Origin of the sequence: Stenotrophomonas africana (genome assembly GCF_013004645.1) — a bacterium.
GTDB lineage: Bacteria > Pseudomonadota > Gammaproteobacteria > Xanthomonadales > Xanthomonadaceae > Stenotrophomonas > Stenotrophomonas africana.
Map to the genome: position 1 here is coordinate 1 of NZ_JABEME010000003.1, position 224,174 is coordinate 224,174.

Genomic DNA, 224,174 nt, shown 5'->3' on the forward strand with positions numbered 1-224,174 from the left:
GCCTGGAACGACGGTGAACGCCCGGGCCGTCCGGCCGGTGGCGAAGCGCTGGCGCTGCGTTCGGCGTGGGCAATGCTGAAGCAGCGCTACAGCTGATCGGGTGGGTGCCGACCGTTGGTCGGCACGCTTTGGTCGGCACGGGATCTGACCCCATTGGAGGCGCCATTTAACCGGCGTCGGTTTTCTGGCCTACGGCTGCAGGGTCCAGCGGCCGGAATTCTGGCGCTGGAGCGGGACAATGGGTCCGTCGTGCTGGGTGTAGATGAAGCGGCCCTGGTGGTCGCTCTGGCAGGTCAGCAGCAGGGTGTAGTGGGCGGGACCGGCCGGGTAGGCCTCGGTCATCTGGATTTCCGCGATATGCGGGGCCAGGCGTTGATAGCGGTAGCTGCCGCCGATGCGGAGGTCGGTGCCGAGGATGTCCAACACGTACTGGTTGTTGTCAAAGCTGAGCTGCACCATGCGTCCGGCGTTGGGGGTGTCCGGTGCGTACAACGGGTCGCTGAGGTTGGTGAACTGGCGTTGGTCGAGCGTGGCGGGCAGGGTGCAGCTGGCCGCGGTGGCCAGGGCCGGGCAGAGCAGAACGGCGAGCAGTATCAGGTGATGCATGGTGGGAGCTCCTTGGGGTGTCCCTCCAATGCACCGCAGTTCGGCTCCGCTGTCTTTAGGAAAACGTGTAAAGGAGGGCAGAAACACCAACGCCCGGGCAAGCCCAGGCGTTCGTGCCCCCTTCATGCTGGTAGCGCGCTTCAGCCGGCCAGTTCGGCCTGCTCGCGCTCGATGCCGTACTTGCGCAGCTTTTCCACCAGCGTGGTACGGCGCAGGCCGAGCAGCTGCGCGGCGTGGGCGACAACGCCCTGGGTGCGTTCCAGTGCTTCGTTGATCAGGCCCAGTTCGATGTTGGCCATGTGGTTGCGCAGGTCCAGACCGTCGTCGGGCAGTGCCGCCGGGGCGGCGGCGCGATTGACGGCAATGCCGTGCTCCAGTGCCGGTTGGCTGCCGCTGCCCGGGGTATGGAACGAGAAACTGCGCAGGTCCAGGCGTTCTTCGCTGGCAACCGGAACCTCAGGTGCCGGCGCGGGGGCGGCCAGCGCGGCATCGCCACGATAGCGGGCCGGCAGGTCCTGCACGCGCACCGAACCGCCCGGATGCAGCACCGCCAGGCGTTCGACCAGGTTGGTCAGCTCGCGCACGTTGCCCGGCCAGTCATAGCCGGCCAGGGCCTGCAGGGCTTCCGGGGTGAAGCGCACTTCGCCACGGCCGGTGCGCGCCAGCTGTGCGGCGATGGTTTCCACCAGCGCCGGCAGGTCTTCGCGACGCTCGCGCAGGGCGGGCACGTCGATCGGGAACACGTTGAGGCGGTAGAACAGATCCTCGCGGAACTTGCCTTCGGCGATGCGCGTTTCCAGATCGCGGTGGGTCGCGGCCACGACGCGCACGTTGCAGCGGATGGTCTGGTTGCCACCGACGCGCTCAAAGCTGCGTTCCTGCAGCACGCGCAGCAGCTTCACCTGCATGGGCAGGCTCATGTCGCCGATTTCGTCGAGCAGCAGAGTGCCGCCCTCGGCCATTTCGAAACGGCCCTTGCGCGCGGTCAGTGCGCCAGTAAAGGCACCCTTTTCGTGGCCGAACAGTTCGCTTTCCAGCAGGTCGGCCGGAATGGCGCCGCAGTTGATCGCCACGAACGGACCATCACGGCGCGGCGAGCGCTGGTGGATCGCACGCGACACGACTTCCTTGCCGGTACCGGATTCGCCCAGCACCAGTACAGTGGTATCGAATGCGGCAACCTGCTCGATCATGGTACGCAGTGCAGTCACCGCCGGGCCGTTGCCGGTCGGGCCTTGATCCTGCGCGGCGCCGGCCTGGTGCTCGGCGTCCAGGCGCTTGAGGCTGGCACGGCGCAGCAGGGCTTCCATCTGCGCATGGCGCAGCGGCGTTTCCAGCGGCCAGATGTTGGCTTCGTGCAGACCGTGCTGCTGGGCAAACGCTGCAGCATCACCATCGGCCAGCAGCACCGGCGGCGGCAGGCTGCTGCCGCCCAGCCAGTGGTACAGCGCAGTGCTGGCGGCGGTGTCGCCCAGGCTGCCGACGATCACGGCCATCCAGTCGTTCTGGCGCTGGCGGCCCAGGTCGAAGTCGGCCGCGTCGGCAACCCAGCGCGGGTTGAAATCCATGAACTCCAGCAGGGCAACGGTGCGCTCTGCGCGCACGGCGTCGTTGTCCAGCACCAGGATGCGCGATTCGCTCACGATCGATCCTCCCTGAGGCCTTCCAGGATCGGCATGACTTCCTGGATGTAGGACAGCTTGCTGACAAAATTGTCGGCGCCGGCGCGCAGCGCGTGTTCGCGGTGCTCGGCGTCGTCGAAGTGGCTGGCGATCACGATGTACGGTGCATCGTCCTGCGACTTGATCAGGCGGGTGGCCTGCAGGCCACCCATTTCCGGCATGGCCAGGTCCATCAGCACCACCTGCGGGCGCAGCGTCTCCGAGCGTTCGATCGCTTCCAGGCCGTTGCCGGCGCTGCCGACGATCTGCAGCCAGTCGATCTTGCGGAAATGGCGCATCGCCGCATTGATGAAGCCCTCGTGGTCATCGACCAACAGGACCGTGAGCTTGTTCATGTCCAACATCCTTTTCAGCCCACCCGGGCCAGCTGCGGTTGCCTGGCGCCAAGCCGGCGCCGTTCACGGGCCGGGGCGATGTCCAGTTGTTCTCGGTATTTTGCGACGGTTCGGCGGGCAATGTTCACCCCCTGACGCGACAGCAGGCCGGCGATGGCCTCGTCGGCCAACGGGCGGCCGGCCGGTTCGGCGTCGATCAGGCGGCGGACCATGGCCTTCACGGCCTGGCCGGAGACGCTGGCACCTTCCAGGCGAACGGCGAAGAAGTGCTTCAGCTCGAAGGTGCCACGGGGGGTCTGCAGGAACTTGCCGGTGGTGATGCGCGAGACGGTGGACTCGTGCATGCCGATTTCCTCGGCTACTTCCTTCAGGGTCAGCGGCGCCATGGCCTCCTCGCCTCGCACCAGGAACGCGGCCTGGCGCTCGACGATCACCCGCGCGGTGCGCAGAAGGGTGTCGTAGCGCATCGACAGGCCGCGGCTGAACCAGCGCGCTTCCTGCAGCATTTCGCGCAGTGCCGGTGCGGCCTCGCTGGTCTCGGCCAGGGCCTGTTCGTACTGGCTGTTGATCGAGACGCGGCGGCTGGTGGCCGGGTTCAGCGCGACCTTCCACTGGTCGTCGGCGTGCCAGGCGACCACGTCCGGCACCACCACGGCATTGCGTTCGGGCAGCAGGCTGTCACCCGGGCGCGGCTGCAGCGAGAGGATCAGGCGCACGGCTTCGCGCACGTCGTCGATCTCGGCGTCGTGCAGGCGGGCGAGGGCGGGGTAGTCATGCGCGGCCAGCGCGTCGAGTGCGCCATCGAGAATGCGGGTGGCCAGGTGGCGGGCGGGGACTACGCCGTGGAGGCTGCGCAGCTGCGCCTGCAGGCCTTCGCGCAGGTCCTGCGCGGCCATGCCGGCGGGCTCGCCGTGCAGCAGTTGCTGGCGGATGGCTTCGACGCCGTCGGCGGCGATATCGAACTGGGCGCTGGCCAGCAGCTGCAGCTGGTCCAGCGGTGCCTGCAGGTAGCCGGCCTCGTCGCAGTGATCGAGCCAGAATGCTGCGACGGCCAGCTGGCGGTCGTCCATGTCCAGCGACAGGCGCTGCAGCACCCGCAGCTGCGGGTCGGTCGATTCGCCGGCGGCGATGCGCGCCATGCGGTCGTCGTCGCCGTCCTGCCAGCTGGCGCCGGCCACGTCCCACATCGACGACTCGGGCAGTTCGTCGAAGGCGGCGGTGTCCATCGTGGTGGCACTGGCCTGGGTGGCATCGGCGGCGGGCGCTTCGGCCTCTTCGATCTCCAGCAGCGGGTTGGAGTCCAGCAGGCGCTGGATTTCCTGCTCCAGGTGCAGGCCATCGAGCTGCAGCAGCCGGATCGACTGCAGCAACTGCGGGGTGAGGTGAAGTTGTTGGCCCAGCTGGGTCGAGAGTGCAGCCTTCATCGTGGTTCCCCGGCACCGCTCCCCGGCGCCTTGTGGAACACATCTTGCTTTTGATCCGGCGGGGGCGGAATCAGGGGGTTCCTGAGGGGCTTGGTGAATGTCCCGACAGGGTGTAGGGGTATTCCCTACATCGACGCGGATTGTTGACGATGATCGCTGCTAAGTTGCTGATTTCCGGTGCAGGGCCCGGATTGATCGGGCTGCGCCGTGTACGGATTCCTGTCGGGGAGTGTTGGGATGACGGGAATTCGACGCTGGGTGCGGGTTGGCTGCGTCGGCTGTCGATAGAGACGATCACCGGTAGAGTCGACTGTCAGTCGACTGCTCTCCGATCAGACCAAGGAAAAGTCCCGCGCTCCGCGCGCAAGTCGCCTGACAGTCGACTCTACCAACAGCCCACTCTACCCAGCCATCGCTTCGTCCCGCTGAGGCTGGCGCTTATTCCAGCTCGTGCTGGTGGCGCGCGGCCAGCAGCAGCAGATCGTTGGCGCGGCGGCAGCCGAGCGATTCCATCATGCGTGCGCGGTGGGTCTCCACCGTCTTGACGCTGATGCCGAGGTCGGCGGCGATTTCCTTGTTGCTCTCACCCTTGCCGATGCGGCGCAGGATCTCGCGCTGACGCGGCGACAGCGCGGCGATGCCGGTGGGCTTCTCGCGGCCGAGCATCGGTGCCAGCATCTTGGCGGAGATCTGCGGGCTCAGGAACACCTGGCCGGCGTGCGCGGCGCGCAGCGCCAGTTCCAGCTCCTGCGGTGCTGCATCCTTGACCACGAACCCGACCGCGCCGCGGTCCAGCGCATCGCGCACGTGAGCGGCATCGTCGTGCATGGTCATCATCACCACCCGGGTACCGGGCGCGCGCAGGCGGATGTCGCTGAGTGCTTCCAGGCCGGTGCGGCCCGGCAGCGAGAGGTCCATCAGCACCACATCCGGTGCGTGCTGCAGGGCCAGCTGCAGTGCCTGTTCGGCGTTGCTGGCCTCGGCAACAAGCTGCACGTCGGCAAACCCCTGCAGCAGCCGCGCCAGGCCGGCGCGGACGAGGGTGTGATCGTCGACGATGAGAACTCGCACAGGCACGCAACAGATCCGTGTAGGGGAGTCCACCTTAACTTAGCTGAACGGGCGCGCCAAGGCTTGCCCGCAAAGCGTGATGGTGGCAGGTTTCAGCGGGCGCGGCGCGCCTCGGCCACCTGGCGGCGGTGCAGGCGGAACAAGTGCCGCTCCATTGCCATCTCAAGGCCATCGCCAAGACGCTGGAAACGCAGCCACAGGTAGTGACCGCCGCCACCGTCCGCCGCTTCGGCGATCACTTCCACCGGCAGGTCGATGTGGTCGGGCAGCCAATCGCTGGGCTGCAGGCGCACCACGCCGGCCTGGCCAGGGCTGGCGCCACTGCGTGGGCCCAGCTGCAGGCGGATGCCGCGGCGCGACCAGCGCACGGGGCGCAGGGTCAGTTCCTGGCCCTGCTGGCGTACCAGACGGCCGAGCAGCACCATCGCCAGATCCAGCTTGGCCTCCAGCCGCTGCAACTGCAGGCTGGCTTCATTGCGGTCGTCATGTTCGTCAACGCGGCTGTCTTCAACCAGCGCCAGGCTGCGCAGCAGGCCTTCGGCGCTGCTGGTGCGACCGGCCGCGCTGCCTGCCTGGAACTCGGCCGGCAGGGCCAGCTCGCAGCTGAGCGTCTCGTCGAACAGCTCGCTTTCGGCCGGATGATGCAGCGACGTGGTCGGCAGTTGGGTCATGCCAGCGATTCTGCCTGCAGGTAGGCATGTGCCGCGCGAAGGGAGCGCTGACCGTCGTTCATCAGTGCGGCTGCTGCATCACGGCGCTGGCGCAGCAGGCCGAGCAGATTCTGCTGGCGTTCGAACAGCGCGGTCAGCGGTGCGTGGTCGTCGGCGGTCAGCGGCTGGCTGAGCAGTGCATGCAGGGTGCTGTCGTGACCGTCGAGCAGGCTGTCGGCCTGCTCGAGGGACTCGTCGCCCAGGGCCTTCTCGAAGGCGTCCAGCTGGGCGTGCAGTTCGTGCAGGCTCATGGCGCCACCGCGGCCGGGCGGCGCTGTTCCTGCGGGATCGCATTCCAGGCGCTGTCGATCTCGCCCAGCAGCTGAAGCGATTCATCCAGCGCGGCACGATCGTTGTGCAGGTTGGCCTCGGTCAGGCGCTGCAGCACGTAGTCGTACAGCGCCGACAGATTCCCGGCGATCTCGCCGCCGGCTTCATGATCCAGCGAGCCGTTGAGGTGGCCGACAATCGCACAGACCTCGCCGATCGCCTTGCCCTTGCCGGCCTGGTCGCCGCGCTCAAGGCTGGCCAGCGCGCGCCGTACGCGCTCCAGCGCGCCGGCCAGCAGCATCGCCACCAGCTTGTGCGGATCGGCATCGGCGACCGCACTGGTCACTCCCACCTGGCGGTACTGCTCGGCATATTGACGGCTGGAACCGTACATTCGTGATTCTCCTTGCGCGGGGTGCCGCCGGCTGATCGTGGGATCGGTACCGACGGCGCGGCGATGATTGCTGTTGCGTCCGTTATCGGTGCGTTGCGCGCCAAACTTGAGCGTTGCACGCAGTCCTTTAGCGGTTCAGCTGTGCCAGCTGCTGCTGCAGTGCGGAGTTGCTCTGCTGCAGTTTGCCCATCAGGCTGTCGAGCGCCAGGAACTGCTTCTTGTAGCGTTCCTCGACGTTCTTCATGCGCGTGTCGAGGTCCTTGCGGCGCTTGTCGATGTTGTCCAGCGTGGTGTTCAGGCCCTTGGTGCGGGCGACGAAGGCGCCTTCCTTGCCGACGGTGGTGCTGACGTAGCCGTCAACCATGGTGTACAGCGTGCCAGCACCGCCGGTGTCACCAGTGATGGCCGAGCGGATCTTTTCAGGCTGGCTGGCCAGTGCTGCGGCAAACTTGGTGGTGTCGAGCACCAGGCTGCCGTCGGCGTTGGGATAGCCACGGGTCTGCAGGCCCAGCACCTTCGGGTCCAGGCCGTCGGCGGAGAGCTCCTTCAGTACGCTCGACATCATCGAACGCAACTGGCTGGAGGCGCCGCGCATCTGCGCGTCGCCGGTCAGGGTGGCGGCTTCCTTGGTCTTGGCGTCGTACTTGGTTTCAGTGTTGATCGCCGCGATCGCCGCGTTATAGGCGGTCACGAACTCCTGCATGACCTTGGTCGCGGCGGCAGTGTCGGTGCTGATCACCACGGTGCTCCTGCCGGGAACTTTCAGGTTCAGGGTCAGGCCCGGTACCGCATCGGTCACCGTGTTGCTGGCACTGACCACGTTCACGCCATCGATGGTCAGTTCGGCATCCGCTGCAGCGGTGTTCTGTTTCAGACTGCCGACCAGTGCACCCAGCTTCGGGTCGCTGCCGGCATACTCCAGCTTGATCGCATTGGCGGCACCGGTCTTTTCCTGGGCGATCGACAGATACTGGTTGTCGCCCGAGCTGATCAGCGTGGCCTGCACGCCTTCCTTGCGCCCGGCGGCATCGATCTTGTTGCGGATCGTGGTCAGGGTGTCGCCGTCCTCCACCGCCACGTTCATGGTCTTCGCCTTGTCGCCCACGCCAACGGTCAGCGTCAAGGTTCCGGCGCCGAAGGTGTCGGTCTTCGGTACCGAGGTGTCGGCAATCAGCTTGTGTGCCGTGGCGAGGGATTTCACCTCCACTTGATGCGTACCGTTGGAGGCCGCTGCCTTGGTCGTGCCCACGTCGTACAGCGCCACCGATGCCGTCAGCACATCATCTGCATTGTTCGGACCGGCCTTGCCCGTGGCGGTGACGGTACGGGTGTCGAAGGCCGTCGTGGCCTTGAGCGCAGTCAGAGCGGTCTTCAGCTTATCGAAGGCCGCCGTGACGGTGCCGATCGACGACAGCTGCATCTTGGCCTTGGACTGCTGCAGGTTCAGCGCATTGTCGGCGGGCTTGCGGTCGGCTGCGACCAGCTGGTTGACGATGTCCGAGATATTGAGTCCCGAGCCAATGCCACCGTATCCAAAGTCTGCCACGTCGTTTCTCCTGGTATCCGGGCCTGGCCGCCGTGCGGTGGCCCGTCGTCAACGAAAATAGCGGCCTGCGCCGCTGGGTCTTGAGGACTTCGTTGATGCATGTGCCGTGCCAATGCTCCGGCGCGGGTTCTGGCACGCGGGTTGCAGGAGGGTTGGGGCAGGGTGCGGGTAGGTTCACCGCGGGCTGCCGGGAGTCTGCAAAAAGCCCTCCCCCAATGCAGGGGAGGGATCAGGCTACTGACAATCGGGGGGAGACGAAGCCGCCCGGTACGTACAGTCAAAGGTACAGCGCTGAAAGAGAGGTCCGCAGGAGCGGGCGATGCCAAGCCGGTTCGGGAGTGATCCCGGGCCGGGCATGGCCCGCGCCTTCGTGCATCGTGGCTTCCCGGTTGCCGCTGCCGTCGGTTCGACCCGACGGCAGCGGCGCCTTCTTGCTGTGTATCAGCGCAGCAGGCTGAGCACGCCCTGCGGCACCTGGTTGGCCTGGGCCAGCATGGCCGTACCGGCCTGCTGCAGGATCTGGGTGCGGGTCAGTTCGGCGGTTTCCTTGGCGAAGTCGGTGTCCTTGATGCGGCTGCGCGACGAGGACAGGTTTTCCGACGAGGTCTGCAGGTTGGCCACGACCGAGGTGAAGCGGTTCTGGATCGCACCGAGGTCGGCGCGGGTGCTGTTGATCGCACCCAGGGCCTTGTCGACCACTTCCAGGGCCTGCTGCGCGCCGAGCACGGTGCTCACGTCCAGCTTCTGCACGTTGGCCGAAGTGTCAGCACCGGCGGTGTAGGCACCGGCGGCGGCCGCAGTGCCCCAGGTCTTGGCAGTGGCGTCGTAGTCGCTGCGCATCAGGGCGATGTCGGCAGTGGCAACGGCCTTGCCTTCCTTCACCGAGCTCAGCTTCAGGGTGCCGTCGGCGTTGGCTTCGGCGTAGATGCCGGCCTCGCCGATCTTGGCGTTGATGGCGGTTGCAACGGCCTTGGATGCGTCAGCCGTGGTGGCGCCGGCCTTCACTTCGACGGTGCCGATATCCACGCCCATCACCGTGCCCGAGAAGCGCGCACCGTCGGTGCTGGCAGTCAGGGCCGCGGTTGCACCGGTCGCGAAGGTCGAGGTGCCCAGCGAGCCCGCCTTGGCGTCGATGGTCTTGTCGATGGCGATCGACTGGCCGGCGTTGGCGCCGACCTGGAACAGCTGGCTGGAGAACGAGCCGTCCAGCAGCTTGGTGCCGTTGAAGTCCGACTGCTTGGCGACGCGGTCGATTTCCGAGACCAGCTGGGTCACTTCGGCCTGCAGCGCCTTGCGGTCACTGGCCGAGTTGGTGGCGTTGGAGGCCTGCACCGACAGCTCGCGGACGCGCTGCAGGTTGTTGCCGATTTCGGTCAGCGAACCTTCGGCGACCTGGGCCAGCGAGATGCCGTCGTTGGCGTTGCGGATGGCGACGTCGGTACCGCGGATCTGCGTGCCGAAGCGCTCGGAGATCGCCAGGCCGGCGGCGTCGTCCTTGGCGCTGTTGATGCGCGAACCGGAGGACAGGCGCTGGATGGTGGTGGCCAGCGAGCTGCCGCTGGTGCTCAGGTTACGCTGAGCATTCAGCGACATCGTGTTGGTGTTGATGACTTGTGCCATGGTGCTTTTCCTTTGGCGAAGGTGGGACGTGTTTCAGGAGCCGGGCGCCGCTTCATGCGGCGCCCGGAGGTCGAGCAGAGAGCGGATCAGCGCAGCAGGCTGAGCACGCCCTGCGGCACCTGGTTGGCCTGGGCCAGCATGGCCGTACCGGCCTGCTGCAGGATCTGGGTGCGGGTCAGCTCGGCGGTTTCCTTGGCGAAGTCGGTGTCCTTGATGCGGCTGCGCGACGAGGACAGGTTTTCCGACGAGGTCTGCAGGTTGGCCACCACCGAGGTGAAGCGGTTCTGGATCGCGCCGAGGTCGGCGCGGGTGCTGTTGATCGCACCCAGGGCCTTGTCGACGATTTCCATTGCCTGCTGGGCGCCCTTCACGGTGCTCACGTCCAGGTTGCTGGCGTACTTGGCGGCCGGCGCCGCAGCATCGGCAGTGGCCGTGAAGGTCGCCTGCGTGTTGCCTGCCCAGGTGCCGGGGGTCGCGGTGATCGCCTTGAACGAGCCATCAGCGTTGGCGCTGTCCTTGACCGAGGTCAGGGTGACGCCGGCGGTGCCGTTCACTTCGGCGTAGACGCCGGTCTCGCCGATCTTGGCGTTGATCGCGGTCACCAGCGCTTCACGCGAGGCCTTGCCGGTGGCAGCGGCGTCGGCGCCCTGCTTGACCGAGACGTCAGCGATGGCCACGCCATTGATGGACAGGCCGGTGGTGCTGAAGTCAGCGTTGGTGCCCGGATCGGCCAGGGCCAGCGCGTTGGTATCGAAGCGGGCACCACCCAGGGCGTTGGCCTTGGCGTCGATGGTCTTGTCGATGGCGATGGCCTGGCCGGCGTTGGCGCCCACCTGGAACAGCTGGCTGGAGAACGAACCGTCCAGCAGCTTGGTGCCGTTGAAGTCCGACTGCTTGGCCACGCGGTCGATTTCCGAGACCAGCTGGGTCACTTCGGCCTGCAGGGCCTTGCGGTCGCTGGCCGAGTTGGTGGCGTTGGAGGCCTGCACCGACAGCTCGCGGACGCGCTGCAGGTTGTTGCCGATTTCGGTCAGCGAACCTTCGGCGACCTGGGCCAGCGAGATACCGTCGTTGGCGTTGCGGATGGCGACGTCGGTACCGCGGATCTGCGTGCCGAAGCGCTCGGAGATCGCCAGGCCGGCGGCGTCGTCCTTGGCGCTGTTGATGCGCGAACCGGAGGACAGGCGCTGGATGGTGGTGGCCAGCGAGCTGCCGCTGGTGCTCAGGTTACGCTGAGCATTCAACGACATCGTATTGGTGTTGATGACTTGTGCCATGAGGAGAGGTCCTTGAGCGGTTGCACGTGAGTTGGGTTAGACGCCCCCGACGTGCCCCGGGGGCGGCTCATGTCAGCGCTGCAACAGGCTGAGCACGTTCTGCGGTACCTGGTTGGCCTGGGCCAGCATGGCCGTACCGGCCTGCTGCAGGATCTGGGTGCGGGTCAGCTCGGCGGTTTCCTTGGCGAAGTCGGTATCGCGGATGCGGCTGCGCGATGCCGACAGGTTCTCCGAGGAGGTCTGCAGGTTGGCCACCACCGAGGTGAAGCGGTTCTGGATGGCGCCGAGGTCGGCGCGGACGCTGTTGACCGACTCCAGGGCCTTGTCGACGATCGACATCGCCTTCTGCGCGCCCTCGGCGGTGGTGACGTTCAGGTCCTTGACGAAGCTGACCGCTGCACCGGTCAGGGTGCCGCCGTTGGTGCTGGTCTCGGTCAGGCCCAGGCCGGCGAGGGTGGCGGCGGTGACGCCGGTCGGCGGCGTTGCGGCGCTGACGCCCAGGGCGAAGGTCTGGCCATCCTTGACCGACGCCAGGCTGATGACACCGGCATTGACCGAAGCAACCACGCCGGTTTCGCCCAGCTTGTTGTTGATCGCCGCAGCGGTGGCCGAGGTGATCGATTCGCCGGCCTTCACGGTGAAGTCACTGATGGTGACCGTAGTGGCGGTGCCACCCGGCGGAGTGACCGAGACCTGCAGGCCCGAGTAGGTGGTGTCGGCGGTGGCCTTGTCGGCGGCGGCCAGGCTGGTGCCGGTGTAGCCGTTGGCAAAGGTGGCCGCGCCCAGTGAATCGGCCTTGGCGTTGACCACGCTGTTGATGGCGATGGCCTGGCCGGCGTTGGCGCCGACCTGGAACAGCTGGCTGGTGAAGCTGCCATCCAGCAGCTTGGTGCCGTTGAAGTCGGCCTGCTTGGCCACGCGGTCGATTTCGGAGACCAGCTGGGTCACTTCGGCCTGCAGCGCCTTGCGGTCGCTGGCCGAGTTGGTGGCGTTGGAGGCCTGCACGCCCAGTTCGCGGATGCGCTGCAGGTTGTTGCCGACTTCGTTCAGCGAACCCTCGGCGACCTGGGCCAGCGAGATGCCGTCGTTGGCGTTGCGGATGGCCACGTCCAGACCACGGATCTGGGTGGTGAAGCGCTCGCTGATGGCCAGGCCGGCCGCGTCGTCCTTCGCGCTGTTGATGCGCAGGCCAGACGAGAGGCGCTGGATGGTCGTAGCGAGCGAGCTGCCGCTGGTGCTCAGGTTGCGCTGAGCGTTGAGCGACATCGTATTGGTGTTGATTACCTGTGCCATGGGGTCGTCTCCTCTTATATGGAACCCGTTGGTGAATGAAACGAAGCGCCGCCTGTTTTTTTGTGTGGCTGTGTGCTTCGCTGTTGCCAAATGAATAACGGCGCTTTGTCAACAACCTTTAGCCGTGAATTCCGTTGAAGCCGCAATTCGTTGCCGGAGGCTGTTTTTCCGGGGTTTTCCAACCCTGGAAGGGCGTGGAAGTGCCCCCGGAAGGGGCGGCTGGGCAAGCCCAGCCAGCGCTGATGAAGGTATCGGCGGGGGCCAGCCTGGCTTGATGGGCAATCACGGAAAATGCGCGCAGGGCGGGCTGGTGCGCCGGCGTGTTCCGCGGCAACGGACCGCAGAAACGAAAAAGGCCGCGATGCAGGGCATCGCGGCCTTTCAGGGGTGACGCTGGGGAAGCGTCAGCGGATCTTGTTGAACAACGACATCGACTGCATCTGCGAGAAGATCGTCTGTGCCGCCTGCAGCGCGGTGCTCTGCAGCTGGTACTGGCTCAGTGCATCGGCGTAGTCCAGGTCGCGCATCTGCGACAGCGTGGTCTTCAGGGTCACGCTGTTCGCTTCACGCATGTCGGCGGCATTGTCCAGTGCCTTCAGCTGCGCACCGCCGGCCGCACGCGAATCGATCATCCGCTCCGACGCACGGGCCACATCGCGCAGGGCGCTCTGCAGTTCGTTCTGCTGCGCGCTCATCTTGGCGGTGGTGCCGGTGTCGGCATCAAGCGCGGCAATCAACTTGTCCATGGTGTCGAAGATGTCGCGGCTGGTTGCCGGCTTCACACTGAAGCTGTCACCGGCAGCGGGTGCGCCGGTGATCTGCAGGCGTACACCGTTGACTTCGACGTTGTCACCGGCCTTGAACGTGCCGGTGCCGGTCACGTTGCCAGCACCGTCCAGTACCTGGTACTGGTCGGCGGCGGTGAAGCGGATGCTGAAGGACTGGCCGTTCCAGCTGTCGCTGCCATCGCGGGTGATGTTGGTCAGCACGCCGTTGCCGGTATTGCCGGCCGCGGCAACACCATCGACGAAGCCGTCGCCGGTAGGAATGCGCATGAAGATTTCGCTGCCGGGCAGGGCATCCCGTACATAGGTATCGGGGCCGACTTCAATCTGGCGCTGGGTCTGGTCGCCACGGTAGACCACCTTGCCATTGATCTTGGCGAACGGCGGATCACCATCGTTGGTGCCGCCGAACACGTAGCGGCCGGTGCCGTCCTCGGCGTTGGCCAGCGACAGCAGGCCCTCGCGGATCTGGTTCAGTTCGGTGATCAGCGTTTTCTTGTCGGTGGCGCCCAGTGCCGGATTGCTGGCCTGGATGGTCAGGTCGTTGACGCGCGCCATCAGATCGTTGACCTGGGCCAGGGTGTTTTCCTGTACGCCCAGTCGGTTCTGCACGTTGCCGGCATTGAGCTTCATCCGGTCCAGGGCTGCCAGGCTGCGATCAAGGCCCACGGCAGCACCGGCGCCGACCGGATCGTCCTTCGCGCTGACGATCTTGCTGCCGGTGGCGATCTGCTGCTCCAGGTGGCTGAGCTTGGCCTGCTTGGCCATCATCAGCGACACCGACTGGTTGTACATCATGCTGGTGGAGATGCGGCTGCTCATCGGCGGACGGCTCCCAGGATGGTCTGGAACATGCTGTCGGCGGTGGAGATCAGCTGCGAGGCCGCCTGGTAGGCCTGCTGCAGGCGCAGCATGTCGGCGGCTTCCTCGTCCAGGTTGACGCCGGACACTTCATCGCGCGCTTCCTGCGCCTTGTCATTGATCACCAGCTGGGCGTCCAGCGAGTACTCGGCCGAACGTGCTGCGGCGCCGACCTGGGTGGTGAGGCCGCCCAGCGCGCCGTTCAGCGTCACGGTGCCAGCGTTGAACGCCTTGGCGCTCTCGACCTTGGCCAGCTTGGCGGCATTGCTGTTGTCCGAGGAGCCGGCCGGGGTCGGGGTGATGTTGAAGGTGTCGCCGACCTTCGGAGCGCCGTCCAGCACGAAGCTCCAACCGTTGGCACTGATGGTCTGGCCGGGGGTGTAGGTCTGCGGCGGGCCGCCATCGATGGTGTAGGTGGTGGCCGAGGTGAACACGATCGCGGCCGGATTGCGCAGGTTGGCGTTGGTCGAATCGCTGACGGTGACCCCGCTGAGCTTGCCGGTGCCGGTGTTGGAGGTCGCGGCCGCGCCCTTCACCGCAGCAGCAGCGGCGATGCGCGAGGGATCGGTGATCGCCACTTCCATGCTGCCGGCCACACCTGCGGTGGGCTGGAGCAGGAACCGATCGTTGGCGGCCGGAGTGCCGCCGACCACCATTTTGACGCCGTTGATCACCAGCGGGTCGGCAGCGGTGCCAGTGCCGGTCAGTGGAACACTGGCGCCGGTGTCGGCGCGGCTGGCCTTCCAGTTGGTGCCGTCGAACTGCAGCACCACGTTCTGTGCATCCAGCTTGCCGAGGTCGCCATAGGTGGCGCTCAGGCTCGCGGTGCCGGCGTTGGCGTTGTTGGCGGTGACGCGCGGGTTGCCGATGTTGAAGAAGTCGCCACCCAGCTGGCCATACATGTCCACGCCCTGGTGATGGGCCTGGTTGAACGTTTCGGCCAGGCCCACGGCGAGCTTGCCCAGTTCCGCCTGGGCCGGGGTCAGCACGGTGTCGCGGAACTCCAGCAGGCCACCGATCTGGCCACCGACCGCCTTCGCATCAAGCCGGATCGTGTTGCCCTGGGTCTCCAGCGCCAGCTGCAGGCGCTCGGGCTGGTATGGGTCGGCCACGGTGGTGACCTTGGTCGCCGTGGTACCCACCACCAGCGCGTTGCCGCCGGCGGTGTAGACATTCATGATGCCGCCGTCCTGGATCACCGCCGTGCCGCCGGTGTAGCCGATCAGCTGGGTGATCAGCTGGTCGCGACGATCAAGCAGGTCAGGCGCTGCCGTGGCGAGGTTGGTGCCGATCGCGCCGTTGATCTGCGCGATCTCCTGCGCCAGGCGGTTGACCTCGGTGGCACCGGCCATCAGGCCGTTGTTGACCTCGCTGTTGAGGTTGTTCAGGTGCGTGTTGAGCTGCACGAAGCGATTGGCCAGCGCCTTGCCGCCGTCGAGCATGTTCTGGCGGTCGGCGGTGCCGGACGCATTGGAGGACAGGCCACTGACCGAGTCGAAGAAGTTCGACCACACACCGGCCACGTTGGTGGCGGCGTCGGAGAACAGCGCGTTGACCCGGTCGGCCATGCCGGAGAGCTGCTTCAGGCGCGCCAGCTCACCGCTGCTGTCGAGCAGGCGCGAGATGGCCAGCTGATCGGCGGTGCGGCGGATGTCGGTGATGCGGGTACCGTTGCCGACCGTGCCGTAGCCGTAGTTCTGCGGATCAGCGGTGGCGAAGTTGACCTTCTGCCGGCTGTAGCCCGGGGTATTGAGGTTGGCCACGTTGTGGCTGGTGGTCGCCAACGCACGCTGGAAGGCGAGCAGGGCACCGGTACCGGTGGAAAGTACGCTGGACATGGGGTTCCTCAACGACGAGTGATACCCAGCGCCGCGGTTGCGGTGCTGGCGAAGGTCTGGCCAAGGCGCGTGCCGGCCTCGGCGACGGCGCTGACCGCGCGCTCGATGGTCGGTCCACCGGCGATCGCGGCGATCTTGGCCGCGTAGCGCGGATCGGTGGCATAGCCGGCGCGCTGCAGGCCGCGGGCAAAGCCCTGCACGTCGGTGCCGGCCTGCAGGGCCTGCTGGTAACGCGGGCTGGTCTTCAGCAGGCGCACGTAGTCGGCGAAGCTCTCGGCCGGCGAACTGTAGGCGCGGAAGCTGGCAGTCTCGTTGCGGCGTACGCCGTCGACATATTCATGGGTGCCGGCCACGGCGCGCTGGCCGTTCCAGCCGTTGGCCTTGATGCCGAACAGGTTGTGCGAAGTGCTGCCATCGGCGTGCTTGATGTGGCGCTTGCCCCAGCCGGTTTCCAGCGCCGCCTGTGCCACCAGGGCGCGGGCATCCACGCCCAGCTCCTTGGCTGCACTCTGCGCGTGCTGCCAGATACTGGCGACGAAGCCTTCCGGGGTGTGCTCGCCCAGTTGGGCGACGGCGGTGCGGGTGGCCATCGCATCGGTTGGGTTGATCGCGGTGCCGCGATTGCTGGCGGTGGCCGACCACTGGTCGCTGCGGGCGGCCCAGTCTTCACCCTGCAGGCTGCCGATGTACGGATCTTCGGTGCCCAGCGAGCGGTGCATGCTGCTGCTCTCACGGCCGGCGATCAGGTCCAGGGCCTGCTCCATCGGCGCGACTGCCGCCTGTGCCCCCTGCTGCGCACCGGCGGCCATCTGCTGCAGCAAACGAACGGCCTGGCTGCCATCTTCCAGTGGCAGCGACGGTGCCGGCCTGGCCGGCGCATTGAGCTGGTAGGCACGGCTGGCCTTGGCCGGGTCCACGCGGGTATCCAGCGCCGGACCCTCGGCGGCCTGGCCGGACAGCTGCCGGCTGATCATGCCCGACAGGCCCAGCCCCTTGCCGCGGGTCATCGCCTCGGCAATCTTCTGGTCGTACATCTCGCGGAACATCTTGTTTTCGCCGGGGAACAGCGAGTCGCCGAAGCTGGCGTCACGCATGCTCTTGACCAGCATCTGCGCGAACTGGCCTTCCAGCTGGCGCGCGACCTTGTCGATCCTGGCCGGATCGTTCTGTTGCGCCGGGTGCAGATCGAATGCGGGATTGATACGCATATCAGATCACCTCGAGCTCGGCACTCAATGCGCCGGCCTGCTTCAGGGCTTCCAGGATCGCGATGAGATCGCCCGGTGCCGCGCCTACCGCGTTCACCGCGTGCACGATCTCGTCCAGGGTGGTGCCGCCGCTGAACTTGAACATGCGGCTGCCGTCGTTGGTGGCGGTGATGGTCGACTGCGGGCTGGCCACGGTACGCCCGCCGGACAGCGCGTTGGGCTGGCTGACGTTGGTGTTTTCCTGGATGGTCACGGTCAGCGAGCCATGCGAGATCGCGGCCGGTCCCACGCGTACCTGCTGGCCGATGACCACGGTGCCGGTGCGCGAATTGACCACTACCTTGGCCGGGGCGCTGCCCGGGGTCAGTTCCAGGTTTTCGATGCGCGCCAGCAGGCCGATGCGTGCACCCGGGTCGGTCGGCGCGGTCACGGCCACAGTCACGCCGTCGACCGCACGCGCTGCACCTTCGCCGAATGCGTTGTTGAGCGCAGCGACCATGCGCGAGACCGTGGTGAAGTCGTTGTTGTGCAGGTTCAGGGTGATGTCGCCGCCGTTGGCCAGCGGGTCGGGCAGGGCACGTTCAACGGTGGCACCGTTGGGAATACGGCCGACGCTGGGCACGTTCACCGAGACGCGGGAACCATCCTTGCCCTGCGCACCGAAGCCACCGACGATCAGGTTGCCCTGGGCGATGGCGTAGATCTGGCCGTCGGCACCGCGCAGCGGTGCCATCAGCAACGAACCGCCACGCAGCGAGACCGCGTTGCCGATCGAGGACACGGTGATGTCGATCGGCTGGCCCGGCTTGGCGAACGGCGGCAGCTCGGCGTGGATCGCTACGGCCGCTACGTTCTTCAGCTGCGGGTTGACGTTCGGCGGCACGTTGACGCCCAGCTCGCCGAGCAGGTTTTTCAGGCTCTGCACAGTGAAGGGTGCCTGGCTGGTGCGGTCGCCGCTGCCATCCAGGCCGACCACCAGGCCATAACCCACCAGCGCATTGCCGCGCACGCCGCCGACCTGGGCCAGGTCCTTGATGCGCTCGGCGCTGGCCGGGGCTGCCACGACCAGCAGCATCAGCGCCACGAACGACGCCACGCGGCGCTGCCAGGAAGAAGAGAGGAAGCGTTTCATGGCCATACTCAGAACGGCGTCAGGCCGGAGTTGAAGAAGCGGCTCAGCCAGCCCATCGCGTTGGATTGCGCGACCGGGCCGCGACCGCCGTAGACGATGCGGGCCTCGGCCACGCGGCTGGATGGAATGGTGTTGTCCTGGCTGATGTCGCCGGGGCGGACGATGCCCTGCACCTGCACCAGTTCATCGCCCTGGTTCAGCCGCAGGTTCTTCTGCCCCTGCACCACCAGGTTGCCGTTGGGCAGGCGCTGCACCACGGTGACCGTGACGCTGCCCTGCAGGCGGTTGCTCTGCGCGCTGTTGCCCTTGCCGGTGAAGTCACGCTTGCCTGCTGCCGATGCGCTGAGAATGTCCTTGCCGCCAAGGGTGACCGGCGCGCCGAGAATGGACGGTGTGCCCAGGCTCAGGTTCGATTCCTTGTTCGTGGCGGTATTCGCACTGGTCTGCGCGGTGGTGTTTTCCAGCAGGGTGATGGTCAGCAGGTCGCCAACATCGCGTGCGCGGCGGTCCGAATACAGCTGCAGGGTCGGGCCGGCGGCGTAGATGGCACCGGCGGTCGGCTGGGCCTGCGGCGGCATGATCGGCTGGATCGGCGCCATCGTCGGGTAGGGACGCACGTCGCCCGCGATCACGCAGCCACCGAGCAGGGCGGCCACGGCGCAGGCGAGGGCAGTGCGGGTGAAGTTGGAAATGGGCGACATGGCGGTTTCCCGGTTTGGCCGGTCAGAGCTTGTTGTTGAGGTAGCCGAGCATCGAATCGGTGGTGGAGATCGCCTTGGCGTTCATCTCGTAGGCGCGCTGGGTTTCGATCATCGACACCAGCTCTTCCACCACGTTGACGTTGCTGCCTTCGAGCGCGCCCTGCACCACGGTGCCGAGGCCGTTGAGCCCGGGGTTGCCGTTCTGTGCCGGACCAGAAGCGGTGGTCTCCAGGAACAGGTTCTCGCCGCGGGCCTGCAGGCCGGCCGGATTGACGAAGTCGGTCAGGGTCAGCGCACCCACTTCCACAGACGCCGCACCGTCGGCCATCTTCACGCTGATGGTGCCGTCGGTACCGATGGTCACCGACTGCGCGCCTTCGGGAATCTGGATGCCCGGCTGCACCGGGTAGCCGCTGTTGGTGACCAGCTCGCTGTCCTGGTTGATCTTGAACGAGCCGTCACGGGTGTAGGCCGAGCTGCCATCAGGCATCTGAACCTCGAAGAAGCCGCGACCGTTGACCATCACGTCCAGGGCGCGGCCGGTCTGCTGCTGGCCGCCCTGTTCGAAATTCTTGGCGGTGGCAACCACACGCACACCGGTACCCAGCTGCAGGCCGGTGGGCAGCTGCGTCTGCGCCGAGGAGGAGCCGCCGGGCTGGCGCACCTGCTGGTACAGCAGGTCTTCAAAACTGGCACGGTCCTGCTTGAAGCCGGTGGTGTTGGTGTTGGCGAGGTTGTTGGAAACCACCGACATGCGCATCTGCTGCGCATCCAGTCCGGTTTTCGCGATCCACAATGCCTGGTTCATCTTCGGTGTCCTGTCTGGTGAAGCCGGCCGCGTGGTGCGGCCCTTGAATGCGGGTGTGCAAGCGGTGTGCCAGCGCAGGCATCAGCCGGCGCCGGAATTCCGTCAGCTGCCCAGGCGCAGCATGCTGTTGGCGCTGCGCGCGTTTTCGTCGCCGTGCTTGATCACCTGCACCTGCATTTCGTACTGGCGCTGCAGCTGGATCATCTGCACCAGCGCGCCAGCGGCGTCCACGTTGCTGCCTTCCAGCTGGCCGCTGTGCACGGCCGTGCCCTGCGCAGGTGCGAACGGCTGGCGTGGGTCGGTGTTGCGGAACAGACCATCCAGGCCACGCTCCAGGCGCTCATCTGGGGCCTGCACCACTTTGATGCGACCGATCTGCGCCATGGTCTGCGGGCCTTCACCCTGCGGGATGATCGAGATAGTGCCGTCGGCACCGATCTCCATGGCCTGGTAGGGCGGAATGGCGATCGGGTTGTTGTTGTCATCCAGCACCGTGCGGCCGCTGGAGGTCACCAGCTGGCCGTTCGGCGTGACCGACAGCGCCGCGCCGCGCGTGTACGCCTCGCTGCCGTCACTGGACTGCACGGCCAGCCAGGTGCCGGTCTGCAGGGACAGATCCAGCGGCTTGCCGGTGATGTGCTGCGAGCCGGGCGTGCGGTTGAACCCGGCATCGACATGCAGCGCATCCACCCGCGAGGCAAAGCCCGGGCCACGGATCGGGAAGGCTTCGGTGTTGGCCAGCGCTTCCTTGAAGCCGGGAGTATCGGAGTTGGCGAGGTTGTGGCTGAGCGTACCCTGCGCCTGCAGGGAGGCGCGGGCACCGGTCATGGCCACGTAAAGGGCTTTATCCATGCGGGGAGTTCCGTGACAGGGTCAGCGCGTCATCAACGGATGTTGATGACGGTCTGGGTAATCTGGTCCTGGGTGGTGATCATCTGCGCGTTGGCCTGGAAGTTGCGCTGCGCGGTAATCATGTTGACCAGCTGCTCGGTGAGGTCGACGGTGGACGCTTCCAGCGAGCCGGCCTGGATCTTGCCGAGGTTGGAGGTGTCCGGCATGCCGGTGCGCGGCGTGCCCGAGCTGAAGGTGTCCACCCACAGATTGTTGCCCTTCGACTCCAGTCCCTGCGGATTGTTGAAGGTGGTCAGCGCGACCTGGCCCAGCGGCTTGTCGGCCCCGTTGGAGTAACGGGCGTAGACCACGCCGGTTTCCGACACGGTGATTTCGTTGAGCTTGCCGGCGGCGTAGCCGTCCTGCTGGGTGTTGCGCAGCGCGAACTTCTCGCCGTACTGGGTCGAGCCGTTGATGTCCAGCGTCATGTTCAGCACGCCAGCACCGGTGGTCGGGGTGAAGGTGCCGAGGCTGACCTTGCCGTCCGCGGGTGCAGTCAGCTTGCCGCTGTTATCGAAGGTGACCGGGGTCGGGTTGCCCGCCGGCTGGCCATCCACGTAGTTGCGCACGGTCCACTCGTTCGGGTTGGCACCCTTCACGAAGTACGAGACCTGGATGTGGCTGACGCCCAGCGAGTCGTACACGGTGATGCCGCCGCTGGAGTGGTTGTAGCTGTTCGAATCGGTCGGATCGAAGGTGGTGACCGTCGGCTGCTTGGCGTTGGCCGGCAGGGTGAAGCCGACCTTCACTTCGCTGGTCTGCTTTGGCGGGCTGTCGGTGGTCAGCAGCTGCAGGTCGACCATGCGCCCGGCATCGAAGTTGGTGCCATCGGCATTCGGCGCGAACACCTGCAGGCGCGCGCCCTGTGGGTTGACCACATAGCCGGATGCATCGGTCTGGAAGTTGCCGGCACGCGAGTACACGCGGCTGCCGTTCATGTTCATGGTGAAGAAGCCTTCTCCGGAAATGGCCATATCCAGGCTGCGGCCGGTCTGTTCGTTGTGGCCCTGCTTGAACTGCTGGGCGACATTGGAGACGCGCACACCGGAACCCACCGCATTCTTCGACAGGCCGTAGCCGGTGGCCGAGAACAGATCGGCGAACTCGGCGCGCGATTCCTTGAAGCCGGTGGTATTGACGTTGGCGACGTTGTTGGCAGTGACGCTCAGGTCGGAGTTGGCGGCATTGATGCCGGACAGCGAGACATTGAAGCCCATGGGATGCTCCTGGTAAGTGCGGGGTGTGCGGCTCAGCTGACGCGGAGCACGTAGTCGATCGGGGCCGTGCCCAGGCCCTTGAGGTTCAGGTACAGGCCGTCGGAACCGACGGTCACGCTTTCCACCGGTGCCTGCACGTAGGTGGAAAGCTTGGTGCTCTTGCCGGCGGTGTCGACATGGTTGGCGACGATGGAATACTTGCCGGGCTCCATGCGCTTGCCGTTCGCATCCTTGCCGTCCCACTGGAAGGCGGTTTCGCCGGCCGCCTTGGCTTCAACGCTGAGGGAGGTGACCTTGGCGCCGTTGGCATCGGTGATGTCGACAGTGATGATGCCGGCCGACGGTGCGGCCACCGTGCCTTCGACGCTGCCTTCCTTTTCCAGTACCAGCTTTTCCGATGGCACCAGCACCTGGTGGCCGACCAGCGCAGCACCACGCAGCACCTGGTCGCTGGCCATCGACTCCTGGAAGCCCTTCACCGTCTTGTTCAGATCGGTGATGCCCTGCACGGTGGACATCTGCGCCATCTGCGCGACCATCTGCGTGTTGTCCATCGGCTTCAGCGGATCCTGGTGCTGCAGCTGTTCGGTCATCAGGCGCAGGAAATCGGCCTGGTCCAGCGTGTTCTTCTTCTTGGTGGCGTTGCTGTTCGGAGCGTTCAGGCCCAGCGCGGAATAGACGTCCTGGCTGGTCTGGTTGTTGACGGAAGTGGTCATGGCGGTATCCGGTGCGGCGGGGCTCAGCGGCCCATGGTCAGGGTGGCCAGGGCCAGTTCCTTGGCGGTGGTCAGCATTTCCACGCCGGCCTGGTAATTGCGCGAGGTCGAGATCAGGTTGACCATCTGCGCCACCGGATCGACGTCGGGCTGGTAGATGTAGCCATCGCCGTCGGCCAGCGGATGGCCCGGCTCGTAGCGCTTGATCGGTGCCGCATCGCTCTGGGTGATTTCCTTGACCTTCACCGAGGTGATGTTCGGATCGTTCTTGCTGGTTACAGCCTGGAAGATCGGCTCCAGCGGCTTGTACACGGCGTCGGCGGAACCAGCGACGGTGTCGGCGTTGGAAAGGTTGGAGGCGATGGTGCTCATGCGCACCGACTGCGCCTGCAGTGCGGAGCCGGCGATATCGAAGATCGGCAGGTTGCTCATGGCTTATTGCCCCGTGATCGCGGTCAGCATGGAACGCACCTTGCTCTCGACGAAGCTGAGCGACGCGCGGTATTCGAGTGCGGCGCGGCCATAGGCGGCACGCTCGGCATCGGGATCGACGGTGTTGCCGTCCAGGCTGGGCTGCACGCCTTCGCGCGCGATCTGGAACGGGTTCAGGCCACTACTGATTTCGTAGTGCTGCTCATTGGTAGTGGTCATCAGGCCGTTGGCATCCTGCCCCTGGGCGTGGCGCAGGGCGGCATCGAAGTCCAGGTCCTGGGCCTTGTAGCCGGGAGTGTCGGCATTGCCGAGGTTGCTGGCGATCAGCTTCATCCGCTGTTCGCGCAACGGCATGGCCTGGGCGTGGACGCCCAAGTAGTCGGTAATCAGGTTGCGCACGGTGCACTCCCACGGGAACGTTGCCCGGGAAGCTGCAAGGGGTGTGCCAAAGTGCGCGCGATCCTGTAGAGCCGAGCCATGCTCGGCTGCCTTTCGTTCAGGCGCCGCACAGGCCGAGCATGGGCTCGGCTCTACAGGAGAGGGCCGTCAGGCCGCCATCGCGACCTTGCGCAGGCGGTCCAGCACGAAGTCGGCCAGCTCGTGCGGCGAGTACTTGGCTACGAAAGCGTTGGCGCCGACGCGCTCGACCATCGCATTGTTGAATACGCCCGACAGCGAGGTGTGCAGCAGTACGTACAGGCCGGCCAGGCCCGGGTGGCGCCGGATTTCCGTCGTCAGCGTGTAGCCGTCCATGGCCGGCATTTCGATGTCCGAGATGACCATGGCGTAGCGCTCGGCCGGGTTCTCGCCCGAGGCGTGGATCTGCAGCAGGTGGTCCAACGCCTGCTTGCCATCGGAAAGCAGGGTGGCGCCCACTCCCAGCTGGTCCAGCACGCTGCGGATCTGCTGGCGGGCGACGCGTGAATCGTCCACCACCAGCACCTGCAGCTGCGGGCCGTCGGCCGGCATTGCCATGGTCGGGTCCAGCACCGCCTCGCCGCGCACCTGGGCGATATCGGCCAGCACGCTTTCAACGTCGATCACCTGGATCAGCTCGCCCTGGAAGCGGGTGACTGCGGTCAGATAGCTCGATTCGGCGCCCAGTTCCGGCGGCGGGTGGATGTCTTCCACCGCGATGTTGACGATGCGCTCGACGCCGCTGACCAGGAAGCCCTGGATCGAACGGTTGAATTCGGTGACGACCAGATAGCCGGGCGAGGTGTCCGCATCGGGCTCACGCTCGGGGTGGCCGATGGCCAGACCCAGGTCCAGCACCGGCACCGAGCGGCCACGCACGTCGGCCACGCCGGAGAACTGGCTGGGCAGCCCGGGCACCTGGAACAGCTCCGGGCGCCGCAGGACTTCCTGCACCTTGAAGACATTGACGCCAAAAAGCTGACGTCCGCCGAGACGGAACAGCAGCAGCGCCAGGCGATTGTGGCCGGCCAGACGGGTCCGCTGGTCGATCCGGTTGAGCAGGTCATGGGACATGGCTGCTGTATCGGCGGGGTAGGCGCCGAACTTGAGGGCGCTCAGCCGCCCGCGCGCTCCACACCGCCTTTATGGCGTCACGCCATGCGGACCCTGCCTCTGTAGAGTCGAGCTGCTCGACTGGCCATGAAAGCAGTCGAGCAAGCTCGACTCTACACAAGCCCCTCTGGCACACCCCTTGCACGCACCTGGGCCAGATCCCTTCGACAGGAGGCGCCATGCGCCGGGTCACATCCATATTCGCCATCGCGTTGGCGCTGGCCTCGCCATGGGCGACCGCCTCCGACTGGCAGCCGGTGGCCAGCATTCGTACCGCAGCGCTGTCGACGCTGCCGGCCGGCAGCGAGGGCGAGGCCCAGGTGGCCGATGCGCTGCGCCTGCCGAAGTGTGAGGGCGCACTGCAGGTGCAGCCCACTGCCAACACCACGGTTGAGGTCAGCTGCCCCGATGCCGGTGGTTGGCGCCTGTTCGTGCCCGTAAAGGTGCGGCGCAACCAGACCGTGCTGGTGCTCAACCGTGGAATCGGCACTGGAGAAACCCTCACCGCCGCCGATATCACCACTGCCCAACGTGATGCCGCCCGGATTGCCGGTGCGGTGCTGGCCGACCCCAATGCAGCGATCGGCCGCATCGCCCGCCGTCCGTTGCAGGCCGGAGCCCTGCTGTCGAACAACGATCTGGTGGTGCAGCGTCTCATCAAGCGAGGAGACAATGTGGCCCTGGTCTCGCGTCGCGGCTCGGTCGAGGTCCGTATTGCCGGCCGCGCGATGGGTGATGCCGGTGAGAACGAGCGGGTCTCGGTGGAGAATCTGTCCTCGCGGCGGATCGTGCAGGGCACGGTCGATGCCGCAGGTGACGTAATCGTGGCGCGTTGAATTACCGCAAAATATCCCTAAAGATCACGGCCCTGCGGCCGTTATCCCTTGTGAACGGCAACTCCAGGACACCCCATGAGCCAGAAAATCGACGGCAACCTGCAGGTCCCCCAGGCACTGCGCAGCGTGACGACCCCGGCCAACAAGCCCGGCGTCAGCACCGATGCGCCGACCCGCCCGGTCGAGGCGGCTGACAGCCTGCGCCTGACCGGCGAGGCCACCAATCTGCAGGCCATCGAGCGTGAGCTGACCACCGCCCCGGCGATCGACGCCCAGCGCGTGGCCGCCGTGCGCGAATCGCTGCAGAACGGCACCTACAAGATCAATCCGGACGCGATCGCATCGCGCATGCTCGAGCTGGACCAGCAGCTGCACGGATGACCGTGGCGATGAGCGAGCCGCTGCAGCGTCTTGCCCAGGCCCTGGACGTTGAACGCCAGGCCCTGGTCGAGCACGACGTGCACGCCCTGATCCGGGCCACCGGGGCCAAGCTGGAAGCGCTGCGTGCGCTGGAAGGCGCGCCGCCGGTGGGCGAGGGCGAACAGCTGCAGGAACTGGCCGAGCGCAACCGCGCCAACGGCGTGCTGCTGTCGCGCCGCCGCCGCGAGGTCAACTGGGCGCTGCGCCAGCTCGGCCGCACTGAAGATGCATCGGCCTACGATGCCAAGGGCCAGGCGCACACTGTCACTGCGCGCCGTCCACTCGCCGTCGCCTGACGCGACGGCGGTCGCACAACCCCATCACACGGGCTGAAGCCCGCTGCGTGACCGCGTATATTGGGCGCCTGTTCGAATGCCCCGAGTCGCCGTGTCCGCTGCCAACGCCCTGGTTACCGCCCCCCTTCCGCCGCAGCCGGTGCTGCAGGCGTTGCTTGAGCGCCTGCGCGAAGGCCTGCTGCTGTTCACCGAAGACGGGCAGGTGGCCCTGGCCAATCCGGCCGCGCAGAACCTGCTGGCCAGTGGTGAGGGCGGCGGTCTGCCACCGCCGCAGCGTCTGCGCGAGCTGTTGCCGCCCGATGCGTTGGAACAGGCGCGCCAGCACGGCCACTGGAATGGCAGCCTGCCGCTGGGCGAGGGCGTGGTCATCGCCCACCTCTACCACCACGGCCCGGTCGGCCAGGGGCACTTCCTGGCCCTGTTCCGACATATCGAAGGGCAGGAAGACTACGAACGCGAACTGCAGCAGCGCCATGCCGAGCTGCGCCAGGCCTACCTGCGCCTGAACGGTACCCAGGAAAAGCTGCTGCAGTCGGAGAAGATGGCCTCGATCGGACAGCTTGCTGCCGGCGTCGCGCACGAGATCAACAATCCGATCGGCTACGTGCACTCCAACCTGGGCAGCCTGCAGGAGTACCTGCGCAGCCTGTTCACCGTCATCGAGGCTTACGAACGTGCGCTGCGGGCGCCGGATCCGAAGGCGCTGATCCCGGAAATCGACGACATTCGTGATCGCCTGGACATCGATTTCATCAGCCGCGACCTGCCGCAGCTGATGGCCGAGTCGCGAGAAGGCATCGAGCGTGTCACCCGCATCGTGCGCGACCTGAAGGACTTCTCGTATTCCGGCCGCGACGAGTCATGGAAGCTGGTGGACCTGCATTCCGGCCTGGAATCGACCATCAACATCATCTGGAATGAACTCAAGTACAAAGTGCACTTGGTGCGCGAGTTCGGCCAGTTGCCGTTGGTGGAATGCCTGCCGTCGGAGTTGAACCAGGTCTACATGAACCTGCTGCTCAACGCGGGTCATGCCATTGCCGAGCGCGGCACCATCACGGTGCGTACCGGCGTTGATGGCGATCACGTGTGGGTCGAGTTCGAAGACACCGGCGGCGGCATCTCGCCGGAACTGCGCCAGCGCATCTTCGATCCGTTCTTCACCACCAAGCCGGTGGGTAGTGGCACCGGCCTGGGCCTGTCGATCTCCTACAGCATCATCAACAAGCACCATGGCCGCATCGACCTGGACAGCACCCCGGGCGTAGGCTCGCGCTTCCGCGTGGTGCTGCCGGTGAAGCAGCCGCGCTAAGGCGATTCTGTAGAGTCGAGCCATGCTCGACTGCTCTTCGTCGAGTCCCAGGTGGAGTCGAGCATGGCTCGACTCTACATGGCCGGTTACCGCAACGGGCGATCCTCACCGCCGTCTCCGCTCTCCACCGGTGCGGGACCGGCGTTGCTGCGGCGCTGTTCCTCGTAGGTGCGGAACGCCTGGTGGATGTGCTTGCGCAGTTCGTCATCGTTCCACGGCTTGGTCAGGAAGCGGTAGATCGCGCCGCGGTTGATCGCATCGGTCACCGTGTTCAGATCGGTGTAGCCGGACAGCACCAGGCGGATCGTATCCGGGTACAGCATCTTCACCCGGCCCAGGAACTCGGTGCCGCTCATGTCGCTCATGCGCTGGTCGGACAGGATCACCTGCACGTCGTTGATGGCCAGCAGGTCGAACGCATCGCGCACGTTGCCGGCCGCCAGGATGCGGTAGCCGTCACGGCGGAACAGGCGCACCAGCGAACGCAGCACGTTCTCTTCGTCGTCCAGCAACAGCAGCGTGCGATCCGGGCGGGTCTCGGCGAAGGCCTCCGGGCGCAGGTAGCGGCGGCGCAGGGTCATGCCGGCGGCATCGGCCGACATCGGTTCGCCGAACAGGTAGCCTTGGAATACATCACAATCGTTGCGACGCAGGAAGCCCAACTGCGCCTGCGACTCCACGCCGTTGGCGATCACCGTCATGCCCAGCTGGTGGCCCATGGCGATGATCGCGCGGGCGATGGCCGCCTCACGGTTGCCGGCCGGTGCGCTCTTGATGAAGCTGCGATCGATCTTCAGCTTGTCCACCGGATAGCGCACCAGCGCACTCAGGCTTGAGTCGCCGGTGCCGAAATTGTCCAGGCTCAGGCTGATGCCTTCGTTGCGCAGGTTGGCCAGCGTCTCGTGCACGAAGTTGACGTTGTTGGTCAGCGCGCTTTCGTTGATCTCCAGCGTCAGCATCTGCGCCGGCACGCCGGCGGCCTGGATCAGGCCCATGACCTCGGCGAAGAAGTTGGGCCGCAGCAGCTGCAGGGTGGAGACATTCACGGCGATGGTGAAGTCGTCGAAGCCTTGGTCGCGCCAAAGGCGGGCCTGCTTCAGTGCGCCTTCCAGCACCCAGGTGCCGATCTGCACGATGATGCCCAGCCGCTCGGCGGTGCGCATGAAGCGCTCCGGTACCAGCATGCCCAGCGTCGGCGACTGCCAGCGCAACAGCGCTTCCATGCCGACCACGTGGCCATCACGAGCGCTGACCAGCGGCTGGTAGCGCAGTTTCAATTCGCCATTGGGAATGGCGTCGACGATCTGCCGCGCGATGATGCTCTCGCTGTGCGCGCTTGGCGGAGTATCCACCGCGTGGATGCGCACCGCGTTGCCGCCTTCGCGCGCGGCCTGGTACAGCGCGTCTTCGGCGTGGTCGAGCAGGCGTGACGTGCCGCTGGCATGCTCCGGGCACAGGCTCACGCCCAGTTTGCCGGTCATGAACAACGTGTACGGCAGCACCGACAGCGGCAGTTCCATCTGCTGGCGGATCTCTTCGGCGAAGTCTTCCGGCAGCGGCACGTCGGCAGTGCGGGGCACCGCGATCAGGAATTCGTCACTACCATGGCGCCACAGCTTGCCGCGCCCGCGCAGATAGGACTGCAGCCGCTGCGCCACCAGGACCAGCGCCTGGTCTCCCACCTCGGCACTCATGTTCTCGTTGACCGAGGCGAAGTGGTCGATGTCCACATGCATCAGCATCAGTGCGGTGCCGCCCGAGGCCGCTTCGGCGACCATCGCCTGCAGCTCGGGGTTGCCGGCGCCGAGGCGGTCGGGCGCATCATCGATGCTGACCGGGGGCAGGTTGGGATTCCACATAGGCTCAGTATTCCGGTGACTCGACGGCAGCCATGCTGGCCGCCTGGTAAGGGAGATGAACGTCGATCAGGGTGCCTTCGCCGTGCGCGGATTCGATCCGCACGTGGCCGCCGACGCTCTGCGCACGTTCGCGCATCACGATCAGGCCCAGGCCTCGTGGACCGTCCGGGTCGAAGCCCTCGCCATCATCACGGATCTGCAGGTGCAGTCCGCGCTGGCCGACATCGCGCAGCTGCAGCAGGACCTGGCTGGCGCGGGCGTGGCGCAGGGCATTGGTCAGGCTCTCCTGCGCGATACGGAAGCAGGCCTGCTCGATGCTGTTGTCAGGACGGTGCGGCAGGGGCTCGATCTCGGCCAGCAGTTCCACCGGCGAGGAACGGAACAGCACCCGTGCCTGCCAGCTCAGGGCTGCTTCCAGGCCCAGCGCGTCCAGCTGCGGCGGGCGCAGCAGGGTGGAGATGTCGCGCAGTTTGGCCACGGTGGTGTCGGCCAGGCTGACGATCTGTGCCAGATCCTCGGCGCGCCGCTGCGGATCATGCTCGTCCTGCGCAGCATGGGCGGACAGCTTGATCGCCGTGATGGCCTGGCCGATGTCGTCGTGCAGGTCGCGCGATATCGCGCGGCGTTCGTCCTCCTGCAGCGAGAACAGGCGGCCGGCCATCGCCTGCAGTTCACGGTTGCTGGTTTCCAGTGCGCTGCGGGTGCGCTCGGCATCGCTCAGGTCGCGCACGATCAGCAGCTTGCAGTCGCGTCCGCCATAACGCACTTCACCCACTGCCAGGCCGGCATGGAAGCTGCGGCCGTCAGCGCGCTGCATTGCCACCACGCTGCTGTGACCGGGCCCCAGGTGGGGCTGGCCTGCCCGCAGCTGGCTGCGCACGCGGGCCAGATCGGCGCTGTCCACCAGTGCCGACAGGGGCTCGCCGAGCAGGGTGTGGCTGCCATAGCCGAACAGGCTGGCGGCCCAGGCGTTGGCGTACAGCACGTGTTCGTCGGAGAGGATCACCACGCCGTCGGGCAGTACCCGAACCAGTTCGCGGAACTGTTCCTCGCGTTCGCGCAGCAGGCGCCGCGACTGCTCGCGCTCTGTCACGTCCTGCAGCGTGCCCAGCACGCGCTTGCGGCCGGCCTCGTCGATGCCGCTGGCAGCACGCAGATGCACCATCAATGCGCGGCCATCCATCGACAGCAGTGGCAGCAGCACGTCCACCTGGACCGGCTCGCCGGAGCAGAGCTCGGCCAACAGCTGTTCGGTCTGGGTCGCGGTGGCAGGGTCGGCCGGCACCAGCAGTTCGTCGAAGCGATGCCAGCGCCGGGCCTCGGGCGGGCGGCGGCCGAGCAGGCGGTAGACCTGGTTCGAGTAGCGGCCGAGCCCGGTGGAGGGGTCCAGCTCCCAGGCGCCGATGCGGGCCAGCTCGTGGGCTTCCTCCACCCGGGCCAGCGCCTGGTCGCGGCGCAGCTGGGCCAGATCCTCGGCGGTGCGGTCGATGGCAATCAACAAGCGGGCGTTGTGGCCGTCATAGCTGATGGCATTGGAGCGCAGTTCCATCTGCCGCAGCGAGCCATCACGCAGCTGCAGCGGAGTACGCAGGATGCACAGTTCTTCCGGTGCCTCGCGGATCGCCTCCAGCTTGGTCTGCAGCGCATGGTCCTGGCCTGGCGGCCACAGCGCGTCGATGGTCTGTTCCAGCAGTTCGTCACGGTCCCAGCCGAAGGCGGTACAGGCCGCCGGGTTCGCGTCGAGGATCGCGAGCGTGTCCAGGTCGTAGACCAGGATCGGGCCAGGATTGCCCTCGAACATCTGCCGCAGGCGCAGTTCTGAGGTTTGCTGACGCGCATGGGTATGCAGCACATGCTCGGCCAGTGGACGCAGCAGCAGGTACAGCAGGCCGGCGCTGGCCACAGCGAAGAACGAACCCTTCAGGCTCTGCCACAACGCGGCCTGCTGCGGGTCGGGCACCAGCGCCCGTATGGCGCCGTCGGTTGCGATCATCCAGGCCAGTGCCATCGCCAGGTAGCTCAGCACCACCCGGCGCCGGTCGCGGCTCAGCGCCTGCGCCATCCGCGGGTCGGGAACTGGGGCGTTGCCGGTCGGTTCTGCGGGCATGGACAGGGCGGAAGAAAGGGGCGCCGGCCATCTTACCGCGCGGGTGTGCCCTGACCACTCAATTATCCGCCGCAGGCGCCGTTAACCACTGCGTGCCCCGCTGACGGGCGTGTCATCCGGAGCAAGATCGCGTGGACCAAGGGATCATCGCCAGCCTGCTGCAGCACCCGCTTGCGTCTGCGCTGGTCATCGTCGACCGCACGGGCCGCCCGCTGGCGGCCAATCCGGCTGCGCGCGAGCATGGCCTGCCGGCTACCGTGGCCGCGTACGCGCCGATGCTGGAAGATCTACGTCTGATGGCCGCCGACGGCGGCATCGTGGCCTGCACGCTGCCGGGCGGCCCGCACGGGCACTACGATGGTCACCTGCGTGCCGTGCACGATGGCGCGGGCAATCTGCTGGCCTTTACGCTGAGCATTCCCGAACCGGTGCCGCTCGGCGGCGGCGGGCGCTGGGAGCTGGCGCTGGACAGTGCCGGCCACAGCCTCTGGGACTGGGACATTCCCAGCGACCGTGTGCTGCGTACCCCGGCACTGGGTGATGAAACCGCCCCCGGGATTCTGGCCCGCGTGCACAGCGAGGACATCGCCCAGGCGCGGCTTGCACTGGACGAGCATCTGCGTGGCCTGAGCGAGCAGTACAGCGCACAGTTCCGTTTCCGCCAGGCCGATGGCCAATGGCGTTGGGTACTGGACCGCGGTCGCGTCGTCGCCCGCACCGCCGATGGCCAGCCGCTGCGTATGGTCGGCACGCATACCGATATCGAACAGCAGAAGCAGCTGGAAGGGCTGCTTCAGGAACAGCAGCTGCACCTGAGCGAGGCCCAGCGCATCGCCAGCATGGGCAGCTGGTCGTTCGACCCCAACAGCGGTCAATTCTGGTGGTCGCCGGAGCTGCGCTCGATGCTGGCGCTGGAGCAGGGCAGTGCACCCGGCCAGCGACGCTGGTTGAAGCAGCTGCACCCGCGATCGCGGGGAGCGTTGCGCGCAGCATGGCGGCGCCTGTGGCGCGATGGCCGGGCCGCCAACATCGAACTGGAACTGACCCGGGGCAATGAACCGTCGCAGCATCTGCGCCTGTGGATGCAACCGCTGCTGGACATGGATGGCCAGCCCAAGCGCCTGCTCGGCCAGGTGCAGAACATCACCGAGCAGCACCAGACCGATGCACTGATCCGCTGGCGCACCGAACTGCTGAACCGGGTTTCCGCGCTGGGCCGCATCGGCGGCTGCGAAATCGAAGTGCTGACCCGCAGCATGCAGTGGACCGAGGAGTGCTACCGCATCCACGGCCTGCGCAAGGAACCGATCACCCTCGACCAGGCGCTGGCGTTGTACACCGAGGACTCACGCAACGCCTTCGAAGCGGCGCTCGCCCGTATCGCCAACGGCGGCCTGCCGGAGCAGCTGGACCTGTGCTTCTACCGCCAGTCCGGCCTGCGCGTCTGGGTGCAGGTGCTGATCGAGCTGGACCGCCGCGACGGCCTGCCACCGCGCTTCGTGGTGCTGTTCCGTGACATCACCCGCGAGCGCGAGGCCAATGAGCGCATCGAGCTGCTGGCGCACTACGATCTGCTCACCGGCCTGCCCAATCGCGTGCTGCTCGGCGAGCAGACCGCCGAGGCCATCGAGGAAGCGCGCGACCGTGGCACCTCGCTGGCGATGCTGTTCATCGACCTGGATGGCTTCAAGACCATCAACGACAGCTTCGGTCATGCCACCGGTGATGCGCTGCTGAAGGCTGCGGCCACGCGCCTGCACCAGAACCTGCGCAACAACGACCTGTTTGGTCGCTTCAGTGGCGACGAATTCATCGTGGTGTTGCGCGACCTGGCCGAGCCGGAAGACGCCGGCCACGTCGCGCGCAAGTTGATTGCTTCGCTGGCTGAGCCGCTGCGCCGGGGTGAGACCACGCTGAAGGTCGGTGCCAGCGTCGGCATCGCCATGCTCGGTGAGGCTCAGACCGATTTTGATTCGCTGCTGCGCGCGGCCGATGCCGCGATGTATGCGGCCAAGGAAGCGGGGCGCAACACCTACCAGTACTACAGCCAGGACGCGTTGGCCCGCATCCAGCGCCGGCTCGAGCTCGAACATGCGCTGCACGGCGCCATCGAGCGCGACGAGTTCAGTCTGGCCTACCAGCCGCTGCTGGACGCCCATCACGGCGAGCCGCCGGCGATCGAGGCACTGCTGCGCTGGCACCGCCCCGGCATTGGCTACTGCAGCCCGGCCGAGTTCATTCCGATTGCCGAAAAGTGCGGTGAGATCGTTCGGATCGGTGACTGGGTGTTGAACGAAGCCTGCCGTCAGGCGATGGCCTGGGACCGGGCTGGGCTGCGTTTCGACCGCATCGCGGTCAATGTATCCGCGGTGCAGTTGCGTGACCGCGGCTTTGCCGAACGTGTGATCGAGATCTGCCATGCCCACGGCTGGCCGCCGCAACGGCTGGAGTTGGAGCTGACTGAGTCCGCGCTGATCCGTGACACCGACATCCTGCGCCATTGCTTCGATGTGCTGGAACGGCACGGCGTACCGCTGGCGGTGGATGACTTCGGTACCGGCTTCTCCAACCTCAATTATCTCAACCGCTTCCCGGTCGGTCGCCTGAAGATCGACCGCAGTTTCGTGCAGGGCATGCTGCATGATTCGGGTACGGCAGAAGTAACCCAGGCCATCGTGCACCTGGGCCACGCGCTGGGCATGAAGGTGGTGGCCGAGGGCGTGGAAACCCACCAGGAAGAAGACATGCTGCGCCGCCAGGGCTGCGACGAGATCCAGGGCTACCTGTACTCGCGCCCGCTCAGCCCGCGTGACCTGGCGCAGTGGCTGCGCCAGCAGCACCCGGCGCCGATGCGCACCGACGCCAGCGGCGAAGCAGTGCTGGCGCGCTGATCAGCTGCACTGGTTGGAACTGACCCTGGCTGCTGTGTCTATCCACGCATGGCGTGGGTCTACCGCAATCCGCTTTGGTGGGTGCCGACCATTGGTCGGCACTGATGCCTGGACGCGCGATCATCCACGAACGGCGTGGATCTACCTTGGAAACTCCGACTTCAACTGCATGCGCAAGGCCTCGACAATGGCCGCATAGCGCCGCCTCTGCACCAGATAGCTGGCCAGGAACAGCGGCAGTACCAGCAGCATCGGCGCCACCATCGGGCGCATCGCCACCAGCGGCAAGAGCACCAGCGACAGGATTGCCACGAACCAGCTGCACAGGCCGATCACCCGCACCTCGTGCCGTCGCGCGTTGAGCACGACGCGTCCTCGCATTACCGGGAAGTAGCGCAGGCCGAAGCTCGGCGCGAAGCTCTCGCGGAACGCCATGCTGCCGTCGGGTAGCGCATGGAAGGCCAGGTGCAGCCATTTGTCCTGCGGCAGGTCACGTTCCAGGCTGCCCAGCGAGAGCCGGGCCTGCATGGCGGGCGACGCTGCGATGCGTTCGTTGAACAGGGTGATGCCCCAGCTGAAATAGCCGGCCACCCAGGCCATCAGAAGGACGGTCTCAATCAGCAGAAGTGCGATCAGGGCGATGGCCATCGGTCTTCCATGAAGGGGACCGGCGGATCATGCCATGCGCGACGGCCCATCCACGCATGGCGTGGATCTACTTCAGCGCTTCCCCGTCCAACCCCAGGTCCCACGCCAGTCCCAGCAGCTCCTCGTCCGCGCGAGACGGGCCAGGCCGCGCATCGGCCAGCTGCTGCAGTTCGCGGATCTCCTCACGCGCCACCTCTTCCAGCTGCTGCAGCTGCTCGCGCACGCTCGCGTTGCGCGGGCGCTCGGTGTCGGTGAGGGAGGGCAGGGCGCGGATCAGGGTCATGGTGCGTGTACAGGATGCATCCAATGTCGGGTTACAGGCAAAGGCCCCGGACGAACCGGGGCCTTGCGGGCTGCCGGCGACGGCAGCGGACATCAGGGTCAGAACAGCTCGACGGTGCCGGCGCCCATGCTCTGCTGGGCAACAGGCTTGTGCGGCGGGCGTTCCCATTCGCTGCGCAGCTCGCGCAGTCGGTTGCCGGTGCGCTGCAGGGCGGTGGCGATCTCTTCGTCGAACACGCCGCCGTTGCGATGCAGCAGTTCCTGCAGGGCCACCGCTTCGCGGTTGATCGCGGTCAGGCGGTCCAGGTGGGTGTGCACGCCGCCCAGCGCCTGGGTGGCAATGTCCTCGAACTGCAGGGCGCGCACCGCTTCGGCCACGCTGCCATCGATCGAACGGGCGCACTCGGACACTTCGCGCATGCCGTCGCCCAGCGAGGCGTTGATCTGCGCGACGTTGTCGAGCATCGCCGCCGCTTCCTGGCGGGCTTCGCGGGAGCGGTCCATGTCGCGCGAGGCCATGTGCGAAACTGTCTCGCGCACCTTGGCGATGGCGTCCTTGGAGCTGTGCGCCAGCTTGCGGATCTGCTCGTTGAAGGTGGTCGAGCGCTCGGACAGGTTGCGCACTTCGTCGGCGACCACCGCGAAGCCACGACCGGCTTCACCGGCACGCGCCGCTTCGATTGCAGCGTTCAGGGCCAGCAGGTTGGTCTGGTCGGCGATCGACTTGACGTCTTCCAGCAGCGCGAAGATGCCATCCAGGTGCTGCGCCATCTGGTCGATGTGCTGCACGGTGGTGCTGCTCTGGCCGCTCACCTGTTCCAGTGCTTCCACCAGCTGTTCCATGCGGTGGCTCGCATGCTGGGCAAAGCGGGCAACGTCGAGGCCGGCGCTGCCTTCATCGCCGGCGCGGTCGACGATGCGCGACAAGGCCTGGCTCTGCTGGCGCGACTTGCGGTTCATTGCATCGAAGCTGCCGCCGAGGCTGGAGACGGCCTGGCGGATCAGGTCACGGGCGCGTTCCACTTCGCCACGCGAACCGTCGATTTCGTTGCCGACGAAGTTGCGCAGTTCGGTCAGCAGCTGATCCTGCTCACGCAGGACACGGGCGTGTTCGGGGGAGCGGTGCGCCTGGGCGCGGGTGGTCCACCACGCAAAGCCAAGCCAGCTCAGCGTCATCGTGGTCAGGATCGCCCAGCGCAGGGCGGCCGGCCATTCGAAACCGATGGCGAAGGGGAGCAGCAGAGTCAGAGCCAGGGGGGCGGCCAGACGGATGAAAATGCGTGAGTACATGGACGTTCTCGGGAGGTGCACGGAGGATGTATCGGCCGTACCCCCTTTCTCTTTAACGTCGAAATGCCTCGAAGTGCATTCTGAATGCGCCGGTTTTCCGACGCCTTGGCGGCTTCGGGGGCCGAGCCCTTTCCGTGCCGGAAAGGGATCCGACCCCTGGGGCAGACAGCAACGGGGTCGGATCCCTTTTCCATGGAAAAGGGCTCTGACCCCACACCCTCAGGCCAGCTGCCGGTCCACGGCTTCGATCATCGCCTTGCGGCTGAACAGGAAGTCCCAGTAGCTGCCGCCCAGCTGGCGCCACAGCACCGCCGAGCGCACCGCCGCCAGCAGCAGGGCGCGGATCTCGGCCACCACGCCGGCCTGGCCCAGGTAGTGCGGGTTGCCCTGCACCATGACCCGCGGTTTCAGGTGGCTGATGGTGTCGGCGTACAGGCCGCCCAGATTGGCCAGCACGTCCGGGTGGCCGCTGTCGCCCAGTTCGGTGGCCTGGCGCTGGGCGCGCTCGATGCCCGAGGCGACCTTGTTCACGGTGGCGCCATCCTGAACGAAGCGGCGCTCCAGCTGCAGCACCGACAGGGCCAGCTTGGGCAGGATCGGGTCCTGGCCCTGGCTGCGGAAGTAGTTGTGCAGCAGGCGCAGGCCGGACTTCAGTGCATGGCGATCACCGAACACCTCCTGCGGCGAGGACGCATCGACGCGGAACACGCTGTCCACGGCGGTGCGCACGGCGGCGGCGTCGGAATGGCCGGTATCGGCGATACGGCGTACCTGCTGCAGGGCCTGGGCAATGCCGGCCAAAGCCAGGACGCGGTCGTCGACAGTGAAACTCATGCAGCGATTACCTCAAAAGGGGAAGGGGTGGTGCGCAGGCGCTGTTCCAGCGGCGCATCGGTGGCGGCGATCACCGCGCCACCCAGGCACACATCACCGTCATACAGCACCAGCGATTGACCAGGGGTAACGGCGCGCTGCGGGCGCGCGAAGGTGACCAGCACGCTGCCATCGTCCAGCACATCGACCGTACACGGCTCGTCGGGTTGGCGGTAGCGGGTCTGGGCGGTGCATTCGAAGCGCCGTGCCGGCGGCGAACCGGCGATCCAGTGCGCGGTTTCCGAGCGCAGGCGCTCGGACAGCATCCACTTGCTGTCACGGTCCTGGTCCACGTACAGCACGTTGCTGGCCACGTCCTTGCCAACCACGTACCACGGCGCGGCCGGGCGGCCACGCACGCCGCCGATGTTCAGGCCCTCGCGCTGGCCCAGGGTGAAATAGAACACACCCGGATGCTCGGCGATCACGCTGCCGTCGGCCGGGTCGAGGATCTGGCCGGGCTTGGCCGGCAGGTAGCGGCCGAGGAATTCACGGAAGTCGCGCTCACCAATGAAGCAGATCCCGGTGGAGTCCTTCTTGGCGTGGGTCGGCAGGCTGACGTCACGCGCGATCCGGCGCAGGTCGGTCTTTTCCAGGTCGCCGATCGGGAACAGGGTCGCCGACAGCTGTTCCTGGCCCAGCTGGTGCAGGAAGTAGCTCTGGTCCTTGGAGCGGTCGGCGCCACGCAGCAGCAGCCACTGGTGGCCGCGCTGGGTCACCCGCGCGTAGTGGCCGGTGGCGATGCGCTCGGCGCCCAGCTCGCGGGCGGCGTCCAGGAAGTGCTTGAACTTGACTTCGCGGTTGCACAGCACGTCCGGGTTCGGCGTGCGCCCGGCCGCGTACTCGGCCAGGAAGTGCTCGAACACGCCCTGCCAGTATTCGCTGGAGAAATCGCGGAAGTGGAAGGGGATGCCGAGCAGGCCGCAGACGGCCACCGCGTCGCGGCGGTCGTCCTCGGCGCGGCAATCGCCACTGCCGTCGTCGGCCCAGTTCTGCATGAACAGGCCGGCCACGGCTTCGCCCTGCTGTACCAGGCGCCAGGCGGCGACCGAGGAGTCGACGCCACCGGAAACGCCCACCATCACGCGCGGAGTGCTCATGCGACCTCCCGGACCAGGGAAAGTGGGTGGCGCTGGCCACCCAGGTAATAGGCCACCACCTGCCAGACGAGCGGGCTGCGCAGGCGTTCACCGGCGGCCTGCAGTTCGGCCGGGGTCAGCCACAGCGCGCGGTCGATGCCGGTGTCCAGCGGCTGCGCCGGGTCGTGCGAGACCGGGCGGGCTGCGTAGCAGAAGCGCAGAAAGGCGGTGCCGTCGCCGGCAGTCCACTGGTAGCAGCCGATGAAGTGGGTCAGCTGCACGGTCCAGCCGGTTTCCTCGCGGGTCTCGCGCAGGGCTGCCTCGGCCAGGCTTTCGCCCGGCTCGAGGTGGCCGGCCGGCTGGTTCAGCACCTGCCGGCCATCGATGGTCTCTTCAACCAGCAGCACGCGGCCGCCGTCGACCACCACCGTAGCAACGGTGGCGTGCGGTGCCCAGCGCGGGTCCGGCGTGGCGTTCAACTCAGAACTCGTCCTTCTTGGTCAGTTCCAGCTCCATGGCGTCGGCGGTGCGGATGGCCGCATCGATGGCGTCGCTGAGCTGGTCGGCAGTGGCATCGGCGTCGATCTTGACCACGAACATGGCGGTGGTGTCCTGCTTTACCCAGCCGCCCATCTTGGCATCCTGCGAGTCTTCCAGCAGGCGGTTGGCCACGGCCACCGGGAACTGCTTGGTCTTGGCGTTGTAGGCCGGCGACCAGATCTCGCGGATGTTGTGGCTGCCGAAATCTTCCACCGACGAGCGTACATAGACCATCTGGGTGCGGTCACCCTCGACGTCGAACACCATGCGGTAGTCGCCATCCTCGTCGACTTCGTAGGTGTAGCCCAGCTTGTCCAGGTGGCGGGCCACGGCCTTGTCAGCGTCTGCGGCGGCAGCGGAGCCGGCGGCAGCCAGGGTGATCAGCAGGGCGGGGAGAAGGGTCCTTTTCATGAAGATCCTGTGAAACAGTGTTGAGAGAAGGTGCAATTGTGACGGTGGGCGTGCGTGCCGTCCAATCTGCGGCAGGCCGACGCAGGCTTGCCCGTGCCTCTATAATGGGCAGATGCCCCATGAGTCTTCCCCCGATTCCCATCACGAGCACGGCGTTGCCGTGGAGCCCGCGCGCCCGGAAGTGGCGCCGCCGCCGTTCTACCAGGTGATGCTGCTCAACGACGACTACACCCCGATGGATTTCGTGGTGGACGTGCTCCAGCAGTTCTTCAGCATGGACCTGGACAAGGCCACGCAGGTGATGCTGCACGTCCATACCCGTGGCCGTGGCGTGTGCGGGGTGTTCACCCGCGAAGTGGCCGAGACCAAGGTTGCCCAGGTCAACGAGTATTCGCGGATGAACCAGCACCCGCTGCTGTGCACGATGGAAAAGGCCTGACCGGCAGCCGATCCTCGTCCGGGTACATCGACTCCGGACACGGCGTGCCCACCAAGGTGGGCACCTACCAAGGCAGAAACCTGCAGAGCCGAGCTCATGCTCGGCTGCTTTTCGTCCCGGCGCAATGATCCCGGATGGAGTGCGCCCACCAGGCGCGGAGGTCACGCCTCCGCCAACGCCTCCAGCGCCATGCGTGCCACTGCCTCGTGGACCTCGGCGGGGTCGCCGTCGTCCCGGAACCACACCGCTGACAGCCCCGCGCTGGCTGCGATCCAGCGCAGCAGGCGCGTGCGCTCCACGCCTGCCAGCACACTGACCTGTTCCAGCCGGGCGGCAAACCGTTCGGGCCGCGTGGCAACGTGGATGCCGGGACCGCAGAGATCCGGGTTGCTGAACATCGTCGTGTAATCAAAGGCACGATCACCCAGCAGCCGCTTCGGGTCGATCGCCAGCCAGCCGCGCGCGCCGAAATCGAGCACGTTGTCGTGGTGCAGGTCGCCATGCAGCGGCCGGATCTCGCGCTCTTCCTGCAGCAACGCCTCCGCGAGTGATCTGCACTGTTCCAGCAGTGGCGGCAGCGCGGCCCTTGGCCGCAGCAGGTCGGCGAACCATCTACGGAGGCAGACCAGTTCCGCTGGCGGCGCGCTCCGTGGCCGGTGCAGCCGCTGCAGGACCTGGCACAGGATCGTGGTGCAGGCGTCATCGTCGCCCCCTATCGAACGTTGCCGCAGCGAGTCGCCACCGGCACGTTCGATCAGGATCGCCGGCCCCTCGTGGGCCAGCAGGCGGGCGGCGCCATCGCCTTCCCACCAGCGCAGCAGGCGATGGCTGTTCTGCTCTTCGGTTTCGCTGCTGATCTTCAGCATGGCCGGCTCTCCGGCGGCGGTCAGCACCGGCCAGAGCTGGGCATGGGGCGTTTCGATGGCCGCGCCATCACGCCGCAATCGCCAGCGGCTCAGGTAGGGTTCGCTCATGCTGGGTGGGCTGTCCTGAGGTGAATGAAGATCAAGCGATTCGCACTGCTAACGCCATCTGAACGCAGCAATCCGCTAGGGTGATGGAAATCGCGTAGTCAGGCCGCATATTGTCCCTATCTGCCGCCGGAGTAATCCATGTTCAGCAAAGACCTCGAACACACCATCGGCCAGTGCTACAAGCGCGCCCGTGAGGCCCGGCATGAGTTCATGACGGTCGAACACCTGCTGTTGGCACTGCTCGACAACCCGTCCGCCCAGGCCGTACTGAAAGCCTGTGGTGCAGACGCCGAACGCCTGCGCCAGGAGCTTGAGCAGGCCATCGAGGCCTCCGTGTCCCGCCTGGCCGAAGATGACGGCCGCGATACCCAGCCGACCCTGGGCTTCCAGCGCGTGCTGCAGCGGGCCGTGTACCACGTGCAGTCCTCGGGCAAGAAGGAAGTCACCGGCGCCAATGTGCTGGTCGCCATCTTCGGCGAAAAGGACTCCCATGCCGTCTATTACCTCAACCAGCAGGACGTCACCCGGCTGGACGTGGTCAATTACCTGTCCCATGGCATCGCCAAGCTGGGCGAGGAAGGCGAGCAGCCGTCCTCGTCCTCCGAGGGCGAAGGCCGCATCGAAGGCGGGGAGGGCGAGCCGAAGGGAGATGCCCTGACCGAGTTCGCCAGCAACCTCAATGAACAGGCCCGGGCCGGTCGCATCGACCCGCTGGTCGGTCGTGCCGACGAGATCGAGCGCACCATCCAGGTCCTGTGCCGCCGCCGCAAGAACAATCCGCTTTACGTGGGCGAGGCCGGCGTGGGCAAGACCGCCATCGCCGAGGGCCTGGCCCGCCGCATCGTCGAGGGCTCGGTGCCTGAGGTACTGGCCGACGCGGTGATCTACTCGCTCGACCTGGGCGCGCTGGTGGCCGGCACCAAGTACCGCGGCGACTTTGAGAAGCGCCTGAAGAGCGTGCTGACCGCGTTGAAGAAGGTACCCAACGCGGTGCTGTTCATCGACGAGATCCACACCATCATCGGTGCCGGCTCGGCGTCGGGCGGCACCATGGATGCGTCCAACCTGATCAAGCCGGCGCTGGCGTCCGGCGAGCTGCGCTGCATCGGCTCGACCACCTTCCAGGAATACCGCGGCATCTTCGAGAAAGACCGGGCGCTGGCCCGTCGCTTCCAGAAGATCGACATCGTTGAGCCGACCGTCGGCGAGACCTACGAGATCCTGCAGGGCCTGAAGTCCAAGTACGAGCTGCACCACGGCGTGACCTATTCGGACGAGGCGCTGCAGGCTGCGGTGGACCTGTCGGTCAAGCACATCGGCGACCGTCTGCTGCCGGACAAGGCCATCGACGTGATCGATGAGGCCGGCGCCCGCCAGCGCCTGCTGCCGGAAGGCCAGCGCAAGGAGCTGATCGACGTCGAGGAAGTGGAGGCGATCGTCGCCAAGATGGCGCGCATTCCGACCAAGCAGGTCAGCGCCACCGACAAGGATGTGCTGCAGCACCTGGAGCGCAACCTGAAGATGGTGATCTTTGGCCAGGACCCGGCCATCGAGACGCTGTCCTCGGCGATCAAGCTGGCCCGTTCGGGCCTGGGCAATCCGGAAAAGCCGATCGGTAACTTCCTGTTCGCCGGTCCGACCGGTGTCGGCAAGACCGAGGTGACCAAGCAGCTGGCACTACAGCTGGGCATCGAGCTGGTCCGCTTCGACATGTCCGAGTACATGGAGCCGCATTCGATCAGTCGCCTGATCGGTGCCCCTCCGGGTTACGTCGGCTTCGACCAGGGCGGCCTGCTGACCGAGAAGATCGTCAAGACGCCGCATTGCGTGCTGCTGCTGGACGAGATCGAGAAGGCGCACCCGGACATCTTCAACATCCTGTTGCAGGTGATGGACCGCGGCGTGCTGACCGATACCAACGGTCGTGAAGCCAACTTCAAGAACGTGGTGCTGGTGATGACCACCAATGCCGGCGCGGCGCAGGCCTCGCGGCGTTCGATCGGTTTCACCAAGCAGGACCATGCCACCGACGCAATGGAGACCATCCGTCGCAGCTTCACCCCGGAATTCCGCAACCGCCTCGACGCGGTCGTGCAGTTCCAGGCGCTGGGCTTCGAGCACATCCTGCGCGTGGTCGACAAGTTCCTGATCGAGCTGGAGATGCTGCTGCAGGACAAGCACGTCAGCCTGTCGGCCACGCCGACCGCGCGCGACTGGCTGGCCCACCATGGTTTCGACCCGCTGATGGGTGCCCGCCCGATGGCCCGCGTGATCCAGGACAAGATCAAGCGTCCGCTGGCCGACGAGCTGCTGTTCGGCAAGCTGGTCAACGGTGGCAAGGTCAGCATCGACGTCCGCGACGACGAGCTGGTGGTCGAGACCCAGGCCGAACCAGAGCGCCTGCTGCCGGTGACGGTGGAGTAAGGCGGCGCCGGATCGATTCCGGGTGCGGTTGGAAAACAAGGGCGGCTCCGGCCGCCCTTGTTGTGTATCCGCCCTTCAACGTCCCTGCTGGGCCAGGCGCTTGAAGGTTGCCGCATCGACCGGCTCGATCCAGGTCACGGTGCAGTGGTTGCTGTCGGTCTGCAGGGTGCTGCGAGCATCGCCACAGATCTGCTCGGTCGTGTTGGGTGTGAAGAAGACGTAGCTGGCCGATGCCGCGGCGCCCAGGCAGCGCTTCTGCAGGTGGACCCGATAGTAGTTGTTGCCGTCGCGCAGCAGCACTTCGCGTTCCGTACTGGAGGGGCGGATGTCGCGGCTGGTGCCGAGGGCGATGCACTCGGCCGGGGTGGAGGGTTTGGCGGGTTTGGCGGGTTCGCCGGCGCGCGCCGACAGGGGGAGGCTGGCCAGCAGAACTGCCGGCAGCAGGACGTGCGGGAGCAGGGCGTTCATGATCGGGCGGGGGTGGCGATCCGGACTGGATCGGATCCCACGATGCCGCTGTCGCTGCAAATGCGAATCTGCCGCAAGCAGGGCTGACCGACGCCATGGTGAGATCGGTCACGATGACCTTTGGCGCATCAGGCCGCGATTGAACGGAATCCCTGCTGGCGGCCCTGGTCGCCGCCATCCTCGATGACGAATGCGACCGCTTCGTGCGGAATGTGCAATCGCGATGCTGGATGTTGGACAGGCACGAAAATGCGCTGCGGGCGAAGTCTGGAACTTTCTTCCGTGCACGACAAAAGGCCAGCAGCGAGGCCGGCCCTGTCGGAGTGGCGCAGTGCGCCGACCGCTTACTTCATGCGGTAGGTGATACGACCCTTGGTCAGATCGTACGGGGTCATTTCAACCTTGACCCGGTCACCGGTGAGGATGCGGATGTAGTTCTTGCGCATGCGGCCGGAGATGTGGGCGATGATTTCGTGCCCATTTTCCAGACGAACGCGGAAAGTGGTGTTCGGCAGCGTCTCGCTGACGGTGCCCTCGAACTCGATGGAATCGTCTTTCGACATGTAGTCCTGTGCGGTTCAGAAAACGGCCACGCTGGGCCTAAGGCGCGGTATTTTACGCGTGATGGGCCCGGCTTGCAAAGTTTGTGTTAACCCCCGGCCAAACACCGTGCTGGCAAGCGTCCTACCGCTTGTGTCCAGGGGCCTTCACGGCCGTCACGGTGCACGGCCTCGCGGACGTGCTCCAGAAAGTCCGCGCGCGGCAGGTGATCGGCGCCCATCCGCAGCAGGTGCGGATTCTCCACCTGGGCATCGATCAGTTCCCAGCCCCAACCACGCAGCGTGGATGCCAGGGCGGCCAGGGCGATCTTGGAGCCGCCGCTGGCGCCACTGAACATGCTCTCGCCGAAGAACATGGCGCCGATCGCGACGCCGTAGATGCCGCCGACCAGCGTCTGCCGATCCCAGACTTCGAAGGAATGGGCGAAGCCGAGATCGTGCAGCTGGCTGTAAGCCTCGACCATCGCCGGGCTGATCCACGTGCCGTCCTGGCCCGGCCGCGGCGCTGCAGCGCAGGCACGCATCACACGGCTGAAGGCGGTGTCGGCGGTGATCTCCCACGTGCTGCTGCGCAACTGGCGGCGGAAGCGGCTGGACAGATGCACGCCCTCGGTGCGGAACACCATGCGCGGGTCCGGCGACCACCACAGGATTGGCTCGCCCTCGCTGAACCACGGAAAGATGCCGCCGGCATAGGCATTGAGCAGTCGCACCGGATGCAGGTCGCCGCCCACCGCAAGCAGGCCGTCGGGCTGCCGCAGGGCGGTCTCGGCCGGAGGGAAGGGGGCGTCCGGCGCATCGGCCAGGCGCCAGGGCAGCTGGCGGGTCATGCCGCCATTGTATTCGTCGTGGTGATCGCTGATGTCTGGCACCATCAGCGTCCAATGGCAAGGAGCCCTACGCTTGAGTGACACGATCACCGCCATCCTCGATGTGCACGACACCCCGCGCACGCGCAACGACAGTCAGAGCATGCTGCTGGCGCTGGCGACTGAGCAGCCGGGCCAGCTCGGTGCGCTGATGCTGCTGGCCCTGGCCCGGCGCTCACCCGGCTCGGCCTTTCTCGACATGGTGCTGGATCTGCTGCCCGACGAAGCGGTTGCGCCGGTCTGTGCCGAGGCCTGGCGTCGCTATCGTGATGGCGAGCGCGGTGAGCTGCTGGCCAGCGTGATCGAATTCACCAGCTACCAGGCGCCGCAGGTGCTGCAGGACGACTGGGAGGCCTTGCTGGCGCTGGCCACCCAAGACGAGCTGCAGCTGGCTTCGCAGGTATGGCGGAGCCTGCCCTCTGCCATCGCCGCACAGTGGGCACAGATTCTGACTGAGGCCGATGACGATCGCGAAATGGCGCGGGCCAGGGTGCTGCTGCTCGCGGCGCGGCCCGAGAGCTACGCCGTTGCTCGCGGCTACCTCGCTGACTGGGGCGCGCTGGATGCTGAGGTCTGGGCGCACTGGGCCGGCGTCGCCGACGGACCGCAGCCGCGGCGCCTGCATGGGGAGCGGCCGCTGCACATCCGCTTCGGCCGCGAGCAGCATCGCGCGCAGGTGGCCGAAGAGCCGAGCTGGCGCAAGCGCATCTGGCGCCTGCACCCAACCTGGAATGGTGGGCAGGTGCACCACGCCGGGCAGATGGGAGGGCCGCTGGAAGCGCTGTGTGGCAGCTGCCATGCGCCGCTGCAGCGCCTGCTGCGAATCGATGCTGCCGCGCTGCAGCCGGGCGCGGCGGGCGAGATCACGCTGGGCCTGTGCCTGGACTGCTGCGGTTGGGAAGATCCGCCCGTGCGATTCTATCGCCACGATGCCGCCGGCCTGCCCAGCTGCCATCCCAGCCAGCGCCTGGAGGTGCCGGCCACGCCGACCGACAGCGGTGACCTGATGCAGGCCGAGGTGGATCTGGCCGCCATGGACAGTGCGCGCTGGCAGCAGCAGGACTGGGGGCAGTCCAATCATCGGCAGAACCTGTCGCGCGTGGGCGGTGCACCGAGCTGGGTGCAGAGTGCCTGGTATCCGGCGTGCATCGATTGCGGCGAGGAGATGCCCTTCGTGATGCAGCTGGATTCGACGCTGCCGACCACCGGTGGAGGCGCACTGCTCTGGGGCAGTGGCGGCATGCTCTACACGTTCTGGTGTGCGACGTGCCGGGTGAGTGGGCACTTCTGGCAGTGCACCTGAGCACAGCGTCCTCGCCAGCGCTCTGGTAGATGCCAACCTTGATTGGCAGGCCTCATTGCTCTGGTAGGTGCCAACCTTGGTTGGCACGCTTCTCGGTACCGCGCCAGTCGAGCAAGCTCGACTCTACGACTCTACGCGGAACGGCCCATGCCCCTGCAGCTCCTGCAGGTACCGCCGCACATCGCGCCGCTCCTGCCGGCACCAGTCCTGCAGTGCTTCTGCGAACTCCACATCAGCCACCCAGTGCCGGCTGCGCACCCGCGTCGGCAGGAACCCGCGCGCCAGCTTGTGCTCGCCCTGTGCACCCGGCTCGAAACGGGTCAGCCCTTCGCGCAGGCAGTATTCGATGCCCTGGTAGTAGCAGGCCTCGAAGTGCAGGCCGGGCAGGGTGGCGCCGCCCCAGTAGCGGCCGTACAGGGTGTCGCCACCGCGCAGGCACAGCGCGCCGGCAATCGGCTCGCCGTCCTGTTCGGCCAGGAACAGCACCAGCCCGCGGCCCAATGAAATGGCCAGATGGCGCAGGAACGCCTCGGTCAGCGCCGGAGCGTTGCCGTACTCGAGGAAGGTCTGCAGGTAGAAGCGATACATCGCCTGCAGGTCCGCGCGGCTGGCTTCATCGCCGTGTACCACGCGGAAGCTGATGCCCTGGCGGGTGACCTTGGCCCGTTCCTGGCGGATGTTCTTGCGGTGCTTGTGGTTCATCGCACCGAGGAACTGGTCGAATGTCGCCCAGTCACCGGGGTTATGCCACTGGAACTGCACATCCTCGCGCAGCAGCCAGTCATCGCCGAACAGCGCCTCGTCCACTGCGGTGTGAAAGTTGATATGGGCCGAGGACACGTCCAGCGCCGGCAGCGCCTCGCGCAATGCCGACAGCAAGGTGGCGCGCTCTGAATCGTGACGGGCCAGCAGCCGCGGGCCGGTGACCGGCGAGTACGGCACCGCGCCCAGCCACTTCGGATAGTAGTCGCGGCCATGACGGGCATACGCGTTGGCCCAGGCATGGTCGAACACGAACTCGCCGTGCGAATTGGTCTTCAGGTAGCCCGGAATGGCGCCGACCAGCGTGTCGCCCTCCCATAGCGTGAAATGCCGGGGCTGCCAGCCCCAGTCCTCGCGCAGGCAACCGTGCTGTTCCAGGCCCGAGAGGAAGGCATGGCTGACGAAGGGATTGCAGCCGTCGTGCAAGGCGTCCCAGTCGGTTGCGGCAATGGACTGCAGGGAGTCGAGGAAGCGGGGGGAGGGCATGAGGGAAGGATAGGGCAGATGAAACAGAAAGGCCGACGCACTGGCGTCGGCCTTCTATCCGGAGTCGAGCGTGGCTCGACCCTACAGAAGCGGGTCAGCCTCTCAGCTGGCCTTGCCCTGCGCGTCCAGGTAGCGCTCGGCATCCAGCGCGGCCATGCAGCCGAAGCCGGCCGAAGTGATCGCCTGGCGGTAGTGCTGGTCGGCCACGTCGCCGGCGGCGAACACGCCTTCCACCGAGGTCTGGGTGGCATTGCCGCCCAGGCCCGAGCGGATTTCCAGGTAGCCGTTGTTCATTGCCAGCTGGCCGTCGAACAGGGTGGTGTTCGGGTGGTGGCCGATGGCCACGAAGAAGCCGTGGGCGTCGATGTCGCGGGTACTGCCGTCCAGCGTGGACTTCACGCGCACGCCGGTCACGCCGGCGTCGTTGCCCAGCACTTCCTCCACCTGGTGGTGCCAGACGGTCTCGATCTTGCCTTCGGCCACCTTCTTGAACAGCTTGTCCTGCATGATCTTCTCCGCCTTCAGGGTGTCGCGGCGGTGGACCAGGTAGACCTTGCGGGCGATGTTGGACAGGTACAGGGCTTCTTCCACGGCGGTGTTGCCGCCACCCACCACAACCACGTCCTGGTCGCGGTAGAAGAAGCCGTCACAGGTGGCGCAGGCGGACACGCCGCGGCCCTTGAACTCGTCCTCGGTCGGGATGCCCAGGTACTTGGCGGTCGCGCCGGTGGAGATGATCAGCGCGTCACAGGTGTACTCGTGGCTGTCGCCGATCAGCTTGAACGGGCGCTGCGACAGGTCGGCGGTGTGGATGTGGTCGAAGATGACCTCGGTCTCGAAGCGCTCGGCATGAGCCTGCATGCGCGCCATCAGGTCCGGGCCCATCAGGCCGTGGGCGTCACCCGGCCAGTTGTCCACCTCGGTGGTGGTCATCAGCTGGCCGCCCTGCTGCAGGCCGGTGATGACGACCGGCTTCAGGTTGGCGCGGGCGGCGTAGACGGCGGCGGTCCAGCCGGCCGGGCCGGAACCGAGGATGACGAGGCGCTGGTGGCGGGAGGGCAGGCTGGTGCTCATGTAAACTCGCGAAAAGGTAGATGGGACAAGGCGCTGGCGATATTTGCGCAGCATCCGTGGCAGGTCATAGAGTGGCGGCTGGGGCAGGGCGATTCAAGCCGATGAACAGAACGCCGTCATCCGGCGATGGTTCCGGCGCTCTGAACGCCCTGTCGGATGTCGCATAACTGAAAACTGACGCCGTCTCATTTATTATCAATCACTAACAGCGCATTCCAAAGGTATGGTCTAAGGTGGCGAAGCAGGTCCCCGAACGCTCCAAGTCCGACGACAGCAAGGCGTCACGTCGCACGGCCGCGGCGGCGACGACCGACAATCCACGCCGCCAACGCCTCTGGCGCGATCTTGGCCTGATCGCCATCGCGCCGGCCCTGCTGTACCTGGCGGCCAGTCTTTTCACCTATTCAGCGACGGACCCGGGCTGGTCGCATACCGGCAGCGTGGTCGCGCCGGTGCACAACCTCGGCGGCCGCGCCGGGGCCTGGATCGCCGATGTGCTGCTACAGCTGTTCGGCTACATCGCCTTCCTGCTGCCCGTGGTGCTGGGCGCGCTGGCGTGGATCGCCATGTTCGGGCTCAAGCGCGAAAGCAAGGGCGAGAACGACCTGGACCCGGCGCTGCGCCTGGTCGGTCTGGTCGGCTTCCTCATCGCCGGTACCGGCTTCCTGCACGTGCGCCTGTTCAGTGGTGATGTTTCCAGTGCCGGCGGCATCCTCGGCAAGCTGGTCGGCAATTCGCTCACGGTGGGCTTCGGCGCGCTGGGCGCGAACCTGTTCGTGCTGGTGCTGCTGCTGGCCTCGATCACCCTGGCCACCGGGCTGTCGTGGTTCACGGTGATGGAAAAGATCGGCCGCGGCGTGATGTCGCTGGCGCCGTTGCTGGCGCGCAAGAAGGAAGAAGTCACCGAGTGGAAGCAGACCCGGGTGATGCGCGAGGAGCGCCAGGAAGTGCGCAAGGCCGACGCCGAGGTGCGCGCCAAGCGCGAGCCGGTGAAGATCGAGCCGCGTCCGGAGCCGGTGATCGAGAAGAGTGACCGGGCCAAGCGCGACACGCAGATCCCGATGTTCCGGGGCGTCAACGGCGACGGATCGGACCTGCCGCCGCTGGCGCTGCTGGACGATCCCAAGCCGCAGCCGGTGGGCTACGACAAGGAAACCCTGGACGCGCTGTCGCGGCAGATCGAGTTCAAGCTGAAGGACTTCCGCATCGACGCCCAGGTGGTCGGCGCCAACCCCGGCCCGGTCATCACCCGCTTCGAGATCGAGCCCGCGCCGGGCATCAAGGTCAGCCAAATCAGTTCGCTGGACAAGGACATCGCGCGCGGCCTGTCGGTGAAGTCGGTGCGCGTGGTCGATGTGATTCCGGGCAAGTCGGTGATCGGCCTGGAAATCCCCAACGTCACCCGCGAGATGATCTACCTCTCCGAGCTGCTGCGTTCGAAGGAGTACGACAAGTCGGCCAGCGTGCTGACCCTGGCGCTGGGCAAGGACATCGCTGGCCGCTCGACCGTGGCCGACCTGGCGCGCATGCCGCACCTGCTGGTGGCCGGTACCACCGGTTCGGGCAAGTCGGTGGCGGTCAACGCGATGGTGCTGAGCCTGCTGTTCAAGGCCTCGCCGAAAGATCTGCGGATGCTGATGATCGACCCGAAGATGCTCGAACTGAGCGTCTACCAGGGCATTCCGCACCTGCTGGCGCCGGTGGTCACCGACATGAAGGAGGCCGCCAACGGCCTGCGCTGGTGCGTGGCCGAGATGGAGCGCCGCTACAAGCTGATGAGCGCGGTGGGCGTGCGCAACCTGGCCGGCTTCAACAAGAAGGTGAAGGAAGCCCAGGATGCCGGGCAGCCACTGATGGACCCGCTGTTCAAGCCGAACCCGGAACTGGGCGAGGCGCCGCGTCCGCTGGAGACGCTGCCGTTCATCGTCATCTTCATCGACGAATTCGCCGACATGATGATGATCGTCGGCAAGAAGGTGGAAGAGCTGATCGCGCGCCTGGCACAGAAGGCACGTGCGGCCGGCATCCACCTGATCCTGGCCACGCAGCGCCCGTCGGTGGACGTGATCACCGGCCTGATCAAGGCCAACATCCCGACCCGTATCGCCTTCCAGGTCAGCTCCAAGATCGACTCGCGCACCATCCTCGACCAGTCCGGCGCGGAAACCCTGCTGGGTCACGGCGACATGCTCTACCTGCCGCCGGGCACCGCCATGCCCGAGCGCGTGCACGGCGCCTTCGTCTCCGACGAGGAAGTACATCGCGTGGTCGAACATCTCAAGGCGATGGGCCCGGCCGACTATGTCGACGGCGTGCTGGACGAAGTGCAGACCATGGGCGACGGCGTGGTCGTCGGTGCCACCGGCCTGCCGGAGAACAGCTCTGCCGGCGACGAGTCCGACCCGTTGTACGACGAAGCGCTGCGGGTGGTCACCGAGACCCGCCGCGCCTCGATTTCCGGCGTGCAGCGCCGGCTGAAGATCGGCTACAACCGTGCAGCGCGACTGATCGAGGCCATGGAAGCGGCCGGCGTGGTCAGCTCGCCCGAGCACAACGGCGACCGCACGGTGCTGGCACCGCCGCCGCCGAAGTAAGACCCGACGTATCCCCCACGACGTCCAAGGAACCGACGCATGCTTCACCCCGTACCAAGCGCGCTGGCACTGGCGCTGGCAGCCTTCCTGGCTGCCGGCCCGGCACTGGCAGAAACCGCCACCTCCGCGCCCGCCACGGCGCCGCCTTCCACCAGCGGCGATACCGAAGCCAGCAATAATTTCAGCATTGTCCGTTACCGCGCCGACTACCAGGTGCGGCCCGATGCGGGCAATGTGCAGACCGAAACCTACGAAGTCCTGCTCAAGACCAAGGCCTCGGTCGAGCAGTTCAGCCAGGTGCGGCTGAGCTACAGCGAGAAGATGGAGACGCTGGAGGTGCTTGGCGCCTACACCATCACCGCCGATGGCCAGCGCCGCGATGTGCCCGCCGACCGCATCTACACCCAGGAGAGCTACTCCAGCGCCTCGGCGGCAATGTATGCCGACCGCAAGGTGCGGGTGATCGTGTTCCCGAACCTGGCCCCGGGCACGCGCCTGTACTACCAGGTGCGCCGCACCCAGGCCACGCCGTACTTCCCGGGTTATTTCGGCCTGTGGGAGACCTTCAATGTGTTCACCGAGTACGAGGACGCCGAGGTCACCCTGAGTGCGCCGGCCAACCTGCCGATGTTCGTCGACAGCCGCGGTGTGCAGGGCAGCGATCGCCCCACGGTGAAGAACGGCCAAGCGCAGTGGCGCTGGCGCTACCAGCGGCGCGAGGCCATGCCGGCACAGAACTGGTCGGCGGCGGGCTGGGAGTTCGGCCCGAACATCATGGCCAGCACCTATCGTGACTGGTCGCAGATGGGGCGCGCCTACCAGCTCAAGGCCGGCCCGGCCGCGCAGGTCACGCCGGAACTGCAGGCGTTGGCAGACGAAATCACGACTGGCATCAGCGACCGTCGCGAGCAGGCTGACGCGCTGTACCGCTGGGTGGCGCAGAACATCCGCTATGTGGCGGTGTACCTGGGCAATGGCGGCCTGGAGCCGAACAGCGCGCAGAGCATCCTCGACAACCACTACGGCGACTGCAAGGACCATGTGACGATCCTCGAGGCGCTGCTGGCGGCCAAGGGCATCGCCAGCTCGCCGGTGCTGATCGGTGCCGGCGGTGGCCCCACGCTGCCGAAGATTCCGGTGCTGGGCCGCTTTAACCACGCCATCACCTACATCCCCGAGTTCGATCTGTACCTGGATTCGACCACTGCGTGGGCGCGCTTCGGGCAGTTGCCGGAAGGTGACCTGGGCGCCCCGGTGATGCGTACCCGCGATGCCACGCTGGCGCGTACCCCGGCCAACACGCCGGAGCGCAATGCCACCTCGATGGAAGTACGTTTCACCTTCGACGCCAACGGCAACCTGCGCGGCGAGACGATCCCGAAGCTGGGCGAGAACGCCGAGATCGGCATGCGCGCCCAGTTCTCCCAGCTCAATGCGCAGAACCGTGCGCGCGCTGAAGAGCAGATCATGGCCGCGTCCGGTTTCGACGGGCGAGGGCAGCTGCAGATCCAGGGCGTGCCGGTCGACCTGACCCGGCCGTTCGGCTACCGCATGGCGTTCCAGGCCGAGGACTACGCCGACTTCAGCGTGGCCGGCGGCATGGCCGTGCCGGACCCGCCCGGCGGCGAGTCGGTGCGTGGGCTGTACGCCACGGCCTCGGCGCCGGCCAACGAGACGCCGTTCTACTGCAATGCCAGCCTGCGCGAGGAAACCTATCGCCTGCAGTTCCCCGCCAATGCACCGATCATCGCTATCCCGGCCAGCCAGCGTTTCGCCAATGCCGCCGGCGAGTACCGGGTGGACTGGAGCCGCGAGGGCCAGGACGTGATCGTGCATCACCGGTTGCAGCAGAACGCGGTACGTGGCCCAGAGGCGCTGTGCCAGCCGCAGGATTATCCGGCGTTCCGCGCGCTGTATCGCGAAGTGCGGCGTGGTTTCCGCGGCCAGGTGCTGTACGGCAAGCTGCCGGGCTCCGGCGGCTGAATCGCCGATGGACGTTCAGGGCGGCATAATGTCGCCCTGATCGCCCATTCATCTTTCCCCGGGCACACTGGCAACCACCTTTCCTGGCGCCCGCGCCCACAGGATTCCCGCATGAACTTCCGCTTCCGCCGTTTCCTTGCCACCACCACCCTGGCCGTGGCCTGCGCCGCCGCTGGCAGCGCCTGGGCTGGCGCCCGCGATGACCTGAAGACCTTCACCAGTGGCTTGAAGGGCCTGGATGGCCAGTTCAGCCAGCAGGTGTTCGACAGCCGTGGCAAGGTGAAGGAATCGACCAGTGGCCGTGTGGCGCTGTCGGCGCCGCGCCTGTTCCGCTGGGAGTACGTGCGCCCGCACGAACAGCTGATCGTGGCTGATGGCAAGAAGGTCTGGATGTACGAGCCGGACCTTGAACAGGCCACCGTGCGCGAGCAGGGCAAGGAAGAGCAGAACAGCCCGCTGACCGCACTGATCAACCCGGCGCTGCTGGAGCAGCAGTACGACGTCAGTGAAGAGGCCGCACAGCGCGACGGCCTGCAGTGGCTGTCGCTTTCGCCGAAGCGCGAGACCGAAGCCAGCTTCCAGTACGCCGCGTTGGGCTTCAACGCCCAGGGCCTGGCCAAGATGGAAATCACCGACGCCGTCGGCCAGCGCACCGTGATCAGCTTCAGTGGCTGGAAGCGCAACCCGGGCTTCGCTGCCGGCACTTTCAGCTTTACGCCGCCGAAGGGTACCGACGTTATCGGTAATTGATGGCGGTCGCCGGGCATGGCCCGGCGTCAACTGCTCTGGCGGGTGTCAACCGGCACCGCCCTGGTGGGTGTCAACCTTCTGCTCCGGTGGGTGTCAATCTTGGTTGACACGCTTTTGATCTGCCGGCCAGCGGCCGGCACTACCCGATCATGGCCCGGCGCTGGTGGGTGCCAACCTTGGTTGGCACGCGCTCGCGGTACAATGAGCGGGTGGCAAGACATCGTTCAACTTCCTTCCCCGGCCCCGATCTGCTGAGCGTCGATCGGGAACATCTGCGCCCGCTGGCCGAGCGCATGCGCCCGCGAACCCTCGACGAAATGGTCGGGCAGAAGCGCCTGCTGGCGCCCGACAGCGCGCTACGCCGCGCGGTCGAATCCGGTCGCGTGCATTCGATGATCCTGTGGGGGCCGCCGGGCTGCGGCAAGACCACGCTGGCGCTGCTGCTGGCCGAATATTCCGACGCCGAATTCCGTGCCATCTCGGCCGTGCTGTCCGGTCTGCCGGAGGTGCGCCAGGTGCTGGCCGAAGCCGCGCAGCGCTTCGCCGAAGGCCGGCGCACCGTGCTGTTCGTGGACGAGGTGCACCGCTTCAACAAGGCGCAGCAGGATGCGTTCCTGCCGCACATTGAACGCGGCACGATCCTGTTCGTCGGTGCCACCACCGAAAACCCGTCCTTCGAGCTGAACTCGGCGCTGCTGTCACGTTGCCGCGTGCATGTGCTGGAAGGCGTTTCGCCGACCGACATCGTCGAGGCGCTGGAGCGTGCGCTGGGTGATCGCGAGCGCGGCCTGGGCGAAGAGGGCATCGAGGTCGCTCCCGAACTGCTGCTGGAAATCGCCACCGCCGCCGATGGTGACGTGCGTCGTGCGCTGACCCTGTTGGAAATCGCCGCCGAGCTGGCGGGCGGGGAGGGCGGTCGCATCACCCCGCAGACCCTGACCCAGGTGCTGGCCGACCGTACCCGTCGCTTCGACAAGGGCGGCGAGCAGTTCTACGACCAGATCTCGGCGCTGCACAAGTCGGTACGCAGTTCCAACCCGGATGCCGCGCTGTACTGGCTGACCCGCATGCTCGATGGTGGCTGCGATCCGTCTTACTTGGCACGGCGACTGACCCGCATGGCGATTGAGGATATCGGCCTGGCCGATCCGCGCGCGCAGAGCATGGCGCTGGAAGCCTGGGACATCTACGAGCGGCTGGGCAGCCCGGAGGGCGAACTCGCGTTCGCCCAGCTGGTGCTCTACCTGGCCAGCACCGCCAAGTCGAACGCCGGCTATGCGGCCTTCAACCAGGCCAAGGCCGACGTGCGCGGGAGCGGTACCGAAGAAGTGCCGCTGCACCTGCGCAATGCGCCGACCAAGCTGATGAAAGAGCTGGGCTATGGCGCCGAGTACCAGTACGACCATGATGCTGAAGGCGGTATCGCACTGGACCAGACCGGTTTCCCCGATGCGATGGGTGAGCGGGTGTATTACAACCCGGTGCCGCGCGGGCTGGAGATCAAATTGAAGGAAAAACTGGATCGGCTGCGTGCGGAGCGTGAGGCTGCAAGGGCCGCGAAGGGCCGCTGACCCGGCTTCTGTAGAGTCGAGCCATGCTCGACTGCTTTTCGCAGCACCTCACGGCTCCCGACAGCCGAGCATGGCTCGGCTCTACATTGTCCCCGGCGCCGGTCTTTGGCACACTGCGCGGCTACTTTTTCAAGGATCGATGCCGTGCAGGAAATGATTCTGCCGTTGAAGCGCTACGCCCAGTTCGAGGGTCGCGCCAACCGCCGCGAGTACTGGATGTACCAGCTGTTCCTGTTCCTGGTCGCAACGGCAGTGATGCTGCTGGCCGGTGTGCTGGCGATCCTGCTGCGCAACAGTGCCGATGCGCTGGCCGGCATCCTGATCGGCATGGTGGTACTGCTGTGTGTGATGTGGCTGGTCACGATCGTGCCGCTGATCGCGGTGACCGTACGCCGCCTGCATGACTGCAACCAGTCGGGCTGGCTGTTCCTGTTGGCGCTGGTGCCAGGCGGCGGGATCGTGATCATGATCTTCTCGCTGCTGCCGGGCACGCCGCAGGAGAACGTTTATGGTCCGGTGCCTTCGGGGCCGTGACGATGCGTGAGTCGAGCATGGCTCGACGCTACAGAGGCAAAGAAAAGAAGCCGGCATCTTGCCGGCTTCATCTTCACTTGATGGTGCAATCGCCGAAGGACAGGTAATCGGTGCCCGAGCTGAACTGCAGCGTGCAGCTGGCGGTGAAGGTTGCGCCTTCTTCCAGTGCGCCCAGCTTGGCCGCCTGCTGTTCATCGTCCGTGGTCAGTCGGGCCATGACATTGCCTTGGTCATCGCCGGCCTCGATCAGCGGTTCGCCCGCCAGGTTGCTGGAAACGCTAAGTGCCACGGCGGTGAACGTCACCGTCTGGTTGAGTTGGTCCATGCTCAACGTCGAATTGCCGGCCTCTTCAAAGGCCTGGTAGAGCGACGGCAGATCCTGCGCGGCGTGGGCGGCCAGCGGGGCGAGCAGGCCGAGGGACAGGGCGATCAGTGCGGTGTGCTTCAAGGGTTCTCACAATCATGGGATCCGATCCCATGGCGGTTGTGTGCAGATGAACGCGACCCGGATGGCGGCAAGTGCCCGCCCTCCATGGCTGCGCTGGAAGCGGGGCGGTCCAATGCCCCGATGGGCGGCAAAATAGGGGAATTGCTGCCCCTTGCGCAACCCGGGCATGCGCGCGCGTGATACACAGCGTGACGTTCGATCGATGTGATAATCATTCGCGTTTAAGGTAGACTGCGGTCCCTTGTGAACCGGCGGCCCTGGGCCGCTTCTGCCGCCGCTGATGAAGCATTTCGTCCCGCCTTCGCGCCGTGGTCCGCTGGCCCGCGGCCTGGCCGCCTTGATGATGGGTCTGCTCCTGGCCACCCCGTATGCCCATGCACAGCAGCGCAATCCGCTGCAGAAGATCGGCCATACCGTGCTCGACGAGCCGGCGGCCAGCTATCGTTTCGAGCATTTCGTGGTGGACAGTCCGGACCGGCAGCGCCGTTGGCGGGTGAACCTGGCGATCCCGGCCAAGGCCGGCAAGACGCCCTCTCCGGTGCTGTACGCGCTGGACGGCAACGCCGTCGCCATGGCCCTGGATCAGCCGTTGCTGACCGAGCTGGCCGCGCGCAAGGCGGCGCCGGTGCTGGTGCTGATCGGCTACGACAACGACCTGCGCATCGATTCCAAGGCGCGCACCCGCGACTACACCGCGTGGATCGACCGTGCCGACGATGAGAGCGGCACAACCCAGGCAGTCGGCGGTGGCGCCGCAGCCTTCCTGGATGTGATCGAACGCCGCATCAAGCCGGAAGTCGAGCGTCGCGCACGCATCGATACGCAGCAGCAAGCGCTGTGGGGGCACTCGCTGGGCGGGTTGTTCGTGCTCAATGCGCTGTACACCCGTCCCGCCGCCTTCCAGTCCTATCTGGCCGCCAGCCCGTCGCTGTGGTGGAGCCAGGGTGCGGCACTGGGTGATCCGGAACAGCAGTTCGTGCAGAACGTGCACGGCCAGCCGGCAAGGCTCTGGCTGATGCTGGGCGGTGCCGAGCGTGTCGGTGATCGCGGCAAGCGTGACATGAACAACCCGCGCGTGGTCGCGCACCTGCGCCGCATCGGCGGCGCCACTCCGGATGCGGCGATGCAATTGTCCGAGCGGCTGGGCAAGGTGCCGGGCCTGAGCGTGCAGTACCGCGAGTTCGACGGCCTCGGCCACGGCCCGATGCTGCCGGCGTCGTTCCACGCTGCGCTGCATGAGTTGTACGGCGTGACCGACCGCAGCGGCGGCGATGGCGCGCCCAATGGCGGTGACAACGCCGCCGAGTGAATCCCTTCGCACGCGATGCCGTGCGACCCCACTACCCAGGCGAGGCTGTCGACGTGCAGCGGCCCAGGCAACCGATGAATCCCGCGCCACGTGGCGCGGCCTACGTGTGCAAGGAGCCTGCCATGTCGTTCCGTCCGTCTTTCCGTCTTACCTCTCTCGCCGCCGGCCTGCTGCTGGCGGTGACCGCCACCGCGCAGCCGGTGTTCGATCAGCCGGCCAACGCCACCTTCAAGGGTGAGGTTGTCTCACGCGGTGAGAACGTGGTTCCCGGCAGCACCGCCGACGTGGTCGGCCGTGGCTTCGTGCCGGGCCAGAAGGTCAGCCTGCTGCGTGGCGACAGCGTGCTCAACGCCCAGCCGGTGGTGGTCGATGCCGATGGCAACTTCAAGACCCAGCTGAGCATTCCGACCGACGCGGTGCCGGGCACCCACCCGGTGGTGGTGCGCGCCAGCCAGCCGGCTGCAGCCACCGTGCTGAAGCTGCGCGTGTCGCCGCAGCTTCCGCTGTCCGGCCAGGCGCAGTTCGCCACCCAGTCCAACAAGCTGGTGCCCGGCCTGTACCAGTCGGCCTACAGCGCCGCCAGCAATGCGGTGTTCGTGACCTCGGCGGTGGGCCGCCCGCCGGTGACCCAGTCGCAGCTGCTGAAGCTGGACCCGAAGTCGCTGAAGATGACCAAGGCGATCACCCCGGCGCAGGTGCCGGGCAGCACCAATGGTGCGGTCTATGCGGTCTACGGCGTGGGCGTGGATGACACCAACGGCAATGTCTGGGTCACCAACACCCGCCAGAACTCGATCGCGGTCTACCGCCAGAAGGACCTGTCGCTGGTCCACCAGTTCCCGGTTGACACCGTGCCGCACGCGCGCGACGTGGTGGTCGATGGCACCCACGGCAAGGTGTTCGCCTCGGCCACGGGTGAAGACCACCTGTCGGTGTTCGATGCCAGGACCCTCAAGGAACTGCCCGCAGTGACGCTGGAATCCGGCGTGGATGACGGCAAGTTCACCCCGATGAGCCTGGTGCTGGACGAGAAGGCCGGCAAGCTGTTCACCGTCAGCATCGGCACGCCGGAAGCGGCGGTGATCGATGTGGCCAGCGGCGAGGTCGAGAAGGTCATCGGCCTGGGCAATTCGATCAGTGCCTCGGGCGTGGCCTTCGACGCGGCACGCAACCGTCTGTACGTGGCCTCGCAGGGCACCGACAACCTGCTGATCGTCGACGTGGCTGCCGGCAAGGTGCTGCATGACGTGCCGGTCGGCGCCGGTGCGCTGAACGTTGCCTTCGATGATGCCTCCGGCCTGGCCTATGTCAGCAACCGTGGCGCTGGCACGGTCACCGTGGTGAATGGTGACGGCAAGGTGGTCGCCAATCTTGATGGCGGCACGCTGCCGAACCATGTCCGCGCCGATGGCAAGGGCAACGTGTTCGCGGTGAACAAGTCGCGCGGCGCCGAAGACCCGAAGGGTGACCGCATCACCCGCATCACCCCGAAGCAGTAAGTCACACGGTGGGGCGGCGTGTGCGCTGCCCCGCCAGCAAGGAGAACGAGCATGAACATCGCGTCCCGTCTGCGCCTGTGTGCGCTTCCGTTGGCCGTTTCGCTGGCACTGGCCGCCTGTGGCGGTTCGTCGACGCCGCCTGATGGCCAGAAGGCCGCCGAGCCGCCCGCCGCAACGGCAGTTGCGGAAACCGCATTGCCGGCAGGCTGGCAGCGCGTGGCCGGTGCCGAGATGCCGGCGGTGCATGACCAGAAGGCGGTGCTGCCGGCCAAGGTGCATTCCGACGACGGCGCCGATATCGAAGTGGCCGATACCAGCCGGATCATCGCCGGGGGCGACGACGTCATTGCGGTGATCGAGGCGCTGGGCCTGGGCAAGCAGGTGTTCGCGGCGCCGACCAATACCACCACCCAGGCCGGCCTGGCTGCGCCGCACCAGTTCCTGTTCAACCGAACCACTGGCGTGGAGGGCGTGCTGAGCCTGCAGGGCTCGCTGTTCCTCGGCAACAGCCTGCGCCGCCACACCGAGCTGGCCAAGAAGCTGCGCGAAGTGGGCGAGCCGGCCGTGGTCATCGATGACCTGCAGCCGGCGCCGGACAAGGTGCGCAAGGTCGCCGCCGCACTAGGGCTGGCCGAGGCAGGGCAGGCACTTGCCACGCAGGTGCAGCGCCAGCTCGACGAGGCTGCAGCGATTGGCAAGGGGCTGGGCCATGCGCCACGACTGATCCACGTGTCGGCTACCGGTGCGGGTGGCTCACCGACCGTGGCGGGTGCCGACAGTGCGTCGGCGCAGCTGATCGCATTGGCTGGCGGCATCAACATCGGCACCGAAGCGGGGGTGAAGAACTACTCGCAGCTGAGCAATGAAGGCGTGGTTGCTGCGGCGCCGGAGGTGATCCTGGTGACCGAGCATGACCTGAAGCTGTTCGGCGGTGCCGAGGGTCTGTGGAAGGCGTACCCGACGCTGAAGCAGACCCCGGCCGGGCAAGCCAACCGGGTCTGGGTGATGCCGGATGTGCAGCTGAAGTACACCAGTGTCGGTTCCGGTGCTGGCGCGCTGGCGCTGGCCAAGGCCCTGGCGGGGTTGCCGAAGGCATGAGTCCGGCGGATCGGCGCCGCCGTCGCGGGCGGACCATGTTGCTGGTGGCGTTGCTGGCACTGCTCGGTGCGGTGCTGGCCTCGTTCGCCGTGGGCCCGCTGCGGCTGCCGCCGCTGGAGGTGATGCAGGCGTTGGCGGTGAAGCTGGGCCTGCTCGATCCGCAGGCGGTCAGCAGCCGTGATCTGGCGGTGGTCTGGCAGCTGCGTATTCCGCGTGCCCTGCTGGGTGCGATGGTCGGCGCGTCATTGGCGATGGCCGGCGCCAGCCTGCAGGGCCTGTTCGGTAACCCGCTGGCCGATCCCGGTATCGTCGGTGTCAGCCAGGGTGCTGCGCTGGGTGCGGTGGCTGCCATTGTTCTCGGCGCTGCGGGCGCAGCCGGTTGGCTGGTGCCGGTGGCCGCCTTCGCCGGCGGCGCGCTGGCGATCGGCCTGACCTACGCGCTGGCGCGGCCCGGCAAAGGCAGTGGCAACGCCACGCTGCTGCTGGTCGGCATCGCGATGGCGGCGTTCTGCTCGGCGCTGATTGGTTTCCTCACCTACATTGCCAGCGAAAGCGAGCTGCAGTCGCTGGTGTTCTGGCAGATGGGCTCGCTGGCGCGCGCCAACTGGGCCGATGTGGCCGCGGTGGTGCCGCTGTTTGCGATTGGCGTGTTCGCGTTGCAGCGGTTGGCCACGCCGCTGGACATGCTGGCGCTGGGCGAACGCCAGGCACAGCACCTCGGGCTGGATGTCACCCGCACGCGTCGCCGTCTGGTGGCGTTCAGTGCGCTGCTGGTGGGCGCGGCGGTGGCCTTTGCCGGCTCGATCAGCTTCGTTGGCTTGGTGGTGCCGCACGTGGCGCGCCTGCTGGTCGGTCCGGGTCATCGCTGGTTGCTGCCGTTGTCCGGCCTGCTGGGCGCGCTGCTGATCGTGGTGGCCGACACCGCAGCGCGCACGCTGGATCCGCCGGCGGAGATTCCGCTGGGCCTGTTCTCCGCTGCGCTCGGCGCGCCGTTCTTCCTCTGGCTGGTGCTGCAGCAGCGCCGCAAGGCGGCGCCATGAGCGCGCTGTTGAAGCTGCACGAGGTAGTGGTGCGCCGCCAGCAGCGCGAGATCCTGCATGGCATCTCGCTGGCGTTCGAGCCCGGCACGGTGACGGCGCTGGTTGGCCCGAATGGCGCGGGAAAATCCACGCTGCTGGCGGTGGCCGCCGGTGACCTGCGTGCCGACGTGGGTGAGGTGAGCCTGCTGGGCAAGCCGTTGGCCAGTTACAAGGCGGGGCCGCTGGCACGCGAGCGCGCGGTGATGCCGCAGGAGCACGGCGTGCGTTTTGCCTTCAGCGTTGAAGAAGTGGTGGCGATGGGTCGACTGCCGCATCCGCCCGATCCAGCCGTGGACGACGCCCAGGTGGAAGCGGCAATCGATGCCGCCGAGCTGCAGGCGCTGCGCCTGCGCGAGGTGCAGCAGCTGTCCGGTGGCGAGTCCGCCCGCACCACGTTCGCCCGTGTGCTGGCACAGGACACGCCGTTGCTGCTGCTGGATGAGCCGACCGCCGCGCTGGATCTGCGCCATCAGGAGCGCACGCTGCGCAGTGTGCGCGCCTGTGCCGAAGCCGGTGCGTGCGTGATCGTGGTGCTGCACGACCTCAATCTGGCCGCCGGCTATGCCGACCGCATCGTGTTGCTGGAACAGGGCAGGGTGGCGGCCGATGGCACGCCGCTGCAGGTGCTGACCGAAGACAACCTGCGGCGGGTCTACCAGCAGGATGTGGTGGTGCTGGAGCACCCGCGTCGTGGGGTGCCGTTGGTGGTGGTGACCTGAGGGCACAGTCGTTCTGCGCGGCGACGTATCATGTGCAGTTCGTTTTCTTCAATGGACTGACACAATGATCCGTACCCTCACACGCTGCGCGCTTCTGTCTGCATTGGTCGCCTCCGTGTGCGCCGCCAACACGGCGTCGGCCGCCTCGGTCTCCCTGATCAAGGCCGCCGACCGGGCTTCGCTGATCGAGAGCCGGCATTCGGCCGGCGAGGGTGCGCCGGCGGTTCCGGTAACGACCCGCTATTTCGCCAATGACGAAGTGCTCATCAGCTGGGATGACCAGCAGGTATTGATGCTGTGCAAAGAGGCGGTGTACCTGGAGATTCCTGCGGGCAAGGCCGGTGCCGGGGCGTTGGCGCCCGAGACGCGGCAGATGATTGCCTATCAGGCACTGATGTCCGGAATGGGGTCGCTGGCAGCCGTGGCCGAAGCGGCGGGCGATTCCGTGGAGGTAGCCGACGACGGCAGTGAAACCCGTCGCGTGGGTGAGAGCAACTGGGCCTACGGTGTGGAGCGCTATGACGTCACCACCCAGCGCATGGCCGATGGCGCGCTGCGGGTTCGGACGGCCAAGACCGCGACCGTGAACAATGCCGAGCCTGCGTCGCCGGATGACATGTTCAGTACCGAAGATGATCAGGCGGCCCGTCTGTCCGAGTTGGCGCCGGTCGGCAGCTGGACCGAGGTGGTGATCCACGGTGGCCCGCGTCAGGCGCAGGTGGATCCGGCGATGTCGTTGAAGGGATGGATCCCGATGGAGGACGACCAGGCGACGACAGTGGCCGAGGCTCGCAGGTTGCATGAGTGCAGGTGAGGCCTTGCAGCTGTCAGATCCCTTTGCCCGTGGCAAAGGAATCTGACCTGACGCAGGCTGGCCTCATCGTTCCATTTTTGTGTGCAATATTCACTTGCGCGCCAGATTGACAGGTCTAGAATGCGCCCCATGAACCGGATGCCGCTCCTGAAGTTTTTCACCCTGACCCGCGCGAGCGCGGAACGGGCGTGTCTGCCTGGAGCCCCACGAGGCCGTTGAAGCGGCCATCGCTGGACCTTCGACAGAGCGCCCTCCGGGGCGCTCTTTTCGTTTTTGTTTCTTGTGAGTCGACTAACAGTCGACTCTACCCAGTCGACTCCACCTACTCGACGCTACCCAGCACTGCAAAGGAGAACGTGCCATGCACCAGATCGCCGAGACCGAACGCTAGCCGCGCACCCTGTCGCCAACCGGGGTGTGCGGCCCCGGAAGTTGGCTTTGCAGGAACCTTTCTCATGAACACCCAAGTCCTTTCCCGCCGTCGCAACCTTGGCATCATTGCCCACATCGACGCCGGCAAAACCACGCTGACCGAACGCCTGCTGTGGAAAAGCGGCGAAATCCACCGCGTCGGCGAAGTGCACGACGGCAATGCGACCACCGATTTCTCGGCGATCGAACGCGAGCGCGGCATCACCATCGGCGCGGCCGCGGTTCAGGCGCAGTGGGCGCCGCGTGACCTGCCGCCGCATCGGCTGACCCTGATCGACACCCCCGGCCACATCGACTTCGCGATCGAAGTCGAGCGTTCACTACGCGTGCTCGACGGCGCGGTGGCCGTGTTCTCGGCCGTGGACGGCGTGCAGCCGCAGTCCGAGACGGTGTGGCGCCAGGCGCGTCGCCATCGCGTGCCGCTGATCGCCTTCGTCAACAAGATGGACCGCGTCGGCGCGTCGTTCGCGCGCGTGCTGGAGCAGCTGCAGGACAAACTGCAGGCGCGGCCGTGGGCGCTGGGCGTGCCGCTGGGCAGCGAAAGCGGCTTCAACGGCTGGGTCGATCTGGTCGATGAGCGCGTGCTGCAGTGGCAGGACGGCGCCGCAGCGACGGTTACCCCGTGGGACGACGCGGCGCGGGCCCAGTGGCAAGCCCAACGCGATGCGCTGGTCGAGGCCGTGGCCGATCACGACGAACAACTGGCCGATGCCTGGCTGGAAGGTCGCGTGATCGATGCCGGGATGCTGCGTGCGGCGATCCGCCGGGTGACGCTGGCGGGTGCGGGCGTGCCCGTGCTGGCCGGTGCTGCGTTCAAGGACAAGGGTATCGAGACGCTGCTGGACGCCGTGGTCGATTACCTGCCGTCGCCGCTGGATCGTCCTGCCGTCAGTGCCGAAAGCGATGAGGGCGAGGTGGTGCTGCCGCCGGATCCGGACGGTCCGCTGGCCGGCCTGCTGTTCAAGATCACCCACCAGCAGCACGGCGCACTGAGCTTCGTGCGGCTGTACTCGGGCACCTTGAAGGTGGGCGACGCGGTGGCGAGTTCGCAGCATCCGCAGGGTCGGCGCGTCAGCCGACTGGTGCGGGTACAGGCCGACCAGACCCACGACATCGAGCAGGCCGTGGCCGGTGACATCGTCGCGGTACTGGGCTGGAAAGATGCGGTCAGTGGCGAAACGCTGAGCGGCCGTGCGCAGCCGCTGCGCCTGGAGAACATCCAGGCCCAGGCGCCGGTGCTGGCCTGGCGATTGGAGCCAGCGCGTGCGGCCGACCTGATCCGGATGGCCCAGGGCCTGGCCAGCCTGGCCCAGGAAGATCCCTCGTTCCGCGTCGAAACCGATCGCGACACGGCGGAGACCCTGGTCTGGGGCATGGGCGAGCTGCACCTGGAGGTGATGGTCGAACGCCTGCGCAGTGAATGGAAGGTGGACGTGGGCGTGGGTGCGCCGCGCGTGGCCTACCAGGAGACGCCGATGCGTGCGATGACCGGTGTGGTCGGGCGGCTGGTCAAGCAGACCGGCGGCCAGGGTCAGTTCGCGCACGTGGTGCTGGATGTATCGCCGCGCGAGGACGACCAGGTGGTGTTCAACGACCGCATCGTGGGTGGCGTGGTGCCGCGCAGCTTCATCGCCGCGGTGGAGAAGGGCGTACGTGCTGCGCTGTCGGAAGGGCCGCAGGGTCATCCGGTAGTCGGTATCGAGGTCAGTCTTGTCGATGGCCAGACCCACGCCAAGGATTCGTCGGAGATGGCGTTCCACCGTGCGGGTGCCGAGGCGATCAAGGCGGCGCTGGCCGAAGGTGGCACGCAGTTGCTGGAGCCGGTGATGGCGGTGACGGTGCACTCGCCGTCGGCGTCGGTGGGTGATGTGGTCGGCGACCTCAACCGTCGCCATGGTCGCATTGCCCGCATCGACGACCAGGAGGGTCGCGCCGAGGTCAGTGGCTTTGCGCCGCTGGCGCAGCTGGTGGGTTACACCACGTCGTTGCGTTCGCTCAGCCAGGGGCGGGCGAGCAGCGAGGCGCACCTGCACGGCTACGAGCCGGTACGTGCTGCATGAGGGAAGGAGAGGGGAGCCCGTTCGCGGGCTCCTTTTTCTGTGGCCGGAGCCGTACATCCACACATGGCGTGGATGCGGCCCTCGGGATGCGATTTTTTGCACTGCATCGCAACAAAAAAGCAGAAAAAGCTGGATTAAAGTGATGCCTCACGATAAATTGCGCACCCCCCGTTGCTCGCCGCCGCCCGCACCCCTCTCATGCGTGATGACAAAGACCCCGGAACCCTGGAGCTGACCCTGCCGCGAAAGCGCGGGCGTCCGCCCAAGTTCGGGTACGCCATGAGTGACGCGCAGCGGGCCGCGCGGTACCGCGCACGCCGGGCAGGGCAGGCCAACCATGCCGATGTGCGTTCCTGTTCGGACATGGTGCTGCTGGACAAGATCCGCGCTGCGGTCAGCGCGCGCGACACCGAACTGGCCGGATTCCTGGTTCATGTCCTCTGGCAGCGCTACCCCCTGCAGCTGAAATAGGCCGTCGGTGGGGTGGCCGTTGTCATCGAGCTTGTTGATAATGCGGGATTCAGGTTGTTCCCGCTGGCGCGCCCGGGATGGCAGGCGCGCATGATCGAATGGTTCCCAAGATGACCACCACCAGCGACACCACCACCGAAGCGGCGCCGAGCGGCGCCCCCCTGTTCTACACCCGTCCGGTGCCGCTGCAGGCCGATGTGCACGCCGATCTGCGCATCCTGCCGGGCAGGCTCGAGTTTGCTGCTGGCAACAACGCCATTCCGCTGGTGCTCGGTGAGTTCTCGCTGGCGCTGCACCACTTCCCGATCCTGTTCGCTGGCCCGACCGCCGTGCCGATGGCCGCCGTCGGTGTTTCCGACCAGAACCTGTTCATCAAGGACGGCCTGTGGGAAGACGAGGCCTACATCCCGGCCTACCTGCGTCGCCATCCCTTCATCTTCATCGACACCGGTGCGGACAACGACTTCCTGCTGGGCATCGACGCAGAGAGCTCGCGCGTGGTCAAGGGCGGTGACGAAGGCCAGCCGCTGTTCGTGGACGGCAAGGCCACCGAGATGGTGCAGCAGGCGCTGGAGTTCTGCGGCCAGTACACCCGCGAGCACGAACAGACCCAGGCCTTCTCCAAGGCCCTGATCGACAACGGCCTGCTGGTCGAGCGCAATGCCACCGTGCGCACCCCGGATGGCCGCGAGTTCAACCTCAACGGCTTCCTGGTCGTGGACGTCGAGAAGTTCGTGGCACTGCCGGAAGCGACTGTGATCGAGTGGCACCGCAGCGGCTGGCTGGCCCTGATCCACCAGCACCTGATGTCGCTGGGCCGTTTCAACGATCTGACCCGTCGCCAGGTCGAGCGTCTGGCGGCCTGATCAGTCAGACGGCATGGCTTCCGTACTGCGGGAGCCATGCCAGCACTGCAGTACCTGCAGCAGACGCCGCACCTCGGCCCAGTCGGGTGCGGCGTCGTTCCCGAGCTCCCATAGATCGGCCGCGATTCCGACCTGACCGGTTGCACCGCAGAACTGCAGCGTGCCCTGCAGGCGGTGCGCATGATGGCGCAATGCCGTCGCATCGCATTCTTCGGTGGCCCGCGCGATGCTCAGCAGCTCGCCGTTGATGTCGTCCAGATACGCCTGATCCAGTGGCGCCACGGTGTCCAGAGTCGTTCCCCCGGCCGCTGGCGGCAGCTCGAGTGCCTGCAGCAGCTGCCCGATCTGCAAGGGCTTGGCCAGGACCGCATGGAAACCTGCATTGCGGCAGCGGGCCCGATGCCTGCGGCCTGTCCGGGCAGACAGCGCAATCAGTCGCGGCGACGCGCCGGGCTGTCTGCGCAGCTGCCGGGCCAGCGTATAGCCATCCATACCCTGCAGGCCGATGTCCACCAGCACGATCCGTCGTGGGTACCGGGCCTGCTCGGCCAGCGCATCGGCAGCGTCGGCCAAGGCATGCACGCCGGCCCCGAGGCGACGCAGTTGCTCGGCGATGATCTGGCGGTTCATTGCGTGATCTTCGACCAGCAACAATTCCAGGCCGGAAAGTGGCAGACCGAAGGGGGTCCGCTCCGCTGGAGGCACGCCGGTCTTCGCGATCCGTGCCGGCAATCGCAGGGTAAACCGGCTGCCGCGACCGGGCACGCTGTGCAGGGCCAGTGTGCCGCGCATGGCGTGCGCCAGCTCCCGGGCGATAGCGAGGCCCAAGCCGCTGCCGCCGCGCACCTGCCCATCCTTGCCCTGCTGGAACGGCTGGAACAAGCGTGCAGCCTGCCTGGCATCGATGCCGATGCCGCTGTCGATCACATCAATCAGCAGTTCCTGCGGATCGATAGCGAGCCGCAGCTGTACGCGCAGATCAATCCCGCCGATATCGGTGAACTTCACCGCGTTGGCCAGCAGGTTGTCGACAATCTGCCGCAGGCCTTCGGGATCGAGGGTGACTGCGGGCGCCCGCTCTGGGATGGCCTCGAAGCGCAGCTCCAGCCCCTTCAGCAGCGCCTGTGGGCGGATGGCGTCCAGCGACTGCCGGCAGAGCAGAAGCACATCGCAGGGCTGTGCGAGCGGTATGAATCCGCCCTCGGCCAGACGCGCGAATTCCAGCGAGCGATTCAACATGCCGCGCAACGCATGGCCAGCCGCCTTGGCGGCGGCAAGTAGTTCGCGCTGGTGCGTGGGCGCGGGCGATTGACCGAGTAGATCGATCGAGGCGAGCACGACCTGGGCCGAATTGCGTATCTCGTGGCTGATCACACCCGCTGCGCGCACCTGCTTGCGCGGGTCACGGTCCCGCTGCGGGTGCCGCGAAAGCCAGAGCACGGGAAGTCCGGCCAGCAGGGTAAGCGCGGCCAACAGCCAGGCCTGGGGCGGCATGCGCATCCAGCCGATCACCTCATCGGCCTGGGCCGGAAGCATCTGCAAGGCCCAGAGCTGCAGCAGGCCCGCATGCTCTTCCAGTGTGATGTCGTGCAGGGCCTGGTCGATGCGCGCCAGCAATTGCTGGTCCTCCCGGCGGACCAGCAGGCGCATGTCAGTGGAGAATCCCATCTGGAACGGCTGCACCTGCAACGTGCTGGCGAAGTGTTGCCGGATCATCGGTTGCAGTGTGGTTTCCACTCCGATCGCAACATCGGCCATGCCGGCCTCCACGGCGGACAGGGTGGCATGGCGGTCAGGCAGGTGCAGCAGCGGGACCCGCGGGTGATGGGCGGCCAGCCATTCGGCATACGGCCCGCCGTTGACCACCGCCAGTGTGCGGCCGTGCAGTTGCGTGATGTCGTGTGGCAATCGGTCATCCGTGCGCCCGGCCAGCAGGGTCCGGCCGCCGCGGAAGGGTGCAGAGGACGCCAGGTGGTTGCAGGGCGGACGCGGATGCCCGGTCGCCCCGACCACCAGCACGAGGTCGGCGTCGCCACGGCATACGGCGTGCAGTGATGCGTCGGTACTGGGGTAGGGGTGCTCCTTGAACTGCAATCCGGAGTGTCGTGCCACGAGATCGGCGTAGCCGTGCGCGAGGGTGGGCAACGATGCCGTATCCGCCAGGCCTGCTGGCAATGGACGCAGCGAGGGAGTGGTGGCGACGCGGACTTCGCGACCGGGCGGCCATCGATGCGACTGCGCGTCCTCGGCCGAAGCAGCCGGCAGCAGAAGCAGTGCCAGCAGCAGGAGGAAGCGGGCATGCCGGCGGGGAGGGTCGCGCCGCTTCACGGGGCGTCCTGCGAGCGCCGCATGGCGTAGATTTCGGCATCGTTGCGCAGCCCGAGCTTGCGCAGGACGGCGACCTTCTGCGTGCTGACGGTCTTGACGCTGCGGTGACGGTGCCGCGCGATCTCGGAGACGGTCAGGCCCGTCAGCAGCAGGTCCAGTACCTCACGCTCGTTGCGGCTGAGCTCAGCGTAGTCTGCCGGAACGGAGTAGTCGGGTGGCAGCCGCTCCAGCCCCTGTGAAACACGAATGATTGCTTCGGACAGCATGGGAAGGGGCTCGGTTTTGCTGACGACGCCACTGATGCCTGCCATGAGCAGGTGGTGGAGACGAGTGCAGGGGGAGAGGGTGGCGAAGGCGAGCAGCGGCGTCTCCGGGAATGCCGCGCGCAGCAGGGGGATCAGTTCTGCGCTGCTGCGGTCGCCACGCGCCAGCGTCAGATCGATGACGGCGACATCCACCCGCGTCTCTTGCAGCGTCTGGATGAAGGCATCGCTGTGCCCATGGCTGGCGATGATCCTGAAGCGGGCGTCCTGTGACAGGTGCAGGGCAGTGCCACGACGGACGATTTCATGGTCGTCCAGGAGCGCCAGGCGCAGTCGGCGCGGTGCGGGATGTCCTTTCATGCGCAGGGAGGTGATCGGCGCCCGGGGGCGTGGCGATCATTCTGGCGCTGGCGCCCTGCTGATCATCGAATCTGCAGGTTTTTTGCGATTATTCCTAAGAATCGATGGATTGTGACCATCGATTCGCACCGATTGATTGAACTGATGGATCGCCAGGCCGGCATCAAGCGATTCGCGGACAGCAGGTAGGTGCCCTGCTTCTGGATGAGCAGGCAAACAAGGGTGCGTTGTCTCACAACGAAATGTACTTGCGTGGTGAGGCGCATGTTCCATGCGAGCCGATGGCTTCCGCATGGAAGTCAGGCGTATCAGCGTGACGCGTCATGTCGGGCGGCGCACCTCATGGACAGTTGCCATTTCCGTGCAGTGCACGCGCCATCTCGCTTCCGAAATAGTCGCCCGAGGCCAAGCGCGGCTCGAGCCAGGCGCGGAAAGGGCCGGCCATCTGCTCCAGTACGTCCGCTGGGCGGCCACTCTCGCGGAACATCGCCTCGCGATGGGCACAGATCAGATCCAGGTCAGCGGGGTGCAAGGGGCGAATCGCAAGGCCGTCCCATGCCTGCGCGTCTGTCTTTCCGGGGTGTTCGCTCATCGTCCGCCTCATCCGTTTAAACCTTTCTGACAACTCCCTGCATCGTATCTGCATGGAGCATGGCGAACGCAGGGGGATGCACCTTCCATGATGGGCTATTACCTGAAGCTGGCGCTGCACAACGCCAGGCGCAATACAATCATGACCGCATTGATGGTGCTGGCGGTTGCCGTGGGAATCGGCGCCAGCATGACCACGCTGACCGTCACCCACCTGCTTTCTGGAGATCCGCTGCCCGGCCGCAGCGATCGGATCTTCTATCCGCAGGTGGATGTCGATCCCGGATCGAAAGGGCGCGAGCCGCACGACGTGCTCGACTACCGGACCGCGCATGATCTCTGGTCATCCGGCCAGGCGGACCGGCAGACCATGGTGGTGGTCAATCCGCTGAAGCTCCGTTCGGATCTGGCCGGGATGGCGCCGCTGATGGGATCTTCGATCTCGACCACGGCGGACTTCTTCCCCATGTTCGAGGTGCCCTTTCAGTATGGCCGTGCCTGGACGGCCGAGGATGACCAGCGTCGCGGCCGCGTCGCGGTCATCTCGGCCCGGTTGAACCAGCGCCTGTTCGGGGGCCGCGACAGTGTCGGACAGACCCTTCGGGTCAAGGACACCCATGTGCAGGTCATCGGCGTGCTGGATCATTGGCGGCCCTCTCCCTTGTTCTACAAGATCAGGGGCGGGCGGTTCTCGGGGGGAGAGACCTCAAGCTTCTACGCCGCGGCCGATGACATCTATCTGCCGATGTCGACCAGCCTGGATATCAACGAGGGCGACTTCCAGCCTTTTACCTGCTGGGCGACGCCCGAGACCCCGGGCGTGCTGCAGAACTCGCCCTGCGTGGCGGTCGCGGTCTGGGTGGAGCTCGGCAGCCCGGAGAAGGTGGCCAGCTATCGTCACTATCTGTCCAACTACGCGGGCGAACAACAGCGTCTGGGGCGCATCCGGCACGCGGACAACACCCGGCTCCGTTCGTTGATGGAGTGGCTGGACTTCAACCAGGTGGTGCCAAGTGACGTGAAGATGCAGACGGTGCTGTCCTTTGCGTTCCTGGTGGTCTGCCTGGCCAATGTCGTCGGGCTGCTGCTGGCGCGCTTCCTGCGCCACGGTGGAGAAATCGGCCTGCGACGCGCGCTGGGTGCCAGCCGGCGTGCGGTGTTCACACAATGCATGCTGGAAGCGGGGCTGATCGGTGTTGCCGGAGGGGTGGGCGGGCTGCTGCTGACCCTGCTGGGCCTGTGGGTGATCCGTGTCCAGCCGGTTGCCTACGCGGACCTGATGCATCTGGACCTGGCCATGTTCATGACCCTCTTTGGCCTTTCCCTGTTGGCCAGCCTGGTGGCTGGCGCGATTCCCGCCTATCGCGCCAGTTCGATCCAGCCTGTGGCGCAGCTCAAGCTGCTGTAAAGGAAACGATCATGCAAACCGGACTGATCATCGCAGCGCTGCGCAAGCACCGGCTGGCCACCCTGTTGATCGCAGTGGAGATCGCGCTGGCATGCGCCGTGCTGTGCAATGCCATCTTCATGCTCACGCAGAAGGGGCGTGCACTGAACCTGGACAGTGGCATCGCCGAGTCGTCACTGGGCATCGTGCAGCTCTCCGGATTCGACGCCGCGCAGGCCGCCGATCTGAATGCCCGTGTGACCGGCGCGCTGCACGCGATTCCGGGTGTAACGTCGGTCGGCATCATCAGCGCCGTTCCGTTCGGTGAACCGGGCGTCCGCGCAGGCGTTCATACCGATGAGAGTGGCAAGGTCTTCGGTGGGGTCCTCGACTTCTACCTGGGTGACGCGGCGGCGATCCAGGCGCTGGATCTGAAGCTGTTGGCCGGGCGCTTGCCGGATGCCGCCGAGTACGCGCCGATCGGGCAGTACGTGCCCGCCAATGCGCCGATCCTGGTAACCCGGCAGCTTGCGGAGCGCTACTGGCCCGGTGAGCCGGCGGTCGGGCACAGCCTGTGGTCGATGGACAGCCGTTTCACCGTCATCGGCGTGGTCGAGCACCTGGCCGTATCACAACCCGGCGGAGGGGAGGCGCTGGGTAACGACTGGTCCGTGCTGATGCCGGCCAAGCCGGGCCCGCAGTTGGCGGGGCGCTACCTGGTGCGGGCCGCGCCCGGAGCGCTGCCCCGGGTGATGGCCGACGCACAGCGGGCGGTGGCGGCAGTGGCCCCCGACGTGGTGTTCGACCAGGCCGCCAGCCGCACCGTCGCCGAGCTGCGCGCGGACTATTTTCACGGAGGACGGTTGATGATGGCCCTGCTGGCGGGCGTGATCGTCGCGCTGCTGGGGGCCACCGCGCTGGGCATTGTCGGCCTTGCCAGCTACTGGGTAGAGCAGCGGCGCAGGCAGATCGGGATCCGCCGTGCGCTGGGTGCAACCCGCCGCGACATCCTGCGTTACTTCCAGCTGGAGAACTTCCTGGTCGTGAGCCTGGGTGTCGTCGCTGGTGCGCTGCTCGCCTATGCATTCAACCTTGGTCTGATGCGGTTCTACGAACTGCCACGGCTCCCCTTGGCGTACCTGCCGATCAGTGCGCTGGCGTTGTGGCTGCTGGGGCAGGTGGCGGTGCTTGCACCTGCATTGAGGGCATCGTCGATCATGCCCGTGCAGGCCATCCGGTCTGCCTGATTTCCGTTGCTCAGGACGCTCTGCGGACGCACCCGGCATCGTGGGTGCGCGGCGTCGGGCCGGCGCGCAGTGTCCCTGCATTCGCGGGCTTCTGGCGAGTGCATCATCGCACCGACTGCGGCACGCGTCGCAGCTTGCGGGTGTCATAGCCCATCGCGGCAATGCGCTGCACCGCCTGCTGGTAGTCACTGTCCGACACCTGCGGGGTGCGGGCCATGTACCAGACGTAATCGCGCTTGCTTCGCGCCACGATGGTCTGGCGGTAGCTTTCGTCGAGCCAGGCGATCACGTACTCAGCCTGGATCGGCCAGATGAACTGCATGCCCCAGATCGCACCATTGCCTTCCTTCTCGACACGGCCGATGGGATGCATCGACTTCTGTGGTGCATCGAAGCTGCCTTTGCGGTAGGTGAAGGTGGTCTGGATGCGTCCATCGGGGCGCAGTGCATAGCTCTCCACGGCGTCGAAGGCCTCGCGTTCAGGGCGCGATGGGATATGCGCGATCACGTACCAGTCGCCCATGAAACGCGGCACATCCACCGACGGCGGACGCGGCAGCGGGCGGGTATCGCTGGAACTGCAGCCGGAACCGAACAGGCCGACCGCGATCAGGGGAAGCAGCGAAAACATGCGCATGGGGGACCTCAGCGGGGGCGGAACAGATAGTGGGCCACCAGCCACTGCTGGCCGTCGTCGTAGCCGAACAGCTCGGCGCATGCCATCCAGAACATCCGCCAGCGCTGCCACCAGATCTTCGCTGCAGCCTGGCCGTAGGTGGCGATCAATACCGGCATCACCTGCTCGCGGGCTGCATCCTGGTTGGCCAGCCAGTGGTCGGCCGTGCGCTGGTAGTGGGTACCGTCCAGTAGCCAGCGCTGGTCCAGGCGCAGGTCGCGCTGGAAATGCAGCAGCGTGTCGGCCGCAGGCATCAATCCGCCGGTGAAAAAGTAGCGGCCCATCCAATTGTCACCACCGTCGGTCTCGAACGGATACATCAACGTGCGATGGGCGAAGATGTGCACGAACAGCGCACCATCCGGTTTCAGCCACCGTGCGATGCCGGCCAGCAGGCGCTCGTAGTTGCGCACGTGCTCGAACATCTCCACTGAAACGCAGCGGTCGAACCGCGCTGTCGGCAGGTCGAGTTGGTTGACGTCACACGTCAGCACCTCGACGTTGCCCAGGCCGCGCGCCTGGCACTGCGCCATGATGTGCTGGCGTTGGCTGTGCGAGTTGGACACAGCGGTGATACGCGCCTGCGGATAGCGCTCGGCCATCCACAGGGTCAGTGAGCCCCAGCCGCAGCCCAGCTCAAGAATCTGCTGGCCATCGGCCAGTCCGGCGCGCTGGCCGTACAGTTCCAGCATGGCGTCCTCCGCCTGGTCCAGCGTTTCGCGCCCGGTGGGGTAGTAGCAGCTGCTGTACTTCAGTCGCTTGCCCAGGCAGGCCTGGAAGAATGCCGCAGGAACTTCATAGTGCTGGCGATTGGCCGCGTCGGTATGCAGCGCGAGTGGACTGTCGGCCAGCTCGGCGATGCGCTGGCTGAAGCGTGCGGATTGGCCTTCGATGCCACCTTCGCTTTCCTCATGCAGGCGTCGCGCGCACAAGCGGCGGATACCCGCGCGCAGCGCCGCATCGGGGACCAGCCCGCGTTCGGCCCAGGCGATCAGCCCGGTTTCCGCATCTTCGGCTGGATTCAGTGACGGGATCGCGCTCATGCGGAATGCTCCTTGGAAGAACGGGGAAACCAGGGAAAGAACATCGGCGTGCTGCGCTGGTAGTCGCGGTAGTCATCGCCACGGCTGCGCAGCGCCTGCTTCTCGGTGAATGGAATGCCGCTGAGGTAGCGCAGGAACACGTACATCAGCAGCGGGCCGGCCCAGGCCAGCCACCACAGTGGTGAGCCGACCGCGAGCAGGACGTAGCTGAACCAGTGCAGCCACTCGAAGAAGTAGTTGGGATGGCGGGAATAACGCCACAGCCCCTCGCGGCAGGTGTGGCCCTTGTTCGCCGGATCGGCGCGGAAGCGGGCCAGCTGATGGTCGGCCAGGCTTTCGCCGCCGACGCTCAGCAGCCAGACCAGCGCTGCGGCGACCACCCACAGGGTCAGGTCGCCCCGGGGATTGGCGGCCACCGCGACGAAGGGCAGGGCGAACAGGGCGATCAGCAGCGCCTGCGCCATGAAGAAGCCGAAGATCTTGCCCTGATGGCCCTGCCAGTATTCGCGCAGATAGCGATAGCGCCCGTCTTCCGGTTCGCTGCGAACCCGGTGCCACAGGTGCAGGGCCAGTCGGCTGCCCCACAGGCCGCCGAGTACGCCCAACGCAACCCGCGGCACCATCGCGCCATCGCCGAGCAGCGCCAGCAGCAGGGCGGAGGCGGCCACGCCCTTGGCCCAGAGCACATCGACCACGCCGATGTTGTGGCGGCGGCGCTGCCAGGCCCAGCCCCAGCTCATCACCAGTACGGCATACAGCAGGACCCACAACAGATTGATCATGATGGTGCTCCGGCCAAAGGCGTAGGGGTGATGCGGGAGCCGCGACGGGCGACCTGGCACAGCAGCGAAAGCGCGATGCTCCAGCCCACACCCAGCACCAGCGGCCCCTGCCACAGCGGCGCATGGAACCGGACCGCATCGAATCCCCGCGCTGCGGAGAGATAGGCCAGCGGTGCCAGCAGCAGGCCGAACAGGGCCGGCAGGGCGAGGTGCCGCTGCAGGAAACGCATCGACCTGGTCAGCGTCATCGCGAACGCCGCCCACAACGCCATGATCCAGGGCGGCGGCACCCAACCCAACGGGGCTGCCGCGTAGCGCACCGTACCGCTGGCGGCGGCACTGGCGTCGACCAGCCATGCGCAGGCCAGCGCCAGCATCATCAGCCGGACGTCCAGCCGCACCTGCGGCGAGGTCAGCAGCTGGCTGCCGATGTAAAGCAACGCTGCCAGCAGCGCCGGCCATTGCAGGCCGTGCCCGGCACCGGCTACGGCACAGAGCCAGACCAGCTGGTTGCCAAGCAGATTGCCCCATGGCCGGCGCATCTCAGGTGGCCTGGCCGGGCGGGACGGCGGGCCGATGGCCGGGACGTGCGAGAACCAGATGCGATACGCCGATCGAACGCTCGAGGAACCCACCCTCGCAGTAGGCCAGGTAGAACTCCCACATCCGGCAGAAGCCGGCGTCGAAACCCTGCGCCTGTACCGTAGGCAGCTGCGCCAGGAAGCGCTGGCGCCAGGCACGCAGCGTCAGTGCATAGGAATGCCCGAAGTCCTGCTGCGCGATCAGCTGCAGGTCGCTGGATCGGGTCTTGGCGGCCATGATCGCGTTGATCGACGGAATGAAGCTGCCCGGGAATACATAGCGTTTGATGTAGTCGACGCTGCGCCGGGCCTGCTCGTAGCGATGGTCCTCGATGGTGATGGCCTGCAGCAGGGCAACGCCATCCGGTTTCAGCAGCCGCTGCAACGTGGCCATGTAGGTGTCCAGGTACTCTGCGCCGATGGCTTCGATCATCTCGATCGACACCAGTTTGTCGTACTGGCCCTGCAGGTCGCGGTAGTCCTGCATCAGCAGCGTGACCCGGTCCTGCAGGCCGGCGGCGCGGACACGCTCGGCCGCCAGTGCGTGCTGTTCTGCGGAGATGGTGGTGGTGGTGACATGGCAGCCATAGTGCTGCGCTGCATGCACGGCAAACCCGCCCCAGCCGGTGCCGATCTCGACCACGCGGTCGCCGGGCTTCAGCGCCAGCTGTTGGCAGATCCGATCCAGCTTGCGCCGCGACGCTGCCTCCAGTGGCTCGCTTTCGGTGTCGAACAGGGCCGAGGAATACATCAGGTCCGGCGACAGGAACAGCGCGAAGAAATCGTTGCCGAGGTCGTAGTGCGCGGCGATGTTGCGGCGGCTGCCTTCACGGCTGTTGCGGCGCAGGCGGTTCCAGCCGCGCAGCAGCCAGCCCCCCACGCGGGCCGGGCCACGTTCCATGCCGTCGAGCAGATCGCGATTGCGCACCAGCAGGCGTATCAGTGCGACCAGGTCGTCACAGTGCCACTCGCCGTGGATGTAGCTTTCTCCTGCGCCGACGCTGCCCTGTGCCGCGACCTTTCTATAGAACGCGGGGTCATCGATGGTGACGGTGACATGCAGTTCGCCGCGGGCATCACCCAGCCAGACTTCGCCGAGCGCGTCGCGCACGCACAGGCGGCCGTCACGCAGCGGCGCAAGCTGGGCCAGCAGGCGGCGGCGCAGGAAGGCATCCAGTGTGCCGGGGCGCGGCAGCGCGACCGAAGGAGTGATCGAATTCATCGCGGTTTCTCGGCAAGGGTAGGGTGGTCATGCACGGGGTTGCGCTTCAGCCACAGCCGCAGTGCGTGCCAGTGGATGGCGGCCACCACCTGGGTGGTCATCAGTGGGTAGCAGGCCAGGACCCGGGCCAGCCCGCGACCGTCCAGGGCATGCCGCTGCATGGCCTGGGTGGCATCGAACTGGCGCACGCCGTCGCGCCAGACCTGCATGTGCACGCGCAGGTCCTGACCCGGGCGGTTGAACCGCCAGTCGTAGTGGCAGTCCATCGGCATGAACGGCGATACATGGAAGCGCTTGTCGAACTGCCAACGCAGTGAACTGCCTTGGTGCGTGGCGGTAGCGACCGGCAGCACATAGGCGTGCCGTTCCTTCCAGGGCGTGTTGGTGATCTCGGCGACGATGCAGTCCAGCGTGCTGCCATCGGCCTGGTAGCAATAGTAGAAACTGACCGGATTGAACACATGCCCGGCGAAGCGAAGATGGGTGAGCAGTCGTACCGGGCCGGTAGGCCTGTAACCGAGCGTGGCTGCAGCATGGTCGCGCACCGCATCGGCCAGCGGCTGCGCCCGGTCACCGAAGTAGTCGCTGCGGCGGAACTCGGCGAGATTGCGCCGATTGACCGACCACAACCAACGCCCGGCGAACACCGTATCGAGTTCATCCAGATCGAGCAGCAGCTGCGCGATCGGGTAACGGAATGCATGCGGATGCGGATGATGCCGGCGATGCATCACCTGCCCGAAATAGAGCGCACTGGCGCTCATGCCGCCACCTCGCCCGGAGCCTGTGCCCGCTGGTGTGGCGCGCAGGCCTGCAGGGCGTCGACCACGCGTCGGGCACTGCGGATACCATCCTCGTGGAAGCCCCAACCCCAATAGGCGCCTGCAAACCAGGTGTGGCGACGACCCTGCAGTTCCGCCCAGCGCTGCTGCGCCCGCACTGCGGCGTGGTCGTGTACGGGGTGCGCGTAATGCAGGGTTCGCAGCACCTTGGTGGGGTCGATTGCCTCGCTGCGGTTAAGCGTCACTACCAGGGGGGTGTCGCCGGGCAGGCCCTGAAGCAGATTCATGCAGTAGCTGACGGTGCAGGGCGCGGCGCGATCCTGCGGCACGTGCGCGTTCCACGCTGCCCAGGCCTTGCGGTTGCGCGGCAGCAACGAGGCATCGGTATGCAGCACCGCCTCATTGGATTGATAGCGGATGGCGCCCAGCACCTCACGCTCGCCGGCGTCCGCATCGGCCAGCAGGGCCAGCGCCTGGTCGCTGTGGCAGGCCAGGATCACTTCGTCGAAGGCCTCCACGCCAGCAGCGCTGTGCACGCGTGCGCCCCAGGGCATGCGTTCGACGGTGCTGACGGGGCATTGCAGCCGCTCATGCACGCGCCAGCGGCGGCGCAGCGCATCCACGTAGCGCGCCGATCCGCCGCTGACTACCCGCCAGCTCGGGCGGCCGGTCATCTGTAGCATCTGGTGATTGGCCATGAACTGGGCCAGGTAGCGCGCCGGGAAGTCCTGCACGGTGACCGCCGGTGACGACCACAGTGCCGAGGCCATCGGCAGCAGGTGCTCGTCGATGAACGCCTCGCCATAGCGCTGGCTGCGCAGGTACTCGCCCAGCGTGGGGCCGTCTTCTTCGGCCAGCAGCAACGGCGCGTCACGATAGAACCGGCGAAGGTCGGCCAGCATGCCCCAGAAACGTGGCGATACCAGGTTGCGGCGCTGGCAGAACAGCCCATCGAGCGAGGTGGCGTTGTACTCCACGCCGCTGCGCTCACTGTGCATGGAGAAGCTCATCGTGGTCGGTTGCGAGGCTACACCCAGCTCGTCGAACAGCGCCGTCAGCAGCGGATAGTGCTGGGGGTTGAACACAATGAAACCGGTATCCACCGCCAGGCGTGCGCCATCGACCTGCACGTCGTGGGTGTGGGTGTGGCCGCCGAGGTAGTCGTTGGCCTCGAACAGCGTGACGTCGTGCTGGCCATCCAGCCACCAGGCACTGGCCAGCCCCGCGATACCCGAGCCGATGATCGCAATACGCACGTCAGTACCTCGCCTTGGCCAGAACCCACCCGGGGATGGGCTTGAGCCCTTTGACCAGGCCCAACATCGACATCGCGCGCAGTCCGTACCAGGTCAGGTCCACCTCCCACCAGCGGAATCCCTGGCGCACGGTGCCGGGGAAGAAATGATGGTTGTTGTGCCAGCCTTCGCCGAAGGTGAGCAGCGCCAGCCACAGATTGTTGCGGCTGTCGTCGCGGGTCTCGAAGCGGCGGCGACCGAAACGATGCGCCAGCGAGTTGATGGTGACGGTGGCATGGAACAGCACGATGGTGGAAATGAAGAAGCCCCAGACCAGCAACTGCGGTCCCGAGGTGTGCAGGCCAGGCGCCCAGCGCTCCAGGGCGGCGCCCAGTGCGTACAGCGCTGCGGCCAGCACGACCGGCACCGCGGTATCGAAGCGGTCGAGCCAGCGCAGCTCGGGGAAGCGCGCCAGGTCGGGTACCCGCGACAGATCCGTGGCGAAGGCTTCTCGGGTCAGGAACCAGCCCATATGGCTGCGCCAGAAGCCGCCTTCGCGCGGCGAGTGCGGATCCAATGGCTGGTCGGCGTGACGATGGTGGTGGCGATGATGGGCAGCCCACCACAGCGGACCGCGCTGCACGCTGGAAGCGCCGATGACAGCGAACACGAACTGCACCGTTCGTGACGCCTGGAAGGTGCGGTGCGAGAAGTAGCGGTGATAGAACGCGGTGATGGCGAACATGCGCACCGCATAAAGCGCCATGGCCACGGCGACCGCCGTCCACGACACACCTACCCAGATCACCGCGATGCACGCCAGGTGCATCAATGCGAAGGGTACCGCGCGCAACCAGTCGATGCGGCCGGGCCGTTCACCGGTGGCCACTACGCCATTGCCGGTATCGAACCAGCTCTGGAGCGTACGCAGCAGGCGCCAGCGTCGACGGGGGAGGGGCGCTACAGAGGCCATGGCGGATCTCGGCGGGTGTCTTGGCTATCTGTACGCAGCAGAGCGTGCAGTGGATGCGACGCGACACGGAAAATTTAGCCTTCACCCGGGCGTCACGGTGCAGCGGTCAACCAAGGGCTGCGTCCATACCCGCTGCCAGTCGCTTGCCGGTCGCTCGGCAGCTGGCGAGCTGAAGCGCACCGTCACCGGCGGGTAGCTGCCGCGGGCATCACGCAGGTTGCTGGTGCCTCGGAACTCCAGCAATCGACGGTCGGCGTTGGCATAGACCAGTGACAGGCGGGGCGCGACGCCGCCGTACCAGGTGTCCAGACTGACGTCGATCGATTGGCCATCGATACCCTGCCAACGTACCGGACCGATGCGCCGCACCTGCACCGGGAAATAGCGCTGCCGTCCCGGCACCAGGAAGGGCAGGCTGATGCGTTCGCCGCGCAGCAGCGCCGGCCAGTGCGCGCGCACCGCGGCGTCGAACCCTGCATCGATCACCGCGTCCGGCGGCAGTTCAAGCTGGCGACGCCGCAGCTCGCTGGCGGCATCCTCCTTCCAGGCAATCGATACCGAGTCGCCAGTGGCATCGACTACAGCGGTCTGGCCGCTGCGGCGGTCTTCCAGCGAGTAACCCCGTGCCTGCGGGCGGGCACTGGCGGGCAGATGCTTGCGGGCGAAGGGCTGGCCATCCGGGCACTGGTACAGCACCCAGCGCTCGGCACCCTCCGTTGCCTCTCGCCGCCAGTGCACTTCACGGTAGAGGATGTCGCCCTGCGCGGAGGTAGCCACGCCCTCACTACGCAGCCAGGGGGCCGCCAGCGCGGCATGGGGCAGGCACAGCAGCAGCCAGGCAGTGCGCATGGTCTTCATCCGGAGGTGGAGGGCTCAGTTGATACGGCGGGGGCGGCTGGTTGGATGCGCAGTTCCGGCTGCATCCAATTGCTGCCCCCGCGCGTACAGAGGACAGACCTTCACCCGCCCGCCGCGAACGCCGATGTACCCTGACGCCGCCAGCACTCTCCTCAACTTCGATACCGCACGCACCGTGTCCAGTTCCCAGCAGCCGAGCAGCGAGCCGACGAACTGGGCCGGAGACATGGACGGCGTAGCGCGCCTGCGCGACCGCGACTGTTTCATGCGGATCTACGACTACTTCATGCCGCGGTTGTGCGTGTACCTGCGCGGCCTGGGTGCGCCGGATGCGGTTGCCGAGGAACTGGCGCAGGAATGTCTGCTGCGCCTGTGGCTGCGAGCGGCCGACTACGATGCGGCCCAGGGCGCGCTGAGTACGTGGCTGTACCGGATTGCGCGGAACCTGCATATCGATCGCATCCGTCGCGAGCGAAGCTGGATGCAGGTGCAGTCAGCGGTGGAGGACGCCGCCACACTGGACGTGATCGAGCGCAGCAGCGCAGAGCAGTTCGCAGACCAGGCACGGCTGCGCCAGCGCATCAACGAGCTGCCCGCAGTGCAGGCGCGGCTGGTGCGGATGTCCTATTTCGAAGCCAAGAGCCACAGCGAGATTGCCGAGGCGCTCGGCATGCCGTTGGGGACGGTGAAGTCACACCTGCGGCGTGCGTTCCTGCAGCTGCAGGCCAAAGTGGGAGGTGCGCTGTGAGCCCGCACCACCACCTGCACGAATCCACCCTCATGAGCTATGCCGCAGGCGCGCTGCCGGCGCCGTTGAGCATCGTGGCCGGTGCCCACCTGGAGCAGTGCCCGCATTGCCGTCAGCGACTGCGCGAGGCAGAGGCTATCGGCTCGGTGCTGCTGGAGCAGACACAGCCGCCTGCCGCCGACGCGCGGCGCGAAAAGTTGCGCGAGGCGATGCTGATGCAACTGGCCACGGAAGCGCCGATGACCATGGCTGGGGTCGTACGCCCCGTGTCGAAGGAGCGGCCTGAGGCCGATCCGGATCATCTGCCGGCCTCGCTGCATCCCTACTTCGGTGCGTCGCTCAGCGGACTGCATTGGCGCTGGATGGCGCCGGGTGTGCATTGCATCCGTGCCGAGCAGATGCCCTCGCTGATCATGTTGAAGATCGCGCCGGGCAAGTGCCTTCCCATGCACAGCCATGGCCGCAGCGAACTGACCCAGATTCTGCGGGGTTCATACAACGATGCGCTGGGGCTGTTCGCGCCGGGCGATGTTGCGGACCTGGATGAAGATGTGGAGCATCAACCGGTGACCGCGCCAGGGGTGCCGTGCATCTGCGTGTCGGCGCTGGATGCGCCGCTGGTGTTCAGTGGTTGGCTGGCACGGAAGGTGCAACGGTTTGTGAAGCTCTAGGGCGGGTGTGACGATGGCCGGGACGGGTGCACTACGGATTCTGTTGACCGGCGCCGCCGGCCTGGTGGGGCAGGGCGTGGCGCTGGCCTGCCAGCGCTCGCCGGAGGTCGCCGGACTGACCGCGCTGGTGCGGCGCCCGGGCAGTCTGAGCGGGCCCGGCAGCGAACTGATCGTCCCGGACTTCCTGCGTATCGACGCACGGCCTTATGAACTGGCCGGGTTCGATGCCTGCTTCTACTGTGCTGGAGCACCGCCGGTCGGCACGGCCGAGGGCGAGTATCGGCGCGTGACCCTGGACACCACGCTGGCCGTGGCCCGCGCGTGGGCTGCCGTGAACCCGCAAGGCTGCTTCCTGTATGTATCAGGTGCCGGTGCGGATCCCACGAGTCGATTGATGCCGCTGAGGGTGAAGGGCGAGACCGAGGTGGCATTGCAGGCCCTGCCGGTGCGTACCGTGATGCTGCGCCCGGGGGGCGTCAGGCCGGTCCCGGGCACTGGCACCCGTCATGCCCTGCTGAAGCCCCTGTACTGGGGCGGCGCGCCGTTGATGAAGCTGGCCGGCGCGATTTCGCCATCGTTGATGACCAGCAATCTGGCTCTCGGTCAGGCGATGATTGCGCTGGCCGGTAGAGAGCATCCGCCGGCAACGGTGGAGTGCGCGGACATCAACCGGATCGCGGCTGGCGTACCCGATCCGGGGGCCTGACCTCAGTGTGGCGCCGCCTCCAGCGCGGTGCGCACCGCGGTCGCCAGGTCACTGCGGGTAAACGGCTTCGGCAGCAGCGCAACCGCGCGTCCCTGGCTGCCCGCCTGGTCATGGTCACGTGGATAGCCCGAGGTGAACAGCACGGCAACTTCCGGCCAGCGTTCACGGACTTCACGCACCAGCTCCCAGCCCGACATGCCGGGCATCACCACGTCCGAGAACAACAGGTTCACCCTGGTATCGGGGCGTTCCAGCAGCCGCAGCGCGGAGGGGCCGTCGTGGGCTTCCAGCACGCGATAGCCGAGCAGCCGCAGCGAATCCACCGTGTGGGCGCGGACATCGTCGTTGTCCTCGGCCACCAGAATGGTTTCCTCTCGCGGTGAGTAACCCGCCAGACCGGTCTGCGGGGTGCGTGCTTCGCAAGGCAGGGCCAGCGGTGAGCGCGGAAACATCATGGTGATGCTGGTGCCACCGCCTTCCACCGAATCGATCAGCACGTGGCCGCCGGACTGCTTGACGAACCCATGCACCATCGACAGACCCAGCCCGGTGCCGCGGCCGACCTGCTTGGTCGTGAAGAACGGTTCGAACACGCGGGCCAGGGTCGCCGCATCCATGCCGTGGCCGTTGTCCCGCACCCGCAACATCACGTACTCGCCCGGTGTTGCATCCGGGAACAGGGCGGCGTAGTCGTGATCGAGGTGGCTGTTGTCGACCTCGATCACCAGCCGGCCGCCATGCGGCATCGCATCGCGGGCATTGACCGCCAGGTTCAGCACGGAGGCCTCCAGCTGGCTGACGTCGATTTCCACGCACCAGATGTCCTCGGCGCTGCGGATCTCCAGCTGCACCAGCTCACCCAGTGCACGCTGCAGCATGTCGTGCATGTCCAGCAGGCGCTCGTGGAGGTTGGCGGCCTGGCTGTGCAGCGGCTGGCGACGGGCAAACGCCAGCAGGCGCTGGGTCAGGCTGGCGGCACGGCCGACACCCTTCAGTGCGTTGCCCAGCGCCCGGCTGACCATTGCTCCGGCTTCGCCTGCGCGCTCGTTGAGCAGCATGGCGTGCTCGACGTTGCCGGAGATGACCGTCAGGATGTTGTTGAAATCATGCGCGATGCCGCCGGTGAGCTGGCCGACCGCTTCGATCTTCTGTGACTGGCGCAGCGCGTGTTCGGCCTGCAGCCGCGCGGTGGTTTCCACCGCCTCGGAGACCAGGGCGGTGACCACGCCTTCGGTATCCAGCAGCGGGCGGAACGAGAAGTCGAAACTGCGCCGCCCGGTCGGAAGCTCCAGCTCCAGTGAATGCAGGGAACTCCGGCCCTGTACGGCTGCGGCGACGGCCTGATCGATCAGCGCGCTGATGCCATCGGTTGTGGCGAACCAGAGCGATTCGCCGAAGCGCATGCCAACAATGTCCTTCTTGTCTGCAAGCACCGCGGCCAGTGACGCGTCATTGGCATCAACCACGCGCCCGGACAGATCCAGCAGAACCTGATGCTGGAAGCTGGATTCGAAGATCGCCTGCAGGCGTCGCTTGCTGGAGCGCAACTCGGCAGTGCGCGCCTGCACCTGCTGCTCGAGCAGTTGGTTGTCTTCGCGCAGGGCCAGCTCGGCCTGCTTCAGCTGCGAGATGTCGCTGCCCAGGCAGATGTAGCCGACCACGCTGCCATCGGCCGCATGCTCAGGAACACAGTCCATCTGCACGAACCGTGACTCGCCGCTGCGATGGACCAGCTCGACCTGGAAGCTGGTGCGTTCTCCCTGCAGTACCCGTTCCAGGCTGGGCAGGGCGTGTTCGAAGGCCGAAATACCGCTGACATCCCGTGCCGCCCGACCCAGCAGTTCGGCCAGGCTGACGCCGTGCCAGTCCAGGAATGCCTTGTTGGCGAAGCGGTAGCGATGTGCCTTGTCGAGCTGGGCAATCAGCGCCGGAACCGCATCGGTCACCTGCTGCAGCTGTGCCTGGCTGTCGTTCAGCGCAACCTGGGCCCGCACAAGCTGGGTGCGTTCATGGGCCTCCTGCCGTGCACGACGGATCGCGTCGGGCAGCCGCTGCAGGCGCTGCTTGACAACGTAGTCGCGCGCGCCGCGGGTCAACGCCTGCACGGCCAGCTCTTCGGTCAGCGTGCCGGAGACGAAGATGAAGGGGGTCTCCGGAACCCGCTCGCGTGCCAGCGCGAGGGCGGCATCGCCGTCGAATCCCGGCAGCACATGATCGGCCAGGATCACGTCGAACGGCCGGCTGTCGATGGCCTCGATGAAGGCGTTGCGGGTCCACAGGCGCTCAGCCTCGAAATCGAGGCCGGCACGCTGCAGCTGGGCGCTGATCAGCTCCGCATCAAGCGCGCTGTCCTCCAGCATGAGGATGCGCAGGCGCTCGCTGCGGCGCGATCCATCACGCATTGTGCTGCCCCGAGCCGTTGGGCCGATGCGGCGGTGGCTGGTTGGTGATGCCCCAGAACATGCCCAGCCCCTGGATGGCGTCGAAAAACTCCTTGAAGTCGACCGGCTTGACCACGAAGGCATTCACGCCCAGCTCGTAGCTGCGAACCAGGTCCTGCTCCTCGCGCGAGGAGGTCAGCATCACCACCGGGGTGCTGCTCAGCTGCCGGTCGCCACGCACCTGCTCCAGTACTTCAAGGCCATTGACCTTGGGCAGCTTCAGGTCCAGCAGCACCACCACCGGGCCGCCGTGCATGGCGCCGGCGAACTTGCCTTCGCAGCGCAGGTAATCCAGCGCCTCGGCGCCGTCGCGTACATGGATGACGTCGTTCAGCAACTGGCAGCGTGACAACGCGGCCAGCGTCAGCTCGGCATCCTTGGGGCTGTCCTCCACCAGGAGGATCGGCCGCAGGTCCCTCATGGGTGATCTCCTGTGGAACGGGGTAGGGTGAAATGAATCGTGGCGCCCTTGCCGGGCTCGCCCTCGGCCCAGGTACGGCCGCCATGGCGGCCGATGATACGGCGGACATTGGCCAGGCCGATGCCGGTGCCTTCGAACTCTTCGACGTGGTGCAGGCGCTGGAACACGCCGAACAGCTTGTCCACGTAGCGCATATCGAAGCCGCAGCCGTTGTCGCGCACGAAGAAGTGGTCTTCGTCGTCGTTGCGCTCGTGGCCAACCTCGATCATCGCGTGTTCGCGCTCGCGGGTGAACTTGATTGCGTTGGCCAGCAGGTTCTGCCAGACCAGGCGCAGCATCGTTGGGTCGGCTTCGACCTCCGGCAGCGGTGCGAGCGTCCACTGCACGTCGCGGCCGGTGTAGTCCAGGGCCAGGCTGCGGCGCACATCCTCGGCCAGCGCGGTCATGTCCAGCCGCACACGCCCCAGCGTGGAGCGCCCCATCTGCGAGAAGCTGAGCAGGTCATCCACCAGAGTCCCCGCGGACTTGGCCGATTCAACGATCGTATCGAGGAAGCGGCGCTCGGTATCGTTCAGGCGTTCGCCCGCCGAGCTGCCCAGCAGTTCCGAATAGCCGACGATGTGGCGGAACGGTGCGCGCAGATCATGGCTGACCGAGTAGGAGAAGGCTTCCAGTTCCTTGTTGCTGCGGAGCAGCTGCTCGTTCAGCTCGGCCATTTCCTCGGCCTTGCGCAGCACGATATCGACGATGGCCGTGCGCATTTCGTGTGCCGCGTCGCAGTCAGCGTCGCTCCACGGCAGGCTGCGCTGCTGCACGGTCTCCTTCCAGGCCTCGAACGAGTTGCGCGGGGACAGCGCCACGCCGGGCGCCGCGGCCTTGCGTGGGTCGCCGCCCCAGCGCACGGTGCGGACCACTTCCGGGCGGAACCACATCAGGTAACTGTCATGCAGCTGCGAAATGGACACCGCCAGCAGGCCGCTGGCTACGTCGGCCAAGTGCGCGGCAGGCGGCCAGTCGGCTGCCAGGTGGTCGGTGCAGTAGGTTTCCTGGCCGGCCTGCTGCGTGGCCAGCCAATTCGCCAGGGCCAGCACGTCGCTGGCGGAAGGGCACTCGCCGACACGCAGGCACTCGCCCTTGTGCACGATCGCTGCGCCGGCCGCGCCAGTCAGCGACAGCAGGCTGGCTTCGTCCTGGCGCAGGGCCGCCATGAATTCTTCGTCGCCGGCCATGCGACCCAGTAGTTTGACCAGTATCGAGCGACGGGCAACGCGCTCTTCGATCGCACGCGCACGCTCCTTCAACGCAATCTGCAGCGACAGGATCTGGCCCATGAACTCGCAGGCAGTGCGCACGTGGTAGGGCAGGCGGCGCGGCTGCACGGTGTGGCAGGACACCAGGCCCCACAAGCGACCTTCATGCACCAGCGACACCGACATCGACGCGCCGGTACCCATGTTGCGCATGTAGTGCAGGTGCACCGGCGAGACGCTGCGCAGCACCGCCAGGCTCAGGTCGGTGGGCGGCGCGTCGCGATGGTCCTCGGCCCGCATCAGCGGGGCAGGGGTGTAGTTGTTGTCCGCGATCAGGCGGACCCTGTTGCGGCGGTAGAGTTCGCGGGCCTGCGCGGGAATGTCCGACTCGGGGAAGCGCAGGTCCAGGTAGGACGGCAACAGGCCGTTGCCATCCTCCGCCACCACCATACCGTTCCAGCCAGCATCGAACTGATAGACCAGGGTGCGGTCGAAGCCGGTGAGCCGGCGCATGTGCGCGGCCGCCAGCGTGCACAGGTCTTCCACCGTCGCCGCCGATTCAATGCCGGTCATCAGTTCGCGGATGGCCGGATACAACTCTTCCAGTGAGCCCGGCTGGCCCGGGACCGGTGCTTCCAGCTCGACCAGCAGATCGGTGACCGAACGGTGCACCAGCAACTGATGCCGGCCGTGGCCGTCCAGATGCACTGCACCGACGTGGGCACTGCTGCCGACCATGGCCTGCTGGAACAACCCCTGGAACGGGGCCAGCACCCCGCCCAGCACCTCGCTGACAGGCTGCATCAATGGCTCGCCAAACTGCTGCAGCAGCCCCGGGTGGCTGATGGCGCGCTCGCGCACCAGCAGGGAGTGCGGCTCAACGACAAGAAGCACGCCGTACGGCTGGATCGCGCCGGGGGTGTGGATCGGTTCGCGCGCGCAGCCGGACAGGGCAGTGTCGTGCGCGGACTCAGCAGAAGGCATCAAGGGCGAGACTCACGATTCGTGGATGGCTGGAAAGCCCAGTGATACATCCGGTATCCATGGATGGTGAAGCAAAAGTGTGCATCCGCATACCACCACGTGTACGTGAAAGGCATTTCATTCAAACCTGAATTCTTCATCTACGCACCGGCGGACGAACTGGAAGGCGTCTGTCGCGGCTACGCAGGCCTGCGCGCGCTCGTCGGCACTTAAAACGAGCGCATCCAATCCGTCGCGCTCGCGTCTCCAGCACTCCGCCACGCCCAGTTCGGACGGGCGCAGGTGACGCGCTCCGTAGCCGGCATGAAGCTGCAACGCCGCGGCCATCTTCAACAGCACGGCGGCACCGAGCGTTGAGCCCTCCGCCACATAGCGCCAGCCCACCGCGGCCGCCTTCGAGAACGCGTGCGGCTGCGGTCGCCACGCGTGGGGTACCGGCACGATCGCGCCCAGATCACGAAGGTCCTCTTCGATCAGCGCCAAGCGGGCCGTGCCCGGATCCCACATCCGGTACAGCGGCGCAATGGTGTGGTGGAAGTGCCACTGCACGCGCAGGAAGCCGAGGTAGCGCTGGCGCGACGCGAAGATGTGCTGGTGCAACAGATGCTGGTCGAGGCGAGCATGGACCGTTCGCGTGTGTTCCTTCAGCGCGACGCTGAGCGCAACGTGATCAGGCTGTGCTGGCAAGATGGGAGTAGGCATCGGCGCGCAGCCTAGCAGACTCGGGCGTAAAGGCTGGCAGGGGTTTCGCAGTCGGTACATCTGAACTGCACGCCGGCTCGACAACGATTGCCCTACGGTGACTCCACTCTCCCTGGATGCCATGCCCGTGAACCTGCAGACCGTGCCCGCGACCCCGTACCGCATGCTCCCTGACAGCTGCCAGTTTGAACTGCTGGATGTGGATGCACTGCAGGATCCTGCCAGTGGCCGCCTGTTGCATCTGTACTCGCTGGTCGCCCGCTGCCTGTCCTGCGAGACGGTCTTCAAGGCAGAAGAAGGGCAGGGCCTGGTCAGCCATACCGCGGCGCGGGTGGTGCGATGCCCCACCGGCTGCGGCCAGCAGGCATTCAAGCCGGCGCTGCTGCGGTCATGGCGCCCGCAGGCCATTGCCCAGGCCTGAGCGGAAGACAGTCCTGTCACGTTGTTACAGCAGCCCGGGATTGGCTCGCCAGACCGCGAAGTTGAGTGCCGAAGCAAACGAGATCCAGGCAAGGTAGGGAAGCAGCAGCACCGCCGCGACCGGGCGGATGCGCGCAAACGCGACGATCGTTGCGCACACCAGCACAATCAACACAAGAATGTCAGCGAAGGCGAGGGCGCCCAGCCTCCAGCCGAAGAACAGCCAGCTCCACAGCGCGTTGACGGCCAGTTGCAGCAGATAGAGCACCAATGCCGGTCGTGCGCCTCGCCAGCCACGTTCGCGCCAGGCCAGCCACGCGGCAAGCGCCATCATGGCGTAGAGCAGCGTCCACACCGGACCAAACACGCTGGCCGGTGGCGCCCAGGTGGGAAGGGCGAGGGTGGCATAGAAGCTGGCGGCCGATGTGGATGCCCACGCGCCCAAGGCGGCCACGACGAAGGTGATCGCCACCCATCCCAGAAGTCCGGAAACCTGTGAACTCCGCTTCATACCGTGCAGCTCCGTGATGCGCATGCTCGCGTATACGCACAGAGGCCGCGAATGGATGCAGGTTGCGGGCGTTCAGTCCGAAGAGCTGGCGGTACCCGTTCCCTGGCTCGCTGGCAGCAGCGAAGGCCGTTGATCAAACCACTCGCGTGCCTTGGCCAGATGCCATTGGCGCTGGTCACCGTCCAGTTCGATCCCCGCACCCAGCAGTCCCCACCGAAGATAGAGATCACCGCGTTTGCGCTGTTCGAGCAGATCCAGCCGCGCGCGTACCGACAGGCGATCGTTCTCGGCCTGCAGCCCATCGATGACCAGATGGCCAGGGCGCCAGCGCAGCGTCGCCTGGGCCTGCACCTGGCCGGAGTCCAGCAGGGACAGGGTCCAGCGCGGGTAGTCGGTGCGCTCTGCGAACAGCGCCAGCAACGGTCGTGCATCGCTGAGATCCAGATCCGTGGTGGCGTCCACCTGGAACGGCGACTGCGCATCGATACGACCACGCTTGAAGACCGCGCGGCCTTTCCATGCAGTCGAGCCCTGCGTGCCCGCCACCTGCACGTTGCGCAGCTCGACCGTGGTGCCGGACAGATCGAAATGACGCTGGTTGAAGTCACCACGGCGCAGGGTTGCGTTCACGTCGACGTCGCCGCCCATGTCCAGTCCCGCCACCTTGGCACTGGCGTTGCGTCCCAGCAGCCGGGCCGTGCCATGGCCGACGCGCCCGTCGGTGTCGAGGGTCGCGTCACCGCTCAGGGTGCCAGTGCCACGGAGCAGTCGAACCTGTGGCGAGCCAAGGTAGCGGTTGTAGGCGGTCAGATCAGGAATGGTTGCTTCCTTGAAGCGCAGCTGGGCGCGGACACCTTTGCGCAGTTCCTGCAGGCGGCCATCGCCGGTCAGGTCGAGGGCCAGATCACGGCCGTCGAACAGGCGCACGTCCTTGGCATCGGTTGGCCGCGCAGTGAATCGCGGCAAGCGGACGGCCAGCCGTGCCTGATTGGGGCTGCCGGCCTTCAACTCGCCATGGGCGCTGGCCGTTCCCGCCAGGCGCACGCCGGCGACTTCGGCGACGGCCTCGGCGGCGGGGATGTCCACGGTGCTGCCTTCGATCAGCTCGCCGTTGCGAAGCTGCAGGTCCGCCTTCAGCGTGCCGCCGCCATCCAGCTGCAGCCATGGCTTGCGCACGAACAGGGCAGGGATCCAGTTGAGCGAGGTGAATGACCATTCGCCGCGCACGGTGCCCGAGCTGCGTTCCAGCAGCCGGGCAGGCGCCTGGAACGGGATGTCGCGCCCGCTGATGTGCAGATCCGCATCCACTTCGCTACCCGAGCCGCGACGCATGGGCAGGCGCGCCTGCAGGCGCAGGTCGTTGGCCACGTTGAGCTGCAGGGCCAGCAGGCCGCGATCCGGGGCACCATCGCCCAGGTGGAGCGGCACCTGCCAGAGCGCGTGGTCGCCGGGCTGGAGCTGACCGTCGATCATGTGGAGCGTCAGCTGGAGGCGTCCAGGCACCGGAGCACTGGAAATCTTCGGCGTGGCGACATCAGTGTCCATCCGCAGGCCCTGGCTGCGGGCATCAACCTCGAGCTGGGCATGTAGCAGTTTCAGCTTGGCCAGGCCTGGCGCCTGGTCCCGATAGTGGCGCGGATAGCTGAAGCGCGCAGTGAGATCCATGTCGCCCAGCAGCTGCACACCGTCAAAGCTGGTGTCCGCATCGCTGAACGCAACCTCGGATTCAAACAGTTCCGACGGCCCACCGCGCAGCTGCTTCAGGAACCCCACGGTACCCTGGCCCTTGCCGATGATCAGCAGCTTGCCGAAGCGTGCGCTGCGGATGCTGTCGCTGTGGATGGCGTTGAAACGCAGGGTCCAGCCCTGGTCGCTGCGCGGCGGTGAAGGGATGGCCTCTTCGACGCGGCTGATCTCGGCGGAAACTCCGGTGGCCTGCAGCCTTGGCACCCGCACCTCGCGCTGGAACAGGGGCAGCACCGCCAATCGGGCGCTGGCGCGGTCTGCATGCAACACGTAGACGGTGTGGTTCACGTGGCCGCGCATGTGCACGTTCCAGGCGATCACGTGGCCGGGCAACAGCGTAATGGCCGGCCCAGTGGTCATTACGAACTTGTGCGGCTTGCGGTTGGTGACCTGGTCGAACAGGGGTGTGTTGAGGAAGATGTTGCCGGCCAGCAGGTACAGCAGGTAGATGCCCAGCAGGACGTAGGCAGGAACGCGCCATCGACGAAGCCGGTGCGGGATGTGCGCGGAAACAGGGGGCATTTACTGCTCAAAAGGTTGGAATTTCCTCAACTATTACGGAGCGGATGGCGGTGGCGCGTGAAGCAGCTACGGGGTCGAAGCTCGATTCTGGTAGTGTCCGGCCTGGTCACGACCACAGATCTGCAGGAGACGCATGGAGATCCGGCCCGCCCGTGCAGGCGATTTCGAGGTGATGTGGGGTATGTTCAAGACGGCCATTGCGACGCAGGATGCGCTGCCCTTTGCCGGCTCTTTCGCCGTCGAGACGTTTCGCGCGCATTGGTTCCAGGTCCAGGCACCTCATGTGGCTGTGCTGGAGGGCCGGGTGGTGGGCATGTACAAGATGGGCCCGAACTTCCCTGATCTGGGGGCGCACGTGGCCAGCGCCACGTATGTGGTGGATGCGCCGGAACAAGGGCAAGGCGTGGGCCGGGCGCTGGTGGAACACAGCCTGGAGCGGGCGAGGGCGGAAGGATTCCTGGCCATGCAGTTCAATTACGTAGTCAGTACCAACGGCCCGGCCGTGGCGCTGTACCGGAAGCTGGGGTTCGATGTGGTCGGGACGTTACCGAAGGCGTTCCGGCACGGTCAGTTGGGGTTGGTCGATGTCTTCGTGATGCACAGGTTCCTGTAGTGCCGTCGCCGGGTCGGTCGCCTCAATCAGCGTTCTTTGGGAGCGTGATGACGAATGAAGTGCGACCATCCCGCCATCGTCCATGGACAGTGCCGCGGTGCGCGTGGCAGATTTCCCGCACCAGGAACAGGCCGAGGCCCAAGCTCGCGTGTTCGCCTTGTGACGCGTTGTGCGAGCCTCTGCGCAAGGGATCGAACAGACTGTTGAACGCTTCGTCCGATAGTTCGGTCCCGGTGTTGCTCACCGTGATCATGATCTGGTCGACGAGGCCCTCAAGGCTGATCCGCACATCGGTGCCGTGTTCGCCGTACTTTGCAGCGTTGGTCGTGAGGTTGTGAACCGCCTCGCGCAACGAAGAGGCGTCGAAGCAACCGCGGGCATCGCCTTCAGCCTCATACTTGATGGGGACGTGGGGCAGGGAAGCGCGAAGCAATTCGACTTCTTCGCCAAGCGATTGTGCAAGATCGCAGTCCACCGGATGAATGGCCATGCCATCGCCCAGCTTGCTGCGGCTGTAAGCCAGCAGGTCGTCGAGCAGCTTGTTCATGCGCATGCTGCCATTGAGGATCCGCTCGGCCTGCCTGGACAATGCCGGATCCTGCAGTCCACTGGCCAGAGTGTCCGCCGAGAACATGACCGCTGCCAAAGGACCTCGGAGATCATGCCCGAGCGCTGCCAGGAAGATCTGCCTCCAGGACTCGACCTCGGCAGAGAACTGAGCAAGGGATTCGGCGACCGCCTGATCGATGGCCTCATTGAAACGAAGGATGTCATCGATCGATGAAGTGATCAGCTGCTGGTCGGATGCCCATCGCCGAAGTACCGAAGCCCGGAGTGCTCGATACTCGGCCACCATCTGGTTGAGGCCAAAGCCGGCGATGGCGCGGGTTCGGCCATGATAGGACGCGGCGGACTCGGGGCCGGGCTTCAACGGTGCAAGCCCGTGGGACTTTGCGATCTGCTGGGAGGCTGTCTGCGGCGATCTGAGATCGTCTACAACTGCCTGAAGAATCTGGGGAAGATGATTCCGAAGTTGCTTTACGCTGAACTCGACAGTATCGGGCGCCTGCGTTTCGGCGAATGCCACCGCGTCTTCCAGGATTTCCCGCGCATTCCGTTCGATAAAATCAGCCAGGCGCATCGCCAAACCCGTCCTTAAGTGGTGCGTCGAGCCTACACCGGTGGGCCTGCATGCTGGGTGAGAAGGTTGGCGCCGTGGAGCCTGGTTCTGGGGGCGTTGGGAGGGTTACTGAAGGGGGCAGCATACGGCCAGGACTGGACTGCTTGGGGTTCGTCTAGGCAGACCTCTTTGTAACATAATATACATTATGCGAAATGCTGTATCGGGCGTGATCCGGTTCGTGGGCTCGGCTTGGCAATGGCTCCGCCTCTGGCTTGGCTCTTGCCTCCCTGTTGGCTCCCCCGACAAGGATGAGCTTGCAGCATGATCGAGATCGATCCGTATGACCGAACTGACCTAACCGGCCCTTGGGCCGGTTTCGGCTTCCAAGCTGGGCATATGTTCACCCCTGAAGGTCACCAGCTGGAACCCTGCGATATGGCCTGGTGGTCTCTGACCTGCAACATTGCGCGGGAATGGCGGCTGATGATGGCCGAGGCTCGCACAGACTTGGCCGAACGATCGGCTCCGGCCTCCACGGGATCCGCGACGGCGAAATCCGGCGTGATCTACCTTGCCGAAGTCCTCAGAATTCGCCGAGAACGGCGGCTGGCCGGATGTGGACCGGGTTCCGACGCCGAGCCCTCCAATGTGGTCTATCTGAGTCGTGGGCCAAGGCCCCGCCAGCGCGTGTGAGGCGCTTCCGTAGGGGCGCTGCCCCTACACCCCGAAATCACTGCTCGCGGCAACGTTGCCAGCCACCGGCAGGCGCGGAGACTTGTTCCCAACCATTTCGGAGCTTCCGAAACGCTTGGCCGCCGATGCAGGCGAATCCCGAGCGCTTGGCGGCATCGCTCCCGAGTGAAGGCAGCGACACGACGCTACCGGATGGCCCGGGGCGCCCGGCGCGACGTGCTTCGTCCTGGAGAGTGCTTGCCTCAATACCGTCGCAGTACAGCTTCATGCCTGGGTGAGGATGATTCGGCCAACGATACTGCTCGCAGTTGAATGGCGTCGTGGTCTTTGCCATCGAATTGTGCGCGGCCTTCGGGGCTGCTGGGATGGGCTTTGGCGCGGGGCCTCTCGCCGAATGTATCTGCTGCGCTGAAGCTGAGGTGGCAACGGCCAACAGTACGCACAGCGCCCCAAGTCGAATATCCATATTCCCCCCTTGTCTATAGAGGATGGTACTCGATAAACGTGACGCATCACGTCAGAAGCTCGGCGGGTAGGGCTTGGATTCCGGGAACGTGCCCATGGGGCGCTCACCTACGCGCACGATGGTGCCCCCGCTTCTTGCCGCCATGACCGCGCCCGCGCCGCCGCCGCTTCCACTCGCTACGCTCGCAGAATCAGCGGCAGCACGGTCACTGTCCAGGCGGTACAACGTTGGCTCTTCCTCGCGCCGGGGTGCTTCCCTCGGCCACGCTGTTGCGACCGTTTCAAACGAACCCGCCGTCAGGCGCACCCCGTATACGGCAACCCTCAGCCGGTAGCCCATCGCAATGAGGGCATCAAAGGTCAACTGATCGACGGTGTTCCCTGAGCCGTCGACCCATTCGACCATTCCCACCGAGCGCTCCCCGAACTGGGCGGTAAAGGCCAACCGAATCCGATTCGCCTGCGTCATGGCGGCCACATAGCGCTGCTCGACGGTCATCCCGGCCAGTGGATCGGCTGCGGGCACTGCAACGGCCGCGGCCGGCACAGCACCGGTGCTGATGGGCTTATGGGCGCCCTGCCCCTGCGTTGCCTTGGCGCCTGCCGGGGCTTCTACAGCAGCTTCCGGCTCATCGTCGCCCATCATCCTGATGAAGTAGCCGCCGAACGCCCAGATGCCAACCACAAGGCCCACGGCAGCAATGGCGATCTTGGGCGCAAGCTGCTTCCAGATGTTGGTACCGCCTTCCTCGTACACCTCTGCATTCTCTGCGCCGACCGCATAGCCGTGATACAGCGGATAGATGGCCGGATCGTACTTCAGCGTCTTGCCACCGACGACCTCGAATTTTCCCGGGCTGGTGGTGTGGTAATACGTGACCCGGTAGCGCGATTTCAGGCCTACGGCGGTGAGCTTCTGGAAGACGTTCTTGCGCTCGATACGCGCCCTCACCGCCTGATGCACGCGGTTGATCCACTGCGTCATGATCAGCACGTCGCCGCCGTTCTGGCCGATCAGCGCAAAGAAGTTCTCCACTTCTTCCGGCAACTGGTTGCGCTGTGCAACGTAGAACTCGTGCACCTCATCAATCACCACCAGTGCATCTTTGAACTCATCGGGGATGCGCCACTGACCGGTCTCCGGATGCCTGGAGCAGACGAACGTCGTTGCAACGTCCTTGGTTTCTACCAGCGTCAGCAGCTTGTGGACCTCATCCACGGGCATGTTCAAGTATTCGGCGATGCGCTCATGGTGCAAGCCATTGAGGCGCGCGAACACCCGGCGTCCCTTCTTTAGCGTGGGCAGGATGTGATTCTTGACCGCATCGTAGCTCTTGCCTGCGCGCGGTACGCCCTCGTTGAAAACTAGCATGTCACCACTTCCCCAAGGTCAGAATTTTACGGGTGATGAAGAACACGATCCCGAGCGATACCACGGTCATGCACTCGGGAATCTTGAAGATGTTGACGAACCACGCGATGGTCGGCCCTGCGTTTGCGAACAGGGTGCCAAGCTTGTACTCGGTCATGAATTCAGGCACGGGCAGCTTTTCCAGCGCATGTGCGGCTAAGTCCAGGACTTGTTCGATCGCGTACAGCACAAGATCACGGAAGAACTCAACGATGGCCGTCCACAGGCGTTCCACCTGCCTGCGGATGTACTCGGTCAGATCGTTGAGCCACCCGGCTTGCAGCGTCACGAATGCGATTAGGTTGATCATGTGAGCGCGATCTTGATTGCGTGGAAGGCGGCGAACGCGAGCAGCAGCCAGCCCAGCAGCTGAAGGATGGCGACGATCTCAGGCTTGCACAGGAAGTCGAACGTCATGGCGTCCCAATATGCCGTCGCCGGGAAAGTGAAGATCGGGCAAGAGGCGCTGACGCTGATCTCAAAAAAGCTCTTGGTAGCGTCAATGATCGGGGCCTTGCTGACGCGCTCGGCGAAGTCGTCGTAGAGCTTCTCGACGGTCTTGCCTTCCGACTCATATAGCGCATCACCGTCGCCCCCGGGTTGCCCCGGACCATCGCCATCACCTTCGCCGGGACCTGGGCCCGGACCGGGACCAGTACCGCCACCATCCCCTCCCCCGTCGTCGCCACCACCATCGCCATCCCCCGGCCCGGTACCGCCGCCACCATCACCGCCACCGGGATCGGTACCGCCTCCGCCATCCCCGCCCCCGTTGTCGCCACCACCGTCACCACCTCCCGGGTCAGTACCGCCGCCATCACCACCACCGGGATCGCCACCATCACCGGCGGGCGTCGGCGCAGGGGCGTCGCTTTCAGTGCAAGAGCCACCGGTTGGGTAATACGTGAAGCCCGACGGGCTCGATGGATCAAGGCTGCTGCTGTACATGCAGCCGGTGTGACAGACGTTGACGGTTGCAGCCGTCTCGCCACCCTGCCAGCCCATTTCATCTCCCCGCGTCTTGCAGCTGGTCGCCTTAGGCCAGCTGTAGAGGCCCCAGCCCACGCTGCGGCCGGTACGATCCCATGCGTCGTACCAGCCGGAGCCGTCGTTGCTGGGGGACTCATTGCAGCGCATGGGTTGCCAGTAGCTCGGCCCAGTCGCGATATCGGCCATGCACTTCGTATACGCCGCACCTTGATCCTGAAACGCCGCCGCCTGGGCGATGCCGGGCGCAAGCAGGAGGCATGCGGCAACTCCGAAATGGCTGAGGCGACGAATCACCCGCGAATCCCCATCACGACAGCGATGCCGCACAGCCCGCTGATGAATCCGGCGAATAGGCAAAGGATCATTTGCCGCCCCGCATTAGGAACAGTCGCGCCACCTTCGGGCCCGCCCACAGGCCGAACTTCAACTGCGCAATGACGGCGCAGCCGCCCAACACTGCAAGAGCCACCATGCCGACCTGCAGGCCGCCGATGATCATCTGATAGTCCATATCGCTCCCCTGAAATAGAAAGGGGAGGCATGGCCTCCCCTACCCCATCACTGCTCGGCTTACGACTTACCGAACAGACCCGCCACCTTGCGGCCACCCCACAGGGAGAAGCCGACCACGGCGATCAGGGCCAGACCACCACCGATGGCGGTCAGCGCGGCAGCGACCGACAGGCCGGTCAGAATCGATTCGAAATCCATGTAAATCCCCTTTCATTGATTGAGTTGATGGCGGCCTACGATTTGTCGAACACAGCTGCAACACGGCCACCGATGTGCGCAGCCAAGTACAAGGTCATGATCAGAATGAACGGCCCCGATGCCCATCCTGCGAGTACGTCTTTGTCCGGCACCTTGAACGCCTCGGCGAACATGGCGACAGAGGAAGCCTCTGCGCTGCTCATCAGCACATACCCCGTGCACTGATCGACGGGCTGACCGGTTGGGATCAGCGTTCCGTTCTCCCCTAAAGCAACGCAGAGGCTCATGACTTAGGTCTTCGATGCGGCCGGCGCAGCCTTGAACCCGATGGGGATCAAGTCCACGTAGCGCTTCAGCACCAGATCACCGTAGTCGCTCAGTCCGAAGGACTGCGGATCAATGTCGTACTCGCCAGCCGGGTACGGCGGACGCTGGCCGAGGCCGACGCGGAACGGCAGTTCGAAGCCGTTGCCCAGGTCGAGGCCAGCGGTCTGCGAACGATTGATGGTGTTGGTCTTGCTGTTGTGCCGCTCTTCGACGGCAGCGGACTTCACGCGGCAGATGGGCATAGTTCTTCCCTCACGAAACGATGGAGTGCGTCACCCTTGGCAATACCGCGAAAACGTCCGGGGTGACCGTCACGGACGATGCGGGCCTCGCAGAAGTCGGACCATGAATCTCCGAACGCTCCGCGCAGAACACTGAGGGCCGGGCCTACCTGACGCTCCATCCAGAGCACCATCGCCTCGGCAGATACTTCGACATGCTTGCGGATCGTGCGCAGTCGCGTGCACACGCCCTTGATGAGGTCATGCAATGCGCTGTACGAGCCGCGCAGGTACGCGCCCGGGTTCAACAGCACATCCAGCGGGATTTCCATGTGCTTGCCGTACAGGCGGACTTCGGCGCGCACCCAGCGCGAGGACGGCAGGCCCTCGGCCTTGCCCTTCTCGTACACGCACAGTTCCTTGTGGCCTTTGCCGCCGACGTACAGCGTGCAGCCGGTGTTGTGGCCTTCATCGGAGATGAAGCGATGACGCGGCGGGCAGCCGCCTTCGGTGAAGCCACCTTGCGCGGCAACCTCGCGGAGCGCATGCACGTCCAGGCGTTCGCCTTCGTAGTCGTCGTGCGCGCAGTCAACACGGGTAATCTTGGCGTCGAGCATGGAGCACTGCTTGTAGACGCGCGCCCAGTCACGAATCCATTTGCAACCCATCCCGGTGAGGCTCAGGCATACGGTGCTTTTCTTGCCACCGATGCCAACACGACCAACCACCTCGTTTTCCCGGTCGATCAGCACCGCCGACTGCTCGTAGAAGTTCCAGTTCTTCTCACGAATCGCACCGGCAACAACTTCGCCACGGAAACCGAAGATGCGGAACAGCAAGAGGTCGAGCTTCTTGCAGTTCACTTCCTCAAGGACAGAGAGCGGGACCACAATGGTCAGGTAGTCGATAATTGCGTCCTGCTGACCCTTTTGGCCCGTGTTACTCCCCGGGCCAATCTCCGCCGCCGCCCGCTGCCCCTTTTCACCGGGCGAAAGCGGGGAAAAGCCCCCTACCCCGCCCTCTACAGCCATCCTGAAACGAGCGCGATCAACGGCCATTGCCTGCCCCCTTTCCACGCAGTACGAACACCAGCGACCAATACAGACCGGTAAGCAGCGCACCGCCGATGAGGGCGACAACAAAGGGATCGCGGAAGAACTCGCAGACCTGATCAGCGGCCATATTCGACCTCGTACATGCGGCAGGCGCGGTCGTTACCGGCGATGCAGGCATTGCGAATTTCGCCGCGCTCGGCAGCGACTGCGTTCCAGTCAGCAGCGAACGCGGTGCCAATCCAGAAGCCAAGCGCCGCCCCGCAGACCATGAAGAGGACGAACGGAAGACCCCACCAATCGAACTTACGCACGGTGAGTCTCCTCAATCAGTTGCCGGAATTCCGGGCGAAGTGCGCGCAAATGCTTGCCTTGCTGCGATCGCACTGCCTGGAACGCGGCTTCTTCCTCAGCGGTCCAGCCTGTGGCGGCCAGTTCGGCGCGTGCCTCGGCTTCAAAGGCCGCTTCGCGTGCGCTACGACGGGCAGGCTCCCCGCGACGGTCGAGGTACCACGAAACGATGCGAGCGGCACCGATGGAGATGGCCGAAATGGCGCCGAGCAGCGCAAAGGCAAGAAGGGGCTCGGTCATGCCAGAATCCCCCCAATTGCATGGATGGAGATGGGAAAGGCATGGCACTCCAACTCAGGGAGATGGTGTCGGTCGGGACCGCAACGATCGTATCGTTGCTGACGTTCCTTTTCGGGATTTCCTTGTCCGCCTATCTGTATGTCGGCAGTACTATTCCTAACAAATGCTACGAGGCTGGAAGCGATGCCGATTGGTGGGCTGCTGCTGGCACCTGGATGATTGGAGTTGGGGCGATCATGTACTCGGCGAGAGAGCTGGGGATCAAGATCCATGAGCGGCGCGAAGCGAGAATGGCAGAGCTTTCCTCGGTACTTGCTCAGTACGCCGCTATTTCCTACACCGCCACTTCCGTAGCAGGCAGGGTCCGAAGCTTCCGCGATATGTTGGCTCGCGCGATAGAGATTGGGCAGCACGAAAGGCGACTTCCGTACGGGTTTGAAGCGTTCTATCTCGCGCCGATGAAGGATGCCCTCTCTGACATAACTTGGGACAGGAATATCTCGGTGCCGATTGGAATCGATGGGCTCAAGCGACTTGGCGCAGCCACGTACTACGCTGATCGGTGCAGGAGCTTGCTTTCGCTCATCATTGAGGAATCCAAAAGCGAAGGTGATTCGAGAGGGTTTGATTTGATTGTGTTGGCAAGGGAGTTCGAGGACCTTCTGGATCGACTGGCAAATGAGCTGACTGGAATCCCGGATGAGCTTCAGAAGGATGCTGCTCCAGCTCGAGACCTCATTGAGCGCCTGAGGGCGCGCATCGAGGAGGAAGATCGAGCGCTGCTTGGCGACTGAACTGGCGCGCCGGGAAGTAGTCACATCGGTGTGCTCCATTGATACATCACCCCTGCCCCAAACCCCCAAGGGAGCCCGCCAGCGGCCTTGGGGTGCCGATGGCGGGCGCAATCCAAGGCCCTTGGATCGCGGCTGTGATTCAATACCCTTGAATTCCAAAAATCAAGGGCCTTGGATCAAATGGACGTCAATTCCCTGCTCGACCAGGCGAAAGAGGCGTGTGGCGTTAGCTACGACAAGGACTTAGCGCCCCGCCTCGGCGTGCGGCCGTCTGCGATTAGCAACTATCGAAAGGGCGTTTCGCACCCAGATGCCGTGGTTTGCGCAACTCTGGCAGGCCTAACGGGCGTGCCGCTTGCCCGCGTACTAGGCGTAATCGGCGAGGCGCGAGCTATCAGCCGGGAAGAAAAGGCGGTCTGGCGCAAGCTCGCCGCCACCGCAATGGCCTTGTGTCTGGCTGTTGGCTTCGCCCTGCCCCACAAGGCGCAAGCTGCCGTCTCAGGATTTGAGAGCGCTCACGCTGTATACATTATGCGAAATCACGTATCCGCCGAATCTGGGCCTTTGTTGGGTCCGCGTGGCAATGGCTGATCGACATCGCAGACTTTTCCGCCCTCCCAACCCTGGAATTTGACCTTTGGAGGCAGAAATTCTGGGCGCGATGTGAATCGCTGCAGACAATTCCACTCTTAGGAAGGCGCATGGTTGAAATTCCAGCCGATAAGGAGACGCGGAGGCCTAGATTCTGCCAGGTTGCTTGAGCGCCTCCCTGAGCACCTCTTGAGCACAAGGCGCTCCAAGTCTGAGCGTCTCGAGACTTTGATGCCTGAGTGGCCAAGGGCGATCTGTGGATTCAGGACACATCTTCAACGGCTCTCTGGTTCAATGAGCGCGAAATCTGGCGATTCTTGGCGCCTTGGGTGCTTCAGATTTCAACGACCTGCACACTGGTGCACGCGCCGGCTCCTCTTGGTTGATCGGAGGGGCCGGGCGTCTTCTCAGTGGCTGTAGTGGCGAAGCGCCGTACGTCAATGCCCGAGGGCTTGAGACTCGGCAGGCATCAGTTCTTCAGCTGCTGGGCGAATACAATGAGTCTCCATTAAATGCCGCCGTTGCCAAGTGGATGTTGGTGATGATTCTGCGGAGGGAATGAGTTTCCCTTGTTTGAGGCAATCTCATCTCCGCACGATTCGCAGCGATATATTCCCGAGTTGGGGCAGTTTTCGCCGGGCTTATGCAGGCTGTCGTAGGCCGTATTGTTGCTCTGATTCAGGTACTTTTCGTACTTGTACTGTGCCATGTTTCATCTCCTCCTTGAATGGATGGCTGGTCAGGAACGAGGTTCATGTGATGTGCCGAAGCCCCTGCCCTTGATGTTAGTTCATTCTGGATCTCTCAGTGAATGAGTGCCAGTTTGGTTATTGGCTCGATGAGATTGCGACTAAGCGACCTTGAATCGAATTCCCTCGAGTACGACGGGCCGAAATGAGATCCGCTGGTTCACCTTGATGTTGTACAGAAACCCCTCGCACCAGCCGCCCCTTACTGTAATGGGAGTTACGCTGTGAATGGATCTTCTTCGAGAAATCCATCTGGCTAGTGTTGAAGGATCCCTGCCAATCAGTATGGGACTGATAAACTCCACTGTAGATCCAGTCTCCAGAGTGCTTACCCACGAGCCTAGGCATCGCATCCAAATGCGAAATCCCTCCAGCTCCAGTTTTCGTCGAACATCAGGATCTGCCTTCAGCTGTTGCCGGCGAACGCGCCAAGAGATTTCTAGGTGTGGCGAGTGCTCGCCCTTGCCATGTGCGGCCACTTTCAACAAGTACCCGGGCGTGCCGGTTTGAATCGGCGTGAAGTACTTCGAAAGCCGTCCGTAGAAGTATCCTGCGCCCGCTGTGGTGAGAAACAGGAATAGGTGCTTCTCATTTACGGAGATGCGATACCCATTCGACGGGTAGAATTGTGTGCACACAAATCCATCGCAACCCGCCGGCATCGAGGCGCTATACGCCCTGTCTGCCGCAATGTACGCAATAACCAGGATGGTGATGACGAGCCATTTATAGCAGTTCACTCGCTGGTCCAAAACGGGCTCCCAAGCGAGCTCTCCATAGCGTCGGCGCACGAGAAACGTGCTGAGGAAGCCTAGGGCTATTGGTGCCAGAAGCAGGAGCATGTCAACGGTTCGCTGTGTTATGTACATAGATGGGGGTGGTTGAATTGTCGGTCGGCCGAGGCTTGGGCGCTCTTCGAGCTCTGACATCGATCGGCGGCGTGGCGGCGTGTGGTTTTGCTGCCGGGTCGATATCGGCTGTATCGACCTGATACTTGAGCTGGCGATCAACGACTGCACCGATCCGTCCGGCGTCAGATCTCCCTGAGGCCGCATCTGGACTCGCGCCTTAAAGAGTTCTTTTTTAACGCATTCTTCTGATCTCTAGCTCGGTGCCAGTGCCGGTAGCGTTGATGACGACTCTTAGGCGACAGCAAGGTATGCACCTAATCAGCAGCCCCGGGGTAGTTGGCCCCTGGTTCGAGCATGGGTCGCGAGTCACGGTCTCTCGTGACCCTATCCATGAAGTGCTTGCTGCCCCAGCACGGGTATAGCCCCCTCCCGCCTCCCCCTCCCCCCCTTTCGGCTAATCCGACTCGCAGTAGACTGGGTGCGCCGTAGGGTTTGGCTGGGAATTGTGAATTTGTGCCGGGCGAAGAGGTGACCAGACTAGCCCTTAGGAAGTTGCGCGTTCGGCGCCGCCGATCGACAGTTCTAGAAATGCACGCAATCGCGACGCCGGCATTCGCAATCATCCGGCCACTGTCGTCAATCTGCGGGATGTGGTGAGTCGGCGCAAACAGCGGTCGGCGGTGGCGATGGCTGGCCCTGACGCCGAGACACCAGGGGCCGAGACCTCACCGGTGCGTGTGAGGCGCTTTCGTAGGGGCGCCGCCCCTACGCCCCTCTGCAGCCGCCGTTGAGCCATGCCCAATTGTCTGTTAGCAGGCCGCTCAAGAGCCAAAGTGTCGCGTACACAGCAGCTACGAGGCCGAAGAGTGACAGGATTTGGATGGCACGAATCTGCCACCGTGGTGCAACAGGCAACAAGTCGACCGTGATTGGCCGGGCTACGGTTTCCTTACTCCTGACGGAAAGGACATTCGGCAGGGTATTGTTCACGGCGACCATCTCAAACCATAGCTCGTCCTTCGGGGATAGCGTGGGGAGAGATATCGCAATTCGGCCATGTGCAATTTCAGTGATGGAGAACGGTCGCGGCGGCCAGAGATTAAGTGACTGGGGAGAATAGTTCAGAACGATCTCGATTTCGCTCAGGGGCACCTTGCCCGTATTGCTGATGAAGAATGATCCAACTGTTAGATGCGGCCTTTGATCCGTCACATTTCCGTCTGCATCTGTGAAGGGCGGCAGGATGTGACTTATCGAAGCCCTTGGTCCCCACCCCATCGAAGTCTTAGGCTTCGCCGCAAGCTTTCCAATCAAGCCGAAAAGTCCAACCAGTATCGAAGCAATCTCCTTGCTGTAGTCAAGAATCGACATCCGTCCTTTCCCCTGCCCGCTCAAGTTGTTCGCATGATAAACGGCGGTCCGCTCCCCGCGCTGGTTCGAACAGACTAGAATGCGCTAAGGACGCCTTGGGGGGGGGGGTACGTATGGACCCCGAACGACACGAACCAACCTTTAGCGCCCCTGATCTGCATGACGTGCAGTTTCGCGCGGGGAGGGGGGCGACCAGCCCGGCAGAAGGAGCCTGCGTCACCCTGGCTCTACATCGGCGTAAGCGCCGCATTAGTTCACTAATCATCGAATCTGAGCTTGAAGCTGTTCTTCCTCGCCAGTGCTAATCGCAGATCATCCCAGTTCAGCAGGAGGGGAACTGCCTCCACTACCGAGTGGTCATGGTAATGGCATGATTCGAGGCCTATGCCTGTCGCCGATGCATGACCCTTGAACTGCTGCGCCTGTCCGTAGTCGGCGATAGCCGCCTCAACAGTCTGACGACTAGATTCAACATGGTCATTGACCAGCGAGCGCAGCGAAAGGTGAATTCCATTCACCTCCCGCATGTACTCGCGCAGGATTCTTCTGAGATAGATCCTGTCTGGAGTTTCATCGAGGATGGACTTTTTGAACTTCCCTCGGTCAGCCACGATCCTGTCCTTAGATGCATACAGCCCGTGCTCGCCCCTCCCGCCCTCTTGCCCGTCCACGGGGAGAGCGCGATGCTGGGATCGATCACGCAGTTGGCAGGTCAGGCGGTAGGCAAGGCAGTTGTCATAGGCGGCAGCTGCTAGATGCTTGGCTTGCCGGGCAAATTCGCCTTCTTCACCGAATGATTTGAAGTCACGTGCCACTTGGTCCATGTACGTCTTGCCACTGGTAAATAGATTGATGACGTGTCGATTGGCCTCCATTAGAAGGGCATCGCCAGTCTCATAGCTCCAGTCCTTGCGTAGCTCACTTCGCAGATGTGCTACGGCGCAAAACTCCTCGAACGCCAGGAAGTTGCCCATAAGTAGCTCGTAGCGCCGCTCAAAGGATCCCGCGTCAATGAGGCAATGCCGTGCGTTTGCCAAGGCAACGTGGCGATCTTGGCTGATCTCTAGGATCGTCTGGGGCCCAATATGCGCGCCCCGTAGCTGATAGATATCCATGTATCCCCTTCCATCAAGACAGCCCCAACACATTCAGCGTTCTGCCTCGTGACATGGCAGATTGCAATCCAATTAACGTGACGCGTCACGCCCAATCGCCCACCCATTGGCGCCCCACCCCTCCCCCACTATAGTTCCACCCCTCACAAGGACGAGGCGGCGCGCATGCCCTATATCGGAATCGGACTCCACGTACTGGCAGCCATCTACTTCGCGGTGCACGCCATCCGCTCAGGCCAGAGCCTCTACTGGCTCATCCTGCTCTTCTCGTTCCCGCTGCTCGGCAGCGTCGTCTACTTCCTGGCGATCTACTTTCCGGAAGTCCGTCACTCGCGCGGTGCCCGGCAGGTCGTCCGCTCCGCCAGGCAGCTCATGGACCCGGGCCAGGACCTTCGCAATGCCCGTACCGAACTGGCGCGCACGCCCACCGTGCAGAATCGGGTTCGCCTGGGCAGGACGTTGCTGGATGCCGGCCAGGCCGAGGAAGCCAGAACCCTGCTTGAGCAGGCCGCCAGCTCGCCACTGGGCGACGATCCCTACATCCTGACCGGCCTGGCACGTGCGCGCCTCGAGTCCGGGCAGCCCGCGCTTGCGGTGGAGATGCTGGACGGCATGTTCGCCCGCCATCCGGATGTGCGCCGCAAGCCGGAACAAACCCTGCTTTACGCGCAGGCACTGGCGGCTGACCGAGCGCCCGGCACCCGTGCCGCGTTCGAGCGAGCCGTGGAATGCGGAAACGATGCGGCCGCTCGCTGCCTGTACGCCGAATGGTTGATGGCGCAGCCGCAGCCCGACGATCATGAGCAAGCCCGCAGCCTGTTCGCCAGCATCATCGACGATGCGCAGCACTGGTCGCGCCACGCGCGCAGCCACAATGCCGCATGGTTGGAGCGGACCAAGGTCGCGTTGAAGGGCTACTGACGCCTGGCAGCCTTTGGCAATCCTGTCGCATCCGCCTCGCTCACGGCCTCGCCGGGCGGATGCCGACAGCGCGCAGGACTGCACCATCGACATCGCCGATAGCCTTGCGGCGCAAGGCTCCAGCTTCATTGCGCCGCATGCAACGATTCTGAAAACGTTGAAAGTGGTGTCGGCATCAGCCCTACTGCGTTGGCATCGCGCACAGCCAGGCGTATTCCTGTTCATGCCACCGAAAACGGGTGGCCGAGGCCTCGAAATCCTCGGTTGTGCAAGAGAAGTATGCGCTTGCCAGCCGGCACCACGCTCGGTGGTGCCGGCTGGCAATCCGTCGGCCGGCTATGGCGGGCGGTGCGTGGGGGCCTTGTGCCCGCCGGGAAGATTGCACACCGGATTTCGAGCCCCGCACCGTCCGCCACCTTTATCGGTGGCGGCTTCTGCATGCACGCAAGGAGCCCAGCCATGACCAAGCCCCACTCCCCTGCCCCGCACCCGATCAATGACGCGCCCGCAAACGGCCCCGACCTGGATCCGAACACCCTCATCGCCCTGCTGCACAGCATCGGCTCCGGCGCCGCTTCCGATGGTCAGCCGTGGCCGGAACGCCATCAGATGCCCGGTCGACGCATCGCCCTGGCGGATACCGACTGCTCGCTGGCTGGCCTTCGCGTGGTGCTGGAGATTCTGCTGGCCGCGGAGCGCGCCCGCGAGAACGGCGAGCTGGAGCAATACGTTGGCCCGCGGGTGATGGAGGGTCTGATCATGGCCGGACTCGGCCTCACCGCACACGCAAGTACGCGGCTGCATCCGGAGGGCTGAGTGGCGCGGCGCCGCTGGGCCGCCACGGTGCTTTGCCTCGCAGCGGTGGTTGCGGCGCAGATTCAGTGGCCGGTGCCGCCGGTGCCTGAGCAGTTCGCGTTCCAGAGCATCCCCGACGATCGCTTTTCACTGCTCCGCCGACAGGCAAGGCAGTTTGTGGAAGCGCGGCCACGGCAGGGCTTTGAGTTCGTTGAGAAGCGCGGAGGCGCCGTTTTACAGATCTACTGCAGGGGCGTTCCGGTGTTGTGGCTGGAGAGGCGCTCGCACTATCTGCTCCTGCAGGTTTCACTGGACGCCCGGCAGCGGGCGCCCGACGTTGTGCGGTTCCGGGCACTTCTTCAATGGCAGATGGAACCGTTGGACTATCTGGAACAAGTGTTGGCGGGTGTGCCGGAGCCTGTTTTGATGGATCGGGTGCTGCAGGCTGTTGCTGGCGAGGTGACTGATGGGGCGCGGTGTGGCGCGCAGTAGTCGAGCATGCCTCGACTCTACAAAGGCGTTGGCTGGGAGGGTTCGGGTTCGTGGATCGAGCCCTCCAACAAGGCAACGTAGGTGTCCAGCCGGGTGCGTAGGCTGATCAGCATCCAGCCCGCAAGGTAGAGCAGCACAAGCATGTAGATCAGGAATGCGCCTGCCATGCCTACATCGAAGGCTCCTGCCCAGTCGCCCCATCTCCATTTGCGGAACTGCAGGAATAGCGCAATCAGCAGCGGGAACGGTCCAAGGCGCTGCAACCCGCCGTACATCAAGCCCATACGCTCGATCATGCTGTTGCGCAGGTGGCTGACATACTTGAGGCGGCGCTCGCGCTCGATCCTGGGGAAACTGCGCAGTTCGGTGACCACGGCGTACCAACGGGAAAACTCGAAATCCATTTCTTTCGAGTGTGACAGCCGGGGTTGAGTGAATTGGCGGATTCCTCGGTGGGCTCCAATGAGCACGCCTATAACGAACCCACCAATCTCCACTGCCAGGCATATCCTGACCACCAACAGCGTCATGGTCAGCGGCAGCCACCGGTCCGGAAGTTGGCTGCAGAGAATGCCGATGACTGCGGCCGCTATGGCAACACGAAACGCCCACGTCTCCACCCTGCCCGCCTTCGGGTAGATGCTGTGCTCAACCAGCACCTGCACCCGCTGGTAGAGCCAGTGGAACGTCAGTTCCTGCGAATCGGTCTTTGCCGGCGGATCGAATCCGCCTCCTGCCTGCATGTCCATTGCGCCCCCTGCCCGCCGACGCGGATGCCGGCCGCCCCATCGTACCCGAGCGCGCTTCGGGTGGCGCGTCAGCGGGGAATCACATACCCAGCTCAGACAACCCCGGGTGATCATCCGGGCGACGCCCCAGTGGCCAATGGAACTTGCGGTCGCTTTCCTTGATCGGCAGGTCGTTGATGCACGAGAAGCGGCGCTGCATCAGGCCATCCTCTCCGAACTCCCAGTTCTCGTTGCCATAGGAACGGAACCAGTTGCCGGAGTCGTCGTGCCATTCGTACGCGTAGCGGACAGCAATGCGGTTTTCGGTAAAGGCCCAGAGCTCCTTGATCAGGCGGTACTCAAGCTCCTTGTTCCATTTGCGTGCCAGAAACTGGCGGGCTTCTTCCCGGCCGTTGGTGAACTCGGCGCGGTTACGCCACTGGGTGTCGAGCGAATAGGCAAGCGACACCTTGTCGGCATCGCGGGTGTTCCAGCCATCCTCGGCAAGGCGCACCTTCTGCGTCGCCGATTCAAGGGTGAACGGAGGAAGCGGCGGACGGGGTTGTTCTGCGGACACGGGGAGACCTCCAATCGAGATGGATACATGAAGTGCTTCAAAGGATCTGGCGTACCCAGGCGCTAACGCCTGGCCTGTTCCAACAACAGCTTCGCGACATCCTTCGCGGTGTCTGCGGCGCCGTAATCACCCATCACGCGCGACAGGGTGATGGCGCCTTCCATCAGGATCAGCAGCTGACGGGCCAGGTCCGCCGGCTGCTCCACATCCAGTTGCTCGGTAAGTTCCAGCGTGTAATCGAGCAGCTTCTGTTTGTGATCACGCGCGATCTGCCGGACCGGATCGGCAGGGTCGCCGACCTCGCCCGCGGTATTGATGAACGCACACCCGCGATAGCCCTCGGACTGGAACCAATCCTTGAGCACGGTGAACAGGCCGAGGATGCGTGCTTCCGGAGTGTCCGCCTTCTCGCACTCCTGCCGGAACCAGGCCAGCCAACGCACATCGCGGGCCCTCAGCGCAGCAGCGGCCACGTCGTCCTTGTTCTCGAAATGGCGATAGATGCTCTTCCGCGCCACGCCGGAGGTCTTCACCAACAGGTCCATGCCGGTGGCGTGGATCCCGTTCTGGTAGATCAGCGCCTCGGCCGTGGCCAGGATCTTCTGTTGGGTATCGGTGGTGGTCTTGCTCATGGCTACAAGGTAGAACGATCATTCTCCCGCGTCAACAGGCGACGGCGGGCGATTCGTACGCGCACATCCGTGCAAGACGATCTATCAAGAAATCCGGACAGTTCATCACCCGAACGCCTGATTCCAGGCGCAAAGTACGTCTCACCACCCACCCATGAGAGTTCCCGCATGAATACCTTCGCCCGCTCACTGGCCGCTGCCGCCCTCGCCCTCTCGGTCCAGGCCGGCCTGTCCGCGCAGGCCGCCGAACCGGCCAAGCCGGTGGCGGTCACCGCCATCGCGCGCACCGCCAGCTACATCACCACCGCCGATGGCGTGCAGCTGTACTACAAGGACTGGGGCCCGAAGGACGGCCCGGTCGTGACCTTCAGCCACGGCTGGCCGTTGAACTCGGACAGCTGGGAATCGCAGATGCTCTTCCTGGCCAATCATGGCTACCGCGTGATCGCACATGACCGCCGCGGCCACGGCCGTTCCAGCCAGCCGTGGGAGGGCAACGACATGGATCACTACGCCGATGACCTGGCCACGGTGATCAATACGCTGGACCTGCACGATGTCACCCTGGTGGGCTTCTCCACCGGCGGCGGCGAGGTGGCGCGCTACATCGGCCGGCATGGCACCGGGCGGGTGAAGAAGGCCGTGCTGATCAGCTCGGTGCCGCCGTTCATGCTGAAGACCGCCGACAACCCGAACGGGCTGCCGATCGAAGTGTTCGATGGCATCCGCAAGGCGCAGTTGGATAACCGCGCCCAGCTTTACAAGGACATCCCGTCCGGCCCGTTCTATGGCTTCAACCGCCCGGGTGCGAAGGTGTCGCAGGCGCTGATCGATGCGTGGTGGGCGCAAGGCATGCAGGGCGGCCACAAGAACACCTACGATTCGATCGCCGCGTTCTCGGCCACCGACTTCCGCGCCGACCTGAAGAAGTTCGATGTGCCTACCCTGGTGATCCACGGTGATGACGATCAGATCGTGCCGATCGATATCTCCGGCCGCCAATCGGCAAAGCTCATCAAGGGCGCCAGGCTGATTGTCTACCCGGGCGCGCCGCACGGCCTGACCGATACCCACAAGGACAAGGTCAACCAGGACCTGCTGACGTTCCTGCAGGAAAAGTGAGCAACAGGGGCTCCGGCACTGCGCCGGAGCCAGTCCCATACCAGAGTGTCTCTACCCTGGTGCGTGCCCCTTCCCGGCCAGACTCGGCCTTGCGCGGATTCAGCGGGTGCGGGATTTCATCAAGATCCGGCTGCAAGGACTTGAAAATGGCAATAGAAGAACCTCGGCTGCTGCTGGCAATCCCCCGCCCCCTGCTTCGCATGATAAACATGCGTTACAGGGATTGCGGGGCAATCTGAAAGTGCGCGTTCGTGAAAGTGGTCACGGTTAATGGCGGGGAAAGTCAATACCTTCAAGTCCACTGCAACCTAATTGCTGATAATGCGATTGAATTCCAGGCGGGCCAACAATCGGTTGTGACATGGAGGTGGGGGATGTGCATGGTCTCTGGCAGCTCTTCAGCAAAGCTTGCGGCTCTACTCTTTCTGATAACCACCTGCGGCGCATCCGCGACCCCGTCGGCAAGCGCCAAGGATGCCCGATCACTGGTACTTGTCACGCTCTCGCCTGCCCAAAGTGGGGTCCTTGCAACTGGACTGCTCAAGGGGGTGCTGAAACCAATCAATGGTTGTGTCTACTTCGTGGACCCAGGTGGCACGGCATATCTTGCAGCATGGCCACATGGCTACACGCTGGCCATGAAAGGAGGCGCACCCATAGGGGTGCAGGACGTACGATCTGGCGGGATGGTGGAATTCGGGATCGCTGCATCATTCGGAGGGGGGCATGGCGGCGAACTGCTCCGTTCGAGTCTGGCTGCGAGCATCCCGGCGGGCTGCACGGGCCCACTCATGACGATTCACTTGATGCGTCAGGCAAAGGAGCAGCCATGATCCATCTGCGCACGAAATCCGTGCGCGCCCTGGCAGTGTCCGCCCTCGGTGCGTTCACATTCTCCCTGCACGGCCAGCCGATAACTGGCAACCCCACGGCATACACCTATTCGCGAACCTTCAATGTATCTGAGGCCGAAGCGAAATACAGGTCGATGAAATCGATCTCTGCGGCAGCGCTGGAAGCCAGGATTCAGACCTCTGAGCCGGACACGTTTGGCGGCATGTACGTTGAGCATAGGCCAGAATTCAAGATCGTAGTGCTGTTCACGAAGAAGCCGAGAGAGACCTTGGCAAAGTACACGCAGGATCCTGTTTTTACCGGTCGCACTTCCGCTCAATCGCTCGAAATGCTCTTGGCGACCCAGGCGGAGGCGGAGGCCCAGCTTCTGGTAAAGAATGTTGGGTTCGAGTCCGGTGTCGATATCAAGCAGTCCATTGTGACCTTCTACGTGAAGGATGAGGCGGCCGCCAGGCGCGCACTCCGGCCACTGCTGGGCGCTGTTGATTTCGTGGCGATCAAGCAGGTGAAAGGCTTTACGGTAACTACCGCGATCTCCGGCGGCCATAAGCTGACCGGCACTGCCTTCAACTGCACCACTGGCTTCAACGTCTTCGACGCAGATCGCGAGCTTGGTGTCGTCACGGCCGGTCACTGTGACAATGCGCTGACCTATCAGGGCATTGCCGCGCCTCTCGTTTTCCAGAGCGAGCAGAACGAGGGCGACTACGATGTCCAGTGGCATAAGGAGCCGTCCAGAGGCCCACGCCAGGCGCAGAAGAATGAAATCACCCTGATCAATGGTCCGTCGCAGACGCTCGAAATAACCAGCACACTCCCGTCCAGTTCGATGCATGTGGGGGATGTGATCTGCAAGAGTGGCATTCACGGTCACTACGCATGCGGGACCATTGAGGATATGAACTCAAGGTCCAATCATAATGGAGCCATAGGCAGGTACATTCGTGCGCGCAACCTGTCCCCAAGCCCTCTCAGCGTCGAAGGTGACAGCGGCGGCCCGGTCTTTTCGCACAATGCGGCCGTCGGCGTCATTCACGGCCGGGGTGGTGAAGACACGGGATTTGAGAATGACCTGTTCTACATGCCCATCGAGCGGGTTTCAGTGCTTGGCGTTTCCGTATTGACGGAGGCCTTCAAAATTACCGGCATCGCAGATCGCACAGAGAATTATTTCAGGCCATTTTCCGTTCCGGTTGCGTACAAGGGAGTTCCCAAGTTCCCAATAGAGTTGACACTGGAGCGCCCCGTGTGCCCGAGCGGGCCCTGCGAACCGGCAACGGAAATGTTGCCGGACAAGATGCCTTCCCCGCTCAACTACACATGGACCTGCTTCTATCCCATCGTGCTCTACCCGCCCCCGGTCATCCCACCGCCGCCTCTGACCTGGAGGGAGCGGGTCACGCTGAAGGACGCATCAGGAATCACTGCCGAACCAGTTGAGTACAACCTGCACTGCAGTGGATGTCCTGATTGCCCATAGACTCGCAATGGCTTTACCGGCCCTGCCCAAGCTCCTTCGCAAGGAACGGCGCTGTCCTGCTGCCCTTGGCGCGCGCCACCTGCTGCGGCGTGCCCTTCGCCACGATGGTGCCACCTGCCCCGCCCGCGCCGGGCCCGACATCAATCACCCAGTCCGCCTGTGCGACAGAACGCATATCGTGCTCGATCATCACCACGGTGTTTCCCGCGTCCACCAGCCGCTGCAACTGCACCAGCAGCCGGTCTGCGTCCGACGCATGCAGGCCGGTAGTCGGTTCATCCAACACATACAGCGTGCGCCCACGCTGGCTGCGCTGCAGCTCGGTCGCCAGCTTGATGCGTTGCGCCTCACCGCCTGACAGTTCCGTGGCCGGCTGGCCCAGCCGCAGGTAGCCCAGGCCGATCTCCTGCAACAACTGCAGCGTTCGGGCAACGGCCTCTTCTTCGGCGAAGAACGCCTGCGCCTGGTCGACCGTCATCTGCAGGACATCGGCGATGTTGCGGCCGTTCCACAGCACCTTCAGCGTGGCCTCGTTGTAGCGCGCACCGTGACAGGTGGGGCATGGCGCATAGACGCTGGGCATGAACAGCAGTTCGACGCTGACAAAACCCTCGCCTTCGCAGGTCTCGCACCGGCCCTTGGCCACATTGAACGAGAAGCGGCCCGCGTCGAAACGGCGGCGGCGCGCATCGGACGTTGCGGCAAACAGCTTGCGCACGTGATCGAACAGGCCGGTATAGGTCGCCAGGTTGGAGCGTGGCGTGCGGCCGATGGGCTTTTGGTCCACCTGCACCACGCGTTGAATGGCGTCCACATCGCCGGCCAGCTGGCCGCGCGTGGCTTCGATCACGGTGGGTCCGTCGGTTGGCGCGCTGTCGGTGCTGTCGTCCACGGGCTCATGCCCCAAGTGCAGCAGCACCAGCTCGGGCAGTGCCTGCGCCATCAGGCTGGACTTGCCCGACCCCGAAATGCCGGTCACGGCCGTCAGCAACCCCAGCGGCACCTGCGCGTCCACGCCCTGCAGGTTGTGGCGATGGATGCCCTCCAGTTCCAGCCAGCTGCTGGCACTGCGCTGCCGGCTGGCAGGCGCAGGCACCTGGTCGAACAGGTGCCGGGCCGTGCGCGAATCCTGAATCTGGCGCAGCCCGTCGGGCTCACCACTATAGAGAATCCGCCCGCCGTGCTCACCCGCCTGCGGTCCCACATCCACCAGCCACTGCGCGCGGCGCATCAGCTCCAGATCGTGTTCGACCACGAACACCGAGTTGCCACCATCGCGCAGCCGTTCCAGTGCGTCGTACAGCGACTGGCTGTCAGCCGGGTGCAGGCCGGCCGAGGGCTCGTCGAGCACGTACAGCACGCCAAACAGCAACGAGCTGAGCTGGGTGGCCAGCCGCAGGCGCTGCAGTTCGCCTGCCGACAGCGTGGGCGTGGCGCGATCCAGCGAGAGATACCCCAGGCCCAGCCCGCGCAGCTGCCGTACCCGCGCCATGACCCCACCCGCCAGTCGCTGCGCTGCGAGGCGCTTTTCTTCTGACAGGGCCGAGGTCAGCCGAACGTCGGGGGCGCCTTCGTGGGTCGCACGGCCACTTGCGGCCCGCCGGGCGCGATCGCGCGGTGTTGCATTCCTGCTGGTACGTGCGCCCTTGCTGTGTGCGCCGAAGTCGCCTTGCGCGATGGGCTCCAGAAGCTCCGCCAGTTGATCCAGTGGCAGCCGCATGAACTCGCCGATATCCACGCCGGCAAAGCGGACCGAGAGTGCCTCCGGCTTCAGGCGCTTTCCGTGGCACGCCGGGCACAACCGCCCTTCCATGTATCGCGAAACGCGCTTGCGCATCAATGCGCTCTGGGTGTTGGCAAAGGTGTGCAGCACATAGCGGCGCGCGCCGGTGTACGTACCCATGTAGCTGGGCTCCTGCTTGCGCTTCAGCGCGGCACGGGTTTCGGCGGGGGTAAAACCGGCATAGACCGGCACGCTGGGCGCTTCCTCGGTGAACAGGATCCAGTCCCGGTCCTTCTTTGGCAGCTTCTTCCACGGCACGTCGATGTCGTAGCCCAGCGTGACCAGGATGTCGCGCAGGTTCTGGCCATGCCAAGCCGGTGGCCAGGAGGCGATGGCGCGCTCGCGGATGCTCAGCGACGGGTCCGGAACCATCAGCGCTTCGGTCACCTCGTAGACATGCCCCAGGCCGTGGCAGGTACTACAGGCGCCCTGTGGCGTATTGGGCGAAAAGTCCTCGGCATACAGCATGGGCTGGTTGGCCGGATAGGCGCCTGCGCGGGAGTACATCATGCGCACCAGGCTGGACAGCGTGGTCACGCTGCCCACCGTTGAGCGCGCGTTGCTGGCACCGCGCTGCTGCTGCAGGGCCACCGCTGGTGGCAGCCCGTCGATGGCATCGACGTCGGGTACGCCGGCCTGGTCGATCAGGCGGCGTGCATAGGGCGCAACGGACTCGAAGTAGCGCCGCTGCGCCTCGGCGAAGACGGTACCGAAAGCCAGCGAGGACTTTCCCGAACCCGAGACGCCGGAAAACACCACCAGCGCATTGCGTGGAATGGAGACGTCGACATTCTTCAGGTTGTGCTCGCGTGCGCCGCGGATCTCGATGCAGCCGCCGGCTGCGGCTGCGCATGACGACTCACCAAAGGGGGTGTTGGACATCTCGGCATTCCTGGATTCGGTGGGCGGGTCGCGCGTGGCACGACCGGTAGCCCATTCTCGCTGCTGCGGAGTGAATGGTGTGCGGGCACCTTAGGCGGAATGCTGCCTTCACTTTTCCTTCGTACGCCGTTTCGCGACCACGGGCTAGCGTGAGGCGTCTACACGACCGGAGGCCGTCATGCACCCTGATGTACTTGGCTGGGCCGCCACGGCGGTACTGATGGCCACCTTGATCCGGCAGATGGTGAAGCAATGGCAGGCGCCGAACCCGGAAGCGGTATCGAAGTGGCTGTTCGTGGGTCAGATGACCGCGTCCGCGCTCTTTACGGTTTACAGCGCAATGCTGGGCAGCACCGTCTTCGTGGTTACCAATGCGATGCTGCTGTTGACGGCCGTGGTGGGCCAGGTGATGGCCTGGCGGCGCCACGGTCGTCGCCAAGCTCCCCCGCCCTGTTGATTGTTAACGGGTGTTGCCTGAAGGTTTGACGCCACGTTGCCCTGCCCTTGATGGGCCCGCTCGCAAGGCACACCTATGCTGGGTCCGCCACCTGAGGGGTGGTGATCAACCTGGAGATTCACCATGCAACGCGATCAGAAAGACCTCCCCCACCCGGATGCGGAAGCGCAGCACACCGATCCTGTCACTCCTCTGCAGGCTAAGCTGCATAACCATCGCAATCATGACGAAGCGCTGCAGGAAACCTTCCCTGCCAGTGACCCGATCTCGCCCTTCGTCGCTGCGCCAACGCCGGAAGAGCAGGCCAAGCGCCTTGGGGAGCGGATCAAACTGCCAGACCGCCGAACGGATGAGGAGGCCGCAGGAGGTGAGCAATGATCCGGCGCGGCTTTGCCCGCGTCGCGGCCGCAACGGCGCGACTGTCCGGCAGCCTGGGCGCATTCGTTGCGGCGCTCGGTGTGATCATCACCTGGGCCGCCAGCGGGCCGGCCTTCCACTTCAATGACACCTGGCAGCTTGTGGTGAACACGGGAACGACCATCGTGACGTTCCTGATGGTGTTCCTGATCCAGCATACGCAGAACGCCGATACGGCCGCGCTGCACATCAAACTGGATGAACTGATCCGGGTCAGCAAGGATGCCAACCAGGAGCTGTTGAACCTGGAGGCGATGGAGCCTACCCATCTTGAAGAGATACGCCAGCGCTACGAGGCACTGGCGAAGACCGCTGCAGACATCAAGTCGAAAAAGGAGCGCTGCATGCCCTGCGATGCGAACGCGGCCGCCGAAGCATGAGGTTCACTGCTCCAACGGCTGCTCCGCCTGCATCGGTTCTGTTGCGAGGCCCTGCTTGGCGGGGCCTTCCAGCAGCGCCCCGGTGGCGGAGAAGCGGCTGCCGTGGCATGGGCAGTCCCAGGTGCGCTCATGGCCATTCCATTGGACAACGCACTTGAGGTGCGGACAAAGCGCGGACATCGCGTGCAGCTGGCCGTGCTCGTCGCGGTAGACTGCGGTTCGCTTTCCATCCACGTGCAGCAGTGCTCCGCAGCCACGGGCCAGCTTGCCGGGTGAGTGCGATGGCGCAGCACCAAGGCGATCTCCCACCATATGCCGCGCAACGGTGGCATTGGTACGGGCCCAGCCGGCCGCCGAGCGCACCGGGGTGAAGCGCATGGGGCTGAGCAACTGCTCGATCTCGCTGGCCGTGCCCATGATTCCGTCGGTGATCGCACGAGCGGCCACGCCTGCCCAGGTCAAGCCATCGGGACCGTAGCCGGTGGCGACCCACACATTGTCGTGCGCGCTGCTGCCGATGTAGGGCAACTGGTCGGCTGCACGGAACTGCTGCGCCGACCAGCACAGCGGCTCGCCCTGCACGGTGAAGTTGCGATGTGCATCGGCGACCAGATGCTGGGCTGGATCCATCGCCGGCGTTTCGCCTGTGCGATGCGTCTCGCCGACCAGCACCAGCCAGTCGCGGCCATCAGTGCCGTGCACCCCGCGCAACGAGCGGTGCCGATCGGCGATCCAATGAATACCTGCCGCTGGTGAATTGGCAACCGGTACCGCCACGCCGTACTCGCGGTACACCTCCATCTCGGCCTGCACCAGATTGAAACCTGCTGGCGAGTGGGTGGCCAGCACGAAGTGCCTGGCATGGATGCGGCCGCCAAGGGCTGTCGCAATCCCTGCTGATGCCTCGATGCTGTTGATCTGGGTCCAGTCGTGGATGCGCACCCGGCCCACCAGATGTCGCGCCAGCTCCCGGCAGAAGGCCGCAGGATCCAACTGCGCCTGATCGGGAACACGGAAGGCGTGGCCCAATGCGAACGGTAGCCCGGATTGCTGATGTTCGCACTGCAGGCCGACGCGCTGATAGGCTTGAAGCTCACGCTCGAATCGCGCTGTGACCTCGCGCGTGCGCTCCTGCATTCCGTACTGCATGGCCACGCGTTGGAAGCCGCAGCGAAGATCGTAGCGATGAACCAGTGTTTCGATGGATCGTAGTGCCTGCTGCCGCCACTGCACGATACGGCCGGCCGTGTCACCGCCCCAACGCGAGATCAGATCTGCCAGCCGGGAAACGGGCGCGTAAAGGTTGCCCGTGGACATCACCGTATTACGCCCGCCGATGGGCCCCGCATCGACCACCAGCACATCCAGGCCGCTATCTGCCAAGCGGGCCGCTGTCAGCAGCCCGGTCATGCCTGCGCCCACCACCAGCACGTCCGCGCGCGTCGTGCCGGCAAGGGAACGGAAGCTGTGCGATTCGGTGTCAGCTGACCATAAGCTGGCGCGCGGGAACGGATCGGACATGAAAGAGATCCTTGCAGCTTCAGCTGGGAGGCCTCTCTGATACGCCCTCGCGGGTGAAATGGCGGTGGCGTAGCCGTGCAGATAGCGCTCACGCGCTTGGCAGGGACATGACCAGGGTCAAGACCGGGTGAGCGTTGCGTGGGCAACGCGACTGCGTCGCCTCTGCGAACCGCAACTCCCTGCTTGCAGCATGGTCGCTATCGTGTCTGCACGGAGGATCAGGCTATGAGCACGCATCTTGAAATCGATCTTATGATCGCGCAGCTTGAAGAGCTGCTGCCGACCTGGGCAGCGTTCTATCCCGAGCCGCAGTTCATCCGCATGCTCGCTGAGGCACTGGACTACATCGCCGCCAGCGCGGACCCGGATGCCCGGCTGTACTGCGTGATGCGCACTGGGCACCTCGACGTGTGCAGCGGAGAGATCCCGTGGGCGGCGCGCTATGGGGCCGGCTAGGCCGGTGGATCACGCCGCGACGGCATAGGGTTCCACCAATCTGGCCAGGACATCCATCGCCGTCTCGGTTGGCGCACCGTCACCGCTGTGCTGGGCGAACCCAGACCAGTCCGCGCGGGCAAGAATTTTCAACTGCTCGGGTTGCGTCGGCAGCCAACGCATCGGCCAGAACGGGAGTCGCCGGTTGCCCACCCTGCCCCGCTGCAACTCGATGAGCCCTGCGTGGCTGGAAGCACCTACCACTCGTGAGTACGCCACGCTCAAACCGTCCTCGGGCCCCTCCATGTACTGCAGGAACCGGGCGCCATCGAACAGCAGAACTCCGGTAACGCCGGCGTTTCGGTTGAAGCGGGCGGCATCATCGACCAGATCGTCCAGCTTCCCGCTGCGCAGGCCCAACGGGTCACCCGCAACGGCTGGGCCCGCTTCGCTGACGTATGCGACTGCCCTGATCGGCATTGGCTGCTCCTGTAGCGAATCCCCCCAGATTCCGTAGCGCAAGCATAGACCAACCACACCGAGGAAGCGTTCCAGCCCCGTGCATTTTGTGAATCAGTTGGGTTCTGTCTGACAGACGGTAGGTAGCGCGGGCGGGGACTACCGGTCCGCCTGCGCCCATCTGGCGAGATTCTGCTTCACTTTCGCGATGCCAGCCCAAGGGTCGTTGCGGCGCCGTTTGAGCTTTGCGGGTACGTCCTTGATCGTGAACGCGTCTGCGCGCTTGAGTTTCGCCAGATCGTCCCAGGCGATCGGCAGCGCGGCCGGTGCCCCCGGCCTCGCCCGCAGCGAGTAGGACGCCACCGCCGTCGCACCGCGCCCGTCGCGCAGATAGTCTACGAAGATTCGCCTGTTGCGGAGGCTCTTGGTGGCGGTTGCCAGGAACCGCTGCGGTTCGGACTGTGCCAACGCATCGGCGAAACCCTTTGCAAAGCGCTTGGTCAGGTCCCAATCGCACCCCGGGTTGAGCGGCACGACCACGTGCAGGCCCTTACCGCCGGACACACGCAGGAACGATTCCAGCTCCAGCTGCGCCAGCAGTTTACGGATGTCGGTTGCCGCTTTCTTGACCTCGGCAAAGGGTATGTCTGGTCCTGGATCCAGATCGAACACCACCCGGTCGGCCTGGTCGGGCGCTTCGGCGTGGCTGCCCCAGGGATGGAATTCCAACGCGTTGAACTGCACCAGTTCAAGCAGACTGGCTGCGTCCCGCACCACCAGATAATGGGCGTTGATGCCGCTTTCCTCCTTCAGCTTTACCGAATCGACCAGCTCCAGCCCGGCGGTATGATGCTTCTGGAAGAAGCACGGTTTTGCGGTGCCACCGGGGCATCGGATGACCGATAGCGGGCGATCAATTACCTCGGGCAGCAGCTGCTCCATCACTGCCGTGTAGTAATCCCACACGTCCTGCTTGGTGAACCCATCGCCGGGAAACAGAACCTTGCCCGGAGAGGACAGCACGGGTGGCGCGCGGCCCGCTGCCGGCGTCTTTTTCGCCCTGCGCCCGGGTCGCGAGGGTGCATGCGTGCCACCCGCAGCCGGGACGTTTCCAGCGCGATCGGAATCTGCGAGATCGGCGATGTCCTTGTCCGCCCGCACCGCCTTCAGCGACGCCTGGCGCAACAGTTGCTGCCCACCGATTCCGCGGTAGAAGACCTCCACCACGAAACGCGGTTCGAACCAGGTCGCGGCGCGCAGATCGGTGTCCTGCGTGGGCACGTACGCGGTCGGCTTGCGGCCGCCGCCGCCCTTGATGCGCTTGCTGATGTCGCCAATCAGTTCATCCGAGAACCCAGACCCGACGCGACCAGCGTAGAGCCAGCCATGCGTTGCGTCTGGCCGGGCCAGCAGCAGCGAACCAAAGCCGGTGCGGCTGCCTTTGGGTGCGGTGTAGCCCACCACGGCGAACTCGTCGCTGGCCAGCTGCTTCGTCTTGCGCCAGTCCCCGCTGCGGCCGCTGTGGTAGCTGCGATCGGCGCGCTTGGAAATGATGCCCTCGAAGTGTTGCTCACCGGCCAGACGATAGGCCTCGTTGCCATCCCCCTGTACATGCGAACTGAACGCCAGTGGGCTGCCCTGCCCTTCAAGCAGGGACTGCAGCAACGCCTTGCGTTCCAGCAACGGCGCACCGGCGACGTCCACGCCATCAAGATGCAGCAGATCGAACAGTGCGTACGTCAGCACGCCTTGCCTCTCGCCGGAGAGCGTGGCCTGCAGGAGATTGAAGTCCTCCTTGGTGCCGGCGCCGGCGATCAGTTCGCCGTCCAGTGCTGCCGAGGTCAGACCCAGTGCCGCGATCGCGTCACGTATTTCAGGGAGCTTGTCAGTCCATTCGAGTGCATTCCGCGACCATAGCTGCACGTTGCCCTCAGCCACCGTGGCAAGGATGCGGTACCCATCCCATTTGATCTCATGCACCCACTGCCCACCCTGGGGCGGCGCTTCGCCCAGCTTGGCCAACTGCGGCTCGAACGGCCCGGACGGCGCTGCGGCCTCTCTCGCCTTGCTGAGCGCCAGTGCCCTCTTCGCCCAGTTCTTTCGTCGGGTGCGCCTGGTGGGTACCGCCGTGAGTTTCTTCTTCGCGGTCTTTCCGGCCCCGGCACGCTTCAGGTCCTCCGGAGGTGCTACGGCGACATCTGCCAGCAGGTCGTCTGCCTCGATGTCGCTGGCAAATTCATCGTCGTCCTTGAACAGCAGCCACTGTGGCTGGCGCGCTGGCTTGCGGGATCGAACCAGATGCCATCCACCCTTGAGCTTGGTGCCGAACAGCTCGAAGCGCAGATGACCCTTGGCGAGCTGGGCTTCCGGGTCGCCCTGCGTGGCCCACACGCCGCGGTCGAACTGGGCAACATGCCCGCCGCCATACTGGCCTTTCGGAATCTCGCCTTCGAAGGTCGCGTAGTCGACAGGATGGTCCTCCACCTCCACCGCCATGCGTTTGACCTTCGGGTCGTAACTGGGACCCTTGGGCACGGCCCAGCTCTTCAGCGCATCGCCGACCTGCAGTCGGAAGTCATAGTGCCTGCGGCTGGCATGATGCAGCTGCACCACGAAAATGGCGCGCTGACCTTTAGGCAGCGCCCTGCCCGGCTCGGGTTCCTTCGTCTGGTCAAAACGACGCTTGCGGCGATACTCGACCAGGGACATGGCCAGCTCCGCGCTATTTGCCCAGATGCTTGCGGACAGCAACGGCCGTGCACCCGACCGCCGCGACGGCCGCGCGAAGTTCTTCGGCGGACACGCCCAGCGTCGTGGTCCAGTACCGCAGCTCGTACTCTTCGTTGACGTTGATGCGATCCCGATCCGGGCTGCCGGTGTTCTTCTTGTCGTCGCTCATGGGAGTCTCCATGTGTGATCGGGCGTGAGGTGACCGTACCGGCCGGTCCATGGGCGCCAAGCGATGCCGCTGTGAAGCCATGGCGAAGGCCTGGCAACATCGGGAAGCGGCTACACGGCGACAGACACCGCCTCGTGAAGGCAGCGCGCAGGGTTCGGGTTGACGTTCACATGCGTCCTTCACCTCGCCCCTGCCTGATTGCAACCGGACGAGACCTACTCTGGCCACTCCACTCACAGCGGAGCCCAGCATGGCTATCAAAACAGCGGAAGACCTGTTCATCCATGAACTCTCGGATATCTACAGCGCCGAAAAGCAGCTGACCAAGGCCCTCCCGCGCCTGGCCCGTGCGGCCGAGAACCCTGACCTTGCCACCGCGTTTGAAACGCACCTGGAAGAAACCCAGGGCCAGATCGAGCGCATCGACCAGGTGGTGGAGGCTCTTGGCATCCGGCTGAAGCGCATCAAGTGCGCGGCGATGGAAGGCCTGGTGGAGGAAGGCAAGGAGGTGATCGACAGCATCGACAAGGGGCCGGTGCGTGATGCTGCCTTGATCGGTGGCGCGCAGAAGGTCGAGCATTACGAAATTGCCTCCTATGGAACCATCGCCGCGCTGGCCAAGCAGCTGGGCTACAAGGATGCCCTGCCGTTGCTGCTGGAGACGCTGGAGGAAGAAAAGGCGACCGACGAGAAACTGACCCTGCTGGCCAAGGGCGGCGGCAATGCGAAGGCCGCGCAGGCCGCCTGAGCCGAATTGCACACACCCGGCCGCCACGGAAGGCGGTGTCAGGGTTGGTACAGCACCTGGTCGTTCGGGCAGAAGAACGTGCGCCGCCGGGTCGTACCCATGTACAGCTTGTTGATCGGCCCGCCACACAGCGGGCACACTTTGCGCGTGTGCACCTGCCAGTGCTTCTTCAACTCGAAGCGTCGTTTCCACTCCAGGAAGTCGAAGCTGTAGGCACGGGCCTGGGTGATCAGGGCGGTGAGCTTGCGGGGCGGAAGGTCGCCCAGTTGCGTGGCCGGATGCACGCCGATCCGGAACAGCACTTCATTCTTGATGATATTGCCAACGCCGGCGAAGAGGGTCTGGTCCAGAAGCGCGTCACAGACCAGGGTGTCCGGCAGCGCTTTAAGCTTGCAGCGGGCCAGCTTCGCATCCCAGGCATCGTTCATCACGTCCACCCGCCAGTCGTAGACGTCGTCCAACGGCTCGTCGATCAACCGCACCGCACACGCATAGAAGTTCAACTCTCCGTTGTCGAATGCCAGCGACACCCGGGCAGGGGCCGGCTTCCGTTCGTCGATGCGCCAGCTGCCGAACATCATCAGATGGATGCGCAGCGTGTGGTGACTGAACTCCAGCAGAAAGTGCTTGCCCCAGCTGCGGACCGCCTTGACCCTGCGGCCCTGCAGTGGCGACAGGTCCATGCGGCTGTTGCCGGAGACGCCGCGTACGACGTGACCCTTGAAGTGGCTCGCGGCTTCGCGCAGCAGGACAATGGACGGGCCCTCAGGCATGCGCGTTCTCCTGCAGCAGTGCCTGCAGATGCAGCGCGTTGCTGGTCGCGTGGCCCAGCGAGGTGTTGTCCAGTACGCACCAGGCACGGCGTTGCGCGGCGGCTTCATGCTGCAGGTGCTGGGCCAGCCCCGCCAGCGTCTGCCCGCTGTAGGCGCTGCGATAGATCTGAGGCTGCCCGTGCCAGCGCCAGTAGCTCCACGTGCGGTCACCGCCCGGAAGCGCGGCGGCGGGTACCCGGGCCGGGTCAGCGGCGACCCGTGCGATACCGTGGTCACTCAGCAGGGCATCAACGTCCGCAGTGAACCACGAGGGATGGCGCGGTTCGCAGGCGACATCAAGCGGGGTGCGCGCGCGCAGGCCGTGCAGGAATTCCGCCACGGTGGCCGGATCGTACGCAAGACTGGGCGGCAGCTGAAGCAGTAGCGGGCCCACCCTGTCACCCAGGGCCATCACGCCACCGAGGAACTGATCCAGCGGTTGCATCGCATCGCGCAGCCGGCGCTCATGGCTGATCGCACGCGGGAGTTTCACTGCGAAGCGGAAGTCCTCAGGCACGCTGGCCGCCCACCGGGCGTAGGTACCCGCCTGGTGGGGGCGGTAGAACGAGGAATTGATCTCAACCATGTGCAGCCGAGTGGCATAGCGTTGCAGCACGCTGTCACCTGCGCCGAATGTCGCCTGCGCTGCCCGTGACAGCGACCAGCCTGCGCAGCCGACGCGCACCTGGCCCGGCGTGCCCTGGGAGTCGGCTGCGTTCACCGTGCCACCGGTCCGTCCTGTTCCAGCAACCGGCCCTCGCCGGGGCCTGGAGGCGACTGCGCCGCCGATTGCAGTCGATCAAGCGCGCTGGTGCCAGAGGCAAGTGCGGAGGCGCTGCGCACGAAGCCGGTCCAGTCGGAGATCGCGATCTTTCCCAGCGCGAGCTCATCCACCCGCACGCTGTGCATGCGCCAGTGCGGGAACTGCCGCCGCCCCACCCTGCCCCGGTTGAGTTCGACCAGGCCGCTGTGGCTGCCCGCCGCCAGAATGCGGGTGTACGCCGCGCTGACGCCGGCCTCTGGACCTTCGATGTATTGCAGGAAGCGAGTGCCGTCGAACAGGAGCACGCCGGTCACATCAACGGACGCGTTGAACAGCATCGCGTCCGCAACAAGCTGCTGCAGCCGTTCCGCAGGCAGGTTTCGGGTGGCTTCACTTACATATGCAATGGCACGAAGAGGCATGACAGCACCGGGTTGTTGCAGATGGCTCTACCTTAGCGACGCGGATCAAACGCGCGGTGACACCGGCGTGGAGGCGGCGTTGAACCTGGACGTGCCCCCGCCGCGCTGCGTTGACACCCGGCTCCAGCACCAGGGTCGGTATGCCGCGTCGCTCGCTGGTGGATTTGCTTTCGTGGAGAACGCATGAGGAAGCACGTGCCTGCGCATGACACCACGTTGGCGGGGGTGCCACCGCCGTCTAGCGGTGGATCTGGAAGATGGTCGCTGCCGCCAGTCGGGCGGCTCAACCCAGGGAGACTTTCCATGGCCAACCAGAACCAGAACCAGGGCAACAGCAACCGCGGTTTCGCTTCGATGGACGAGGACAAGCAGCGCGAGATCGCCGCCAAGGGTGGACGTGCCGCGCACGAGTCAGGCAACGCCCATGAATTCAGCTCGGAAGAAGCACGCGAAGCCGGCCGCAAGGGCGGCGAAGCGGTGAGCCAGGATCGCCAGCACATGGCGGACATCGGCCGCGAAGGCGGCCAGAACAGCCGCGGGGGTGGAAACCAGGGCGGTAACCGGGGCGGCGGGCAGCAACAGCAGGAACGCGGCGGCGGCAACAACCGCGGTGGCCAGCAGCGCTGATCGCGCCTGAAGCCAGATGCACCGCTTCGTGGGCGGACGTGATGTCCGCCCACTTTCGTACGCCTTGACGCTGATCAAGGCCTTCGCCACTGGGGCGCCGCAGATGGGCGCCCCAGCTCTTTCACGGCTCGCGTGGTGGCAGGTCCAGTGCTCCCGCGCCCGGGCCGGCCCCCAGCTCGGCCCCGGTGGTCGGCCGCGCTTCCGGGTCGGAGAGTGTACGCAGGGTCATGGCCTGCACCGCCGCTTGTTCGCGCGCATCCAGGTCCACCGTGCCGCCGCCGTCGCCACCATCCACAGCGGTCTGTGCCTCGCGGTCGCTGATCCGCTCCCATAGCTCGCCGCTGTTCCAGCTGCCCTGCAGGTCGTCGGCGCCGTCGCCCTGCGACATGTCCATGTACAGATCGGTGAACGCAGGGTCCCCCGGCAGCTTGCCCGGCGGGAAGTTGGGCTGGATGCTGTGCAGCGCCTTCTCGAATGACTTCATGTGCGCGATCTCGCGCGTCATCAGGAAACGCAGCGCATCCTTGATGCCGGGGTCGTCGGTGACGTTGATCAGGCGCTCATACACCAGCTTGGCGCGCGCTTCCGCAGCGATGTTCGAGCGCAGATCGGCGGTAGGTTCCCCGATCGAGTCGATGTAGGCCGCTGTCCACGGCACCCCGCTGGAATTGACCAGTGCCGGCCCGCCACCGTACAGGATCTGCTCGGTATGGCTGGTGCTGTTCTGCCCCAGCAGCCGCATATCCTCGGCCTCGGCAAGCCCTTCGGACTGAATGGCCTTCGGCCCGCGGTTGAGCATGGCGATGATGGTGCCGATGATCTCCAGGTGGCTGATCTCTTCGGTGGCGATATCCATCAGCAGGTCCTTGCGGCCTGGATCGCATTCGCCGAGTCCCTGGGTGAAGTAGCGCATGGCGGCGGCAAGCTCGCCCTGCGGGCCGCCGAACTGTTCAAGCATGAGGCTGGCGAGCTGCGGGTTGGATTCGCGCACGCGCACGGTGTACATCAGCTTCTTGTGGTGGAAGAACATGGGGCTGTCTCCTGTGTCTGGCAGGCGGGATCGGGATCAGCGCTTGGCTTGGGCACCGGGCGTTTCGTCACGGTTGAGGAACGCGCCGACCAGACTGTCCTGGTGCTCTTCCAGCCAACGCGCCATGGCGATCTCTTCCTGCAGGATCTGGCCGCACACGGCCGCGATATCCGGCGCGGCGGCACGCTCGGCCGCGATCACCAGCGCCCGGTAGGTGGCGATCTCGGTGTTTTCGAAGCCAAAGGAAATGCCGATGCTCTTGACCACCTCGTCTTCCATCATGGCGTTGCCGGCAGCGTGGATGGCTGCGGTCATGCTCGCGAACAGCCCTTTGGCGGTGGGCACACTTCCGCCAAGTGCTTCAATGCACTCGCGCAGGGAGGCGGCCTGCTGCTGCGTCTCCTGCACGTGCTGGCCGATACGTGCGGCAAGATGAGGATAGTTCTGGATGCGCGAAGCCATGGCCTTCATCATGGTCTCCGCTTCCTGCTCCATGGCGTAGGCGTCCTGCAGCCACTTAAGCAGGCGCTCGCTTCGGACGGTGTTCGGGTCTGCCATCACGGTCTCCGGTAGTGGGGCAACATGCCTCCGGAGACCATGGTGGCGAGGCAGCGATCACTGCCTCGTCGGCGGGCGTGAGCCGCTGGGCGTGCTCGCTGCACCTGTTGCTGATGCCGTCATAACATCCGCTGTTGCGTGGCAACGCCCACTGCGCACTCAGGCAGGCATCGCGCCGGACACGACTGCGGTGCCGGCGTCGCGCCGGGGGATTGCCGCAGGAGCGCGCGTACGGGTACCCGCGGAAGCCTTCAGCGCCTGGATCACGCGATGCTGCGCGCGGTGTGCGCCGCCTTCCACGCCTACGACGTAGACGAAACGGCCATCGAACTTGGCTTGCGCGCCCTGCAGCACGTCATCGTCCTGCAGGGCGCGCTTGAGCGACTTCATCCATGCCCGTTCGGGCGTGCTGTCCAGCTCCACCACGATTGCAGCGCCGCCGCAGTCCAGGGACATGCACTCCACGCGCAGTGCGCTGGGTGAGGCGGGATCGGTTGTGGATCGGGGCATGGCAGTGGCTCCAGTACGGGGGACGGCGGCAGTATCCATAGCGGCCGCCAAGGCGCCGTCAACAAACGCCGCACCGCTTTCCACGCTGCGTCGACAGCGTTGACAGTTGAGGGCGGGCCGCTTCGCACCGGGCTGACACGCCACACGCACGCCGTTGATGCGGCACAGCACACACTGCAGTTCCCAAGGCAACACAGGCATGCGCGCATGCAGACGGAAATGAGCCAGCGCAGGTGCAACCTGCTGCTGGTTGAAGACCAGCTCGACCTGGCTGCACTGATGGAGCAGGCACTTGAAGACGGCGGCGGCAGGGTGACCCACGCCTACAGCGTGTTCGATGCGCTGGGGCTGCTGGATACGCAACGGTTCGATGGTGCCGTGCTGGATGTGGAGCTTCGTGACGGCGTGGTCTTTCCGGTCGCCGACCGGCTGGCCGAACTCGGCATTCCCTACCTGTTCGTCTCTGCGGTCTACGACCAGCTGGTACCGCTGCGCCACCGACGCGCGACGTTCGTGGCCAAGCCGTTCCACATCCACCGGTTGCAGGAAGCGGTCCAGCAGGTGGTGGGAGACGTCTGCGCACCGCCGACCGCGCATTGAGGCCCGCCTCCGTTTCACCCCAGGTGTGGGGCCACCACCTGGCTCAGCTGGCGCAGGGCGCCACCGCGGGAGAGCCCACTCCAGTTGCCACGGGCCACGTTGCGGATGTCGGCAGGCTCAGTCCAGAGCAGCCGCATCGACCAGTAGGGAAGAACCGGCCGGACACCCTGCCCCGGCCCAGCTCCAGCAGTTCGCAATGGCTGCGGGCACCGAGGATGCGGCCGTAGACCACGTTGATGCTGTCTTCCGGCCCCTCGATGTACTGGAGGAATCGGTGCCCGTCGTAAAGAAGCACACCCGTCACGCCTGCTTCGAGGTTGAAGCGGGCGGCGGCCCTGGTGAGGTCGTCCACATGGTCCATGGAAAGCCCCGGTATCGCCTCACTTGCGTAGGCGATTGCGCGGAGGGGCACGTTGAATCCTTCTGACGCAGGGAGTCTCCTGCCCTTCCATGATCCCGCCCTTGCTGTAGGGACGAATGAGGCGATTCAGGATCCGCCTCGCTCCATCCTCTCCCCGGTAACACACTGCGGTAACAGGCATCTGGGCTCAGGCAACCTTCGCGTAGGGCTCGACGATCAGCAGCAGCTTGTCCATCGCCGCGGCATCGGCCTGTTCGGTCGCTGCCCGCTGGATGAAACTGGTCCAGTCGGCACAGGCAATCATGCGCAGCTCATCGGTGCTGACGGACAGGCAACGCATGGGCCAGAACGGCAGCCGCCGCTGGCCGACACGGCCCCGCGCAAGCTCGATCAGGCGGGTGTGACTGCTGGCACCGGTCACGCGCGAGAAGGCCACATCCAGTCCATCGGCGGGGCCTTCCATGTACTGCAGGAAGCGTTCCCCGTCGAACAGCAGCACCCCGGTCACGCCTGCGCCCCGATTGAAGCGGGCGGCATCTTCCATCAGCGCCTTCAGGCGCTCAGGCGAGAATCCACTGACGGCTTCGCTGACGTAGACGATCGCTCTGTTCGGCATGGTGCCACTCCTGCTCTCCCAGCCCTTCACTCTAGGACGGGCGTCGTGGCCGAACTGTAAACATCAACCGGGTAGACGTCACACTATGCCCAATTCACCGCGGTTTTCACGGCGCTTCCACTTTCGTCCGCCCGCCGATCTGCCTCGCCGGCGGGCCGCGCCTTACCCATTCCGGCCAGGTAGGCCGAGAATCCTCCGGTGGCCCGTCCTACCAGGCGGGGACTGGTCATGACGACGGGAGCGCCGGCCCACCTTACGTCGGCGCCGAGCCGTTGCAGCCTCCTCACCAGGGCAACATCCTCTCCACAGCGCAGGGGAGCAAATCCCCCGGCCGCCAGATAGGCCTGGGCGGAGACGCCGAGATTGGCACCGTGGATGCGTCCATGACCGTCGCCCCACTGCTGCCGTTTCTGGAACGCGCGTCGCAGGCGCCTTTCCGTCCTAGAGGTGGTCGCTATGTCCACCAGTCCGCAGAAGGCGTCGCACCGGCCCTCAAGCTGGGCAACCAACCACTCGGGAGGCACCTCACTGTCGGCGTCGGTGCTCGCCAGCCATCTCGCACCGCGTCCGATCAGCTCAGCAGCGGCCGCTGCCCTGGCAACGCCGACGCAGCGTACCTCCAGGCGCACGGTATCAACCCACTGCTGGCGGCAGATCGACTCGGTTGCATCAGAGCAGCTGTCCAGCGCAACCACCACCTGCACTGCTTCGCCGTCCAGAGCGGGATGCAGGGCTGCACTTCGGATCGATTGCAGGCAGCGCTCGATGCTGGCTGCCTCGTTGTGGGCCGGAACCAGGATGCCGATCACCGCAGGCCCTCATCGCGGGCCAGCGACAGTGCGCCGCGTGTCCAGCCCTGCAGCACGAAGTCCGCGTCACGATAGTGGAAGGCTTCCTGCAGGCCGTGTCCAAGGCATCGATGCACGACTTCGGTGCGACTTGCGCGCCCCTGGAAGGAAGGCAGCCAATGGCAGGCAACCAGCAGTCCGTCGTCGCGGAGGGCCTCATCGATACCGGCGCGTAGTTCATGCAGTGCGCTTACCCCCAGGTAGTAGCCCATCTCCCCGCAGACGATCAGGTCGAAGCGGCCCGCCGGCCATTGCTCGGGATGGCTGGCGCAGTGGACCTGCACATGCGGCAGATGGGCGAGGTTGCGGCGGGCCCGGAACACTGCGCGCGGGCTGATGTCGGTGGCCAGCAGGCGCTCGCAGCGGGCGGCCAAGGCTTCGGTCAGCACGCCGTTGGAGCATCCCAGCTCCCAGCCGCGAGTGAACTGGCGCTGGCTCAGGCTGGCCAGCAGCAGCGCACGCTTGCGTTCTTCATACCATCGGCTGCGATAACCGAAGGGATCCTCCTGCTCATGCAATTCATCGAAGTACGGTTGCGCGCTCATGCCAGGAATACCTCGTAGTTCCGGAAGAATCGGGTCAAGACATGCGCCGGCAGCACCGGCGGGCTGTTCAATTTCGGCACCTCGCCGGTCTGGGTCCGGAAGTGCGCGATGGCGCTTCGTTTTGCGGCCGCTACTGCGGAAATGTCGATCAGCCTGGGAACCTCCCACGCCATATGTGCGCAGGCGGGGTCAAGCCAGTGCCAGCCCCACACCGGGTACTCCAGGCGTCGGCAGCCCACTGCCCGCGCGGCACGGCAGGCAGCACGGCCTGCGGCCTCATGATCGGGATGCCCATCAAAGCGCCAGGGTGCCAACACCAGATCGCGCGGTTGCAGGTACTGCTGCAGCCAATCTTCCAGACCCTGTTCGTGCGCGCTGACCGCGCCGTCGGCGATGCCGAGATGGAACGTTGATCCCGCCCGGATACCGAGTTCGCCCAGTGCTGCGGCAAGCTCGGCGCGCCGTGCCGATCGCAGGCGCTCCGGCGTCCACCAGTGCTCGTCCGGATAGCACGCTTCGCCATCGGTCACTGCGACGACCCGTACCTCCATGCCCTGCCCTGCTGCGTGACGGAGCAGTCCACCACAGCCGAGGATCTCGTCGTCCGGATGGGGTGCGACCACCACGATGCGGTCATGACCGGCGCACAGGGCGGTGGCCGATATGGCCGGTTGCTGCCAGAGCCAGTGGCAGCGCAGCCATGCCTGCTCCTGCGTTCCTTCCCCCTGCAGGGGTGTCCTGGCTACAGCGCCCATGTCGACTCCTGGGCTGCACGCTGCCCACCCAGCCATTCCCAATCGCGATCAGCGTGGTTCTGGCGAAGGAACACGGTCAGGTCCGCACAGCGGCGGGCATGGGCATCTTCCAGGCACATGGGTGCCGGGCCCAGCGCCCTTCCCGCCAGATCCAGGACACGCGTCGCCGCGCGCTCGACCACACAGCGCAGGCGCACCACATCTTCGCGATGCGCCGATTCGGGCTCGGCGTCGATGCGCGTCGCCAGTTCGCGAAGCAGCGCCGCCACCGGTCCCAGGGCGAGGTCCACTTCACCCAACAGTCGCGCGCGATTTCCCTCGGTGCAGGTTGGACGCATGCGCTCGGCCAGGGCGACTGCCGCGCCAAACCAGACTGCCGCGATGCCTGCCCCGCCGTGCCAGAAACCGGGGCGCTGCAGGTACTCATCGCGCGTTCCCAGCAGCGTCATCGGTGCACCGTCGAATCGCACCATGGTGGACGGAACGCCGGCCATGCCGACGGCGGGCCAGGGCTCATCTGCAAGCGTGCGCCAATGCTCTGCCCCAACCTGGCACAGCCACACGCCCTGCGCATTGCGGACCGTTACCAGTGCTGCATCTACCCATGCGCTGCCGGAGCACCAGGGTTTGTCGCCGTGGAGCTGACCGTGAGCATCGAAGCGAAGTGTGTTGGCTGGACCTTCCGCGGCCCACACCGCCAGCAGCTGGCCTTCAGCAACGACCGGCGCGTTCAGTTCGGCAATGATCGCTTGGGCGTCGTAGTGAGCTTCAAGCACCTTGGCCAGGCAGAGATCGTCCGCCCCCCAGGCGGCCAGCGCCTGCCAGCGCTGCAGCGTGCGGCCGCTTCCCGGCAACGGCAGGTCGGGAAGCTGGACCACCACCTGGCGAGCGCGGTTTTCCAGCGGGGAGGGCGACGCCACATGCTGCATGAAGGGACCTGCAATGGAGAGACATGACGAACGTAGGCGGCACGCGGTCACATCGCTGTCTTGGACGCGTAGCCGGCGCATGAATTCACTGCGTGATGATCCTCACGCGCTCGCCTGTCGGCGCTGCCGTCCTGCGCGGAGGCACTGCAGCAGCTCCCACAACCATGGCAGTACGACCACACCCAGCGCCGGCAGCAGGACGAGCCACCAGACCTCCGGCACTGCGGGCGCTACGGTGAGCGACCAACGCGGCTGGGCGTGCCAGGCGACCCAGGCCAGCAGAACCCACGGGGCAGCGTCGAGCACGCTGTGCACGTGCTGCTCGGCCGGGCTGATCCGGCGTCGCCCGTCCGCGCTGACGGTGTCGAAGTAGCCGGCGATTGCGTGCGCGATGACCAACGCGGCCAGCAACGTGGCGAGCGACCACGTGTTTTCCAGCAGGAGCCAGGCCAGTACGCCGCTACCGATCAGGACAAGCTGGACCCCGTGCAATGCGCTTTCATCCATCCCCGAGGTGTGCGGCAGGTTGGTCCGTCGATGAAAATGGAAGTCCAGCGAACCGGCCACCAGCCACAGTGCGTACACCCCGGACATGACAATCGCGCTCATGGCAGCGTACTCACGGTGTCAACACGATCTTGCGGCAATCGTCGTCCTTGGCGTCAAACATCGCATACCCCTGCGCTGCATCAGCCAGGCGCATCCGGTGCGAGATGATGTTACCCGGGTCCAGCTTTCCTTCCATGATTGCGTCGAGAAGCTCCGGCATCAGTCCCTGCACGTGGGTCTGCCCCATCTTGAACGTGAGCCCCTTGTCGAACGCATCACCCAACAGAAACCCATGGATGAAGCCGGCGTAGACCCCCGGGATGCTGACCACGCCGCCGCGGCGTGCTGCCGCGATGCATTGCCGGATTGCAACGCCGCTGCTTCCCTCCAGCTTCACGGCGGTCAACGCTGACTCCAGCGCACTGCCCTCGGCCTCGAAGCCTACGGCCTCGATGCACGCATCCACACCCCGGCCACTGGTCTGGGCAAGGATGTAGTCGGCAGGGTCCTCGATCTCGCTGAAGTCGATCGGGGTTACGGCATACGCACGGCGCGCATAGTCCAGGCGATAGCGCAGGTGATCAACCATGAATATGGTCTCGGCCCCGAGCAACCGGCAGCATGCGGCGCTCATCAGCCCTACCGGGCCCGCGCCGAAGATCGCAACTGTCGAGCCTGCCTTCACCCCTGCGTTCAGTGCGGCCTGGTAGCCCGTGGGCAGGATGTCGGAAAGGAACAGGACCTGCTCATCGGCCACGCCGTCCGGGATACGCAATGGACCCACGTTGGCCTTTGGCACCCGCACGAATTCGGCCTGGCCACCGGCCACGCCGCCATACAGATGGCTGTAACCGAACAACGCTGCCGGAGGCAGTATGCCCTTCTGGTTCAGTGCGGCGCCCTTGCCGGGGTTGGTGGTTTCGCAGGCGGCATACTCGGCCAGCCGGCAGTGGAAGCACTCACCACAGGCGATCACGAAGGGAATCACTACACGATCGCCCGGCTTCACCTGGGTCACGCCGCTACCGACCTCTTCCACCACGCCCATGAATTCATGACCGAGCACATCGCCATCGTGCAGATCAGGAATCTTGCCGCGATACAGGTGGAGGTCCGATCCACAGATGGCGGTGGCGGTCACCCGGAGGATCAGATCATCCTCCGCCGCCAGCACCGGGTCCGGCACGGTCTCGACACGCACATCCTTGCGGCCGTGATAGGTCAATGCCTGCATCGTGCTTCTCCAGGAGATCGGAACCCCAGCATCGCAAGGCCGCCATCCCGCTTCAGTGACATCCCGGTGTGCGCGGCGTTCATTCTGCAGCGTCGTGGCGTTAACCCGGCCCGGTGCAGGCTTCAATCTCCCGCCGCAGGAGCTGCCCATGAATGACAAACTTCCCTTCAATCCCACCACGGACGTGGACGATCAGTCGAAGGCGCACACGCCGGACAAACGGCGCAACGATGCGGCCAAGTGGAAGGAGCACGACATGCCCGACGACGGCGACGGCCCCAAGGCCGTGCCGGAGGACTACGAGCGCCCAGATCCCGATCCCACAGGGAAGCGTTGAGTCCGCCTCACATTCTGGATGCGCAGCAATCACGAGTCATGGTCCTCCGCCCGCGCAAGCTGCATGCACGGTCTTTGGAACAGGTTGAACGAGGTGTTGCATGTGGAAACGCAACGGTCTCTCGCTGGTACTGCTTGCGCTCACGTTGGTGTTCATTGCCGGGCAGGCAGTTGCCGGGCATCACGTGCACAACGAGGAGTTGATGCAGCACGGGCGCGCGCCGATCGATCTCGGGCACTACCTTGCAACCGGGCACTTCGTCAGCGCCACGTTCGAGAACTGGGAGAGCGAATTCCTGCAGATGGGCATGTATGTTCTGCTGACGGTCAGCCTGCGCCAGCGTGGTTCGGCCGAATCTCGCCCCCTGAACCCTGCGGAGGAGCAGAATCGCATCGAGCCGGGTCCCACGCCCTGGCCGGTCAGGCTCGGTGGCCTGTGGAAGACGCTTTACGGTCATTCGCTGGCGATTGCGTTCGGGCTGTTGTTCCTGCTCAGCTTTACGCTGCACGCATTGGGAAGCTGGCGCGCCGAGCAGGCAGAGCAGCAGTTGCAGGGCCTACCGGCGCCCGGCTTCCTGGAGCACCTGGGCAGCAGCACATTCTGGTTCGAATCGATGCAGAACTGGCAGAGCGAATTCCTGGCCGTGCTTTCCCTGGTAGTGCTGACGATCTTCCTGCGCCAGAAGGATTCACCGCAATCCAAACCGGTAGAGGCGCCGCACGCCCAGACAGGAGATTGAGCCATGGCAGACGATCCATCGACGGCCCTGCTGATCATCGACATGTTCAGCCGATTCGACTTCCCTGGCGCTCAAAAGCTGGCGCCTGCGGCAGAGCGCGCGGCCCGGCAGATCCGGCGCCTGAGGGATCACTTCGACGAACGCGGTTGGCCAGTCATCTACGCCAATGACAATTTCTCGGATTGGAAGCGCGACTTCCGCCAGCAGGTGGAGCAGTGCCGGCACGACGGCGGCCCGGCGGGGCGAATCGCCAGCCTTCTCTCGCCTTTGCCTGGTCACTACTTCGTGCTCAAGCCCAAGCACTCTGCTTTCCTGGCCAGCCCTTTGCCGATCCTGCTGGCCAAACTGGGAGCGCGCCGCCTCTGCCTGAGTGGCATGACCGCCGATTCGTGCGTCCTGGCCACCGCCCTGGATGCCAACGCCAGGGAATTCGACATCGTGGTGGCACCCGAGGTCGTGGCGGGGCTGCCTTCCCAGAAGCGGCGCGCACTGGCGCTGCTTGCCGGTTCGGGCGCGGCCCGGATCACTCGACTTTCTTCAATTCTCTCTGGGTAACCGGCAGGACGGAGCTGAAGTCGGCTCAGGCCCGGTCGGCTATGCCCTGTACACCCGCGTGACCGGCGCAATGTGCACAGCAGAAGATCTGGCCATTTCCTTCAACGCCGTGCCCGATAACCGTGCATTCGCAGTGTGCGCAGCGCGGTGCGAACGCGTGGATCGCGCACTCGAACGAATCGAACGTGCCGCTGCGCCCGCCCTGCTGCAGGGTAAAGCTCTTGTCGTAGTTGTTGCCGCAGACATCACAGGTAGCCATGGGGCACCTCATGCTGTGGAAGGAACATGCAGTGTGGCAAGCGCAGATGCCGGCGGCTGTGAATGCACCGTGTCGCGAGGGTGTAGGACGTTCGCGCCTTCGCCAGGTAGGCGCGGCCTGCTTCATTCGTCTTTGCCGGGCTCGGCACTGCTACCACGTGATGCGCCGCCGCCACAGGGAAATGCCGACCGCAGTCCTTCGGCAACCAGTGAAGACGCATCCCGCTGCAATCGCTCGCGGGGCAACTGCCGGAGATGGGAGGACACACGGTCGACCAGCTCATGCGGAAGAATCCTGCCTTGGCCACACCACTGGCCGTGGCTGGCATCGGCAACGCCCTGGATATAGGCGCTGGCGCGAGCGCTGGACAGGTTCCGGCACTGCTCGCCGTCGCAGAACCCATCAGCGCCTTTGCCCTGCAGCAGGGTGATGAGTTCGGCTCCACTGACAAGCCAGGTGCGTGCCGGTTGCGTTGTTCCGGCGGGGGCGGATCCAGCCAGGGCGCAGAGGCCCAATGCGAGGAGCCGACGCATGCGGCGGCGCGCGTGGCGGGCGTGATGTCCGTTCATGTCGGGGTCCTGGGGTCGGTCAAAGTCGATCAAGCTGGTTGCGCGGATGAAACTCCGGGTCGTCATGGGCTTCCAGCATGGCCTCCACCAATGTTTCGAACGGCGCGGTGGCAGTATCCAGGTCCGCGGCAGACAGAAAGCTGGATTCCCCTTGGCCGACCAGCGCAATCGCGGCAACGGTCTCCCGCTCACCGTGCTCGGCCCAGAGATAGTCGTGGATGAGCGCCACACCCGGGTCGCCTGCCTTCAGGAAGTCGGCGGCGCTCCGTGCCACAGCAAGAAACGCGATGAGATCGTAGAGGCTTTCCGAATATGTCAGCGATCCTGCAACAAAGTGCCTGCCGCTGCGGTCATAGGCGGCAACCCGGATGTTCTCCGCCTGTGCGGAGGAAAGGAAGGCCTTCAATGCGGCGCGATTGTCGGGGTAGCGGGCCAGCAGTGCCTGGCAGTCCGCAAGCAGCTGATCCAACGCCTCGTCGCTTGATGAGGCCAGATATTGACCGTTACCCAGGCACCACTGCCCGGCGATGCGTCGCCAGTCGGACCACCGGGATGCTGCGGGCACGGGCGCGGCCAGCCATCTGGAGAGATCTTCGGGGCACAACTGCAGGCGAAGCAGCGCTGAATAAGGCTCTGACAAGGCGATCATCCATTGTGTCTGCGTGTACAGACGGCTTGTAACAGACCGCGGTTGGCCCGCCAACACCCGAACAGCGTTCTCAGGGTTCACCGCGATCGGGCGTCGAGCTATCTCGCAGCCGTCGACCCCCTGACCACGCACCGGCCCGTCATCACAAGTCGGCGTACCGGCAGCTCCGGCGTGCGCAGGCGCTCAAGCAGCAGCGACATCGCGGCCCGCCCCATCTCCTCAACCGGCTGCTCGACCACGGTGATGCCCGGCACGACCAGCTCGGTCCACCGTTCGTTGTCAAAGCCGGCCAGTGCCAATGCGTCTGGAATCGCCAGCCCTGCACCGCGGGCGGCTTTCAATGCTCCCATCAACAGCAGGCTGTTGCTGGTGACCAGTGCTTCGGGGCGTGATGGTGTAGCGAGCCACTGCTCGACGGTCGCGATGGCGGCTTCGGCCGTGGGTTCAACCTCACGGTAGTCCGGCTCCAACCCATGCGTGCGCATCGCAGCGAGATAACCGTCACGACGCTCGGCCGCGGTGGTACTGGTGCTGCCGAACAAGCCGCTGATGCGGCGATAACCACGCTCGACCAGATGCTCTACCAAGGCGCCCATCGCTGCGGGATTGTCGAGCACCACGCTGTCGATCGACCCGCTGGGCGCGGCGCGGTCCACCAGTACCGTCGGAAAATCCAGCGCGAGCCGTTCCAGCCGCCCCACCGTGGTCCGGGTGGGTGCAAAGATCAGTCCACTGATGCGCTCCTCGTGCATCAACTGCAGATACAGCGCCTCGCGCTCAGGGTCTTCATCGGTGTTGCAGAGCGTGACGCGCAGGCCTTCGCGATAGGCGACCTCCTCCACCGCACGGATCAGCGCAGTGAAGAACGGGTTGCGGATGTCCGCCACGATCAACCCGATGATGCCGGTGTGGCGGGAGCGCAGCCGTCTTGCCTGCAGGTTCGGCCGATAGCCGGTCTGGCGGATCGCCACCTCGACCCGGCCGCGAACCTCTTCGCTGACCGGGCCGCCTCCGAGCACCCGCGACACCGTGGACTTGGATACCCCCGCCACGCGTGCGACGTCATTGATGCTGATACTCATTGGAAACGTTCCCGAAAACGTACGCGGTTCATGGCCGGATGGCTGTACAGGACAATGCTAACCCCAAAGCACTATTGGCTTTTTGTGCACTGCACATTGAAATGTGCGGTGGGAACGTTCCCAATATGCCCCAGCCATCTCTCCCGGAGCCCGCTTTGTCGCCCCTGACCTCCCCTTCCCCCGTCAGCCGGGAACTGATCCGCCTGGACGCGCGGGCACAGGACAAGACCGATGCCATCGCCCAGGTGGCCCAGATGCTGGTCGCTGCCGGCTGCGTGGCGCCGGGCTACGAGGCCAGCATGGGACGCCGCGAAGCGCTGGCGAACACCTTCCTCGGCCATGGCGTGGCGATCCCGCATGGGCTCGGCGAGGACCGCCACCTGGTGCGCCGCGACGGCATTGCGGTGCTGCAGTTGCCGGAAGGCGTGGAATGGAACCCGGGCCAGGTCACCCGCCTGGTGGTTGGCATTGCCGCCCAGTCCGATACCCACATCACCCTGCTGCGCAGGCTGACCCGTCTGATCCAGGACGAGGCCGCGCTGCAGCGGTTGTTCACCACCCCCGATGCGAGCGACATCGTCAATGCGCTCGCCAGTGATGTCGCAGCCTCTGTCGCTCACGTGGCGGTGGCGGACCTGGCCGAGCACTTCGACTGGTCCATCGCTTACCCCAGCGGACTGCACGCGCGCCCGGCCACGCGCTGGGCTGAGACGGCGCGGGGTTTCACGGCCCGGGCCCAGGTGCGCGCGGGCGATCAGGCGGCCGATGCCAAGAGTCTGGTGGCGCTGCTGCAGCTCGGGCTTCGCGAGGGCGATGCCGTGCGTGTTTCTGCCGAAGGCGCCGATGCCCCCGCATTGCTGGCTGCACTACGCAAGACCATGGACGGGCTGGTGGCGCAGGAAAAGGCCGATGCGGAGCGTGCAGCACAGCGAAAGGCGGCGCCGGTCGCGGGCTGGAATCCACCCGAAGCACAGGCTGCCATCGTTGGTATCGGCGCCAGCCCCGGGCTGGCCATCGGTCCGGTGCATGTACTGGCCAGCGCGCAGGCTGATGTTGCCGATCGCCCCGCCCCGCTCGGCGAGGGCGGCGCACGCCTGCAGGATGCACTCAGCCGCACCCGGCAACAGCTGGCGGCGCTGCAGGACGACACCCAGCGCCGGCTCGGCGCCTCGGATGCAGCGATCTTCAAGGCCCACGCGGCCCTGCTGGACGACACCGACCTGATCACCCGCACCTGCCAGCTGATGGTCGAAGGCCATGGCGTCGCGTGGTCCTGGCACCAGGCCATCGAACAGATCGCCTCGGGCTTGGCGGCGCTGGGCAACCCGGTGCTGGCCGGCCGCGCTGCCGACCTGCGTGACGTTGGCCGCCGCGTACTGTCGCTGCTGGATCCTGCTGCCGCCGGTGATGGCCTGTCCGACCTGCCCGCGCACCCGTGCATCCTGCTCGCGGCCGACCTGTCGCCATCAGACACGGCCCACCTGGATACCAACCGCGTGATTGGCCTGGCCACCGCGCAGGGCGGGCCGACCTCGCACACCGCCATCCTTTCGCGCACGCTCGGCCTGCCGGCGCTGGTTGCCGGTGGCGCCGAACTGCTGGCGATCCAGGCCGGCCGCGAGGCGATCATCGACGGCAGCAGCGGGCGGCTCTATCTGTCCCCTTCCGAGGCCGATCTTGCTTCGGCACGCGCCTGGATCGCCGAGCAGCAGAAGATCCGCGCACGCGAAGCCGCTCAACGCGCGCAGCCGGCGCAGACCACCGATGGCCATCGCATCGACATCGGCGCCAACGTGAACCTGCCCGACCAGGTGCCGCTGGCGCTTGAGCAGGGTGCGGAAGGTGTTGGCCTGATGCGCACCGAGTTCCTGTTCCTCGAGCGTGGCAGCACGCCCAGCGAAGATGAGCAGTACGCCACCTATCTGGCCATGGCCAAGGCGCTCGACGGCCGTCCGTTGATCGTCCGCGCGCTCGACATCGGCGGCGACAAGCAGGTGGCGCACCTGGAGCTGCCGCATGAGGAAAACCCGTTCCTGGGGGTGCGCGGCGCGCGCCTGCTGCTGCGCCGGCCGGACCTGCTGGAGCCGCAGCTGCGTGCGCTGTACCGCGCGGCGAAAGACGGCGGACGCCTGTCCATCATGTTCCCGATGATCACCTCGGTGAGCGAGCTGGTCGCTCTGCGGGCCATCTGCGAGCGCCTGCGCGCCGAACTCGAGGCACCCGACGTTCCGATCGGCATCATGATCGAAGTGCCGGCCGCTGCCGCGCAGAGCGATGTACTGGCCCGCCACGCTGACTTCTTCTCGATTGGTACCAACGACCTGACCCAGTACGTGCTGGCGATCGACCGCCAGAACCCGGAACTAGCGGCGGAGGCCGACAGCCTGCACCCGGCGGTGCTGCGCGCGATCCGCGCCACGGTCGATGGCGCACGCCTGCATGGGCGCTGGGTGGGTGTCTGTGGCGGACTGGCCGGCGATCCGTTCGGCGCACTGCTGCTGGCCGGCCTGGGCGTGGACGAACTGTCGATGACCCCGAACGACATCCCGGCCGTGAAGGCGCGGCTGCGTGGCAACGCGCTGGCCGATCTGCGAACGCTGGCCGCGACGGCGCTGGACTGCGAAACCGCTGAGCAGGTGCGCGCCCTAGACGGAGCCCGCGCATGAACGCCGTCACCATCACCCTCAACCCGGCGATCGACCAGACCGTGCGCCTGGCGCGCCTGCACCCGGGCCAGGTGCACCGCGCCCGCAGCAGCCACGACGATGCGGGTGGAAAGGGCATCAACGTTGCCGCCTGCCTGGCCGACTGGGGGGTGCTGACAACGGCTCTGGGCGTGCTCGGCGACGGCAACGACGGCGTGTTCCGTGCGCTGTTCTCGGCGCGTGGCATCGCCGACGGTTGCCTGCGTGTTCCGGGCTGCACCCGCACCAACATCAAGCTGGTCGAAGAGGATGGCGGCGAGACCACCGACATCAACCTGCCCGGGCTGGCACTCGGCAACGCCGACCTGGACGCGGTGTCGCGCCGGCTCGCCGCCCTGCTGCAGCCGAACCTGCCGGTGGTGCTGTCCGGCAGCCTGCCGTCCGGGCTGCCGGCCGACGCATGGGCGCGCTTGCAGGCACAGGCCGGCGCCGCCGGTGCGCGCGTGCTGCTGGACACCAGCGGCGACGCACTTGTGGCTGCATTGAGCGGCGCACAAGGCGCACTGCCCTACGCGGTCAAGCCCAATCGCCACGAACTGGAGGCCTGGACCGGCACGCCGTTGCCGGATCGAAACGCCATGCAGGCGGCGGGCGTGGCCCTGGTCGAACGCGGGATCGCGCTCGTAGCGATCTCGATGGGCATCGACGGCGCGCTGTTCATTGATCGCGGCGGCGCGCTGGTCGCGCGACCAGCGCATTTGGCGCAGGGCAGTACGGTCGGTGCAGGCGACGCCATGGTAGCCGGTATCGCTGCCGCACTGCTGGAGCCCTCCTTCGATCTGGCCGGCTGTGCGCGATTGGCCACGGCGTTCTCGATGAGCCGCCTGGAAAGCGATGACGCGCGACGGCTGGATCCGGCGCAGGTGCGCCAGTGGACCGGCGACGTATTGATCGAGCGGTTGGATTGAGAGACTGCAGGAGGCGCTGTTGCTGGCTTCGAGCAGCGCACAGTGCCTCCTGCACGGACGAACCCGAAGCATTCCAGGAGTTCCCATGCAAGTTTCCACCGTAGTCATCGCCGCAGGCGATCGCAGCATCGAAGCGGTTCTCGCCGCCGAAGCGCTACGCCGCGCCGCCCGCCAGCGCGGGCTCGAGCTGATGATCGAAATCCGCAGCGATCAGGGCGTGACCGGCGCGCTGCCCGCCGCAGATGCTTCCGCCGCGACACAGCTGCTGCTTGTGGGTGACGGCGAGGCGGATAGCTCCCGCTTCGGCAACGCCCAGATCGTGCGCGCGAGCCTCGGCGAAGTACTGGACGATCCACTTGCAGCGCTGGCACCGTTGGCGGCCGCAACCACGGCAGGCACCGGCAAGCACATCGTCGCCGTCACCTCCTGCCCGACCGGCATCGCCCACACGTTCATGGCGGCCGAAGGCCTGCAGCAGGCGGCCAAGGCGTTGGGATACGCGATCCGGGTGGAAACCCAAGGCTCGGTGGGCGCGCAGGACGCGTTGAGCGACGAGGAAATCGCGGCCGCCGATCTGGTGCTGATTGCCGCCGATCGTGAAGTCGATCTGTCGCGCTTCGCTGGCAAGCGCCTGTTCAAGAGCGGCACCAAGCCGGCGATCAACGACGGCCAGAACCTGATCCGCAAGGCACTGGCCGAGGCCGGCGTGCAGGCGGGCACCGCGACTCCGGGCCGCACGGCCGAGAAAACCAGGGCCACCGGTCCCTACAAGCACCTGATGACCGGCGTGTCGTTCATGCTGCCGTTCGTCACTGCCGGTGGCCTGCTGATCGCACTGGCGTTCGCACTCGGCGGCATCTATGCCTTCGATGACGCGCACAAGGGAACGCTGGCGTGGTCGCTGTTCCAGATCGGCGCCAAGTCCGGCTTCATGTTGATGGTGCCGGCGCTGGCCGGTTACATCGCCTACTCCATCGCCGACCGGCCCGGCATCGCGCCCGGCATGATCGGTGGACTGGTTGCGGTCAACATGGATGCAGGCTTCATCGGCGGCATCCTCGCCGGCTTCATCGCTGGCTACGGCGTGCATTGGATCAACCGTGCGCTGCGGCTGCCGCGCAGCCTGGAAGGCCTCAAGCCGGTGCTGATCCTGCCAGTGCTGGGCACACTGCTGGTCGGCCTGTTGATGATGTACGTGATCGGTACGCCGGTCGCCGGGCTGCTGGCGTGGCTGACCGACTGGCTGCGCGGCATGCAGGGCAGCAGCGCGATCCTGCTCGGCCTGTTGTTGGGTGGAATGATGGCAGTGGACATGGGTGGGCCAGTCAACAAGGCTTCCTATGCCTTCTCCACCGCATTGATCTCCAGCCAGGTCTATACGCCGATGGCGGCGACGATGATCGGCGGCATGACGCCGCCACTGGGTATCGCGCTGGCGACATGGCTGTTCAGCAACCGCTTCACCGCCGAGGAGCGCGGCACCGCCGGTGCCGCAGGCGTGCTTGGCCTCAGTTTTGTCACTGAAGGTGCGATCCCTTACGCCGCACGCGATCCGCTGCGCACCATTCCGGCGCTGATCCTTGGTTCTGCGGTGGCCGGTGCGATTTCGATGGCAGCTGGTGTTGAGCTGAAGGTACCGCACGGCGGTGTGTTCGTGCTGCCGATCCCGAACGCGGTCACCCACCTTGGCATCTACCTGCTGGCGCTGGTGGCCGGCGTGGCTGTCACCGCGGTTGCGCTGCGCGTCCTCAAGAAGCCGGTCACGGCTCCCGCCCTGTAAAAGGAATCTCGCCCATGACCTCGCCTTCCCGCCGCCTGTTGCCGGTGACGATCCTGCTGGCCCTGCCGACTGTGGCCGCAGCCACCGACGCGAGCGAGGTCTTCATCCCAAAGCTGGCGTACACCGGCGAAGCGGCTGCCACGCTCGACGGCGGCAAGCGCAGCGGCACGGCGTATGCCGGCCAGTTGATGTTCGGCGCCGATGTGGACCTGGACGCTGCGTTTGGCTGGCGAGGTGCAACGATCAAGGCCTACGGCATCAACCGCCACGGCACCAATCTCGCCAACAGCAGCACGGGCAACAGCACCTCGGTGCAGGAAATCTACGGCGGCCAGGGCACGCGCCTGGCCAATCTGACGCTCGAGCAGAAACTGCTGAACGACCGACTGGTGCTGGAAGCCGGGCGCAGCGTCGCCAACATCCATCATCTCGGTTCGGAGCTGTGCCAGTACTTCCAGGGCAACTCGGCCTGCGGCAACCCGACCTATGTGTTCCGCACCAGCAGTTTCACCTGGTGGCCGGTATCGAGCTGGATGGCCGATGCCACGGTCTGGGTGACGCCGGATGTCTACGTTCGCGTCGGCGCGTACCAGGTCGACCCGAGCCAGGCCGAGGACGGCCAGCACGGCCTGAAATGGAGTACGAACCAGGCCACCGGGTGGATCGTGCCGTACACGATCGGCTGGCGCAGCCCTGCGTCGGCGCGCCTGAAAGCCAAGTACGAGCTCGGTGGCTGGCAGGACAACTCGACCTATCGCGACCCGCTGCGCGATGCCAACGGCATTCCCGCGCTGCTCAGTGGCCAGGAGTACGCAGGACGTCACGGTCGCTCCGGCGCGTTCGCCCGCTTCGAACAGCAGCTCACCAGTGATGGTGCCGGCCGTGGCCTGACCCTGTTCGGTGCGGCGCTCAAGGGCACCTCCGGCCAGTTGATCGAGGATCACTTCCTGCAGGCCGGCCTGGTGCAGAAAGGCACGTTCGCAAGCCGACCGCAGGACAGCATCGCCTTCGTGGTGACCCAGCAGAAGTACAGCGGCATCGCGCTGGAAAACCTGCGCCTTGCCCGTGCCGCAGCGGGTGGCAGCGGCACCCCGCACGGGAGCCAGGTGATGATGGAGTTGAGCTATGGGATCCAGGTCACCCCGCAGCTGCGGATTGCACCGAACCTGCACTACATCGTACATCCGGACCAGTTCAACGAACCCGCACGCCAGCATGATCTGCCGAATGCGCTGATTGCCGGCCTGCGGGTCGATTGGAGTCTGTAGGAGAGTCCGTTTTCGTCCGCGCGATTATCGATCAACGGCTCATCAGGTCCCGGAGTTGGCTTTCAGCCAGTCGTCGACGCCCTCCAGTTTCGCGCCGACGCTGGCATTGAACGTCCCGTCCAGGCTCCAGGAGACGCCCCTGCCCTGGGCGAAGGCGGCACGGTACTTCCTGATCATGTTTGATGGGTCACCGGCAAGCTCCTCCATCAGCTGGGGAACGCTCCACACGATCAGCTTGAACGGAACACCGAAGTGTTCCTCAAGGATTGCGGGCAGCTCCTCGTAACGGAGCGTGTCTCCCGCAAGATAGACGATCTCGTTTCGAAGGGGGGGCGAGTGGAAGACGATCTGTGCAGTCATTGCACCGATGTCCTCCGGTGTGGTCAGCGTAACTGCATTGGAGGCAGTTCCAAGTGCATTGACCTTTCTGCCGGGAAGATCGATGACGCCAAACTCCGGCTCGAAGAGGTAGCTGGTGAACATGCCGGTGGAAATGACCACCCAGTCCATTTCGGCCTGCGAGCGGAGATAGTCGCGTACATCCAGCTGGGCGTCGAAAAGATCCTGCGGCCCGCCGCGTCCGATGGCGTCAAAGTCGACCCCGAATTGCCAAGGGAAGTACCTGGGAATGCCCGACTTCACGGCGGCGCGCGCTACCTTCATGGGAGTGTCGCGGCCGGCAGCGTAGCCGGTGCAGCCGATGACCGTGTCATAACCGGAAAACAGATCAGCCAGCTCATCGACCGTGGCAGTGACCAGGTCGCCAGGAACGAGGGCCACTCCCAGCGAGCGGATCTGGTCAATGACCGTACGCTTGTCCGGTAGCGTGGAATCAATCGACGCAGGCCTCAGCATGACGCTGATGCTTGCGTCATGCACGACCGCGAGCCGGGCCAGGTTGCGGATGACGGGCATTCCGAGTTCGCCGGCGCCCAGCACCAGGATTGAGCGGGAAACAATCGGGGGAGACATTGAAACCACCATCTGTGTGTACGATGGCGGTGATTCTGCGCCCCTCCCTCGTTGCCACGTAAGAAGGCACACCGATGATACCGACCGCGCCGTTCATGAGCTCCGATGAGCTTCTGCGACATTCACAATCGATATGCGACGGCATGAGCGCGGACGACGACGGTCTGCGCCGCGAGGTGCTCGCGCATGCCGGCAGCCGCTGGTCGCTGGGCATCATTCACGCCCTGGGGGTCTACGGAACACTGCGTCACGCCGATGTGGCGCGGCGGATGAAAGGAATCACGCAGCGCATGCTGACGCGTACCCTGCGTCAGCTTGAAAGGGACGGACTGATCCATAGGCAGGATTTCCGTGAGGTTCCGCCGCGCGTGGAGTACACCATCACTCCGCTGGGCAGGGAGCTGCTGGTTCTTATGATCCCGATGTGGACCTGGGTCGTGGGACACGCCGAGGAATTCCGGCGCTGCCGGGAAAAATTCGATGCGCATCAAGGCTCTCCCCCTGGCTAACCAGGCCTGCAATCGGTGCATCCAAGCGCGTCCGCCAGCCGTATGTAGGATGCCCGCGCTGTGCGGGCATCCCATCGAGGAACGCACCGTGAACGCTCTTCAGCGCATCGCCGCCGCAGTCAGCTTCGCCGTACTCGTCTCAGCCGCTTCCGCCAGCTTCGCCGCAGATCCCGTAATGGTTGGCGGGGCCGAGATGTACCCGACCAGGACCATCGTTGAGAACGCCGTGAACTCCAGGGATCACACCACTCTGGTGGCAGCGGTCAAGGCCGCAGGCCTGGTCGAGACCCTCAATGGCGCCGGTCCCTTTACCGTCTTTGCGCCCACCAATGCGGCCTTCAACAAGCTTCCAGCAGGTACGGTCGACACACTGGTGAAGCCTGAAAACAAGGCGCAGCTCACCCGGATCCTCACCTACCACGTGGTCCCAGGACGCTTCAGTTCCGCCCAGCTCCTGGCCGATGCCAGGAAGCACGGTGGAAAAGCCACGCTGAAGACAGTGCAAGGCGAGCCGCTTACCGTGGCGCTTCACGACGGCACGTTGTGGGTGATCGACGCCAAGGGTGGCAAAGCGGGCATCAGCATCGCCGACGTCAACCAATCCAACGGCGTCATCCACGTTGTCGATACCGTGCTGATGCCGAAGTAGTGGCGCGCCCTGCCAGATCTGCCACGCCGGCCAGCAGCACGAAGTAGCGGACGAGGATCCGGGCGCAGGCCCGGCTCCTCCGTTCACTGAAGCGCCTGGGCCAGCTTGAGTACATCCGCCGGGAATGTCGCGTAGTCATCCAGTGGAGCGCGATGGCTGTCGCGTCGGTGGATGAGGCGCACGGCAACCATTCGCTGTTGCGGAACGATGACCAGGTGCTGGCCCAGGTAACCGTTGGCGGCGTAGGCAACGGTCGGGCCGCGTTGGATGTCGAACATGTCGGACAGCTTGAGTCCACGACCGGTGATCTCGCTGCCATAGTGCTGCGGCCAGTCCGCCCCAAGTCGTTCGGCCACGTCCGCAATCAATGCACTCTTGCTGTCGAATACCCTGCCCTCGGTGGCCAGCAATGCCTGCTGGACCGGAGCGCTGACCCCATGCTGCGCCAGGAAGCCGGCCATCTGGCCTTTCAGCTCATAACGCTCCCATGCTGGAATGCGCCACCACAGAAGACCAACATCCGGGGAGCGGGCACTTGCTCCAGTCAGCAGCGCCACCGACCGCTCGCTCAACACGCGCGTACCCGCCGGAGTCACGCCGCCATCAATCAGCAGCTGCCCGATCTTCGCCAGATCGCGGGCACTCAGCGACAATCCGGCCATGCCCAATGGCGTGCCCGCACCGTCCTTCAACCAGGTATATCGGGCAATGCCCAGCGGTTTGAACAGGCGCGCCTCAAGGTAGGCATCCATCGGTTCCCCTGCCAGACGCTCGACAATGCCGGGCAGCAGATTGGTAGCCTTGTTGTTGTAGGAGAACGTGGCGCCTGGATCGCTGCTCAGCTCTGCAGCCAGCGCGAGCTTGACCAGGTCCGGCGCAGCTTCCAGCTCTTCCCCCGCGTTGGCCACGTTCTGCAGGCCAGAGGTATGGTCCAGCAGCATACGTACCGTGATGTCCCTTTTCCGCCCCTGCTTCCACTCCGCGAATATGTTGCTTACCGGCTCGTCGACCGAGGCCAGTTTTCCGTCGTCCAGCAGGAGCATGATGGCCAGCGCGACCACCGACTTGGTGGCCGACATGAGGTGAACCGGCTCCTCGCCGGTCTCGGGCTGTAGCTCCAGCAGTGTTTTTCCATCCTTCCAGACAAGCACCGCGGCGGAATGCGCGGCACGGGCGTTGCGTTCGATCATCGCGACGGCGTCGGCCGTGGTGGTCGTGCTGGCCAGTGCAGGGAGGGCCAGCATCAAGGCCGCGAAGCCGGACAACCATCGTGCAGTTTTCATGGGCAGCTCTTCCGGTGAATGCCTGCTCACATTGACTACAACTGTAGTCACAGCCGAGTGCCTGAAGTCATGCCCGGCCACGTGGCAGCATCAGCACCACGCGACCCGCATGGCCCCGTAGCCCGCCAGCGGATACGCGAAGCCGATGGCCCTTGCTGCCGGCCCGCTTTCTGATGGTTCCGATCCGGCCGTTGCAGTCGCAGGCAGGGCGCAACGCCGCTCGATTTCGTTTCGCATTGCAGCAAATGCGGCGTGCCAGGCAGCCCTGCTGATCGCTCAACTGCCTGATTTCCCGAGCATCTGGTCATCCATCGTTCATTCTGATTGACAGCGTTGTCAGGCGGCGCTTACAAGAGCCCACGTCCGGCGCGTGGCGCGGGAACGTCCAGACATCACTTATGGGGAGAGAGGGACCCTATGACCGGCCATTTCAGGAAGAGCACACTCGCACAGGCAGTACTTGCCACCATCGTCACCGCCACTGCAGCGCTGCCGGTCGCAGCGCAAACAGCCAAGGAAACCAGCTCCACCACCACCAGCGAGGCACGGGAGGCCTCAACGCTGGACGCCGTCATCGTCACTGTCGAACGCCGGGAACAGGACCTGCAGAAATATGCAGGTACCGCCCAGGCAATTTCCGCGGACGATACGCGTGCGCTGGGCATCAACAATGAGCTGCGCAACATCCAGGCCCTGGTGCCGGGCATGAGCATGGCCAACCAGGAAGGCAACCTGGAGATCTTCATCCGCGGCGTGGGCTCTTCGAACAATACCGAGCTGGGTGATCCGGGCGCCGCGCCTCACATCAACGGGGCCTACATTGCGCGACCGCGCGGTCTGGGCGGCATGTTCTACGATGTCGAACGCGTGGAGATCAACAAGGGCCCGCAGGGCACGCTGCGCGGTCGAAATGCACTGGCCGGCACGCTTAACATCATCACCAAGCGCCCCGACCTGGAAGCCTTCGGCGGATATGTACAGGCCGAAGTGGGTAATCGTGACCACCGGGGTGGCGAGTTCGCACTGAACCTGCCGATCGGCGGTGGCGCGGCCTTCCGCGTGGCCGGCTACAAGGTGGAGAAGGACTCTCCGTTCAAGAATGCGGGGCGCGCGCAGGACCTGGAACCGGCAGGCGTGCAGGATGATCGCGGCGCACGCCTGTCGTTCCTGTACCAGCCGGATGACAAGCTCTCGATCTTCGCCATGGCCGACATCGGCAAGGAAGGCGGCACGGGCTATCCCGGTGCCAACGTCTACACTGCCGCGAAGGCCGGTTATCTGCCGGACGATGTCGACCTGCGCAAGATCATCTACCGTGGCGCGCAGGGCAAGCTCGACAGCACCAACTGGGGGGCGCAGACCAGCATTTCCTACGACTTCGGCAAGGTGGCGGTGGAGTACAACGGCAGCTACCGCAACGTGGACTACCGCCAGACCAATGCGCAGAGCGAAGGCATCCTCTGGCCGGGCCGCAACATCGATCCGGTATCGCCCAGCAACCCGGGTGGCATCGACTACGACAACTACTCCACGCAGTATTGGCTGACCGAGTCGGAGTCGCAGGTGCATGAGCTGCGGTTCACGTCGGATCAGGACGAACGGCTGCGCTGGACCACCGGCCTGTTCCATTTCAACGAGGACCAGCGGGTCGGTTATCTCTCGCTGGTCGACAAGGGACGCTGGTACTCGGGCACCGAGTTCACCATGCCCAAGGTCAACGGCAAATCTTCGGCGATATTTGCCGACGGCACCTTCGACGTCACAGATCGCCTGCGGTTGAAGGGCGGCCTGCGCTACTCCGAAGAGAAGAAGTCGCGTTACGGCATCGGTGGCAACTGGTCGCTGGGCCTGCCCGGCCAGGGCGGCGACTTCGCCACGCGATTGGGAACGCCGGGCTTCGAGCCGGCCTTCATGAGCCGCCCGAATTTTGATGTCAGCAACATCACCTCGCAAGCCGAGATGGCCCGTTTCCTGCTGCAGGGCGTGCTGCGCCACGGTCGCAATGATACGTTGCTGCAGCAGATCGGTGCGGTGCCCGACGGCGGCCCCTTCGGGTGTGTGGATCGTCCCGACATCGGCGGCGACACCGTCGACTGCCCGTACCAGAGCTGGGCCCAGGTCAGCGCGATTCCTGCCCAGCAGTTCGGCAAGAGCAAGTTCAGCTTTACCGACTGGCGCGCGGGTTTCGAGTACGACGTGAGCGACGACAGCCTGCTGTACGGCCTGGTGTCGACCGGCCACAAGGCGGGCGGCTTCAACGACACGTTCGATCCGAAGGAGATTCCGGAGACGTTCAAGCCCGAATCGATCATTGCCTACGAAATCGGCAGCAAGAACTCGTTCCAGATGCTGGGCCGAACCTCGACCTTCAACGTCAGCGGCTTCTATTACGACTACAGCGACCAGGTGTTCCAGGACCTGGCGGTGATCGCCACCAACCCGACCACTGGCGAAGCCACTGGCTATGCGCTGGTCAACCGCAATGTCGGCAAGTCGGCGGTGTATGGCCTGGAGGCGGAAAGCAGCCTGCGCTTCCCGCACAACTTCATGGTCAACATCAATGCACTCTGGATGGATAGTGAGATCAAGCGCGGCACCGTCGCCGATGTCCGCAGCCAGAACTACGACGCCGGTGGTGCCACTTCGTTGATCGACCTGTCCGGCAATGAACTGCCGCTGGCCTCGAAGCTCACCTTCAACGTGCGCCTGCAGCACACGACCGAGCTGCGCTTCGGTACCTTCGACTGGCAGTTGCTGGCCTCGTACCGCTCGGCCTTCTTCCTGACCCAGTACAACAACCGGGACGTGGAGTTCATCCGCAAGGATCCGGTCACTGGCGAACTGGTTCATGACCGCACGCAGAGCGCTGCTGCCGCAGGCTTCCCGGACCGTCAGCGCGGCGAGACCACCTTGAACGCCGGCATCGGGTTTACGTCACTGAGCGGCAACTGGCGGGTCGAAGCATGGGGCAACAACCTGCTCGGCAACGACGTCTCGCAGAAGGCGCTGGTCGGATCGGGCATCAACGTTCGCTTCCTGAACGATCCGCGCAGCTACGGCCTGCGCCTGCGTTACCAGTTCTGAGCAACAACCCCATGAAGGAGGGCCGGGTTCGCCGGCCCTCCCCACGCAACCACCTGTTCCCGTCCTGTGCGTCAACGCGCAGGGCGTCGTCCTGTACGACATGACATGAGAATCATGAAACACACAACCCGCTGGTCGCAGTTCGGTGTACTCATCACGGTCTTCTTCTTCTGGGGCTTCGTTGCCGCAAGCAACGGCATCCTCATTCCGGTGTTCAAGAAGGCGTTCCATCTCAGCCAGGCGCAGAGCATGTACGTGGCGATGGCTTTCTACGTTGCCTACACCGCTGGTTCACTGATCTACATCGCCGTCTCCCGCGCCATCGGCAGCGACCTGCTGCATCGGGTGGGCTATCGCAACGGCATCTGCATCGGCCTGCTGGTCTCGGCACTGGGCGCCCTGCTCTTCTATCCAGCAGCCAACACCGGCTCGTTTGCACTGATGCTGTCCGGCCTGTTCATCGTGGGCCTGGGCTTCTCGCTCCAGCAGATCGCGGCCAATACGCTGGCGGTGATCATGGGTGATCCGGCCACCGGATCGCAGCGCCTGACCATGGCCGGCGGCGTCAACAACCTGGGGGCAACAGTAGGCCCACTGCTGGTGAGCATTGCCATCTTCGGCAGTGTGTCAGCGGGCAATACAGAGGCCAGCATCGAGAGCGTAAAGATACCGTACCTGGTACTGGGCGCCGCCTTCGTACTGGTGGCCGTGCTGCTGCGGTTCTCGAGCGTGCCCAATCATGTCGAGCTGTCCGCGACGGTCCCCGCAGGCGTAACCGGGGCAGATCACCAGACAGACCGCAGATCTGCGCTTGCTTACCCGCAGCTGGTCATGGGCATGATCGCGATCTTCCTCTACGTCGGCGTGGAGGTATCGACCATCGACAATCTTCCGGCCTACCTTGAACAGCCCTTGAGCAAGGGCGGACTGGGCCTGGAAACCTCGGTGATCGCCCCGTTCGTGTCGTTGTACTGGGCCAGCCTGATGATCGGCCGCTGGGGTGGTGCCGCCGGCGCGTTCGACGTGCGCGCGGGCACGCAGAAGCTCCTGATGCTGGTGTTGCCGTTCATTGCATTCGCCATCTACCTTGCCGTCAACGCGATCTCTGGCCACAACTCCGCACAGTTCTTCCACTACGCGCCGGTGATCGTCCTGATGATCATCGCCACCCTGGCCAGCAAGGGCAGTCCATCGCGCATGCTGCTGTACTTCGCCGTGTGTGGCATTGCGGCGCAGCTGGTCGGCATGTTCACCACCGGAATGATCAGTGTGATCGCCTTCATCAGTGTCGGGCTGTTCTGCAGCACGATGTGGCCCTGCATCTTTACCCTGGCCATCTCCGGCCTGGGCCGCCACACCAATCAGGCAAGCAGTCTGCTGATCATGATGATCATGGGCGGCGGCGTCGTCAGTTGGGCGCAGGGTGCACTTGCCGACAAGGTCGGTGTGCACTACAGCTTCATCATCGGCGTGCTGTGTTTCTGCTATCTCGCCTTCTACGCCTGGGCGGCCGGCCGTACGCTGCGTCGCCAGGGCGTTGACCTGGAGCGGTTGGCGACCGAAGGGGGCCACTGAGGCGCGCCCCCGCCCTGCCAGCGCGGCCTGCGGATCGCGCCGGCCGGCCGCTGGAGCGCTTTCAATCGTGACGGACCGGTCCCGTGGATCGCCGGACCTGCAGGGCGTAGTCAATATCGACCACGCCACCGCTACCGAGCTCGCGCACTTCCTTGATCAGCTCCATGGCCGCGCGCCGGCCCATCTCACGGGTGGGCTGGCAGACGGTGGTCAACGCCGGATAGATCTGGCGGGCAATCGGCGTGTCATCGAAACCACAGACCGAGATGTCGCCCGGCACCGAAAGGCCGTGCTCGAACACCGCGCAGATGACCCCCGCCGCCATATCGTCGTTGGCGGCGAAGATGGCGGTCGGCCGATCAGGTCGATCAAGCAGCGCGTTGGCACCGTTGTAGCCTGATTCGTATGAAAACTCGCCCTCCAGCACCAGGCTGGGGTCGTAGCGCAGCCCCGCCCTGCGCAGGCCTTCACGGTAGCCTGCCAGGCGCCACATGCTTGCGCCGTGCGCGGCGTGCCCCTTGATATGGGCGATGCGGGTATGGCCGAGCGAGGCCAGGTGTGCGATCAGTGCGACCACCGCGCCGATCTCGTCCACCACCACGCCCACGTTCCGGTTCTGTTCCTTTGCCGAAATGCTGGAATACGGGATGCCCAGGTCGACCAAGCGCTCCAGCAGGGCGCTGTCGTCGGTCAGTGGTGGCGTCAGCACCACGCCGTCGAGCTGCGACTGCATGATCAACGACTCGACCTTCTCCACGATATCGGCTGCGTCGTAGATCAGCGGCGCCAGCATCAGGTTGTAGTGCTGTTCCATGCAGGCATCGAGCACCCCCATCTCGATCTCCATCAGATAGTTCGAGGACGGATTGTCGAACAGCATCGCGATCAGGTAGGAACGCCGGCCGGCGAGGACACGCGCCGAGGGCAAGGGTCGGTAGCGCAGCTTTTCCACTGCAGCATCAACACGGGCACGCGTACTCTTGGAGACGTTCGGCTCGTTGTTGAGCACGCGCGATACGGTCTTCATGGAGACCCCGGCCGTTGCCGCGACATCCTCGATGCGCACGCGTCCCGGCCTGCCTGCGGGTACCTGTTCAGGTCCCGGCATCCCCCGCCCTCTGCCCGTCATAGCCTCACCATCTGTACCGGAACCCTGCACCACGGGATGTGGATGCAGATGCAACTTTATCCTCAAATCCGATGCCGCTGTGCAGCAAGCAATCGTCTCAAGGGCTGGGTATGCTCGAATTCGACTGACAACGCTGTCAGGTTGCTTTCTGGTCTGCACGCCCCCTTCAAGCCAACCATCCGAGATGATCGTTCCCATGAACTTCCGTCATTCCGATCGTGCGAAGCGCAACCCCGGTTTCCGTCTACACCACCTGATGCTGACCGCCGCGCTCGCCTTGGCGCTGGCACCGGCTATTGGCGCGGCCCCTGCCCCGCAGCACGAAGCAGGCACGATCACAGCCGCCAACTGGCCGAAGGCGAAGTGGCCGCTGGCCAATGATCCGGCAATGGAGAAACGCATCGACGCACTGATCGCGTCGATGACGCTGGAGGAGAAGGTCGGCCAGATCGTGCAGGGCGATATCGCCAGCGTCACGCCTGATGACGTGCGCAAGTACCGACTGGGCTCAATCCTTGCTGGTGGCGCGTCCGACCCGGGTGGCCGCTACAACGCCAGGCCCGCCGAGTGGCTGGCGCTGGCTGATGCGTTCTGGGAAGCCTCGATGGACACGCGCAATGGTGGCAAGGCCATCCCGATCATATGGGGCATCGACGCGATGCATGGCCAGAGCAATGTGGTTGGCGCCACCCTGTTTCCGCACAACATCGGCCTGGGCGCGGCGCGCAACCCGGAACTGCTGCGCGAGATCGCAAGGATCACCGCAGCCGAAACCCGCGTGACCGGCATGGAATGGACGTTCGCGCCGACCGTGGCGGTTCCGCAGGATGACCGTTGGGGTCGTACCTATGAAGGATACTCCGAGGACCCTGCGCTGGTGGCGAGCTATGCGGGGCCATTCGTCGAAGGCCTGCAGGGCAAGGTCGGCGCGGCCGACTTCCTTGATGACCACCACGTGATGACAACGGTGAAGCATTTCCTCGGTGACGGCGGAACCGAAAACGGCAAGGACCAGGGCAACACCACGGTCAGCGAGGCCGCATTGCGCGACATCCATGCCGCCGGATACCTGCCGGCGATCAACGCCGGTGCGCAATCGGTGATGGCGTCGTTCAACAGCTTCCATGGCGAGAAAATGCACGGCCACAAGCCATTGCTGACCGATGTGCTGAAGGGCCGGATGGCGTTTGGCGGCTTCGTGGTCGGCGACTGGAACGGCCATGGCCAGATCAAGGGCTGCACCAACACCGATTGCGCGAAGACCTATGTTGCCGGCCTGGACATGGCGATGGCGCCGGACAGCTGGAAAGGCATGTACGAAAGCACGCTGGCCCACGTAAAGGACGGCAGCCTGCCGGAGGCACGGTTGGACGACGCGGTGCGCCGCATCCTGCGGGTAAAGATGCGCATGGGCCTGTTCGACAAGCCCAGGCCGTCCGAGCGCGCATTGGGCGGCAAGTTCGAGCTGCTCGGGGCGCCGGCGCATCGCCAGGTGGCGCGGCAGGCCGTGCGCGAATCGCTGGTGCTGCTGAAGAACCAGAACCAGTTGCTGCCACTGTCGCCGAAGCAGCGCGTGCTGGTGGCCGGCAATGGCGCCAACGACATGGGCCGCCAAGCCGGCGGCTGGACGTTGAGCTGGCAGGGCGATGGCACGCGACGCGAGGACTTCCCTAATGCTGAAACGATCTGGGAAGGGCTGGAGGCACAGGTCAGATCGGGCGGCGGACAGGCCGAGCTGGTGGCCGATGGTCGTTACCGCAACCGTCCCGATGTGGCCATCGTGGTGTTCGGCGAAGAGCCGTACGCCGAGTTCCAGGGCGACCTGCCGAATCTGATGTTCAAGAACGGCAAGTCCGGCGACCTGGAACTGATGCAGCGCTTGAAGGCCGACGGCATTCCGGTTGTCGCGGTCTTCCTGGGTGGGCGCCCGCTGTGGCTCAACCGCGAAATCAATGTAGCCGACGCCTTCGTGGCCGCCTGGCTGCCCGGATCGGAAGGTGCCGGCGTGGCCGATGTCCTTCTGCGCGGGGCCGATGGCCGGGTGCAGCACGATTTCCGCGGAAAGTTGAGCTTCTCGTGGCCACGCCGCGCCAACCAGTACCAGAACAACGTGGGGCAGAAGGACTACGACCCGCAGTTCGCCTTCGGATACGGCCTGACCTATGGCGACAAGGGAAACCTGCCTGCTCTTTCCGAGGACCCGGGCATTGATCCGGACGCCGCGGGCAGCGGTACCCTGTTCGATCGTGGTGTGGCCGGCACCGGCCTGATGCTTCGCCTGACTGCCGCCAATGGCGAATCGACCGATGTCGTGCATCCCAATGCAACAACTGCCGACCAGTCACTGGCGATGGTCGCGATCAATACCGATGTGCAGGAGGGCGCACGTCAGTTCAGTTTCCGGGCGCCGGCCACGGTGGCGTTGCAGGCCAATACTCCGCTGGACTGGTCGCGCGAGACCAACGGCGAGCTCTCCGTGGTAACGACCGTGCGTGTCGAACAGCTCCCGGCGGAATCCGCAGTGACACTCGGTACCACCTGCGGGGCGGCGTGTGCTGCCGAGGTTGCGCTGGGCCCTGCGCTGTCGGCGGCGCCGCGCAATGAGTGGATCAGGCTGGGCGTTCCCCTCAAGTGCCTGGCCAAGGCCGGGGCAGACATGAGCCGCTTGAACGTGCCGTTTGCGCTGCGCGCCGGAAAGGGCACAACGCTTGCGATCACCTCGGTCGTACTGGGCACCGAGTTTGATCGCAAGGTGGAGTGTGCGACGCAGTAGGCGCGGTGTTGAATGCCTTGGCGCGGCCGTCACGGAACGCGCCGCGCCAGGGCATTCGCTGGGCGGCTGGCACGGTATGATGCCGCAACCCCGGCACTTGCACTGATCGCAGCGGGCGCCTGCACGCCGATCAAATGCACCGGAGAACCGGCGGCAGGGTCGATGGACGGCACCGCGCACGCCCCTACTCCATGCTCGCTTCCCATTCTTCGCTCATCATCTGGATGGCGGTGGCCGTTGCCACTGTCGGCCTGCTGTTCCGTCCGTTCCGCATCCCGGAGTATGTGTGGGCGCTCGGTGCGGCGGCGTTGCTTCCGCTCAGCGGCACCGTGTCGTTCGGCACTACCTGGCACGCAGTCGCCGAAGGGCGTGACGTTTACCTGTTCCTGGTCGGCATGATGGTGCTGGCCGAGCTCGCCCGCCGCGAAGGGCTGTTCGACTGGCTGGCGCTGTATGCGGTCCGCCACGCCGGCGGATCGGGGCGACGCCTGTTCGACCTGGTGTTCCTGGTCGGCACGCTGGTGACGGTGTTCCTGTCCAACGATGCCACGGCCGTGGTGCTGACGCCGGCGGTCTACGCCGCCTGCAAGGCGGCCCGCGCCAATCCCCTGCCCTACCTGTTCGTCTGTGCCTTCATCGCCAATGCGGCCAGCTTCGTGCTGCCCATTTCCAACCCGGCCAACCTGGTGGTGTACGGCCAGCACATGCCGCCGCTGCTGCAGTGGCTGGCGCAGTTCGCACTGCCCTCGCTGGCGGCGATCGGTGCGACCTATCTTGTGCTGCGCTGGGTGCACCGGCGCGAGATCGCACAGCCGCTGGTGACCGCGCCAGAGCATCGCCCGCTGACCGTGGGCGGGCGCCTGAGTGCGCTGGGTGTGCTGTTCACCGGCACGGTGCTGCTGGTCACGTCCGCCTTGAACGGGCCGCTGGGCCTGACCACCTTCTGTGCGGGTACGTTGAGCGTGGCGGCGGTAGCGATCCGCCAGCGACGCAGCCCGCTTCCGCTGCTGCGTCACGTGTCCTGGGGCGTACTGCCGCTGGTGGCCGGCCTGTTCGTACTGGTGGAAGCAGTGGCCCAGACCGGCGCCATCCAGAGTGCGGCCAGCGCGCTGCAGGCGCTGGCGAAGACGTCACCGCACCAGGCCAGCTGGCTGGCCGGTGGCGTGGCGGCACTGCTGAGCAACGTGGCCAACAATCTGCCGGTTGGCCTGGCGGCTGGTTCGTTGGGGCAGATGGCGGACCTGCCGGCGCAGACCCGTGCCGCATTGCTGGTCGGCGTGGATCTGGGCCCGAACCTGTCAGTGACCGGCTCGTTGGCCACGATGCTGTGGCTGATGGCGTTGCGTCGCGAAGGCGAGCATGTCAGCGCGCTCGATTTCCTGCGCGTGGGCGCGCTGGTGATGCCGCCTGCACTCATCGCTGCATTGTTGCTGCTGTGACCAGAATGCAGGCGGCGCCACGGCCCTAGAAGACCAGCTGCAGGCGGGTATTGAAGGTGGTGCCTTCATCCCTGCCCGCCGCACTGCCGCTGCGGTGGCGGGTCTGCCAACGCACGGCTTCGAACATCACCCGACTGAAATCGTTGAGGTACCAGTTCGCGCCCAGGGTCCACGCGTGGCCGGTACCGCCACTGGGCAGCTCGGCATAGTCCACGTCCTCGTAACGGCCCTTCAGCTCCCACGCGCCGCTGCCGCCGCGCGTCACCGGATCGGCGACCTTCACCTTGCCCCAGGTGCCGGCCTTGCCCGAATAGGACGGCAGCGCGCCCGCCAGGAACCCGCCGGCCGAGATCGCCCACGCCTGGTGGTCGCGATCGTAGCGACCGCTGGCATCGGCCCCGCGCAGGCTTCGCGTACCCCACTCGCCGGTTGCCCACGCCGGGCCGAAGAAGCCGGCCAGTTCCGCACCATAGGCGGTGCTGCGCTGGGCGCCCAGCAGCGTGCCCGGCGTGATCTTGACCAGATCGTTGAAATGCCCGGCGATGGCCGAACTGCGCACCACGCCGCTGGCCCCAGCGGGAATCTTCTCGTGGAAGGCCCATGCGCCCAGGTGCAACGTGGCAGCAGCGGTATCCAGCGGATTCCAATGGACGCGGGTGGCCCAGGTCTGGCTGTCGTTGTCGGTGCCGCCGTTGTTGAGGTCGTTGCCGGCCACCGACAGGCTGGCATGCCACCCCTTTCCATACACGCGCTCGGTCAGCCCGACACCAAACAGGCCGCGCTGCGGCAGCATCAACGTGCCGACCACGTTGCGCTCCTGGAACGGCGTGTTGGAGGTGCTGCTGGAGCCATCGATACCGCGGTCGTTCAAGCGGTTGCCCATCGTGAGATCGGCCGGCAGGCCGAACAGCGTGTGGTCCAGCGTGGCGTAGACCGACTTCCAGGCCACCGCGTTGTCGGCGAAGTCGCCCTCCACCACCCAGCCCAGGGTGCCGTAGCGTCCTTCGGCCCCCAGGCGCACCGAACGGATCTCGGTACCAGAAACGTTGCGTTCGCTGACTGCGGAACCGTCAGTGCTGGAGGCGTCGACGAACAGGCGGCCACGGGGACGGAAAACGGTACTGCCGTCGGCGCTGCTGAACTCCGGTGCGCCCTTGGCCCAGGAGACCTTGGGCAACTTGGACTGTCCGGATTCCAGTGCGGCCACCCGCGTCTCCAGCGCAGGCACTGGGTGCGCGGGCGGTGCGGCCGCAGTGCCCTGCCCGCCCTCTACGGCGCGGAGGCGGGCCTCCAGTTGCTGGATCTGCAGCGCCTGCTGCTGCACCAGGCGTGACAGCTCGGCCTGGCTCAGCGGCGCAGGAAGCGAAGACGTGGACTGTGCGTCGGCATGGCCACTGGCCAACAGCAGGCCGAGCGCGACCGACAGCGCTGCCATCGGCAACACGGTGGGAGGGTTCATGGGCTCTCTCCGGCCAGCCGGCCCCCTGGCCTGGCGCTGGCCTGTTTCGGTGGTGCGGGGGAAGTTCGGGGGAGGAAGCGCGCGCCGCCGGATCGGCCCGGCGGCGCGTCAGGCGGGCTCAGCCCGGCCTGGTCAGCTGGTGGCCTGTGCCTGGGCGTTGGGGCGCCAGGTGATCAGCTTGTTCTCGACCACGTCCAGCAGGGCGTCGATGACCAGCACGAAGGCGGCCAGGATGATGATGCCGGCAAACACACCCACGGCATTGAAGTTGCCCTCGGCCTGCGCGATCAGGTAACCCAGGCCCGCCGAGGCGCCGAGGTACTCACCGATGATCGCGCCGACCACCGCAAAGCCGACCGAGGTGCGCAGCGAGGACAGGATCCAGCTGGCCGCTGCCGGGAAGTAGACATGGCGCAGCAGGTCGCTGCGGCTCGCCCCGAGGATGCGCGCATTGGCCAGCACTACCGGGTTCACCTCACGCACGCCCTGCATGGCGTTGAAGAACGTGGTGAAGAACACCAGCGTGACCGCCAACGCCACCTTCGACCACAGGCCCAGGCCCAGCCACAGCACGAAGATCGGCGCCAGAACCACGCGCGGAATCGCGTTGAAGCCCTTGATGAAGGGATCCAGGATGCGCGCAGAGCGCCGGCTCAGGCCGAGCCAGACTCCGCCGGCCACGCCAAGGCCGGTACCGATGATGTACCCCAGCGCGGTTTCGGTCAGCGTGATGTAGACATGCTGGTAGAACGAGGTATCCGACAGCCAGGTCCAGGCCTGCTGCACGATCGCCGTTGGCGAGGGGAAGAAGAACGGATCGATCACGCCCAGCGCGATGCCGCCTTCCCAGCCACCGAACACGGCGATCACCAGGGCCAGCTGGATGAACTTGTCAGTCTTGGCGTGCATAGCTCTTCTCCACTTCGCCGCGCAGGCAGGCCCAGATATCGCGGTACAGGTCGGTGAAACGGTCATCCAGCTTGATTTCGGCCACGTTGCGCGGCCGTTCCAGATCCACATCGAAACTGCGCACAACACGGCTGGCCGGGCCGGAGGACAGCACCACCACGCGATCCCCCAGGGCGATGGCTTCTTCCAGGTCATGGGTGATCAGGATCACCGAGCGCCGGTCTTCCTGCCACAGCCGCAGCAGCTCGTTCTGCATCAGGTGGCGGGTGTGGATGTCCAGCGCCGAGAAGGGTTCATCCATCAGGATCACCTTCGGCTCGACGATCAGCGCCTGCGCCATCTGCACGCGCTTGCGCTGGCCACCGGACAGCTGATGGGGGTAACGATGCTCGAAGCCGGTCAGGCCGACCTTGGCCAGCCACGCATTGGCTTTGGCCTTGCGCTCGGCCTCGGGGACGCCGCGGAAGCGCAGGCCGAGTTCGACGTTCTGGTAAGCCGTCTTCCACGGCAGCAGCGCGTCCTGCTGGAACAGGTAGCCGACCGATTCCTGCACACCACTGACGGCGCGGCCGTCGATGCTGACCTGGCCGGAAGACGGCTTCAGCAGGCCCGCCACGGAATTGAGGATGGTGCTCTTGCCGCAGCCGGTGGGCCCGACGATGGCCAGGAACTCGCCGTCACCCACCTGGATGTCGACATCACGGACGGCGGTGAATTCGCCGAAGGACATGGTCACCTTGTTGATGGCGACCATGGTCTGTGCAGGCTCCAGCTGAGGTGCGCCATTGAACTGGCGCACGGTGGCATTGAGGGCCATGGGGTTACCTCCGCTTACGGTTGGGCGGCCGGCGCCGCAGCGTTGGCACGCTCGACGAAGGCATTGGTGTAGGTCCTGGACAGGTCGATGTTGGCCTTGGCCACATCCGTATTGAATTCACGCAGCACCTTCAGTGGCGTCTCCAGGTCGGCCGGCGTGAAGCGGCCATCCCGGGTGAAGATCGCGCGGGCGTTCTCCACCGCGCGGGCATAGGTGGTGCGGTCGCCGGAGACATAGCTGTCCGGCAACGCCGCAACAATCTCCTCGGCACTGTTGTCGGCGATGAACTTCAATGCCATCTGCTCGGCACGGGCGATTTTCTCGGCCGCCTCCGGGCGCTTGTCCAGGAAACTCTGGTTGGCGTACATCACTGAGGTCGGGTACAGGCCGCCGTAGACCTGGCGGGCGCCGTCGTCGCTGCGCGCGTCGAGGATGATCTTGCCGACCTTGCGTTCGGTGATCAGGGTGGCGGCAGGATCATAGTTGACCAGCAGGTCGATCTTGCCCTGCTCCAGCGCCGCGACCGCTGCGGCGCCCGAGCCGACGCCGATCAGCGAGATGCTGTCAGCCGGAATATCGTGCTGGGCGAGGAAGTGACGGACGAAGAAATCCGACGATGAGCCCGGTGCGGTGATGCCGACCTTCTGGCCCTTGATGGTGTCCGGGCGGGCCGGATCGAAGGTGGCATCCTCGCGACCGGCCATCACCAGGCCCGAATTGCGCGAAAGCAGCACGAAGGCGACCACATCCTTGCCCTTGGCCTGCATCTGGATGGTGTGGTCGTAGAAGCCAACGGCCACATCGGTGGAGTTGGCCACCAGCGCCTGCAGCACCTTGGAGCCGCCCTGCGCGAAGTTCTCCGTCTTTACTTCGAGACCGACGTCCTTGAAATAGCCCTTGGCGTCGGCAATGAAGAACGGAAGGTTGTTGAGGTTGTAGGAACCGACGCTGATGCGCACCGGCGCGTTGTCAGCGCTGCCCGTGGACGCGCCTTCCGCGCGGCCGCTGTTGCTGCATCCGGCCGCGGCCAGCCCGGCCGCGCACAGCGCGACCATCAGGAACTGCTTGTACATCATCCCTCCCAGGAGTGAAGCATCTACGTTGTGGTGGTGGGCAGACACGCCTGTGCCGACCCGACCGGTTTCAGATCATGCCGCTGACGTCCATTGGCGGGCTTGGGTGGCACTGGCCGCGGCGGACGCGGGCGATGTCGCGTATACGCGCCCCTCGAACAGGCGGCGTGCAGTGCGAACCACGCTGGCAATCACCGGCGAATCGCCCGAACTGCGACTGAGGCCCACCTCCAGGGCCCCGCTCGGATGTTCGAGGGTAATGCTGCCGGGAACGGACAGGCATCCGACCAAAGTGTGGGCCAGCGTGCCCGGCGTGACGGCGGCGGTGGCCAGGCCGACCGCGCCGGTAATGGCCAGTGCAGTGTGGCATTGGTGCGGCATGAAATAGCGCACCTGCAGATCGCCCCCATGTTGCGGCGCCGACAGCAGCACCGGCTTGGGAATGACCTTGTTGCCAGCGTCGGCGATGCCCATGCGGGCGCCCGCCTCGATACGCAGCGCTTCGAGCCGCGTCAGCAGGGCGCTGTTCGCATTCAGCTCAGCGGGCAACGCATCGCCGCTCACGCCCAGGTCTTCGGCACGCACCAGCATCATCGGCATGGCGCAGTCCACCAGGCTGACGGGCACGCCATTGATGGTTTCCTGCGCGTGGCCGCTGGGCAGCAGCTTGCCGGTGCGGGCGCCTGCGGCATCAAGGAAGGAGAGCCTGACCGGCGCGGCCGATCCCGGCGTGCCGGCAATACGCGTATCGCCGCGGTAGACCACATTGCCGCCCGGCGTTTCCACGGTGGCAATGATCAGTTTGCCGGTGTTGACGTTGTGGATGCGCACCTCGGTCTGCGGATCCTGTGCCGGCACCAGCCCACGTTCGATGGCGTACGGCCCCACCGCCGCCAGCATGTTGCCGCAGTTGGGCGACGTGTCCACCACCTGCTGCTCCACCCGTACCTGGGCGAACAGGTAGTCCACGTCGGCGTCCGGACGACTCGAGCGGTCGATGATGGCCACCTTGCTGGTCAGCGCGTTGCCACCGCCGATGCCGTCGATCTGCAGCGGATGGCCCGAGCCCATCACTTCCAGCAGCAGGCGATCGCGTTCGGTGGTGTCCGCCGGCAGATCGCTGGCCAGGAAGAACGGGCCCTTGGAGGTGCCGCCGCGCATGAGCACGCAGGGAATGCTGAGCAGATCGTTGGACATACGTGTGCTAGATTGATGCGTATAGGGGATGAATGGCCCCTCTGTGATTCGATACTGGCATGACCCCAATTGATCTGTGAATTGCTGATTTTTGGATGATTGATACCTGATGAGCATCAATTGTGAAATCCTGGATCTGCGCGCGTTCCTGCTGGTGTCCGAGACCCGCAGCTTCCACCGCGCCGCTGAAATCCTGCATGTGTCCCAGCCTGCACTCAGCCGGCGGATCCAGAAGCTGGAGCAGGCCGTGGGTTCGCCGCTGCTGGAGCGCACCACGCGCAGCGTCAGCACCACCGCCGTCGGTGAGAACCTGCTGCCGCTGGTGCGCCGCATGCTGGAAGAGTTCGATGGTTCGCTGTTCTCACTGCGTGGCCGGGAGGACACCCGCGGCGCCACCGTCACCATCGCGTGCCTGCCTACGGCGGCGTTCTACTTCCTGCCCAGCGTGATGGCACGTTTCCACGAAGCGCATCCCAACGTGCGCTTCCGCATCCTGGATATTCCTGCCACAGAGGGGCTACAGGCGGTGGAACGCGGCGAAGTCGAGTTCGGCATCAACTTCATGGGCGCCAACGATCCGAATCTCGACTTCGACGTGCTGGCCGAGGATCCGTTTGTGCTGGCGTGCAGGCGCGATCATCCGCTGGCCCGCAAGCGCAAGGTTGAATGGGCTGACCTGGCCGAGCATCAGCTGATCACGGTGCATCGCACCAGTGGCAACCGCACGCTGCTGGACGGCGCGTTGGCGCGCGAGAACCTCAAGCTGAGCTGGCACTACGAAGTGACCCACCTGTCCACGTCGCTGGGCATGGTCGAGGCAGGTATCGGCGTGTCGGTGCTGCCGAAGATGGCCACGCCGGACGGGGATCATCCCACCCTGGTGACACGTGCCATCGGCAACCCGGTGGTATCGCGCACGATCGGCATCGTCCGCCGCCGGGGCGCCCTGCTCTCGCCCACCGCCGAGCGGTTCCTTCAGATGCTGATGAGCCAGTGGCGCGGGGAGGCTTGAGGCGCGTTGCACCTGGCGGTACCTGGATCTCCATGCACCGCGACATGGCAGACGCGCTTACACAGGGAAGCCGGCCCGCGGCCGGCACTACCCTGCAGTCAGCGTGCGGCTCTCAGCCCCTTGCCCGCCGCATCCAACCGCAGCGAGGCCAGATAGCGGCAGTACTTGCCCACGAAGATGCCGGTGAAACCACCCGCCAGCAGCAGGTAGGCGGCACTGAAACCGGCGCTGGCGGACAGCGAAGGCGACACCGCGAATGCGACTTCGAACCCGTACTTCACCAGGAAGGTGATCAGCAGCAGCGGCAGCACGCTGAAATCCGCGCTGCGCCAGAGCTTACCGGTGCTGCGGTCCAGCGTCAGCTTCAGCCGATTCAACAGCAGCCAGGCAAGCGCGGCACCCGTGGCGATGCCGGCCAGCCACTCGCTCCAGGCGGTCAACGAAGTGCCGAATCGATGACTGATCGACCACGCACCCCAGACGGCGAACAGGAAGGGCACGATCGCCAGCTTCTGCAGCGAGGTCTCGCCCGGCTTCATGGCGGCGATGCCACGGGTGACCAGGAAGGCCAGGAGCAGCCAGACCCAGATCGGCGTCTGCGAGGCGAGTTGCTGGAGCATGTTCATGAGCGGTCCCCTTGATGAGTGGTGGCGAGGTAACCTCGCCTTGGCGCTCACTATTGGCTTTCACCCCGGTTGCAGCCAGTGACAGCTGTCAGCCATCGCCGATTACGCTGCCGGCAGTGGAAGCACGCACCCGGTGCCGCTCGATCCAGTCCAGTGACGGCGCGATGCCGCCGAACGGGAACAGGTGCGGGCTGATCATGCCATGGGCGTCGGTCAGCCCCTGCACGAGACGGTCGACAAACACCTCCGGCCCCGCAGTGCCCAACAGCCTCCCGATCGAGATGCCGTACCTGGCCAGCATCGATGCACTGGCACCCACGCCGCACATCGCGGCGTAGCGCAGCAACCTGGTGATGCTGGCCGGCCCCGGCACACCGACCAGCACCGGAACGTTGATGCCACGGGCGCGCAGCACAGCCAGCCACGCCAGAACGATCTCGGCATCGAAGGCGAACTGGGTGATGATCAACGGCGCCATGCCGCGCGCTTCGATGGCCCGGCACTTGCGTTCAAGCGCCTGCCAGCGACCGTCACTGCTCATCACCGGATGGCCTTCCGGGTGCCCGCCGATACCCACGACTTTGATGCCGAAACGCTCAAGAAGTCCGGTCTCGATGATCGAAGCACTGTCAGCAAACGGCCCGGCAGGCGTGGCGAGGTCACCGGCGATTACCAGGCATTGTTCGACACCGGCCTCGCTGGCAGCACGCTCCAGGAACCGCTCGAGTACCGCACGCGAGCCGATACGGCGCGCAGACAGATGCGGCATCGGTTCGAAGCCGAGCGTGCGCACCATGCGCGCGGCGGCCAGGCGTGCATCGTCGGCCTCGCTGGCCAGCCAGGGAATGGAGATGATCGTGCCGCGCGGTATGCGGCTCGCTTCGGCGCGCAGCGCGGGCATGGACTTCGCGCTGACTTCCAGTGAATAGGTGTTGATGAAGGCTTCCGCCCGCAGTGATCCAGGTGCAGCCATCAACGGGCTCCGCCTGCATTGGCGGCAAGTGGCGAGCTGTTGCGGGCCAGTTCGATGAAGGACTGCAGGTAGTCGATGCCGGTATCCGCCTCGCGTGCACCCAGATAGATCTGCTTGGGGATGCCTTTGGCACCCAGACGCACGGGCACCACGTCCATGCGCGCGGCGTACTCCTCCACCAGCCAGCGCGGCATGGCGGCCACGCCGCGGCCGCTGGCCACCATCTGCATCATGATGTCGGTGGTTTCAATGGCCTTGTGGCGGCGCGGCGTGATGCCAGCCGGCAGCAGGAACTGGTTGTAGATATCCAAGCGCTCGAACGGCACCGGGTAGCTGATCAGCACTTCCTGGCCGAGCTGGCGCGGCTTCACGTAATCCACCTTGGCCAGAGCGTGGCTCTTGGCCACCACGAGCACCTGCTCGTAGTCGAACACCGGGATGAACTTCAGGCCCGGCTTCAGCAACGGATCGGGGGTGACCAGCAGGTCGATTTCGTAGCCGAACAACGCGCCGATGCCGCCGAACTGGAACTTCTGTTTGACGTCCACATCCACGTCCGGCCACGCGGCCAGGTAAGGCGAGACGATCTTCAGCAGCCACTGGTAGCAGGGGTGGCACTCCATGCCGATGCGCAGGGCGCCACGCTCGCCCTGTGCGAACTGGCCCAGCCGCTCCTCGGCCAGGTCCAGCTGTGGCAGCACCCGGTTGGCAACCGCCAGCAGGTACTGCCCGGCCTGGGTCAGGCGCAGGCTGCGGCCTTCGCGCAGCCAGACATCGGTGCCGAGCTGCTGCTCCAGCTTCTTCATGCTGTGGCTCAAGGCTGACTGGGTCAGGTTGAGCACGCCGGCGGCAGCGGTGAGCGAGCCCTGCTGCTCGACCTGCTGCACGATGCTGAGGTGGATCCGTTCCAGCATGACGATGAATCTCATTCATGGATTGGTGAAGTAATACCATTTTACGTCATGGAAAGGCGTGGCTAGCATCGGGTCATGCTTTCACCTACCCGCCCCCTTCGAATCGTCGCCGTTTCCGGCGGACTGCAGCGCCCCTCCAGGGCCGCTACCCTGGCCGAGCATCTACTGGGCCTGCTCGGCGAGGAGACCCATAGCGAGCAGCACCTGGTTGAACTGGGCGAACTGGCCCCGCAGCTGGCCGGTGCGCTCTGGCGTTCGCAGCTGCCCGACATCGTGGAACGCCAGTTGGCCGCCGTCGAGCAGGCCGATGTACTGGTGGTGAGCACGCCGGTCTATCGCGGCTCGTACACAGGGCTGTTCAAGCACTTCTTCGACTTCGTCCATCAGGACGCACTGGTCGACACCCCCATCCTGCTGGCCGCCACCGGGGGCAGCGAGCGCCATTCGCTGGTGATCGACCATCAGCTGCGCCCGCTCTTCAGCTTCTTCCAGGCGCGCACCCTGCCGCTGGGTGTCTACGCCACCGACCGCGATTTCGCCGACGGCCGCGTGCACAACGATGCCCTGATCGAGCGGGCACGGCTGGCGGTGCGGCGAGCCATGCCACTGCTGGCCCTGCCCCGCCATCGCTCTGCAGCCCCTGAGGCCGCCGCAGCACTTTGAATGCCGGATGCCTTCGCCCGCATCCGGATGTCGCCCCGCACTACGGAACGCCTCCCATGACGACCGACACCTTCACCTTCAGCATCACGCGCATCCCCTTCAACGAGGATTACCAGCCCGCCGATGGGACGCGCATCACCACCAATTTCGCCAACCTGGCCCGCGGCGCGGCGCGCCAGGAAAACCTGCGCAACACGATCAGCATGATCAACAATCGCTTCAACGATCTGGCGCACTGGGACAACCCCAGCGCGGACCGCTACGCGGTCGAGCTGGACATCATCTCGGTGGAGATGCACATCGACGGTGCCGATGGCAGTGATCCGTTCCCGCTGATCGAGGTGTTGCGGCCAACCATCGTCGACACCCGCACCGGTGCGCGTACCGAAGGCATCGTCGGCAACAATTTCTCGTCCTACGTGCGTGACTATGACTTCAGCGTGGTGCTGCCGGCCAGCAACGAGGGCAAGGCCACCTTCGGCATTCCGGAGGGATTTGGCGACCTGCACGGCAAGCTGTTCAAGCATTTCCTGGAGTCTGACGCCTACCGCGCCAACTTCAGCAAGGGGCCGGTAATCTGCATCAGCGTTTCCAGCAGCAAGACCTATCACCGCACCGAGAACCATCACCCGATCCTGGGCGTGGAATACCGCCAGGGCGAGTTCTCACCCACTGACCAGTACTTCGACAAGATGGGCCTGCAGGTGCGCTATTTCATGCCGCCGGGCAGCGTAGCGCCGCTGGCGTTCTACTTCCAGGGCGATCTGCTGGGCGATTACTCGAACCTGGAACTGATCGGCACCATCAGCACCATGGAAGCCTTCCAGAAGATCTATCGCCCGGAGATCTACAACGCCAACTCCGTGGCCGGCAAGGTCTACCAGCCCAGCCTGAAGCATCAGGACTATTCGTCCACCCGCATCGTCTACGACCGCGAAGAGCGCAGCCAGCTGGCGGTCAAGCAGGGCAAGTTCACCGAAGAGCACTTCATCAAGCCGTACCGCGCCGTGCTTGAGCAGTGGGCTGCCCGCTGATCCATCGATTTCCCATTCGCCCCCAGGAAACAAGACGCAATGTCGACGAAGAAACTGCTTCCCACCTCCACCGCAGGCAGCTTGCCCAAGCCATCATGGCTGGCCGAGCCCGAGAAGCTCTGGTCACCCTGGAAGCTGCAGGACGACGGCCTGATTGAAGGCAAGCAGGATGCACTGCGCCTGTCCCTGCAGGAACAGCAGCACGCCGGCATCGATATCGTCAGCGACGGCGAGCAGACCCGGCAGCATTTCGTCACCACCTTCATCGAGCACCTCAGCGGTGTCGATTTCGAGAAGCGCGAAACGGTCCGCATCCGCAACCGCTACGATGCAAGCGTGCCGACTGTGGTTGGCGCCGTCAGCCGCCCGAAACCAGTGTTCGTCGAGGATGCGAAGTTCCTGCGCCGGCAGACCACGCAGCCGATCAAATGGGCACTGCCCGGCCCGATGACCATGATCGACACGCTGTATGACGCCCACTACAAGAGCCGTGAGAAGCTGGCCTGGGAATTCGCGAAGATCCTCAACGAGGAAGCGAAGGAGCTGGAAGCCGCCGGTGTCGACATCATCCAGTTCGACGAGCCCGCCTTCAACGTGTTCTTTGACGAAGTGAACGATTGGGGCGTGGCCGCGCTGGAGCGTGCGGTGGAGGGCCTGAAGTGCCAAACGGCGGTGCACATCTGCTACGGCTATGGCATCAAGGCCAACACCGACTGGAAGCAGACACTGGGCTCGGAATGGCGACAGTATGAAGAATCGTTCCCCAAGCTGCAGACCTCCAGCCTCGACATCATCTCGTTGGAATGCCAGAACTCGCACGTACCGATCGACCTGATCGAATTGGTGCGCGGCAAGAAGGTGATGGTGGGCGCCATTGACGTGGCCTCCAATACGGTGGAAACGCCGGAGGATGTGGCCAACACCCTGCGCAAGGCGCTGCAGTTCGTGGATGCCGACAAGCTCTACCCGAGCACCAACTGCGGCATGGCACCACTGCCGCGCGAGGTGGCGCGCGGCAAGCTGCGTGCACTCAGCGCCGGGGCGAAAATCGTGCGTGAGGAGCTTTCGGCGTAGCCCTGGCTGAGGATGTGTACCCTTCTTGGTGCGGGAAGGACGGAACCTGGCCAGGTACAGACCAGGTTCCACCTCGCCCCTGCACTTCGGGCCTGACCGGCATCACGCGCGGCCGTGGCGCCAGCGCTTCTTTGATCCGCCCCATCTCGCTTGCGCCGGCCTCGGCCAGGCGCCTGGCCTGCTGCCGCTGCGTCCGGGTCAGTGCAGGCGAAGGCACGGCGCTCGGTTCGGGCGCATTCTCCACCAGTCGGGCGACAGCGTCGCGCAATGGTAGTTGTGGGCAAAGCCGCGCTGCGCACCAGCGTTCGGCGTAACGCTTCGCCTGACGGGCGCTGGCGGCGGACACGACTTTGGTCTGTGACATCCTTCGGGCGTCCAGTGTCAGGCGGAACCCGAGCACGGCATGCGGCACGATACTGGCCACCGAACGGCCGTTCCACCACAGATCCCAGCGCTCGCCACTCTGCACCCAGCCGGATGGCCGGGTGACATTCATGAAATCTGGACGATGAAATGATGAGCCCATGATGGGAAGCATACGAACGCCCGTCGCACCGGCTGAGATCCGGGCAGCGCCCCCCCAGCACTGCTACGCCTTCACGAAAAGCAATTAATGTGACGTGTCACGGCCGATGCTTGCGATCCACTCCATGTAGCGCGATACGCGCCGGTAATCGCGTTGTGGAGACCATACAACCAACGACAGCATGCAGCGACGAATGCCAATAGTTCGAGCGCAAAGCCCTGCGGGCGTCAGCCGCTGGGGCCGGGCAGCCTGTCCGGATCGGTTCCAGGCCTGTCCGCCAAGTCGTCCTGCGAAGCCACTTTGTGCACGGAACGGGCCGCGCGGGCCAAGACGCCAACGGGAGGTTCAACGCGCAACGATTCTCCCGACCAGGGTATCGATCGCCGCCTCCATGGCACGCGCGGTCTGGTCACCACTCTGGTTGGTGATCACGAAGATGCCCAGATCGTGCTCCGGCATGACGTAGACGTAGCACTGCGAGCGTGGCACGCCACCGTGGTGGGCGTAATAGACACCCTTCTGGCGATCGCCGGCGACGATGTTCCAGAAATAGCCGATGCTGAACTCATCGTCGAATCTGGCCAGAGTGCGATGCGATTCCTGCACCACCGGGCCGTTGGCCAGCTGGAACTGAAGGTATTTCACCATGTCGGGCACCGTTGCCTTGACGTTGCCGGAAGCGCCCCACGGCAACTGTGGCATCGGCGAGGTCGGCACCGGATTGTCGCTGTGGTAGCCGATGGCAAGACGGTCTTTTTCCGCACTCCCCAGCCTGATCCTGATGCTGGTCATTGCTGCGGCGTCGCTGAAGAAGCCACGCAGTAATGACGCGTAGTCGGTCTTGTAGACGCCTTCCAGGATGTGGGCCGTCAGCTCCGTCCCGGCGCTGGAGTAGGCGTACTCTTTCCCGGGCATCCGTGGGATCCGCACGGCGTGCAGATCCCGCAGGAAATCCGGCTTGCCGTACTGCGCATAGAGGGTACTGAGTTCACCGGGCACGCGGTGATCGGTGAAGTCCTCCAACACGGTGTTCGCCCGTTCCGGCAGCATGTTCGGCAGGCCACTGGTGTGCGGCAGCAGGTGACGGACCCGTATGGGTTGGCCCTGGTACTGCAGGTTCGGATAGTCGCCCTGCAGGAAGCTGCGAACGTCATCCTCCAGGCCCACCCTGCCCTCAAGCACTGCACGGGCCATCAGCGTGCCGGCCAGGGTCTTGCCCAGCGAGCCAATCTCATACAGCGTTGCGTCGGTCGGCACATCGGGCTTGCCGGCTATCATCCCGCCGCGATGTCGGATGAAGGTCTTGCCCCGGTACACCACACCGATGGAGGCCGAGTGCAGCAAAGGCTGTTCGATCAGGGCCTGGGCCACCTCGTCGACCGCCGCCCCCACATCGTTCGGCGGTGTCTTCCCGCCCCCGCAGCCGACGGCAAGGAGCACTGCGGATAGCACGACGGCATTGAGCCATTGCCGGTTTCGGGGAGTCGTGGACGTGGATTCCATGCGTCGGCGCTTGAAGGTCGTGGGAACGAGCGGTCACGATAATCGATTGCCATGAGCGGCTGAGGGTGCCATCCGGCACCTCCAGTCGCGTCCTGCCATGAAGCTTCCTCCCCCCTCAGCGCTGGTAGTCCTTCAGGAACAACCAGGTGATCAGCGTGGCATCCGGCCCCTCCGGGTCGGTGAACGGCAGGCCCGACTGGCTGCCGCTCCAGGCATGCCCCATGCCCTGCACCACATAGTGCTGGACCACCGTCCTGCCACCGTAGGCGTAGGTGTCGACGGTATACGCGCGGCCGGCCGGCACCTGGCCGTGATAGGTGCTGGTCGGCACGTACTTCACCGAATCGTTGTCCAGGCCGTCGTCGGCCATGTCATTGGTCTGCAGGAACTGGCGCACGGCCTGCTGGCCGTTCACCGGATTGACGGTCAGGTCGGCGCTGCCATGGAAGACCAGCACCGGCAGCGGTCGCGGCGACGGCGAACCCGAACACTGCCACGCCAGCCGGCCATTGCTGTCAGGCGAATAGATGCTGCCAGCCAGCAACGCATAGGCGCTACCCGAAATCGTGGTCGCGCCCTTGAACATGCCACCGGAATGGATGGCGCCGGCGGCGAACACATCCGAATAGCAGGCCAGCATGATCGAGGTCATCGCACCGCCCGCCGAAATACCGGTGACGTACACACGACGCGGATCAACGCTGTAACCCGCCTTCACCTTGTCCACGATACCGGCCAGGATCGAGGCCTCGCCGCTGCCGCGCGCCTGGTTGATCGGCAGTTGCCAGTTCCAGCAGCGGGCTGGATTGGAGGTGACGTTCTGCCGGGGGTAGACCACGATGAACCCTTCGGTATCGGCCACATCGTTGAAGCCCGACGCCTCGCCCATCAGGTTGGGCCCGTTGACGCAGCCGTGCAACACCAGCAGCAAAGGCAACGGCTGAGTGTCGTCGTAGCCGGCCGGCACCCACACCTGGTACTCGCGGGCGCCGAACAGATTGCCATACAGGCCGATATCCCAATGCCCGGCCGGGCCGGCGGCAACCGCGCTGCCCACCGTCGCCAGCCAGGCACACAACACCAGCAGTACCACCTTGATCGAATCGATTCCGGATTTCATGGCCAGATCCTCATGCGTGAGTCGTGGATGAAGTAGTGCCGGAGACCGCTTCCGGCTGGGGGCGCGCCCAGTATCCGCATCCACGGGCCGCCGCCGACTGGACCTAGGTCCACTCGCTGCTGGCCGATGACACCGCTAGCCTTGGCTGCAGGGGTGGCAACGGGCCATCCGCACGCTCATGCCTGGGGGAGAACCGAATGAAACGGAATTGTTTGAGTCTCATGATCGGCGCGCTGCTGGCCACCGGGCCGGTGCTGGCACAGGACGCACCGACGGCAGGCAGGTCCGCTTCGCCGACCAACCTGGACAGCATCAAGGTCACCGCGCGCAAGCGCGAGGAAACCCTGCAGGAAGTGCCGGTGGCAGTCACCGCCTTCACGTCGGAGGCGCTGGACAGGATGAATGTCCAGGACATCAGCGACCTGGACGCGCAGGTGCCGAACCTGACGATCTACGCGGCGCGCGGCGCCAGCAGCACGGTCACCGCCTACATCCGCGGCATTGGCCAGTCCGACCCTACGTGGGGCGCGGACCCGGGTGTGGGCATCTACCTGGATGATGTCTACATCGCACGCCCGCAGGGCGCACTGCTGGACGTGTTCGATGTCTCGCGCATCGAGGTGCTGCGCGGCCCGCAGGGCACTCTCTATGGCAAGAACACCATTGGCGGTGCGATCAAGTACATCTCGCGCGGCCTGCCCACCCAGACCGAGGGCTTCGCCCAGATCACCGTGGGCAACTACAGCCAGATGGATGCGAAAGCGGCCATCGGTGGCCCGATTGGTGGCGCCGACAGCGGCCTGCGCGCCCGTGTGGCGGTGGCCAGCATGAACCACGACGGGTTTGGCGAGAACACCTTCAACGGCCAGCCGGTCAGCGACAAGCAGATCAACGCGGCACGCCTGAACCTGGGCGCATACGCGGGCGACGACTTCGACGTGCAGTTCGCGCTGGACTGGATCGATGACCAGTCGGGCATGCGCGGCTCGAAGATGCTGGCGCCCAATCCATTCCTGCGCGCCTACCCGCCGATGGACAGTCGCTACGACATCCGCTCGGGCATGCGCAACCTCAACAACGTGGAAACCAAGGGCGCTTCGGCAACGGTGAACTGGCGGCCGAACGAGGATATCGCGGTGAAGTACGTGGTGGCCAAGCGTGAATCGGACAGCGAAGCCAACATCGACTTCGATACCACGCCGATCAAGCTGGCCGACGTGGGCGGCACCTATCACGACGACCAGGTCAGCAACGAAGTGCAGTTGAATTACGATGCCGGCGGCCGCGTGCGCGGCGTGGTCGGCCTGTACCAGTTCAGTGGCGAGGCCGGTGGCCAGATCCAGAACAACTACTTCAGTGCCCAGTTCGCCGACAACCAGGGCAAGGTGCTGACCGACAGCATCGCGCTGTATGCGGACTGGACCTTCGACCTGACCAGCAAGCTGAAGCTCGATGTCGGCGCCCGCTACACCGACGAGGATAAGCGCGCGATCGTGCTCAACCGCCTGTACGCCGACCCGGGCTTCAGCCGGCCGGTGGCGGTGACCGCGGACTTCGACAAGAAGACCAACTTCAAGAACGTCTCGCCCAAGGTCTCGCTGGACTACCAGATCACACCGGACATCATGGTCTACGGGCTGGCCACGCGTGGCTTCAAGTCCGGAGGCTACAACATCCGCGCCAACGCCGTGGCGGTGCCGCGCTCGGCCGAGCCGTTCGACGACGAGACCGTGGACAGCTACGAAGTCGGCAGCAAGATGGCCTTCCTCGACCAGCGCCTGTTCCTCAATCTGTCGGCGTTCTACAACAAATACAGGGACATCCAGCTGTCGGTGTTCACCGGCCTGGATACCAATGGCGATGGCATCGATGATTCCTTCTTCGGTGATTTCACCAATGCTGGCGCCGGTACCGTCAAGGGCCTGGAGGTCGAATATCAGTACCTGCCCAGCCAGCACTGGCTGATTTCCGGCAACCTGGCGTGGCTGGATACCCAGTACGACGAGTACATGGACCGTGGCGTCAATGTTGCCAAACAGATGAAATTCACCAATGCGCCGGAATTCTCCGGTGCGTTCAACGTCGAATACCGCACCGACCTGGCTAACGGCAGCAATCTGTCGGCCCGTGTGAGCTACAGCTACCAGAGCGAAGTGTGGCCGACCACCGACCTCAGTCCGATGATCCGGCAGCAGGGTTACGGACTGGTCAATGCCGGCGTCATCTGGCGCCTGGATGATGCGTGGACCTTCTCGCTGCAGGGCACCAACCTGGCCGACAAGGAATACCGCACTACTGGCTACAACATTCCTGCAGTCGGCACGCTGATTGGCTTCTATGGCCCGCCGCGCCAATATAGCCTCAGCGTCCGTTACGATTTCTAGCGCATCCGTTACGATCTTCAGGAAGCTTCTGCATGACGCAGTCTTACGACGACCTGTACTGGAACAGCGACGATGGCCTGCGCCTGCACGCGCGCGACCATGCAGCGGACGCCCGGCAGGCGCCCCGCGGCACCGTGGTCTGCATTCCCGGCCTGACCCGCAATGGTGCCGATTTCGATGCACTGGCCGAAACACTCACCGCCGAGGGCTGGCGCGTGATCGCCGTCGATCTGCGTGGCCGCGCCGGTTCAGAACGTGCGCATGATCCGTCCAGCTACAACCCGCGCACCTACGCGGATGACATGGTCGCGCTGCTGCGCTCGCAGAACATCGACAAGGCAGTGTTCGTCGGCACCTCGCTGGGTGTTCTGGTGACCATTACCCTCGCCTCGCGTGCACCTGAGCGGATTGCTGGGGCAGTGCTCAATGATGCTGGCCCCAAGGTGCCGCGTGAGGCGCTGGCACGAATCGGCAAGTACGCCGGCAAGCCGGTGCCGCCGATGGATCTGGAACAGGCCACGGCTTACGTGGAATCCATCGGAAAGGCCGCGTTCCCGCGCTTCAGCACCGACGACTGGCGGCAGATGGCGGTGCGCACCTTCCGCCCACGCAGCGATGGCCTGCTGGAACTGGACTACGACCCGGCGGTGATCCGTACCACCCGTCCCTGGCTGCTGTGGTTGCTGCGGCCGGTGCTGTGGCGTGCGGTACGCGGGCTGACCGCACGGGTGCCGGTGCTGGTGGTCCGCGGTGCGTTGTCCGACATTCTGCCGGCCGATGTCGCCCGGCAGATGGCGGCCACCTCGGAGAACGCCCGCCTGGTGGAAGTGCCCGATGTGGGGCACGCACCGATGCTGTCCGAGCCTGAGGCACGTGACGCGATCCTGGCCTTGCTGGAGCGGGTGGCGTGAGTACGGACAGCGGGCTGCCTCCTGCGCTGCAGGCGTTGCAGCAGTGGGCGGCCAGTGAGCGGCTGAGTGGCCTGACCCGCGTGAGCCAGTCACGCATCGATGCCTTTGCCGACGCTACCGGCGACCACAACTGGATCCATGTCGATCCGACGCGGGCGCAGGCACAGATGCCGGGCGGGCATACCATCGCACACGGCTTCCTGTTGCTCTCGCTGACGGTGGAGGACGATGTGGCCGCCCTTGCCGGCTTCCCCGGCATCGCACACGTGCTCAACTACGGCTTGAACAAGGTCCGCTTCCTGGCGCCGGTGCCGAGCGGGTCCGAGGTGCGGGTACGCTCGCAGCTGGTGTCACTGGATGCGCGCCTGCCCGGCCAGTGGCTGCTGACCCAGCGCAAGGCCGTCGAGCGGGTTGCCGATGGCGAGCTGGCACTGGTCGCTGAGCAGCTGTCACTGATCGTGAGCGCCTCCTAGCACCACCCTGCCCGGTTCTCTCCCTACACTGGAGCGATGTTGACGCCCTCCATCGTCCTCTTCGCCTGCATTGCATGGACCGCACTGCTGTTTGGCGTGGCGCTCTGGGGCGAGCGCCGGGGGCACCGGCTTTCGAACGTGTGGCCGCTCATCTATGCACTGTCGCTGGCCGTGCACTGCACCGCGTGGACCTACTACGGCGCCGCGTCGCAAGGCCTGCAATGGGGCTTCCCGATTCCACCGACCCTGGCTGGCATGGCGCTGATCTTTACCTTTGGCCTGCCGTTCCTGCTCCGACTGGGGCGGCTGGCCAAACAGCACAACAGTGCCACCATCGCCGATCTGGTTGTCGCGCGACTGCGGGCCGATCGCGGCCTCGGCTTCACCATCACCCTGGTGGCGCTGTTCGGCATCATTCCCTACATCGCACTGCAGCTGAAAGCCGTCAGCCAGGGCCTGGGCGCCCTGCTCGGTGATCGGTTCGCGCCTGCCGGTGCGCAGCTGGACATGTCGTTCTGGTTCGCGCTGACGATGGCCGCGTTCACCCTGCTGTTCGGTGCACGCAAGGCCTCGGCCACCGAGCCCAACCGCGGCATCGTGGTCGCCTTGGGCGTGGAATCGGTATTGAAACTGGTGGCACTGCTGGCCATTGGCCTGTATGCGGCGCTTTCCGTGCACAAGGCCGGCACGCCGCTGCTGGAAAAGATGGCGCAGCTGCCGCCACCGGCCATCGTGCCGGACTATCTCACCATGGTCGCGCTGGGGGCGATCTCCGCGTTCACCCTGCCGCACCAGTTCCACGTCGGCGTGGTCGAGCTTCGCCAGACCTCGGACCTGAAGACGGCACGCTGGATGTTCCCGGTCTACCTGCTGCTGATCGGACTGCCGTCGGTGCCGATGGCATTGGCCGGTGCCGCGCAGCTGCCCGTCTCGGTATCGCCGGACCTGTACGTCTTGGCGCTGCCGCAGGCCGGTGGCCATCATCTGCTGGCGCTGCTGGCCTATCTGGGCAGCCTGAGCGCTGCCACCGGCATGATGATCCTGTCCGGGCTGACCCTGTCGATCATGCTGGGCAACCATGGCTTCGGTTCGCGCCTGCTCGGCGGCATCGAGGGCGGCGTGGCCAACGCTGACCTGCGACCGCGCGTGCTGGCGTTCCGCCGTGCCGGCATCCTCGCCGTGTTCCTGATGGCGTGGCTGTACAGCAGGGCGATGAGCGACACCGAGGCACTCAGTGATTTCGGCCTGATGTCCTTCACCGCCCTCTCGCAGCTGGCACCGGCGGTGCTGCTGGCGGTGTATCGCCCACGTACGCCCTCCCCGGCCATCATGGCCGGCATCGTGCTGGGCTCATTGGCCTGGCTGTGGCTGGTACTGCTGCCGATGGTGATCCCGGCCGCGACGCCGTCGGTCGGCGCCGACGGGCTGCATTGGTTGTCGGTGGTCTCGCTGCGCGTGCAGCCGGGCCATATCGCCATCAGCATGGGGGCCAGCCTGGCAGTCAACCTGCTGACCGTGGCCCTGGTGTCGCGGGCCGTGCGTCCGTCATTGCCACGGCGGCGGGATGCGGTGGCTGCGGCGTCCCTGCGCAGGACCGCCGGACGCTTCCTTGGCCAAGAGCGTGCGCGCCAGCTGCTGGAGGGCCACGCCGGGCAGATGCTGGATGACGACCGGGTCACCGCCGTCGAGCGCGAGCTGACGGCCGTGGTCGGCGCAGGCATGGCACGGCTGCTGGTGGAGGCCGCCCGTGAGGGCGGCACTGCGCCATTGGATGCAGTGACCCGCGCGGTCGGCGAAGCGACCCAGGTGCTGCGCTTCAATCAGCGCCTGCTGGAGGCGGCGCTGGAGAACATGAGCCAGGGCATCAGCGTGGTCGACGCGCAGCTGCAGCTGGTGGCCTGGAACAGTCGCTACGCCGCGCTGTTCAAGTTTCCGCCGGAGCTGCTGCAGGTGGGGCAGCCGGTGGTCAATCTCACCGCTTGGGCCCTGGGGGAACTGAAGATCGGCGACGCCCCCGGCGACACGCCCACCAAGGCATTGCAGCGCCGCGTCGCGCATATGCGCCGTGGCACGCCCCACCTTTCCGAACGGATCTTCCCCGATGACACCATCGTTGAGATACGCGGCAACCCGATGCCGGGCGGTGGCTATGTCGCCACCTTCACCGATGTCACTGCATTCCGCCGCACGGAAGATGCGCTCAAGCGCAGCAATGAAACCCTGGAACGCCGAGTGCAGGACCGCACCGCCCGTCTGGAACAGGCAGTGCACGAAGCCGAGCGTGCGAACGTGGCCAAGACCCGCTTCCTGACCGCCGTCGGCCACGATCTGATCCAGCCACTGCATGCGGCGCAGCTGCTGACCGAGGCGATGTCGCAGCACATCGAATCCGAGTTCCTCGACAGTTTCCTGCGGCAGATCCGCGGCGCACTGGATTCCACCGATGACCTGCTGTCCGGCCTGCTGGACATCTCGCGGCTGGAAGCCGGTGGACTGGTGGCCGACCCGCGTCCCTTGGCGCTAGCGACCGTACTGGATCCGCTTGCGCAGGAGTTTGCTGTACTGGCGGCGGCGCACGGGCTGCAGTTCCGCCACGTGCGGAGCCAGGCCTGGGTGCATAGCGATCCCCTGCTGCTGCGCCGGGTGCTGCAGAACTTCCTGGCCAATGCCATTCGCTACACCCGCCACGGCGGTGTGTTGCTGGGTGTGCGCCGCCAGGGGCAGGCACTGATGATCGTCGTGCATGACACAGGCCCCGGCATTGCTCCGGAGCAGCAGGCGGTGGTGTTCGAGGAGTTCCACCGGGTCGATCGCAGCAACGGCCAGGGGCTGGGACTGGGCTTGACCATCGCCCACCGCATCGCCGATCTGCTGCATGCACCCTTGTACCTGCGCAGCGTGCCCGGGCACGGCTCGGCCTTCTCGATCAGCGTGCAACGCGCAGCACCGCCTGTGACCCCGCGCAGTTCGCCACCGACGGGTGGCAGCAACGCCCTCAAGGGTATCCGCGTACTGGCAGTGGACAATGACCCGGACGCACTGGAGGCGATGCGGCAACTGCTGCTTTCCTGGGGCTGCGATGTGATCGCGGCAGGCAGCACCGATGACATCGGGCCCTCAGCGCACGAGGCGGCACTGTGGCTGTTCGACTATCACCTGGATGACGGCGATACCGGTGTTGCGCTGTGGCAGCGGCTGGCGGACATGCATGGGCCGCGGCCGACGGTGATCCTCAGTGCGGATACCGGCAGCGATACGCGCGAGGCGGTGCGCGGCGTTGGCCTGTCCCTGCTCAACAAGCCGTTCAAGCCGTTGGCGCTGCGCTGGGCGATCAACCACCTGCTGGCGGCCACTGCCACGCGCTGACCGTTCAGGGCTCGGGCAGCGCTTCGATCTGCCGGGACGGATCGGCCAATCCCATTTCGTGCAGCACGCGGATGGCCTGCGCGCGGTTGCGCACGCCCAGGCGCTCCATGATGCGTGTCATGTGCGCCTTGACCGTGCGCAGCTGTACGCCCAGCCGGTCGGCAATCTGCTTGTTGAGCAGGCCCTCGGCCACCAGCCCCAGCACCTTGTACTGATGTGCCGACAGGCTGGCCAGGCGCGCGGCGAGATCGGCATCCCTGCTGAACGGCGCCACCCGCGCCACCGGTTCGCGCAGCAGCGCCGGGATCCAGCGTTCGCCCTCCAGCACGGACTGCAGCGCGGACTGCAGCTCGTTCAAACCCGAGCTCTTGGGCAGGTAGCCCGCGGCGCCGAGGTCGATGGCGCGCCGGATCACCTGCGGCTCCTCGTTGGCGGAGACGATGATGATCGCCAGGCCCGGCTGCAGCGCACGGATCGTGGCCAGCCCGGCCAGCCCGTGGTTGCCCGGCATGTGCAGGTCCAGCAGCATCAGGTCGATCGACTGGCTCTCGATCGCCTCCAGCACGCTGTCCAGCGAATCCGCCTCGCTGATCTGCAGATCGGCGACCGCCTCTTCCGCCGCGCGATGCAGTGCCGCGCGGAACAAGGGGTGATCGTCGGCGATGAGCAGAGTTGGCATGTCCCGGCGAGATTATCAAATAGCGTGCGGGCGGGAACAGGTACCTAGGTACGCTGGCACCGCAGGAAGGGCTTGCTAGTGTGGTGCGGAGAAGGCCGGCGACCGCAACGCCGCCCACGAGGAAACGCCATGTCATCCGCCCCCACTCCCGATGCCCATGCCTATCCACTGCTGATCAAGCAGCTGCTGCTGATGCCGCTGGCGGTGAGTCCTGGACAGGAAATCGTCTACGGCGACCAGGTCCGATTCGATTACCGCACCCTGCAGGCACGCATCGGCCAGCTGGCCGGCCTGTTGACCTCGATGGGCGTCAGCCACGGCGACACGGTGGCGGTGATGGACTGGGACAGCAACCGCTATCTGGAGGCCTACTTCGCGGTGCCGATGATCGGTGCGGTGCTGATGATGGTGAACGTGCGCCTGGCCCCCGAGCAGATTGCGTACACGCTGAACCACAGCGGCGCGCGGGTGCTCCTGGCCAACCGCGAGTTCCTGCCACTGCTGGACGCCATCGACGAGCAGCTGCCGGACCTGCGCACGCGCATCCTGCTGGACGATGCCGGTGGCCCGCTACCGCCAGGCTTCGCCACCGAGTACGAAGCGGGGTTGCGCGGTGCCACGCCGGTCGTCCGCTTCCCGGACTTCGACGAGAATGCCCGTGCCACGGTGTTCTACACCACCGGAACCACCGGATTGCCCAAGGGGGTCTATTTCAGCCACCGGCAGCTGGTGCTGCATTCGCTGGCGGCGATGGCCGCGCTCGGCGGTGCACCCCGCCAGGGTCGCCTGCATCGTGACGATGTCTACATGCCCATCACCCCGATGTTCCATGTGCACGCGTGGGGCCTGCCCTACGTGGCTACCGCGATGGGCATCAGGCAGGTCTATCCGGGGCGCTACCTGCCTGCGAAGCTGCTGGCGTTGATCGCACGCGAAAAGGTGACCTTCTCGCACTGCGTGCCAACCATCCTGCACATGCTGCTGGCGCACCCGGACGCGGCGCAGACCGACCTGGAGGGCTGGAAGGTGATCATCGGCGGTGCCGCCCTGCCCCGTGCCCTGGCGCAGCGTGCACTGGCACGGGGCATCGACATCTTCGGCGGCTACGGCATGTCCGAGACCTGCCCTCTGCTGACCATCGCCCAGATCGACGTGGACAGCGTGACCGATGCCGATGAGGTGCTGTCACTGCGCACCAAGGCCGGCATACCGGTGCCGCTGGTGGACCTGCGCATCGTCGACCCGGACATGGGTGATGTCGTCCACGATGGCGTCGCCACCGGCGAAGTGGTGGCGCGTGCACCTTGGCTGACCCAGGGCTACCTGCACGATCCCGAGGCTTCGGCAACGCTGTGGGCGGGCGGTTACCTGCACACCGGAGACATCGGCAACATCGACGAAGGCGGCTACCTGCGTGTCACCGATCGCATCAAGGACGTGATCAAGACCGGTGGCGAATGGATCTCCTCGCTCGCGCTGGAAGACATCATCGCACTGCACCCGGCGGTCAGCGAGGTCGCGGTGATCGGTATCGCCGATACGAAATGGGGTGAGCGGCCATTGCCGCTGGTGGTCAGGAAGCCGGGAAGCCATGTGGCCGAAGCGGAGATCATCGAACTGGTCGCAGCACGCAGCCGCGCCGGGGATATCTCACGTTATGCGATTCCGGAGCGGGTCAATTTCGTGGATGCGATCGAGCGCACCAGCGTGGGTAAGATCAACAAGAAGAAGCTACGCGGGTTGCATGATGGGGCGGTGGCTTTGGGTAGCGACTGATGGATTTGGCCTCCGGCTTGCTTCTTTCCTCAAACGGCGGGTAGATTGCCCGGACTTGAAGAAGCAAGGATGCTACATGGCAAGTGTACTGAAGCTCCACCTGCTGCCCCTTGGCGTCCCGAAGTGGCCAGGACAATATACTCAGAACGCTGTAGCGGCCTTTTTCGGCCCGCCACATGTGGCGGCGCTTCCACATCCGATTGCACCTGCCATTGGATTTGCAGCAATGGACTGCGGCTACGGTAATGTTCTTGCGCTTCCTGCACTTGGTTTTGCCGGAATGAATCTGGCCGGAGTTGCCGACTGGGTGCAGCTAGCCAAGTATTTGGAAAGCAAGAGAAATTTACTGATAAGCGCCTTCGACGCTGCGATTTCACCAGCCGGGCCCTGCGTAACAACCTTCCCATTCATGGCCCAACTCGAGAAGAGCGAAAAGAGCAGCGTCGGCTATTTTCTTGGCATGATCTATGCACGATATGCATTGGAAAAGGCCCTATCTCTACAGGCCGGCGCCCTCCAAGTGAATCGCATCCTCCACTTCCATACGGGCGCGACGGCACCGATCACGATCAGCGGCATAGCACCCCCTTTCGCGAACGCGGCGAACCCCGACTTCCTGATTGAGCTGAGCGATGGCAGCTGGGGCCTGCTGGAAGCAAAGGGAACGTTGGGTGTCCGTCGCGCAAGTCAGCTCAAGACGGCGGCGGGTCAGGTGAGCAAGTATGCACAGGTGAATTTCTCGGTGGGTCCAGCAGCCCCTGTGGTGATACCCGTCAAATTCACAGCCATCAGCTATGCGTATGTGCGAAATGGAGATCTGCAGGTCGAATACCTTGATCCTGAAGAAGATGATGATCCAATCGAACGCGTCCGGTTGGGGAAGGCTGAGGCAGTTCCAGTGTTCATGCCCGCTGCAGACTGTCTCCGATTCCTGCAAGCCTGCGGACACTTCGCCAGCCAGGCAGACGATGGCGGAGAAGCCGGGCGGTACATGCACTGGGCCCGCTTCAAGGACGGTCTCTGGTTGGGGGTGCCCAATGATATGTGGAACAGTTTCGAGAAACTTGCCGACCTCATGACGCTGTTCCAAGCAGTCTTTGGAAAGGGATGTGTGAACAGCTGTGCCCCCTTGATCGGGGCGAATTCGATCGACTTCGAAGTGACGTTCACCAGGATGGCAAGCACCCGCCTGCAGCGCCTGGCCGATGACGAAGCCTTCATCTTCAATCAGGACGCGTCCCGACTGCTTGCCAGGGTTGATACTTCCCGGCACTCAAATGAGGCGATCAGGCTGGGAGAATTCGCCAAGGACGTCGCTAATCCGGCGTCTGCCAACGGCATCATCCAGAACCTCAATGGATTGTTGAATTCGCTCCGAAGATTGTCCGAGCTGAAGCTTGGTGATGAGCGTGAGCGATATATCAAGCTCCTGTCCAACGGGCTCTGCATCGCTGACGACGCAGGGCGGAAGTACCTGGATGCCGACCCGCCTTCCAATACCGAGAGGTTCTAGGCTGGAGTCCACTGCTTCCGTGCGATTGCCGGCCAGCGGCCGGCACTACCGGCCCGCAAGCGCACTGAAACGCGCTGCGCTCAGGACGGTCGCTCAGATCCGCGTCGTAGCCATGAACCGTTCGCGGTCCTGCTGCGTGCGGCGGCGGATCTCCTCCAGCGCCTGGCTTTCGGTCGCCTGCAGCATCGCTTCGAACAGACGCTGGAAATGATGGCGCATGGCATTGCGCGCGGCCACCGGATCGCGTGCGCGCAGTGCTTCGAAGATGGCCATGTGTTCGTCGGCACGGCTGGCGCCATCATCATGGCAGACCCGCGAATAGACCTCGGTCACCCGCGGCAGTTCGCTGCGCATGCGCCAGATCTGCTGCACGAAGTACTCCACCACCGGATTGCCTGAGAGGCGGGCAATGGTCAGATGGAAACGGCGATCGTACTCGCCTGCTTCCGCGTCGCTCAGGTCGCGACGGCACAGCGCTTCGGCCAGCACCCGCAGTTCGGCGATGCCGGCATCGTCCAGATTGCTTGCCGCCAGAGCGGCGGCCTCGGCCTCGAATACCGCGCGGGCAGCGGTGAGGTCGAAGGCGCTGACATCCGGCAGCCCGCCGGACGCCTGCGTCGGGCGCGGCTTCACATGCACGCCCGATCCGATGCGGATCGCAATCCAGCCCTGTGCTTCCAGTGCAATCTCGGCTTCGCGGATGGTGACCCGGCTGACACCGAACCGTTCGGCCAGTTCACGCTCGCCCGGCAGCCGCGAGCCTGGCGGAAATTCGCCGTCCTCGATCAGCTTGCGGAGCTTGGCAGCGATGGTCTGGTAAAGGCGGTTGGCGGACATGCGGCTGACCCTTGGCGATTCCTTCCGGGTCCCTGCCCTGCCACCGCGGCCGGCAAGGGTCCGGTTGGAGCGACGGCGCGACCACTGGCCACGCCGCCTTGTTCAGAACTTGTATCGTACACCGAAATACGCACGCCGCCCGTAGGTCACCACTTCGCGGAAGTTCCCATAAAGCGGCTGGTAGGCCACGCGCGGCTCGTTGGTCAGGTTCATCATCTCCAGCGACAGCGACAACTGCTTGTTCACCCGGTAGCGCAGGCGCAGGTCCACGCTGGTGTTGTCATCGTAGTAGCGGTTCTGCTGCGCGGTATTGCCGGTGAAGTCCTGGTAGTAGTGCGAGCGGAACTTGCCGATGGCCTGGATGTTGAAACGTCCGACGTCCCAGTAGATCGAACCTGACAGGACGTGCCGCGAGAAGCCACTGAGACCCGCCGGCGGCACGATCGCCGGAATGATCGTGCCATCACTGGCCAGCTGCTCGCCCAGTCGCGAGTCCTGGGTCCGGTAGTCGGCATCGGCGTAGTTGTAACTGACCTTGAAGCCCAGTCCGTCGAACGGCTTGGGCAGGTACGACAGTCGATGGGTGGCGGTCAGCTCGAAGCCGGTCAGCGTGCTGTCCTCGTCGGTGGTTACCTGCTGGCGTACCGGCACGGTCACGCTCTGGCCGTCGATGGTGTAGGTCTCCGGCACCAGCGCGGTGGAGGTCCCGCCGTTGAACTGCTTCCAGTACACCGCGCCGGCCAGCATCGTGTCCGGGTTCGGGTACCACTCCAGTGACAGGTCGCCGTTCCAGGACATCAGCGGCTGCGCGGCGGGGTTGCCACTGGCGCTGATGTCATCCAGCGCATCGGCCAGATTGCCGTAGGTGGCATCGCTGCTCACGTTGATGGTGCGCCCGGCACCCAGCGCGGCGATGTCCGGCCGTGACATCGCGCGGTATGCACCGACCCGCAGCAACACGTCCGGGCGCAGTTCGAAGGCCGCGTTGAGGCTGGGCAGCAGCTTGTCGTTGCCCGCCTTGAACACCTGCGTGCTGTACTCGCCGGTGGGTTGCAGGCGGATCGTGCCGTCACCGTTGTCCTCGATACGCAGCCCGGTACGCACGCCCTCAGAACGCACATCGGTCTTGACCCAGCGCAGGCCGAGGTTGCCGGTCACCGGCAAGCCGAACAGGCTGCTGCTGAACTCACCCATCAGATAGAGGGCGCGCGTCTTCTCGGTGATATCGACATTGTTCGGATCCTGGAAACCCGGATCCAGCCCACTGTCGAGGCTGCCGCGGAACGACTGGTACAGGCAGTTCGGATCGAAGTACGCCCACGAGGAGATCGTGTTGCCGCTGGCGGCATCCATGAAATCATCCTGTGGGAACGGCGCGCGGCAGGCCCGGTTGGCGGCGATGATCTTCGCCTTGTCGGCCGCCACGCGCTGGTCGTAGTCGGTTACCAGGGTGTTGTCGCGCAGGCGATAGTCGGCCTGGCTGGCGCGCACGCCGCCCTTGATGCGGGTGAAGAAACCGGACTCGGGCATGAAGCTGGCATCGAAGCGGCCGGCCTTGATCCTGTGGTCATTCTCCGTTGCGCTGGAGGTGACGCGCGCCGCGCCGGTGTAGGCGTCCCAGTTGTTGGGGTCGAAGCTCGGCGCCAGGGCAACACTGGGCACTTCGCCGTGCCAGTCCCAGTCATAGTCCACGTAGCCGGTGGCACCACTGCTGATGCCCGGCACGATGGCATTGTTGACGTCGCGCTGGTTGGCGCGCAGGCGGGTCATGCGCTCGCTGTCGAGGCGATTGGTGTGCGAGTACGAAAGATCGGTGGACAGTTCCCAGGCCGGGGTCGGTCGCAGGATCAGGTTCAGGCCGCCACCGGTGTATTCCTCGCCGCGCCAGTAGCGGTTGGAAGTAGAGTCGATCGAGGTGCTGCCATGCAGGTGGCGCACGATACCGCCCTGGCCAACCTCGCGCCGGGTGATGCCGCGGCGGGCGTTGGACAGGCCCAGATCGCTGCGGTTCTCGTACCAGTTGCGCTGGGTGTGTTCGAAGTCGAGGTTCACTTCAACCACGTCATTGGGCCGCCACTGCAGTGCGGCGAACTCGCTCTGCCGGTCGTTGCGCTCCTGCTTGAGGCGGTAGATGCGGCTGCTTGGCACCAGGTAGTACGGCGCGCCGTTGGCGATGGCCTGCGCGGACACTTCATTGCAGTTGGCATTGCCCACGTTCTGCGTGCCATCGCAGGCATACCAGGTGGAACCGCTGGTGATGCTCTCTTCCGGATCGGTACCGTCCAGGCGCTGGAAGCCCAGCGAGATGCCCAGCTTCTGACCATTACCGAACTCGAACTGGTCGATGTAGCTGGCGGTGCCACGGTAGCCGATGCCGTCGTCGTCGCGGTACTTCTTGTCATACTCGGCCCAGCTGCCACGCAGATCGATCTGCGCCGAGCGCTTGCCGTACTCCAGTGGGCGCACTGTTTCCAGGCCGATGGTGCCAGCCACACCGCCTTCGATGATGTCGGCGCGCTGGGTCTTGTAGATGGCCACCGTATTGATCAGCTCGGCGGGGAACATGTTGAAGTTCACCGAGCGGTCGCCGCTGCCGTTGGTGATTTCGCGGCCATTGAAGTTGGTACTGCTGAGGAAGGCGCCGAGGCCACGGATCGATATCTCCGATGCACCGGTCTTGTCTCGGGTCGAGGCGGCGCCGGTCAGGGTCTCGATCGCATCGGCCAGCGAGGGCGCCGGCAGGTCGCCGATGTCATCGGCCGAGAGGACGTCGGCAATGACGGTGTCGTCGCGCTTCTTGTTGATCGAACTCTGCATCGATTCGCGGATGCCCGTGACCTGCACCTGGTCCAGCGTGGTGGGATCCTGCCCTGCCGCGTCCCTGCTGGATTGCGCCTGGGCTGTGGGCAGGCCCGCCAGCACGGCGAGCAACGCCACGATCAGGGGTGTGGGGGACAACGAGATGCTGTGCACTGCTCCGGCGGGTCGCCGCATGGTTTCCTCCTCCCAAAGGATCGCCTGCATGTCAGGCGTGGGACGCAGCTTCGGCACGGCGACATGAAAATGTCAACCAATTGGTATGCAATTGTTCAAATGCCTTTGATCCATACCAGTTGACCGCAATTTAATGTGCTCATGCAGCATGACTTTGCGCGGACGCTGGCTTACAACAGTCCCGAAAGTGGTATGCAGGCCCACCCTGAAACGACGGCCCGGCCGTCCCTGGAAGGATTTCATGCGCACTCACCCGCTGGCGTGTCACCGATCCAATAATCTATGGCTTTTTTGCCTGACCACTGGCTTAGCATTGTGCCTGACCACTTCAGCAGCAAGTGCAGCCAGCTGGCTCGTCCATGATGTCGCCGAGTTCGCTACCGCCGCTTCGGCGCTGCAGCCCGGCGATGAAATCGTGCTGGCTGACGGCACCTGGGCCGATGCCCGGCTGCTGCTGAAGGGCCAAGGCACAGCGGCAGCACCAATCACGCTGCGCGCTCAGACCCCGGGCAACGTGATTCTCAGCGGCCGATCGGACCTGCGCTTGGCAGGGAGCTACCTGCAGGTGTCCAACCTGGTGTTCCGCAACGGCTATACGCCGGGCGATGCGGTGGTGGCGTTCCGTGAATCCAGCAAAGCGGTGGCCAGCCACAGCCGGGTCACCGGCCTGGTGATCGACGACTACGCCAACCCCGATGCCAGTGACCAGGACTACTGGGTTTCCTTCTATGGCAGCCACAACCGCCTCGACCACAGCCAGCTGCGCGGCAAGACCAACGCCGGGCCGACCGTGGTGGTGGTGCGCGATGCCACCCAAGGCCTGGACAACCAGCACCGCATCGACCACAACTGGTTCGGGCCGCGTCCGGCGCTGGGCGTCAACGGCGGTGAAACGATCCGCGTCGGCACCAGTGACACCTCGCTGAGCAATTCCAACAGCACGGTGGAGAACAACTGGTTCGAAGGCTGCGACGGCGAAACCGAAATCGTCAGCAACAAGTCCGGTGGCAACACCTACCGTGGCAACGTGTTCTACCGTTCGGCCGGCGCATTGACCCTGCGCCATGGCAACAGCAACCGCGTAATTGACAACGTCTTCCTGGGGGATGACAAAGCCGGCACAGGCGGCGTACGCATCATCAACGCCGACCAGATCGTCAGCAACAACTACTTCGAACGGCTGGCCGGGTCCAGCAACCGTTCGGCACTGGCGGTGATGGATGCGCAGGCCAGCCCGCCACTGTCCGGCTATGCGCCGGTGGTGAATGCCACCATCAGCCGCAATACCTTCGTGGACGTGGCGAAGATCAGTTTCGGCGTGGGCCACGATGAGGCCAAGGGCATCGTGGTCGCCGCCAGCAACAGTCGCTTCAGCGCCAACCTGATCGTCAACCGCAGCAGCAGGAACCCGCCCAATGCCGCCAGTTCGCTGGCTGGCATCGACTTCAGTAGCAACATGCAGTCGCCGGCAGCCAGCACCGTGTTTCCGGGAGGCGTAGAGGGCCGTAGCGTCATCCTGCAGCAGGCTGACAGCGGACTATGGGTGCCCACGCCTGCCCTGCCCGCCGTGGGCGCCGATCCTGCCCTGGCAATGACCGCGCGCGAGGCGACCGGCGTCGCCTGGTATCCCAAGGTGGGCGAAGTTGCCCTGTCACGCACCCGCAATGGAGTTGATCGATGAGGTTGCAGCCGCTGTTCGTCTCCCTGGCCTTGGCCTGTCCCGTTGCCTTGATGCCGGCCGCCCCGCTGCTGGCGGCTCCGGCCACCGTCGCGCGACAGTCCGATGCGGCACCTGTGCTGGTCACCGCCGCACAGTGGCAGCAGATGGCCAGTGAAGGCAGCCGCTACCCGTGGTTCGCCAAGGAGCAGGCGCGCACCGAGGCAACGCTGAAGAAGATGATGAAGGCCGGTATCGACGTGCCGGTGCCCAGGGACAAAGGCGGCGGGCGCACGCATGAACAGCACAAGCGCAATTACCAGGCGCTGCTGGCGGCCGGCACCCTGTACCGGCTGACCGGCGACAAGGCCTATGTCGCGTACTCGCGCGACATGCTGCTGCAGTACGCCCAGCTCTACCCGACGCTGGGCCCGCACCCGGAGGGTCGCGGCCAGATTCCCGGCCGCGTGTTCTGGCAGGTGCTCAACGATTCGGTGTGGCTGGTCAACGCCATCCAGGGCTATGACGCGATCCGTGATGTGCTGTCCGCCGAGGACCGCGACACCATCGAATCGAAAGTGTTCCGGCCAATGGCGGAGTTCCTGGCGAGCGAACCGAAGAACTACGACCAGATCCACAACCACGCTACCTGGGCGGTGGCCGCCACCGGCATGACCGGCTACGTGTTGCATGACCCGGAACTGGTGGAGAAATCCCTGCGCGGCAGCCGGAAGGACGACACGTTCGGCTTCCTGCGGCAGATCGACCTGCTGTTCTCGCCCGATGGCTACTACGAGGAAGGCCCCTACTACCAGCGCTATGCGTTGGCGCCGTTTCTGCTGTTCGCCAACGCCATCGAGCGCAACGAGCCGCAGCGGAGGATCTTCGCGCGCCGTGACGGCGTGCTGTTGAAGGCCGTGGATGTGCTCGTGCAGACCAGCTACGGCGGCCTGTTCTTCCCGATCAACGACGCCATCCTGGACAAGGGCATCGACACCGAAGAGCTGGTGGCTGGTATCGGCATTGCTTACGCACGCACCGGTGATGACCGCCTGTTGTCGGTGGCCCAGCAGCAGAAGCGCCTGCTGTTGTCGCCCGAAGGCCTGCAGGTGGCACAGGCACTGGCCGCCAACAAGGCCAAGCCCTTCGACTACCGGCCGATGCTGCTGCGCGATGGCCCTGACGGCAATCGCGGCGGCCTGGCGATCCTGCGCATGAACGGCGAACGCGGTCAGGCGCTGGTGCAGAAGGACACGATGCAGGGCATGGGACACGGCCACTTCGACAAGCTCAACTGGCTGTTCTACGACAACGGCAACCCGGTGGTGACCGACTACGGCGCCGCCCGCTTCCTCAATGTGGAAGCCAAGCGTGGGGGCATCTACCTGGCCGAGAACCGCAGCTGGGCCAAGCAGACCGTGGCCCACAACACCCTGGTGGTGGACGAGCAGAGCCACTTCAAGGGCGACTGGAAGCGCGGTGAGGAGCATGCCCCGCAGGTGCGCTTCTTCCAGGCCGATGCCGATACCCAGATTGCCTCGGCAACGATGCGCGATGCCTATCCCGGCGTGGTGTTTACCCGCACCCAGGCGCTGCTGCGCCACCCTGACCTGGGTCTGCCGGTGGTGCTGGACCTGCTGCAGGTGCACGGTGACAAGGCCGCGCGCTACGACCTGCCGCTGCACTTCAACGGCCACATCGTCACCACCGGCTTCGAGGCCGAACACTTCCCCGCCCAGCGCCCGGTGCTGGGCAAGGACAACGGCTACCAGCACCTGTGGCTGGATGCACGCAGCAAACCCGGCAGCGAGCCGCGTTCGCTGGCCTGGCTGCTGGATGGACGCTTCTATACCTACCGCTTCGGCAGCAGTGCGCCGGCACAGGCGCTGCTGTTGGAAAGCGGTGCGAACGATCCGGAATTCAACCTGCGCCGCGAACCGGCCCTGCTGCAGCGCGTGGAAGGCCAGAAGGAGGTGACCTTCTTCAGCGTGCTGGAGCCGCATGGCGAGTACAACGGCACTGCCGAGTACGTGCACGGCGCCGACAGCCGCATCAAGGAGATTGTGCGTACCCGCGGCCACGATGCCGAGGTAATCGAGCTGCGCCTGGCCAGCGGTGCACGCATCGCCCTCGGCGTGGCCGATGACAGCAGCGCCCAGGGCGAGCGCAGCGTGACCGTCGATGGTCACGCCTACCGCTGGAGCGGCAGCCACGCGCGCATGGACCGCAGCAAGGGTGACGCGAAATGAACGGCCCTGCGGTGGTGGATCAGCTGCGCAAGGTCCCGGTACGTTCGGCCGTACGCTGGCTGATCGTCGGCCTGATCGCTGTGGCCACGGTGATCAACTACATTGACCGCAACGCACTGGCGGTGATGTGGCCGGAAATCGCCAAGGAAGTGGGCGCGACAAAGGATGACTACGCGCTGCTGGTGACGGTGTTCATGCTGTTCTACGCGGCCGGCCAGTTCCTGTTCGGCCGTCTGTTCGACATGATCGGTACGCGCCTGGGTTTCGCCCTGTCGATCAGCGTGTGGTCGATCTCCATTGCCCTGCACTCGATCACCCATTCGATGCTGTCCTTCAGCCTGGTGCGGGCGATGCTCGGCATCAGCGAGGCCGGCGCCTGGCCGGGCGCGGTGAAGGCCAATGCCGAGTGGTTCCCGGCACGCGAACGCGCACTGGCGCAGGGCGTGTTCAATGCCGGCGCGTCGATCGGCGCGATCGTGTCCGCACCGGCCATCGCCGGCCTGTACCTGTGGCTGGGCTGGCGCGGCACCTTCGTGCTGGTCGGTGCCATCGGCTTCCTGTGGCTGCTGCCGTGGCTGTTCGTCTACCGCGCCGGCCCGGACAAGCACCCCTGGGTGAGCGATGCCGAACGCCGCTTGATCATGGAAGACCGGGCTGGGCAGCAGGACGCCACCGCGCCCAAGGTGAGCGTGCGTTCGCTGCTGGCCCACCGGCAAAGCTGGGGCATGCTCGCCTGCCGCTTCCTGCTGGACCCGATCTGGTGGCTGTTCGTGTCCTGGCTGCCGATCTATCTCGCTGAAACCTTCGGCTTCGACATCAAGCAGATCGGCCTGTTCGCCTGGGTGCCGTTTGTCGGTGCCATGCTGGGCAGCCTCAGTGGTGGCTGGCTGTCCGGGCGGATGATCCGCGCCGGGCACAGCGTGGACCGCGCCCGCAAGCTGGCCATCACGCTGGGCTGCGTGATCATGGCCCCTGCCCTGCTGGGCGCGGTGCTGGCCAACCAGCCATTGCTTGCCGTGCTGGCCATCGCCGCGGTGCTGTTTGGCTTCCAGGTGGCCATCGGCAACATCCAGACCCTGCCGGGCGACCTGTTCGACGGCAGCTCAGTGGGCACGCTGGCAGGCCTGGGTGGCCTGGCCGCCGTGGCCGGCACCTTGATCACCACCTGGCTGGTGCCGGTGCTGACCCGCCACTCCTATGCCCCGATCTTCATCCTCGTTGCCGCGCTGGTGCCGCTGTCGCTGGCCGCGCTGTGGTGGTGGACCGGACCTATCCAGAAGCTCGACCGCCGCGGCGATTGAGCCTGCAGTTCTCTTTCATTCCCCCGCAAACCAAGGAGTTTTCCGCATGTCGTTCCAGGACAAGGTGGCCATTGTCACCGGCGGCGGCCGCGATATCGGTCGCGCCGTCTCGATCAAGCTGGCTGCCGCCGGTGCACGTGTCTGCATCAACTACGCCAACGATGAAGCCAGTGCCCAGGAAACGCTGGCGCAGATCCAGGCGGCCGGTGGCCAGGCCATCGTGCATCGCGCCGACGTCACCGATGCCGCTGCCGTGGCCGGCCTGGTCGCTTCGGCACAGGCCGCGTTCGGCGAGCGCATTGACCTGCTGGTGAACGTGGCCGGTGGCATGGTGCAGCGTCGGCCGCTGGCCGAGATCGACCCGGCGTTCTTCCACACCGTGATGGACCTGAACCTGACCTCGACCTACCTGACCACGCACGCGGTGGTTCCGCACATGCGCGAAGGCGCGGCCATCGTCAACTTCGCTTCGCAGGCGGGGCGTGATGGTGGCGGCCCGGGCGCATCGATCTACGCCACCGCCAAGGCGGCGGTGATGACCTTCACCCGTGCCATGGCCAAGGAACTGGGGCCGAAGGGTATCCGGGTGAACGCGCTGTGCTGCGGCATGATCGCCACCCGCTTCCACGACGAATTCACCAAGCCGGAAGTGCGCACAGCGGTTGCCGGCGCCACCCCGCTGCGCCGCCAGGGTGCGCCGGACGAAGCCGCTGACGCCGCTGTATTCCTGGCCTCGGATGCGGCGGCGTTCATTACCGGTGCGAATCTGGACGTCAACGGCGGCACCTACTTCTCCTGACCTGAGCGGATACCTGCCATGCAGCGCTGGATCACCCTGCTTTCGCTGGCCTTCGGCGCTGCCGTGGCCGCCCCCGCCACCCAGGCTGCACCGGTCTGGGTAACTGCCTGGACCGCCTCGCCGGCACCGGATCGCAAGGATGGCACCGCCGAGGCACCCGTACAGTTCGCGGCGCAGACCGTGCGCCAGGACATGCGTATCGGCAGCCGTGGTGATGCGCTGCGGCTGCGCATCAGCAACGAGCTCGGCACGTCGCCCTTGCGGATCGAAGACCTGCGCGTAGGCTTGAAGAACGGCAAGGTTGCACCACTGCCGGTAACGGTGGATGGGCGCGCGGTCATCGAGGTGCCGGTGGGCGCCGCGCTGCTGAGCGACCCGGTGCCGATGCCCTTGGTGGCGCTGCAGGAAATCAGCGTGAGTGCGTATTTTCCGCAGCCCACCCGCCCCGCCGTGCGCCGCACCGAGCTTCGGGTAGCGGACGGCAGGCAGACAACCGTCGCCGACAGCGTGCGCCTGGGCTACCAGCAGAACGTGTTCTCGGCAGTGATGGTGCGGCGCGCAGATCGTCCACAGGTGATCGTGGCGCTGGGTGACTCCATCACGGAAGGCGCCACCGCCCGTCGCGGCACCTTCAACCAGTGGCCGGAGCGATTGGCGCAGCGCCTGCAGCAGGCCTGCCCGAACCGGTTCGTGGTGCTCAACCAGGGCATCAGCGGCAACAAGCTGCTTGACCATGGCCGCAGCCACAGCGCCCTGTCACGATTGGATCGCGACGTGATCGCGGTGGCCGATGCCGATCAGGTGATCCTGTTCGAAGGCATCAACGACATCCGCCACGGAGGGGGCGCGCAGCCGCTGCCCGGGCGCAATGCGGCGGACATGCTGCTGGGCTATCAGCAGGTTGCGGCACGACTGCATGCGCACGGCATCCGCGCCTGGCTGGGTACGTTGACCCCATTCGGCGGTTCCGAGCGCTACGAGCCCGTCTCCGCAGCCACTCGCACCACGATCAACCAGTGGGCACGCGGTGGGAAGACCGGGTTCGATGGCATCATCGATTTCGATGCCGCGCTGCGTGACCCGAAGGCAGCGGAATCGTTGCCCAATGACATCACCCGCGACCATCTGCATCCCAACGACGAGGGCTACCGGCGCATGGCCGATGCCATCGATCTGCGCATGCTGGGCTGCACCACCCCCGAGTGAGAGAGAACCGATGAGCCGCGTCGTTTGTTTCGGTGAGTTGCTGCTGCGCCTGGGTGCGCCCGGTCGTGAACTGCTGCTGCAGACGCCGCAGCTGCAGGTCCATGTGGGAGGCGCCGAGGCCAATGTTGCGGTCTCGCTGGCCTGCCTGGGCCACAATGTGCAGATGGTCAGCACGGTACCCGGCAACGCGCTGGGCCGGCATGCCGTGGCCGAGCTGCGGCGGCATGGCGTGGGCGTGGCCGGCGTGCGTGAAGTGGAGGGTGACCGCATGGGTCTGTACTTCCTGGCGACCGGTGCGGTGCAGCGCGCCAGTGAAGTGGTGTATGACCGGGCGGGTTCTGCATTCGCGAACACCAATGCCAGTGACCATGCGTGGCCCGCCCTGCTGTCCGGCGCGCGCCTGCTGCATGTCTCCGGCGTCAGCCCGGCGCTGGGCGCCAACGTGGCCGAGTCGGTGCTGGGGGCCGCGCGTGCGGCTCGCGCGGCCGGTGTGCAGGTGTCCTTCGACGGCAATTACCGTCGCTCATTGTGGCGACGCTGGGATGGCGACGCAGCGGCGATCCTGCGAGAGCTGTTCGCCGAGGCCGACATTGCCTTTGCCGATCATCGGGACATCGAACTGGTGCTGGGGCTGCACTTCCCGCAGGACGATGCGGTCGCCCGAACCGAAGCCGCTGCGGCCGCCGCCTTTGCCGCATTCCCGCATCTGCAGTGGCTGGCGTGCACCCAGCGCGATGTGGTGAGTGCAGACCATCACATTCTGGGCGCGCTGCTGCTCGGCCGCGACGGCACGCGGGCGCAGGCACCACCGCGCCCGCTGCCCGGTATCGTTGATCGCATCGGGGGCGGCGATGCCTTTGCCGCCGGCATCCTGCACGGATTGCTGTCCGGGCTCGACGCAGAAAGCACCGTGCGCTTCGGACTGGCTGCGGGCGCGTTGAAGCACGCCATTCCCGGCGACTTCAGCCCGGTAGCTGAGGCGCAGGTGCTGGCTCTGCTGGGCAATGGAGGTGCGGATGTCCAGCGCTGAATGCCGAACGCGCGTGGTCACCCCGCCGGGGTGGCGACGAAGCGACGGTTGGGACGCAGATAGATGCTGCCGGAACGGGCATCCAGCAGGATGTTGAACTGCTGCAGGACTTCGCTGCCAAGCGTCCCGCCGTCCGTGGAGCCATCGTCATCGACGGTGATCGAGGCTTTCGGCCCCTTCAGTTGCAGGGTCGAGATGCTGGCCACGGGCACGCGCACGTCCACCGCGCGGATCTTCCGGCCCGCGCTGCCACTGAACTGTGATGTTCCAAGTCGTTCCGGAAACGCTTCCTGCAGGCGGTGGGCGGTGCCGAAGACATAGGACAGGTCGATGTTGCCGTTGCTGCCGGTGTCCAGGGTAAGCCAGGGGGCGAAAGTGCTGCTGCCGTTGCCGAGCGTGACCTGGATGGCCGGAATATTGTCGATCCAGCGCACGTTGGCCCGGACATACCCGGCAAGGTCGGGAACCTCGTCATGCAGACGCAGCAGGCTGCGGTCGTAGTCGACCTCCAGCACCTTGCCCTGGAAGAAGGTCCAGCCCAGTACCGCATCGAAGGGGCGCCCCGTGTAGTCGATCACCACGGCTCCCATCGGTCGCTGCACGCCGCCGATCTGCACGGCGTTGTGCGTGCTGTAGTCGAGAAGCGTGACGCCATCGGAACCGGTGTTCTCACTCTGGTCGTCAATGACCAGCTTCGCGTCCTGCTGGATGTGCCTGGCAACGGCCATGGCCGACGCGCCTGTATCGACGAGAAAGCGCAGTGGTCGCGAGCCGTTGATCGTACCCTCCACGTAGATCCGGTGATCCTTGCCCAGCTCGAAGGGAACTTCGGTGACCGCAGCACCTGCTGCGAAAGGCACCAGCATGATCAACATCGCGCATGGAAGCGCAGTACGAGGCAGTTCGCACATCCGAGAGCTCCTTCGGTCAGTAGAGCTGCAGCAGCGGTTGCCCGGCTCATTGCAGGTTGGATGCAGCTGCCGGTGAAAAGCTTTAATGCGCCGGAACTGCTTCACCGGCACGCCACCAGAACCGGATCATCGTCCGGAGATCCACGCCTCAAGTGCTGCGGTGTCCCGCATGTCGCCGGTATAGCGATGATCGGGCACGTGCGGTTCGTTCGAGCCACGCACCCGCCCCCGGAACACCTTCATCGGCACCGAAATCCTGGCCAGCCCGCTTGGCAGCCGCTCTGGCCGCACGTCCATGTAGAGACTGTCGGCCGATGTCTCGACGCCTACCTGCACCGCGCCCAACCGCTTCCACAGGTCCAGCGCATCCAGGCAGGCCGAACCACAGGCGGCATCAGCCACGATCACCACCCTGCCCTTGCGCAGCGGTGCGGCCAGGCCTGAGGCTGGTGCTGTATTTGCGCTGGCCTCGGATGGCTCGCGCCACAATGCCTCACCCCGGCCGCGTGCCTGTGCCATGCCCACCGTCACCGACTCCAGCATGCGACGCAGCTCTGGCGACGCGTCGGGCGCCTGCACCAGCTTCTGCAGGAAGCTGCGCAACTGGGCGATGTTGGCCTCGGAGGTCCGCCACTCCACCCAGCTGGGGTCGGGCAGCACGTCCACGGCGGCCCGGCCCCAGATCAATCGCGCCAGTTCGATGCTCCATTGCGAAGCTCCGCCGCTGTTGCCACGCACGTCCAGCACGACCGACGGTGCCTGCTGCAGTGCTTCGGCTTTCGGAGCAAGCTGCTCAAGCAGGGCGGTCAGTTCCTTGAAGTTCTGCTCCGTGGGGTCGGCATTGAAGCTGCTGGTGGTGATCCAGTAGCCGCCATCAGGCATGATGTGCCAGCCGTTGGCCGGGCGGAAGCTGCGCCGGGTATCGGCCAGACGCTCCTTGCGCTGTGCCGCCTGCAGTGGCTGCCACTGCAGTGCGTAGGATTTCTTGCGTCCATCCACCTGGAAAACGCAGGTGCGCAGCGTGGGCACGAACGGATTGCCCTGATCCAGCAGCACTTCGCCACCACCGTGGATGCGGCTGGCCAGCAGGTTCCAGCGCCCGCTGAAGTCACCCACCCGCCGTGCGGCCAACGTCTGCGCATCGATGCCATCACAGGAAAGCAATCGAGCCCCCAGCGGCGGATGGCCCGGACCACCGCCCACGGTCATGACCAACTGCGCATCGCCGTCGAAGCCGGTCAGGAACCCGGGCCATTGCGTTGGAACATCGGGAGCGCCGGCAAGCGCGTTGAGGCTGACATGCCCGTCGTTGAAGAACGCCGCATAGCCCTTCATCGCCCACCAGTAGCCCTGATAGTTGGTGACCCGATTCGCGCGCGAGCGTGCAAGCGCCTGGGCCTCGTCGAGCTGCGCGCCGAACCAGGGATTCCGCAGATCCACCGCGCCCGGATGACTGCCACGCAGGGCGGCGTCGGCAGCGTCCAGATCCTTCAACAGCGTGTCCGGCCAATCATTCGGCGCACCTTTCGCGGTGGGTGCCGCGAGCACCGCACCGAGCAGCAGCCATGCAATGACCATGGATTCATCCATTTCCCGGAACAAGCACGAGTCTCGCAGTTTTCCAGCCCGGTGTACCGCGCCCGCCACAACGGGCGCGGCCGCACATCAATGCAGCGGCACCTTCAGCACCGACGGCGCATTGACTGGCGAGCTGAAGGTCACCGCCCCACCCAGCTGGCTGATGCCCGCATAGCGCAGGTCCACGGTATCGACCACGAGGGTCAGGCGGCTGCCGGCTGGAAGGTTCCAGCTGCTCGCTTCCAGCCGCAGGTCGAGCGTTTTCGCCTGGCCTGGCGTGGCACCGCGCAAGGTGTACGGCTTGTGGCTGATCAACTGACCATTGCCCAGCACATCCTCGGCGTACAGGTAGGCGTACAGCGTGGTGTTGGCACGGCTGGGCGTGACCGTCAGGCGCACTTCCGGCGCACCGTCCAGGCGTTTGGCGCTCCACTGGATCGGCCCCTGCCAGACACCGGCGGCACTGCGGCCAACAAACGGCACGTAGGCACCCGGCGGCAGGTTGATCATCTGCAGCGCGCCGGAGGCCATCGCCACGCCGGAATTGGCCGCAGTCAGCAAACCGCTGCCGATGCGGTAGTTCCAGCCGGTGCCGCCACCGTGCTCGGCCAGGCCGCCGGTCGGCAGCAGCAAACCAGAGGGTGCGGTCAGGCCGTAGCTGACCGCACCCATGCTGGTCGCCTGCCAGTCCGGGTAGCGGCTCCAGCTGCCGGCCTGTGACTTCAGCTGCACCGCCGGCTGGCGGTCGATGCCGTTGGCCACTGCCTTCAGATAGTGATCGAACCAGTCACCCACCTGGTCATAGACTTCGTTGGGAATGCCCAGTGCACCGAGCGCTTCGTTGAGCGCGTGGTCACCGTGCCGCAGCTGCAGCTGCTTCGGGCCTTTCAGCCTGTTGAAGAAATCAACCAGCTGGCCCGGCGGGAACAGGCTGTCGTTGAAGGCGTTGGCCAGAAACACCGCCGGCTGGTTGGCGTTGATCTCGTCGATGCTGGCCGCGGGACTGCGCTGCGCCGCCACCGGCAACAGCGAATCCACCGCGCCCTGGTAGTTGCCGGCCAGAACATTGCGGTTGATCGTGGCCAGCTCCGCGCCGGGACGTCCGGTCACCAGGCCGGCGGCAACCAGCAGTGCGATGCCCTGCGCGCTCGGGGTGTCGTTGCTGTACAGCGAGGCCTGCAGATCGGCCCAGCCACTGAGCGCGGCCACGGCCTTGATGCGCGGATCGCGTGCCGCCGCCAGCAGGCTGGTGCCCGCACCGTAGGAGATGCCCGAAACGCCGATCCGGTCCGGGTCAGCGCGGGTGTTGTCCAGCGCCCAGTCGATCAGCGCGCTGACATCCTCCACCGTGGAGGGCCCGGCGATGTCGATGCTGCCGCCGGATTCCCAGAAGCCACGCGAGCTGTAGCTGATCACCACATAGCCGCGCTGTGCCAGCGACTGCGCTACCCCCACGTACTCCACGCTGGGCACCGCCCAGCTGCTGGGCATCACCAGCAGCGGATAGCGCCCGCCGCCCGCATCCTGCGGTTCGATGACGAAGGCCCCGAGAGGCGTTCCATCCCAGCCGGCAATGGTGCGATGGGTGGTCTTGACCGTCGCGGCCCAGGCAGTGGGCGCCAGGCCGGTCAGCAGGATCAACAGCAGCAATACCTTGCGCATCGTCGTCTCTCCCCGTCGGTGGTGGTGCAACGGGTTGGACCGTACCAGTGCGAATGGTGGGTGGCACCTTGCGACGCAGCATGACGTTTGCTGCACGTTCGCAGCGCTTGTTGGCTGAACAGGGGGCGCTGCACGCCCCCTGCCCTGCACTGCGTTACAGGTCTACGCCGAAGCCCATGCCAGCAGACCTCTCGCCATTGCTGAAGGCACCACCCAGCGAGAACGAAGCACGCTCGCCGATCCGTTTACCGTATCCGATCGACAGCGCCTGCTCGCCGCCCTGGAAGCCGGCACCCACCGCAATGCGACCGCGCGGGCTCTGTGAGCCGGCGGCGTTGATGGCCATGTTCAACATCGCCGAGCTCATCGCACCCATGCGATCGATGCGCTGGTCCTGGTGACGCAGGCGGCGTTCCATCTCCTGCTTCAGCCCGTTGTTGTCCAGCGCGAACTGCGCCAGGCGCTGGTCGGTGTAGGCATTGGCCGTCGTCACCGCCTGCGCGGACTTCGTATCGGTATAGGAGTTGGCCGAGGAGAGCGTGGTTGCGCTGCTGGCATCGGTATAGGCCTTTGAGGTCGTCACTGCCGCGGCGCTGCTCGCGTCGGTGTAGGCGTTGACGGAGTTGATGGTCGCCGTGGCCCGCGCATCGGCATAGCTGTTGGCCGAAGTCAGCGTGTTGGCGTTGGCGGTGTTCATCTGATTGAGGTTCACCGCATCGGTGCCCTGCGTGGCGGCGGCCACGTTGGTCAACTGGCGCTCGTTGCCGGCGCTGCCCACCGATACCGAGTTGGCACGGTCGGCGACGGAGCCGTTGCCCAGTGCAACGCTGTCGTTTGCAGAAGCGATGGCACCATTGCCCACGGCACTGCTGTTGTTGCCACTGGCTTCGGACAAGCTGCCGAGCGCGGTGCTGTTTTCGCCCGTGGCGTTGCTGCCAGCGCCTGATGCGGTGGAGAACGAGCCCGTTGCGGAGCTGCCCGAGCCACTGGCACTGCTGAAGTCACCACTGGCGGTGGCGCTGTCGCCGATCGCCGCACTGTTGGCGCCGGAGGCGGACGCACCCACGCCCACGGCGGCGCTCTGGTCGCCGGAGGCGCTGCTGGCTGCGCCGATCGCCGTACTGCCGGTGCCGCTGGCACTGGCGCCGGTTCCGACGGCCGCCGATAGATCACCGCTGGCATCGGCACCACTGCCGCACGCCAGCGAGGCGGCACCACCGGCGCTGGCGCCACCGTTGGACACGCCGCCGAAGCCATCGTCCAGCTGGCAGGTATCACCGGCCCACGCCGGTGCGGTTGCCATGGCCAGTGCCACGGCAAGGATGTGCTTGTGCATCGTCTTCACGGTACCCCCGAGGTCCATCAGGAAGGGTTCCCGGCAGGCGCCGGGAACGGTGGGAAACAGGCCGCCCCTGCACAGGGGCGACCCGGATGCTGCATGCGCCTTACGGCGTTACGGTCAAGGCGACACGGACAGCAGTCTTCGGCGTGCTCGGGTCATTGCTGCCGACACAGACGAAGCCCGAATAGCTGCCCGGCGCGAGGCCGCTGGCATTGATCTGCACCTGCGTGCTCTGGCTGCCGCCTGCGGAGATGCGGCCCAGGGCACGGGTCGGTGTGCCGATCCAGCCGGCACCGCACGCATTGCTTCCGCCCAGCCCATAGGCCAGCCCAGGCGCGCCGGCGGTGGCGGACCAGGCACCGCTGCCATCGGGATTGATGATCGCGCTGCGGTACACGCTGTCGCCGCTGGTGGCGTTGAACCAGAACCAGCTGGTAGCCAGCGGCGCGCGCACCGAGACCACCAGCCAGTAGCGGCCTGCCGGCAGGTTCACGTTCTGGCCAGCAGCGGCCAGGTCAAGGTTGATGGTGGCCAGCGTGGCCGACGTTCTTACGCCCGGACCGCTGACGGTGGAGGTGTAGCTCCACAGCGCCAGCTGCGGGCTCGATTCCGGATTGCCCTCCGGATTGCCGCCAACATCCCGGTAGATCGACCAGTTGATGTTGGTCGAAGTTGCCAGCGAGCCACCGTTGACGAAACCGTCAGCCACGATGCGGGTAATGCCGGTGGCCTCGCCCAGAGTGAAGTCATCGGCACCAAGCTGTGCACGTGCACCCACTGTCGCCGCATCGGTGAAGCGCGTCGAGCGACGGCCATTGGCGTTGTTTGGCGCCTGCGCTACCAGCGTGCGGGTGCCCACTCCGGAATTGTCGATCTGCCATTCCAGCGGTGAGCCGCCGGTATTGGCGATCTGCAGGTTCACCGTTCCGCTGCCACCGGCCGGCAGGGTCAGCGAGTTCGTCGGCGGCGTGGCGGCGATCTGCGGCGGCGGCACCGACACGGCGATCGGCAGGCGCAGCAGCGGCTGGCTGGTATCACCGCCCTGCGGTGCGAGGGTGAGCCTGGCAAAGCGCCAGCTGCCATCGTTCGGTACCGAACCGGTGGTGACGATGACCCGCACCGACTTGCTTTCACCCGGCGCCAGGGTAAACACCGATGGCGAGACAACCGCGGTCAGGCCCTGCACCTTCGCCGTCCACGTCTGCCGGGTCGGCAGCACATTGCGGAACACGCGGGTGAAGCTGCAGCTGTCCGGGCAGCTGCGCTTGCCCAGGCTGGCGATGTTGAGCGACGACACTTCACCCCCATTGCCCGGATTGGCGGCCAGGAAGTTGGTCTTGGTCTCGTTGAGCACCAGCCCTGCGCGCAGTGCCTGGTCCACCTGGATGCGTCCGGCACCCATCGCGAATGCGTCGGCCGGTGTGACGCCATCTTCCTTCAGCACCTCCTGCCGCGCGGTCATCATCAACGCCGAGCGTGTCTCCTGCACGGTCCAGTCAGGACGCGCCTGGCGCAGGAGCGCGGCGGCACCGGCGTGATGCGGTGATGCCATCGAGGTGCCGTCCATCAGGCCGACGGCGTTCTCCGAGCCGGTCACCTCATTGCCCGCGATCACGGCCAGCACACGCACACCCGGGGCGGTCACGTCCGGCTTGACCAGATCAAAGATCCCGGCCGGGCCGCGCGAACTGAAGTCGCCCAGCACATCCGGCGTATTGCTGATCTTGCTGGCCGGATAGGCAATGCCGGCGGTTGCGTTGTTGCCAACGCTCGACGCAAAGGTCCGCAGTGCATTGGCGTCCGACTGGTCGATGGCGAAGGCGGGAATGGTCGCCCCGGCCACGTTGGGCAGGATGGGGGCCGGCTGGTTGTTGCCGATCAGCACGGCGATCGCACCCGCTGCAGCGGCGTTGTTGACCTTGTCGCTGAAGTTGCACGAGCCACGGCGGATCACCGCAACGGCGCCCTGGAAGGTATTGGCCGGGAACGGCGCGCACCCATCGTTGGCACTGTCGATGCCTGCACTGACACGCAGCGGCGTGGTTGCAGGAATCGGCGTTGCGAACGGCACGCCGCCCGAGCCTTCGGTCAGCAGGATGGCAGTGAGCGCCGGCGGCACGCTGCCGGGGCCGCTGACCGCAGCGAACAGCACGATGTCGCCGCGGCCGTGCGTGGCCGCCGCAGTGCTGCCGGTCCAGGGTTCCAGATGGCCCATCGTGTTCGGACCCGGGCCGGAGTTGCCGGCCGAAGTGGCCACGTAGATGCCGGCATCGGATGCGTTGAGGAACGCCAGCGAGACCGCCTCTCCCCACGGCGCGGTGCCACCGGCAATGGAGTAATTGATGACGTCGACCACGCCATCGGCGAGGGCCTGGTTGACCGCTGCCAGCGTCGAGGTGTTCGGGCAGAAGCCGCGCCCGGTGGAGACCTCGGTGTAGCAGGCGTCGTAGGCGATGATGTTGGCGCGCGGCGCAACACCGGAAATGTGGATCTGGTTGCCGCGGTAGGACGCAGTGTGCGGGTTGCCGGCGGCGGTGGAAGCGGTATGGCTGCCATGACCGTTGGTGTCACCAAATCCAGGCTCCTCGCGTACGTCCGCAACGCCACACTGGTTGCCCGGCGCACCGCAGACGAAGTCGTAGCCGCCGATCAGCTTGCTGTTGCACCTGCCTTCGTCGATGCCGCCCGGCGCGCAGGTACCGAGGTAGTTGCCTGCGCCCAGTGGATTGACGTGCTCGTAACCATCCTCGGCGCGGGCGGTGAAGGCCGGGCTGCCGAAGTTGATGCCCGAGTCGATGACGCCGACCACCACACCTTCGCCACGGAACGGCGCAGGTGTGCCGTTCCACAGCGCAGGTGCGCCGATCAACCCCGGTCCGACGTCGGTGTCCTGCTCATACTCCCTGTACTCTTCAACCAGCTGCACATCGGGAAGTGCGCGCACGCGCTCCGCTTCCTGCGGATTCATCTGCAGCACCGATGCGTTGATCGCATGCTGCATGCGCCGTTCGACCTTTACGCTGCGGCCCAGCGCGGCATTGATGCGGGCCTCGTGCTGTGCCTGGCGGTCAGCGAGGAAGCGCACATAGTCCTGCGAGCGTGCACCCCTTACAGCGATGCGCGGTGTCGGCGCATTGCCGGTGGCCGCCGCTGCACGCGCGGCGCTGGCGGATGGGCGCATGCGTTCCGGTGCAGCGAGGCCCTGGATGTCGCCCTTGTAGGTGGCCAGCGGCTCCTCGCGGTAGACCACAATGTAGCGGTTGGAGAGCTCGGCGAAGCCGCTGCCCGGACCGCGTGTCGCAGGCCCGGACGGATTGCCGGCGCGCGCGTCCACCGAGGGATTGCCGGTCTTTGACTGGGCACCGGTACTGCGTATGCCCACGGCAGCGGCGGCCAGTGCGGCACCCGCCACCAGGGTCAGTGCAACCCATTTGCTTCGTTTGATCCATGCATTGCGCATCGAATACCCCCTTTTCATTGAAAGCCCGAGATGCACGCCGGCGTCAACGCCGGCGCTGTGATGTCTGGTGCTTCAATTGCGGGTGCGGCGCGTAGTCCCCGACGCCTTGCACCCCGCTGCGCCCCGGCAGCAGAATCGACACTACCTCAAAATTTGACGCGGCGCACAGTTTTTCGTGACAGCGGCAAGACAGAGATCAGTACGCGAAAGTATGGATGCGCGCCTGCATGGCGTAGCCATGGACCCGGCCGCCGAAGCGGCAACGCGTTCGTTGCCCGTCGTTGAAGGACAACGGTGTCCAGTGCTATGACTGCCTGCGCCCATCAACGCACGGATGCCATGGATATTTTCCGCACTGCACTGATTGCCGGTGTTGCCTGTGCAGCAGGACAGGCATGGTCCGCTGAATCACCGATCGCAGACGCCGACGCGCGCGGAATCTTCATCGAAGCACAGCACCTGTGCCAGGTCGATGGCGGCCAGCTGTGGGGGCAATCCCTGTGCGGGCCGATGATGCTGGTCGATCCGAAGAGTCGGCAGGTCACCGCCTCGCATGCGGATGTACACGGCGCGTTGAAGGCGCGTGGCGAGGTGTTCGTGGGCCAGCTTCCGCCCGATGCGATCATCGCCAACACCGCCGTCGAATGGTCCGGCATCCGCTGGACGCAGCTGCTCTGGCCGCTGCCACAGGACGAAAGCCGGCGACGCACGCTGCTGGCCCACGAGATGTTCCACCGCCTGCAACCCGCGCTGTCGATCGCAGCGCCGGCAGAGGACGGCAATGAACACCTCGACACGCTTGAAGGACGCTACTGGCTGCAGCTGGAATGGCGCGCGCTTGCGGATGCGCTCACGGCCACCGATGCAGTGGCGCAGCACACTGCGGTGACCGACGCACTCGCATTCCGCGCCGAGCGCCACCGCCAGTTCCCTGCGGCAGCGCAGGAAGAAGCGGCGCTGGAATTGAACGAGGGCCTGGCCGAGTACACCGGCGTGTTCGTGGGCAATCCAACGCGCTCCACACGTACCCAGGCGGCGCTGCATGACCTTCGCGCGCACGTTGCTGATCTCAGTTTCGTCCGCTCTTTCGCCTATGCCACCGGTCCGGCCTATGGCCTGCTGCTGGACCAGGCGGCCCCCGGTTGGCGCAACGATCTCGCCCACCCCGCCCGGGACCTCGGCACGCATCTGGCCGAAGTGTCCCGGACCCCGATGCAGCGGAATGCGACCGAGCTGCGATCCGCGGCGGCGCGCTACGGCGGACAGGCACTGCGCGACGCCGAAACGCTGCGCGAACAGCAGCGCCTTGCGCAGCTGGAACACAACCATGCGCGCTTCGTGACGGGCCCGGTCGTGCGGTTGGATCTGCGCAGCATGCGCATCCAGTTCAATCCCAACACGATGCAGCCGTTGCCGGGCCGTGGAACGGTATATCCAACGATGCGGCTGACCGATACCTGGGGCAGCCTGGACGTCACCGACGGAGCGTTGATGCAGAGCGACTGGAAGGCCGTGTTCGTGCAGGCACCCGCAACTGCCGACCCGCCGCTACAGGGTCCAGGGTGGTCGCTGAGTCTGAAACCAGGATGGTTACTGGTGCCGGGAACACGCAACGGCGATTACGTGTTGAAGGCGCCCCCCTGACAACACCCGCAGGCATCGCGACGCTCTAGCACGCGAGCGTTTCAGACACGCCCTGCACCATTTGACACATCTCCAGTGCTTGCGCGCTGTCACAGCTTCGTCTTTTCATCGTTGACCGAAAGACGACAGCTTGTGACGCTTACGACACCGCACGGCCTCCACGGGCCTGTCATCGCGGCCACGTCTCACCGCAATCCGTAGCACCCGTCTCCGCAACGTCCCCCATGACTTCGCCTCGGCCCGGTCGTGGCGGACGGCTGCGCCCTGAACTTCTGCTGGAGAACCGCAATGCGCCTTGCAAGCCTCTTCTTCGCATTCGTCCTCAGTGCCTTCGCTGGCGCTGCCCAGGCCCAGGTCGTCACCCTCAACAAGGGCGGCTTCGTGCTCACCTACGACTGCAGCATCCACAGCGCCACCCGCTACGAGTACACGCTCACCGCCGACACCGGCACGGCCGCGCGCCCGTCCAGCTTCTACAAGGATCCGGACCTGCCGGCAGGATGCCTCGGCCAGACCAGCACCGCCTCCTACGCCAGCATCAAGTCCGGCTATGACCGTGGCCATCTGGTCACGTCCAATCACATGGACTACAACGCGACCTACATCCGCCGCGCCAACTACATGACCAACATCGTTCCGCAGGTGTCCAGCTTCAACCAGGGCATCTGGGTGAAGGCAGAGAACGTGGCCGAGTGCTACCGGGACATCGCGCCAGTGGATGTCTATGGCGGCGTGGTCTACGGCGACGCCTCCAACGACTACTTCCTTTCCAGCCACGGCATCCCGACACCGGAGTTCTTCTGGAAGACCATCATCACCCGTGACCCGAACACCGGCACGGCCAAGGCGATCAGCTGGATCATTCCCAACGAAGCGAATCTGGGCAGCCTGGACAACTACCTGGTGACCATCGCCGATCTGGAGGAGCTGCTGGGTGCGAGCTACGTCGCGATCAACGCACCGGCTTCGCTGAAGAACATGCTGCCGGCCAGCACCTGGCCGCAGCCGGCGGGCTGTGACCTGGGCTGACCGGCCTGCCGGGAATGGGTGGCACCCGGTCCGGGTGCCACGCAAGTATGGCTGTGGGAAAATGGCGGGCAATTGCGCCACCGCATTGCCCCCTGGAGCTGTAGATGTCCCGTTTCCCCTTCGATGCCGTGCTGTTCGACTGCGACGGCGTACTCGTCGATTCCGAACCGCTGGTCGCCCGCGTTCTCTCGGAAATGCTGACCGCACGCGGCTGGCCGCTGACCCCTGCGCAGGCGGGTGAAGTCTTCCTCGGCCAGTCCGTGGCCCATCTGGCTGGCCTGATCGCAGAGCGCACCGGCAAGCCCTTCACCGAGGAATGGCTTGAAGAATTCCGCCAGCAGCGCAACCGGGCACTGGAACGTGACCTTGAAGCGATCCAGGGGGCGCCCGAGGCCGTGCGTGCGATCGCTGCGGCCACCGGCGGGCGGATCGCATGCGCCTCCGGCGCCGATCTGCTCAAGGTGAAGCTGCAGCTGGGCAAGGTCGGCATCCTCGATGCCTTCGGCCCCCATGTGTTCAGTGGCCAGGACATGCCGCGCACCAAGCCGCACCCGGACGTGTATCTGGCCGCTGCTGCTGCGCTGGGCGTGGACCCGACGCGGTGCGCGGTGATCGAGGACACCGTCACCGGCGCCACTGCGGGCGTTGCCGCAGGCGCCACCGTATTCGGCTTCAGTGAGGGTGGCCCGCACCACAGTACGCCCGAAGCCCTGCGCGCTGCCGGTGCAAAGGTGATTTTCCAGCGCATGGACCAGCTGCCGGGGCTGCTTGCCGCCTACGCGGTGGACGCCGTCGCCTGACCCTGCTCAGCCCGCAGTGCCCAGTGCGGCGCTGCGGCGCTTTCCGACGTAGTACAGCGCGAACAGGTACAGGCCGGTGAACAGCTGCAGGAACAGCGGCGGCAGCGGCGAATAGGTGATCCACGCCGCAGGCTCGCCCTGCCCCAGCCCGCGCGCCACGAAGTTGGCGATCACCGCCAGGGTGAACACGATCAGGGTGAACACGATCGAGGTCCAACGATGCACGGGCCGTGCCCAGCCACCGCGGCTCATTGCCGGCGCCTCGTTTCGGAACGGGCTTCGATCATTTTCCAACCATTGCCTGACGGGTCACGGAATCCGGCGTCGACGGCGCCATAGCGCTCGATCGGCTCCTGGGTGAATTCCACGCCCTGTGCCAGCCATTGCGTGTAGCGCGCCTGGCAGTCATCCACGGCCAGCACCAGGGGCGGCATTGCGCCTTTGGCCACCAACTGCTGCAGCGAAAGCGCGGTAGCGGCATCGTGGGTGGGCGGGCCTGGCACGAACAGGCCCAGCTGGAAACCGTCCTGGCCCGGGCTGCGTACCGTCAGCCAGCGGTAGCTGCCATTGCGTACATCGGTATGCACTTCGAAGCCGAGCTTGCCGACGTAGAACGCCAGCGCCTCATCCTGGTCGCGCACATACAGGCCGACCGTGTTCACAGTGTTCGTCATGGGACCTCCCTCAGGTGGGGGCCACGTTAGCAATCGCCTCGCGGCGGCGCTTCTCCAAAACTGCGATGTTCAGGTCCGGGCGCTGCGCGGCGCGTGCATGGCATTCCGGCACGCAGGCCGACGCCGCCTGGCCTGCACGCTCACGCTCACGCACATTGCCTGGGCTGTCGCCGGTGATGTCACGGAAGATACGGCCAAAGGTGCCCAGGCTGCTCCACCCGGTCTGCGCGGCGATTTCGGTGACCGGCAGGTCGGTGTCACGCAACATCGCCACGGCCCGTTCGATGCGCCGGCTGAGGAGATAGCGGTGCGGTGGCAGCCCGAAGGCCTGTTTGAACGAGCGGGCGAAGTGCGCCGGCGACACCGCACTGACCTCGGCCAGGCGCGCGACTGGCCACTCTTCGTGGCTGGCGCGGTCCATCCGATCCTTGGCGCGCAGCAGGCGCCGCAGCAGTTCGGGGCTCTGGTTCATGGCATCACCGCCTGGGCCAGGTAATGGCGGCCCGCATGCCGCGCCTCAGCGGCCTGCTCGACCAGCCAGTCACGCAATGCAATGACCTTGGCACTGCCATTTCGCGCCGTGGGTGCCACGAACCAGAAGCTGCGACCGTCGCAGGCGACCCCCGGATGCGCCTGCACCAGCCGCCCGCTGTCCAGCTCGGCCTGGAACAGGATCGGCGAACCCATGGCGATGCCTTGCCCGGCGATCGCGGCGCCGACATCCAGATGCTCGACGGCAAAGGGCGTGACGAAACTCTCCGGTGCCGGCGGTGGAATGTGCCCGTGCGCGGCAAACCACAGGGACCACCAATCCGGTCGCCCGAGCAGGGGAATCTCCAGCGCGGTGCTGCCCAGCCCACGCGCCGCCGGCAGCAGCGCTGGCGCGCACAACGGGGCAAAAATGCTGGGGAACAACGGCGTGGCCTTCAGCCCAGGCCACTCACCATGCCCGTTGCGGATGGCGGCATCGAAGTGGCCGGCGGCCAGATCCTGCGGCGCTGCCGACAGGTCCAGTTCCAGCACGAACTGCCGGTGGCGGGCGCGGAACGTGCCCAGCCGCGGCGTCAGCCAGCTGGTGCCCAGCGTCGGCAGCACGGACAGGCGCAGTCGCGTTGCATCCATCTCAGCGGCGCGCATGAAGCTGGCGCGTAATGCATCGAATGCCCGGGTGGCCTCCTGGGCGACGCTGGCACCCGCCACCGTCAGTTCCACGTGCTGAGCGTGGCGCAGGAACAGGCAAGTGCCGGTCTGGGCCTCCAGCCGCCGCACGTGGTAGCTCACCGATGCCGCACTGGTGTCGAGCTCCTCGGCGGCACGCGCGAAGCTGCCCAGCCGCGCCGCCGCCTCGAAGGCACGGATGGCGGCAAGCGATGGCAGCTGGCGTTGGGTGACCATAAGTGTGACTTAGCCTGAGCCCCGATATCTGCGTGGTCAATCCCCCTGGTACGCGCAACGATGGAGGCACCTTCGACAGGGGATCACGCACATGGATCGACGGCAGTTCCTGGCCACCCTGGCCGCCTCGGCGGCGTCCACTGCCCTGCCCTCCGGGTGGGCCCTGCCCAGCCACAGCGAAGACTGGAAATGGTTGCAGGGCAACTGGCAGGTCCGGCACCGACGCCTGAAGGAGCGCCTGGTCGGCGATACCCGCTGGGAGTCCTTCACTGGTTCCAGCGCGGTCTGGCTCACCCTGGGAGGACTCGGCACCATCGATGACAACGTCATGGCGCTGCCTTCGGGCCCCTACAGGGGCCTGGGCGTGCGTGCATTCGATCCGGTGTCTTCCACGTGGTCGATCTGGTGGATCGATGGCCGCAACCCTGCCCATATCGAAGCCCCTGTGCGCGGCGCTTTCAAGGGCGATGCCGGCAGCTTCCGCGGCACCGACCGGATCGACGGGCGCCCCATCGAGGTCTGGTTCCGTTGGCATGACATCCACGGCGAGGAGCCGTGGTGGGAACAGGCGTTCTCCGACGATGCCGGTGCGCACTGGGAAGTGAACTGGCGCAACTGGTTCCGCCGCACTGCTGCGCTCCCCTCTCCGCTTCCGAAGCTGCCGGATGCGCCGGGCGATTTTGATTTCCTGGTGGGCCATTGGAATGTGCGCCATCGTCGCCTGCGCGCTCGGTTGGCAGGCAGCGATGCGTGGGACGCGTTCAACGGCACCCTGCACAACTGGCCGGTCCTGGGAGGATTCGGCAACGTGGGTGACAACCTGATGGACATGCCTGGAGCGCCGCTGCGCGGCATGGGCATCCGCGCCTGGAATGCGGCGGAGCGGCACTGGCTGAGCTGGTGGCTGGATGGCCGGGAGCCAACACGGATCGGCGCGCCACTGCGCGGTGGTTTCGAGGCCGGTGTCGGCCGCTTCTTCGGCGAAGACCAGCACGACGGACGAGCGATCCAGACGCGGGTGATCTGGTCACGCATCACCCCGCGTTCGGCGCGCTGGGAACAGGCGGCTTCGATTGATGGTGGGCGCAGCTGGGAAACCAACTGGGTCAGCGACTTCGAGCGACAGGCATGAAGGCACTGCTGGCCGTGATGCTGCTGGTTGCTGCGTCGCCTGCCGCGTCTCCATCAAGGGTGCTGCGGATCGTCGGCCCCGCCGAGCGCTTTGCCCCGGGCGTTGCATCCACGCAATACGACGAGATTCGACTGACCTTGAGCCCGGACGGGAAAACCGCACTGTGGTTCAGCCGCAACCGGCCTGGCGGTCCGGGCGGGTATGACATCTGGGTCTCCCGCAACGATGGGCAGCGCTGGCGGCCGGCGACGCCGGTGCCGTTCAACACGCCGGGGCGCGACTTCGATCCCGCCTTTTCCGCCGATGGCCGCGTGGTGTATTTCTGTTCGGATCGCGCAGGCGGCCAGGGCGGCGACGATCTGTATCGGGTCAGCATGGGGAGCGACGGTCGATTCGGGGAGCCGGTCAATCTTGGCCCGGCAGTGAACAGCGCGGCCGATGAATTCGCGCCGATGCTCTCGCCGGACGCAGCCACGCTGCTGTTCTCCAGCGATCGCGCAGGCGGTGCGGGTGGCCATGACCTCTACGTCGCAGCGATGGTCCGTGGCATGGCGCAGCCGGCACGGCCGCTGCCGGGAGACCTCAATACCGCAGCGCAGGAGTTCGATGCCACCTTTCTGGGCGACGGCCGGACGCTGGTGTTTGCCCGCGCCCTGGACTTCGGCAGTGCACCGGTGCGCCAGTTCATTGCTTACGAGCGTGGAGGCCGCTATGACGCGGGCCATGCATTGCCCTCACCCATGAACGAGGCCTCCGGCGACAGCTACGGCGCGATGCTGGATGGCTCGCAACCCGACACCTTGACCTATTCGGCGCGGCGCGCGGACGGTGCAGGGCTGGACCTGTATCGCGTCCGCTACCGCATGCAGCGCCCTTGAAGTCGGATGTTGTCGATATTCGGCGCCCCGGTTCGTCAAGAGGATGAAACCCCAGGAGAAAACGCAGATGGCCTCCCATCAATCCCTTGCCTGTACCTGCGGCCAGGTGCGCCTGACCACCACCGGCAGTCCTATCGCCACCGTCGAATGCTGCTGCGACAGCTGCCGCAAGGCCGGCGCCATGCTGCAGTCGATGCCCCGGGCACCGGCCGTACTGGGCCCGCACGGCCAGACGCTCTTCGTAATGCACCGCAAGGATCGCGTCAGCATCGATGCCGGGCATGCCATGCTGCGCGCGTTGCGGTTGTCCAGCAGGGGCGGCAGCCGCCGCGTCGTGGCGGGATGCTGCAATACACCACTCTTCCTGGAGTTCAGCGGCGGCCATTGGCTGAGCCTGTATGGCCTGTTGTGGCCGGCATCGGCAAGACCCGCCGTGGAGATGCGGACGATGGTCAGTGATCTTCCTGATGCGTCTGTCCTTCCCGACGATGTGCCGAACCTGGAGACCCGGTCGCTGCGGTTCTATGCCCGGTTGATGAAGGCGTGGGTCGCCATGGGCTTCCGCAGCCCACGCATCGAAGTCGCGGGAGATACCCATGTCTGAGCCCGAGCGGATCGAGATCGAGAGCATCACCACGCCCGGGCACATCCATCGCGTGGATCGTGCCAAGTATCTCGCCATGCGCCATGCCTTGCTGCGGGCCCTGCCTGCGCAACCGCCCGGCCTGACCGTTGCGCAGGCAAAACAGGCACTGCTGCCACATCTTCCCGCCGCCCTGTTCCCGGCAGGTGCCACCGCCGGCTGGTGGTTGAAGGCCGTGCAGCTGGACCTGGAAGCCAAGGGCGTGATCGAGCGCGTCGCGGGCAAGCCGTTGCGCCTGTTCAAGCACCTGGCCGGTTGATCAACGCTGCGCAGGCAGCTCCAGCCGGTGCTTGCGGCACAGGCGATACACCGTTACCCGCGATATCTGCATCTGCCGCGCGCACTCGGAGACGTTGTAGCCGGTCTGGCGCAGGGTCTGCAGCAGCACATCGCGCTCGGCCTGCCCCCGTGCATCGTGCAGCATCGCCGCGGGCAGGGCCGCCGCCGATGCGCCCAGTTCCAGGTCACGCTCGCTGATCAGCTCGCCTTCGGCCATGATCGCTGCACGCTGCACACGGTTCAGCAGTTCGCGTACGTTGCCGGGCCAGTCGAAGCGCCGCATCGCCTGCAGCGCCACTGGCGAGAAACCACGTGCGCGCACGCTGTGGCGCAGCCGGAAGCAGCGCAGGAAGTGCTCGGCCAGCAGCTGCACGTCGGCACCGCGCTCACGCAACGGTGGCATCAGCAGGCGCAGCACGTTCAGACGGTAGTAAAGATCGCTGCGGAACCGCCCCTGCGCCACCGCGTGTTCCAGTTCGACGTGGGTCGCGGCAAGTACCCGCACGTCTGCGCGCAGCGGCTGGCTGCTGCCCACGCGCTCGAAGGTTCCCTCCTGCAGCACGCGCAGCAGACTGGTCTGTGCTTCTGCCGGCAGATCGCCCACTTCATCAAGAAACACCGTTCCGCCATGGGCTGATTCGAACACACCGATCTGCCGCTTGTCGGCACCGGTGAACGATCCACGTTCGTGGCCGAACAGCTCCGACTGCACCAGGTTGGCCGGAATCGCACCGCAGTTAACCGCAATGAAAGGCCTGCTGGCGCGCCCCGACAGCGCATGCAGCGCGTGTGCGGCCAGCTCCTTGCCTGTACCGGTTTCACCGGTGACCAGCACCGGAAGCTCCACCGGCGCAAACTTGTGCAGCACCGCGCGCACCGCATGCAGCGCAGGACTTTCTCCAATCAGGGCACGTGGTCCCTGCCCACCACAGGCCTCATCGATCGACGGATCATCCGCATCGAACTGCTGGCGCATCGCGCAGACCAGCTCCTGCAGCCCGAATGGCAGGGTGAACCTCCCCTGGCAGCGCGCCAGCAGCGGCAACCACACCGGAGGTACAACACCTGCACCGGGTGGAAGCACCGCCAACCAGGGTAGATGCAGATGCTGCTCCATCCAGGAGGTGAGCAACTGCAATGCCATTGAATCCAAATGGCGCAGATCGAGTACGGCGAGCAATCGATCGCGCCCACGCAGGCCAATCGCCATGGCGGGATCGGGATGGATGCTGCGCACATACCAGCCCGCTGCCGCCAGCGCACCGCGTTCGTTCGCCAACGGCTCGCCAAACCAGAGCACGCAACGTGACGTAGAAGCCTCCGGGACCGCTGCCATGCTTCCCCCAGCATCCGGACACCGTCGGCGGACTGTCAGGCAAATCGCCGGCGTGCCGCCCTCCCGCCGGGACCTCTACGGCCGCCTGGGCGGCCTTTGTTGGGCGGATCCTAGCGCTTCCCTAAACGGCGACGCAATGAGCAGTGCGTCAAGGAATTCGAGGCTGAAGCGGCACCGTTGCAGACGGCGACGCCACCTGTAACACCGATGCGACAGTCGCCCGCCGCCCTTGCCCTGCGGTGCCTGGGGCTTCGAAATCCCAACAATTCCGCGACGTGCCTGTAACAGCGTGGGAGCAGCCCGGTCAGGCACTGCATGGTCCCCACGTTGGCGGGTGGGCACTTCGCAGTTGGCACGGTTGATGCGTGGTTCCGCCGCACCCATCGCGGGAGATCGGCATGGACGGCACCACCCTGATTCGCGGCCTGGCCGCAGCGCTGGCAATGGCCCTGCTGTCGGTTGGCGCCGACGCGTCCGCATCGGGCGCCCGCCAGGGCGTGAAGGCACAACCGGGCGAAATCGTCCTGCTGAGGGACGTCTCGGCGCGGCCGGCCTATCGCATGGCACCGCCGGGCATGGCGCTGATTGCCGACCCGAAGCCAGAGCGCGAGATCGCCACCGCATTGGGCGCCGGCGGCACGAAGACCGGCATGGACGAGTTGAGCGATGAGGACTATGCCGGCATGGGTGCCGGCCAGGCAGCGTCCATCGCGGCGACGGGTGGAACCACCGTTGAACGCGTCACCCAGCAGGCCCTGGGCGGGACGCTTGGCCGCGGTGGCGACGGCATGGTCGGCAGCAACCTGGGGGGCGCCATGAGCGGTCCGCTCGGTGCGGTCGGCAGCAGCACCCGCGGTATCGCCGATACCGTGCGCGGCGCACTGGCCCAGTTCCCCCTGCAGGGCACGGCCCCGGCAGGTGGAAAATGAAGGCCCTGCACGGGTTGCTTCTGCTGCTCGCTGCTGCACCCTGGGCGACGCGGGCCGATGACTACAGCGGCATGCTCGCCTATCTCGACGTGGCCCGCATCGACGGCCACGCACTGGCCGGGGCGAATGGCGCCATCGCCGTGAACCAGGCCGCCGGCGACCTCAACGTGCAGGCCAACCTGCGGGGTATCGCCAAGGGCGATCGCGCCGACGTGGCAATCAACACGCGGCAACTGCAGCAGGGCAACCGCGTGCTGTCCGGGCCGCTGCAGGCCACTGCATTCGTTGGCGGTGACGTACTGGCCGGTGCCAGTGGCATCGCATCCATCAACCAGGCCAGCGGCATCGCCAACACGACGCTCAATGTCGTCAGCGCGACGCTGGCCCGACAGGGCATACGCGAAACCGACGATACGGCCTTGGCCGCCGAGGGTTCCGCGTTGGCAGGGGGGCGGGACGACACCGGTCGCGGCGTCGCGACGGGCATCCGCAGCGCCGGTGTAGCCAGCACCGCGCTGCGGGGATTCGACGGGGTCCTGCAACTCAATCAGATCGCGGGCAACGGCAATGACACGGCCAACGTACTGGGCCTGGTCGTGCAGGACCGCCCGTGACAACCACCCAACCGATGCACCACCTGATGAGAGAGAGAGGGCACCATGAAAGCGACCGTCAAACAGACCATGCTCGCCATGGCGATTGCCACTGCCTCGACCGCCGCTGCGGCCAATGGCTGGGACAACCAGAACGCCAACGCGAACATCAACCACAACCACACCGTCAGCGAAACCCGCAACGACACGCACAACCACACCGACAACGACGTGCGCAACCGCACCGTCAACGTCAACGTCAATGTGCAGAAGCACAGCAACATCCAGGCCGACGAACGCAAGGAAAAGAACAACCACGGCGTCGACGTGAACCTGGAGAAGGACCTGCGGCTGAGCACCGACATCAATTTCTCCGGCGACCCGAACATCACCGGCGACATCGACCTCGACTCGGCGGCCATCGCCGTGATCGACAACCGCCAGTCGATCAGCAACAACGCCACCAGCAACAGCCTGGTCACCAACAGCGCCTCCATCGGTGACAGCGTCGGTGCCGGCGCATCGGGCAATCTCGGCTTCAACGTGGTATCGGGCGACAACAACGCGCAGGACAATGCCGCGTCGCTGTCCGCTGCCGATGCGTCCTTCAGCTTCGGCATGGCCGACGCCGAGGTGTTCGTCAACCAGGCTGGCTTCGGCAATGCCACCATGAACTCCGGCGTCACCAACGCCGCAGGCCTGGGCGGCAATGCCTTCGGCGGCGCGTCCGGCAATATCGGCGTGAACATCGCTTCGGGCAACAACAACGAGCAGAAGAACGCGCTCGCGGCCTCGGTAGCGACCACGGCGGTGGCGCAGTCGAGCATCAGTTCGAACCAGGTCTCCACCGGCAACACGGTCAGCAACGCCGGCTTCGTGCAGTCCTACACCGATACCGTGCAGGTCGGCATGCGTGGCGGTGTCAGCGGCCTGACCCTGGCCTATGGCGCGGGCACCTACCGCGGCACCGGCAACGCCTACCAGATGGCGAACTACTATCTGGACACCTGGAATGGCGAACTGCCGCACCCGGGTGGCAACAGCACCGGCCACATCGACCTGGACAACCAGATCCAGAACGCCACGATGAACCCCAACCGGCCGGGGGTGGGCGGCCTGGGCTTCGATACGCGTGAGAGTGGCACCAGCCAGTTCGTCGAACTGGGCGTGGCCGACCTGTATGCCAGCCTCAGCGGCACGGTCAGCACCACGCGCTGGGTGAACGTCAACGCGACCAACACCTCGGCATTGTCGGGCAGCGCCTTCTCCGGCGCCTCCGGCAACATCGGCGTGAACGTAGCTTCCGGCACCGGCAACCTGCAGGCCAACAGCCTTGCCCTGGCAGTCGCCCAGCCCAGCACCGGCGGTGGTGGTGGCAGCGGCGAGTAAGCGCAACACCCCGGCCGTCCGCCAATGGCCGGGTTCCCGGGAGCCCCTGTTCCTCCTCCCCCTTGGGACAGGGGCTCCCCCTGCTGCCGGAGAACGTGATGATCCGTTGCCGTCTTTCGATGTGCCTGCTCGCCTGCCTGTTGCTGCTGGCCGCTGTTTCCGCGTGGGCGGGCGACGTGCGCTTCAGTGGGGTACTGCCCAATGGTGCGCTGCTGCAGCAGAAGGTGGAGAGCATGCAGGAGCGGCGCTACCGCAGCGTGGTGCGCCAGCACACCGATTACAGCTGCGGGGCAGCCGCACTGGCGACCATCCTGCGCCATGCCTATCACCTGCAGACCGACGAAGCGACGGTGATCGAAGGAATGATGGGGGTCTCCGATCCAGCACTGGTGGCAGAGCGCGGCTTCTCCCTGCTCGACATCAAGCGCTACGTGGAATCGCTGGGCATGCGTGGCCGGGGCTACCGCATCGACGAGACACGACTGCGCACCCTGCGCGTGCCAGGACTGGTGCTGATGGATGTGCGCGGCTTCCGCCACTTCGTGGTGCTCAAGCAGGTCCGCCAGGGAGTCGTCGAGGTGGCCGATCCGATCCTGGGCAACCGCAGCCTGGCACTGCCCGAATTCTTGGCGGCCTGGCCATCACGTGCGGTCTTCGTGGTGATCGGCAGTGATTTCGATCGCAACACGGTCCTGCTGCAACCCAGCGAACGGCCCAGTGCCCGCGCGCTCTACGCGCGACAGGGGCCGATCACCGATGCCGAACTGGTCGACTTCGGCTTCAGCCACGCCGACCTGTTCTGAAGGAGGTTCCGCCATGTTCCGCCACCGTCTGTTGATGGTCCTGCTGCTGGCCTGCCCCACCCTGCCCCTGCAGGCGGCGGACGCCGCGCCCGGGCGCGGCCTGAAGGAGATTCCGGATCCCGAACTGAACCTGATGCGTGGCCGCTACACCGTGGGCGGCAATACCGTCGCCTGGTTCGGGGTGACGATGGTCTCGCAGTGGCAGGCCAGCAACGGAAGCGTGCTGCAGGGTGCGTTGACCTTGGGCATGGACTTCCGCGGTGGCGGCAGCCCGAAACTGAGCTTCCAGCCCAGCGTGCACGTGACCGCCGCAGATGCGCCGCTGCCGGACACGCAGGGTCGCCACGTCGACAGCAGCGGCCTGGCCAACGCCAGCGGTCTGGTGCAGAGCGTGCAGGTGGCCGGCGATGGCAACGCCGCCCGCAATGCGACCACGCTGGTGGTACGCAATGGCGCGGTGCCGGCCCTGTCAGGTGACGGTGCCCATTCGCTCAGTGCACAGGGCGCAGGCGTCTCGGCCTCCGCAGTGCTGGAGGGCAACCAGGCACGCCTGCAGCTGCAGGTGGATGGCCAGGGCCTGGTCCAGCAATGGATACGCAACGGCAGCGTCGGCCAGGGCATCGCCCTGGCCGGTGACGGCCAGATCGCCAGCAACCAGCTGCGGCTGGAACTGGTGCGGGATACCGCGGGCGGCAACCTGCCGTTGAGCCAGAACGTGGCCCAGGCGATTGCGATGAACCGCGGCATGGGGCCGGGCCGGTAGCACCACGGCACGGCGTTGGGGGAAGCGTTCCACAACGCAGGACACGGACATGCACACCTTGATGAGGATCACCCCGTTGGCGCTGGCGGCGCTGGCGGGCACCGCCCTTGCTGCACCGCCGACGCCTGACGACGGCCCCGATGTGCAGGCCCTGGCCAACCAGCTGGAACAGCTGAAGGCCAACTACGCGCAGGAAGTGCGGCGGTTGCGCGAGCTGGACATGCAGGTGCAGGCCATGCAGGCGCGGTTGAGCGGGCGTGCGGGCGCCACTGGGCCGGCAACGGCGGCGGCAACCGGCACGGGCACGGCAGTCGAGCATGGCTCGACTCTACAGACGTCGCCGGGCAGCGAAGGTTACGCCAGCAGCGCCGCCGAGGCACAACAGGCCAGGCAGGAGTCGCGGCGCAGCGTGGACGACGTGAAGCAGCAGCAATCGGCCCTGTTCTCCCGTCGCTTCACCATCGAGAACAGCCTCACCTACGCCCGTTACGACCGCAAGCAGCTCACCCTCAACGGCTTCCTCGCGTTGGACGCCATCTTCCTCGGCAACATCGCCATCGAGAACGTGGAGTCCGACTCACTGACCTACAACGTGGCGGCCCGCTGGGGCGTCAGCCCGAACCTGACGCTCAATCTGGATGTGCCTTATCTGGCGCGGCGCACCGTGTACCAGAAAGGCGGCGCCGGCGGTGCAGCGGCCGCCATCGCGCAGGAGCAGACCAACGGCAACGGCCTGGGCGACATTGGCCTGAGCGCGAACTACCGGCTGTTCGGCGAACGCGGCTGGCGCCCGGAGACCGTGCTTACGGCCGGTGTCACCGCCCCCACCGGGCGCGCACCCTACGGCCTGGACTGGAAGGTGATCGAGCGCGATGACGATGACTACATCCGCTTCGCCGTGCCACGCGAGCAACCCACCGGCAATGGCGTATGGCAGGCCAACCTTGGCCTGTCGATGGTGAAGACCGCCGACCCGGCCATCCTGTTTGCCAACATCGGTTACGTGCACTCCATCCCGCGCGGCTTCAGCGACATCGACAGCAATCCCGACACGGTCAATCCGGGCGACGTGAAGCTGGGCGGCTCGGTGTACTTCGGCGCAGGCGTGGCCTTTGCGTTCAACGAGCGGACCAGCCTGAGCCTGTCCTTCAGTGACCGCATCAGCGCCCGCGCCTCCACCCGCTTCCAGGGCGGCAAATGGATGAAGGTGATCGGCAGTGACGCCAATGCGGCGTCACTGAACCTGGGCGTGACCTACGCGTTGAACCAGCACACCACGCTGGTGACGCTGCTGGGCATCGGGCTGACCCCGGACGCGCCGGACTTCACTCTCGCCTTCAAGATCCCGTACATGTTGTAGCGACAGCGCCGGGCCCGGCCCGGCGCTGCGCTGCGCAGGGCATGGGCATGGGCACGGCGCGGATTCATCTTCCGGCACCACAGCAGTCCCTGCCCGCTGCTATATTCAGTCCAGCTCGGCAGGCATGGTGCCTGCCCTCGAATCACAGGGAGTTGGTCATGGGTCTGGTACAGGCGGTGAAGGGTGCGGTAGGCGGTGTGCTGGCCGACCAGTGGAAGGACTTCTACACCGTGCCGGCGGGCCTGCCGTCGACGGCCGCCCTCTTCGCGGCGGTGCCGCAGGGCACCAACGCCGGCCGCGGCTCCAACACCAGCGGCTCGTCCAACATCATCACCAACGGCTCGAAGATCATCGTGCCGGAAGGCTACGGCCTGCTGCTGTTCCAGGACGGCGCGATCACTGCGTTCGTCGCCGAACCGGGTGGCTATGAATGGCGTTCGGACGATCTGAACTCGCAGTCGATCTTCGCCGGCGACGGCCTGGTCAGCACCTTCATCAAGCAGAGCTGGGAACGCTTCAAGTTCGGCGGCCAGCCGGGCTCGCAGCAGGCCGCGTATTTCGTCTCGCTGAAGGAACTGCCGGACAACCGCTTCGGCACCCAGTCGGAAATCTACTGGGACGATGGTTTCCTCAATACCCAGGTCGGCGCGGTCACCCGCGGCTCGTACACGCTGAAGATCGTCGACCCGATCCTGTTCGTGAAGAACTTCGTGCCGGCCAGCTATCTGCGGCCGGGCCAGGTGTTCGACTTCACGGATCTGGACAACGCCGCCGCCAGCCAGCTGTTCAATGAAGTGGTCGGCTCGCTGGCCCCGGCCTTCAGCCTGTATACCAACGATCCGGGCAAGGGCAACCGCATCACCAAGCTGCAGCAGGACTCGCTGGGCTTCGCGCAGAGCCTGTCGGCCGCCGTCGAGCAGGCTTACCAGTGGAAGTCCGACCGCGGCCTGGCCATTGTCAAGACCGCCATCGTTTCGATCGAGTACGACGCCAACACCCGCGAACTGCTGAAGACCGTGCAGCGCGCCGACGCGCTGTCCGGTTCGCGCGGCAATTCCAACCTGCAGGCCAGCGTCGCCCAGGGCATCCAGTCGGCCGGCGAGAACGGCGGTGCGGCGGGTCTGGTCGGTGTCGGCATGGCCTCGGGCATGTTCGGTGTTGGCGGCATGCAGCAGCCGGCCACCCCGGCTGCCGACGATCCGGTCGCCAAGCTGAAGAAGGCCAAGGAAATGCTCGATCTGGGCCTGATCACCCAGAGCGATTACGACGCGCTCAAGGCCAAGGCACTGGGCCTGTAACAGCAGGACGCACACCCAACATGTCCGATCCCCGAAACGGCCCAGCGCCGCTGCCCGGATCCGCGCCCGCGACGCCGCCGCCCTTGCCGGCGGCGTCGTTGGATGGGCCCGGTTCGCCGCAGGACGTCCCTCCCCTGCCCGGCAGCTTCCCGCTGGACACCTCGAAGCTGCCACAGGCCATCCGCGATGAAGTGGAAGCGCCCGATCCTGTGGCCATCGATACGTCGGCCAGCGAGCTGAAGGACGGCCTCAACCGCTGTCCGAAGTGCGGCGCCACCGACATCCGGCCCAAGGCCGGTACCGACATCCTCGTCTGCCTGTACTGCCGTCACGAATGGCACGGTGCGCGGGTCGAGGAGGAATTCGGACTGGGCGACGCCATCGACCAGCTGCGCGGTACGGTCATTGCCTCTGGTGCGCGTGACATCGATGCCGACACCTCGGCACTGATGACGTTCAAATGCACCGGGTGCGGCGCCGAAGTCACGGTCAATACCGAGAGTACGATGACGGCGCGCTGCCACTGGTGCCGCCATGTGTTCGGCGTCAACGAGCAGATCGCCAACGGCGCGGTGCCCGATGCGGTGCTGCCCTTCCACATCAAGAAGGACGATGCGGTCGCGCGCATCCGCCAGTTCGTCGACAAGCGCCGCATGTTCGCGCTGAAGGCGTTCAAGGACCAGTTCACCCCGGAAAACGTGGTGGGCGTGTTCCTGCCCTACATGATCGTCGACAGCAATGTCAGCGCGGCCGTGGCCGGCAAGGGCGAGATCAAGACGCGTGAGTACACGGTGGGCAGCGAGAAGAACAAGCGCACCCTGTATGACGCAGACGTCTACCAGGTCGAACGCCAGGTCGACTTCACCGTCGATGACCTGCCCCTGGAATCCTCGGCCGAGCGCGGCAATCTCGATACCCGCGCCAATACGAACAACATCATCAACACCATCCTGCCGTTCGATACCAAGAACGCCGTGAAGTGGAACGCCTCGTACCTCGCCGGCTTCACTTCGGAGAAGCGCAACCTGGATGTCGAAAAGCTGCGGCCACGGCTGGAAGACCAGCTGCTGTCCATTGCCCGTGCACAGGTGGAAGGCTCGGTGAAGCGCTACAACCGCGGCGTGCGCTGGGAGCAGGAACAGCTGGAAGTGCACGGCACCCGCTGGGTGTCGATGTACCTGCCGGTGTGGTTGTATTCGTACCACCAGCCCGGCAAGAACGGCGGCATGCTGCACTACATCGCGGTGAACGGCCGAACCGGCGAAACCATGGGCAGTGTGCCCGTGCAGCAATGGAAGATG

Annotated in this window: 214 protein-coding genes (1 of these 214 running past the window's edge); 89 read left to right on the forward strand and 125 right to left on the reverse strand. The window is 65.5% G+C overall.

Annotation, left to right across the window (positions count from 1 at the left end):
• Positions 1 to 189: 189 nt before the first annotated feature.
• From HLA98_RS06425 to HLA98_RS06540, 24 genes are all read right to left on the reverse strand, one after another.
• Positions 190 to 606, reverse strand: a complete 417-nt coding sequence (locus HLA98_RS06425) for a hypothetical protein (protein WP_057501102.1) — start codon at positions 604 to 606, stop codon at positions 190 to 192.
• Positions 607 to 746: 140 nt separating this feature from the next.
• Entirely contained in the window at positions 747 to 2,249 is a 1,503-nt protein-coding gene (locus HLA98_RS06430) for a sigma-54 dependent transcriptional regulator (RefSeq protein WP_057501103.1), read from the reverse strand.
• Positions 2,246 to 2,623, reverse strand: coding sequence for a response regulator (locus HLA98_RS06435; protein WP_010485922.1), 378 nt, complete (start codon positions 2,621 to 2,623; stop codon positions 2,246 to 2,248). The genes HLA98_RS06430 and HLA98_RS06435 overlap by 4 nt, the downstream gene beginning before the upstream one ends.
• A 14-nt stretch (positions 2,624 to 2,637) precedes the next feature.
• Entirely contained in the window at positions 2,638 to 4,047 is a 1,410-nt protein-coding gene (gene rpoN / locus HLA98_RS06440) for an RNA polymerase factor sigma-54 (protein ID WP_057501104.1), read from the reverse strand.
• Between the two features lie 438 nt (positions 4,048 to 4,485).
• Entirely contained in the window at positions 4,486 to 5,118 is a 633-nt protein-coding gene (locus HLA98_RS06445; protein WP_005413261.1) for a response regulator, read from the reverse strand.
• Positions 5,119 to 5,210: 92 nt separating this feature from the next.
• Positions 5,211 to 5,789, reverse strand: coding sequence for a PilZ domain-containing protein (locus tag HLA98_RS06450; RefSeq protein ID WP_019659609.1), 579 nt, complete (start codon positions 5,787 to 5,789; stop codon positions 5,211 to 5,213).
• Complete coding sequence (locus tag HLA98_RS06455; RefSeq protein WP_057501105.1) at positions 5,786 to 6,079, reverse strand: hypothetical protein; 294 nt, start codon at positions 6,077 to 6,079, stop codon at positions 5,786 to 5,788. The genes HLA98_RS06450 and HLA98_RS06455 overlap by 4 nt, the downstream gene beginning before the upstream one ends.
• On the reverse strand, positions 6,076 to 6,492 hold the full coding sequence (gene fliS / locus HLA98_RS06460) for a flagellar export chaperone FliS (protein WP_005409561.1): 417 nt from the start codon (positions 6,490 to 6,492) through the stop codon (positions 6,076 to 6,078). The genes HLA98_RS06455 and fliS overlap by 4 nt, the downstream gene beginning before the upstream one ends.
• Before the next feature lie 127 nt (positions 6,493 to 6,619).
• Positions 6,620 to 8,038 carry a flagellar filament capping protein FliD gene (fliD, locus tag HLA98_RS06465; protein ID WP_057501106.1) on the reverse strand — a complete coding sequence of 473 codons (1,419 nt, stop codon included), beginning with the start codon at positions 8,036 to 8,038 and terminating at the stop codon, positions 6,620 to 6,622.
• Positions 8,039 to 8,479: 441 nt separating this feature from the next.
• Positions 8,480 to 9,658, reverse strand: coding sequence for a flagellin (locus HLA98_RS06470; RefSeq protein ID WP_057501107.1), 1,179 nt, complete (start codon positions 9,656 to 9,658; stop codon positions 8,480 to 8,482).
• Positions 9,659 to 9,744: 86 nt separating this feature from the next.
• Positions 9,745 to 10,935 (reverse strand): flagellin, encoded by a 1,191-nt coding sequence (locus HLA98_RS06475; protein ID WP_057501108.1) that lies wholly within the window; start codon positions 10,933 to 10,935, stop codon positions 9,745 to 9,747.
• 72 nt (positions 10,936 to 11,007) lie between these two features.
• Positions 11,008 to 12,228 carry a flagellin gene (locus tag HLA98_RS06480; RefSeq protein WP_019659613.1) on the reverse strand — a complete coding sequence of 407 codons (1,221 nt, stop codon included), beginning with the start codon at positions 12,226 to 12,228 and terminating at the stop codon, positions 11,008 to 11,010.
• 404 nt (positions 12,229 to 12,632) lie between these two features.
• Positions 12,633 to 13,835 carry a flagellar hook-associated protein FlgL gene (flgL, locus tag HLA98_RS06485; protein ID WP_057501109.1) on the reverse strand — a complete coding sequence of 401 codons (1,203 nt, stop codon included), beginning with the start codon at positions 13,833 to 13,835 and terminating at the stop codon, positions 12,633 to 12,635.
• Positions 13,832 to 15,712, reverse strand: a complete 1,881-nt coding sequence (gene flgK / locus HLA98_RS06490; protein ID WP_057501110.1) for a flagellar hook-associated protein FlgK — start codon at positions 15,710 to 15,712, stop codon at positions 13,832 to 13,834. The genes flgL and flgK overlap by 4 nt, the downstream gene beginning before the upstream one ends.
• An 8-nt stretch (positions 15,713 to 15,720) precedes the next feature.
• On the reverse strand, positions 15,721 to 16,920 hold the full coding sequence (gene flgJ / locus HLA98_RS06495) for a flagellar assembly peptidoglycan hydrolase FlgJ (RefSeq protein WP_057501111.1): 1,200 nt from the start codon (positions 16,918 to 16,920) through the stop codon (positions 15,721 to 15,723).
• A gap of 1 nt (position 16,921) precedes the next feature.
• On the reverse strand, positions 16,922 to 18,058 hold the full coding sequence (locus HLA98_RS06500) for a flagellar basal body P-ring protein FlgI (protein WP_049446340.1): 1,137 nt from the start codon (positions 18,056 to 18,058) through the stop codon (positions 16,922 to 16,924).
• 2 nt (positions 18,059 to 18,060) lie between these two features.
• Positions 18,061 to 18,753 carry a flagellar basal body L-ring protein FlgH gene (gene flgH / locus HLA98_RS06505; RefSeq protein ID WP_049446342.1) on the reverse strand — a complete coding sequence of 231 codons (693 nt, stop codon included), beginning with the start codon at positions 18,751 to 18,753 and terminating at the stop codon, positions 18,061 to 18,063.
• 22 nt (positions 18,754 to 18,775) lie between these two features.
• Entirely contained in the window at positions 18,776 to 19,561 is a 786-nt protein-coding gene (gene flgG, locus HLA98_RS06510; protein WP_005409571.1) for a flagellar basal-body rod protein FlgG, read from the reverse strand.
• Positions 19,562 to 19,663: 102 nt separating this feature from the next.
• A complete protein-coding gene (locus tag HLA98_RS06515; RefSeq protein WP_049446343.1) occupies positions 19,664 to 20,413 on the reverse strand; it encodes a flagellar basal-body rod protein FlgF in 750 nt (249 codons plus the stop codon).
• A 32-nt stretch (positions 20,414 to 20,445) separates the two neighbouring features.
• Positions 20,446 to 21,669 carry a flagellar hook protein FlgE gene (gene flgE / locus HLA98_RS06520; RefSeq protein WP_049446345.1) on the reverse strand — a complete coding sequence of 408 codons (1,224 nt, stop codon included), beginning with the start codon at positions 21,667 to 21,669 and terminating at the stop codon, positions 20,446 to 20,448.
• Between the two features lie 32 nt (positions 21,670 to 21,701).
• Entirely contained in the window at positions 21,702 to 22,385 is a 684-nt protein-coding gene (locus HLA98_RS06525; RefSeq protein ID WP_049446347.1) for a flagellar hook assembly protein FlgD, read from the reverse strand.
• 23 nt (positions 22,386 to 22,408) lie between these two features.
• The gene (gene flgC, locus HLA98_RS06530) at positions 22,409 to 22,816 is read right to left on the reverse strand and encodes a flagellar basal body rod protein FlgC (RefSeq protein ID WP_005409575.1); all 408 of its coding nucleotides are present in this window, start codon (positions 22,814 to 22,816) and stop codon (positions 22,409 to 22,411) included.
• 3 nt (positions 22,817 to 22,819) lie between these two features.
• Positions 22,820 to 23,215 (reverse strand): flagellar basal body rod protein FlgB, encoded by a 396-nt coding sequence (gene flgB / locus HLA98_RS06535; RefSeq protein WP_006366156.1) that lies wholly within the window; start codon positions 23,213 to 23,215, stop codon positions 22,820 to 22,822.
• 147 nt (positions 23,216 to 23,362) lie between these two features.
• Positions 23,363 to 24,307 (reverse strand): chemotaxis protein, encoded by a 945-nt coding sequence (locus HLA98_RS06540; RefSeq protein ID WP_010485887.1) that lies wholly within the window; start codon positions 24,305 to 24,307, stop codon positions 23,363 to 23,365.
• Between the two features lie 218 nt (positions 24,308 to 24,525).
• Here HLA98_RS06540 and flgA point away from each other — a divergent pair, with 218 nt between their 5' ends.
• The 4 genes from flgA (at position 24,526) to HLA98_RS06560 (ending at position 27,210) form a co-directional block, all read left to right on the forward strand.
• Positions 24,526 to 25,182, forward strand: a complete 657-nt coding sequence (flgA, locus tag HLA98_RS06545) for a flagellar basal body P-ring formation chaperone FlgA (protein WP_057501112.1) — start codon at positions 24,526 to 24,528, stop codon at positions 25,180 to 25,182.
• A 75-nt stretch (positions 25,183 to 25,257) separates the two neighbouring features.
• Complete coding sequence (gene flgM / locus HLA98_RS06550) at positions 25,258 to 25,563, forward strand: flagellar biosynthesis anti-sigma factor FlgM (protein ID WP_049446352.1); 306 nt, start codon at positions 25,258 to 25,260, stop codon at positions 25,561 to 25,563.
• Positions 25,560 to 25,898, forward strand: coding sequence for a flagella protein (locus tag HLA98_RS06555; protein WP_049451289.1), 339 nt, complete (start codon positions 25,560 to 25,562; stop codon positions 25,896 to 25,898). The genes flgM and HLA98_RS06555 overlap by 4 nt, the downstream gene beginning before the upstream one ends.
• 91 nt (positions 25,899 to 25,989) lie before the next feature.
• On the forward strand, positions 25,990 to 27,210 hold the full coding sequence (locus HLA98_RS06560) for an ATP-binding protein (protein ID WP_049446354.1): 1,221 nt from the start codon (positions 25,990 to 25,992) through the stop codon (positions 27,208 to 27,210).
• Between the two features lie 86 nt (positions 27,211 to 27,296).
• Here the strand turns inward: HLA98_RS06560 and HLA98_RS06565 are convergent, their stop codons facing one another.
• Both HLA98_RS06565 and HLA98_RS06570 read right to left on the reverse strand, forming a co-directional pair.
• On the reverse strand, positions 27,297 to 29,069 hold the full coding sequence (locus HLA98_RS06565) for an EAL domain-containing protein (protein WP_049446355.1): 1,773 nt from the start codon (positions 29,067 to 29,069) through the stop codon (positions 27,297 to 27,299).
• A 4-nt stretch (positions 29,070 to 29,073) separates the two neighbouring features.
• A complete protein-coding gene (locus HLA98_RS06570; protein WP_057501113.1) occupies positions 29,074 to 31,176 on the reverse strand; it encodes a sensor histidine kinase in 2,103 nt (700 codons plus the stop codon).
• A gap of 131 nt (positions 31,177 to 31,307) precedes the next feature.
• On the opposite strand from HLA98_RS06570, the gene HLA98_RS06575 reads away from it, so the two are divergent.
• A complete protein-coding gene (locus tag HLA98_RS06575) occupies positions 31,308 to 34,067 on the forward strand; it encodes a bifunctional diguanylate cyclase/phosphodiesterase (RefSeq protein ID WP_057501114.1) in 2,760 nt (919 codons plus the stop codon).
• A 141-nt stretch (positions 34,068 to 34,208) separates the two neighbouring features.
• Here the strand turns inward: HLA98_RS06575 and HLA98_RS06580 are convergent, their stop codons facing one another.
• From HLA98_RS06580 to HLA98_RS06610, 7 genes are all read right to left on the reverse strand, one after another.
• Positions 34,209 to 34,715 (reverse strand): hypothetical protein, encoded by a 507-nt coding sequence (locus HLA98_RS06580; protein ID WP_057501115.1) that lies wholly within the window; start codon positions 34,713 to 34,715, stop codon positions 34,209 to 34,211.
• A gap of 67 nt (positions 34,716 to 34,782) precedes the next feature.
• Positions 34,783 to 34,998: a hypothetical protein gene (locus tag HLA98_RS06585; protein WP_057501116.1), complete on the reverse strand. Its 216-nt coding sequence runs from the start codon at positions 34,996 to 34,998 to the stop codon at positions 34,783 to 34,785.
• Positions 34,999 to 35,096: 98 nt separating this feature from the next.
• Positions 35,097 to 36,287: a methyl-accepting chemotaxis protein gene (locus HLA98_RS06590; protein WP_057501117.1), complete on the reverse strand. Its 1,191-nt coding sequence runs from the start codon at positions 36,285 to 36,287 to the stop codon at positions 35,097 to 35,099.
• A 219-nt stretch (positions 36,288 to 36,506) separates the two neighbouring features.
• Entirely contained in the window at positions 36,507 to 37,121 is a 615-nt protein-coding gene (gene hflD / locus HLA98_RS06595; RefSeq protein ID WP_049446364.1) for a high frequency lysogenization protein HflD, read from the reverse strand.
• On the reverse strand, positions 37,118 to 38,260 hold the full coding sequence (gene mnmA, locus HLA98_RS06600) for a tRNA 2-thiouridine(34) synthase MnmA (protein ID WP_057501118.1): 1,143 nt from the start codon (positions 38,258 to 38,260) through the stop codon (positions 37,118 to 37,120). Before mnmA ends, hflD begins: the two co-directional genes overlap by 4 nt.
• Positions 38,257 to 38,718, reverse strand: a complete 462-nt coding sequence (locus HLA98_RS06605; RefSeq protein WP_057501119.1) for an NUDIX hydrolase — start codon at positions 38,716 to 38,718, stop codon at positions 38,257 to 38,259. Before HLA98_RS06605 ends, mnmA begins: the two co-directional genes overlap by 4 nt.
• 1 nt (position 38,719) lies before the next feature.
• The gene (locus HLA98_RS06610) at positions 38,720 to 39,190 is read right to left on the reverse strand and encodes a hypothetical protein (RefSeq protein WP_057501120.1); all 471 of its coding nucleotides are present in this window, start codon (positions 39,188 to 39,190) and stop codon (positions 38,720 to 38,722) included.
• Between the two features lie 112 nt (positions 39,191 to 39,302).
• Here HLA98_RS06610 and clpS point away from each other — a divergent pair, with 112 nt between their 5' ends.
• A complete protein-coding gene (gene clpS, locus HLA98_RS06615; RefSeq protein ID WP_006444529.1) occupies positions 39,303 to 39,629 on the forward strand; it encodes an ATP-dependent Clp protease adapter ClpS in 327 nt (108 codons plus the stop codon).
• A 161-nt stretch (positions 39,630 to 39,790) separates the two neighbouring features.
• Here the strand turns inward: clpS and HLA98_RS06620 are convergent, their stop codons facing one another.
• Complete coding sequence (locus HLA98_RS06620) at positions 39,791 to 40,603, reverse strand: APH(6) family putative aminoglycoside O-phosphotransferase (RefSeq protein WP_057501121.1); 813 nt, start codon at positions 40,601 to 40,603, stop codon at positions 39,791 to 39,793.
• A gap of 138 nt (positions 40,604 to 40,741) precedes the next feature.
• Here HLA98_RS06620 and clpA point away from each other — a divergent pair, with 138 nt between their 5' ends.
• The gene (gene clpA, locus HLA98_RS06625; RefSeq protein WP_010485852.1) at positions 40,742 to 43,027 is read left to right on the forward strand and encodes an ATP-dependent Clp protease ATP-binding subunit ClpA; all 2,286 of its coding nucleotides are present in this window, start codon (positions 40,742 to 40,744) and stop codon (positions 43,025 to 43,027) included.
• A gap of 75 nt (positions 43,028 to 43,102) precedes the next feature.
• Here clpA and HLA98_RS06630 read toward each other — a convergent pair whose 3' ends face one another.
• The 3 genes from HLA98_RS06630 to aat all read right to left on the reverse strand — a co-directional run bounded on the left by HLA98_RS06630 (position 43,103) and on the right by aat (position 44,885).
• The gene (locus HLA98_RS06630; protein ID WP_057501122.1) at positions 43,103 to 43,495 is read right to left on the reverse strand and encodes a hypothetical protein; all 393 of its coding nucleotides are present in this window, start codon (positions 43,493 to 43,495) and stop codon (positions 43,103 to 43,105) included.
• Positions 43,496 to 43,839: 344 nt separating this feature from the next.
• Positions 43,840 to 44,058 (reverse strand): translation initiation factor IF-1, encoded by a 219-nt coding sequence (gene infA / locus HLA98_RS06635; protein ID WP_005409596.1) that lies wholly within the window; start codon positions 44,056 to 44,058, stop codon positions 43,840 to 43,842.
• An 86-nt stretch (positions 44,059 to 44,144) separates the two neighbouring features.
• Positions 44,145 to 44,885 carry a leucyl/phenylalanyl-tRNA--protein transferase gene (aat, locus tag HLA98_RS06640; RefSeq protein ID WP_057501164.1) on the reverse strand — a complete coding sequence of 247 codons (741 nt, stop codon included), beginning with the start codon at positions 44,883 to 44,885 and terminating at the stop codon, positions 44,145 to 44,147.
• A 73-nt stretch (positions 44,886 to 44,958) separates the two neighbouring features.
• Here aat and HLA98_RS06645 point away from each other — a divergent pair, with 73 nt between their 5' ends.
• Complete coding sequence (locus HLA98_RS06645) at positions 44,959 to 46,227, forward strand: hypothetical protein (RefSeq protein WP_057501123.1); 1,269 nt, start codon at positions 44,959 to 44,961, stop codon at positions 46,225 to 46,227.
• Between the two features lie 123 nt (positions 46,228 to 46,350).
• Here HLA98_RS06645 and HLA98_RS06650 read toward each other — a convergent pair whose 3' ends face one another.
• Positions 46,351 to 47,475 carry a GNAT family N-acetyltransferase gene (locus tag HLA98_RS06650; protein WP_057501124.1) on the reverse strand — a complete coding sequence of 375 codons (1,125 nt, stop codon included), beginning with the start codon at positions 47,473 to 47,475 and terminating at the stop codon, positions 46,351 to 46,353.
• Positions 47,476 to 47,577: 102 nt separating this feature from the next.
• Positions 47,578 to 48,549 carry a thioredoxin-disulfide reductase gene (trxB, locus tag HLA98_RS06655; protein ID WP_057501125.1) on the reverse strand — a complete coding sequence of 324 codons (972 nt, stop codon included), beginning with the start codon at positions 48,547 to 48,549 and terminating at the stop codon, positions 47,578 to 47,580.
• A 233-nt stretch (positions 48,550 to 48,782) separates the two neighbouring features.
• Here trxB and HLA98_RS06660 point away from each other — a divergent pair, with 233 nt between their 5' ends.
• The 5 genes from HLA98_RS06660 (at position 48,783) to HLA98_RS06680 (ending at position 55,981) form a co-directional block, all read left to right on the forward strand.
• Entirely contained in the window at positions 48,783 to 51,143 is a 2,361-nt protein-coding gene (locus HLA98_RS06660; protein WP_057501126.1) for a DNA translocase FtsK, read from the forward strand.
• Positions 51,144 to 51,182: 39 nt separating this feature from the next.
• Entirely contained in the window at positions 51,183 to 53,126 is a 1,944-nt protein-coding gene (locus HLA98_RS06665; RefSeq protein WP_057501127.1) for a DUF3857 domain-containing protein, read from the forward strand.
• A 111-nt stretch (positions 53,127 to 53,237) separates the two neighbouring features.
• Positions 53,238 to 53,876, forward strand: coding sequence for an outer membrane lipoprotein periplasmic chaperone LolA (gene lolA, locus HLA98_RS06670; RefSeq protein WP_005413289.1), 639 nt, complete (start codon positions 53,238 to 53,240; stop codon positions 53,874 to 53,876).
• A gap of 293 nt (positions 53,877 to 54,169) precedes the next feature.
• Positions 54,170 to 55,447, forward strand: a complete 1,278-nt coding sequence (locus HLA98_RS06675; protein ID WP_232015535.1) for a replication-associated recombination protein A — start codon at positions 54,170 to 54,172, stop codon at positions 55,445 to 55,447.
• 144 nt (positions 55,448 to 55,591) lie between these two features.
• Positions 55,592 to 55,981 (forward strand): DUF805 domain-containing protein, encoded by a 390-nt coding sequence (locus tag HLA98_RS06680; RefSeq protein ID WP_010485830.1) that lies wholly within the window; start codon positions 55,592 to 55,594, stop codon positions 55,979 to 55,981.
• 73 nt (positions 55,982 to 56,054) lie between these two features.
• On the opposite strand, the gene HLA98_RS06685 is transcribed toward HLA98_RS06680, so the two are convergent.
• The gene (locus HLA98_RS06685; RefSeq protein ID WP_057501129.1) at positions 56,055 to 56,429 is read right to left on the reverse strand and encodes a hypothetical protein; all 375 of its coding nucleotides are present in this window, start codon (positions 56,427 to 56,429) and stop codon (positions 56,055 to 56,057) included.
• A 280-nt stretch (positions 56,430 to 56,709) separates the two neighbouring features.
• Between HLA98_RS06685 and HLA98_RS06690 the strand changes: the two genes are divergently transcribed.
• From HLA98_RS06690 to HLA98_RS06730, 9 genes are all read left to right on the forward strand, one after another.
• Positions 56,710 to 57,738, forward strand: coding sequence for an alpha/beta hydrolase (locus tag HLA98_RS06690; RefSeq protein ID WP_057501130.1), 1,029 nt, complete (start codon positions 56,710 to 56,712; stop codon positions 57,736 to 57,738).
• A gap of 122 nt (positions 57,739 to 57,860) precedes the next feature.
• The gene (locus tag HLA98_RS06695; protein WP_057501131.1) at positions 57,861 to 59,237 is read left to right on the forward strand and encodes a YncE family protein; all 1,377 of its coding nucleotides are present in this window, start codon (positions 57,861 to 57,863) and stop codon (positions 59,235 to 59,237) included.
• A 51-nt stretch (positions 59,238 to 59,288) separates the two neighbouring features.
• A complete protein-coding gene (locus HLA98_RS06700) occupies positions 59,289 to 60,335 on the forward strand; it encodes a heme/hemin ABC transporter substrate-binding protein (protein WP_057501132.1) in 1,047 nt (348 codons plus the stop codon).
• On the forward strand, positions 60,332 to 61,375 hold the full coding sequence (locus tag HLA98_RS06705) for a FecCD family ABC transporter permease (protein ID WP_049450246.1): 1,044 nt from the start codon (positions 60,332 to 60,334) through the stop codon (positions 61,373 to 61,375). Before HLA98_RS06700 ends, HLA98_RS06705 begins: the two co-directional genes overlap by 4 nt.
• Complete coding sequence (locus tag HLA98_RS06710; protein ID WP_057501133.1) at positions 61,372 to 62,133, forward strand: heme ABC transporter ATP-binding protein; 762 nt, start codon at positions 61,372 to 61,374, stop codon at positions 62,131 to 62,133. Before HLA98_RS06705 ends, HLA98_RS06710 begins: the two co-directional genes overlap by 4 nt.
• Before the next feature lie 64 nt (positions 62,134 to 62,197).
• The gene (locus HLA98_RS06715) at positions 62,198 to 62,947 is read left to right on the forward strand and encodes a hypothetical protein (protein WP_057501134.1); all 750 of its coding nucleotides are present in this window, start codon (positions 62,198 to 62,200) and stop codon (positions 62,945 to 62,947) included.
• Positions 62,948 to 63,402: 455 nt separating this feature from the next.
• Positions 63,403 to 65,439: an elongation factor G gene (fusA, locus tag HLA98_RS06720; RefSeq protein ID WP_057501135.1), complete on the forward strand. Its 2,037-nt coding sequence runs from the start codon at positions 63,403 to 63,405 to the stop codon at positions 65,437 to 65,439.
• A 198-nt stretch (positions 65,440 to 65,637) separates the two neighbouring features.
• Positions 65,638 to 65,910, forward strand: a complete 273-nt coding sequence (locus HLA98_RS06725) for a hypothetical protein (protein ID WP_005409616.1) — start codon at positions 65,638 to 65,640, stop codon at positions 65,908 to 65,910.
• A 110-nt stretch (positions 65,911 to 66,020) separates the two neighbouring features.
• The gene (locus HLA98_RS06730) at positions 66,021 to 66,776 is read left to right on the forward strand and encodes a SapC family protein (RefSeq protein ID WP_057501165.1); all 756 of its coding nucleotides are present in this window, start codon (positions 66,021 to 66,023) and stop codon (positions 66,774 to 66,776) included.
• Here the strand turns inward: HLA98_RS06730 and HLA98_RS06735 are convergent, their stop codons facing one another.
• The 3 genes from HLA98_RS06735 to HLA98_RS06745 form a co-directional block, all read right to left on the reverse strand.
• A complete protein-coding gene (locus HLA98_RS06735; RefSeq protein ID WP_080392901.1) occupies positions 66,777 to 69,104 on the reverse strand; it encodes an ATP-binding protein in 2,328 nt (775 codons plus the stop codon).
• Positions 69,101 to 69,727: a response regulator transcription factor gene (locus tag HLA98_RS06740; RefSeq protein ID WP_057501136.1), complete on the reverse strand. Its 627-nt coding sequence runs from the start codon at positions 69,725 to 69,727 to the stop codon at positions 69,101 to 69,103. Before HLA98_RS06740 ends, HLA98_RS06735 begins: the two co-directional genes overlap by 4 nt.
• 340 nt (positions 69,728 to 70,067) lie before the next feature.
• Entirely contained in the window at positions 70,068 to 70,319 is a 252-nt protein-coding gene (locus tag HLA98_RS06745; protein ID WP_232015534.1) for a hypothetical protein, read from the reverse strand.
• A gap of 87 nt (positions 70,320 to 70,406) precedes the next feature.
• On the opposite strand from HLA98_RS06745, the gene HLA98_RS06750 reads away from it, so the two are divergent.
• Positions 70,407 to 71,726 carry an ABC transporter permease gene (locus tag HLA98_RS06750; RefSeq protein WP_057501138.1) on the forward strand — a complete coding sequence of 440 codons (1,320 nt, stop codon included), beginning with the start codon at positions 70,407 to 70,409 and terminating at the stop codon, positions 71,724 to 71,726.
• Positions 71,727 to 71,737: 11 nt separating this feature from the next.
• Complete coding sequence (locus HLA98_RS06755; RefSeq protein WP_057501139.1) at positions 71,738 to 72,952, forward strand: ABC transporter permease; 1,215 nt, start codon at positions 71,738 to 71,740, stop codon at positions 72,950 to 72,952.
• Positions 72,953 to 73,055: 103 nt separating this feature from the next.
• Here the strand turns inward: HLA98_RS06755 and HLA98_RS06760 are convergent, their stop codons facing one another.
• From HLA98_RS06760 to HLA98_RS06800, 9 genes are all read right to left on the reverse strand, one after another.
• On the reverse strand, positions 73,056 to 73,589 hold the full coding sequence (locus tag HLA98_RS06760; RefSeq protein ID WP_057501140.1) for a lipocalin family protein: 534 nt from the start codon (positions 73,587 to 73,589) through the stop codon (positions 73,056 to 73,058).
• Positions 73,590 to 73,597: 8 nt separating this feature from the next.
• Entirely contained in the window at positions 73,598 to 74,671 is a 1,074-nt protein-coding gene (locus HLA98_RS06765; RefSeq protein ID WP_057501141.1) for an SAM-dependent methyltransferase, read from the reverse strand.
• Positions 74,668 to 75,453, reverse strand: coding sequence for a DUF1295 domain-containing protein (locus tag HLA98_RS06770; protein ID WP_057501142.1), 786 nt, complete (start codon positions 75,451 to 75,453; stop codon positions 74,668 to 74,670). The genes HLA98_RS06765 and HLA98_RS06770 overlap by 4 nt, the downstream gene beginning before the upstream one ends.
• Complete coding sequence (locus tag HLA98_RS06775; protein WP_057501143.1) at positions 75,450 to 75,995, reverse strand: DUF2878 domain-containing protein; 546 nt, start codon at positions 75,993 to 75,995, stop codon at positions 75,450 to 75,452. Before HLA98_RS06775 ends, HLA98_RS06770 begins: the two co-directional genes overlap by 4 nt.
• Before the next feature lies 1 nt (position 75,996).
• Positions 75,997 to 77,256: an SAM-dependent methyltransferase gene (locus tag HLA98_RS06780; RefSeq protein WP_057501144.1), complete on the reverse strand. Its 1,260-nt coding sequence runs from the start codon at positions 77,254 to 77,256 to the stop codon at positions 75,997 to 75,999.
• Positions 77,253 to 78,020, reverse strand: coding sequence for a DUF1365 domain-containing protein (locus HLA98_RS06785; RefSeq protein WP_057501145.1), 768 nt, complete (start codon positions 78,018 to 78,020; stop codon positions 77,253 to 77,255). The genes HLA98_RS06780 and HLA98_RS06785 overlap by 4 nt, the downstream gene beginning before the upstream one ends.
• Positions 78,017 to 79,294, reverse strand: coding sequence for an NAD(P)/FAD-dependent oxidoreductase (locus HLA98_RS06790; protein WP_057501146.1), 1,278 nt, complete (start codon positions 79,292 to 79,294; stop codon positions 78,017 to 78,019). The genes HLA98_RS06785 and HLA98_RS06790 overlap by 4 nt, the downstream gene beginning before the upstream one ends.
• A gap of 1 nt (position 79,295) precedes the next feature.
• Positions 79,296 to 80,246, reverse strand: coding sequence for an acyl-CoA desaturase (locus tag HLA98_RS06795; RefSeq protein ID WP_057501147.1), 951 nt, complete (start codon positions 80,244 to 80,246; stop codon positions 79,296 to 79,298).
• An 81-nt stretch (positions 80,247 to 80,327) separates the two neighbouring features.
• The gene (locus HLA98_RS06800; protein WP_057501167.1) at positions 80,328 to 81,095 is read right to left on the reverse strand and encodes a hypothetical protein; all 768 of its coding nucleotides are present in this window, start codon (positions 81,093 to 81,095) and stop codon (positions 80,328 to 80,330) included.
• Positions 81,096 to 81,228: 133 nt separating this feature from the next.
• Here HLA98_RS06800 and HLA98_RS06805 point away from each other — a divergent pair, with 133 nt between their 5' ends.
• Genes HLA98_RS06805 through HLA98_RS06815 form a run of 3 tightly spaced genes read left to right on the forward strand, consistent with a single transcriptional unit; the run spans position 81,229 to position 83,229 of the window.
• The gene (locus tag HLA98_RS06805) at positions 81,229 to 81,852 is read left to right on the forward strand and encodes a sigma-70 family RNA polymerase sigma factor (RefSeq protein WP_049449486.1); all 624 of its coding nucleotides are present in this window, start codon (positions 81,229 to 81,231) and stop codon (positions 81,850 to 81,852) included.
• Positions 81,849 to 82,523 carry a ChrR family anti-sigma-E factor gene (locus HLA98_RS06810; protein ID WP_057501148.1) on the forward strand — a complete coding sequence of 225 codons (675 nt, stop codon included), beginning with the start codon at positions 81,849 to 81,851 and terminating at the stop codon, positions 82,521 to 82,523. Before HLA98_RS06805 ends, HLA98_RS06810 begins: the two co-directional genes overlap by 4 nt.
• A 13-nt stretch (positions 82,524 to 82,536) precedes the next feature.
• The gene (locus tag HLA98_RS06815) at positions 82,537 to 83,229 is read left to right on the forward strand and encodes a Rossmann-fold NAD(P)-binding domain-containing protein (RefSeq protein WP_057501168.1); all 693 of its coding nucleotides are present in this window, start codon (positions 82,537 to 82,539) and stop codon (positions 83,227 to 83,229) included.
• 2 nt (positions 83,230 to 83,231) lie between these two features.
• On the opposite strand, the gene HLA98_RS06820 is transcribed toward HLA98_RS06815, so the two are convergent.
• The 4 genes from HLA98_RS06820 to HLA98_RS06835 form a co-directional block, all read right to left on the reverse strand.
• Positions 83,232 to 85,631, reverse strand: coding sequence for a response regulator (locus tag HLA98_RS06820; RefSeq protein ID WP_057501149.1), 2,400 nt, complete (start codon positions 85,629 to 85,631; stop codon positions 83,232 to 83,234).
• Complete coding sequence (locus tag HLA98_RS06825; protein ID WP_057501150.1) at positions 85,624 to 86,091, reverse strand: response regulator; 468 nt, start codon at positions 86,089 to 86,091, stop codon at positions 85,624 to 85,626. The genes HLA98_RS06820 and HLA98_RS06825 overlap by 8 nt, the downstream gene beginning before the upstream one ends.
• Complete coding sequence (locus HLA98_RS06830; protein WP_057501151.1) at positions 86,088 to 88,325, reverse strand: ATP-binding protein; 2,238 nt, start codon at positions 88,323 to 88,325, stop codon at positions 86,088 to 86,090. Before HLA98_RS06830 ends, HLA98_RS06825 begins: the two co-directional genes overlap by 4 nt.
• 117 nt (positions 88,326 to 88,442) lie before the next feature.
• Positions 88,443 to 89,027, reverse strand: a complete 585-nt coding sequence (locus HLA98_RS06835; RefSeq protein WP_057501152.1) for a biliverdin-producing heme oxygenase — start codon at positions 89,025 to 89,027, stop codon at positions 88,443 to 88,445.
• Positions 89,028 to 89,154: 127 nt separating this feature from the next.
• Here HLA98_RS06835 and HLA98_RS06840 point away from each other — a divergent pair, with 127 nt between their 5' ends.
• The gene (locus HLA98_RS06840) at positions 89,155 to 89,448 is read left to right on the forward strand and encodes a hypothetical protein (protein WP_049449534.1); all 294 of its coding nucleotides are present in this window, start codon (positions 89,155 to 89,157) and stop codon (positions 89,446 to 89,448) included.
• A gap of 24 nt (positions 89,449 to 89,472) precedes the next feature.
• Here the strand turns inward: HLA98_RS06840 and HLA98_RS06845 are convergent, their stop codons facing one another.
• Together HLA98_RS06845 and HLA98_RS06850 are read right to left on the reverse strand one after the other, a co-directional pair.
• Positions 89,473 to 89,958, reverse strand: a complete 486-nt coding sequence (locus HLA98_RS06845; protein ID WP_057501169.1) for a TspO/MBR family protein — start codon at positions 89,956 to 89,958, stop codon at positions 89,473 to 89,475.
• A 72-nt stretch (positions 89,959 to 90,030) separates the two neighbouring features.
• The gene (locus HLA98_RS06850) at positions 90,031 to 92,226 is read right to left on the reverse strand and encodes a translocation/assembly module TamB domain-containing protein (protein WP_057501153.1); all 2,196 of its coding nucleotides are present in this window, start codon (positions 92,224 to 92,226) and stop codon (positions 90,031 to 90,033) included.
• Between the two features lie 133 nt (positions 92,227 to 92,359).
• Between HLA98_RS06850 and HLA98_RS06855 the strand changes: the two genes are divergently transcribed.
• Positions 92,360 to 92,839 carry a GNAT family N-acetyltransferase gene (locus HLA98_RS06855; RefSeq protein WP_057501154.1) on the forward strand — a complete coding sequence of 160 codons (480 nt, stop codon included), beginning with the start codon at positions 92,360 to 92,362 and terminating at the stop codon, positions 92,837 to 92,839.
• Between the two features lie 22 nt (positions 92,840 to 92,861).
• Here the strand turns inward: HLA98_RS06855 and HLA98_RS06860 are convergent, their stop codons facing one another.
• Positions 92,862 to 93,980 (reverse strand): sensor histidine kinase, encoded by a 1,119-nt coding sequence (locus tag HLA98_RS06860; protein WP_057501155.1) that lies wholly within the window; start codon positions 93,978 to 93,980, stop codon positions 92,862 to 92,864.
• 303 nt (positions 93,981 to 94,283) lie between these two features.
• Here HLA98_RS06860 and HLA98_RS06865 point away from each other — a divergent pair, with 303 nt between their 5' ends.
• Complete coding sequence (locus HLA98_RS06865; RefSeq protein WP_170272463.1) at positions 94,284 to 94,655, forward strand: DUF3653 domain-containing protein; 372 nt, start codon at positions 94,284 to 94,286, stop codon at positions 94,653 to 94,655.
• A gap of 517 nt (positions 94,656 to 95,172) precedes the next feature.
• Here the strand turns inward: HLA98_RS06865 and HLA98_RS06870 are convergent.
• The 11 genes from HLA98_RS06870 to HLA98_RS06915 all read right to left on the reverse strand — a co-directional run bounded on the left by HLA98_RS06870 (position 95,173) and on the right by HLA98_RS06915 (position 100,423).
• Positions 95,173 to 96,492 (reverse strand): zonular occludens toxin domain-containing protein, encoded by a 1,320-nt coding sequence (locus HLA98_RS06870; RefSeq protein WP_057501156.1) that lies wholly within the window; start codon positions 96,490 to 96,492, stop codon positions 95,173 to 95,175.
• A 1-nt stretch (position 96,493) separates the two neighbouring features.
• Positions 96,494 to 96,841 carry a phage coat protein gene (locus tag HLA98_RS06875; protein ID WP_057501157.1) on the reverse strand — a complete coding sequence of 116 codons (348 nt, stop codon included), beginning with the start codon at positions 96,839 to 96,841 and terminating at the stop codon, positions 96,494 to 96,496.
• Positions 96,838 to 97,815 carry a hypothetical protein gene (locus HLA98_RS06880; RefSeq protein ID WP_129550524.1) on the reverse strand — a complete coding sequence of 326 codons (978 nt, stop codon included), beginning with the start codon at positions 97,813 to 97,815 and terminating at the stop codon, positions 96,838 to 96,840. The genes HLA98_RS06875 and HLA98_RS06880 overlap by 4 nt, the downstream gene beginning before the upstream one ends.
• Positions 97,816 to 97,882: 67 nt before the next feature.
• On the reverse strand, positions 97,883 to 98,032 hold the full coding sequence (locus tag HLA98_RS06885) for a hypothetical protein (protein ID WP_160320756.1): 150 nt from the start codon (positions 98,030 to 98,032) through the stop codon (positions 97,883 to 97,885).
• 59 nt (positions 98,033 to 98,091) lie between these two features.
• The gene (locus HLA98_RS06890) at positions 98,092 to 98,232 is read right to left on the reverse strand and encodes a hypothetical protein (RefSeq protein ID WP_049422023.1); all 141 of its coding nucleotides are present in this window, start codon (positions 98,230 to 98,232) and stop codon (positions 98,092 to 98,094) included.
• 35 nt (positions 98,233 to 98,267) lie between these two features.
• Complete coding sequence (locus tag HLA98_RS06895; RefSeq protein WP_049422019.1) at positions 98,268 to 98,519, reverse strand: hypothetical protein; 252 nt, start codon at positions 98,517 to 98,519, stop codon at positions 98,268 to 98,270.
• A 3-nt stretch (positions 98,520 to 98,522) separates the two neighbouring features.
• Positions 98,523 to 98,801 carry a single-stranded DNA-binding protein gene (locus HLA98_RS06900; protein ID WP_057501158.1) on the reverse strand — a complete coding sequence of 93 codons (279 nt, stop codon included), beginning with the start codon at positions 98,799 to 98,801 and terminating at the stop codon, positions 98,523 to 98,525.
• The gene (locus HLA98_RS06905) at positions 98,783 to 99,838 is read right to left on the reverse strand and encodes a replication initiation factor domain-containing protein (protein WP_057501159.1); all 1,056 of its coding nucleotides are present in this window, start codon (positions 99,836 to 99,838) and stop codon (positions 98,783 to 98,785) included. Before HLA98_RS06905 ends, HLA98_RS06900 begins: the two co-directional genes overlap by 19 nt.
• The gene (locus HLA98_RS21355) at positions 99,828 to 99,962 is read right to left on the reverse strand and encodes a hypothetical protein (RefSeq protein ID WP_265340558.1); all 135 of its coding nucleotides are present in this window, start codon (positions 99,960 to 99,962) and stop codon (positions 99,828 to 99,830) included. The genes HLA98_RS06905 and HLA98_RS21355 overlap by 11 nt, the downstream gene beginning before the upstream one ends.
• The gene (locus tag HLA98_RS06910; RefSeq protein WP_057501160.1) at positions 99,952 to 100,146 is read right to left on the reverse strand and encodes a hypothetical protein; all 195 of its coding nucleotides are present in this window, start codon (positions 100,144 to 100,146) and stop codon (positions 99,952 to 99,954) included. Before HLA98_RS06910 ends, HLA98_RS21355 begins: the two co-directional genes overlap by 11 nt.
• On the reverse strand, positions 100,139 to 100,423 hold the full coding sequence (locus HLA98_RS06915) for a hypothetical protein (protein ID WP_057501161.1): 285 nt from the start codon (positions 100,421 to 100,423) through the stop codon (positions 100,139 to 100,141). Before HLA98_RS06915 ends, HLA98_RS06910 begins: the two co-directional genes overlap by 8 nt.
• A gap of 41 nt (positions 100,424 to 100,464) precedes the next feature.
• Between HLA98_RS06915 and HLA98_RS06920 the strand changes: the two genes are divergently transcribed.
• Positions 100,465 to 101,217 carry a hypothetical protein gene (locus HLA98_RS06920; protein WP_057501162.1) on the forward strand — a complete coding sequence of 251 codons (753 nt, stop codon included), beginning with the start codon at positions 100,465 to 100,467 and terminating at the stop codon, positions 101,215 to 101,217.
• Between the two features lie 180 nt (positions 101,218 to 101,397).
• Positions 101,398 to 101,808, forward strand: coding sequence for a DUF3693 domain-containing protein (locus HLA98_RS06925; protein ID WP_057501163.1), 411 nt, complete (start codon positions 101,398 to 101,400; stop codon positions 101,806 to 101,808).
• Between the two features lie 850 nt (positions 101,809 to 102,658).
• Here HLA98_RS06925 and HLA98_RS06930 read toward each other — a convergent pair.
• The 3 genes from HLA98_RS06930 to HLA98_RS06940 form a co-directional block, all read right to left on the reverse strand.
• Complete coding sequence (locus tag HLA98_RS06930) at positions 102,659 to 103,399, reverse strand: hypothetical protein (protein ID WP_129550523.1); 741 nt, start codon at positions 103,397 to 103,399, stop codon at positions 102,659 to 102,661.
• Between the two features lie 774 nt (positions 103,400 to 104,173).
• A complete protein-coding gene (locus HLA98_RS06935; protein ID WP_057499818.1) occupies positions 104,174 to 104,779 on the reverse strand; it encodes a hypothetical protein in 606 nt (201 codons plus the stop codon).
• 257 nt (positions 104,780 to 105,036) lie between these two features.
• The gene (locus HLA98_RS06940) at positions 105,037 to 105,894 is read right to left on the reverse strand and encodes a hypothetical protein (RefSeq protein WP_057499819.1); all 858 of its coding nucleotides are present in this window, start codon (positions 105,892 to 105,894) and stop codon (positions 105,037 to 105,039) included.
• A gap of 165 nt (positions 105,895 to 106,059) precedes the next feature.
• On the opposite strand from HLA98_RS06940, the gene HLA98_RS06945 reads away from it, so the two are divergent.
• The 3 genes from HLA98_RS06945 (at position 106,060) to HLA98_RS21220 (ending at position 108,102) form a co-directional block, all read left to right on the forward strand.
• Positions 106,060 to 106,815, forward strand: coding sequence for a tetratricopeptide repeat protein (locus tag HLA98_RS06945; RefSeq protein WP_129550522.1), 756 nt, complete (start codon positions 106,060 to 106,062; stop codon positions 106,813 to 106,815).
• A gap of 459 nt (positions 106,816 to 107,274) precedes the next feature.
• A complete protein-coding gene (locus HLA98_RS06950; protein ID WP_049450664.1) occupies positions 107,275 to 107,631 on the forward strand; it encodes a hypothetical protein in 357 nt (118 codons plus the stop codon).
• Positions 107,632 to 108,102: a hypothetical protein gene (locus HLA98_RS21220; protein ID WP_057501760.1), complete on the forward strand. Its 471-nt coding sequence runs from the start codon at positions 107,632 to 107,634 to the stop codon at positions 108,100 to 108,102. It begins immediately after the preceding gene.
• Positions 108,103 to 108,119: 17 nt separating this feature from the next.
• Here HLA98_RS21220 and HLA98_RS06960 read toward each other — a convergent pair whose 3' ends face one another.
• The 3 genes from HLA98_RS06960 to HLA98_RS06970 all read right to left on the reverse strand — a co-directional run bounded on the left by HLA98_RS06960 (position 108,120) and on the right by HLA98_RS06970 (position 110,039).
• Positions 108,120 to 108,851: a hypothetical protein gene (locus tag HLA98_RS06960; RefSeq protein ID WP_057501759.1), complete on the reverse strand. Its 732-nt coding sequence runs from the start codon at positions 108,849 to 108,851 to the stop codon at positions 108,120 to 108,122.
• Between the two features lie 79 nt (positions 108,852 to 108,930).
• Positions 108,931 to 109,407 carry a nuclear transport factor 2 family protein gene (locus HLA98_RS06965; RefSeq protein ID WP_057501758.1) on the reverse strand — a complete coding sequence of 159 codons (477 nt, stop codon included), beginning with the start codon at positions 109,405 to 109,407 and terminating at the stop codon, positions 108,931 to 108,933.
• Between the two features lie 62 nt (positions 109,408 to 109,469).
• Positions 109,470 to 110,039 carry a TetR/AcrR family transcriptional regulator gene (locus HLA98_RS06970; protein ID WP_057501757.1) on the reverse strand — a complete coding sequence of 190 codons (570 nt, stop codon included), beginning with the start codon at positions 110,037 to 110,039 and terminating at the stop codon, positions 109,470 to 109,472.
• 168 nt (positions 110,040 to 110,207) lie between these two features.
• On the opposite strand from HLA98_RS06970, the gene HLA98_RS06975 reads away from it, so the two are divergent.
• Positions 110,208 to 111,161: an alpha/beta fold hydrolase gene (locus HLA98_RS06975; protein ID WP_057501756.1), complete on the forward strand. Its 954-nt coding sequence runs from the start codon at positions 110,208 to 110,210 to the stop codon at positions 111,159 to 111,161.
• Between the two features lie 829 nt (positions 111,162 to 111,990).
• A complete protein-coding gene (locus HLA98_RS06980) occupies positions 111,991 to 113,496 on the forward strand; it encodes a S1 family peptidase (protein ID WP_057501755.1) in 1,506 nt (501 codons plus the stop codon).
• Between the two features lie 13 nt (positions 113,497 to 113,509).
• On the opposite strand, the gene HLA98_RS06985 is transcribed toward HLA98_RS06980, so the two are convergent.
• Complete coding sequence (locus HLA98_RS06985) at positions 113,510 to 116,161, reverse strand: excinuclease ABC subunit UvrA (RefSeq protein ID WP_057501754.1); 2,652 nt, start codon at positions 116,159 to 116,161, stop codon at positions 113,510 to 113,512.
• Between the two features lie 178 nt (positions 116,162 to 116,339).
• On the opposite strand from HLA98_RS06985, the gene HLA98_RS06990 reads away from it, so the two are divergent.
• From HLA98_RS06990 to HLA98_RS07000, 3 genes are all read left to right on the forward strand, one after another.
• Complete coding sequence (locus tag HLA98_RS06990; RefSeq protein ID WP_057501753.1) at positions 116,340 to 116,618, forward strand: hypothetical protein; 279 nt, start codon at positions 116,340 to 116,342, stop codon at positions 116,616 to 116,618.
• Between the two features lie 123 nt (positions 116,619 to 116,741).
• Positions 116,742 to 116,996: a hypothetical protein gene (locus HLA98_RS06995; RefSeq protein ID WP_080392938.1), complete on the forward strand. Its 255-nt coding sequence runs from the start codon at positions 116,742 to 116,744 to the stop codon at positions 116,994 to 116,996.
• Positions 116,993 to 117,415 (forward strand): low affinity iron permease family protein, encoded by a 423-nt coding sequence (locus HLA98_RS07000; RefSeq protein WP_057501751.1) that lies wholly within the window; start codon positions 116,993 to 116,995, stop codon positions 117,413 to 117,415. The genes HLA98_RS06995 and HLA98_RS07000 overlap by 4 nt, the downstream gene beginning before the upstream one ends.
• Positions 117,416 to 117,418: 3 nt before the next feature.
• Here the strand turns inward: HLA98_RS07000 and HLA98_RS07005 are convergent, their stop codons facing one another.
• Positions 117,419 to 118,936 carry an FAD-dependent oxidoreductase gene (locus HLA98_RS07005; RefSeq protein WP_057501750.1) on the reverse strand — a complete coding sequence of 506 codons (1,518 nt, stop codon included), beginning with the start codon at positions 118,934 to 118,936 and terminating at the stop codon, positions 117,419 to 117,421.
• Positions 118,937 to 119,161: 225 nt separating this feature from the next.
• On the opposite strand from HLA98_RS07005, the gene HLA98_RS07010 reads away from it, so the two are divergent.
• Positions 119,162 to 119,392 (forward strand): hypothetical protein, encoded by a 231-nt coding sequence (locus HLA98_RS07010; protein WP_057501749.1) that lies wholly within the window; start codon positions 119,162 to 119,164, stop codon positions 119,390 to 119,392.
• A gap of 9 nt (positions 119,393 to 119,401) precedes the next feature.
• On the opposite strand, the gene HLA98_RS07015 is transcribed toward HLA98_RS07010, so the two are convergent.
• From HLA98_RS07015 to HLA98_RS07025, 3 genes are all read right to left on the reverse strand, one after another.
• Complete coding sequence (locus HLA98_RS07015; RefSeq protein WP_057501748.1) at positions 119,402 to 119,851, reverse strand: BLUF domain-containing protein; 450 nt, start codon at positions 119,849 to 119,851, stop codon at positions 119,402 to 119,404.
• Positions 119,852 to 119,989: 138 nt separating this feature from the next.
• Complete coding sequence (gene ligD / locus HLA98_RS07020) at positions 119,990 to 122,539, reverse strand: DNA ligase D (RefSeq protein ID WP_057501747.1); 2,550 nt, start codon at positions 122,537 to 122,539, stop codon at positions 119,990 to 119,992.
• A 13-nt stretch (positions 122,540 to 122,552) separates the two neighbouring features.
• Entirely contained in the window at positions 122,553 to 122,729 is a 177-nt protein-coding gene (locus tag HLA98_RS07025; protein WP_080392937.1) for a DUF3606 domain-containing protein, read from the reverse strand.
• A 250-nt stretch (positions 122,730 to 122,979) separates the two neighbouring features.
• On the opposite strand from HLA98_RS07025, the gene HLA98_RS07030 reads away from it, so the two are divergent.
• The gene (locus HLA98_RS07030; protein WP_057501746.1) at positions 122,980 to 123,477 is read left to right on the forward strand and encodes a YciE/YciF ferroxidase family protein; all 498 of its coding nucleotides are present in this window, start codon (positions 122,980 to 122,982) and stop codon (positions 123,475 to 123,477) included.
• Between the two features lie 38 nt (positions 123,478 to 123,515).
• Here HLA98_RS07030 and HLA98_RS07035 read toward each other — a convergent pair whose 3' ends face one another.
• Genes HLA98_RS07035 through HLA98_RS07045 form a run of 3 tightly spaced genes read right to left on the reverse strand, consistent with a single transcriptional unit; the run spans position 123,516 to position 125,474 of the window.
• Positions 123,516 to 124,250 (reverse strand): DNA-formamidopyrimidine glycosylase family protein, encoded by a 735-nt coding sequence (locus tag HLA98_RS07035; RefSeq protein WP_057501745.1) that lies wholly within the window; start codon positions 124,248 to 124,250, stop codon positions 123,516 to 123,518.
• Positions 124,243 to 125,010: a DUF72 domain-containing protein gene (locus HLA98_RS07040; protein WP_057501744.1), complete on the reverse strand. Its 768-nt coding sequence runs from the start codon at positions 125,008 to 125,010 to the stop codon at positions 124,243 to 124,245. The genes HLA98_RS07035 and HLA98_RS07040 overlap by 8 nt, the downstream gene beginning before the upstream one ends.
• Positions 125,007 to 125,474 (reverse strand): BLUF domain-containing protein, encoded by a 468-nt coding sequence (locus tag HLA98_RS07045; protein WP_057501743.1) that lies wholly within the window; start codon positions 125,472 to 125,474, stop codon positions 125,007 to 125,009. Before HLA98_RS07045 ends, HLA98_RS07040 begins: the two co-directional genes overlap by 4 nt.
• Positions 125,475 to 125,777: 303 nt before the next feature.
• Here HLA98_RS07045 and HLA98_RS07050 point away from each other — a divergent pair, with 303 nt between their 5' ends.
• Positions 125,778 to 126,101, forward strand: coding sequence for a KGG domain-containing protein (locus tag HLA98_RS07050; protein ID WP_057501742.1), 324 nt, complete (start codon positions 125,778 to 125,780; stop codon positions 126,099 to 126,101).
• 121 nt (positions 126,102 to 126,222) lie between these two features.
• On the opposite strand, the gene HLA98_RS07055 is transcribed toward HLA98_RS07050, so the two are convergent.
• From HLA98_RS07055 to HLA98_RS07065, 3 genes are all read right to left on the reverse strand, one after another.
• Positions 126,223 to 127,131, reverse strand: coding sequence for a manganese catalase family protein (locus HLA98_RS07055; protein WP_057501741.1), 909 nt, complete (start codon positions 127,129 to 127,131; stop codon positions 126,223 to 126,225).
• A gap of 36 nt (positions 127,132 to 127,167) precedes the next feature.
• Positions 127,168 to 127,689, reverse strand: coding sequence for a ferritin-like domain-containing protein (locus HLA98_RS07060; RefSeq protein WP_057501740.1), 522 nt, complete (start codon positions 127,687 to 127,689; stop codon positions 127,168 to 127,170).
• Between the two features lie 159 nt (positions 127,690 to 127,848).
• Positions 127,849 to 128,199 (reverse strand): hypothetical protein, encoded by a 351-nt coding sequence (locus HLA98_RS07065; RefSeq protein WP_232015532.1) that lies wholly within the window; start codon positions 128,197 to 128,199, stop codon positions 127,849 to 127,851.
• Between the two features lie 207 nt (positions 128,200 to 128,406).
• Between HLA98_RS07065 and HLA98_RS07070 the strand changes: the two genes are divergently transcribed.
• A complete protein-coding gene (locus HLA98_RS07070) occupies positions 128,407 to 128,799 on the forward strand; it encodes a response regulator (RefSeq protein ID WP_057501739.1) in 393 nt (130 codons plus the stop codon).
• Between the two features lie 43 nt (positions 128,800 to 128,842).
• Here the strand turns inward: HLA98_RS07070 and HLA98_RS07075 are convergent, their stop codons facing one another.
• The 8 genes from HLA98_RS07075 to HLA98_RS07110 all read right to left on the reverse strand — a co-directional run bounded on the left by HLA98_RS07075 (position 128,843) and on the right by HLA98_RS07110 (position 134,636).
• Positions 128,843 to 129,160 carry a BLUF domain-containing protein gene (locus tag HLA98_RS07075; RefSeq protein ID WP_232015531.1) on the reverse strand — a complete coding sequence of 106 codons (318 nt, stop codon included), beginning with the start codon at positions 129,158 to 129,160 and terminating at the stop codon, positions 128,843 to 128,845.
• A 187-nt stretch (positions 129,161 to 129,347) separates the two neighbouring features.
• Positions 129,348 to 129,776 carry a BLUF domain-containing protein gene (locus HLA98_RS07080; protein WP_057501738.1) on the reverse strand — a complete coding sequence of 143 codons (429 nt, stop codon included), beginning with the start codon at positions 129,774 to 129,776 and terminating at the stop codon, positions 129,348 to 129,350.
• 83 nt (positions 129,777 to 129,859) lie between these two features.
• Complete coding sequence (locus HLA98_RS07085) at positions 129,860 to 130,585, reverse strand: glycosyltransferase family 2 protein (protein ID WP_057501737.1); 726 nt, start codon at positions 130,583 to 130,585, stop codon at positions 129,860 to 129,862.
• On the reverse strand, positions 130,582 to 131,169 hold the full coding sequence (locus HLA98_RS07090; protein ID WP_057501736.1) for a class I SAM-dependent DNA methyltransferase: 588 nt from the start codon (positions 131,167 to 131,169) through the stop codon (positions 130,582 to 130,584). Before HLA98_RS07090 ends, HLA98_RS07085 begins: the two co-directional genes overlap by 4 nt.
• On the reverse strand, positions 131,166 to 131,924 hold the full coding sequence (locus HLA98_RS07095) for a PIG-L deacetylase family protein (protein WP_057501735.1): 759 nt from the start codon (positions 131,922 to 131,924) through the stop codon (positions 131,166 to 131,168). Before HLA98_RS07095 ends, HLA98_RS07090 begins: the two co-directional genes overlap by 4 nt.
• Positions 131,912 to 132,853, reverse strand: coding sequence for a hypothetical protein (locus tag HLA98_RS07100; protein ID WP_057501734.1), 942 nt, complete (start codon positions 132,851 to 132,853; stop codon positions 131,912 to 131,914). Before HLA98_RS07100 ends, HLA98_RS07095 begins: the two co-directional genes overlap by 13 nt.
• A gap of 102 nt (positions 132,854 to 132,955) precedes the next feature.
• Positions 132,956 to 133,462 (reverse strand): hypothetical protein, encoded by a 507-nt coding sequence (locus HLA98_RS07105; protein WP_057501733.1) that lies wholly within the window; start codon positions 133,460 to 133,462, stop codon positions 132,956 to 132,958.
• A gap of 10 nt (positions 133,463 to 133,472) precedes the next feature.
• Entirely contained in the window at positions 133,473 to 134,636 is a 1,164-nt protein-coding gene (locus HLA98_RS07110) for a zinc-dependent alcohol dehydrogenase (RefSeq protein WP_057501732.1), read from the reverse strand.
• 148 nt (positions 134,637 to 134,784) lie between these two features.
• On the opposite strand from HLA98_RS07110, the gene HLA98_RS07115 reads away from it, so the two are divergent.
• The 3 genes from HLA98_RS07115 (at position 134,785) to HLA98_RS07125 (ending at position 136,267) form a co-directional block, all read left to right on the forward strand.
• Positions 134,785 to 134,973, forward strand: coding sequence for a hypothetical protein (locus HLA98_RS07115; protein ID WP_049447931.1), 189 nt, complete (start codon positions 134,785 to 134,787; stop codon positions 134,971 to 134,973).
• 100 nt (positions 134,974 to 135,073) lie between these two features.
• Entirely contained in the window at positions 135,074 to 135,712 is a 639-nt protein-coding gene (locus HLA98_RS07120) for a DUF6766 family protein (RefSeq protein WP_057501731.1), read from the forward strand.
• Between the two features lie 3 nt (positions 135,713 to 135,715).
• A complete protein-coding gene (locus HLA98_RS07125; RefSeq protein WP_057501730.1) occupies positions 135,716 to 136,267 on the forward strand; it encodes a cysteine hydrolase family protein in 552 nt (183 codons plus the stop codon).
• A 25-nt stretch (positions 136,268 to 136,292) separates the two neighbouring features.
• Here HLA98_RS07125 and HLA98_RS07130 read toward each other — a convergent pair whose 3' ends face one another.
• From HLA98_RS07130 to HLA98_RS07145, 4 genes are all read right to left on the reverse strand, one after another.
• Positions 136,293 to 136,526 carry a metallothionein gene (locus HLA98_RS07130; RefSeq protein WP_057501729.1) on the reverse strand — a complete coding sequence of 78 codons (234 nt, stop codon included), beginning with the start codon at positions 136,524 to 136,526 and terminating at the stop codon, positions 136,293 to 136,295.
• A 122-nt stretch (positions 136,527 to 136,648) separates the two neighbouring features.
• Positions 136,649 to 137,095, reverse strand: coding sequence for a Rap1a/Tai family immunity protein (locus HLA98_RS07135; RefSeq protein ID WP_232015530.1), 447 nt, complete (start codon positions 137,093 to 137,095; stop codon positions 136,649 to 136,651).
• 19 nt (positions 137,096 to 137,114) lie between these two features.
• The gene (locus HLA98_RS07140) at positions 137,115 to 137,744 is read right to left on the reverse strand and encodes a hypothetical protein (RefSeq protein ID WP_057501728.1); all 630 of its coding nucleotides are present in this window, start codon (positions 137,742 to 137,744) and stop codon (positions 137,115 to 137,117) included.
• A 98-nt stretch (positions 137,745 to 137,842) separates the two neighbouring features.
• The gene (locus tag HLA98_RS07145) at positions 137,843 to 138,826 is read right to left on the reverse strand and encodes a LacI family DNA-binding transcriptional regulator (protein WP_049447927.1); all 984 of its coding nucleotides are present in this window, start codon (positions 138,824 to 138,826) and stop codon (positions 137,843 to 137,845) included.
• 125 nt (positions 138,827 to 138,951) lie between these two features.
• Between HLA98_RS07145 and ptsP the strand changes: the two genes are divergently transcribed.
• The 4 genes from ptsP to HLA98_RS07165 all read left to right on the forward strand — a co-directional run bounded on the left by ptsP (position 138,952) and on the right by HLA98_RS07165 (position 145,487).
• Positions 138,952 to 141,492 (forward strand): phosphoenolpyruvate--protein phosphotransferase, encoded by a 2,541-nt coding sequence (ptsP, locus tag HLA98_RS07150; RefSeq protein ID WP_057501727.1) that lies wholly within the window; start codon positions 138,952 to 138,954, stop codon positions 141,490 to 141,492.
• Positions 141,489 to 142,439 (forward strand): 1-phosphofructokinase family hexose kinase, encoded by a 951-nt coding sequence (locus HLA98_RS07155; RefSeq protein WP_057501726.1) that lies wholly within the window; start codon positions 141,489 to 141,491, stop codon positions 142,437 to 142,439. The genes ptsP and HLA98_RS07155 overlap by 4 nt, the downstream gene beginning before the upstream one ends.
• An 85-nt stretch (positions 142,440 to 142,524) precedes the next feature.
• On the forward strand, positions 142,525 to 144,219 hold the full coding sequence (locus HLA98_RS07160; protein WP_057501725.1) for a PTS fructose transporter subunit IIC: 1,695 nt from the start codon (positions 142,525 to 142,527) through the stop codon (positions 144,217 to 144,219).
• Positions 144,220 to 144,233: 14 nt separating this feature from the next.
• Entirely contained in the window at positions 144,234 to 145,487 is a 1,254-nt protein-coding gene (locus HLA98_RS07165; RefSeq protein ID WP_057501724.1) for a carbohydrate porin, read from the forward strand.
• Positions 145,488 to 145,529: 42 nt separating this feature from the next.
• Here HLA98_RS07165 and HLA98_RS07170 read toward each other — a convergent pair whose 3' ends face one another.
• On the reverse strand, positions 145,530 to 146,459 hold the full coding sequence (locus HLA98_RS07170; protein ID WP_057501762.1) for an aromatic alcohol reductase: 930 nt from the start codon (positions 146,457 to 146,459) through the stop codon (positions 145,530 to 145,532).
• Between the two features lie 143 nt (positions 146,460 to 146,602).
• Between HLA98_RS07170 and HLA98_RS07175 the strand changes: the two genes are divergently transcribed.
• Both HLA98_RS07175 and HLA98_RS07180 read left to right on the forward strand, forming a co-directional pair.
• Positions 146,603 to 146,968: a winged helix-turn-helix transcriptional regulator gene (locus tag HLA98_RS07175; protein ID WP_232015528.1), complete on the forward strand. Its 366-nt coding sequence runs from the start codon at positions 146,603 to 146,605 to the stop codon at positions 146,966 to 146,968.
• A 49-nt stretch (positions 146,969 to 147,017) separates the two neighbouring features.
• Positions 147,018 to 147,617 (forward strand): fasciclin domain-containing protein, encoded by a 600-nt coding sequence (locus HLA98_RS07180; protein WP_197596295.1) that lies wholly within the window; start codon positions 147,018 to 147,020, stop codon positions 147,615 to 147,617.
• A gap of 83 nt (positions 147,618 to 147,700) precedes the next feature.
• On the opposite strand, the gene HLA98_RS07185 is transcribed toward HLA98_RS07180, so the two are convergent.
• Positions 147,701 to 148,900 (reverse strand): serine hydrolase domain-containing protein, encoded by a 1,200-nt coding sequence (locus HLA98_RS07185; protein WP_232015527.1) that lies wholly within the window; start codon positions 148,898 to 148,900, stop codon positions 147,701 to 147,703.
• A 145-nt stretch (positions 148,901 to 149,045) separates the two neighbouring features.
• Here HLA98_RS07185 and HLA98_RS07190 point away from each other — a divergent pair, with 145 nt between their 5' ends.
• The 3 genes from HLA98_RS07190 (at position 149,046) to HLA98_RS07200 (ending at position 153,559) form a co-directional block, all read left to right on the forward strand.
• Complete coding sequence (locus HLA98_RS07190) at positions 149,046 to 149,228, forward strand: hypothetical protein (protein WP_129550521.1); 183 nt, start codon at positions 149,046 to 149,048, stop codon at positions 149,226 to 149,228.
• A gap of 89 nt (positions 149,229 to 149,317) precedes the next feature.
• Complete coding sequence (locus HLA98_RS07195) at positions 149,318 to 151,984, forward strand: TonB-dependent receptor (RefSeq protein WP_057501722.1); 2,667 nt, start codon at positions 149,318 to 149,320, stop codon at positions 151,982 to 151,984.
• Between the two features lie 66 nt (positions 151,985 to 152,050).
• On the forward strand, positions 152,051 to 153,559 hold the full coding sequence (locus tag HLA98_RS07200; RefSeq protein ID WP_265340561.1) for an MFS transporter: 1,509 nt from the start codon (positions 152,051 to 152,053) through the stop codon (positions 153,557 to 153,559).
• 61 nt (positions 153,560 to 153,620) lie between these two features.
• Here the strand turns inward: HLA98_RS07200 and HLA98_RS07205 are convergent, their stop codons facing one another.
• Positions 153,621 to 154,667 (reverse strand): LacI family DNA-binding transcriptional regulator, encoded by a 1,047-nt coding sequence (locus HLA98_RS07205; RefSeq protein ID WP_049447918.1) that lies wholly within the window; start codon positions 154,665 to 154,667, stop codon positions 153,621 to 153,623.
• A 217-nt stretch (positions 154,668 to 154,884) separates the two neighbouring features.
• Here HLA98_RS07205 and HLA98_RS07210 point away from each other — a divergent pair, with 217 nt between their 5' ends.
• Both HLA98_RS07210 and HLA98_RS07215 read left to right on the forward strand, forming a co-directional pair.
• Entirely contained in the window at positions 154,885 to 157,461 is a 2,577-nt protein-coding gene (locus HLA98_RS07210; RefSeq protein ID WP_057501720.1) for a glycoside hydrolase family 3 protein, read from the forward strand.
• A 191-nt stretch (positions 157,462 to 157,652) separates the two neighbouring features.
• The gene (locus tag HLA98_RS07215) at positions 157,653 to 158,900 is read left to right on the forward strand and encodes an arsenic transporter (RefSeq protein ID WP_057501719.1); all 1,248 of its coding nucleotides are present in this window, start codon (positions 157,653 to 157,655) and stop codon (positions 158,898 to 158,900) included.
• A gap of 25 nt (positions 158,901 to 158,925) precedes the next feature.
• Here the strand turns inward: HLA98_RS07215 and HLA98_RS07220 are convergent, their stop codons facing one another.
• The 5 genes from HLA98_RS07220 to HLA98_RS07240 all read right to left on the reverse strand — a co-directional run bounded on the left by HLA98_RS07220 (position 158,926) and on the right by HLA98_RS07240 (position 164,355).
• Positions 158,926 to 160,359, reverse strand: coding sequence for an OprO/OprP family phosphate-selective porin (locus HLA98_RS07220; RefSeq protein WP_057501718.1), 1,434 nt, complete (start codon positions 160,357 to 160,359; stop codon positions 158,926 to 158,928).
• Between the two features lie 132 nt (positions 160,360 to 160,491).
• Complete coding sequence (locus tag HLA98_RS07225) at positions 160,492 to 161,268, reverse strand: ABC transporter permease (RefSeq protein ID WP_049447913.1); 777 nt, start codon at positions 161,266 to 161,268, stop codon at positions 160,492 to 160,494.
• Positions 161,252 to 162,085, reverse strand: coding sequence for an ABC transporter ATP-binding protein (locus tag HLA98_RS07230; RefSeq protein WP_049447912.1), 834 nt, complete (start codon positions 162,083 to 162,085; stop codon positions 161,252 to 161,254). The genes HLA98_RS07225 and HLA98_RS07230 overlap by 17 nt, the downstream gene beginning before the upstream one ends.
• A 14-nt stretch (positions 162,086 to 162,099) precedes the next feature.
• Positions 162,100 to 163,158, reverse strand: coding sequence for an ABC transporter substrate-binding protein (locus HLA98_RS07235; RefSeq protein WP_049447990.1), 1,059 nt, complete (start codon positions 163,156 to 163,158; stop codon positions 162,100 to 162,102).
• A gap of 75 nt (positions 163,159 to 163,233) precedes the next feature.
• Complete coding sequence (locus tag HLA98_RS07240) at positions 163,234 to 164,355, reverse strand: 4-oxalomesaconate tautomerase (protein ID WP_057501717.1); 1,122 nt, start codon at positions 164,353 to 164,355, stop codon at positions 163,234 to 163,236.
• Between the two features lie 109 nt (positions 164,356 to 164,464).
• Between HLA98_RS07240 and HLA98_RS07245 the strand changes: the two genes are divergently transcribed.
• The gene (locus HLA98_RS07245; RefSeq protein WP_010485668.1) at positions 164,465 to 165,367 is read left to right on the forward strand and encodes a LysR family transcriptional regulator; all 903 of its coding nucleotides are present in this window, start codon (positions 164,465 to 164,467) and stop codon (positions 165,365 to 165,367) included.
• Between the two features lie 98 nt (positions 165,368 to 165,465).
• Here the strand turns inward: HLA98_RS07245 and HLA98_RS07250 are convergent, their stop codons facing one another.
• The 3 genes from HLA98_RS07250 to HLA98_RS07260 form a co-directional block, all read right to left on the reverse strand.
• Complete coding sequence (locus tag HLA98_RS07250; protein ID WP_057501716.1) at positions 165,466 to 165,993, reverse strand: DUF6622 family protein; 528 nt, start codon at positions 165,991 to 165,993, stop codon at positions 165,466 to 165,468.
• Between the two features lie 88 nt (positions 165,994 to 166,081).
• Positions 166,082 to 166,966 (reverse strand): methylenetetrahydrofolate reductase, encoded by an 885-nt coding sequence (locus HLA98_RS07255; RefSeq protein WP_057501715.1) that lies wholly within the window; start codon positions 166,964 to 166,966, stop codon positions 166,082 to 166,084.
• Positions 166,966 to 167,880: a LysR family transcriptional regulator gene (locus HLA98_RS07260; RefSeq protein WP_057501714.1), complete on the reverse strand. Its 915-nt coding sequence runs from the start codon at positions 167,878 to 167,880 to the stop codon at positions 166,966 to 166,968. The genes HLA98_RS07255 and HLA98_RS07260 overlap by 1 nt, the downstream gene beginning before the upstream one ends.
• A gap of 75 nt (positions 167,881 to 167,955) precedes the next feature.
• On the opposite strand from HLA98_RS07260, the gene msuE reads away from it, so the two are divergent.
• The 3 genes from msuE to HLA98_RS07275 are packed head-to-tail and all read left to right on the forward strand — an operon-like array spanning position 167,956 to position 170,651.
• A complete protein-coding gene (msuE, locus tag HLA98_RS07265; RefSeq protein ID WP_057501713.1) occupies positions 167,956 to 168,543 on the forward strand; it encodes an FMN reductase in 588 nt (195 codons plus the stop codon).
• Between the two features lie 56 nt (positions 168,544 to 168,599).
• The gene (locus HLA98_RS07270) at positions 168,600 to 169,577 is read left to right on the forward strand and encodes a DUF1852 domain-containing protein (RefSeq protein ID WP_057501712.1); all 978 of its coding nucleotides are present in this window, start codon (positions 168,600 to 168,602) and stop codon (positions 169,575 to 169,577) included.
• A 39-nt stretch (positions 169,578 to 169,616) separates the two neighbouring features.
• A complete protein-coding gene (locus HLA98_RS07275) occupies positions 169,617 to 170,651 on the forward strand; it encodes a methionine synthase (protein WP_057501711.1) in 1,035 nt (344 codons plus the stop codon).
• Between the two features lie 871 nt (positions 170,652 to 171,522).
• Here the strand turns inward: HLA98_RS07275 and HLA98_RS07280 are convergent.
• The gene (locus tag HLA98_RS07280; RefSeq protein ID WP_057501710.1) at positions 171,523 to 172,680 is read right to left on the reverse strand and encodes a serine hydrolase domain-containing protein; all 1,158 of its coding nucleotides are present in this window, start codon (positions 172,678 to 172,680) and stop codon (positions 171,523 to 171,525) included.
• A gap of 115 nt (positions 172,681 to 172,795) precedes the next feature.
• Positions 172,796 to 173,800: an extracellular catalytic domain type 1 short-chain-length polyhydroxyalkanoate depolymerase gene (locus HLA98_RS07285; protein ID WP_057501709.1), complete on the reverse strand. Its 1,005-nt coding sequence runs from the start codon at positions 173,798 to 173,800 to the stop codon at positions 172,796 to 172,798.
• 221 nt (positions 173,801 to 174,021) lie between these two features.
• On the opposite strand from HLA98_RS07285, the gene HLA98_RS07290 reads away from it, so the two are divergent.
• Genes HLA98_RS07290 through HLA98_RS07305 form a run of 4 tightly spaced genes read left to right on the forward strand, consistent with a single transcriptional unit; the run spans position 174,022 to position 180,934 of the window.
• Positions 174,022 to 176,184, forward strand: a complete 2,163-nt coding sequence (locus HLA98_RS07290) for a TonB-dependent receptor (RefSeq protein WP_057501708.1) — start codon at positions 174,022 to 174,024, stop codon at positions 176,182 to 176,184.
• A gap of 32 nt (positions 176,185 to 176,216) precedes the next feature.
• Positions 176,217 to 177,095 (forward strand): alpha/beta fold hydrolase, encoded by an 879-nt coding sequence (locus HLA98_RS07295; protein ID WP_057501707.1) that lies wholly within the window; start codon positions 176,217 to 176,219, stop codon positions 177,093 to 177,095.
• A complete protein-coding gene (locus HLA98_RS07300) occupies positions 177,092 to 177,568 on the forward strand; it encodes a MaoC family dehydratase (RefSeq protein WP_057501706.1) in 477 nt (158 codons plus the stop codon). Before HLA98_RS07295 ends, HLA98_RS07300 begins: the two co-directional genes overlap by 4 nt.
• A gap of 36 nt (positions 177,569 to 177,604) precedes the next feature.
• Positions 177,605 to 180,934, forward strand: a complete 3,330-nt coding sequence (locus HLA98_RS07305) for a hybrid sensor histidine kinase/response regulator (RefSeq protein WP_057501705.1) — start codon at positions 177,605 to 177,607, stop codon at positions 180,932 to 180,934.
• 4 nt (positions 180,935 to 180,938) lie between these two features.
• On the opposite strand, the gene HLA98_RS07310 is transcribed toward HLA98_RS07305, so the two are convergent.
• On the reverse strand, positions 180,939 to 181,613 hold the full coding sequence (locus HLA98_RS07310) for a response regulator transcription factor (protein WP_057501704.1): 675 nt from the start codon (positions 181,611 to 181,613) through the stop codon (positions 180,939 to 180,941).
• 129 nt (positions 181,614 to 181,742) lie between these two features.
• Here HLA98_RS07310 and HLA98_RS07315 point away from each other — a divergent pair, with 129 nt between their 5' ends.
• Positions 181,743 to 183,389 (forward strand): fatty acid--CoA ligase, encoded by a 1,647-nt coding sequence (locus tag HLA98_RS07315; protein WP_057501703.1) that lies wholly within the window; start codon positions 181,743 to 181,745, stop codon positions 183,387 to 183,389.
• A 76-nt stretch (positions 183,390 to 183,465) separates the two neighbouring features.
• Entirely contained in the window at positions 183,466 to 184,902 is a 1,437-nt protein-coding gene (locus tag HLA98_RS07320) for a hypothetical protein (protein ID WP_129550520.1), read from the forward strand.
• Positions 184,903 to 184,995: 93 nt separating this feature from the next.
• Here the strand turns inward: HLA98_RS07320 and HLA98_RS07325 are convergent, their stop codons facing one another.
• Both HLA98_RS07325 and HLA98_RS07330 read right to left on the reverse strand, forming a co-directional pair.
• Positions 184,996 to 185,739: a FadR/GntR family transcriptional regulator gene (locus HLA98_RS07325; RefSeq protein WP_057501701.1), complete on the reverse strand. Its 744-nt coding sequence runs from the start codon at positions 185,737 to 185,739 to the stop codon at positions 184,996 to 184,998.
• A 102-nt stretch (positions 185,740 to 185,841) separates the two neighbouring features.
• Positions 185,842 to 188,733 carry a TonB-dependent receptor gene (locus tag HLA98_RS07330; RefSeq protein WP_057501700.1) on the reverse strand — a complete coding sequence of 964 codons (2,892 nt, stop codon included), beginning with the start codon at positions 188,731 to 188,733 and terminating at the stop codon, positions 185,842 to 185,844.
• Between the two features lie 241 nt (positions 188,734 to 188,974).
• On the opposite strand from HLA98_RS07330, the gene HLA98_RS07335 reads away from it, so the two are divergent.
• From HLA98_RS07335 to HLA98_RS07360, 6 genes are read left to right on the forward strand one after another with little or no spacing between them, the layout of a single operon-like run.
• Positions 188,975 to 190,414 (forward strand): polysaccharide lyase 6 family protein, encoded by a 1,440-nt coding sequence (locus HLA98_RS07335; protein ID WP_057501699.1) that lies wholly within the window; start codon positions 188,975 to 188,977, stop codon positions 190,412 to 190,414.
• Complete coding sequence (locus HLA98_RS07340; protein WP_057501698.1) at positions 190,411 to 192,639, forward strand: oligoalginate lyase; 2,229 nt, start codon at positions 190,411 to 190,413, stop codon at positions 192,637 to 192,639. Before HLA98_RS07335 ends, HLA98_RS07340 begins: the two co-directional genes overlap by 4 nt.
• Positions 192,636 to 193,940 (forward strand): MFS transporter, encoded by a 1,305-nt coding sequence (locus HLA98_RS07345; protein WP_057501697.1) that lies wholly within the window; start codon positions 192,636 to 192,638, stop codon positions 193,938 to 193,940. The genes HLA98_RS07340 and HLA98_RS07345 overlap by 4 nt, the downstream gene beginning before the upstream one ends.
• Before the next feature lie 46 nt (positions 193,941 to 193,986).
• Entirely contained in the window at positions 193,987 to 194,739 is a 753-nt protein-coding gene (locus tag HLA98_RS07350) for an SDR family NAD(P)-dependent oxidoreductase (protein ID WP_057501696.1), read from the forward strand.
• Positions 194,740 to 194,757: 18 nt separating this feature from the next.
• On the forward strand, positions 194,758 to 195,945 hold the full coding sequence (locus HLA98_RS07355; protein WP_057501695.1) for a GDSL-type esterase/lipase family protein: 1,188 nt from the start codon (positions 194,758 to 194,760) through the stop codon (positions 195,943 to 195,945).
• A 10-nt stretch (positions 195,946 to 195,955) separates the two neighbouring features.
• On the forward strand, positions 195,956 to 196,975 hold the full coding sequence (locus HLA98_RS07360) for a sugar kinase (protein ID WP_057501694.1): 1,020 nt from the start codon (positions 195,956 to 195,958) through the stop codon (positions 196,973 to 196,975).
• Between the two features lie 17 nt (positions 196,976 to 196,992).
• Here HLA98_RS07360 and HLA98_RS07365 read toward each other — a convergent pair whose 3' ends face one another.
• The 5 genes from HLA98_RS07365 to HLA98_RS07385 form a co-directional block, all read right to left on the reverse strand.
• A complete protein-coding gene (locus HLA98_RS07365; RefSeq protein WP_232015525.1) occupies positions 196,993 to 197,991 on the reverse strand; it encodes a retropepsin-like aspartic protease in 999 nt (332 codons plus the stop codon).
• 21 nt (positions 197,992 to 198,012) lie between these two features.
• Entirely contained in the window at positions 198,013 to 199,464 is a 1,452-nt protein-coding gene (locus HLA98_RS07370; protein ID WP_129550519.1) for a S41 family peptidase, read from the reverse strand.
• Positions 199,465 to 199,551: 87 nt separating this feature from the next.
• Entirely contained in the window at positions 199,552 to 201,126 is a 1,575-nt protein-coding gene (locus tag HLA98_RS07375) for a S15 peptidase family protein (protein ID WP_057499404.1), read from the reverse strand.
• Between the two features lie 154 nt (positions 201,127 to 201,280).
• Complete coding sequence (locus HLA98_RS07380; protein ID WP_227199427.1) at positions 201,281 to 202,462, reverse strand: YadA family autotransporter adhesin; 1,182 nt, start codon at positions 202,460 to 202,462, stop codon at positions 201,281 to 201,283.
• A gap of 109 nt (positions 202,463 to 202,571) precedes the next feature.
• Positions 202,572 to 205,928: a S8 family serine peptidase gene (locus tag HLA98_RS07385; protein ID WP_057499405.1), complete on the reverse strand. Its 3,357-nt coding sequence runs from the start codon at positions 205,926 to 205,928 to the stop codon at positions 202,572 to 202,574.
• A gap of 339 nt (positions 205,929 to 206,267) precedes the next feature.
• Between HLA98_RS07385 and HLA98_RS07390 the strand changes: the two genes are divergently transcribed.
• The 3 genes from HLA98_RS07390 to HLA98_RS07400 all read left to right on the forward strand — a co-directional run bounded on the left by HLA98_RS07390 (position 206,268) and on the right by HLA98_RS07400 (position 209,401).
• Positions 206,268 to 207,572 carry a hypothetical protein gene (locus tag HLA98_RS07390; RefSeq protein ID WP_057499406.1) on the forward strand — a complete coding sequence of 435 codons (1,305 nt, stop codon included), beginning with the start codon at positions 206,268 to 206,270 and terminating at the stop codon, positions 207,570 to 207,572.
• Positions 207,573 to 207,860: 288 nt separating this feature from the next.
• On the forward strand, positions 207,861 to 208,601 hold the full coding sequence (locus tag HLA98_RS07395) for a DNA/RNA non-specific endonuclease (RefSeq protein ID WP_057499407.1): 741 nt from the start codon (positions 207,861 to 207,863) through the stop codon (positions 208,599 to 208,601).
• 104 nt (positions 208,602 to 208,705) lie between these two features.
• Positions 208,706 to 209,401: an HAD family hydrolase gene (locus HLA98_RS07400; protein ID WP_057499408.1), complete on the forward strand. Its 696-nt coding sequence runs from the start codon at positions 208,706 to 208,708 to the stop codon at positions 209,399 to 209,401.
• A 6-nt stretch (positions 209,402 to 209,407) separates the two neighbouring features.
• Here the strand turns inward: HLA98_RS07400 and HLA98_RS07405 are convergent, their stop codons facing one another.
• Genes HLA98_RS07405 through HLA98_RS07420 form a run of 4 tightly spaced genes read right to left on the reverse strand, consistent with a single transcriptional unit; the run spans position 209,408 to position 211,470 of the window.
• Positions 209,408 to 209,653 carry a hypothetical protein gene (locus HLA98_RS07405; RefSeq protein ID WP_057499409.1) on the reverse strand — a complete coding sequence of 82 codons (246 nt, stop codon included), beginning with the start codon at positions 209,651 to 209,653 and terminating at the stop codon, positions 209,408 to 209,410.
• Positions 209,650 to 210,075 carry a VOC family protein gene (locus HLA98_RS07410; RefSeq protein WP_049422229.1) on the reverse strand — a complete coding sequence of 142 codons (426 nt, stop codon included), beginning with the start codon at positions 210,073 to 210,075 and terminating at the stop codon, positions 209,650 to 209,652. Before HLA98_RS07410 ends, HLA98_RS07405 begins: the two co-directional genes overlap by 4 nt.
• A 10-nt stretch (positions 210,076 to 210,085) precedes the next feature.
• Positions 210,086 to 210,547: a helix-turn-helix domain-containing protein gene (locus tag HLA98_RS07415; protein WP_057499410.1), complete on the reverse strand. Its 462-nt coding sequence runs from the start codon at positions 210,545 to 210,547 to the stop codon at positions 210,086 to 210,088.
• Positions 210,544 to 211,470, reverse strand: coding sequence for a LysR substrate-binding domain-containing protein (locus HLA98_RS07420; RefSeq protein ID WP_057499411.1), 927 nt, complete (start codon positions 211,468 to 211,470; stop codon positions 210,544 to 210,546). The genes HLA98_RS07415 and HLA98_RS07420 overlap by 4 nt, the downstream gene beginning before the upstream one ends.
• 91 nt (positions 211,471 to 211,561) lie before the next feature.
• On the opposite strand from HLA98_RS07420, the gene HLA98_RS07425 reads away from it, so the two are divergent.
• The 4 genes from HLA98_RS07425 to HLA98_RS07440 all read left to right on the forward strand — a co-directional run bounded on the left by HLA98_RS07425 (position 211,562) and on the right by HLA98_RS07440 (position 214,382).
• Positions 211,562 to 212,602, forward strand: coding sequence for a hypothetical protein (locus HLA98_RS07425; RefSeq protein ID WP_057499412.1), 1,041 nt, complete (start codon positions 211,562 to 211,564; stop codon positions 212,600 to 212,602).
• A complete protein-coding gene (locus tag HLA98_RS07430) occupies positions 212,599 to 213,480 on the forward strand; it encodes a TolB family protein (RefSeq protein ID WP_057499413.1) in 882 nt (293 codons plus the stop codon). The genes HLA98_RS07425 and HLA98_RS07430 overlap by 4 nt, the downstream gene beginning before the upstream one ends.
• Positions 213,481 to 213,547: 67 nt before the next feature.
• A complete protein-coding gene (locus tag HLA98_RS07435; RefSeq protein WP_057499414.1) occupies positions 213,548 to 214,084 on the forward strand; it encodes a GFA family protein in 537 nt (178 codons plus the stop codon).
• Complete coding sequence (locus tag HLA98_RS07440) at positions 214,077 to 214,382, forward strand: DUF6958 family protein (protein ID WP_057499415.1); 306 nt, start codon at positions 214,077 to 214,079, stop codon at positions 214,380 to 214,382. The genes HLA98_RS07435 and HLA98_RS07440 overlap by 8 nt, the downstream gene beginning before the upstream one ends.
• Here HLA98_RS07440 and HLA98_RS07445 read toward each other — a convergent pair whose 3' ends face one another.
• Positions 214,383 to 215,738 carry a sigma-54 interaction domain-containing protein gene (locus tag HLA98_RS07445; RefSeq protein WP_057499416.1) on the reverse strand — a complete coding sequence of 452 codons (1,356 nt, stop codon included), beginning with the start codon at positions 215,736 to 215,738 and terminating at the stop codon, positions 214,383 to 214,385.
• Between the two features lie 398 nt (positions 215,739 to 216,136).
• Between HLA98_RS07445 and HLA98_RS07450 the strand changes: the two genes are divergently transcribed.
• The 8 genes from HLA98_RS07450 to HLA98_RS07485 form a co-directional block, all read left to right on the forward strand.
• Entirely contained in the window at positions 216,137 to 216,667 is a 531-nt protein-coding gene (locus tag HLA98_RS07450) for a FapA family amyloid fibril periplasmic chaperone (protein WP_057499417.1), read from the forward strand.
• Positions 216,664 to 217,281, forward strand: a complete 618-nt coding sequence (locus HLA98_RS07455) for a FapB/FapC family functional amyloid domain-containing protein (RefSeq protein WP_057499418.1) — start codon at positions 216,664 to 216,666, stop codon at positions 217,279 to 217,281. The genes HLA98_RS07450 and HLA98_RS07455 overlap by 4 nt, the downstream gene beginning before the upstream one ends.
• A gap of 45 nt (positions 217,282 to 217,326) precedes the next feature.
• Positions 217,327 to 218,649, forward strand: a complete 1,323-nt coding sequence (locus tag HLA98_RS07460) for a FapB/FapC family functional amyloid domain-containing protein (RefSeq protein WP_057499419.1) — start codon at positions 217,327 to 217,329, stop codon at positions 218,647 to 218,649.
• A 98-nt stretch (positions 218,650 to 218,747) separates the two neighbouring features.
• Complete coding sequence (locus HLA98_RS07465; protein ID WP_057499420.1) at positions 218,748 to 219,452, forward strand: C39 family peptidase; 705 nt, start codon at positions 218,748 to 218,750, stop codon at positions 219,450 to 219,452.
• A 13-nt stretch (positions 219,453 to 219,465) separates the two neighbouring features.
• Positions 219,466 to 220,215, forward strand: coding sequence for a hypothetical protein (locus HLA98_RS07470; RefSeq protein WP_057499421.1), 750 nt, complete (start codon positions 219,466 to 219,468; stop codon positions 220,213 to 220,215).
• 49 nt (positions 220,216 to 220,264) lie between these two features.
• Complete coding sequence (locus tag HLA98_RS07475; RefSeq protein ID WP_057499422.1) at positions 220,265 to 221,575, forward strand: transporter; 1,311 nt, start codon at positions 220,265 to 220,267, stop codon at positions 221,573 to 221,575.
• 158 nt (positions 221,576 to 221,733) lie between these two features.
• A complete protein-coding gene (locus HLA98_RS07480) occupies positions 221,734 to 222,873 on the forward strand; it encodes an SPFH domain-containing protein (protein ID WP_057499423.1) in 1,140 nt (379 codons plus the stop codon).
• A 20-nt stretch (positions 222,874 to 222,893) separates the two neighbouring features.
• On the forward strand, positions 222,894 to 224,174 hold the 5' portion of the coding sequence (locus HLA98_RS07485; RefSeq protein WP_057499424.1) for a hypothetical protein. The gene runs 72 nt beyond the window's last position; the window shows 1,281 of its 1,353 coding nt (coding positions 1-1,281); its start codon is at positions 222,894 to 222,896; its stop codon lies off the right edge, out of view.

Excerpts from the sequence above, each read along its gene's own strand:
- HLA98_RS06425 (WP_057501102.1), bottom strand. The coding sequence starts at position 606 with ATGCATCACCTGATACTGCTCGCCGTTCTGCTCTGCCCGGCCCTGGCC.
- HLA98_RS06435 (WP_010485922.1), bottom strand. The coding sequence starts at position 2,623 with ATGAACAAGCTCACGGTCCTGTTGGTCGATGACCACGAGGGCTTCATC.
- rpoN (WP_057501104.1), bottom strand. The coding sequence starts at position 4,047 with ATGAAGGCTGCACTCTCGACCCAGCTGGGCCAACAACTTCACCTCACC.
- HLA98_RS06450 (WP_019659609.1), bottom strand. The coding sequence starts at position 5,789 with ATGACCCAACTGCCGACCACGTCGCTGCATCATCCGGCCGAAAGCGAG.
- HLA98_RS06455 (WP_057501105.1), bottom strand. The coding sequence starts at position 6,079 with ATGAGCCTGCACGAACTGCACGCCCAGCTGGACGCCTTCGAGAAGGCC.
- fliS (WP_005409561.1), bottom strand. The coding sequence starts at position 6,492 with ATGTACGGTTCCAGCCGTCAATATGCCGAGCAGTACCGCCAGGTGGGA.
- HLA98_RS06470 (WP_057501107.1), bottom strand. The coding sequence starts at position 9,658 with ATGGCACAAGTCATCAACACCAACACGATGTCGCTGAATGCTCAGCGT.
- HLA98_RS06475 (WP_057501108.1), bottom strand. The coding sequence starts at position 10,935 with ATGGCACAAGTCATCAACACCAATACGATGTCGTTGAATGCTCAGCGT.
- HLA98_RS06480 (WP_019659613.1), bottom strand. The coding sequence starts at position 12,228 with ATGGCACAGGTAATCAACACCAATACGATGTCGCTCAACGCTCAGCGC.
- flgL (WP_057501109.1), bottom strand. The coding sequence starts at position 13,835 with ATGAGCAGCCGCATCTCCACCAGCATGATGTACAACCAGTCGGTGTCG.
- flgK (WP_057501110.1), bottom strand. The coding sequence starts at position 15,712 with ATGTCCAGCGTACTTTCCACCGGTACCGGTGCCCTGCTCGCCTTCCAG.
- flgJ (WP_057501111.1), bottom strand. The coding sequence starts at position 16,920 with ATGCGTATCAATCCCGCATTCGATCTGCACCCGGCGCAACAGAACGAT.
- HLA98_RS06500 (WP_049446340.1), bottom strand. The coding sequence starts at position 18,058 with ATGGCCATGAAACGCTTCCTCTCTTCTTCCTGGCAGCGCCGCGTGGCG.
- flgH (WP_049446342.1), bottom strand. The coding sequence starts at position 18,753 with ATGTCGCCCATTTCCAACTTCACCCGCACTGCCCTCGCCTGCGCCGTG.
- flgG (WP_005409571.1), bottom strand. The coding sequence starts at position 19,561 with ATGAACCAGGCATTGTGGATCGCGAAAACCGGACTGGATGCGCAGCAG.
- HLA98_RS06515 (WP_049446343.1), bottom strand. The coding sequence starts at position 20,413 with ATGGATAAAGCCCTTTACGTGGCCATGACCGGTGCCCGCGCCTCCCTG.
- flgE (WP_049446345.1), bottom strand. The coding sequence starts at position 21,669 with ATGGGCTTCAATGTCTCGCTGTCCGGCATCAATGCCGCCAACTCCGAC.
- HLA98_RS06525 (WP_049446347.1), bottom strand. The coding sequence starts at position 22,385 with ATGACCACTTCCGTCAACAACCAGACCAGCCAGGACGTCTATTCCGCG.
- flgC (WP_005409575.1), bottom strand. The coding sequence starts at position 22,816 with ATGAGCAACCTGCCGATCTTCGATATCGCCGGCTCCGCACTGCAGGCG.
- HLA98_RS06540 (WP_010485887.1), bottom strand. The coding sequence starts at position 24,307 with ATGTCCCATGACCTGCTCAACCGGATCGACCAGCGGACCCGTCTGGCC.
- flgA (WP_057501112.1), top strand. The coding sequence starts at position 24,526 with ATGCGCCGGGTCACATCCATATTCGCCATCGCGTTGGCGCTGGCCTCG.
- flgM (WP_049446352.1), top strand. The coding sequence starts at position 25,258 with ATGAGCCAGAAAATCGACGGCAACCTGCAGGTCCCCCAGGCACTGCGC.
- HLA98_RS06555 (WP_049451289.1), top strand. The coding sequence starts at position 25,560 with ATGACCGTGGCGATGAGCGAGCCGCTGCAGCGTCTTGCCCAGGCCCTG.
- HLA98_RS06565 (WP_049446355.1), bottom strand. The coding sequence starts at position 29,069 with ATGTGGAATCCCAACCTGCCCCCGGTCAGCATCGATGATGCGCCCGAC.
- HLA98_RS06570 (WP_057501113.1), bottom strand. The coding sequence starts at position 31,176 with ATGCCCGCAGAACCGACCGGCAACGCCCCAGTTCCCGACCCGCGGATG.
- HLA98_RS06580 (WP_057501115.1), bottom strand. The coding sequence starts at position 34,715 with ATGGCCATCGCCCTGATCGCACTTCTGCTGATTGAGACCGTCCTTCTG.
- HLA98_RS06585 (WP_057501116.1), bottom strand. The coding sequence starts at position 34,998 with ATGACCCTGATCCGCGCCCTGCCCTCCCTCACCGACACCGAGCGCCCG.
- HLA98_RS06590 (WP_057501117.1), bottom strand. The coding sequence starts at position 36,287 with ATGTACTCACGCATTTTCATCCGTCTGGCCGCCCCCCTGGCTCTGACT.
- hflD (WP_049446364.1), bottom strand. The coding sequence starts at position 37,121 with ATGAGTTTCACTGTCGACGACCGCGTCCTGGCTTTGGCCGGCATTGCC.
- mnmA (WP_057501118.1), bottom strand. The coding sequence starts at position 38,260 with ATGAGCACTCCGCGCGTGATGGTGGGCGTTTCCGGTGGCGTCGACTCC.
- HLA98_RS06610 (WP_057501120.1), bottom strand. The coding sequence starts at position 39,190 with ATGAAAAGGACCCTTCTCCCCGCCCTGCTGATCACCCTGGCTGCCGCC.
- clpS (WP_006444529.1), top strand. The coding sequence starts at position 39,303 with ATGCCCCATGAGTCTTCCCCCGATTCCCATCACGAGCACGGCGTTGCC.
- HLA98_RS06620 (WP_057501121.1), bottom strand. The coding sequence starts at position 40,603 with ATGAGCGAACCCTACCTGAGCCGCTGGCGATTGCGGCGTGATGGCGCG.
- clpA (WP_010485852.1), top strand. The coding sequence starts at position 40,742 with ATGTTCAGCAAAGACCTCGAACACACCATCGGCCAGTGCTACAAGCGC.
- HLA98_RS06630 (WP_057501122.1), bottom strand. The coding sequence starts at position 43,495 with ATGAACGCCCTGCTCCCGCACGTCCTGCTGCCGGCAGTTCTGCTGGCC.
- infA (WP_005409596.1), bottom strand. The coding sequence starts at position 44,058 with ATGTCGAAAGACGATTCCATCGAGTTCGAGGGCACCGTCAGCGAGACG.
- aat (WP_057501164.1), bottom strand. The coding sequence starts at position 44,885 with ATGACCCGCCAGCTGCCCTGGCGCCTGGCCGATGCGCCGGACGCCCCC.
- HLA98_RS06650 (WP_057501124.1), bottom strand. The coding sequence starts at position 47,475 with ATGCCCTCCCCCCGCTTCCTCGACTCCCTGCAGTCCATTGCCGCAACC.
- trxB (WP_057501125.1), bottom strand. The coding sequence starts at position 48,549 with ATGAGCACCAGCCTGCCCTCCCGCCACCAGCGCCTCGTCATCCTCGGT.
- HLA98_RS06665 (WP_057501127.1), top strand. The coding sequence starts at position 51,183 with ATGCTTCACCCCGTACCAAGCGCGCTGGCACTGGCGCTGGCAGCCTTC.
- lolA (WP_005413289.1), top strand. The coding sequence starts at position 53,238 with ATGAACTTCCGCTTCCGCCGTTTCCTTGCCACCACCACCCTGGCCGTG.
- HLA98_RS06675 (WP_232015535.1), top strand. The coding sequence starts at position 54,170 with ATGCGCCCGCGAACCCTCGACGAAATGGTCGGGCAGAAGCGCCTGCTG.
- HLA98_RS06690 (WP_057501130.1), top strand. The coding sequence starts at position 56,710 with ATGAAGCATTTCGTCCCGCCTTCGCGCCGTGGTCCGCTGGCCCGCGGC.
- HLA98_RS06695 (WP_057501131.1), top strand. The coding sequence starts at position 57,861 with ATGTCGTTCCGTCCGTCTTTCCGTCTTACCTCTCTCGCCGCCGGCCTG.
- HLA98_RS06700 (WP_057501132.1), top strand. The coding sequence starts at position 59,289 with ATGAACATCGCGTCCCGTCTGCGCCTGTGTGCGCTTCCGTTGGCCGTT.
- HLA98_RS06705 (WP_049450246.1), top strand. The coding sequence starts at position 60,332 with ATGAGTCCGGCGGATCGGCGCCGCCGTCGCGGGCGGACCATGTTGCTG.
- HLA98_RS06710 (WP_057501133.1), top strand. The coding sequence starts at position 61,372 with ATGAGCGCGCTGTTGAAGCTGCACGAGGTAGTGGTGCGCCGCCAGCAG.
- HLA98_RS06715 (WP_057501134.1), top strand. The coding sequence starts at position 62,198 with ATGATCCGTACCCTCACACGCTGCGCGCTTCTGTCTGCATTGGTCGCC.
- fusA (WP_057501135.1), top strand. The coding sequence starts at position 63,403 with ATGAACACCCAAGTCCTTTCCCGCCGTCGCAACCTTGGCATCATTGCC.
- HLA98_RS06725 (WP_005409616.1), top strand. The coding sequence starts at position 65,638 with ATGCGTGATGACAAAGACCCCGGAACCCTGGAGCTGACCCTGCCGCGA.
- HLA98_RS06730 (WP_057501165.1), top strand. The coding sequence starts at position 66,021 with ATGACCACCACCAGCGACACCACCACCGAAGCGGCGCCGAGCGGCGCC.
- HLA98_RS06740 (WP_057501136.1), bottom strand. The coding sequence starts at position 69,727 with ATGAAAGGACATCCCGCACCGCGCCGACTGCGCCTGGCGCTCCTGGAC.
- HLA98_RS06745 (WP_232015534.1), bottom strand. The coding sequence starts at position 70,319 with ATGAGCGAACACCCCGGAAAGACAGACGCGCAGGCATGGGACGGCCTT.
- HLA98_RS06750 (WP_057501138.1), top strand. The coding sequence starts at position 70,407 with ATGATGGGCTATTACCTGAAGCTGGCGCTGCACAACGCCAGGCGCAAT.
- HLA98_RS06755 (WP_057501139.1), top strand. The coding sequence starts at position 71,738 with ATGCAAACCGGACTGATCATCGCAGCGCTGCGCAAGCACCGGCTGGCC.
- HLA98_RS06760 (WP_057501140.1), bottom strand. The coding sequence starts at position 73,589 with ATGCGCATGTTTTCGCTGCTTCCCCTGATCGCGGTCGGCCTGTTCGGT.
- HLA98_RS06765 (WP_057501141.1), bottom strand. The coding sequence starts at position 74,671 with ATGAGCGCGATCCCGTCACTGAATCCAGCCGAAGATGCGGAAACCGGG.
- HLA98_RS06770 (WP_057501142.1), bottom strand. The coding sequence starts at position 75,453 with ATGATCAATCTGTTGTGGGTCCTGCTGTATGCCGTACTGGTGATGAGC.
- HLA98_RS06775 (WP_057501143.1), bottom strand. The coding sequence starts at position 75,995 with ATGCGCCGGCCATGGGGCAATCTGCTTGGCAACCAGCTGGTCTGGCTC.
- HLA98_RS06780 (WP_057501144.1), bottom strand. The coding sequence starts at position 77,256 with ATGAATTCGATCACTCCTTCGGTCGCGCTGCCGCGCCCCGGCACACTG.
- HLA98_RS06785 (WP_057501145.1), bottom strand. The coding sequence starts at position 78,020 with ATGAGCGCCAGTGCGCTCTATTTCGGGCAGGTGATGCATCGCCGGCAT.
- HLA98_RS06795 (WP_057501147.1), bottom strand. The coding sequence starts at position 80,246 with ATGGCCTCTGTAGCGCCCCTCCCCCGTCGACGCTGGCGCCTGCTGCGT.
- HLA98_RS06800 (WP_057501167.1), bottom strand. The coding sequence starts at position 81,095 with ATGCGCACTGCCTGGCTGCTGCTGTGCCTGCCCCATGCCGCGCTGGCG.
- HLA98_RS06805 (WP_049449486.1), top strand. The coding sequence starts at position 81,229 with ATGTACCCTGACGCCGCCAGCACTCTCCTCAACTTCGATACCGCACGC.
- HLA98_RS06815 (WP_057501168.1), top strand. The coding sequence starts at position 82,537 with ATGGCCGGGACGGGTGCACTACGGATTCTGTTGACCGGCGCCGCCGGC.
- HLA98_RS06820 (WP_057501149.1), bottom strand. The coding sequence starts at position 85,631 with ATGCGTGATGGATCGCGCCGCAGCGAGCGCCTGCGCATCCTCATGCTG.
- HLA98_RS06825 (WP_057501150.1), bottom strand. The coding sequence starts at position 86,091 with ATGAGGGACCTGCGGCCGATCCTCCTGGTGGAGGACAGCCCCAAGGAT.
- HLA98_RS06830 (WP_057501151.1), bottom strand. The coding sequence starts at position 88,325 with ATGCCTTCTGCTGAGTCCGCGCACGACACTGCCCTGTCCGGCTGCGCG.
- HLA98_RS06835 (WP_057501152.1), bottom strand. The coding sequence starts at position 89,027 with ATGCCTACTCCCATCTTGCCAGCACAGCCTGATCACGTTGCGCTCAGC.
- HLA98_RS06845 (WP_057501169.1), bottom strand. The coding sequence starts at position 89,958 with ATGAAGCGGAGTTCACAGGTTTCCGGACTTCTGGGATGGGTGGCGATC.
- HLA98_RS06850 (WP_057501153.1), bottom strand. The coding sequence starts at position 92,226 with ATGCCCCCTGTTTCCGCGCACATCCCGCACCGGCTTCGTCGATGGCGC.
- HLA98_RS06855 (WP_057501154.1), top strand. The coding sequence starts at position 92,360 with ATGGAGATCCGGCCCGCCCGTGCAGGCGATTTCGAGGTGATGTGGGGT.
- HLA98_RS06860 (WP_057501155.1), bottom strand. The coding sequence starts at position 93,980 with ATGCGCCTGGCTGATTTTATCGAACGGAATGCGCGGGAAATCCTGGAA.
- HLA98_RS06865 (WP_170272463.1), top strand. The coding sequence starts at position 94,284 with ATGATCGAGATCGATCCGTATGACCGAACTGACCTAACCGGCCCTTGG.
- HLA98_RS06870 (WP_057501156.1), bottom strand. The coding sequence starts at position 96,492 with ATGCTAGTTTTCAACGAGGGCGTACCGCGCGCAGGCAAGAGCTACGAT.
- HLA98_RS06875 (WP_057501157.1), bottom strand. The coding sequence starts at position 96,841 with ATGATCAACCTAATCGCATTCGTGACGCTGCAAGCCGGGTGGCTCAAC.
- HLA98_RS06885 (WP_160320756.1), bottom strand. The coding sequence starts at position 98,032 with ATGGACTATCAGATGATCATCGGCGGCCTGCAGGTCGGCATGGTGGCT.
- HLA98_RS06890 (WP_049422023.1), bottom strand. The coding sequence starts at position 98,232 with ATGGATTTCGAATCGATTCTGACCGGCCTGTCGGTCGCTGCCGCGCTG.
- HLA98_RS06895 (WP_049422019.1), bottom strand. The coding sequence starts at position 98,519 with ATGAGCCTCTGCGTTGCTTTAGGGGAGAACGGAACGCTGATCCCAACC.
- HLA98_RS06900 (WP_057501158.1), bottom strand. The coding sequence starts at position 98,801 with ATGCCCATCTGCCGCGTGAAGTCCGCTGCCGTCGAAGAGCGGCACAAC.
- HLA98_RS06905 (WP_057501159.1), bottom strand. The coding sequence starts at position 99,838 with ATGGCCGTTGATCGCGCTCGTTTCAGGATGGCTGTAGAGGGCGGGGTA.
- HLA98_RS21355 (WP_265340558.1), bottom strand. The coding sequence starts at position 99,962 with ATGGCCGCTGATCAGGTCTGCGAGTTCTTCCGCGATCCCTTTGTTGTC.
- HLA98_RS06915 (WP_057501161.1), bottom strand. The coding sequence starts at position 100,423 with ATGACCGAGCCCCTTCTTGCCTTTGCGCTGCTCGGCGCCATTTCGGCC.
- HLA98_RS06920 (WP_057501162.1), top strand. The coding sequence starts at position 100,465 with ATGGCACTCCAACTCAGGGAGATGGTGTCGGTCGGGACCGCAACGATC.
- HLA98_RS06925 (WP_057501163.1), top strand. The coding sequence starts at position 101,398 with ATGGACGTCAATTCCCTGCTCGACCAGGCGAAAGAGGCGTGTGGCGTT.
- HLA98_RS06930 (WP_129550523.1), bottom strand. The coding sequence starts at position 103,399 with ATGCTCCTGCTTCTGGCACCAATAGCCCTAGGCTTCCTCAGCACGTTT.
- HLA98_RS06935 (WP_057499818.1), bottom strand. The coding sequence starts at position 104,779 with ATGTCGATTCTTGACTACAGCAAGGAGATTGCTTCGATACTGGTTGGA.
- HLA98_RS06940 (WP_057499819.1), bottom strand. The coding sequence starts at position 105,894 with ATGGATATCTATCAGCTACGGGGCGCGCATATTGGGCCCCAGACGATC.
- HLA98_RS06945 (WP_129550522.1), top strand. The coding sequence starts at position 106,060 with ATGCCCTATATCGGAATCGGACTCCACGTACTGGCAGCCATCTACTTC.
- HLA98_RS06950 (WP_049450664.1), top strand. The coding sequence starts at position 107,275 with ATGACCAAGCCCCACTCCCCTGCCCCGCACCCGATCAATGACGCGCCC.
- HLA98_RS06960 (WP_057501759.1), bottom strand. The coding sequence starts at position 108,851 with ATGGACATGCAGGCAGGAGGCGGATTCGATCCGCCGGCAAAGACCGAT.
- HLA98_RS06970 (WP_057501757.1), bottom strand. The coding sequence starts at position 110,039 with ATGAGCAAGACCACCACCGATACCCAACAGAAGATCCTGGCCACGGCC.
- HLA98_RS06975 (WP_057501756.1), top strand. The coding sequence starts at position 110,208 with ATGAATACCTTCGCCCGCTCACTGGCCGCTGCCGCCCTCGCCCTCTCG.
- HLA98_RS06980 (WP_057501755.1), top strand. The coding sequence starts at position 111,991 with ATGATCCATCTGCGCACGAAATCCGTGCGCGCCCTGGCAGTGTCCGCC.
- HLA98_RS06985 (WP_057501754.1), bottom strand. The coding sequence starts at position 116,161 with ATGTCCAACACCCCCTTTGGTGAGTCGTCATGCGCAGCCGCAGCCGGC.
- HLA98_RS06990 (WP_057501753.1), top strand. The coding sequence starts at position 116,340 with ATGCACCCTGATGTACTTGGCTGGGCCGCCACGGCGGTACTGATGGCC.
- HLA98_RS06995 (WP_080392938.1), top strand. The coding sequence starts at position 116,742 with ATGCAACGCGATCAGAAAGACCTCCCCCACCCGGATGCGGAAGCGCAG.
- HLA98_RS07000 (WP_057501751.1), top strand. The coding sequence starts at position 116,993 with ATGATCCGGCGCGGCTTTGCCCGCGTCGCGGCCGCAACGGCGCGACTG.
- HLA98_RS07005 (WP_057501750.1), bottom strand. The coding sequence starts at position 118,936 with ATGTCCGATCCGTTCCCGCGCGCCAGCTTATGGTCAGCTGACACCGAA.
- HLA98_RS07010 (WP_057501749.1), top strand. The coding sequence starts at position 119,162 with ATGAGCACGCATCTTGAAATCGATCTTATGATCGCGCAGCTTGAAGAG.
- HLA98_RS07015 (WP_057501748.1), bottom strand. The coding sequence starts at position 119,851 with ATGCCGATCAGGGCAGTCGCATACGTCAGCGAAGCGGGCCCAGCCGTT.
- ligD (WP_057501747.1), bottom strand. The coding sequence starts at position 122,539 with ATGTCCCTGGTCGAGTATCGCCGCAAGCGTCGTTTTGACCAGACGAAG.
- HLA98_RS07025 (WP_080392937.1), bottom strand. The coding sequence starts at position 122,729 with ATGAGCGACGACAAGAAGAACACCGGCAGCCCGGATCGGGATCGCATC.
- HLA98_RS07030 (WP_057501746.1), top strand. The coding sequence starts at position 122,980 with ATGGCTATCAAAACAGCGGAAGACCTGTTCATCCATGAACTCTCGGAT.
- HLA98_RS07035 (WP_057501745.1), bottom strand. The coding sequence starts at position 124,250 with ATGCCTGAGGGCCCGTCCATTGTCCTGCTGCGCGAAGCCGCGAGCCAC.
- HLA98_RS07045 (WP_057501743.1), bottom strand. The coding sequence starts at position 125,474 with ATGCCTCTTCGTGCCATTGCATATGTAAGTGAAGCCACCCGAAACCTG.
- HLA98_RS07050 (WP_057501742.1), top strand. The coding sequence starts at position 125,778 with ATGGCCAACCAGAACCAGAACCAGGGCAACAGCAACCGCGGTTTCGCT.
- HLA98_RS07055 (WP_057501741.1), bottom strand. The coding sequence starts at position 127,131 with ATGTTCTTCCACCACAAGAAGCTGATGTACACCGTGCGCGTGCGCGAA.
- HLA98_RS07060 (WP_057501740.1), bottom strand. The coding sequence starts at position 127,689 with ATGGCAGACCCGAACACCGTCCGAAGCGAGCGCCTGCTTAAGTGGCTG.
- HLA98_RS07065 (WP_232015532.1), bottom strand. The coding sequence starts at position 128,199 with ATGCCCCGATCCACAACCGATCCCGCCTCACCCAGCGCACTGCGCGTG.
- HLA98_RS07070 (WP_057501739.1), top strand. The coding sequence starts at position 128,407 with ATGCAGACGGAAATGAGCCAGCGCAGGTGCAACCTGCTGCTGGTTGAA.
- HLA98_RS07075 (WP_232015531.1), bottom strand. The coding sequence starts at position 129,160 with ATGGACCATGTGGACGACCTCACCAGGGCCGCCGCCCGCTTCAACCTC.
- HLA98_RS07080 (WP_057501738.1), bottom strand. The coding sequence starts at position 129,776 with ATGCCGAACAGAGCGATCGTCTACGTCAGCGAAGCCGTCAGTGGATTC.
- HLA98_RS07090 (WP_057501736.1), bottom strand. The coding sequence starts at position 131,169 with ATGAGCGCGCAACCGTACTTCGATGAATTGCATGAGCAGGAGGATCCC.
- HLA98_RS07095 (WP_057501735.1), bottom strand. The coding sequence starts at position 131,924 with ATGGGCGCTGTAGCCAGGACACCCCTGCAGGGGGAAGGAACGCAGGAG.
- HLA98_RS07100 (WP_057501734.1), bottom strand. The coding sequence starts at position 132,853 with ATGCAGCATGTGGCGTCGCCCTCCCCGCTGGAAAACCGCGCTCGCCAG.
- HLA98_RS07105 (WP_057501733.1), bottom strand. The coding sequence starts at position 133,462 with ATGAGCGCGATTGTCATGTCCGGGGTGTACGCACTGTGGCTGGTGGCC.
- HLA98_RS07110 (WP_057501732.1), bottom strand. The coding sequence starts at position 134,636 with ATGCAGGCATTGACCTATCACGGCCGCAAGGATGTGCGTGTCGAGACC.
- HLA98_RS07115 (WP_049447931.1), top strand. The coding sequence starts at position 134,785 with ATGAATGACAAACTTCCCTTCAATCCCACCACGGACGTGGACGATCAG.
- HLA98_RS07120 (WP_057501731.1), top strand. The coding sequence starts at position 135,074 with ATGTGGAAACGCAACGGTCTCTCGCTGGTACTGCTTGCGCTCACGTTG.
- HLA98_RS07125 (WP_057501730.1), top strand. The coding sequence starts at position 135,716 with ATGGCAGACGATCCATCGACGGCCCTGCTGATCATCGACATGTTCAGC.
- HLA98_RS07130 (WP_057501729.1), bottom strand. The coding sequence starts at position 136,526 with ATGGCTACCTGTGATGTCTGCGGCAACAACTACGACAAGAGCTTTACC.
- HLA98_RS07135 (WP_232015530.1), bottom strand. The coding sequence starts at position 137,095 with ATGAACGGACATCACGCCCGCCACGCGCGCCGCCGCATGCGTCGGCTC.
- HLA98_RS07140 (WP_057501728.1), bottom strand. The coding sequence starts at position 137,744 with ATGATCGCCTTGTCAGAGCCTTATTCAGCGCTGCTTCGCCTGCAGTTG.
- HLA98_RS07145 (WP_049447927.1), bottom strand. The coding sequence starts at position 138,826 with ATGAGTATCAGCATCAATGACGTCGCACGCGTGGCGGGGGTATCCAAG.
- ptsP (WP_057501727.1), top strand. The coding sequence starts at position 138,952 with ATGCCCCAGCCATCTCTCCCGGAGCCCGCTTTGTCGCCCCTGACCTCC.
- HLA98_RS07155 (WP_057501726.1), top strand. The coding sequence starts at position 141,489 with ATGAACGCCGTCACCATCACCCTCAACCCGGCGATCGACCAGACCGTG.
- HLA98_RS07160 (WP_057501725.1), top strand. The coding sequence starts at position 142,525 with ATGCAAGTTTCCACCGTAGTCATCGCCGCAGGCGATCGCAGCATCGAA.
- HLA98_RS07165 (WP_057501724.1), top strand. The coding sequence starts at position 144,234 with ATGACCTCGCCTTCCCGCCGCCTGTTGCCGGTGACGATCCTGCTGGCC.
- HLA98_RS07170 (WP_057501762.1), bottom strand. The coding sequence starts at position 146,459 with ATGTCTCCCCCGATTGTTTCCCGCTCAATCCTGGTGCTGGGCGCCGGC.
- HLA98_RS07175 (WP_232015528.1), top strand. The coding sequence starts at position 146,603 with ATGAGCGCGGACGACGACGGTCTGCGCCGCGAGGTGCTCGCGCATGCC.
- HLA98_RS07180 (WP_197596295.1), top strand. The coding sequence starts at position 147,018 with ATGCCCGCGCTGTGCGGGCATCCCATCGAGGAACGCACCGTGAACGCT.
- HLA98_RS07185 (WP_232015527.1), bottom strand. The coding sequence starts at position 148,900 with ATGAAAACTGCACGATGGTTGTCCGGCTTCGCGGCCTTGATGCTGGCC.
- HLA98_RS07190 (WP_129550521.1), top strand. The coding sequence starts at position 149,046 with ATGGCCCTTGCTGCCGGCCCGCTTTCTGATGGTTCCGATCCGGCCGTT.
- HLA98_RS07195 (WP_057501722.1), top strand. The coding sequence starts at position 149,318 with ATGACCGGCCATTTCAGGAAGAGCACACTCGCACAGGCAGTACTTGCC.
- HLA98_RS07205 (WP_049447918.1), bottom strand. The coding sequence starts at position 154,667 with ATGCCGGGACCTGAACAGGTACCCGCAGGCAGGCCGGGACGCGTGCGC.
- HLA98_RS07210 (WP_057501720.1), top strand. The coding sequence starts at position 154,885 with ATGAACTTCCGTCATTCCGATCGTGCGAAGCGCAACCCCGGTTTCCGT.
- HLA98_RS07215 (WP_057501719.1), top strand. The coding sequence starts at position 157,653 with ATGCTCGCTTCCCATTCTTCGCTCATCATCTGGATGGCGGTGGCCGTT.
- HLA98_RS07220 (WP_057501718.1), bottom strand. The coding sequence starts at position 160,359 with ATGAACCCTCCCACCGTGTTGCCGATGGCAGCGCTGTCGGTCGCGCTC.
- HLA98_RS07225 (WP_049447913.1), bottom strand. The coding sequence starts at position 161,268 with ATGCACGCCAAGACTGACAAGTTCATCCAGCTGGCCCTGGTGATCGCC.
- HLA98_RS07230 (WP_049447912.1), bottom strand. The coding sequence starts at position 162,085 with ATGGCCCTCAATGCCACCGTGCGCCAGTTCAATGGCGCACCTCAGCTG.
- HLA98_RS07235 (WP_049447990.1), bottom strand. The coding sequence starts at position 163,158 with ATGTACAAGCAGTTCCTGATGGTCGCGCTGTGCGCGGCCGGGCTGGCC.
- HLA98_RS07240 (WP_057501717.1), bottom strand. The coding sequence starts at position 164,355 with ATGTCCAACGATCTGCTCAGCATTCCCTGCGTGCTCATGCGCGGCGGC.
- HLA98_RS07245 (WP_010485668.1), top strand. The coding sequence starts at position 164,465 with ATGAGCATCAATTGTGAAATCCTGGATCTGCGCGCGTTCCTGCTGGTG.
- HLA98_RS07250 (WP_057501716.1), bottom strand. The coding sequence starts at position 165,993 with ATGAACATGCTCCAGCAACTCGCCTCGCAGACGCCGATCTGGGTCTGG.
- HLA98_RS07255 (WP_057501715.1), bottom strand. The coding sequence starts at position 166,966 with ATGGCTGCACCTGGATCACTGCGGGCGGAAGCCTTCATCAACACCTAT.
- HLA98_RS07260 (WP_057501714.1), bottom strand. The coding sequence starts at position 167,880 with ATGCTGGAACGGATCCACCTCAGCATCGTGCAGCAGGTCGAGCAGCAG.
- msuE (WP_057501713.1), top strand. The coding sequence starts at position 167,956 with ATGCTTTCACCTACCCGCCCCCTTCGAATCGTCGCCGTTTCCGGCGGA.
- HLA98_RS07270 (WP_057501712.1), top strand. The coding sequence starts at position 168,600 with ATGACGACCGACACCTTCACCTTCAGCATCACGCGCATCCCCTTCAAC.
- HLA98_RS07275 (WP_057501711.1), top strand. The coding sequence starts at position 169,617 with ATGTCGACGAAGAAACTGCTTCCCACCTCCACCGCAGGCAGCTTGCCC.
- HLA98_RS07280 (WP_057501710.1), bottom strand. The coding sequence starts at position 172,680 with ATGGAATCCACGTCCACGACTCCCCGAAACCGGCAATGGCTCAATGCC.
- HLA98_RS07285 (WP_057501709.1), bottom strand. The coding sequence starts at position 173,800 with ATGAAATCCGGAATCGATTCGATCAAGGTGGTACTGCTGGTGTTGTGT.
- HLA98_RS07290 (WP_057501708.1), top strand. The coding sequence starts at position 174,022 with ATGATCGGCGCGCTGCTGGCCACCGGGCCGGTGCTGGCACAGGACGCA.
- HLA98_RS07295 (WP_057501707.1), top strand. The coding sequence starts at position 176,217 with ATGACGCAGTCTTACGACGACCTGTACTGGAACAGCGACGATGGCCTG.
- HLA98_RS07305 (WP_057501705.1), top strand. The coding sequence starts at position 177,605 with ATGTTGACGCCCTCCATCGTCCTCTTCGCCTGCATTGCATGGACCGCA.
- HLA98_RS07310 (WP_057501704.1), bottom strand. The coding sequence starts at position 181,613 with ATGCCAACTCTGCTCATCGCCGACGATCACCCCTTGTTCCGCGCGGCA.
- HLA98_RS07315 (WP_057501703.1), top strand. The coding sequence starts at position 181,743 with ATGTCATCCGCCCCCACTCCCGATGCCCATGCCTATCCACTGCTGATC.
- HLA98_RS07320 (WP_129550520.1), top strand. The coding sequence starts at position 183,466 with ATGGCAAGTGTACTGAAGCTCCACCTGCTGCCCCTTGGCGTCCCGAAG.
- HLA98_RS07325 (WP_057501701.1), bottom strand. The coding sequence starts at position 185,739 with ATGTCCGCCAACCGCCTTTACCAGACCATCGCTGCCAAGCTCCGCAAG.
- HLA98_RS07330 (WP_057501700.1), bottom strand. The coding sequence starts at position 188,733 with ATGCGGCGACCCGCCGGAGCAGTGCACAGCATCTCGTTGTCCCCCACA.
- HLA98_RS07335 (WP_057501699.1), top strand. The coding sequence starts at position 188,975 with ATGCGCACTCACCCGCTGGCGTGTCACCGATCCAATAATCTATGGCTT.
- HLA98_RS07340 (WP_057501698.1), top strand. The coding sequence starts at position 190,411 with ATGAGGTTGCAGCCGCTGTTCGTCTCCCTGGCCTTGGCCTGTCCCGTT.
- HLA98_RS07345 (WP_057501697.1), top strand. The coding sequence starts at position 192,636 with ATGAACGGCCCTGCGGTGGTGGATCAGCTGCGCAAGGTCCCGGTACGT.
- HLA98_RS07350 (WP_057501696.1), top strand. The coding sequence starts at position 193,987 with ATGTCGTTCCAGGACAAGGTGGCCATTGTCACCGGCGGCGGCCGCGAT.
- HLA98_RS07355 (WP_057501695.1), top strand. The coding sequence starts at position 194,758 with ATGCAGCGCTGGATCACCCTGCTTTCGCTGGCCTTCGGCGCTGCCGTG.
- HLA98_RS07360 (WP_057501694.1), top strand. The coding sequence starts at position 195,956 with ATGAGCCGCGTCGTTTGTTTCGGTGAGTTGCTGCTGCGCCTGGGTGCG.
- HLA98_RS07370 (WP_129550519.1), bottom strand. The coding sequence starts at position 199,464 with ATGGTCATTGCATGGCTGCTGCTCGGTGCGGTGCTCGCGGCACCCACC.
- HLA98_RS07375 (WP_057499404.1), bottom strand. The coding sequence starts at position 201,126 with ATGCGCAAGGTATTGCTGCTGTTGATCCTGCTGACCGGCCTGGCGCCC.
- HLA98_RS07380 (WP_227199427.1), bottom strand. The coding sequence starts at position 202,462 with ATGCACAAGCACATCCTTGCCGTGGCACTGGCCATGGCAACCGCACCG.
- HLA98_RS07385 (WP_057499405.1), bottom strand. The coding sequence starts at position 205,928 with ATGCGCAATGCATGGATCAAACGAAGCAAATGGGTTGCACTGACCCTG.
- HLA98_RS07390 (WP_057499406.1), top strand. The coding sequence starts at position 206,268 with ATGGATATTTTCCGCACTGCACTGATTGCCGGTGTTGCCTGTGCAGCA.
- HLA98_RS07395 (WP_057499407.1), top strand. The coding sequence starts at position 207,861 with ATGCGCCTTGCAAGCCTCTTCTTCGCATTCGTCCTCAGTGCCTTCGCT.
- HLA98_RS07400 (WP_057499408.1), top strand. The coding sequence starts at position 208,706 with ATGTCCCGTTTCCCCTTCGATGCCGTGCTGTTCGACTGCGACGGCGTA.
- HLA98_RS07405 (WP_057499409.1), bottom strand. The coding sequence starts at position 209,653 with ATGAGCCGCGGTGGCTGGGCACGGCCCGTGCATCGTTGGACCTCGATC.
- HLA98_RS07410 (WP_049422229.1), bottom strand. The coding sequence starts at position 210,075 with ATGACGAACACTGTGAACACGGTCGGCCTGTATGTGCGCGACCAGGAT.
- HLA98_RS07415 (WP_057499410.1), bottom strand. The coding sequence starts at position 210,547 with ATGAACCAGAGCCCCGAACTGCTGCGGCGCCTGCTGCGCGCCAAGGAT.
- HLA98_RS07420 (WP_057499411.1), bottom strand. The coding sequence starts at position 211,470 with ATGGTCACCCAACGCCAGCTGCCATCGCTTGCCGCCATCCGTGCCTTC.
- HLA98_RS07425 (WP_057499412.1), top strand. The coding sequence starts at position 211,562 with ATGGATCGACGGCAGTTCCTGGCCACCCTGGCCGCCTCGGCGGCGTCC.
- HLA98_RS07430 (WP_057499413.1), top strand. The coding sequence starts at position 212,599 with ATGAAGGCACTGCTGGCCGTGATGCTGCTGGTTGCTGCGTCGCCTGCC.
- HLA98_RS07435 (WP_057499414.1), top strand. The coding sequence starts at position 213,548 with ATGGCCTCCCATCAATCCCTTGCCTGTACCTGCGGCCAGGTGCGCCTG.
- HLA98_RS07440 (WP_057499415.1), top strand. The coding sequence starts at position 214,077 with ATGTCTGAGCCCGAGCGGATCGAGATCGAGAGCATCACCACGCCCGGG.
- HLA98_RS07445 (WP_057499416.1), bottom strand. The coding sequence starts at position 215,738 with ATGGCAGCGGTCCCGGAGGCTTCTACGTCACGTTGCGTGCTCTGGTTT.
- HLA98_RS07450 (WP_057499417.1), top strand. The coding sequence starts at position 216,137 with ATGGACGGCACCACCCTGATTCGCGGCCTGGCCGCAGCGCTGGCAATG.
- HLA98_RS07455 (WP_057499418.1), top strand. The coding sequence starts at position 216,664 with ATGAAGGCCCTGCACGGGTTGCTTCTGCTGCTCGCTGCTGCACCCTGG.
- HLA98_RS07460 (WP_057499419.1), top strand. The coding sequence starts at position 217,327 with ATGAAAGCGACCGTCAAACAGACCATGCTCGCCATGGCGATTGCCACT.
- HLA98_RS07465 (WP_057499420.1), top strand. The coding sequence starts at position 218,748 with ATGATCCGTTGCCGTCTTTCGATGTGCCTGCTCGCCTGCCTGTTGCTG.
- HLA98_RS07470 (WP_057499421.1), top strand. The coding sequence starts at position 219,466 with ATGTTCCGCCACCGTCTGTTGATGGTCCTGCTGCTGGCCTGCCCCACC.
- HLA98_RS07475 (WP_057499422.1), top strand. The coding sequence starts at position 220,265 with ATGCACACCTTGATGAGGATCACCCCGTTGGCGCTGGCGGCGCTGGCG.
- HLA98_RS07480 (WP_057499423.1), top strand. The coding sequence starts at position 221,734 with ATGGGTCTGGTACAGGCGGTGAAGGGTGCGGTAGGCGGTGTGCTGGCC.